Here is a 178,098-nt window from a genome sequence, read left to right as displayed (position 1 = left end):
GGCGCTCAACATCCAGCGCAAGGGCATAACAGAATTACAGGCGGCGGGACTCGTCGTCTCTGCCCACGGAGGCCAGCGTAAATCCGTCATAAAGACGGTGGCGGCCTGAGAAGTGGGAAGCCTCGCCGTTTTTACGGCGGGGAGCAGTCACTTCAGGGTTTCCATAACAACTCCCACCCCTGTGGTTTTCATCGAAAACAGAGGTTTGACAACTCACAAACTTATCATATAGGATAAGTCTTAGGACAATATTGAATATGAACTGGAACGTTGAACTCTACGATGGTGTCGAGGATGCAATCCTCAATATGCCACCCAGAATTCAAGCTCGTATGCTGAAACTACTTGAACTCATTGAAGAATATGGCGCTAATCTTGGAGAGCCACACACTAAGTCAATGGGAAAAGGTCTATTCGAGATTCGAGCCAAAGCGCAAGAAGGTATTGGACGCAGATTGTTTTGTTACCTACAAGGCCCAAATATCATCGTCCTTCATGCGTTTATTAAGAAAAACCAGAAGATATCTAAAAAGGATCTTGATCTCGCTTATAAACGAATGAAAGAGGTTACAAAATGAGTAGTTTAAAGTCGCTAAAATCCAAAGCATTATCTAACCCAGATGTAAAAGCTGAGTATGATGCGCTAAAACCAGAATTCGAGCTAATTAATACTCTATTACGCATGCGGCATGCTGCTGGTCTAACGCAAAACCAAGTTGCCCAGCGTATGGGAACAAAAGAAGCGAATATTTCCAGGCTTGAAAAAGGAAATGGAAACCCAACACTTAAGACATTATTGAACTACGCCAAAGCTTGCAATTGTGAACTACATTTTGGCTTCAAAACAACTTAATCCAAACGACATAGAAAAGCATCTTCGGGTGTTTTTCATATTTGTTTTCTCTTGTAACAGTCAGCTACATCCGCATTTTTCAACGATAGATAATGATCAGGACTACATCTCGTTGACCGATATGGTCAAGAACTTTGGGGACGAGAGTATCCTCTATAATTGGCTACGTAACCGAAATACTATTGAGTTTCTGGGGATATGGGAGCAGCTCTACAATTCAGCCAATTTTAAACCTGTCGAATTCGAGAGGTTTAAAAGCCAGGCGGGTTTGAACAGTTTTCACTATTCAGATGCGTTCCCTAATTGGTCAGTCAGGTGTCAAACAGTTGGCAGGGAGATCACAACAATTACCTGATCCCTCATCAACACAGTAAAGGGATTGAAACTCAAAAGAAAACGGGCAACCGATCGTTAAGCCCTTAGAATTAGATATTAAGGCTCACGGCGAATATAATTAGTTAATCCATTAAGTGAACCATTAACCAATAGCTGAGACAAATAGAATAACTCAGCCTATCAAGCACTCATTTTAAATCTTAGTTCTCCCTCCCTCTTTTATCACCAAAATCACCTTTCAAATAAAGATCAAAAACCCCAAAATAACTGACACTTTTATAAACAGGAAAAATCGAATATTACGGCAACCACTCTGGTAATTTTTACTCTTTTTTTTACAATTAATACTTAGTAGATTAAGTTACATATTCACGTATTAATTAGAATAGCCATAAAGATGTACATTTCCTCTGAATTCCGTCGTTCAAGCCTCATAATTTTAACCTTCATCACTTATCGATAAAAAATAATCCAAAACCAACTACCAAAAAGTCAATTTAGTATTAACCTATAGTTATTAGCCGATAACCTCTCTCTATTATCTTACTCATCAAAGAATGGCTAGTATTAAATCAGCTTAACCCGCAAAGGATAGGTTTTATGGCATAGATTCCCCTGTGGGTAATGTAGGTAAAAAGGTCAATCCGATATCACCATCATTAGGAGAACAATATGAATCAAAATAACGATCCCTCACCAAACATGGATACTAGCGGTAATCCTACAAAACAATATTGGCAACCAAACAGGAGTAGTCACGCTGATAATAATATGCCTATCGCCTCTACCAGAGGGGCAACCGCCATGTTATTGCCAAATGGCAGAGTAATCGCTTGGGGAAATGATCCCAGTAGTCAAATCCCACCCGACATTGCCCAGTTACAAGATATCGTTAGCCTAAGTGCATCAAGAAACTCATTTACCGTACTGCGGATCGATGGTCAGAGAGTTGGCTGGGGTTCGACTGATGATAATAAATTACATTATGAATACGACTACTAGTTAATCCATTGAGCAGAGGTTTTACGGTACAGACTGCCTGTAGGTAAAGGTAAATCCGATATAACCGTAAGTTAGGAGAGTAATATGCATCAAGACGATTTCTCCTCAAACATGAGTTCCAGCAATACTCTTATATAAATGCAACCTGTAATGAGGGACTGCACGGGTAACCCGATGCAGAAAATAATCATTTAAAGAAGGAGTGCCCTTAAAAGGCCAATGTAATCTGGCCGGGACAGGGTTATCACAAAGAATGAAAATTTTTAACATGGCAATCGGGGAACAATCCCCGCCAGAGTCTCCGATGAATACTGAAAAAACGTTCATCAATAGAGTGAAGCAGAATGTTGGCCGAAATCGCCGGTGGTCGGCATGGGTAATGTGCGTATCTATAGGGGCGCTTTTTTTCACCTCGGTATTGGCTGCTACTGAATACCCCAGTAAACCAACACCAGACCTAGGGGACACAGAATACATATTCAAATCTCTCGGGCAGCCAATAATCAATGGGAAAGACAACAAGGTCTCCATCACCTCCACTTACACCGCAACCGCCATGTTATTAACAAATGGCAGAATGGTCGCCTGGGGAGATGAGAGCGGTGGCGGCTCTATACCGTCAGAAATTGCCAAATTACAAGATATCGTCAGCCTGAGTTCAACAGGCTATGCATTCGCAGCCCTGCGGGCAGACCGTAGCGTGGTCGCTTGGGGAGATGAGAAGTATGGCGGCTCTATACCGCCAGAAATTGCCAAATTACAGGATATTGTCAGCCTGAGTTCAACAAATTATGCTTTCTCAGCCTTGCGGGCAGACGGTAGTGTAGTCGCTTGGGGAAATCAGAAATATGGCGGCAAATTACCAGCAGAAATTGCTGAATTAAATGACATTATAAGCATAAGTTCAATACATAACATTTCGGATGGTGTCTGTGCAGCCTGGTGGCCAGACCGTAACCCAGACGATTGCGGAGATTACAACCGTGGCAAGCACAAAATAATTGTACAATATTACTTTACAAATGATACCTTTACCGCCCTTAGAGCAAACGGTAGGGTGGTCGCTTGGGGAAACGTCCGAGTTCCGCCCGATATTGCCAAATTACAGGATATTATCAGTCTCAGTTCAATAAATAATATTTTCATCGCCCGGCGAGCAGACCTCAGCGTGGTCACCTGGCCCGGATATTCGATACCTCCTGAAATTGCAAAATGGCAAGATATTGTCAACCTAAGTATAACAACTTATGCTTTAGCCGCCCTGCGGGCAAACCGTAGCGTAGTCGCTTGGGGGCATCAAGACTATGGCGGCCAAGTCCCACCAGAAATCGCCTCATTACGGGATATTATCAGTCTAAGTGCAACAAACGGTGCTTTCGCCGCTTTGCGTACTGATCGCAGTGTCGTCGCCTGGGGGGACCCAAGCTCTGGTGGTCAGGTTCCACCCGCAATTGCCGCATTAAAGGATATCGTCAGCCTATACTCATCAAGGAACACATTTGTAGCTCTACGGGCAGACCGCAGTGTGGTCTCCTGGGGTCTTATTAGTGTCCCACCCGAGATTGCCAAATTAAAGGATATCGTCAGCCTGAGTACAACCGATCTTGATGATTCCTCGCGAGGTCATTATGCTTTCGCGGCTCTACGGGCAAACCGTAGCGTGGTCGCTTGGGGGCCCAAAGAACTTAATATCCAGATACCACCTGGAATAGCCCAACTACAAGATATCATCAGCCTAAGTGCATCCAGCAGCGCATTCACCATTTTACGGGCGAATGGCCAAAGATTAGCCTGGGACCTTTTGGATCTGGGTGACAATATAGTACATAGCGAATATGATGATTAGCCGATTGGTATTATGAATCACTAAAAAACAGTAAAACCAAGGCTGAACCACAATTCCTCGGTTCAGCCTATCGCTTATTCTACTTTAAATATCATCTCACCCACCCACTGTTATTACCCAAATTAGCTTACAAATAAAGATTGAAAAAACAATAATTTTACGAAACAGTTCTGAAAGCAAATATCAAAAACCCCAAAATAACTAATTTTTCATAAACCACACAGAACGAGAGTTACGGCAACAACTTAACAACGACTTATTTTCCGCCTTGCAATCAGTTGTTAGTAAATTAAGTTACTCGTATACGTAATAAATAATAGCCATAAAGATGCATATCCCCGACAAATTATTCCGCCTAAATCTCATTATTGTCATTTACCTGTGAAAAACAATCTTGAAAACCACTACCAACAATCAACCCTGACGTTAATCTATAGTTATTGGCTGATAATTTTTTGTTATCACATTCTTTTCGTTTTTTGCTTTTTCTATTATCTTTTTTTTAAAGAGTTGCTAAACTTATTTATGTCTTATTAGTCGCGATAGAAAATCAGCTTAACCCAAAAAGGATTAAGTTTTTGTTAACGGACTCCCCTGTGGGTAAAAAAGTCAATTCAATACAAGCTTAAATTTCGGAGGGTAATATGCATCAAGACGATTTCTCCTCAAACATAAGTACCAGCAATACCCTTATATAAACGCAACCTGTAACGTTGGCGCTGGCCTGCGCGGATAACCCGATGCAGAAAATAATCATTTAAAGAAGGAGTGCCCTTAAAAGGCCAATGCAATCTGGCCGGGACAGGGTTATCACAAAGAATGAAAATTTTTAATATACCAACCGGGGAACAATCCCCGTCAGAGTCTCCGATAAATACGGGAAAAACGTTCATCAACCGCGTCAAGCAGGATATTGGCCGAATACGCCGCTGGCCGGTATGGGTAATGGGCGTGTCTATAGGAGTACTTTTTTCCACCTCGGTATTGGCCGCGACTAAATGCTACAGTAAACAACCAACACCAAGCCCTGTGTACCCTGCTAGCCCGCCCTGGATACCAGAATACATATTCAAAGCTCTCGGGCAGCCAATCATCAATGGGAAAGACAACCAAGGTAAGCCGGTTCATTACCCGGCAAGGAGGTACACTAACTTACCGAATGTCTTTCCGCCAGTAATCGATCATGAGTTTCCAACGCCGGCAGGAGATTTGCAGTTAAAAGAGGGCCTGTTTTGGATCAACACTCAAAACAGAATCTTCAAGGTTCCACATGTGGTAACAGGTAAGTATAGCTGTAAGATGACTGCCAAGCGTAAAGACGGATCGACCGGGAAAGCCACAGCAACCCTTGAGGCGGATGCTGTCGTTACAAATCAGATCATCCACAGATTCCAGGGAGACAAAAACGTTCTGGAATCTAGCGTGACAGACCTGGTTTACACAGCAACCTGCCGAGGAAGTGGATTTTCATGGGAGCGTAAACCCGAAGAGAAGTTTGAATGGGAAAGTGAGTGGGCAAACGGGGTGCCGTCAATTAAAATGCAAGACCTTTGCAATTTGGCTTATGATGTCGCTTTCTGGACGCCACCAGACGACAATCCGAATGATCGGTTTAAAGACCCGGCTGTCATGAGGCCGACTAGTACGAATAGCGGCAATAAATAAAAATCGTCAACAAAACAGCCGGTGATCAATCCCCGGTTAGGCACTCAATAATTGTTACTAAAACCAAGGCAGAGCCATAACACTCGGCTCTGCCTATCATTATCTCATTTAAAATATCACCTTACCCGCCGACTGTTATTAGCAAAATCACCTTCTAAATAAAGTTCAAAAGACAATAACTTTACGAAAAAGTGTGAAAAACAAACATCAAAAACCCCAAAATAACTAATATTTTATAAATCATATAGAACGTAAATTACGAAAACAACTTAACAACACCTTATTTCCAGCCCGACAATAGGTTATTAGTTAATTAAGTTACTCGTTCACGTAATAATAGCCATAAAGATGTAAATCCCGATTAAATTCTTCTATTTAAATCTCATTATTATCACTCTTATCATTTATTTGTGAAAAACAATCTTAGCAACCATCATTAACAATCCACTTTAGCGATAAACTATAGTTATCGGTTGATAACTTTTCGTTATCACATTTTTCTAATCTTTTGCTTTTTCTATTATCTTTTTTTTAAAGAGTTGCTAAACTTATTTATGTCTTGTTAGTCGCAATAGAAAATCAGCGTAATCCGCAAGGGGTTTAGTTTTACGGTACAGGCTCCCCTGTGGGTAAAAAGGTTAATCCAATACAACCTTAAATTTAGGAGGGTAATATGAATCCAGACGGTTTCTCCTCAAACATAAGTTCCTGCAATACCCTTATATGAATGCAATCTGTAATGTTGGCCTGCACGGATAACCCGATGCAGAAAATAATCATTTAAAGAAGGAGTGCCCTTAAAAGGCCAATACAATCTGGCCGGGACAGGGTTATCACAGAGAATGAAAATTTTTAATATACCAACCGGGGAACAATCCCCGTCAGAGTCTCCGATGAATATGGAAAAAACGTTCATCAACAGCGTCAAGCAGAGTGTTGGCCGAAATCAACGCTGGCCGGTATGGGTGATGTGCGTGTCTATCGGGGCGCTTTTTTCCACCTCGGTATTAGCCGCGCCTGAATGCCCGAGTAAACAACCAACACCAGACCCAATATACCCTGCTACTCCCCCCTGGGACGCAGAATCCATATTTAAAGCTCTCGGGCAGCCAATCATCAATGGGAAAGACAACCAAGGTAAGCCGGTTCATTACCCGGCAAGGGGGTCCACTAACTTAGCGGGTATCTTTCCAACAGTAGTCGATCATGAGTTTCCAACGCCGACCGGAGATTTGATGTTAAAAGACGGCATGTTTTGGGTTAGAGCGCAAAACAGAATCTTCAAGGTTCCGCATGTGATCACAGGTAAGTATTACTGTAAGATGACTGCCAAGCGTAAAGATGGCGCGCCCGGCAAAGCCATCGCAAACCTTTACACGGATGCTGCCGTTGTAAATCATGAGATCCACCGGTTCCAAGGGGACCAAAATGTTATGGAATCCAGCATAACAGACCTGGTTTACACAGCAACCTGCAAAGGGGCTGGATTTTCATGGGAACGTAAACCTGAAGAGAAATTTGAGTGGGAAAGTGAGTGGGCAAACGGGGTGCCGTCAATTGAGATGCAAGACAACTGCCATTGGATTCATAATGTCGCTTTCTGGACGCCACCAGACGATAATCCAAATGATAAGTTTAAAGACCCGGCAGTCATGAGGCCGACTAGTGCGGAAAGTGCTAACCAGAAGCAGTCAGCCCCCCATGCTAACCCAGATAATCTCCCCTGGAAGAGAAAAGCGGATAGCAATAATCAATAAAGATCATTAATAAAACAGCCGGGGAGCAATCCCCGGTTGAATATCCAAGCAATACAGATAATAGACCGAGTTATAATTCATCTTATTTGCTATTAATCTGAAATATCAGAATATTTAATTCCAGTTATTATACTGATTTTCTAATTCATTCACACTTAATCATATTATCCGCTTACTTGTTCATGTTACTCTTTCAATTACTTTCATTCGCAAAATATCTCAATTTATGTGATATTTTATTTAATGATGTAGTGTAGTATTAACCGCTATATCTAACTTTCTATTTAACTGATGCAAGGCCAATTCAACAACTTCAACCTTTGATGAATGTTCAACATCAAGAAGCCGATCAATCTGTGGCCCCTTTTGCCCTAATCGTCGAGCAAGATCGACTTTGCGTGTTCCTGTCTCTATCATTGCATTATGCAATGCCGCTTTCATTGCGACGAGAATAGGGAGACTGACAACATATTCACCTGCCTCCAACAGGGATGCTTCAGGTATAGGCCGACGTTTGTCAATTTCTATAGCAATAGCCGTAACCAACCCATCAATAGATTCGAGAAGAGCTTCATCAACTGAGTCACCTACTGAGTTGAATAAAGGAAGATCACGACAACTAGCCACATAGCTTCCTGTCTCTTCGTCATATTCTAGTTTTATCGGATAATTAAACATAATACCTCTCTTTAAGATAGATAACCGGAACTTAAAGCCCCAGATCCTTCATTATTTTCTTCCTCAATGGTCCAGGGATCTCTTTGGAGCCATGATCGGGGAAAACCGACGATTTACCATTTATAGATACCTTTCGGTGGCTTCCTCCACCCCTAGCCTTCTCGATTAGAACCCCTTGAGAAATTAGCCATCGGCGGAACTCACTGTATTTCATTCATGCCTCCTTCTCGACCAAGTAATCATGACACATAAAACAATAAATACAACATTTTTGTTTCATTTAACAACAGTTGTGATAACTTATAGAGCAAAATTCTAAGCAAAGAACTCCCCCTAACGATACAAAATACCCATTAGCAATCCTTCGCCAACAAAATTTCGGCAGAAATGCATCGGCAACGCGACACATATGAGCAGGTACGTGTATACTGTAAAAGAATTTTATTCTGCTTCATTGCTATTGTTATCCAATCAACCAAGACACCATCATGATCCAAGGCACGTTATATATTGTCTCTGCGCCAAGCGGAGCGGGTAAATCAAGTCTGATTCAGGCTTTATTAAAAACTCAACCTTTGTATGATACTCAGGTTTCTGTCTCCCATACCACACGTGCAATGCGCCCCGGTGAGAATCATGGTGAACACTATTTTTTTATCACCGAAGAAGCCTTTCGCCAGATGATCGATAATAATGAATTTCTGGAACACGCCCGTGTTTTTGATAATTATTACGGTACATCCCGGAAAGTGATTGAAGAAACGCTTGCCAGTGGGGTGGATGTTTTTCTTGATATCGACTGGCAAGGAGCACAGCAGATCCGCAAACAGATGCCATCTGCCCGCGGCATTTTTATCCTGCCGCCGTCGAAGGAAGAGCTTTGTCGCCGTCTGCGTGGCCGGGGGCAGGACAGTGAAGACGTTATTGAAAAACGTATGGAGCAAGCCGTTGCAGAAATGGCTCACTATAACGAGTATGATTATTTAATCGTTAATGATGATTTCAATACTGCATTGGCCGATCTACACACCATCATCCGTTCAGAACGCCTGCATCGGGAGCGCCAGGCGCAACGGCATGATGCTTTAATCAGCAAATTATTGGCAGACTGAACCCAATTTCAGTATGATGCCCAGTCATTTCTTTACCTGTGGAGTCGCACACATATGGCACGCGTAACTGTTCAAGACGCTGTAGAAAAAATTGGTAACCGTTTTGACCTGGTGTTGGTCGCCGCTCGTCGAGCGCGTCAACTGCAAACAGGCGGTAAAGACCCGCTGGTGGCGGAAGAGAACGATAAAGTGACGGTTATCGCTCTGCGTGAAGTGGAAGAGGGGCTGATTAACGGTAAGATCCTGGATGTCCGTGAGCGCCAGGAACAACAAGAGCAGGAAGCCGCGGAAATGCAGGCGGTTTCCGCTATCGCGGAAAGTCGTCGTTAATCTACGGTAGGTCTGCCTTGTATCTGTTCGAAAGCCTGAATCTGCTTATCCAAAAATATCTGCCTGGGAGTCAAATTGAACTCCTCAAGCAGGCTTACACTGTCGCGCGGGATGCCCATGACGGGCAAACCCGCACCAGTGGCGAACCCTACATTACGCACCCTGTCGCGGTCGCCTGTATTCTGGCGGAGATGCGTCTCGACCATGAAACACTGATGGCCGCTTTGTTGCATGATGTTATTGAAGACACGCCCGCCACCTTTCAAGATATCGCCCAACCTTTCGGCCCGGTGGTCGCCGGGTTGGTTGAGGGGGTTTCCAAGCTTGATAAGCTGAATTTCCGCGATAAAAAAGAGGCGCAAGCAGAAAACTTCCGCAAAATGATCATGGCGATGGTGCAGGATATCCGCGTCATTTTGATCAAACTGGCAGACCGTACCCATAATATGCGTACTCTCGGGGCGTTACGTCCAGATAAACGCCGTCGTATCGCCCGGGAAACGTTAGAGATTTACAGCCCCCTGGCTCATCGTCTGGGTATTCACCATCTGAAAACCGAGTTGGAAGAGCTTGGGTTTGAGGCCCTTCACCCTAACCGTTACCGGGTTATCAAAGAGGTGGTAAAAGCGGCCCGTGGCAACCGTAAAGAGATGATCCAGAAAATTCTGTCTGAAATCGCTGGCAGACTGGCCGAAGCCCATATTGAGTGCAAAGTCAGCGGGCGGGAAAAACATCTCTACTCTATCTACCAGAAAATGCACCTCAAAGAGCAGCGTTTCCATTCCATTATGGATATCTATGCCTTTCGGGTCATCGTCAACAATGTTGATATCTGCTATCGCGTTTTGGGGCAGATGCACAGCCTGTATAAACCCCGTCCAGGCAGAATAAAAGATTATATCGCCATCCCTAAAGCCAACGGCTATCAATCCTTGCACACTTCTCTGATTGGCCCTCACGGCGTACCGGTTGAAATCCAGATTCGCACCGAAGATATGGATCAAATGGCTGAAATGGGCGTCGCGGCACACTGGGCCTACAAGGAACAGAAAGAGTCGAGCACCGCCGCGCAAGTTCGCGCACAACGCTGGATGCAGAGCCTGCTGGAATTACAACAAAGCGCCGGCAACTCTTTTGAATTTATTGAAAGCGTTAAATCTGATCTGTTTCCTGATGAGATTTACGTTTTTACCCCGAAAGGGCGCATTGTGGAATTACCCGCAGGCGCTACCCCGGTTGACTTCGCTTACGCCGTACACACCGATATTGGTCATGCCTGTGTCGGTTCGCGAGTTGATCGCCAGCCATATCCATTATCGCAATCGCTGACCAACGGCCAGACAGTTGAGATTATTACCGCGCCGGGCGCTCGGCCAAACGCCGCCTGGCTAAACTTTGTCGTCAGCTCAAAAGCGCGCGCCAAAATTCGTCAATTGCTAAAAAACCTTAAGCGGGAAGATTCGATTGGGCTAGGTCGCCGCCTGCTAAATCACGCGTTGGGCAATGGGAAAAAGCTGGTTGATATTCCACAGGAAAATATCAATAAAGAGTTGACGAGAATGAAACTCGCGACAATAGAGGATCTGCTGGCTGAAATCGGGCTTGGCAATACCATGAGTATCGTCGTCGCCCGCAACCTGCTAGGCGCGCAGGAGAGCAGCGCAAGCACCAGTAGCAATAACAACGGAGCACGTAAATTACCGATCAAAGGCGCTGACGGTGTGCTGATCACTTTCGCCAAATGCTGCCGGCCGATCCCTGGCGACCCGATTATCGCCCATATCAGCCCCGGCAAAGGGTTGGTTATCCACCATGAATCCTGTCGTAATATTCGCGGCTATCAGAAAGAGCCGGAGAAATTTATGCCGGTAGAGTGGGATAAAGATGTTAGCAGTGATTTTATTGCTGAAATCAAAGTGGATATGTTTAACCATCAAGGGGCGCTGGCAAATCTGACCGCCGCGATTAACGCAGCAAACTCCAATATTCAGAGCATGAACACAGAAGAGAAAGATGGCCGTGTTTACTGCGCTTTTATCCGGCTGACCACTAAGGACCGCATCCAGTTAGCAAATATTATGCGCAAAATCCGCATTATGCCGGATGTGATGCGAGTCAGCCGTAACAGAAACTAAACCGGATAGATTCCCCTCGTTACTCAGGGAATCTTCTTTTGATTATCGTTTTCTACACCGGGCAGATCCGCAAGCGAACAGCCAACAGCGCTATCCACCGCCGCCCCACAAGAGACCACTGTCGATGACTGCGCCGGATACAGAGCCGACGGCGCGTCATTCCGATGCTCAAGGAATAGGCCCATCAATACGGAATCAACCTCATCCAGTATGCGACCTAACCACCCCTCCCCCTCCACGCCAAACATTAACACCAACCCAATTGCAATAAACAATAGCGGCAAAATCCATGCCCGGCACCAATACGCTAGCAGCATACGGGGATACCAGGAGTGGCGAACTTTGTTACCCAATAACAACCCACAGGCAATAAGCAGTACGATGCTGATAACCAATACCACTCGGCTTATCAGCATCCTACCCACAGAATCGATAAAAACGCATCCTCCACCATATCCCGCCAGACAGCCACCTGTGTCATACTCTTATAAGAAATAAACGGACCGTTAAGAAATAAACGGACCGCAAGCGCGTTGCAAAAACCAACTACGCATATGATTAATCTGTGATGATGTCCGGGAATGCGCCGACTTCACCGTTTTCGTCACCAGTGTCTGGCTCCTCTGAGGCATAGGTTTAGCGACCGCCGTAACAATCAGCATCAGACGCCGACTCCCATGTTTTTCACGAAAAAAGACTTTTTCACAGGAAATCACATCACTCCGCTCATTGTAGATATAATTCATCACATCCCTTGCCCGGCGTTCCGACACCCGAAACACCTGACTGATTTCACTTTTGGTAAATCCTCGCCCCTTCAATAACCCCCAATACGCGACCGCCATGTACAACGGTGTATCATTCAAATGAGACAAGCAGACAGGCAGACGAAAAGTCCCATGATTACTCTGCTTGCCAGTAATAGTCTGATTTCCGGGCAAATCAGCCTGATTGCCGCTCATTTGAAGCGGCATTGAATCATTAACATTGATTGTCATTTTACTCTCCCCTGGTGACTAACTGGTCGATCGGTTACCACATGAGAAATGAAATAGTGTGATTTATTGAGATGAAGCACTTAGGCGGCTAAGCCACCATGCCATATTTAAATACCCTGCCATCGTAGGCGTTATCGTACGACTAACGTTGCGTTCATCGTGGTCTGAAATTCACCAAAAGTACCAGGGTCTAACGCCTTTACTTGCCAAACTGTCGCCTCAAATCGGTTTCGGGATACATAGGTGTTTGGCGTATCACCCACAGTAAAGTACAGAACGTCCGCCGGGTTCGTGGGAAAACCAAATTTTACTGGCCTACCCATCGCGTTTGACGCCGCCAGCTTAGTATTCCCACCTATCAAAGTCGGTACCACTTTAATCCTCAACGCGTCATCGAAGCCAGGCACTACGATACTTTCATTATTATCAGCTAACTGTGGGGCGGAAAACCGCATAGTGGCCACTCCACCGGCACTGTTCTTATCGCTCACCTTGCATGTAATATTCAGAGTAAACAGTCCACTAAACCCGGTGAATCCACCTGTTAGGAGCTGTACCGGATATGGCCCGGACGACCGGAGAACCTCTCCTATCTCCGCTACCCCCACAACAGCATGAGGGTCAGGCTCATGGTTGCCAGCATCTAAACCGCAAACCGGCGGCTCCAGTACTGTTACCGGGTCTTTGATAGGCGGAAGACTTGGTTTGGACCACGACATAAGCTCCTCGCCATTAATTAAGACACTCAAAATTGGTGAGTTATCGTCACTATCAAATTCGACTTTTTCATCAGGGCTTCGCTGCCATGAAAAATTTACCCCACGACAAGACACGTCAAAATAGAGGTCACTTATTCTTGTATGTACAAGATAATCATCAGCTTCACTATTAGGATTTTCCGGCTTGATCTGTACTGAGTCGGAAAGATTTTCATTAGGGTATGGCTTATCAAGATTTACCGTAAGGTGTTGAATGCCTGTTCCCTGTATATGTGGATCATTATCTTTAATCCATCTAGAATATTTAGTTTTGGCTATAATTGTACATTCGTAACTGCCTGAGACCACTTTCGGGACTTTAAAAATTTCCCCACGTGCTCTGAGCTGGAACCGGACCTGATTCAGATTTCTCTGATCATATGAAGTGGTACCATGCTCCATATCCCTCATACTATGAATTTGAAACAGATCTAAGGTCGCTTTACCCGCTGCCGGGTAATTGATGACTCCATCACTCCGTTTTACCATCCGCTCAGGCCCCAAAGCTTTCAAAGCTACATCAGCATTCCAATTTCGGGACTGATCGGCAAACACTGAGGGAGAAGAAAAGATACCCACGGATAGGCATATCATCCCCACCCATATCGGCATCGACCACCAGCGACAATGAACCACCATCCAACCAATATCCTGTTTTATCTTATTAATAAACGTCTTCTTCGTATTCATCGGCTGCCCAACCGGGAGTAACTTCCCAGTTGCCATATTAGAAATTTTCATTCGTTGATCTCCCCCCATCCCGGCCAGATTACATCCACCTTTCAGCGGTTCCTCTTCCTCTAATAACGATGGTTCTCCACATCAGGTTATCTGTGCAGACCCACAACACCACCTCATCTTAACCTTGCCCCATCCATCTTAACGGCAGGTTTCGTTCAATTGCCTCATGGGGCTCCAGCTCTTATCTTGCTTCGCTTTTACCGGCGGCGGCCCCAAGTTAAACACCACCTCGCATTGACTGTCCGGCGCACTGCCCCACTTCACTTTGAGTACCCCACTAGGGGGCATACCACTCAGGTACACTTGTCCTCCTTCCCCGACGATCGCCGCCAGATTGGTTGCTGTATCCCCTTTAAGCCCCGCCATTGCCCCAAACGGTACCGGCTTACCGTGATAGAGCAAATTCATCAGCAATTGCTGCCCGATACGTACAGGGTAATCCACCATCACAACCGCCCCTTTGGTCGGGAATACGTTCTTGCTGCCTTGTGCCATGTCAGCCCCTTCCGGCAGCGATGACGGATCTAAACTGATACTATTACGGCTGTACGTCTGAGCATAAGGCACCACCGCATATCCCCAATGATTAGTCGAAATCGAGTTGGAGTTCATCACACGAATACCGCCAACCCCCGACGTCCGCACTAATACCGCGGCATCACCAATACGCGATGCCAACGTGACACCATGCTGATGGGCGATCAATCCGCCACTAACTCCGTAGTTCACCCCTCGCCCGCCCGATGAATCGTAGTTGTATCCCAGGTTAGCCTGCCCAAGGGAACCACTGTATCCCATTGATACTGATCCGCTGTTTCCCTGCCCTTTATTCGCCTGACTTTGCGATACACTCCAGGACAGACTATTGTCATCCAGCAATGAACCGCCCAAACCTAACTGGTTACTGCCGCGCCCCGTGCTATCGTGGAACAAGCTATAGTTGGCATACGCATTGCTCAGCGCCGCATAGGAGCCAAACAGACTCAGAGGAATGTTGACGTTCAATGAAACTTGTCGGTTCTCGGGCCAGTCGCCGTTGCCGCGTATGCGATCGATGCTGTAATTAAGCCCCCAGCCCACACGGTAGAAAGAACCACTCAATCCCATCGACAGGGTGGTGTTAGTTTTAGAACTGCCCCAGTAGTTATCCCGCTGACCACTGAGCCACAGGGAATAGTTACCCGGCAATGACTGGCTCAATCTCATTTGCCAACTGCTACGACGTCGCTGAGACATCCAAGAGGGAAGCTCCCCCCAAACACTGTAACCTTGGGTATTGACATCGGAAAAACTAAGGTAATTACGGGTTGAATAGCGGTACGCGGTTAAATCCACTGTCGTGCCGGAGGTCAGCATACTTTTCGAATACTTCGCCCGGTAAGATTCTCCGCGCTGAATGTCAGCCATATTTTTCAACCGCGCCCGGGAAGTGGTGATATCCGCAGATAACGCCCCCATCATACCAAGGGAAAGCCCGGTCCCCAGCGCCGCTGACTGGTACGATTGCGCTACCAAACCACCACCATATAATGTGACGTTAGCGGGCAGACCATAAATCATTGAGACCATGCCAAACACCGGCTTACGCCCGCCGCTACTATACCCACTGGTGTGATAGCGCCCTACCGCCGCTTCGTACTTGAATTGCCCCTGCCGCAACATCATCGGCAGGCTAGAATAAGCCTGACTGAACCCATGATGGGTACCATCAGCCTCGGTGATCGTCACCTGTAAATCCCCGCCGGTACTGCTACCCACCAAATCTGTGATCCGAAATGGACCTGGCGCGACATTGGTTTGATAAATCACACTGCCGTTCTGTGTCACCGTCACCTGCGCGTTAGATTTAGCTATCCCGCTGATAATCGGCGCAAAACCACTCTGCCTACCCGGTATCATCGAATCGCTGGTGGCCAGCCCAATCCCACGATAGGGGAAACCATCAAATACCTGCCCCGCCACACTGCCGGTGGAAGTATCCCCTATCGTCAGATCACTGCGTAACGCCACCACATCCCGCTGCAAATAGGTTTGCAGGAAGTTCCACCGTTGCCGGGATTGGGTGGTTTTTTTCATGGCGTCATTGAGTGAGTCATACCGGTTATAAGTTTGGGTACTATAAGAATAGGTCGCCGTGTTACGAAGACGCCAGGCCCCGAGATTCAATCCAGAATTGAAGCTACCGAACAGGCTCTGATTAGTCTGTTTATTACCAAATTGCGAGCGCTGATTCTGACTGCCATTAACGCTGTAGTTCAATATAAAAGCCGGGATACCCTCTTGCCATAATTTCGGGTCAACCTGACCATTGGTTGAAGGCTTCATCGCTATTTGGGGTATACTCAAATTTAACCGCATCTGGGAAAAGTTCAGGCGGGCCGTAGCCTGAGGAATCAATTTACCTAACGGACTCCCTATCGGCTTATCCACCGGCAAGGTTTTCAGTGCCGGTGTGTCGCTGATATTGACACCGGCGGTATCTAACAAATCTGGGGTAAGTACCGGGACCAGCTCGCTGTCGCCATGACGCTGGAACGTAATATCCCGTGAATCAAAAAAAGTGCCATTCACGTAAATATCAACACGATAAGTCCCAGGCGCCTGACCTCCGGCGGTTTCAAACTGTGATAAATCCACCGTTTGCCCTGAATTCGAACCAAAGTCCAATAAGGCCGGGTCAAAATAGTCGCGTCCTATCGCCTGAGCACTCCATCCAGTCACAAACGCCAGCACCATCCGACAGAAAACCAGAGAAAGGCGCAATTTCACCGGGCACTTTGATAGCACCAGAGAAATAGAAATATTTTGATTTACACGATGATAAATAGGCGGTCGCTCTAAACGGCAGCTTATCACCGGAATTAACATTTTCATTGTTAAAATCGCCATCTCTTATTTAAATATATTCAACTTAATATCTACTCTGTCGGTATCTGCAATATTGTTATTAACCACGACATCGTTATTAACCACTGCCAGATACAACAATAGATCGACTCTCTTCATCGGTGCTTAACCCAAACTCACCAATAGCACGCCACGATACCGTGACATTATTACCAAGGGACATTTTGCCCACCGGCAGTGACCAGCTCTGCTGACCAAATGGCGGCACCATCCTAAATAAATCCTGATCCGGTACGGCAAACGAATTCACCTGTAAAGCCTGCAACGTTATCCAAAACGGCGACGGATTAGTCAGCGTCACAACACTCTCTTTTACTGACGCGCTTAATTGTCTCACCGCACCGGCCACTCCCTCTTTTGGCAACCCCTCAGGACGATAGAACACCTTCACCGCCAGCGCCGCCGTCATTTTCACCTTGCCGGAGAAACCCTTAAATGCCGATGACGGTTTCTCAGAAGGCAACATACGCACATTCAGAAAGAACAGAGATTCTCGATCCTTCGGAAAATCTCCGCCGGTACGCAGGATTTTCAGCACCTGCCGTTCATGCGCATCCACCTTGGCAATAGGCGGAATCACGATGAATGGCGCCTTAGCATCCAATGGTAAACCGGTGGCAGGGTCCAATTCCCGTACCGTTGACTGAATTAGATAGTTGCTGTCGCTGTTATTAATGAATGTCGAAGGGACGCCATTGTTAAATGATTCAAGGTAAATCACCCGGGCGTCATTGATATATAACACCCCGTCCAGACTCTCTTCCGCCCTCAGTGGCAAAACCGGTGATATCATTGCCAGAGCGCATAACACAGACGTCACTCTCCGCTTGATTGAAACCTTACGCTCCGCCATGTGATGCTCTTCCAATCTCAAAATACACTCAGCCAGCCTGTAACGTACCGCTCTGTAGCTTACTCACCCCGCCGATATCGGTGATCATCGACCATTCCACCTTACCGCCAACCTTACCGGCCAGGGGAAGAGTCGTCTGGCCGAAAGGCGCCAATATTGACGGGGCTTTATCGAAATCTACCGCCTTGCCGTCAAGTTTCAGTTGAGCAAAAGTCTGGTAATACGGTGTTGGGTTGGTCACTACCACACTATTACCTGATTGTGTAAACGTCAGCCGACCACGGGCCTGTTCCGGCGTCATCGGCAGCTTATCCGGCCGGTAGATAAGTTTAATATTCATACCCAGCGAGATAGATAGCGACGCGCCAATCTCATCTTGTTTGCCGTCGCTATTTTCCTTGCTGTCATCAGCTGTTTTCTTCGCCGGGATCGCATTAATCCGAAAACGAAACAGAGACTCACGATCAGCTGGGAAATCACCACCGGTACGTACAAGGCGCATCACATTCAAGCTATTGCCCTCCATACGGAACAACGGGGGCAGCACCGTAAACTCCGATGAGCGGGTATTTGAGTTATCCCACGGCGTCACCGCGGCTTGTACCAGATAGACCTCTTCACCTGAATTTTGCAGTGAGATGCTTTGCACCTTGTCACCCTGCTGATAAATAATGCGTGTCTTCCTCAACATCAGACCTGCGTGGGCTGACGACACCACCACAACCGCCCATATCCCCAGCATCCCGATAACTATCAGCTTTTTCATATATCCCACTTCATTTCAGACACTATTCCTCAAGTACACCTGACTTATAACGTTATCTACTTCAAGCGCTCATACGAAAACTCAAAATGTATGTCCACTTGCGCTAATCCTCCGCATAACACATTGGTCTCGTTACTCTCGGTTTTGCACGTTGCCGGATTATTTTTGTCGCCTAAACCCCCCACATAAGCCCTGAACGTCCTCGTTGCTCCATCTTTTGCAAATGGTAGCGGCACCTGAAACGGATCACTGCTAGGCTTCACCTCTACAAACGTCTGGTTGCCAAGGTCCTGTAACCTAATCCCCACTCCCTTGGTAGCGCCACCATCATTTACAGGCATGAACAGTTCCCGATCTTGTGTGACAAAATTACTACTCCATATGTACAACGCTGGCGATTGGCCTGGACTACAGTGACTGAGTTGAAATTCCAAGTCTAAGGCGGAACTTTCCACATATTTGCTATTTTTCAGTTGACTCGCATAGACCTGAGGCATAGTAACGTTATAACCATCAGCGCCGCCGTACTTACCATTCACACTCAACGCACAAGTCGGACGTAACAGATTGCCTTTAATTGTGATCTCAATTGCCTGAGCCGACAAAGCCACACAACCGATGATCCATCCAATCAGCACCATGATGAGCCACAAATACTTCGCTCTGCTGTGACATGTTATTAACTCACGCTTTATAAGAGTGTTATTTTTCATTTTCATCTAACTCTCTTCCCCTCAGGTCCACATTTTTATCATCTGTGATCAACCACATATCAGGGATAAGAATAGGTAAACGCGACTCGCGCAATTAACGAGCCAGGTCGAATAATCTTGCTATCCTTTCCACGTGCAACCGCTACCATTACCGGAAGCTGTGCATGACCATCATCAAAAAATAGCGAATCAAGGCGATTCTCATGATTATTTATTACCAAATTATCCCAACCTATTTTCCCTTCATCTCCTAAATGAACAATAAACCCCAACCCCTCAGAGGCGTTATCATCGGAACCAGAGACAGGATCACGAAATACTAAACCTTGTTCAGCGTCGATAGTGTTTCCTGACACAGTGATAACAGGTCCGTTCGGTGAAACATCCGGATCACCACAATTGGTTAATTCCAGAGTAAATCTTCTGGGGTTTGATATATGCCCTGCCTGACTGAACTCCGCCGCCGGCAGCGAGCCGAAATTCAGCTCTGAACCATTAATATCACCACCACTGATCCCGACGTCACAAGGTTCAGGCAGAACAGTTATTTTCAGGTGCACGTCTATCCCACTCGATTGCGTCGGTGGGAATGGCGGTTTTTTAGGATCTTCGGATTCAGCCATGACGCCGCCTGCCAGGCACAGCGAAACCAACATCCCGCAACAAAGCCGGAGTATCACCATACGTAACGTCGAGCAGCCGCCATTACTCAGCAAAGCTGGTTGGTCACTCACTCTGTTTTTTTCTCGCCTTGTCACTTTGGTTCACCTTAAAACTCTCTCGTTTACAGCTATTCTGTTTAATGAATCGCACTGCAAACTCAACGATAATCAAACGTAAAATTCACGTTGGCATAGATTTTTCCTGGCTTTTTACAGACCATTACCGTCTCCCCTACCGCCGGGGCGCATACCAGTGAAAACCTCACCGGCACAGAAGGAGTTTGAGCATTTATGGCTGTGCCTTTATCCGCCAGATAAAATGGTTCACTATCCGCTATATTTGAGGACCATTCCGTTCCATTCAGCTTCTTCAAGCGCACCGTGACGCCCACCGCCTTTGAAACTGGAGCCTCGGTATTTTGACTACGAAACAGCGTCTTATCATTTGTACCAAAATGCTCTCCGGTAATAGTAATCGCAGGAGCAACCCTGTTTGCATCGATCACATCTGAGCAATTTCTCAGAGTGAGATTGGTTTCCCCGTAGGCGCTCCCTGATACCAAGCTGGCAAATTGCACTTTGCCCAGATCGATATTGTTGTTATCCACAGCGATATCACACGTCCCGTAGGCAATATCGGCCTTAAATGTGACGATGGCGGAATTCTCCGCCCACAAGGGGCCAGAAGAGAGCCACAAAACTCCACCCACGCCGATGTAATTCAGGTAATTGCGTAGACGCTGAACCCTTGAGATACCGGCTTTACTGAATTTCACCATTGAAGTTCTCTCCACCGCCGAGATCGCTGATCACCGCCCATTCCACTTTCTTTTTATTCTGATTATTTTGAGCGGGATAAACATGGCTACTGAAAGGCGCCAGCATTTGTGGATGACTGTCAGAAAACTTCACCGGCACGCCATCAACTTTGATCTGGGTAAAGCTGATGTGATAAGGCGAATTGTTGCTAACTTGAACGCCCCCGGAAGCATGGGTAAAGCGCAGCGCTTTGTATGCCTGCTCTGGCGTACCCAGCAATCCCGTTGGCCGATAAAATAGTTTGATGGTATTGCCGATGGCATAAGTTATCCCGCCGCCAATCTTGGCGCTTTCAAAGCGCTGGCTCGGCGGATTATTACTACCGGGAATAGCGGAGGCATTAAAATAAAAGACGCTCTCCCGATCAGTCGGCAACTTACTGGTATCGCCTAAGATGCGCAGAACATTGGTTCCTTTAGGGTCCAAACGGAATAAAGGAGGAGAGACGTAAAAGGGCGCTTTACCCTTGCCATCGACGGTGCGAGTAATTTTAGTTGTCACCAAGTAAGGGATATTAGTTGTCGTATTGCGCACCGATACCGTTGTTTCAGCTTTATCCTGTAAGAAAATAATGCGTGTAGCGTTGATGCCAAACCCGCCTTCGGCCTGACTTTGTGACGTGAATAAAAACGCGCCCAATACAAGGCTTTTTACTATGATGTTAGGAAGTCGGAGTTTATGGATCATCTTTTCTTTCTCAATATTTTGGCTCTGCCCACCAGTAACTACCTAATAAAAGGCATCATCAATCATCTAGAATTCTTCACCAAAGAAGCCCGAGGAGGTTCTCCTCAGGCTGAAACAAATAAACATTAGTTATATGCATAGGAGAAGGTGATGGGGGCATCAACACGCACTTGGGCCGGTGGCAATGATTTTGCTGCTAGATACGCAGTGAATTCTACTTTACTATTATTGAAATGGTCCGCCTCAGTACCACCACTCAAAGGGACTGTATCACCATTTTTGACAAGCGTTTCCTTCCCATCTGCTGCCACGTAGCTTAATGCTGCACCTGCATTTACCCCTTGGTCCTTATTAAAAACGATTTCAGAACCATGCAACGTGTTTCCAGTCACAACCAACTGGACACTCTTTTCTTTAGTATTCTGGGCATCACAGTTAGTAACACCGACCTCAAACTTTGTCTGACTATCATGCGAATATGACTTGAGGGCAGCGAGATTGCCACTACCAATTGCGAAGGTACCTGCTGCATGGTTTCCTAGATCCACATTCCCGTTTGCACGAGGGCTGGTGACATCACACGTCGCGGCCACAATCATACCCGTAATCGTTACCTCTGCATTATTCTTCGCATTGGCAGCCGAAGCTGCCCCCATAACCAGCGCTGCCACCGCGCTTATCTTTAATATCTTTTTCATTTCATTAATCTCTTTTAACTACCTAACTAAAGTCCGATTCAAACTCGTGCATCATGTTTTGATAAACAGAGGCATCTAGCTGTACAAAAATTTGTCAATTAGGACCATTTTGACTATCGAAACATAGCTATTTTTCTGTATAAAAACAGCACCATACAGAGTTAATATGCGATTATTTCGCAAATTTTAAGGATATCATCTTTACCTATCCTAAAATTAAAAACAAAAATTTTGCTAAAGTGACAACAAAAGGGCAATGTTTTTGCATGTTGTAATAAAAAGAGTGGATTATTGGAATGTTTCTGTGGTAGGATTATTGAGTTTTACAAATATATACAAATCTCTCTCTTTTTTTATTAGAAAACTTTTAGTACAATTTCTAGGCGATCGTGTTTCGATAGTCAAAATGGTCCTAACTGTCGTACCTTAACGCCTACCTTTTACGCCCCAAACTCCTTGAAAACGTTCAACATTACTCGCGGTATAACATACCGTATGGCGAATGTTTTTATGTCCAAGATAGTCTTGTATTAGCCGGGTATCGATTCCTCGATCTGCAAGGGCAAAACCGCAGGCATGACGCAACATATGTGGATGAGGCTCTACCGCGATATTCGCCCGTTGCCCTAACTGGTTGATAATCTGATAGATGCGCTGGCGAGTCAGTGGTTTCCCACAACGCGATAGAAATAACCAATCACTATCAGCGCCCTGAAAAGTTTTGCGCACTTTAAGCCATGCCTTAATCGCCTTAACTTCACGCTGCAAAAGGGGATGATTAGTACAAAACCCGCCTTTTAATCGCCTGATATATAGGCATTTTTCTTTTAACTCCATGTCAGATAACCGCAAATGCCTAGCTTCGCTAACACGAAAGCCGTGGATATAGCTCATATACACCAGACAGTAATTTCGTTCTGGATTAGGCCCCACTTTCGCCATTTCCAACATGCTTTCTACTTCTGATTGAGTCAGATATTTTCTTTGGCCCATGATTATTTCTCCAAAATATATTGATAGCACAACCCGGCGATATCCCGCTTAGAGCAGACATAAGCTAGGATAAAATAGACACCGCTACCCAAAACGATGGCCTATTGTTCACCGAGGCTACAAGAGGTTATACAGATATGGGGCAAAATTTAAACACCTTTTTTGATTATTTTTTCACCTCGCAAGCACGTTAGTTTACATTTGACCGACAGGACAGATTATTCAAAACAGGCTACAAGAACCTGTCGTTACAAATCGTCTTTTTCGTTATAGCGGCTTACTCTTAAAGGTATTGATATGGTTTTCAACCAGTTACCGAGGAAAATATTCCATTGATTACATTAAACTCGCCTGTATTATTATGGCTGGTAAACAGGATCAGGCCGTGACCTGTAAAACCTGATGGAGTGCCATGCAATTAACGGAGATAAAAGAAACCTTATGAGAGGCCCATTGCTTGATGCCATCCCTCTGACTTCCCTGCGTGGTGTCGGGGCAAGTCAGGCCGCCAAATTAGCAAAAATAGGGCTGGTTAATTTGCAGGATCTTCTGCTGCATTTCCCGCTGCGTTATGAAGACCAGACACGCCTTTATACTATTAATGATCTTTTGCCGGGTATTTCCGCCACCGTCGCAGGTGAAATCCTGCGTACCGATGTTACTGTTAGTCGCCGTCGAACCCTGATCTGCAAAATTAGTGATGGCACCGGCGTGCTCACGCTGCGCTTTTTTAACTTTTCGGCGGCAATGAGAAACAATCTGGCGAAAGGGAAACAGGTTGTTGTCTATGGTGAAATCAGAAGAGGCAGTCAGGGCGCCGAAATTATTCATCCTGAGTATAAGATTCAAAATCGTACTGGAAATGTACAGCTTCAAGAAACATTAACCCCGATTTACCCGACAACAGAAGGTGTTCGTCAGGCGACGCTGCGTAATCTCATTGATCAAGCGCTGAAATTGCTGGACACCTGTGCAATCAATGAACTCCTGCCGGAAGAACTTAGCCGCTCCATGATTAGTCTGCCGCAAGCACTGCATACTTTGCACCGCCCGACACCGGATATTGCTCTGGCGGATCTGGAAACCGGCAGACATCCCGCTTATCGCCGTCTGGTTCTGGAAGAACTTTTAGCTCACCATTTGAGTATGCTAGCCGTCAGAGCCGGCGTACAACGCTATCACGCTCAGTCGCTGCCGACTGAGGACAAGTTAAAACCGCAATTCCTTAATCGCCTGCCATTTTCTCCAACCCATGCGCAACAACGGGTTGTCTCGGAAATTGAACTGGATCTGGCAAAAGATGTTCCCATGATGCGACTGATTCAGGGCGATGTAGGTTCAGGAAAAACGCTGGTTGCCGCATTGGCTGCGTTGCGAGCCATTGCGCATGGTAAACAGGTCGCCTTGATGGCGCCGACTGAACTACTGGCAGAACAGCATGCAAATACCTTTCGGCAATGGCTGGAGCCGTTGGGTATCCAAGTCGGCTGGCTAGCGGGTAAGCAAAAGGGGAAAGCGCGTCAGAAGCAACAAGAAGCCATTGCCAACGGCCAAGTCGCCATGATTGTCGGTACCCATGCCATGTTTCAGGAACAAGTGAAGTTTTCCGGTCTGGCGCTGGTGATTATTGATGAGCAACATCGGTTTGGCGTTCATCAACGTCTGGCTTTGTGGGAAAAAGGACGTGAGCAGGGTTTTCATCCTCACCAATTGATTATGACGGCCACCCCGATTCCCCGCACCTTAGCCATGACCGCTTATGCGGATCTCGATACTTCTATTATTGATGAATTACCACCGGGGAGAACGCCGGTGACGACCGTTGCTATCCCGGATACACGCCGCGAAGAGATTATCAAACGGATCAGAAACGCCTGCCTTGATGAAAATAGACAAGTCTATTGGGTCTGTACGCTAATTGAAGATTCCGATGTGCTGGAAGCTCAAGCCGCGCAAGCCACCAGTGAAGAACTTACTCTTGCTTTACCGGAACTGAAAGTCGGGCTGGTACATGGCCGCATGAAAGCCGCAGAAAAGCAGGCAGTGATGGAGGCTTTCAAGCGTGGAGAACTACAGCTTTTGGTTGCAACAACGGTTATTGAAGTGGGCGTGGATGTGCCGAATGCCAGTTTGATGGTTATTGATAACCCGGAACGGCTCGGCTTGGCGCAACTTCATCAATTACGTGGACGAGTTGGCCGTGGGGCTATCGCTTCTCATTGTGTTTTACTTTACAAAACGCCGCTGAGTAGTACTGCCAGAATACGTCTGCAAGTGCTTAGAGACAGTAATGATGGTTTTGTTATCGCGCAGAAAGATCTGGAAATTCGTGGTCCCGGTGAATTATTAGGAACACGCCAAACAGGGAATGCGGAATTTAAGGTGGCTGATTTGCTAAGAGATCAGGGAATGTTGCCGGAAGTTCAGCGTATTGCCCGCCATCTCCACCAGCATTATCCTGAACATGCACGTGCCTTGATTGAACGCTGGCTACCAGAACGGACACATTATGGTAATGCGTGATTGAGGATATATCGGAGCGTTTTTTTGTTTCTCAACGCTGCCAAAAATACAGATATCTGGTTTTATCCAATAATTAAGATGCTCTGCTATAGAGCTTTCTTTTAATTATTCCGTTTAATTGTTCATGTATTATTTCTAAAGGAATGCAAAATAGAACTACAATTATTCCTAAATTAGCTCCAGCGTTAAAACATATCCCAATAAAATATAAATGGTTTTTTATTATTTTCTTAAAAAAATCGAATCTAACACCTCGAATTAACTGATACGACGTGTCACTATCCGAAGTCTTTTATCAGCTAACTGGGGTGACAAGCGGTTCCGCCATTTTTTATCAAATTCAGTTATAGTGTATGCGGTATTAGCACAATGTTATGCTCAAAGGTTAAAACGAGAATAGATGTAAATCTATGATAGGAAATTTTAATTAACGTAATATTGAATTACTAAGTTTAAATAGTAAATGTTTCTATTAACCCAATGAATGTAATTTTAAATATTTTCTTTTAGAAGTATAAAACCTTGATGGAGGTCACGCAAATAATAGTAGTTTTGTTGGTTTTCTTATCTATACTTATATTTCATTATGGTACATATTAGGGTGTTTTTAAGTTAGAGCTAAATAAATCTACGTTGATATAATGGAGAGGTTAATATGATTTATGTCAAAAGTCTTTCAGAGAATGTGGTTAAAGTTGCAATTAGTAAATGGAGTAGTGATGAAGGTAATGACGAATATATTGAAATTAATAAAGGAGAAGTGGTTCAATGGGATAGATCAGATAGGCGCGGTTTTTTAATGTCAGTAGCACGCAAAGATAGTGTTACATTGTTATATTCAATAAGATTAAATGGCTACGTGATTATTTATGATAACGGGGTTTACAATAACGGCAGCCAGATAAATTCTTTATATTCGATACCATCTGTCTAAAAAAGTTTATTATCGCATTAGTTTTTTTGATTTAATTTTTTCGTATTCCATTGAATTAAATTCAAATATTCATTATTGATATAGTGGAGGATTTATGATTTATGTTAAAAATCTCTCAACTGAACCGGTTAAAGTTTCGGTTAATAAATGTGGAGAGGAAAGTAGAGAGGAATATTTAGCCCTTGATTATGAAGATGTCAAGGTGTGGGATCTATCCGATACGCATGGTTTTATATTGTCAGTCATACAGAGAGGTATTGAAAAATCATATTCTGCTTCTCATAACAGTTTTATTATTATTTTTGATGATTATGTACAAGATAGCGGCACCAATATATCTCATCAAGAGAAATAAATGAGAGCTTGTCATCCGATTTAATTGAGTGTTAGACAAAATTAAATCACCATAATCAGGAATGGAATCTCCATTCCTGAACTATTTATATTCAACGGATTGCTGCTTTTTCCCCTAACGCTTGTTTTTCTGCTTGATTGATAAAGATATCTCCAGCCTCTTTATAATTAATCAGTTGTTTTATCAACTTCCTCTGCCAGCATTTCCAGACTAGGTGCTTAGTCCCAATATTTGATGAATAAGATAATAGAAAAAATTATCGCTTGATACCTATAGGTTAATATTAAATTGTTTTTTGGTGGTTGGTTTTAGATTATTTTTATCGATAAGGAGTAAAAGTTAAAATTATGAGGTTTGAGCAACAGAATTTAATAAAGATGTACATTTTTATGGCTAATTTTATTAATACGTAAATATGTAATTTAATCTACTAAGCATTAACCGTAAAGCAAAGAATAAAAATCTCCAAAGATGACGTAATATTTTTTCTGTTTATAAAAAAGTGAGTTAGTTTGGTAATAACAAGAGCGGGAAAGCTAATATTTCAAATTAAATAAACGATAGGCTGAACCGAGGTATTATAGCTCAGCCTTGGTTTTAGGGTTTTTAGTAATTTATAATGACAGTGGATTAATCATCATATTCACTGTGTACTATATTATCGTTATTAGTATTCCAGGCCACCATCTGACCATTCCTCCGTAAAGCTGCGAATACATTTTTTGATGCACTTAGGCTAACGATATCTTGTAATCGGGCTATTCCGGGAGGAACCTGGACGTTAGAGCCAGAGATTTTGCTCCCATAATCGTCCACTTGGTATCCCCAAGTAACCACGCTACCATTCGCACGTAGGGCAACAAAAGCATTCTTTGCTGCACTCAGGCTGACAATATCCTTTAATTTAGCGATCTCAGACGGGGCATTACCAATACCACCCCAAGAGACCACGCTGCGGTCTGCTCGTAGGGCTGCGAATGAGCCGTTTATTGGATATGAGCCTATTATTGAATGTAAGCTGATGATATCCTTTAATTTGGCAATTTCGGGTGGGATGCTGATATTACCCCAAGAGACCACACTGCGGTCTGCCCTCAGAGCAGCAAATGTATTGCCTGTTGCATTTAGACTGACAAGATCCCGTAATGTGGCAATCTCTGGCGGAACTTGGCTGCCATAACGTTCATCTCCCCAAGCAACCACGCTACCGTTCGCACGCAGGGCTGCGGACGCGAAATCGCTTGCACTTATGCTGACAATATCCTGCCATTTTGCAATTTCAGGGGGCATAGGATAGCTACCCCATGTGGCTATACGGAAGTTTGCTCTCCGGGCAATGAAATTATTACCTATTGAACTCAGACTGATAATATCCTGTAATTGGGCCATTTCAGATGGGACTTGGCCGCCATAGCTCTGATCTCCCCAAGCGACCACGCTACCGTTCGCCCGAATAGCCGCGAAAGCACCATCTGTTGTTGCACTTAGGCTGACAATATCCTGTAATCGGGCAATGTCGTACGGGACTCGGCCGCCATCGCTCTGATCTCCCCAAGCGACCACGCTACGGTTTGCCCGCAGAGCTGCGAAAGCACTACTTGTTGCACTCAGGCTGACGATATCCTGTAATCGGGCAATATCATCCGGAACTTGGCCGCCATACCTCTGACTTCCCCAAGCAACCACGCTACGGTCTGCCCGCAGGCCAGAGAATGCATAATTTGTTGCACTTAGGTTGACGATATCCCGTAATTGGGCAATTTCTGGCGGTACAGAGTAACCATATCCCCAAGTAATCACTCTGCCATTTGGCAATAACATGACGGTTGAATCGTAAGAAGAGGTGATGGAGCTATTGCTGTCAGAGTGAATATATACCCCACCTCTAAATTGCTGGTATAGGTTGTTTGATGAGAACTCGTTATTTTGTTTCATATTATTATCCTAATAAGGTTATATCGGATTTACCTTACTCACAGGGAGTCTGTACCGTAAAACCTCTGCTTAATGGATTAATTAATTGTCATATTCATTATGCAATTTATTATCATTAGCCGATCCCCAACCAACTCTCTGACCATCGGCTCTCAAGACTGTAAATGAGTTTCTTGATGCGCTTAGGCTAACGATATCTCGTAACCGAGCTATCCCAAGTGGGACTTGATTGCCTTGATTACCGTGATCATTGTCTGAATAATTGCCATATCCCCAAGCGACTACACTGCCGTCCATCCGTAGAGCTGCAAATGCGGTTTCTGTCGCGCTTATACTGACAATATCCTGCAATGCGGCAATTTCTGGCGGGGTTTTGATATCATTACCTCCCCAGACGACCACACTGCGGTTTGCCCGCAGGGCTGCGAAAGCGCTCGATGTTGTACACAGACTGACGATATCCTGTAATTGGGCAATTTCCGGCGGAATACTGCCACCCGAAGATGGATTACCCCAAGCGACGACACTGTGATTTGCCCGTAGGGCGGCAAAAGCAAAATTTGTGGCGCTTAGACTGACAATATCCCGCAATTGAGCTATTTCTGGCGGGATTTGAGTACCTGAGTTCTTGAACCCCCAAGCGACAACACTGCGGTTCGACCGTAGAGCTGCGAAAGCAGAAACTATTGCACTGATACTGACAATATCCTGCAATTTAGCTATCTCTGGCGGAACTTGACCGCCCCAATTTTTAATTCCCCAAGCGACCACGCTGCGATTTGCCCGCAGGGCAGTAAATGCGCTTATTGTTGAACTCAGGCTGGTAATATCCTGCAATTGGGCAATTTCATCAGGTATTTTACCGCCATAAAATTCATCTCCCCAGGCAACTATGCTACCGTTTGCCCGAAGGGCCACGAAAGCAGAGCTTGTTGCTTTCAGGCTGACAATATCCGTCAATTGGGCAATTTCTGGCGGAATTTCACCACCATTACCTTCGTTTTCATTTCCCCAGGCAACCACGCTACGGTTTTTCCGCAGAGCCGCGAAAGCATCATCTGTTGCACTTAGGCTAACGATATCTTGTAATTGGGCAATATCGGACGGGATTTGACTACTAGGGTCATTTCCCCAAGCTATCACTCTGCCACTTGGTAATAACATGGCGGTTGCCCCTCTGGTAGAAGCGATAGAAGTATTATTCTCAGAGGCGCTACTCCTGTCCGGTTGCCAATATTGCTTGATAGGATTACCTTCGGCATCCATGTTTGGTGAGGGTTCGTTATTTTGATTCATATTATTCTCCTAATGATGGTGATATCGGATTAACCTTTTTACCCACAGGGGAATCTATGCCATAAAACCTATCCCTTGCGGGTTAAGCTGAATTTCTACTGCAATTTAGTACTAACTATTCTTTGATGAAGAAGATAATAGAAAAAATTATCGACTGACAATTATAGGTTAATACTAAATTGATTTTTTGGTAGTTGGTTTTAGATTATTTTTATCGATAAAGCGTAAAAATTAAAATTATGAGACTTGGGCAACAGAATTTAGGGGGAATGTACATCCTTATTGCTACTTTTATTAATACGCATACATGTAACTTAATCTACTAAGTATTATCTGTAAAGCAAAGAATAAAAATCACCAAAAGAGGCGTAATATATTTTCTATTTATAAAGAAATGAGTTACTTTGGTTTTTTAGGATTTACATTAAAAACTATTTCGTAGAGAGCGGGAGTGATAAAATTTCAAGTGAATACTCCATAGGTTGAATTATTATATTTTTCTCAGTCATTGGTTAATGGTCTGCAATAACAAAATAATACTTAATAGATTAACTAAATCGAGAGAGCAATACCCATTCATTATCGACATTCAGAATGATCTATTAGACGATTATGATTCACGGACAATATTACAAAGTCAGTGACAACGGTAGCAAAGAGCAAGTTAAAAGCTGCGGATATCGTCTGTGTGACGAAATGTCGCAGGTCATCTTAAAGCATTAAGCAATAGTAAATGCGGGGCTACGCCAGCCCTGCATTTGTTGGCAGTTATCGCAGCTACCCGGCCACTACCCCTTTTAATTGAGAGCATAAAAAAGTCTGGGGCGCTTTTTTACGCTCTCCATCTCCTGCTGGGAGATCCGCTGTCACCATGTCACGGCGTTTGCTGCGTCGCGTGTTTCACTCGCAAAATTTCGACGGTGCGCGCCTCGTCCAGCACGCGATAAAAAATAATGTAGTTCCGATGCGCGACCAGCTCGCGCACATAATCCGGCAGGCCGGGCCGCCCGGTGCGGCCAAGCTCCGGGTGCTGCGCAAGCGGCAAAGTCTTGTCGCGTAGCTCCTGACCGAAGCTGCGCGCCCTGGTCGGGTTGTCTTTGCCTATGTATCGAACAATGGCGCGCAAATCCTCGCGGGCCTTCGGTCGCCACTCGATGCGGTAAGGGGTCTTTGCTTTCGCCATAAATCAGCCAGCCGCGCTCAAGCGCGCTTCCTTTTGGCGGGCTTGTGTTCGGCGGCCAAGGCGGCAATATCAGCGTCCATCTCGGCCATAACCTCATCGCGTGAAAGATTCGGGCGCGGGTCGTCGATAGCATCCTGAATCTCGGCGGCCAGCCACTCCGAGTAGGCGGCGGCTTGGTGGGCCTTACGCATTGCCTCGGCCCGGCCACGATTGCCGGCGGTTTCTTCTTTCTCGTCCGGGTTCCACTCACTGGCGTCGAACTGGCCGATGGTGATGCCTACGTCGCGCAACACTTTCAGGGCGGCAATGGGGTTGCCGAAACGGCGCGGCTCCTGGCTGCGGGCCTTCGCCAGCAAAGCGGCGACACCGCTGCGGGTTGCGATCTGCACAAGGAAGGTTCCGCCCTGCCCTTTCAGGGTCACACCTTCCACGCCGCCGGAATCGCTTGCGGCGCGTAGCTGCTCAATGGTCATGCTTTTCATGATTCACTCCTTATAGGGTGATGAAAGTAACAGGGTTGATTGTGCATGTTTCCTAGGAAACGCGCAATCACCTAGACAAAAAAGGTTGGACAACATTTAATGGACATTAAGCTCCGTTCACCAAACGGAGCAGAACACCACCTCCCCAGACTTTCCCGCCAGAAATGCTCTCACTTGACGAGCGGGGTCCAAAAATCATCTTGGTTGGCGGTTGGCTATTTTGATTACTGGTAGCTCCATGCATTTTTAACCATAATAGCTATTCGAGCCATTTTAGGCGGTAGGTAATGTATGGAAATTATTCCCGCACAACTGGCTAAGAACCAGTTTGGAGATCTGCTTACGAAAGTTCAGCGTGAACCTGTGGAAATTAGTAAGCATGGTAAACGTGTGGCCGTGGTTATCTCTCCTGAAGAGTATGATCAGTTCGTACAGCTCAAGTTACAGAATTTAAAAGCCGTTCTGGCTGAATCTATTGCACAAGCTGATCGTGGCGAATTGCACAGTATTGATGATGTATTTGCACCGTTGACAGTTGATGAACTTGAAGGTGAAGGTAAGGCTTAAGGATAAGTGTCCGGTTTACGAAGAAAGCCAGAGAGCATATTCGTGCAATCAAACTCTATTCTATGCGCCGATGCGGGCGAATGTCGCGGAAGCTTATTCAACTTCGTTACGTGTGACTATGACGGAAATTCTTGATCGTCACCCATCCCCCGGTCATGATCGCAGTGAGGATCTTTATTTTGGCGTGCTGAGTTTCCCCGGCTTAAGTGAGTTATCCGAGCGCCGTTTTCCTCAGAAACCTGAATCCCGGCTGGAGGTCAGGAAAAGTTGTTTTGCAGGACGAAGGAAATTCAAAAAAATCCCTCGATTTTCATCGGGGGATTTGTATAAGAAAGACAACAGATCTCGGGGATTATTTTGTTAAATCTGACAAACAAGAGCTATATCAAGGCAATTTCGTTGATAATCATCCCAAAAACCTGGGGGATGAGCCTCAATATCGCTTTCTAACAGCATGGGTTTTTGCCATTTAAATTGTTTGAACCCTGCCTTTTGGATCGCTGCTTGATATTGTTCACGACTCCAACGATACATAGTGAAAGGGCTGGGTGGTGTGGTAAGAAATTCAGCTTTCACGAGAGTGGTGTCTTTCACCGGCTCTTCACTCAAAACTTTTATACAATAATTCTCATAATTCCCTTTCTCTAATCGATAATCAGGTTCAAAGGTATACGCAATTAGTTTACCGGAAGGCTTGAGATGAGCGGCAATGACACGGAACATAGTTTCAAGGTCTTCAAGAGATTCTGCATGGCAAAATAACCAGGCTGCATTAACTATGTCAAATTTGCCAAATGACTCCGACTCCATCTTGCAGACATTTCTTACGTGAAATTCGATATCGTCACCGTATTGTTGTGATTTGCTTTTCGCAATCGCTATCATGTTTTCTGATATATCGACTCCAATGACTTTCGACGCGCCACGATTTCTGTATTCTCGACTAAAGAGGCCATATCCACAGGCTAAATCCAACACTGATTTCCCGTGTATATCCCCTGCCAGATCGAAGATAGTTCTGATTTCTACTTTGATATGGTCAGTAGCATCTGAAAAGCTCTCGTAAAGATGTGCAATAGGGTCATATAAAGCGTTATCTTTCATGTTGTTATCCTTAGCTAAAGGCCAAAATACTCTATTTATCGAAGAAATATATTATTTAGTACGAATTAATAATTACTGAAAGTTTTTCTCTTGTTATAAATAAAATCCCAAAATATCACATCACTCATAGTTCTATATATAACGATTGGTTAGTAAGACCACGTGCAGCAGAATTATGAAACGTTATTTATATTAATACGTTAGTGATGAATTAGATATAATTTTTTAATATTGGTTAATTTTCGGATAAATATAAGGGAGGAAATAAATATTTAACACCTATGATATGTTTTGTGGAAACTATTATTATTATCATATACCGAATGAACTTCAAGATGCTTGAGCCGTCAGACATAAAAACATTTAAATTCAACAACATAATCGTTTTTCAAACATGCACTTTGAAGTATCTTGAGTATATATAGAATCTTAAGAATTAAGTCTTTTAAAACACGCTTTGGGGATACGTATTTTTCTATCCACTGCGTCATGGCAAATCTCGCCAATATTTCGACGAATTCGACAAAGGCGGCTTTACGCAAAAAAGATTGTTGCGCGACACTCGACATGCGTTATAATGCCTCTCGTAACACAATAGGGCGCAAACAATGATTAAAAGTTGGAAGCATAAAGGGTTACGGAAGTATTATGAGAAGGGAACCACGGCGGGAATTGTTGCGCACCACGCTAACAGATTAGACCTACTGTTAAATGCATTAGATTTAGCAAGCGGCCTGAATGATTTGAGTTTACCGAGTTTTCAACTGCACCCCCTTACGGGAGATCGAAAGGGCATTTGGGCGGTAAGCGTATCGTCGAACTGGCGGTTAACTTTCGAATTTAACGATGGTGATGTTTATATACTGAACTATGAGGACTATCATTAATGACTAAACATATGCCGCCCCATCCGGGGCGCTACATCTCTGACGAGATGAAACATTTAAATATTAGTCTTAGAGTGCTTGCGCGTGCGCTTGATGTCTCTCCGTCAACTATTGGGCGTGTGGTTGAAGGTAGCGCAGCGGTAACGCCAAGAATGGCGGTGCGTTTAGCCAACGTGATCGGCAGTACGCCGGAAATGTGGCTGAGACTCCAGGAAGCGCATAGCCTGGCACAAGCTAAACAGGAAATAGATTTAACTCGTCTAACGCGCCTGTTTACGCCAGTACAGCACCCGCATCATGTTTAATGATGAAAGCGCTGAGGAATACCCATAATTAGACAGAAAGGTAAGAGGTGAAACTATGACTGAAGCACTAAAAATTCCCGCGCATCAACCTACCAGTGTGGGCGCTATGCTCAAAGAAGAATTTCTGGAACCCTTGGGTATCACCCAGGGCGAACTGGCAAAAGCTATGGGCGTAGGCCGGAAGATCGTCAATGAGCTGTGCGGTGGTCGGCGTGGAGTGACTGCGGAAACAGCCTTTTTGCTGGCAAAGGTTTTGGGAACCACACCGGAGTTTTGGCTTAACCTCCAGTTCATCAATGACATGTGGCTGGCTCAACATAATGAAGTTTTGGCTGACAAATTGGAACACGCGCGGCCTTTGGTGGCCGCCTAGTTGCGAATATATTGCGTTGTATTGTCGTTTTGACGCTAAAAATAAATAATGATCAAAGAACACAAAGACAATACTGCACCAACTACATAGCTGGCGCAGTACCTTGCTAATTTATCCCTACACAGCAGGGAATACCGGCAGTAGCAGATAGAGTTTAATCACAATCGCGTTAACGATATCGATAAAGAATGCCCCAACCATCGGCACCACCAGAAACGCCACATGGGATGGCCCAAAGCGATCGGTAATCGCCTGCATGTTCGCAATAGCGGTAGGTGTCGCTCCTAAACCGAAACCACAGTGACCCGCCGCCAGAACCGCTGCATCATAGTTTTTACCCATCACCCGATAGGTGACAAAAATTGCATATAACGCCATGACAATGGATTGAATGGTGAGAATGACCAGCATCGGTAATGCCAGCGATGCCATCTGCCACAATTTCAGGCTCATTAACGCCATTGCCAGAAACAGGGAAAGGCTCACGTTACCCAGTACAGACACCGCTCGGTCAAAAACTCGGTAAAAACCTAGCACCGACAGACTGTTACTGAGAATAACCCCGATAAATAACACACAGACGAACGTCGGTAGTTCAAACCATGTACCTTGCAAAAGCTCAGCCACAAAATTACCGGCCATCAAACAGATAGCAATCAGTGCGATCGTTTCCAGCATCACTAATGCGGTGATCATCCGCCCGGTATAAGGTTTTTCAAATGCTGTCGGCACTTCGGTATCATCGGCCCTTAATCCTGGAGTTTTTGTATTTCTCACCAAGAAACGCGCGACCGGGCCACCAATCAAACCACCCAGAACTAAACCGAAAGTCGCGCAAGCCATTGCCACTTCTGTCGCATTTTCAAAACCATAACGCTCACTAAACAGCTTACCCCAAGCGGCGCCTGTACCGTGACCGCCAGACAGCGTAACAGAACCCGCCAGTAAGCCCATTAATGGGTCCAGACCTAACAGTTCAGCCAGAGCGATACCCACCGTGTTCTGAACCAGCAGCAAGCCAACAACGACGAAGACAAACGTGAACAGAACCCTACCACCCGCTTTCAAGCTGGAAAGGTTGGCATTCAAGCCGATAGTGGCGAAGAAAGTTAACATCAAAGGGTCTTTAAGAGACAAATCAAAGTTGATTTCCCAGCCTGTTGTCTGTTGAACGACTAAAAGAATCAGAGCAACTAACAGGCCACCCGCGACAGGTTCAGGAATGGTGTATTTTTCAAGAAATGGGACCGATTGTACAAGTTTGCGCCCAAGTAATAGTACTAATGCGGACGCCACGAGCGTGCCATAAACATCAAGATGATACATCTATGTACCCCAGCTATATTGTTAAAATTATGTAAGTTATTACGACGTTATACTCATCCTTTAGAGAACGCCAAAAGCAGGCAACGCTGGATTAGAAAAAAAATCTGCAACAAACACAAGTTAAAACATATAAAAATGTGACCAGAGCGAATCATGATAAGTGACAGGATTTTTAAGCAAACGATTGCTTTTACACGCTTGATCATTAAAATGCGTTCTTTGTCAGTCCGGAATTTCACACCATGCTCAGCTCATCCCCTGAACAAGCGGCAACAGTCCCCCCGAACAAACCAGTTAGTGAATTGATTTATCGCTTAGAAGATCGACCACCGTTGCCACAAACGTTGTTTGCTGCCTGTCAGCATTTACTGGCAATGTTTGTCGCGGTCATCACGCCAGCAATTTTGATCTGCCAAGCGCTAGGGTTGCCTGCTCACGATACGCAGCGGATTATCAGTATGTCTCTGTTTGCTTCAGGATTGGCATCATTAATCCAGATCCGAACTTGGGGGCCTGTCGGTTCTGGTTTGCTTTCCATCCAAGGGACCAGTTTTAACTTTGTTTCCCCACTGATTATGGGCGGGCTGGCGCTCAAAAATGGCGGGGCAGACATTCCTACCATGATGGCAGCGTTATTCGGTACTCTGATGGCGGCATCCGTTACCGAAATTCTGTTATCCCGCGTATTGCATCTGGCCCGGAGAATTATCACCCCGTTGGTTTCCGGTGTTGTGGTGATGATTATCGGTTTGTCTCTAATTCAGGTTGGGCTGACCTCTATCGGCGGTGGATTCTCTGCTATTGAAGATCACACTTTTGGTTCTCCAAAGAATCTGTTTCTGGCTGGTGTTGTGTTGGCGGTCATTGTTTTGTTGAACCGCCAGCGTAATCCTTATCTGCGTGTCGCTTCTCTGGTGATTGCAATGGCGGTCGGTTATGTTGTCGCCTGGCTAATGGGTATGCTGCCGCCAGCAACGGTACAGGAAAATAGTTCACTTATGACTATTCCCGCGCCACTCTATTATGGTCTTTCCTTTGACTGGAATCTGCTTATCCCGTTGATGCTGATTTTTATGGTGACTTCACTGGAAACCATCGGCGATATTACCGCGACGTCTGATGTTTCCGAGCAACCGGTCAGCGGCCCTCTATATATGAAGCGTATTAAAGGCGGTGTTTTAGCTAATGGGCTAAATTCTATGCTTTCCGCCGTATTTAATACCTTCCCAAATTCTTGTTTTGGGCAGAATAACGGGGTTATCCAATTAACCGGCGTCGCCAGCCGTCGTGTAGGTTATGCCGTGGCGCTGATGTTGACGCTGTTGGGTCTATTTCCTGCGGTGGCAGGATTTGTGCAACAGATCCCTGAACCGGTATTGGGCGGCGCCACTATCGTGATGTTCGGTACGATTGCCGCGTCTGGTGTCCGTATCGTTTCCAGAGAGGCACTTAACCGCCGGGCAATTATGATTATCGCGCTATCTTTAGCGGTTGGTATGGGCGTCGCCCAACAACCGCTAATTTTACAGTTCGCTCCAGACTGGCTGAAAACGTTACTCTCTTCCGGTATTGCCGCCGGTGGTTTGACAGCGATCACTCTTAATCTGGTGTTTCCTCAGGAAAAATAATCTTTTTAAAATCCGATATCGAATTACACATCATCAACTCATCACGCACGTATAAATCACCATCGCGCGTGATGATGGTTTATCTCCTAGCGGTTGGAAGGCCAAATAAAATCGTTACCAACCCAACCATCAAGATCGTATTCACTCATACACTGTTCAGCAAATCCTTTCAATTGATCCACTAAGCCCGAGGCTTGAGAAGCCCATAATACATCGAGTCTGGTGATTTCGTGGTTGCCGGCATAATTTAGCTCATATAATTCATGCCTGTTAGCGAATTCCGTACCAATAGAGTCCCAAATTAGTTTCATGAGCTTGACTCGCTCAACTGCGCTGTAACCATTGGAGCCACGCATGTATTTATCAAGATAAGGAGACAGTTCCGGGTTGGAAAAATCGCGGGCATGAGAGTTAACATAAATCAAGGCGCTGCCCAGATCTTGTTCAATAATTTCTTTTACCCTCGGGTAACCCTGCGTCATAAACCAACGATAAGCTATCCCATACTCGTACCGAGGCAATAGGGCATCTTCACCCCAAGGCTCCGGAGATTTAATCATCGCATCACTGAGCGCCCAAAATAGATTACGCCATGACAATACTTCACCAACCCGGGTTTGCACGCCACGAAAATCCTTCGTACCTGTAGCTTCAACACCCTTAAGGAGCAATCCAGAAATAAAATCAAGTTTAACCGCCAATCGGGTCACACCATGCAACATAGCCCGATGGAAAAAACCCGATTCAGCAAAAAATAACGAAACTTTATCTATATCTCCATAGATAAATACGTTTTCCCAAGGAACCTTCACTTTATCCAGAATCATTATCGTATCGTTCTCATCAAATCGGGATGAGAGCGGATAATCAAAAGGACTGCCCATTTTATCTGCCGCCATTGAGTAAGAGGGACGACAAATTAATTTCACTCCTGGCGAATTCATCGGCACAGTAAAGACCAATGCAAATTCCCGTTTCTTGATTGGTAAGCCATAATGACCAATAAAGTTGTAATGACACATCGCCGATCCCGTGGCAACAACTTTAGCGCCGCTGACAATTAATCCATCATCACACTCTTTTTCAACATGAACACAAATATCACCAATTTCATCGGGTGATAAATGACGATCTATTGGTGGATTAATAATCGAGTGATTCCAGTAATACACGTTCTCCTGTGAGCGGATATACCAGTTTTTTGCATTATCAGCAAAATCACCATAAATATCCGGTCTTACACCGAGTGAGGTAAGAAACGAAGCCTTATAATCAGGACTCCTACCCAACCAACCATAACTCATGCGGGCCCAAGCGGCGATAGCATCACGATCAGCAATTAAATCCTGCTGCGAGTGCGGTATACGGAAAAAGGGATGTGTCACACCAACACTCCCCGTATCTGTAGCCGTAGTCAGTACATCACGATGAGCAGGATCATGCAAAGCATCGTAAAGTTTCGCAATAGCGCGGGATGGATTTTGGAAAGCAGGATGGTTGGCGACATTCTGAATGCGTTCACCATAAGCCCAGACTTCCCGACCATCGTTTAGCCCATCCAGAAATTCCTTTCCTGTAAGTGGGCGGGTTGTGCGGATACTACCTTCATTCGACGATTTTTGTTTCATGTTTTCTGACATAGAAAATTCCTTACATTACTTATTTGCCGGAAGATGGGTGAAAATAAACTATGCAGTGTTATTTCAAGCATCAATCAAATTGAGAAAGGAATAGAAAGGAATGACGAAAAAACATCATTATTCCATTTATAGCCATCCATTAATACATTAATTCATTCAGATGTCATTGGCTATATTGCCATGAAAGAAAATATAGATTTAATTACTATATTAATCACACAATATAATTATTAACAAATTCATACAAACACTATAAGTTACTAATAAGAAAAACTTAGCATGAAAATTAAAATACAATTAAATAAAGATTAATCTCTTAAGTTTATTTTAATAGAATAAAACGATAACAAATAATTTACTATTCCCCTCATTTCATACCCTGAAATTATTAGAAATAACAACCAGCATAGTGACTTATTGGTATTTCTATTGTTAAATTATACAAATGTTACAAATAATAATTTCTCCTCGCTCATAACTTTTATTCACCATCTCTTGAGTGAACGCCAAAATTACGGCATAAAAGGAAGCTATAAGCCGATTAAATTGGAGTCTGATGATGAGATGGTTAAGAAAATCGCTGGTTACTCTGTTATTACTGCTAATCCTGGCGGTAATCGCTGTTTATGTCGTGATGCAGACAAACTGGGGAGCGCATCAGCTCAGTCAATGGCTGAGTCACCACAGCCGTTATCAGGTTCAAATCGGCAATATCGAACATAACTGGTCACAACCGGGCACTTTGGCATTTTCCAATATTGCCATTAGCAACCAGCAACAGACTTTCATTTTAGCGGCTCAAGTTGTCGCATTCGATTTCAACTGGCGGCAACTCACTTCCCCGCGCCATTTTCAGCGTCTGTTATTACAACAGGGCCAATTAACGATCAAAGACCAGCCACAATCCATCCCTTTTAGCGCCAATATTCTGCAACTTAATCAGATGACTATTCAGTCAGAAAATGCAGACGGGAAAATTCAAGGACAAAATATCACCGGCGGCATCACCCCCTGGAACCCACAATCAAATAAGCTGACAGGGAATGGGGAATTCCAATTCAGTGCTGACAAACTGAATTTCAATGATATTTCTCTTGAAAAAGTCATTATGCGAGGAGATAACCCACAGAATACCCTGACTATCCGTTCATTTGGTGCAACATTGGCACAAGGTTCGATATCGGGTAATGGGCAACGTCAGCCTGATGGCAGCTGGCAGTGGGACAATTTACTTATCAGCAATATTCGTTGGCAAACGCCAATGACACTTGAAGAGTTATTGCTAAAAGCGAATAAATTACCCGCAGTCAGCATCAAAGATCTCAGCCTGACGAATGCTAAGTTGGAAGGTAAAAACTGGTCTGCTAACTATCTGGATGCCTCAGTCAAAAATGTCGGTTTGGCTAACGGACGCTGGCAGGCAAAAGAGGGCATCATTGATTTCAATGTCATGGATACGACGCTAAATGATCTCCATTTCACCGATGTTATTGGTCACCTTCTTCTCGCAGGCAATGAACTCACTATTTCCAATCTCACTTCCCGTTGGGAAAAGGGATTATTCCACGTCAAAGGGCAATGGAATCACCAAACAAAGCAATTCAACATCGCCAATGCAACGGTCGCCGGTTTAACTTATACCTTGCCGCAAAACTGGCATCAGTTGCTGAAAGAATCGTTGCCTAAATGGATATCCGGATTTTCCATTAACGAGCTGACGATTAACAACAGCTTGTTGATTGATATTAACCCCGATTTTCCATTCCAGCTTACCGCTCTCAGCGGTTATATCTATGACATGGAGTTACTAAAAGAAGGGAAATGGGGGATCTGGCGTGGTTCTTCAAATCTAAATGCCACCAGCGCAACATTTAACAAAGTTGAATTACGTCGCCCTTACCTTAAATTACACACAGAGGGAAATAAACTGATCATCGACCAATTAGACGCTTCTACCGATGATGGATTGCTGAAAATAAAAGGCACAGTAGATCAACTGGTACAGAAGCCATTTACTTTGGATTTCCGGGGGATAGACGCAGATTTAGCTATTTTGCCTCAATGGCGGTGGGTGCCGTTGAAATTACAGGGTAAAGGCAATTTCACGCTGTTAATACAGGGAGATCTTGCTGCTGACGATATTAAAAGTACTATCGATGGTTCATTGACTGCCACGAATAAACAGTCAGGCAGTGAAACTCAAGTTATTAATAAGGGGCAAATATCCACATCAAACTGTGAAACCTGTCCAGTTGTTAAGCTATAGTAACGAATATTCGGGTACATATGTACCCGATCCAATCTTATAATGGTTATTTTCTGTTTCAATCCATTAATAAAATCTCCGATCAATATCAGCCGAAAAACCGTATTAATATTGATATGTTAAAAACGCAATTAAATTTTACCCATTGAAGTTGTGACAAGGTACAAAAAATGACGTATATACTGCCTGAATCTATTGAAAACACGCTGCAAAATTATGACCGTATTGTTGTCGGCGGCATCATCAGAGATCAAAATGGCAATATTCTGTTCTTACAACGAGCACCTGATGAATCACCGCCAAATCTCTGGGAAATTCCTTCCGGCGGTGTAGAAAAAGGAGAAAATCTATTACAAGCACTATCTCGTGAAATAGAAGAAGAGACCGGACTACTGCTTGATGATGTTATTAGTTTTCTCAGCGCAGTGGAATATTCTATTAAGGAGACTCGATGCCTCCAAGTAAATTTTAATGTCAAATGCACAGGTGAAGTTAAACTTTCTCCCGAACATGCGCAATATCAATGGAGTAATATAGACAATTTCCGCACTAAATTAGACGACTTTATGCTGCGTGTACTCAACGAAGCTTAATTTCATAAAAGCGACTTTTATTATTGCTACCAGTGGCATATCTCATGCCACTGTCAAATCTAAGCGATAGCCGTATAAGCATTCGGCAATACCATATAGGTGCCAGTAAATACCGCACCGATTCCCTGATCACCGCTGACAATCACATCCAACTTCACTCTCGCTTTACTGCCTTGCGCCAAACGAGCCAAATCACCGCTCATATTTTTAAGATCCGCAACAGATTTTGGCCTGCCGACAACCGGTTTTTTGTAACGGATATCGGCATCAGCCAAAATGATATCACCACCTAGTTGACGTTCCTGTAACAACAACCAGATCAATCCCCAACCGGTCAAGGTTGCCAGAGAAAACAGGCTGCCGGCAAAGATAGTTTGGTGAGGATTCTGATTCCCAGCTTCCGGCATGGTGGTAATAAAACTCTGACCAGTATATTGAGAAATTCGTACCCCCATTTTTTCACTGAGGGGAATATGTTTGTACCAAGCCTGTTGCAATTCGTTGCACCAATCTGGCCGATGAAGAATATCATCCAGTGTCGCGACCGGCTTTATCATCAGAAAATGGCGAACCGGAGTTGTTTGCGGGCTAGTAATTGGCCCACGGTTTTCAAACCCCAATTTACTGAAAAACTCCACCGCATGTTCACGAGCACTGCACACGACCCGTTTAACACCCTCCTGACGGGCAACAGATTCCAGAGCCATTGCGATTAATTTTCCTAACCCTCTGCCTTGCACGTTGGGATGCACTGCCAAAAAGCGGATTGCCCCTTCACTATCCGCATTGATATATAAACGCCCTACCGCCACTGGGTTACCTTTCTCATCCACCACCATCTGGTGATGAGCCATCGTGTCATAACCATCTTTCTCAGAACCTACAGGCTGATGCAATGGTTTACGCAACATTTCCCAACGAAATCGATAATATGCTTCCAGTTCTTGTTCTGTTTCAGGTACTCGCAGATGATACATAGAAACTGCCCCTTTCTTTTGCTCATGATGTTTAATCGGGGATGGTTGCGTTCTACTGGCTATTTTTGGTTGCTAGACCTGCAACCAGAAAGTGACTGGCCCATCGTTTGTCAGGCTGACTTTCATATCGGCAGCAAACCGCCCGATTTCTGTTTTTACACCACTTTGGCGGCATTGTTCAACAAAATAGCGATATAATTCATCGGCCTTATCTGGGGCGGCGCCGCCAGAAAAACTGGGGCGCATGCCCTTTTGAGTATCGGCAGCCAGTGTAAACTGGGAGACAACCAGCAAACTGCCTCCGATTTGTTGGATGTTCAAGTTCATTTTGTCCTGTTCATCACTGAATACCCGATACCCTATCACCTTCTCACACAACCGTTTTGCTTTCTGTTGATCATCTCCTTTCTCAACGCCTAGCAACACCAGCAGGCCGTGACCAATTTCCCCAACGACTTCGTTCTTAACAACAACATTTGCCTGTGTTACCCGCTGGATTAACGCGATCATATTTTTCCTTTATTTAGATAGTCGCATCAGCACACTACATTATCCATTCAATCCTTCATTTTGTTGTTCAGAGAAACCGCTTGCTTCGAAATAATCCGGCACGGTCTGCCTATCAACCACATGAACGCTATTGATCCCTAACGCCCTGGCTGCTTCCACATTTTCCAGCACATCGTCAAAAAACACGGCCTGATCCGGTGAAAAACCTTCTGTCTCAAGCACATATTTGAAAATATCAGGTTCCGGCTTACGCATTGCCAGATCCTGCGACAAATAGAGATAATCAGCGGACGCCGCAATCTCCGGATAATTATGCGGCCAGTAATCCAGGTGTAAACGGTTGGTGTTGGATAACACCACAACCCGGTGTCCCGCTTCACGTAATTTCTTCATTATTTGAATGATTTCAGGCCGAATATCAATAAAGATAGCGTGCCATCCCGTGGCAAACTGCTCAAAACTGAGTGAAATATTCATTTCCTGACATAAAGTATCAGCGAATTCCAGATCAGTAATTTGACCACGCTCATGTTTTTCAAACGTTTCTCCCATAGAGAAACTTTTAGTCAAAGTCGCAAGAGGCGTCCCGCTCAAATTACTCCATACAGCTAAAACCCTTTTAAAATCAATCTCAATAATCACATTACCCATATCGAAGATATATAACATAATTACCCCCTGGCTAATTAATAACTTTTTACTTTAATCGTATTTTCAATTAGAAAACAGTACGGACCAGTAAAAAGCGAATCACTTCACGGTATTTTTCTTACGAAACGATAAAGTAGCACCCAGATTAAAAAAGTCGAGTAAGGTGTTATATTTATGTTGTGGTTCCTCCTCTGTATCGGCCTTCTTCTGGCTGGATATTTCATATACGGCAAAATTGTCGAAAAGATATTCACTATTCGACCAGAAAGAAAGACCCCCGCTCTTTCTATGGCTGATGGTGTTGATTATGTGGCTATGTCCACCCCAAAAGTCTGGTTAATTCAGTTACTGAATATCGCTGGTGTTGGTCCGATTTTCGGTCCGATTCTTGGCGCCCTCTATGGCCCGCTTGCTATGCTGTGGATTGTATTCGGCTGTATCTTTGCCGGCGCAGTACACGATTACTTCTCTGGTATGCTCAGTGTGCGTGCCCGCGGCGCATCCGTGCCCGTTATCGTTGGTAACGAACTGGGCAAAACCATGAAGCATTTCATGAATATATTTGCTGTTATTCTGCTGATGCTAGTTGGCGTCGTCTTTGTTTTGAGTCCAGCCGGCTTACTGAATAACTTGCTGAAAGAGGCAATGGGTTGGGATAACATTGCTATCTGGGTCGGTGTTATCTTTGCTTACTATATTCTCGCAACGCTGGTTCCTATTGATAAAATTATCGGTCGCCTTTACCCACTGTTTGGCGCATTGCTGCTGTTTATGTCTGTCGCGCTGATGGTCGGTTTAGCGATGAGCGACAAGCCTTTCTATTCTCAAGGATTGGATTTCACCACTAACTTTAACCCGAAAGATCTGCCTATTTGGCCATTGCTGTTCGTCACCATTGCCTGTGGCGCTATTTCAGGTTTCCACGCCACTCAGTCTCCGCTGATGGCCCGCTGTATGCAAAATGAAAAAAATGGTCGCTTCGTTTTCTACGGCGCAATGATTGGCGAAGGTATTATCGCACTGATCTGGTGTACATTGGGCCTGAGTTTCTATGAAGATACTAACGCGTTGCAAGCCGTGATTGATCAGGGTACGGCCTCTCTGGTTGTTCACGAAGTGTCAACTTCTCTGTTAGGTACTGTCGGCGGTATTCTGGCAATCCTCGGCGTAGTGATTTTACCCATTACTTCTGGCGATACCGCGTTCCGTTCCGCCCGGCTGATTATTGCTGAATTCTTGAATATTCCTCAGCAACAAATGGCTAAACGCCTGTTATTAAGTGTGCCAATGTTTATTGTCGGTTATCTGATTACCAAAACTGACTTCAACATCATCTGGCGTTATTTCGGTTGGGCGAACCAGACGACAGCAATGGTCATGCTATGGGCTGCCTCCGCATGGCTGCTGCGCCGCAATAAATTCCATTGGATTACCACCCTGCCTGCCATGTTTATGACCGCAGTGTGCTTCACCTATCTGGCATTTGCGCCAGAAGGTTTTGCGCTAAACTGGAATATCTCCGTTGTTATCGGACTGGCAGCAATGGCGGTTGTCACAATTGCTTTCTTTGTGAAAATCCGCTCTCAATCGGCTTCCGATAATATAAACGCCGAAGCATTAAATGAGTAAAAAACCAAGAAGATATTAAATATCACAACCGCCCCTCACGATAAAAAGTCGAGGGGTTTTAATTGCCGCTCTCCTGTGCCGTGATAAGAAACATTTATTCCTTCCGCAAATATCAGACGAAATAGCACATGAATATTGACAGTTTAAGTGTTACGACCAGAAAAATGAGTGAAGAAAGTATCATTTCCCCATAGAGAATGTCTGGGATAGCTTCTTTATGAAAGCTTAATGCCCACTAAATAGTGACAAAAATAGTGGCAAACAATGAAAAAGAATTCATCTGGGTAGAGGGTTAATTGTAGAAAATTGGATAGTTTAAGCCCTTTAAAAGCAAATCTATGAATAGTCGTTAAATTAGGAAGTTTCCAGGCAAAGGTACGATTCGTTGTTTCTAATCGTTTCCTGCTTAACTATTAAATAAAAAACAACTCATCGAAACTCTCGCCAAATGATAATCACGCAGATCCTACTGAATAGTGGCAGACATAAATAAGATTGACTACAATTGTTATTAGCAGCACACTACGAATGTGGGTTAAATTATACACCGTTCGAATACCATGCTTTAATAAATGTAGGTTTGTACGTTTTCAAATGCGATACCAAAGAGAGTGACACCCATTAATGGACAACTTGCCTTTGGATAATTGATCGCTTGTATCGAAGTAAACGATCCTAAACTGAGCTTGATGAATTCCCTACCCTGAATACGGGGAAAGGTCTTGAATGTTTGTAGAAAACTGGAGAATCAACCATGTATATGTTTTTACCTTTTTTACTCGCATTATTTGCGGCTATTACCACCTTATATGGAAAGTATAAAACCAGTTATACCCTATGGGGTCTTCTTTTGGTGACGACTGTAGCTTGGTTTATCCATCATGCAACTGATTCGTTAAATCTATCTTTTTAACGGGAGACAATCTGATGAATCAGGTATTAGCAACAAAACAACAGATCAGCTACGGCATGATATTTAACCTCATTGGGTTATTTGCTATCAGTGCTGTTCTAACCCTTGCCTTCTATTATCAATTGGTCCTTTCAGAACTCCCTTGTCCATTGTGTCTGCTACAGCGAGCGGGCATGATCATGATAGGGTTTGGTTTCCTATTTAATCTGTGTTTTGGTATCAAAAGCGCGCATTATGCCTTGTCGCTTCTCGGCTGTATCGTGACTGGCATTATTGCGATCCGACAAGTGTTTTTACATATCACACCCGGTGATCTCGGTTATGGTTCCGCCTTTTTTGGTATACATTTCTATACTTGGGCCCTTATTTGCTCAGTTATCGCGATTATCGGCATATCCGTCATGCTGATATTGAAAAGCCTGGAAAAAACAACCGAAGCAAAGCAAAAAACGTCTGTTATCGGTCAGATTATTATCGGATTATTTGTCATATTAATTACCGCAAATTTAATCTCCACCATTTTGGAGTGTGGCGGTGGGCAGTGTGATGACAACCCAACGTTCTATCAATTGCTCGGTAAATAATTCGTTTGTTAAAAAAACTCAGGGCGCCATCGGCGCCCTAAGCATGGGTATTACAGGAAAGATTATGCTTCTTTACTGCGATACGCACGACGGCGTTCATTTTCCGTCAGATGGCGTTTACGCAGGCGAATAGACACAGGAGTCACTTCCACCAGCTCGTCATCATCAATAAACTCCAGAGCCTGCTCCAGGGTTTTCTTAATATGTGGAGACAAGGTTGTCGCTTCGTCAGTACCAGATGCACGGACGTTAGTCAGTTTCTTACCTGTCAGACAGTTAACTGTCAGGTCATTAGAACGAGAATGAATACCGATCACCTGGCCTTCATACACTTCCGCGCCATGACCCAGGAACAATTTACCGCGATCCTGTAAGCTGTAAAGTGCATAAGCAACCGCTTTACCTTGACCATTGGAAATCATCACGCCGTTCTGACGACGACCGATTTCACCCGCGCGAATATCATCATAGTGGCTGAATGTCGCATACAGCAGACCGGTACCGGAGGTCATCGTCAGGAACTCAGTACGGAAGCCAATTAGACCACGGCTTGGAATAACATAATCAAGGCGCACACGGCCTTTACCGTCTGGCAGCATATCGCGCAGATCCGCTTTACGCTCACCCAACGCCTGCATCACATCTCCCTGATGCTGCTCTTCAATGTCCAGCGTCACCTGCTCGAAAGGTTCTTGCTTGCGACCATCGATCTCACGGAAGATAACTTTCGGACGGGATACCGCCAGTTCAAAACCTTCACGGCGCATGTTCTCAATCAGAACAGATAAGTGCAATTCACCACGGCCAGAAACACGGAACGCATCCGGATCTTCTGTCTCTTCAACACGCAGGGCGACATTGTGAACCAACTCTTTCTTCAAACGCTCAAGGATTTGGCGTGAGGTGACATATTTGCCTTCACGGCCACAGAAAGGAGAGGTGTTAACACAGAAATACATGCTCACCGTCGGCTCATCAACCGCCAGCGGCGGCAGCGCTTCAACAGCATTCGTATCACACAGCGTATCGGAAATATTCAGCTCACCCAAACCGGTAATCGCAACGATGTCGCCCGCTTCCGCTTGCTCACTCTCAATACGCTCCAGCCCTAAGTGGCCCAGTACCTTACCGATTTTACCGTTCCGGGTTTTACCCTCGCCATCAATAATCGTGACGTTCTGGTTTGGCTTAACAGTACCGCGCTTGATACGACCAATGCCGATAACACCAACATAGTTATTATAGTCAAGCTGAGAAATCTGCATCTGGAATGCGCCATTCAGGTCAACTTTCGGCGGCTCTACATGATCGACAATCGCCTGATACAACGGCGTCATATCTTCCGCCATATCTTCATGATCAGTACCGGCAATTCCCATCAACGCCGATGCATAGATAATGGGGAAGTCCAGTTGTTCATCAGTGGCGCCCAAGTTAACAAACAAGTCAAACACCTGATCCACAACCCAATCAGGACGTGCGCCAGGACGGTCAACTTTGTTAATGACCACAATCGGTTTCAAACCATGAGCGAACGCTTTCTGTGTCACAAAACGGGTCTGAGGCATTGGCCCGTCCATAGCATCGACCAGCAATAATACGCTGTCGACCATAGACATAACACGTTCTACTTCACCGCCGAAATCGGCATGTCCCGGAGTGTCTACGATATTAATACGGTAGTCATTCCATTTAATGGCGGTATTTTTTGCGAGGATAGTAATTCCACGCTCTTTCTCCAAATCATTGGAATCCATCACACGCTCTGTCGCTGTCGCACGGTCACCGAAAGTACCGGATTGTTGCAGCAGCTTGTCAACCAGGGTCGTTTTACCGTGGTCAACGTGCGCGATAATGGCGATATTACGCAATTTTTCGATCACAAACTTTGCCTCAGGCATTTATAGAAATGGCGCGCTATTGTACACACATTGGTCGAAGGACTAAACAGGATCACAATAATCTATGCTTAACAACTTGATAACAATGAAATTGTGATCCCTTTCACGCCCATAAATAGACGCATTTTTGACATAAACGCACTAATATTGTGCGTCTCAGTTATATGGTTGCACCAATACAGTGCAATTTTCCCAAATATTCCGGTATCCCATCACAGGGATACCCACGGTACAGTATATTGCAAGGTGTTAAAAAGTTGGCATGCTTTTCGCAAACGTTTTTCATGTTTGCAAACGTATAAATAGCCTTGTTAAGGTAAAACAATGTGATTGTGTTTTCTTTAGTCTTAATCACGACAATTTTATCAAGACCAACACAAACCAGGAGAAACCGAGTATGTCCGCTGAACATGTTTTAACCATGATTGAAGAGCATCAGGTGAAGTTTATTGATTTGCGTTTCACTGATACCAAAGGCAAAGAACAACATATGACCATCCCTGCCCATCAGGTTAACGCAGACTTCTTTGAAGATGGCAAAATGTTTGACGGATCTTCAATTAGCGGTTGGAAAGGGATTAACGAATCCGACATGGTGCTAATGCCAGATACCAGCACCGCCATGCTTGATCCCTTCTTTGACGATGCCACGCTCATTTTACGTTGTGACATTCTGGAACCAGGCACCATGCAAGGCTACGACCGCGATCCCCGTTCCATCTCCAAACGTGCTGAAAACTTCCTGCGTTCAAGCGGCATTGCAGATACTGTCCTGTGCGGGCCAGAACCTGAATTTTTCCTGTTTGATGACGTACGCTTCAGTAGTGCCATGTCCCATTCTTACTATCACATCAATGATATCGAAGCTGCATGGAACTCCGGAACTCAATACGAAGGCGGCAATAAAGGCCATCGGCCTGCGGTAAAAGGCGGTTACGCTCCGCTGCCTCCCGTTGATTCTTCTCAGGATTTACGTTCAGCGATGTGCCTGACAATGGAAGAGATGGGGTTAGTTGTGGAAGCTCACCATCATGAAGTGGGAACAGCAGGTCAAAATGAAATCGCGACTCGCTTTAACACCATGACCAAAAAAGCTGACGAAACCCAGATTTACAAATACGTCGTACATAATGTCGCGCACAATTTCGGCAAAACAGCAACCTTTATGCCAAAACCTCTGGTCGGCGATAATGGCTCGGGTATGCACTGCCATATGTCTCTGTCCAAAAACGGCACTAACTTGTTTGCCGGTGACAAATACGGTGGTCTGTCCGAACTAGCGTTGTTCTACATTGGCGGTATTATCAAACATGCCCGTGCACTGAACGCGTTTACCAACCCGACAACCAACTCTTATAAACGTTTAGTTCCGGGCTATGAAGCCCCGGTGATGCTGGCCTACTCCGCCCGTAACCGTTCTGCGTCCATCCGTATTCCCGTTGTTGCCAGCACTAAAGCTCGCCGTATTGAAATACGTTTCCCTGATCCGGCGGCTAACCCTTATCTGGCATTCGCCGCTCAATTGATGGCTGGCCTTGACGGCATCATCAACAAAATCCATCCGGGCGATGCGATGGATAAAAACCTGTATGACCTGCCACCGGAAGAAGCCAAAGAGATCCCTACTGTCGCTTCTTCTCTAGAGGACGCATTGGCGGCATTGGATGCTGATCGTGAATTCTTGACCCGTGGCGGTGTATTCACCGATGACGCCATTGATGCTTATATTGACTTGAAAAACAGCGAAATAGAGCGTGTCCGTCTGACACCGCATCCACTGGAATTTGAACTCTATTACAGTGTGTAATTAGCAGCGCCGTTTCCGCTGATCATTTTTTGTTGCCGTGAAACCTTTAGCCCATCTTCCGATGGGCCTTTTTCCTGCTATCTAAATTTCAGGCTTTGACTGGGTTTTACGCTCGAACATGATAAAGTGCACCAAAAAGGTGCAGGAGTGTGGATGAAAACGGAAAATCTGCCCGACAGCGGGCAAATATTAAATTCACTCATTAACAGTGTATTGGTACTGGATACGGATCTCGTCATCCGTTATGCCAACCATGCAGCACTACAATTATTTGCTCAGAGTGCCCGTAAACTATTCGGTACACCTCTTCCGGTGCTGTTTAGTTATTTCTCACTGGATACAGAATTGATGCGCTCTAGTCTGGTCAGCGGCCAGAGTTTTACTGATAACGAAGTAACGTTAGTGGTTGATAACCGCTTTCACATTATGTCGCTCAGTGCCCAACCGATTTCCGAGCAGTTCATCTTGCTGGAACTGGCGCCTATGGACAGTCAACGCCGGTTAAGCCAAGAGCAGGTACAACAAGCTCAGCAGATAGCCGCACGGGAATTGGTTCGGGGGCTGGCGCACGAAATCAAAAACCCCCTTGGTGGATTGAGGGGAGCCGCGCAATTACTGTCAAAAGCACTGCCTGACCCTGCGTTGCAGGAATACACCCAAGTGATTATTGAACAAGCCGACCGATTGCGCCATCTGGTAGACAGATTGCTTGGCCCACAGCATCCGGGTGAACGAATTAAACAAAGCATTCATTATGTCGCTGAACGGGTGTCTCAGTTAGTCTCACTGGAAATGCCGGATAACGTCACACTGGTAAAAGATTACGATCCCAGTTTGCCAGAACTGGCCCACTACCCTGATCAAATTGAACAGGTGCTACTGAATATCACCCGTAATGCCTTGCAAGCGCTAGGAAAACAGGGAGGGACCATTACCCTCCGCACTCGTACTGCTTTTCAAATTACCTTGCATGGTAAGCGCTATCGTCTGGCTGCCAGAATTGACGTGGAAGATAACGGGCCAGGTATCCCGTCACAAATTCAGGACACCTTGTTTTACCCAATGGTCAGCGCCCATGAAGGTGGAACCGGCCTTGGCCTATCCATTGCTCGCAATTTAATAGACCAACATTCCGGCAAAATAGAATTTACCAGTTGGCCGGGGCACACAGAATTTTCTATCTACTTACCAATTAAGAAATAGAGGATAACGATGCAACAGGGAAAAATCTGGATCGTCGATGATGACAGTTCAATCCGCTGGGTACTGGAGCGGGCGTTAAGTAACGCGGGGATGGAATGTACCAGTTTTGCAGACGCTGATAGCGCACTGACCGCACTGGCCCAAAACACTCCTGATGTACTGATTTCGGATATCCGTATGCCGGGGATGAATGGACTAAACCTGCTGAATAATATCAAACAGAGCAATCCGTTACTGCCGGTCATTATCATGACCGCCCATTCTGATTTGGATGCTGCGGTCAGTGCTTATCAGCAAGGGGCTTTTGATTATTTACCAAAACCCTTTGATATTGATGAAGCCGTTGCCTTGCTGGAACGAGCGCTTAGCCACTCCCGCGATCAGAACCAATCAACTAAAAGTCCACAGATCATCACCTCCGTTTCAGACATGATAGGCGAAGCGCCTGCCATGCAGGATGTTTACCGCATTATCGGCCGCCTCTCCCGTTCCTCTATCAGCGTCTTGATTAATGGCGAATCCGGTACCGGTAAAGAGCTGGTGGCCCATGCGCTGCATCGTCATAGCCCACGGGCCAATGAGCCATTTATTGCCCTTAACATGGCAGCCATTCCTAAAGATTTGATTGAGTCAGAGCTGTTTGGTCATGAGAAAGGGGCTTTTACCGGCGCTAATCAGGTACGTCATGGCCGATTTGAACAAGCCAATCATGGCTCACTGTTTCTTGATGAAATTGGTGATATGCCTCTGGACATACAGACTCGTCTGTTACGGGTATTAGCAGAAGGCCAGTTCTATCGGATTGGCGGCTATGCTCCGGTGAAAGTGGACGTACGGATTATCGCGGCAACCCATCAGGATCTGGAACGTTTAGTACAGAAAGGCAAATTCCGTGAAGATCTCTATCACCGCCTCAATGTTATTCGTATGCAATTACCGCCTTTACGTGACAGAGTAGAAGATATTCCTCGCCTGACTCGCCATTTCCTGCAACAGACGGCCAAAGAACTAGGCGTAGAAACCAAGATTCTCCATCCTGACGCAGAAATGGCCTTAACGCGTTTACCCTGGCCGGGCAATGTTCGCCAGTTGGAAAACATCTGCCGTTGGCTGACAGTCATGGCAGCAAGCCAAGAGGTGCTGGTACAAGATTTGCCGCCTGAATTATTTGAACCCCACCATACCGAAACCAGCGCGACAACATCTGTAAATACCGTACCTACAAATACAGTACCCGCAAATACGACACCTACACCTACACCTACACCTACAATACCGGAAAACTGGTCGCAGCTACTTGCCCAGTGGGCAACAAGTGCCTTGGAAAACGGTCAACAGGATCTGCTATCTGAAGCATTACCGTTATTGGAGCGTACCTTACTTGATTGCGCACTTAAGCATACCAAAGGCCATAAACAAGATGCTGCACGATTGCTAGGTTGGGGACGCAATACTATTACACGGAAGTTAAAAGAACTCGGGTTGGAGTAAGGAGATAATATCTCCAACCCTATAACCATTTTGTGGAATTTAATATATTAAATTCCCCATTAGCAGGATTAAATAACCGATCTCGATCACATTTTATATTATCTATTCAGACAAGAAAATCATCCCATCCAAAACCGCTGTCACTGTTATTCCCAGCACGGGTAATGCTGCCGGAACAGAAAGATGACATTAGCAAAATCTCCAAATTGATTAACAAAGCCAGTGCAGAGATTCAAGCAGTAAAACCCTCGATATAGAACAAGGATCGTTATAACCGATTGACTGGCTGTATTATATCTGATAAAACCGGTATCAAACGTGATTAATTTACGATCAATCGAGATAATAGAATCGACAAAAGGCAAGATTGAGCAGTATCTATCACCCTCCAATTGAAAACGACAATTTTGTCCAAGTGAACAGAGCGTATCTGAAAAAATAGCGCTTCTTGATAAGGAGAAACTCAGTAACCTCAGAAATCCTGATATACCTAATTGAGAATGTAGGACACACAACCAAAGCAAGGAATATGTAGCGATTTAACTCTGACCGAATATGGAGGTGTTTTGTGTGTCTGTATCGCACAATAAAAAATACTCAAAGAAATACGCAATATTTCAAGCTACTGTTATTGCCTCATTAAGTGAGCAAAAACTTAATTTAAAAAAAACCACAACTTCGGTTGTGATTTATATTCAGACTAGTAATTATAAGGTTGGTTTAAGATGATGAAGTGGTGCCGGATTATTTTTGCGATTATTTTGTTTTACTCTCTTTTCGTTGGGATGATGCAAGTATTGTCGATCAATTTTTATGTTTTCCGTGATTACTTTGGATTGTGGGAGATTCCAGCAAAAGTGGCCGCTGTTATAGCATCTCTTTACGTTTTTTGTCTACTTGTTAAGTTTTTGCCTCTTATTATTGCTATTTTTATATGTAGCTTAGTTTTGGTGGTAAATGTATGGCATTGGTCATTATGGATTTCGGTCCTTATACTTATTTGGCCGGTTATTGTTGTTTTAGCCTATTGCGTACTCACCAAAAGCCTGAAATATAATACATCAGACTAGTACTACAGCCGTAATTCTCTTTCTCAACAGACGATACATTCATAGAAAATATGAAATCATACGATTTCTTAATATTGGGACTAAACACTTGGTTCAGTTCGTCCATAATTTATCTGTCCGCGTTGCTGTAAGGAATATATCAGGAACAGGTAATTGCACAATTTAAATTACAGTCTCACACTGGAGATGGCGACAAAGAGTAACAGAATTTCATTACACAACGTTAATTGTTTTTTATAGGATAAATTAAAATATTTGGAATTTTTATTTTATTTTACGGAAACCTAATATCTTATCCAGTACTCTTTGAGTGTATTTTTGTTATTTTATTAATATGGTTATTTTTATTTTAATATGTTATATTAGCTTTTTTAATTAATAATGAAGATAGCGTATGGATGACAGAGATAAATTAATGGTAGGGTATTAACACTGAAATTCGAAGAAAATTTTATTAATCATTGAGTTGGAACTTATGTATGGAATCTAGTATCGAAAATGACCTCTGGAAAGAGGTAGATCGGCAAAATGATTTGCTTTGGAGAATAGAAGAAGCTAAACGTGTAGCAGGCCTCAGTCTCGAAAGGGCAGTAAATGACACTATAGAATTAGGTGAAGAGGTCGTAGATACTATAGGCTTAGGTATGAGACGTAAGCTCTGGCAATTTTCATATTTTTTTGACGGTTATGAAGATGTATACGGAAGGATAAAAGAAGAAGATCACAGAATGAAGTTAAATCTGATGGATCTTAAAAATGAAAATAAAAGAAAATTCATTTCGAGAATAACAGAAATATATATTGATGAAGTATTTAAAGGTAATGAAGAAAAAGAGAAAGAAAGAACATATGGGAAAATATTAAAATTTTCCGCTAAAGTGGCAATAGGTAAATCAATTAAATTAAGTGTGTCAGCTATAATAGCAGAAGCTATATATTTAAATTTAATTAAAAAAACTATAATGAAAAATGTAGCCAAACGATTTATAAGTGGATTGTTAAATATCGCCCAATTTTCCGGATACTACGAGAAAGCATCAATACCAGAAAATAGACTTAAAATAACATGTCCACAATTCTATTGGGCTTTGTATTTTCAAAAACTGGAAATGTTATATTTTATAGTTGAACCTGAATTAGAAAAGGGAATTTATTTAATAGAAGGACTCAAGAATAAGCAGGTCAGCGAAGAAGAAGTTGCTCGCGTACTTACAAATATGATAGGTGATTGAGTTATATATGAAAAATAAAATATTTAGCAAAGGATGGTTCAAAGATCTTTTTTGTGTATTTATTAAAGAATTATTGTGGTCAAATATGCCTGTTGTAGCCATTTTTATATGGGGAATTATATCAGTGTATTTCTTCCCCGATGAATGGTGGATTATATCTTTAATAGGAAGTATTGTAATTGTTGTTCTATTCTTTGTTCTCACATATTTAAGTGAAAGAAAAAAAAGCTAAGTATGAGACTGTAATTTAAATTGTGTAATTGCCCTTTTATTTAAAAACCACCCTCTGAACAATCAAATCACCCTTGAAAACTGACGCTGGCGAACCTGTTGGCGCAAATAAATATCAAAACACATACAGATATTACGAATCAGTAACCGACCTCGTGGCGTTACCCAAATCTGTTTCCCATTCACTTCAACCAGTCCATCTTCAACCAATGGCGTTAATAGTTGCAAATCTTCCGCGAAATAGCGGGTAAAACTCAGCCCATATTGCTGCTCAATATCGGCAAAATTTAGACGGAAATGACAGATTAGCGCTTTAATCACATCACGACGAATACAATCATCTTGGGACAGAGTTAAACCACGCCATAAGGCATGCCCCTGTTTTTCTAATTCCGCATAATAGGTTTTTAACTCTTTTTGATTTTGGCAATAGCTATCGCCCAACATACTGATAGCAGAAACACCTAAACCCAGCAGGTCACACTCTTCCTGAGTGGTATAACCCTGAAAATTGCGATGTAATTTCCCTTCCCGCTGAGCTATCGCCAGTTCGTCATCCGGGCGAGCAAAATGATCCATACCGATAAACTGATAGCCATTGTTTGTCAGCGTTGAGATTGTTTCTTGCAATATATCCAGCTTTTGCCCGGCACTCGGTAAATCATGTTCCTTAATTTTACGTTGAGCGGCAAATAAGTTCGGCAAATGAGCATAATTGAAAATACTCATTCTGTCCGGTGATAACGCTAATACTCGCTCCAGAGTGAAAGCAAAACTTTCTGGCGTCTGTTTCGGCAGGCCATAGATCAAATCAATACTGGTGGAATGAAAACCCGTTTCACGGGCACGAGCTACCAAAGCAAAGATAAAGTTTTCGTCTTGTTCACGGTTAACCAGACGCTGTACTTCTTTATTGAAATCCTGCACGCCCATGCTCAGACGATTAAAACCTTCACCGCGCAGGTGATCAATCATATCCAGTTCAATTTCACGCGGATCAATTTCAATAGAAATTTCAGCATCGGGCAGAAAATCAAAATGGTGGCGCAACAATCCCGTCAATTTACTGATTTGGTTTTTATTAAGATAAGTTGGCGTACCACCGCCCCAATGCATCTGACTCACTTTACGATCAGAAAACAACTTCGCCCGATCATGAATTTCCCGTTCAAGCCATTGCAAATATTCATCCGCTTTATGCTTTTGACGGGTGACCAATTTATTGCAACCGCAGAAATAACAGAGCTTATGGCAAAACGGGATATGGAGGTAGAGAGAAAGCGGTCGTTCAGGGTGACGGGTAGCAGCCTGGATAAATGCCGCATTATCATACTGTTGATTAAATTCCAATGCCGTCGGATATGAAGTGTAACGGGGACCGGAATAATTGTATTTTTGGATCAAAGGCAAATCCCAAACGATGGCTTGCTCAGACATGTTTATTCCTTCCGATGTTTTTGCCCACCAAAACGTAACGCTTTCATATGCTTAATATGTTGCGCTGTTGTGACGCCGCGCAGCCGGGTTTTACGCCGCGATAATCGCCATAGTTTACCCAATAACCATAGCAAATAACATACTATTAGTATGGTTATTAGGGTTAATCCGCCTTTGATCATGGGAGATTAAATTATTTACCTTTCAGCAGTTGCATAATGTCATCCTGCCGCTCTTCTTCGTTCTCTTCCTCATCCAGTTGAATTCCTAACTCTTCCATCAGAGCGTCAATTCGATCTAGCGTGGTATCAACATAATCATGCTCTTCTTTAGACAGACTTTCGCCATTTTCCAGACGTTCCAGCAATGCATCCAGACGATCGTCATTTTCCAACATGGCTAATTCTTGCTGCGGCGACAAACGTGGTTTTGTCTCAACTTTATTAGCAACGACAGGTTTTGTCGGTTGTTCCCCAACAATCAGCGGAACAGGTACTTTACTGCCAAGACGTGGATCACGTTGCTGCTTACCTGACTGATGTTTATCACCACTTTGCTCCTGATAGCGATTACCGGGCGAATTGCCACGATGTTTTTTCTCACGCTTACGTGCACGCCCTTCCGCATTTAATTCTTCGCGACTTTTTCTTTTCTGTTTACCAGCAGATGCTTTGGCTGGTGCTTTTTTCTTTAACGAGTTCATAGCCTGTTACTCAATTTGGTTTATCAGGGTATTGCTGCGCCGGAATCTAACAGAAACCGCACGTATAGAAAAGCGCCGCGAATAACTCTTTATCTTTAAAAAAATATAGCCAAAATCTCTTATCATTCATGCATGGTTTAATCACCAACGAATATCCTATTAATCTTAACCTTCAATAAATGATCAATTAATATGCCTATTTTTGATACTTCTTGTTATAAATCCGTTTACTTGTGGGTAGTGAGTTATGCTTTGTTATGGATGATTGTGAGTTATTCATTTGACCCAACCGTGCCTTATGATGCTGTCGAAGCATTGAATTGGGGAAAAAACGGCGAATGGGGCTCACCGAAAAATCCGTGGTTAGTTGGTGTAATGATGCTGCCTGCTATCCATATAAGCGGTGTTTCATTGAGTTTTTACTGGTATTTCATTCACTTTATCGCTATCGCGATTGGTATGCTCGGTGTATGGCACCTGGCATTTCGGCTGACAGGGAAAAAAGAGCTGGCATGGCTCGCCATGTTGACATTAAACCTGTCCGGTATTATTAACTTCGATATCATCCCGTATAACGATAATTATCTGTTAATTATGCTCTGGCCGTGGATTATGTTGTTCTTTCTGCGAGCCGTGTATGACAATCCACGTTGGTGGCTGGCATTTGCTCTCAGTTCCGGGCTGGCGACAATGGGAAAATATTCCACATTGGCATTGGTTGGCTCGGTTTTTCTGTTGACGCTATTTGTACCTAAAGTTCGCCAATGTTACCGCCAACCCGCGCTTTATATCGCCTTGGTTATCTGGTTTATGCTGGTCCTGCCTAACTTCTGGTGGTTGTGGCACAATGATTTTGCCGCATTCAAATGGGTAGATTCACAAATAGATAGCGGATTTAATCTACATACCACCCGATCGCTATTATCAGTATTTTATCCACTGATTATCGTTGGCATTATTATTTATCAGCTTGGCGGCCGTATTAGCTGGCCGAAGGAACAACCGAACCGACTGGTAAACATTGTTATTCTGTTGCCATTACTGATTATCTACTGCTGGTTCTCATTCAATAAAGGGGGAAGAATGACAGAATGGCTGCATCCCTTTATGTCTGTTTCATCAGCGCTGTTGGTGGGTTCAATTACCCGTTTTCCACAGAAATCATTACGCAATACTCTGAGAGGGCTGATTATCGTCGCAATATTGATTGCGATGGGATATGTGTTGATTATGGCAACCAATATTCGCGGCGCGGGCCATAAATTCGAAGGCATCAAAGACTTTTCCCGGCAACTGGAACAACGCTGGCATCAACTCTATCCAACTCCGCTCCATTATGTCGGAGGCGAATACTTGCATCAGTGGCTGACTGTCTACGCACCAAGTCAGCCAGAAACGATCCAACCTTGGACGCTGGAAGAACAGGCGCCGAATATCTACAACCGCCATGTTAAGGAAAGCGATATTGCACGTGACGGCGCTATTCTGGTAGGCGCAAAGGGAAAAACCTGCGAGCAAGAAGATTTTCACAGTGTTTTGCAAGACTGGTCAAAATTAAGAATAAATAGCACGGAAGAATTCCTTTTCCAGCCCGAACCTGAAACTAAGCCAACAATAGTCTGTGTAGGTTTTGTGTCACCGGAAAAATATCAGTAGTTTTCTCTGCAAATTGAAAGCCTGATCTTAACAGGCTTTCAACTCTTCATACGCTATTAGCCAACAGGCCGACTAATTTAGCACATCCTGCGTGATGGCTTGTACATTACCGTTACGTAGCGCAGCAAAGGCCAGAGATGTGTCGTCATAAGAGATCACTTTGGCTGTCGGATAATGCTCGCGCTGATACTGCACGATTGTCAGGTCGGAAACGCAATACTATTACACGGAAGTTAAAAGAACTCGGGTTGGAGTAAGGAGATGATATCTCCATCCCTGTCGCCACTTTTCGGAATTTAATATATCAGATTCCCCATTAGCAGGATTAAATAACCGATCTAGATCACATTTTATACTATCTCTTCCAGACAAGAAAATAATACCACATTAGAATAGTTTAATTATGTTATTATTAAACTATCAAGATTATCTATGGGAAGCCGTTTTCTTTATCACCGAAGCCTAACAGGGCTTATGCTGCTAGCAATCTCTGAACTAGCCCATGCTTCAACACCGATCAACCCTGCGGCTCAAGAAGCGATCACGCAACAACAAAAAGCATTGCTGCAACAAGCCCAGCAGCAACGGGAAACGCTGCGCAACAGCATCACCTTATCTCCATTACCCGATGTGGCGCCGAGTACAGCAGAATCTATCTGCCACACCATTCACCGGATTGAATTTGACGGCGCAAAAAGCCTGCCTCGATCAGTCAAAGAGCACTTAACCCACCCTTATTTATCCCACTGCTTATCTTTGCAGGACATTAATGCATTGGTGCGAAAAACCACTCATGCCTATATTGAACGGGGTTATGTCACTTCCCGGGCCGAACTCAGAGCACAGGATTTATCCTCCGGCGTTCTTATTATTACGGTCAATGAAGGCAAAGTTGAATCAGTCAGCCTGGATGGTGAAACACCTCTCTCGTTGAAAATGGCTTTTCCGAGAATAGTGGGTAAAACGCTTAACCTGCGAGATATTGAACAAGGCATGGAGCGTTTAAACCGCCTGCCGTCTCAACAAGTGACCATTGATATTCAGCCGGGAAAACAATCGGGTTATTCCGCGATTATCTTAAAACGAACATCGATTCGCTTACCCATTAGCGTCAGTTTGGGAGCGGATAATAGTGGTCAAAAAAGTACCGGCGTCGGGCAAATCAATACCAGCGTGAATCTGGATAATCCATTACACCTTGCAGACCAGTGGTCATTATCTGCCAGCCACAACAGTGACTTCCGCAATAGCCATCAAAGCCGCAGCCTCTCCACCAATGTGACGGTTCCTTATGGTTACTGGTTATTCAGTTATCAATATGCATGGAATGATTCTTTTCAGAATATCCCGACGGGTTCACAAACCTATCGCTACACAGGCGACAGCCTGACTCACCGGCTGGCAGTAAACCGGACGCTATATCGTGATGGAAAACAGAAACTGGCGTTGGATATGGGGCTGACACGCCGTCGGACCACCAATTTACTGGCAGAAGAAACATTATCCATCAGCAGCCCGACACTGAGCATCATCAATCTTGGCGTTAATTACAGCACCGTGCTGGCGGGGAGCTATGTCACTTTTAACCCGACAGTGAGCCACGGTTTACAAGCATTTGGCGCCACCAAAGATGATCCACGTTTTCCAGATGCGCCACGTAGTCAATTTCGCAAATTCAGTCTGAGCGCCAGCTATTTCATGCCGGTCACAGACTCCGTTTATTACCTCTCATCGATTTACGGCCAGACCACGCCAGACAACCTTTACGCCAGCGAACGCCTCTCTCTGGGCGGGCAATATTCCGTTCGGGGATTTAAAGAGCAATATCTCACCGGCAACTGCGGCGGATATTGGCGCAACGAGCTGAACTGGCGGGTATCAGAGCTTCCTATTCTGGGGGAACTCGCTTTAACCGGAGCGCTGGATACCGGCTGGCTACAGAAAAAAACCGGACAAATCGAGGGCGGCAATGTCACCGGCGCGGCTCTGGGCTTATCACTGACTCACCCGGGATTCAACCAGACCATCACTATTGGGAAACCCCTCATTCACCCTGATCACCTAAAACCGGATCACTGGGTCACTTATTGGTCAATATCACTCACTTTGTAACACTTAAATTAAACAAAAGGGAAAATGCGATGAATAAACGCAACAACTCGGTGGCGAGAGTCACGAGTTATCTTTTAATTTACCTTACCGCAATTCAGCCGCTACACCCGGCGATTGCCGCGGGAATAATACCGGACAATAACCATACTCAGGTACAAAACCAAGGCAATATCCCGGTTGTCAATATCGCCACGCCGAATAATGCGGGAATATCCCACAACACCTATAAAGAGTTCAATGTCGCCACTCAAGGCGCCGTTCTCAATAACGCCACGCAAGCGGCTAAATCACAACTGGCAGGCCAATTTAACGCTAACCCTAATCTGCATGGAAAAGCGGCGGAACTGATTATCAATGAAGTAACCGGCAGCGGACGATCTCATCTGCAAGGCCAGTTGGAGATTTTTGGCAATAAAGCCAATGTGATGATTGCTAACCCTAATGGCATTACTTGTGATGGCTGTGGTTTTATTAATACTTCGAGCGCAACACTGACCACGGGTAAACCCCAATTTGATAAACAGGGCGCACTTGAAGCCCTGAAAGTAACAAAAGGCCAAATTACCATTGGCGGAAAAGGGTTAGACGGCAAGACGACGGATTATGTCGATATTATCAGCCGGGCAACGGAATTAAATGGAAAAATTCAGGCCAATAACCTGTCTCTGACACAAGGCGCTAACCGAATCAGCTTAAAAGATGGCACAGTTAAACCTGTCGCTGGAGAAGGCACTAAACCACAATTAGCCATTGACACCAAAGCGTTAGGCGGCATGTACGCCAATAAAATCCGACTGGTTGCCACTGAAGATGGCATTGGCGTTAATCTGAAAGAGTTAACCAGTAATCAGCGTGATATTACTTTAAATGCCAATGGCAAAATTGAATTGGGAAATATTAACGCTAAAACAGACCTGAATATTGTTGGCAAAGAAACACATATTGCGCCCAATATTAAAGTACAAGCGGGACGGGATATTATCCTAGAAAATACCACACTGGATAATAAAGGCAGCGTGACTGCGGCCCGGGATATGAGAATATTTGGCGATACTGTGCGCAATAGCGGCAATAAAGCGTTACTACAAGCCAACAATAATATGTGGATACAGAAAGATGCACAAGGAGATAAAAGTCATCTTATTGAAAATAGATCTGCCACTATAAAGACTAATAAAGGCGATTTAGTTGCCAGATCTCATAAGATGCTCAATATAAGAGATCTTTATCTCCTTTCTAATATTAAACCTGAAAAAAACGATTTTCTTGACTTTAGTAATATTGATGATCTCAGTGACAAGAGAAATTGGTTCTTTATAGAAAATTATGATAGCAGTTTAATTTCATCTGGAGGAAATTTATATATAAATAGTGATAATTTATTAAATATAAACAGTGAAATACATGGAAATAATGATGTATTTCTGACTGGAAGTCATTTTATAAGTACTAAATTTATAAATACTGAAAATCTATATAATGATAATGGAAATACCTACCCACACTTTATAGTAAATAATTCGCACTCTGTATTTAATAATCCATACTATAAATACAGAAATAGGAAGGAAAACGACAGAGAAATACATGTATTAGATAGAAATAACGCAGATATAAAACAGCAAGATTGGAATCTTCTTCGAAATAATCCTTCTAATGGAAAAAAAGTTGACCCATTCACAGATAAGACAATGCTATCTTCTGGAAGGAATTTAGTTATTGATTTTCTTGGCGAGGTTAAAATTACGTCAAATAAGGAACTTATTAATGAAAATGAGTTGAATACGCCGATTACACCTGGCTGGAAAGAAAAAACATTAAATTTATTAAATGCAGAAACTGATGATATCAAAGTTAAAAATAATCTTATATTAAATGCAAATGGATTTACATTAAAATCAGCACGATTAAATGCTGAAAAAGATATCAACATTATCTCATCAGATGCTAATTTTGTCGAACTTACCGATTCTAAAATCATATCTAAATCAGGTGATTTATCTATACTTTCAACCTATTATAAAGCACCGTATGAATCTTGGGGTAAATTATTATTTCCAGATGCCATTAATATTTTATCAACGGTATTAAAAGGACATAATGTTTCATTAATAAGCAAAAATTCAGGCATATTCGCTTATAAATCTACAAGATTTAGTATCGGGCCTGATATTGATGATCGAAGTAATATAATAAACTCATCAGGAGATTTAACATTTTATTCAGGAACAAACTTAAATTTAAATTTCATCAATTATTTCACAAAAAACAAAAACACGAATTTAACTGCTGCCAGAGATATTAAAATAAACAGAAGTAGAACCAGTATAGACTCATCCGAATCCATATCCATTAATGGTGGTATAAATCTAGATATTGGTGATATAAAACTCATCGCAGGAAAAGACGTTATATTAAACTCTACTCAAGATTCTAAATTATGGGGAGTTCCTATTACCGCTAATAGTATCTCCATATCGACGGGGAAAGATTTGAATGTAACCAACTCTGCATTGAATGCAACAGAAAACATATTGATGAATTCTGGTGGAGATCTAAATTTATCTGCTGCTTATGGTAATGTAGGCGCTATGATGAGAGAAGGAAGAATAAGCCATATTACCTCTGTTAATGCAGGGAATAAGTTAAATTTAATAGCTAATAATAATATAAAGTTAGAAGGTTCAAGTTTACTTTCCAAGGGTGATATGACCCTCACTTCTGGTGGATATACATACCTTAAATCCGCTGTAGATACTGAAAACACGAACTCCAGATCATCTATTACCCATAAAGAAGCCAGACTAGATAGCGGTAAAAATTTAACCATTCTTACCGGAGAAGGTCTTTTATTTCAAGCAACTAAACTTTTAGCCAAAGGTGTAATAGATATTGCCGCTAAAGGGGGTTATCTTTATGCACAAGCACAAGAAGATGTGACTGAATATACCACCTCCAGCACTAAACGTAAGTGGTATGGTAAAAAGAAGACTTCAACTACCACTCACCATTCAGTCACCAATAAAGTGACTGAATTTATTGCTGATGGCGATATTAATTTACTCAGCCGAGATGACAGTACTTATGAAGCCAGCAAGATTGAAACAAATAAAAATGCCAGACTGACCAGTACACATGGAAAAATAAACTTTAAAGCAGTTAAAGATAGTTCTTTTGAACAAACCATTAGCCAGTCTAAAGGATTTTTCATTAAGAACAGAGATAGTGGTCATCGTGCAGAAACATGGGTGCTGCCTTCGGTTCACATTGGTGGAAAATTAACGATTGAGGCCGCAAATGGAATCAGTGCTGATATCAAAACACAGAAAGGACAATCCTTACAGGCGGTATTGGCTACTCTTGGCAACACTTCTGAAACAGCTTGGTTAAAACAGTTAAGCAAGCGTCAAGATGTAAACTGGAATGAAGTTCAGGATGCTTATGAGAATTGGGATCATAAGAGCCAGCATTTAAATCCTGTCGTTTCTGCTGTTATCGCTATCTCCGTTGCTGTAGTCACAGCCGGGGCCGGGGTAACTGTAGCAGCAGCCAATGGTGCCGCGGGTGCAGCCAGTGGCGCCGCTACCACAGCCGGGGCCAGTGCTGCAACTGCGACAACAGTGAGTACCGCCACATACGGCGCAGTTTCTGCGGGTATCTCATCTCTAGCTTCTACAGCAGCGGTTAAACTTATTAATAATAAAGGAAACCTATCGAAAACCCTTAAGGATATGGGAAACAGTGAGATAGTAAAATCAACCCTCACATCGATGGCGATTGGTGGCGCACTGGCGGGTTTTGATAACGTCATGGGATGGGATAAAGCCGCCAATGGCGCTCAAATTAACCCGGCAAAAGTGACATTGCCTAAACTGAGCAATGGCGACTGGAGCAAAGTGGCTCAACGGATCGCAGGTCAATCCATTATCAGTTCCAGCCTGGGTACAGCCATTAATGGCGGTAGTTTCAAGGACAACTTCACCACCGCATTACTTGCCAATATTGGCAGCCAGATTAACGCCGAAGGTGCCGGGTTGATTGGAAAAAACGGTCAGGTGTTAGATTTACCCGGAAAAGCTATCAGCCATGCGGCGGTTTCTGCCCTTGCTGCGGAAATTGGCGGCGGTGATGCCAAAGGGGCTGCTGCCGGGGCATTAGCGGCAGAACTAGCCGCGATAACATTGGATAAAACATTCAATGATCCAATGAAAATTCAGGCGGGTGGCAAAATCATCGGCAGCGTCGCAGGCGCCATTGCGACCAACAGCGCCAAAGGCGCTAACAGTGGGGCTAATGCCGGAGAAATTGTTATTCTCTTTAACCACCTGAACTCCATGAATGCCTACAATCTGGTCAGAGAGCTACAGGAAGCCAATAAGCAAGGAATCCCTACCGAAGCAATCTGGAACAAATACAACAAACTGAGCGCTGCGCAACGAGCAGAAATGTTGTCTCACTGTGCCGGGAACGGTGGGTTATGTACATTGACCTATCAAGCCGAAATGGAAGGTGGAACAAAAACAGCGGATGCCATCAGTGGTCTGAGATGGATGTTCGGCCTGCCAGAAGAAGATACTCATCGTATCAGCCAGTTTGTGACGACAGAAAACCAGAATGATTTAGGGCTGTTGTATAACTCGCTGCCCGCTTGGGAAAAAGGTGCACTAATAGCCAAAGAGGCCGTAGAATCTGCCGGTATTGGTGGTGCTATCGGCGGTAAAGCTTCAGTTGCTTCGATTGTTGGGAAAAATAAACAGCCTTATCAGCCTAATAAGGGTACAGAGGGGAAATCTGAAGCTAGAAAAGGAACAATTGTTAGTGCAAATAACGCCCACTCTTCATTAAAACTAGGAGAAACAAAAGTTGTTAATGAAGTGAATATGACTAGAGTTGGTAGATGGATGTCACATGATGAATTAGTGCAAATGCAAAGTAGTGGGAAAATTGTTCAAGGAGGTGGTGGGCAAACTTTTATATCTACTAATGGAGCATCTGATTTTAAAGGTACAGCACCAAAAGGTTCAGTTTATGTTGAATTTGATGTACCAGCAAACAGTCTTTTAAAAGGTGGTAAAGATGGATGGTTTAAAATGATTGGTCCTGATGCAAGTAAATCACAACAATTTTTACTGAATAAACAAAGCGGTCAACAACTACCTGAAATTAAGAATATTACCATTGTTGATATAAAATGAGGATATTAAATGAACATACATGACTTTGATAAAAATATAAAACCTCTTTTAAGAAATTATTCTTTTGAATATTCATTTTTTGCTGATGGTGAATTTGGTAATCTTGAGCGAATTGAATTTGAGGGCTGTGGAAAACTAGGGACTATTGATATATGGTCTAAGGGTTGGCTAAGTATAGACATATATGATTGTATTTTAGATAAGCAGGTAATGAATGTCATATATTCACCAGAAGAAAAACAATCTTGCAAAACTGGAGTAGAGGTGTTTTTGAGGATATTACTAAATGAAAAATAAAGTGGAAATTATATTAGGTGACATAACAAAAGTTGCTGTTGACGCTATCGTTAATGCAGCTAATACATCTTTACTTGGTGGTGGTGGAGTTGATGGAGCAATACATAGAGTAGGAGGAAAAATTATTTTAGAAGAATGTCAAAAAATTAGAGCTAAACAGGGTGGCTGCAAAGTTGGTGAAGCAGTCATTACAAGTGCGGGTAATTTGCCCGCTAAATACGTGATCCATACTGTAGGTCCACGTTGGAATGGCGGTAATAATAATGAATTTTCATTATTAGAAAAATCTTACTTAAGTTGCTTTGAATTATCTAAGATCTACAATGTCAAAAGACTTTCTTTTCCCAATATTAGTACTGGAACCTATAAATTCCCTAAAGAGCTGGCGGCTAAAATTGCTTTAGATACAATTTTTTCATATTTAAATAAGGCTCCTCACATTTCTAAAGTCAATATTATATGTTATGAGAAAGATAATTATGATATATATATGGATTTGATGAACAATAAGTCTTAAAAAAGCAAATTTTAAATTTCTTGTCGTTCCCTTTCTAAAAAGGGAACGACTACTTGCCCAGAGGGAATTCATTTTAATATTAACCAGAAAAATCACTTAGCCACATTTGATGGAATATCTAAAAAAGGGATAAGTGGTACACATAATGCTGACGTATTTAATCAAATGACATCTGCTAATGGTGTAAAAATTATAGGAAAAACACCCGGTTCAATAGATGGTATTACTGAAATTTCATATCAAATCCCAGCCTATGACAGAGCTGGAAATGTTATTGGATATAAAGAAAAAGTCTTTACTAAAACAGTTTATGATCCAAAAATTTTCTCTGACCAGCAGATGTTGGCTCTTGGGCAACAAGCTGCAATAAATGGTTATAAATCTGCTATAACTTCTGGTGTTAGAGAATACACATCAACAGCGGGTGGCGTAAAATTCCAAGTTTATTTGGATCAAAAAACAGGTACTGTGCTTAATTTCTTTCCGGTGACAAAGTGATGAACGAATATATTTTTAAAAAAATAGATTATGACAATGACCCCGAGTGGGTTGTGAAGGATTTCTTTAACTCACTGAATTTGCAAGGTAAATTATTATGGACCCTCCCTTTTCTCTTAAATAAAACAGGATGTGGAGTAAATGAAACCTATTGCATCTTCCCAGACTTAACAGATCCAGATCCTGAATACCATTTTGAAGGGATAATGTTCGGTGTGTGGGAAGGCGAAGTTATCGTTCCTGAATCCATCGGCTTTGAATATATAAAACTAGCCTGTGAGAAATATCTTCAATTACATCCAGAAGATACAGAGCAAGTAAAATCCTTACTTGCTCAACTTCCTTAAACCAGAAAGATCCTAGCATTCAATGCTAGGATTTTTTTAACTTTTGAACAATCATATGACCCGCTGCCAGCTTGGGAAAAAGATGCACTAATAGCCAAAGAGGCAGTAAAGCTTCGATTGCTTCGATTGTTAGGAAGAATAAACAACCTTATCAGCCGAATAAGGGTGCTGTTGGTAATATGGTAGAGTTTTTTAAACAACAAAGATTCACTTTCTCTTTCTACTGGTTTTCCCTTTTTTAGCGATCGCAAGCTGCTTTTTCCGGTGATTAGCCAAAAAGCATACCCCTCATTAATGTCAGATTTTTAAAAGGTGAAGAGTGATTACTCCTCCTATTCACAGCGATGTTTAATGCATGTATCGGAGGTTATTACCTCAGTTAATGTCACATTTACCTAGCCTACCACCACCATTTAAAAGCACAAATACAGAAATATTAAATTTTTTATTTAAGATTTAGATTTAACTATAAGTGTGATTTTTTAAAATGACAGTTAATTGCATTTAATCGAACCCCATTAACCATTAACAAAGAATTGAAAAGAAATCACAACAAAAATAATATCATCCACACAAATTGATGTTTAAACGCTCTCTGCGTTATTTTACAAAGCCAGCCATAAAAACAACATAATAAAAAACGGGAAAAACGGTTAGTCTTGCATGATTTAAGCCCTGAAAAAAGGGAATTATCCGAAAAATAATAAAGTGGTGTCTTTATATCATCAAGCTATTTACCAGTTGATTTATAAAGATAAAAAGCGAGGCTATTTAAATGTAAAACACAATATCCCATGATGATTAAAATTAATAAAGATCAGATATTAACAGTGGTAAAAATCCGGTTAAAACCTGATGCCGATTAAAACCAAAGGTTAAAATAATGGCTTTTCATAACAGTTCAAAACCTGACTACTATAAAACCATTAGTGAAAAATGAGAAAAAACTGACTTTATTAATTCTTTTTTATCCGTAAAAAGACGGATAAAAATGTGAATCAGATAATCAAACAATATATTTAAAAAAATGAGCCGACTTTAATAATGTTTTTAACCGGCGAATAAATTAACATTAACAATCTCCCCATCATTAAAATAGGGAGATTATATCTTAGATAATTAAGTAAAGAGAAAAACTAACATTGGGGAGCCAACACTAATTTTTCTTTCCGCCAGAAACGGAAAAGAGATATTTTCCTACGTTGTAGAGTGAAGCGACGAACAAGATAGTTTGCTGTCAATTCCAGTGCCAAACACATCACGAAATAAATTAACGCGACAAATAAAAAGACTTCTGTCGGGTAAACCATGCTGCGGTTATTAACCTGAGTCGCCAGAAATGACAGTTCCGCCACGCCAACGATATAAGCCAGAGAGGTATCTTTTATCAGCGCAATCCACTGATTAATAAAGGAAGGCACCATCATACGCAATGCTTGTGGCAACACAATGTACCAAAGTACCTGCCAGCGGTTAAAACCTAATGATAGCCCAGCTTGCCACTGACCGGCGCCAATCGCGATAATCCCCGCTTTCACCCCATGAGCCAAGTAAGCCGATGTGATCAACGCCAGAGCGCAAACTACCGTGGTAATTTCTGGAATTTCCATACCGAGCATCACCGGCAACAGGAAGTAAGTCCAGAAAATCAGCATAATAACCGGAATTGCCCGGAAAAAGCCCAATACTGCCGCTAACAGGTTAACCCAAAATCCTTTCAGCATTGCCAAAGCAATACCGGCAACCGTACCCAATACAATTGAAATCGCCCCAGCCATCAGGCTAATCACCAATGTCAACGCCGCCCCTTCAAGAGGGCCATCAGTAAATGTACCTAGCAGTAGATAGCGCCAGTTTTCTACAATGACTGAAAAATCCATTTTAATGTCCTCTCGCTATAGCTTGTTGTTGACGCCATTGCCCCCAACCTTCCATGACGGCAATGGTGGCGATATATAGCACCGTCGCCACACCGAATGCTTCAAACGTTTTCAATGTTTCGGTTTCTACTTGACGGGAAGCATATGACAACTCAGCCACGCCAATTGCCATTGTCAGTGACGAGTTTTTCACAATGTTCATATATTGTCCCAGCAATGGCGGCGTCGCGATCTTCAACGCTTGCGGCAATACGACATAACGCATTGCCTGCCAGCCGGTAAGTCCCAGTGCATGAGCTGCATATTTTTGCCCGCGCCCTACTCCCTGGATACCAGCACGTAGCTCTTCCGCCACGAATGGTGCTGAATAGAGGGTTAAACCAATAAATCCAGCCAGGAATTCGAATGAAGGCCAGGCCAATGGCAGACCTAACAGATTGATTTCATGAGGCGTGTTCAGCCAAAGCATCACTTCTTGCGGCAGTATTTGCCCTGAGGCGAAATACCAGAAAAACAGTTGCACCAGTAAAGGCGTATTGCGAAATAGCGTGGTGTAAGCAGTTACCGACCAACGGAGAATTTTCAGTTGGCTATCACGGGCAGCGGCCAGTACAAACCCTAGCAAAGTGGAAGCTACAACGGTACAAGCGGATATCCACAGCGTAATCAGGAAACCTTGCCAAAGCCACCCCAAGTATTGGGGAGCAAGCAACTGTTCTGTAACAAATAACTCAAACATATCTTACGATTACCAAGTATTACCAATGACAAAGCCCCGCAACAAAAAGCGAGGCTGATTACTAAGGATTTGTCACTCATTAGGACTTAACTTGCTGCTCCAACGGCGCAAACTTAAAGTCACCTCGCGGTTGGGCGGACTTGGTTTCCGGGCCAAACCAACGGTTATAAATTTCCGCGGCTTCACCCTCTTTTTCCAGTTTCAGCAAAGTTTGGTTCACCGCTTCAACCAAGCGCTCTTGTCCTTTCGCCGCAGCCACTGCCTGATATTCACGGGTGATGCTAAAAGGAGAGATCTCAAACTCGGCTTTCTGGGCTTCCGGTACATTAGCCAATAGACCGACTAACTTAGCATCATCCTGCGTGATGGCTTGCACATTGCCGTTACGTAACGCAGCAAATGCCAGAGGCGTGTCATCATAAGAGATCACTTTGGCTGTCGGATAATGCTCGCGCAGTGTAATTTCCTGTACTGTTCCTTTATCAGCGCCGATACGTAAGTTTTTAATGTCTTCGGGCGATTTTAAAACACCTTTACGAGCAATAAATTTTTGCCCGGTGGCAAAGTAAGGGATTGAGAAATCAACCTGTTTTGCACGCTCATCAGTGACGGTAAAGTTGGCGGCAATCAAGTCAACTTTCTTTGATGCCAACAGAGGTAAACGGTTTGCCGGGTTAGTCGGACGCAGTTCCAATTTAACACCCAGATCATTGGCAATCGCGTTTGCGATATCCACATCATAACCCGCCAGTTTTTTGGTCTGCGGATCAATAAAACCAAACGGCGGGTTACTGTCGAAAACAGCGATCCGCACTGTGCCGGCTTTTTTAATATCATCCAGTTTATCCGCCTTCGCGGCGCCGGCAACCAATGCTAACCCGGCCAATAACGTCGTAATAAGAACGCGAGATTTCATTAAACACCCCTGACGGTAATTAATTCTTTATTAATCATCACAAGCTATCAATTTCACTATAGTGCATGAAATAATATAAATAACTATATTTATAACTATTAAGAATTATTAGACAAAAAAATGCTGGCAATAATACCAGCATTGTCAGAAAGTTACTCGTTATCTTTCGTCAACAGCTTTTCCAGTTCATCACCACCTACATGCCGGAAATCCTGCCCTTTAACATAGTAGAAAATGAATTCACAGATGTTCTGACAACGATCGCCAATGCGTTCGATAGAACGGGCGCAAAGCAGGACGGTTAGTACACTTGGGATGGTTCGGGGATCTTCCATCATGTAAGTCATAAGCTGGCGGACAACACCTTCATACTCTTTATCCACCTTTTTATCTTCGTGATAGATACGAATCGCTTCTTCCACATCCATGCGGGCAAAAGCATCTAAAACATCATGCAGCATCTGGATGGTATGGCAGCCAAGGGATTCCAGGCTAACCAACAAGGGTTGATGCTGATGTGAGAATTTCTCAAGTGCCGTCTGGCAAATTTTATTTGCCACATCGCCAATTCTTTCCAACTCAGCAATGGTTTTCGAAATTGACATAATCAGCCGCAGATCACTGGCCGTCGGCTGACGTTTAGCAATGATGCGAACACACGCTTCATCAATCGCCACTTCCATCATATTGACCTTATGGTCATCCTCAATCACTTCACGCGCCAATGCGGCATCCTGATTATGCATCGCGGTAATCGCTTTGGTGAGTTGCTCCTCCACCAGCCCGCCCATTGCCATCAGTTCGGTACGGATATGTGCCAGTTCAGCGTTAAACTGACCAGAAATATGTTTATTGAGATTCAGATTGTCCATGTTACGCCCCGTAATCAACCATAACGACCAGTAATATAGTCTTCCGTTTGTTTCATTTTTGGTGTGGTAAACAATGTGTCTGTATCACTGAATTCAATTAATTCACCAAGGTACATAAACGCAGTGTGGTCTGAACAACGCGCGGCCTGTTGCATATTATGAGTCACAATCACCACGGTATATTCAGATTTTAATTCGCTGATCAACTCTTCAATACGACCGGTAGAAATCGGGTCGAGGGCTGAACAAGGTTCATCCAACAGTAATACTTCTGGACGGATCGCAATGCCACGCGCTATGCACAGACGTTGCTGTTGGCCGCCAGATAGACTGTATCCGCTCTGATATAGCTTATCCCGGGTTTCATTCCATAATGCCGCTTTCGTCAAAGCCCACTGAACACGTTCATCCATTTCCGCTCTGGAGAGTTTTTCAAACAGACGGACACCAAACGCGATATTGTCGTAAATAGACATCGGAAACGGCGTTGGTTTCTGGAATACCATGCCAACTTTAGCTCGTAGCAGCGCCACATCCTGTTTATCAGTCAGGATATTATTGCCATCCAGCAAAATTTCACCTTCCGCCCACTGCTCGCCATACAGTTCATACATTTTGTTGAAAGTCCGTAACAACGTAGATTTACCGCAACCCGACGGGCCGATAAAAGCAGTTACTTTATTCTTTGCAATATTCAACGTTATGTTTTTCAGCGCATGAAATTTGCCATAGTAAAAGTTCAGATTGTGGACCTGAATTTTGCTGCTAGCGATATCATTAACTATGCTCATTTACTTCTCTCTGTTGGAAATATCAGTCAGTGCTTTTTCTTGGCAAACAGCACACGCGCCACAATATTAATCAGCAATACACACAGGGTTATTAATAATACGCCCGCCCACGCCAGTTGCTGCCATTCGGAGAATGGACTCATGGCAAATTTAAAGATAGTGACCGGTAAGTTAGCAATCGGCTGGCTCAGATCGGTACTCCAGAACTGATTGGAAAGAGAGGTAAACAGCAATGGCGCCGTCTCTCCGGCAATTCGGGCGATAGCCAACAGTACACCGGTGATAATGCCGGATACCGACGCTTTCAACGTAATGGCTGAAATCATCTTCCACTTCGGTGTGCCTAAGGCATAAGCGGCTTCGCGCAGGCTATCAGGCACCAGTTTTAACATGTTTTCCGTGGTTCTGATCACAATCGGCACCTGTAACAACGCTAAAGCAATCACCCCCGCCCAACCGGAAAAGTGCTGCATTTTCGTTACAACGACAGTGTAAACAAATAAACCGACGACAATAGAAGGGGCTGACAGCAAAATATCGTTGATAAAGCGGATCACCTCTGCCAGCCATGAGCGGCGACCATATTCCGCTAAATAGATACCCGCCATGATCCCCAAAGGCGTACCGATAACCGTCGCCCACAGGATCAGTAATCCACTGCCGACAATGGCATTTGCCAAACCGCCGCCTTCCGTATTTGGCGGCGGCGTCATTTCGGTGAACAACGCCAATGACATGCCGTCGAAACCTTTGGTGATGGTCGAAAACAGAATCCACACCAGCCAGAACAGACCAAACAGCATGGTCGCCATTGATAACAGCAGAGCGAAGCGATTTTTTTGACGACGCCATGCCTGCTTACGGCTACGGGCATCTGTATCAGTAGGCTTTTGTCTATCTATGGTTGCCATATCAGCGCCCCTCATTCTTCGCCAGACGCATAATCATCAATTTCGACAGCGCCAGCACAATGAAAGTGATTACAAATAGAATCAGACCGAGTTCCATCAATGCTGCGGTATGCAAGCCAGACTCCGCTTCCGCGAATTCATTCGCCAGCGCAGAAGTGATGCTGTTACCGGGCATAAACAGTGAGAAACTGTCGAGCTGGTAGGTATTACCGATGATAAAAGTCACCGCCATCGTTTCCCCCAACGCACGACCAAGGCCCAACATGACACCACCAATTACCCCATTTCGGGTGTAAGGCAACACGATGTGCCAGATAACTTCCCAAGTCGTACAGCCGATACCATAAGCGGATTCTTTCATCATCACCGGTGTTTGTTCGAAAACGTCGCGCATAACCGAGGCGATATAAGGAATAATCATGATAGCGAGAATGACGCCCGCGGCCAGAATGCCGATACCAAAGGCAGGGCCGGAGAATAATTCGCCCACAATCGGCATACTGCCGAGGAGATTGCCGACAGGCTGCTGGAAATAGGCGGCAAATAGCGGCGCAAAAACAAACAACCCCCACATGCCATACACAATACTTGGGATGGCGGCCAGTAACTCAATGGCAATACCGAGCGGACGTTTAAGCCAGTTAGGCGCCAGTTCCGTTAGGAACAGAGCAATCCCAAAACTGACAGGCACGGCGATAATCAACGCAATCAGCGAAGTCACCAACGTACCGTAAATCGGTATTAAGGCGCCAAATTGCTCTGCCGGGGCATCCCACGCTTTCTGCCAGAGGAAAGAGATGCCGAACTGCTGGATACTAGGCCAGGAGGCAATAATCAGCGAGATAATGATGCCTCCTAACAAAAATAAAGTTATCAGCGCAGCTAGCCTAACCAGTGCGCCGAAAATAATATCGCCATTTTTACTGGGTGCTTTCATTGCCGTTTTTTGTTCGGCCATAGAGCTTATTCTCATTCGGGGTTAACTCCCTCCTTAAATGGAGGGAGAAATTAAAACGACAAATTTAATCGATATTTAAAACGATCGATCTTCAAAGCGATCGATATTCAAAACAATCGACAATTAAAACAATCGACAGTTAAAACAATCACTATCAACACGACTTAATACAGGGCTTTACCATTGCTATCTTTTATCTGGGTTTTCCAAGCGGCGCGAACTTGCTCAATCACCTCTTTGGGCAGGGTGGCATAATCCAGATCGTTTGCCTGTTTACTGCCTTTCTCATAAGCCCAATCAAAGAATTTCAATACTTCCGCCCCTTTCACTGCATCTTTTTGCTGTTTATGAACCAGAACAAATGTGGTGGAAGTCATCGGCCACGCATTTTCACCTTGTTGGTTTGTCAAATCCTGAGCAAAGGTTTTATGCCATTCCGCTTTCTTCGCTGCGGCACTGAAACTCTCTTCTGTCGGACTAACCACGTTACCGTTAGCAGATACCAGTTTGGTATAAGCCAAATGATTCTGTTTCGCGTAAGCATATTCAACATAACCAATGGAACCCGTCAGACGCTGAACAAACGCGGCAACCCCATCATTGCCTTTACCGCCTAAACCAATAGGCCAGCTTACGGTGGAACCAGCGCCAACTTTTTCTTGCCACTCTTTATTCACTTTAGAGAGGTAGCTAGTAAACACAAAGGAGGTACCGGAGCCGTCAGCGCGACGTATCACAGCAATATCTTGCTCCGGTAGTTTGACTCCCGGATTCAATTGAGTAATCGCTGGATCATTCCACTTTCTCACTCTACCTAAATAAATATCAGCCGCCGTTTTACCATCCAGCGTCAATTCACCGGCTTTAATCCCTGGGATATTGACCGCCAGTACTACCCCACCGATGACTGTCGGGAACTGAAACAGACCATCAGCAGTTAACTTTTCATCGGATAAAGGGGCATCGGAAGCACCGAAATCAACGGTGTTTGCCAGAATTTGTTTTACGCCGCCGGAAGAACCGATGCCTTGGTAATTGACTTTATTACCTGTCTCTTTTTGATAAGAATCCGCCCACTTGGCATACACCGGTGCGGGAAATGTCGCACCTGCCCCGGTTAAGCTAGCGGCAGCAAATACAGACAAGGTTGTCAAAGAAAACGTCGCTGCCATTATGCCGGCTACGGTGGTACGCATCAGTTTCATAATCCCTCCTAATTGGGATATTGAGAATCAACAAAGAAATCTATTCGTCAAATTCAAAAAAGGTGCAGGAGGAAAAATAGGTTAATTTAATTACAGCAAAATGTCTTAATTATGACATTTTTATGACAGCGCAATGGGCGCTTAACCTGAGACTGACATAAAACTGTCATCTCCACACACCGTTAAAATCGAATATAGGAGATGATTATCAAGCCGTTAAAAATTATCTTCCACGACAGGAATACAGACACGGATAGATAATCCCCCTCTGAGGCTGACGCCCATTTCAATTTTTCCATCATGAGCATCAATAATTCGCTGAACAATCGCCAGACCTAACCCTGTTCCACTGCTGCTACGCGCTCTTTCGCCGCGAACGAATGGCTGAAATAACCGCGGCAAATCTTCCTGCTTAATGCCGGCTCCATTATCTTCTACCTGAAACCAGGCAAATTTATTTGTCTGCCCGCTACTCACTTTAATCCAGCCGTTGCCATAACGATTGGCATTTACCAACAGATTAGCCAATGCTCGTTTAATAGAAATCGGATTAGCGTTAACGGTTATTGGGTTCAGAGACAGATGGTTTTCAATATCCTGTTCATAGCCATTCTCCGCGGAAATAACCTCTTTAAGAATAGCGTTCAATTCGCAGAACTCCATTGGCATCTCTTGCCCGGTACGGAGATAATCAATGAATTGCTCAATAATCGCGTTACACTCTTCAATATCTTTATTGATAGATTCAGACAGATAAGCATCTTCCTTGCTCATCATTTCTGTTGCCAGTCGGATACGTGTCAGCGGAGTACGCAAATCATGGCTTACGCCAGCAATTAATATCGTACGGTCACTTTCCAATAACTTTATCCCGGCGGACATTTGATTAAATGAGCGAATGGCCGCGCGAACTTCCAGAGAACCCGCTTCCCGCACCGACGGCATCATAATACCTTTACCTGTTTGCCTGGCCGCATACTCCATTTCCAGTAAAGGCCGGTTTTGAAAACGGATATAGAGCCAGATACAACCGAATATCAGTAATAGAATTGCCAGTGTATAGCGGAAAATAGGCGAGAATTGATTTTGTTCGATCTCAGTCAGAGGAACCCTGACCCAAATATCGGGGGCCAAATAAGAATTTAGCCAAAGTATCGGGCTATCCGTGTTTATCTCCAGACGAAGATCGGCACTGCCGCCAAGGTACTCTCCCATCTTCTCACTCAAGAAATCATAACGTCTGGCCCAACGTAAACCTTGTATCTCCGCGTCAGATTCAGAATAGAGCGTAATACCCAATTCCTGATAAATCTCCCGGCGAACTACTGGCGATATCACCAGAAAAGAGCCATCCTCCAGCTTTAACTTTTCAGCCATTAAGGTACGAACTTCATACGCTAATACCTTATTAAATTGCTGCAAGCTTGGCATGATAACGAAATTCACAACAACCAAGTAGCTGGTTACCAGACTAATAAACAGCATAGCCATAATCAGGAATAAAATATGGGTAAACGTGCTGCGAGGGGAGAATCGCAATAATCTCATACACGAATTCCGTCAGGCACAAAGACATAACCCAGACCCCAGATAGTCTGGATATAGCGAGGATGTGTAGGATCTTCTTCAATCACACGGCGCAGACGTGAAACCAAGACATCAATAGATCGCTTCATCGTGCTATATTCCCGGCCATGAGCTAAACTCATCAGCTTATTACGGGACAGCGGCACGCCAGGATAAGAAACCAGTACTTTCAATACGGCAAATTCCCCACTGGTTAATTGAATATGTTCATCTCCCTGAAACATTTCCCGCGTACTCAAATTGAGACTAAACTTACCAAAATTAATAATCGCATCATCCTCAGCCGGCAGACCCAATAACTTATTCGCCTGACGACGTAATACCGCCCGGATACGCGCCAATAACTCACGAGGATTAAATGGCTTCGGAATATAATCATCAGCGCCAATTTCCAACCCAACAATACGATCTACCTCTTCTCCTCTCGCCGTCACCATAATAATCGGTACCGGATTACTTTGGTTTCTCAGCCTTTGGCAAACAGAAAGCCCATCCTCTCCGGGCAACATTAAATCCAATACGATTAAGCTAACAGGTTCCCGTGTCAGTAAACGGTCCATCTGTTCCGCATTAGCGGCACTACGTACCTGAAAACCTTGTTCTGTCAGATAACGCTCCAATAACGTTCGTAAACGCATGTCATCATCCACCACAAGGATTTTGTTATCTACTTGCATTATCAAACTCCAAAAAACACTACATGCTTTGATAAATTTATCATTTTGAAAGAGATTAACCCAAAGATAGAAACCAGATATCTGTATTTTGAGACTATTCCTAATAGGACCTATTTCCACTGTTATTAATTATAATGATTAATTTAGTGGTTTATTACTGACAACGAGAACACAGTAATTCACTGCCAACTATCGAACTTCTACCGTTATTTCGCCATCCGCCAACCTATCAATTAGCGCTCTGGCTACCAGCAAATCGATAGAAATCCATTTATTAGTTGGATTAAATTCATCAGGCAGACTAAACGAAAAATGCCTTTTGCTGCATATTACCTTTTTACCTCCGCCACGGTTTTCGGTTTTTCCTTACTAACGAGGATCTGGCTCGATAATGTTCAGCTCACCAACGTTCGGGCAAGAAACCACTCGGCAGTCGATTTTTTGTCACCTTTCTTTACTATAGTAAACAATTTCGCTTGTTTTTTCTCCACTTAAACCTTAATCGCCTGTCTCATCAGCAACAAGATTCACAGCATACATACTATTCAGTACACAGAACCATAAATTATATGATGAACGTTATAAATATTAGAGCCAAATATCATAATGAGTGGACAGGTAAAACAATCTTGTTACCGATAATGCTAACTCGAAATCGTCTATTAACCGCGTATCTCTCGTTTTAAACCCGTACTCATCGCAGTGGGAGCCTGTCATATCTGCTGTCATGTAGCCGATAATCCATCAACAGTGATAAATTTATTCAACCAACGACCACCTGAATGTAACTAATACGTTAATCTTGCAAAACAACCGGGATTTATTGATTAATGACTAAAAACCGAGTCTTAATTTGACATCTACCAAAATGGTCTGTTTTATACACTCCTGAGGTTAACTACGGTATCTACATCAACATAAAATGAAGACTAAACTGATAACCCGCGAAGGCTACGACAAATTAAAGGAAGAATTGGATTATCTCTGGCGTGAAGAGCGCCCAGAGGTAACTAAAAAAGTGACTTGGGCAGCAAGCCTCGGTGACCGGAGTGAAAACGCAGATTATCAATATAACAAGAAGAGACTGCGGGAGATTGATCGCAGAGTCCGATATCTAACCAAGAGCTTAGAAGAGTTGCGGTGTGTTGATTATTCCCCCCAACAAGATGGGCGAGTGTTCTTTGGCGCATGGGTCGAGATCGAAAATGATCAAGGCGAGATTAAACGCTTCCGTATTGTCGGGTACGACGAAATTTTTGGTCGCAAGGACTACATATCAATCGATTCTCCAATGGCCCGGGCTTTATTGAAAAAAGAAGTTGGAGACAGTGCAATCGTTCATACACCAACTGGAAAAGTGTTGTGGTACGTGAACGAAATCGAATACATGAAGTAGCCGGTATACTCTTTCGACATGACGTCGTTAGCGTTATATATCGAAGAATCACAACTGAATGAATCGCACGCTAACGATTCATTCACTCTGCAAAGCGGAATTTAATACAGGAGACCAGAATTAAATGAACGTGAAATATACTATTATTTTACTCTTAGCATCACGACCAAGATAATCAATTATATCGCCACATATTTTATGATTATAAAAATCAGTGTAAAAACGACTCCCAATTAGGAAGACATTTAAATAAAGTCAGAAACATATACGCAGGCCATTGAACTCACCTAGAAACTGGCAGCTTTCCGCTTTTAAGAAAATACTGGAAATCCTTATCACCCTGCTCTGCTGCGCGTTTCATATCAAAAGCAGTCGTTTTACGTGGGGATTTCTTACGCTTGACGTCGGTTTCTAGTTGTATTGCCATATGTGGCAACTGAGCTAACATCGAAACCTCCTTGAGAACAACGATAGTGAATGATTGGCTAATCACACGCCAATTCAGGCTGGTATTCCAGTACCGTGAAATACCAACAAACGTGCTGATTAGCACTTATAGCTGACAACAAAAGTATATTCCCACATTGGATCGGAATGAAAAACATTTTCTTGCCGACGTGTCACATGCCATGCTGCAATGGGCAAAATTGATCATATTTAATTAATAAAGACATAATCACTGATATAAATAGAACAGCACAGTAATAAATGTATTTTAAAGTTTACAAAATTTCAAAATATAAGGATGAAAAATAGTACCGACACCTTGAATCAGATATAGATTATGCTAGAAATATAAATCATCAAATTATCCCAATGGAGAAAATTAACATTAAAAAAATTCACTGATATGTGAATCTTTGATTTAGATTTTTTGAAAATAGAATACCTAATTTTTCAAATAAAAGTCTGTGCAGGTAGAAATTAAATTCAATGTAATTATTAAAACACCATAAAAGTAGAATATTAAAAATATTTACTCAGAGGAATGTGTAAATGAAAATAGCAGGCATATCAGGATTACTTCCGTCAAGACTGGTTACAAATCAGGAAGTTATCGATTTAATTGATCAGCACTCAAGAAAAACCTTCCAGGGAAATTTACCTAGAACCTTACAGACGATCAGAAAGTTACTCGATACAAGCGGTATAAAAACCCGGCATTGGCTGAATAAGGGTGAAAAGCCTATGCAACTGATGGAAGCGGCGTTTGATCGCGCTTTAGCGCAAGCTAATATAAGCAAGGCAGAAATTGATCTATTACTCTATCCCAATGTCACTCGTGGTTTCACCGAGCCAGCCAACAGTACTTTTATTGCAAAGGCTCTAGGATTAAATTGCAGGAATTACGACGTTTCAGACGCCTGTAATGGTTGGGTGACAGCAATGGACATTATCAATAGTAAAATGAAGGCAGGTGAAATACGCCATGCCGCTATTGTTAACATGGAATTTGGTATGTCCGATGGAGGCCCTCTCTTTCCGAAGAACTTCTCTTTGTCTTCTCCATCGGAACTGGCTTATAAATTTGCAAGTTTTACCATAGGAGAAGCCACAGCAGTCACCATACTGAGTAATGAATCACCTGATAATTTCAAGTTTTCTTATATCAACAGGCCAGATTTAAGCGACCTGTCGACCATCTCCTTACCGGGCTGGGAACTATTTTGTAATGATTCTGATGTCAAACGCATTTCACCGCTTGGTGGACAATATCTATTTAATTCATATGCAGCCTTGCTAAATGAATATGGTTGGGAAGATGCAATCGGGGTATTTAATCAGCACAATGTTTCCAGCAACGATATTCACAAAATCTTTATTCATACAGGTTCACCTAAAATGTGGCATAAGCTTGGACATTCGATCGGGGTTGATAATAAAATGCATCACGTTGGACATAAAACAGGCAACATTATTACTACATCTATTCCTTTTGGAATCATTGATGCTGTTCATCAAGGCATACTGGAGAAAGACCAATTCTGCATGGGATGGGCCGGAAGTGGTGGAATGGTTTTTGCTGCAATGTCGTTTAAATTTTAGGATATATTTTTACCAAGCCAGCTAAAGCGAGTCGCATTGTGCACAAAATTAGGAATATATTCCTGAAGCCATTATATGGCTGACTAAGCTGGAGTCGATGCTCGCCTAAATAATTCAATAAGGCTGGAAGATTAAATAGTCTTCCAGCCTTAATTAACAAAACAATAAAATTACTTTAAAATAAGATTCATTTAGTTGGTTATAAATATCTAAGCAGGTCAGAACAATTCCATTAAATAAATTCTTTAGGTAATCTCTCTATTTTTAACGAAAATCAAAAGTAGATTTATCATTCATTAGCTTACTGACTTCATGGGCGACACTATGAAGCTCAGATTTTTCCTACTTTAGCCGTTCTTTCAGTTGAATTCGTATATTCAGAAACAGCTCATAGCAAGTCCGGTAACACACTATGGCTCCAGCGATAACTTTTCACATTTGAGTTCAATCGCAGTCGCTATAGCGTAACCAGCAACAAATTCGTTGAATGATATCGTAACACGTCAAAATAAGATTAGGCGTAAACTGGAAATTATTCCTCTCAAAACGTATAAAGGAGTTTTGTGAATATTTGAAATTTGAAGCTTATCTACCAGAAGAAAACGCAACATGAATCAATCTCTGAACCAAATTATTGCAAGTGAGCTACAAGCGCAGCCACAACAGGTACTTTCTGCCATTAGCCTGCTTGATGAAGGGAATACTGTCCCTTTTATTGCACGATATCGTAAAGAAGTCACCGGCGGTCTGGATGACACCCAACTTCGCCAACTTGAGACCCGCCTTAGCTATCTACGCGAACTATCGGACCGCCGCCAAACCATTCTTAAATCCATTGACGAGCAAGGTAAGCTAACCCCAGAACTGGCGGCAGCCATTAATGGCACTCTCAGCAAAACAGAGCTGGAAGATCTTTATCTGCCATATAAACCGAAACGCCGTACCCGTGGACAAATCGCTATTGAAGCGGGTCTTGAACCTCTGGCGGATTCCTTGTGGCAAGATCCACAGCAAGAACCCGAGCAGGTCGCGGCTACTTTTATTGATCCTGATAAAGGTGTCGCTGATACCAAAGCTGCACTGGATGGCGCGCGTTATATCCTGATGGAACGTTTTGCCGAAGATGCCGCATTATTGGCAAAAGTACGTGACTATCTATGGAAAAATGCCCATCTGGTCGCTAAAGTCATTGCAGGAAAAGAAGAGGAAGGCGCTAAATTCCGCGACTATTTTGATCACCATGAACCTATCGCACAAATCCCTTCTCACCGCGCTTTAGCTATGTTTCGCGGCCGTAATGAAGGCATATTGCAACTTTCCCTAAATGCCGATCCCCAGTTTGATGAACCACCTAAAGAGAGTTACGGCGAACAGATTATTACTCAGCATCTTAATCTGCGCTTGAACAATGCGCCGGCAGATAGTTGGCGCAAAGCCGTGGTGAATTGGACCTGGCGCGTCAAGGTATTGCTGCATCTTGAAACTGAATTGATGAGTACCTTGCGTGAGAAAGCGGAAGATGAAGCTATCAAAGTATTCGCCCGCAACCTGCAAGACCTATTGATGGCCGCACCTGCGGGCATGCGTGCAACAATGGGACTCGATCCCGGTCTGCGTACCGGCGTCAAAGCGGCCGTTATCGATGCAACCGGCAAACTAATTGCCACAGACACGATCTATCCACACACCGGGCAAGCGGCTAAAGCCGCCGCCAGCGTGGCGGCATTGTGTATCAAACATCAAGTAGAACTGGTCGCCATCGGTAACGGAACAGCCTCTCGTGAAACAGAACGTTTCTTCGCGGATGTGCAAAAACAGTTCTCAGAGATAAAAGCCCAAAAAGTGATTGTCAGTGAGGCAGGAGCATCGGTTTACTCTGCTTCTGAACTGGCGGCACAGGAATTTCCCGACCTGGATGTTTCACTACGCGGGGCAGTCTCTATCGCCCGCCGCTTGCAAGATCCTCTCGCTGAATTAGTGAAAATCGATCCGAAATCCATCGGCGTCGGTCAATATCAACATGATGTCAGCCAGACTCAGCTTGCCAAAAAACTGGATGCCGTCGTTGAAGATTGTGTAAACGCCGTCGGCGTGGATCTCAATACCGCTTCTGTTCCACTGCTAACCAGAGTTGCCGGATTGACCCGTATGATTGCCCAGAATATCGTCAACTGGCGCGATGAGAATGGCCGTTTCAATAACCGTACACAATTACTGAAAGTCAGTCGCCTCGGGCCAAAGGCTTTTGAGCAATGTGCTGGATTCTTGCGGATTAATCACGGTGATAACCCGCTGGATGCATCGACCGTTCATCCGGAAGCTTATCCAATAGTTGAAAAAATTTTGGCGGCCACTGAGCAGAAACTCCAGGAATTGATGGGTAACCCGGCTTCACTACGTGGGCTGCAACCTCAGAATTTCACCACCGAGCAATTTGGTGTTCCAACCGTTACCGATATTTTGAAAGAGCTGGAAAAACCTGGCCGCGATCCACGTCCAGAGTTTAAAACCGCAACTTTCGCGGAAGGCGTGGAAACCATGAATGATCTGCGTCCGGGAATGGTGCTGGAAGGCGCCGTCACTAACGTGACCAATTTTGGCGCGTTTGTCGATATCGGCGTTCATCAAGATGGCTTAGTGCATATCTCTTCGCTGTCCGATCGCTTTGTGGAAGATCCTCACACCGTGGTCAAAGCGGGTGATATCGTTAAAGTAAAAGTGCTGGAAGTTGATCTGAACCGTAAGCGCATCGCTCTGACCATGCGTCTTGATGAACAACCGGGAGAAACCCAATCACGTCGCAGTAATAATACGCAAACTGACCGCCGCCCTGAACGTAATGACAGGAACCGTAACACTTCCCGTTCTTCTACCTCAGCTGGTATCTCAGCCGGAAACAGTGCTATGAGCGATGCACTAGCCGCCGCATTCGGAAAAAAACGTTAAAACTTCTATCGCTGTAACTTCTATCACTATAAACAGATGCACTGCTTCGGCAGTGCATATTTCACCGTTTCTGTCAGAAAGAAGATTCATGTCAACCTGAGTGACTAAGTGATCAAATTAACACCAACAATGAAAATAGGATTAACATTGAAATTAATGATGGTTATTATTTTTATTTGCAATTAGTATGAATTGGATTAAAAATTACACTTCATAATGAATGAGTGCAACTAATTCTCGGTATTACTTTACTTATCACATATCCCGGAAGGTCATATGCAACTTCTTCCAGACCATAGTTACAAGATCATTGGCTTTTCTCCGAAGATCAGCCCAGCTTACCGACAGAAATTGCTGTCATTAGGTATGTTGCCTGGTTCTTCTTTTCATGTTGTCCGTTTAGCGCCTTTAGGTGATCCGATACAAATTGAGACTCGCAGAGTCAGCCTAATTCTGAGAAAAAAAGACCTGGAATTTCTCACATTAGACAACGCTCAATGCAACGCATAATCCGTTGCAAGCAACGAAACGGTTACTCCTAATTTAATCTGGCACCAAAAACATGAAAGCACTGACTATTGGCTTAATTGGCAACCCCAATGCCGGCAAAACAACATTATTTAACCAACTTACTGGCTCCCGACAACGTGTAGGCAACTGGGCTGGCGTTACAGTAGAACGAAAAGTTGGCCGTTTTACCACCGCAGAACATAAAATTGAGTTAGTTGACCTGCCGGGAACCTACTCTCTGACCACGATTTCTGAACAAACATCACTGGATGAGCAGATAGCCTGCCACTATATCCTGAGCGGTGATGCTGACATGCTGATCAACGTCGTAGATGCTTCTAACCTTGAGCGAAATCTCTATCTGACGTTACAACTGTTGGAATTAAGCATTCCCTGCATCGTCGCGCTCAATATGTTGGATATCGCTGATAGTCAGCATATCCACATTGATATTGCCGAACTGGAACAGCGCCTTGGCTGCCCAGTCATTCCAATGGTTTCGACCCGAGCAACTGGACTAAATGAGCTAAAACAGGCGATTGATCGTCATAAGCAGAATGTCAGGCAATCACTGATTCACTACCCTGACTGCCTGTTGCAAGAAGTTGAGACGTTATCTGGTGCGATTTCAGACAATTTTCATACTCAACAACGCCGTTGGTTAGCGCTTCAGATGCTTGAAGGGGATATTTACAGCCTGGAACGTTCCGGCCTTGCTACCTCAATGCTGACTGAATCCAAGCAACGCTTGCAACAACAGCAATATGACGAGCCAGAACTGTTGATTGCCGATGCGCGCTATCAAAGCATCAACACATTGTGCATGGCCGTGATCGATACCCAAAAAGCCATGCCAAATAAACTCACCCAGGCAATCGATAAAATTATCCTCAATCGTTGGTTAGGCGTACCTATTTTCCTGGCTGTCATGTATTTAATGTTCGTGCTGGCAATTAATATCGGTGGTGCGTTACAACCTATCTTTGACAGTGGTTCTATCGCGGTTTTCATTCATGGGGTTCAATGGCTTGGTCATACCTTAAGCTTTCCTGAATGGCTGACGGTTTTCCTCGCGCAAGGTATCGGCGGCGGTATCAACACCGTTTTGCCGCTGGTACCACAAATCGGCATGATGTATCTATTCCTCTCTTTTCTTGAGGACTCCGGTTATATGGCGCGGGCGGCGTTTGTCATGGATCGTCTGATGCAAGTTTTGGGGCTGCCGGGTAAATCGTTTGTCCCGCTGATCGTTGGCTTCGGCTGTAACGTGCCATCCATTATGGGGGCGAGAACGCTGGATGCTCCGCGTGAACGTTTGATCACGATTATGATGGCGCCCTTTATGTCTTGTGGTGCGCGATTAGCCATCTTTGCCGTATTTGCCGCCGCATTCTTTGGCAAAAATGGGGCGACTTTTGTTTTTTCCCTTTATATATTGGGTATTGTCGTCGCTATTCTGACTGGCCTGATGTTGAAATACACCATTATGCGCGGCGAAGCTTCACCGTTTGTTATGGAACTCCCGGTTTACCATATTCCACATCTAAAAACCCTGCTTCTGCAAACCTGGCAACGCCTGAAAGGTTTTGTTATCCGTGCCGGTAAAGTGATCGTTATCGCCAGTATGTTCATCGGCGCTCTTAACAGTTTCTCATTCTCTGGTAAGGCGGTGGATAGCATCAACCAATCCGCTCTGGCTTCGGTCAGCAAGATTATTACGCCAATATTACAGCCAATTGGCGTTCACTCAGATAACTGGCAGGCAACTGTAGGTCTGATAACCGGCGCAATGGCAAAAGAAGTCGTTGTTGGGACGCTGAATACCCTATATACCGCAGAAAGCATTGCTAATGAGCCGTTTAATGCAGATGAGTTCAACCTGCTTGATGAGCTGAAAGATGCAATTGGTGAAACTTGGGATAGCCTGAAAGAGACATTTACTCTGAGCGTACTTGCCAACCCAATCGAAGCTAATAAAGGCGACGGTGAGATGGATAGCGGTTCTATGGGAACCATGAGCGCCAAATTCGGCTCCGCTATTTCAGCTTACAGTTATCTGATCTTTGTTCTGTTATATGTACCTTGTGTTTCGGTTATGGGCGCGATTGCTCGCGAAACAAGCCGTGGTTGGATGATATTCTCCATTCTGTGGGGACTGAATGTGGCTTATTCAATTTCAGCTTTGTTTTACCAGATGGTGACTTTCTCACAACATCCACAAAGCAGCCTGATTACCATTCTGACCGTCGTCATATTTAACGCGCTGGTGTTCTACTTCCTGCGTCGGGCGCGCAGCCGTGTGACGATGAAATTAATCAGCACCCCGGGAAATAGCTGCCACTGCTCCAGTGGAAGCTGTCACTAGGAATTGAAAATGATTAGCCTATTACAAGTAAGGGATGCAGTCGCGCTGAATGGACGGGCAGATGCTAAGTTGTTAAGCCACCAGCTTTGTGCGTCCGTACAGATGATTGCCGCTATGCTTGAACAACTTACAGTGATGGGTAAATTAGAAAAAATTGATGCAACTGCTTGCCTAAGCGGCAGTTGCAAACAATGCCCTGAAACACAGAAATGTGATACGGCGGTTTATCGGATCGCTGGGGAGTGTTGAAATTGTCTAAAACGACTAATCAATGTACAGTCACCATTTAGACTCGTAAAAATACGATAGATTATTCGAACTAACATCTGCGATAACATCAAATTATCGGCGGGATTAGTGGATTTCTATCTTTTCCAAAGTCGATAAACTCTTTCATTCTCTGAGTTTGGTCATAATACTACCCCAAAACTTCTGCTAACTTTTTACTTTTCTTTTAATTAATAGTAATAAAAAAACTCCAGGCGATACCATTTGCAAGGAATATTTTGCCCTTCGTCACTATCAGGATCGACATATTTTCCTTGTAGTTTTAAACCCTTAAGCTTTTTCTTAGTTGAAATATTTAAATCAACCAAAGATGGTTCAGGAAACCCCAAAGCTATAAATATTCTTTCAGCTAATAGTATTGTCGGTTTTGGATCTTTTTTCTCAAGATTTTTACCTTTAAAATAGAATAAAACATCGACAAGAATAAAGATAAAAACAAGAGACAAGAAAACCACCATTGTCACTTTTTCTGCATTCCCGTAAAGCATGAAAGAAAGAGTCATTAAAAATAAAAACAATGCTAATCCATGATTAACTTTCGTACCAAACTTGATATATCCATCAAGACCACATTCACAACGAGGAGTCATTGAAATAATCCTTGTATAAGGATTAGCTAAGGCATAAACAACATAATGATTATCTTTAGGCGCTACAGCTAATTCAACATAATCACCAACTTTGGCATTGGTCATCCCTAACCAACCATGAAATGGAATACCGTTAATTTTTCCACGAACAAAATCACTAGGATCACTCCTCCTTTCTCGACTCTGTGATGTCACTGCCGCTGCTGCGGCATTCCCTGCGATAGCAAGTAGTAATGCACCTACTTGAGCACGTTTTTCCTGCCGTGCAAATCCCTCCGGATCATATTCACGATCAGTAAAATAACCCCATACTTTTATTACACTAAATTCTTCCAGAGTTCCGGTCACTTTAATCAATGGTACTTTCGGGGGTAATTCTGGCGGTGGCGGCTCTTTAGCAAGTAGCGCTTCTAATTCTGGAATTTTTTTCTCTGCTTCAGCAGCTTTATTTCTTTCCTCAACACTACCATAAGAACTTAATCCCATATAAAATTTTGCATCTGATAATTCGTTTCTGATTTTTTCGAAATTAATAAACTCTTTCATCTCTCTGCGTTTAGTCATAATACTGCCCCCAAAGCTTCGCCTAACTTTTCGCTTTGTTTTTGATAAAGCTCATTACGTTTATCCTGTGTCTCAATTAATATAGTTGAAACGAGATATTTATCCGGTTCTTTACCAAAAACACTATTACGGCACCAATCCTGCAAATCATTATCAATAAAAAGAGTATATAATTCATCAAGAACAAATACTATTATCATGAACTGCCAGCTAGCGAAGAATCCAATAATACGCCAAGCCGCGATCTTACCTACTTGGTCAAATGCTAATTCTATTATCTTATTACTAAACTCACGCTTAACCAACACTTCTAATAAGCCACTCATTGATTTCACAAGTAAACCCACATCCGCCGATGATTTTAGAAGAGACAACCCAAAGAAAGACCAGCGAGTATCTTCTTTTCTCCATTCTCTGACAACATCACTACCATCAATCCCTAAATTCAATACAGACGCTACCGCTCCAGCGCTGGCTCCCACAAATTTAATCGACTTAGTTGCTGCTTGATTTTTTATCCCGAATTCAATAGCCGGTTTGATCACATCAGCAACCGTGCTCAGTGTGCTTAGAAACGCCGAAGTAACCTGAGCATACCCCTTAGCATCTCCTTTACTTTCTTTCAGTTGATCAGCAAACTCCATCCCGTTAAAAAACAGAACCAGAATTTTTATTCGTGAAGCTCTTAAGGTTTTTTCGCCTTCGGCGCTTTGTGCAAATTTATCAAATTGCTGTTTATAATTATTTAGTTTTTCAAGATCTTTCGAAGATTTATAAGTCTGAAGACCACGAGAAATTGCCTGTCTACATGAATTACCACTTTGAATATCTGCAAGACAAAGTTCCTGAATTCTATCCAACGGTACACCAGATGCGACAGAAAATATTGTCTTATTCAGTAATATATTCAAACTATTCAGCGCACTATCCAAACCAGAAAACCGAAATACACGCTGCCCAATCGTGGATAAACGTCTATCACATGCCAGCATAGCACGAGAAAAAGACGAATTTGACGATATAGGCGCTTCCAGTGCTTCATTCGCCTTATCATATGCATCAACCAGTTTGCCAAAACATTTCTGCACAACAGAAAGATAATCAGATTCAGCAGCAGGTAATATATTGTTTTTGCTGGCCTTCATTTTATATAACAACGCTTCGGTCTCAGCCATCACTTCCGGGTTATTCAATAACAGAGAGCGCCAAACAAAATTACCCTCTGGTTTTGCCGAATATTGTCCTATTAATTCATCCAAAAAGGCACTACCGCTATCCGTAACATTAAGTGAGGCCATTGCATAATCCACTACCTCCCGATAACTAAGGTTGTCAGAGACCTGAGTTGAATAAAAATCATGGCAATGAGTTATCAATCGTTCTTCTTTTAACCAGCTTACCCGAAATTCAGCCAAAGACTCTAACTGGCTGGCGATCGTATGGCAGAATTTGTCATAACAATCTGAAAACGCCTGCCGTTTAGCCAGATTCAGTTCTGCCTCATATTTATTCCAACTGGTCGCCAGTGCTATCTCCCCATCCTGTTCCGCGACTTGCTTTGCCTTCACCATCAATGCATCAAGCGTACTTTGCCGCTGTGACATCGCCACCGAGGGGATTTTCACCAAAACCTTATCCATACCGTAGTTGGCCGTACTTCTATAAGCATCCAACGTCTGCTGCTCTACCCTAGCCTTTTCAACCTGCTGAATTTGATTCTTAGCTCCATTCAGTGATTGCTGGGTCATAAATTCAATCGACAAGTCATCTAACCAAGCAGAGTGTTCTCCAGCGATGTCATCACTCCACCCAGCCAGCTCATGAACAATACCAATCGGATCATACAAAGCAATTAACACTGGAGAGACCGAACTACCATCCGCTGCCGATCCTCGTTTTTGCATGGCTTTAACGGTAGCCTCTGCATTCCCTGACCGCTTTTCACTCCACGGATAGAGTGTTCCCTGTGGACCAACAGTGTTAGGGTCAAAGGTATAATATGGCGCTTTTTCACTTGTCCGGCTGATCCGTCTCACTTTAGGGTTGTAAGGCAGAATGTATTTAGCGGCGGAGTCATCCTCCTTATGGTAATCCATCACTGTATTCAAGTTATCCACGGTAGCCTGACTGATGCCAACACCCTCAGGCACTCCGCGCCACTGCCACGGTTTCACACACTGCATGCGTTTTTGCCGTGCTTCAGGGTGGTTGTGATAGTACTGGATTGTTTCTTGACTCCAGACAGAGGGAGAAAAGGCCAGCCAGACATCTTGACGTAAAGCCATATCTCTCAACACAATAAATTCCACATTAGTACTTTGATGGGTCGGCGCATAACAATCCGCTGTTTTCTTACCAAACACACTAAAGGCATTTGGCTGCTTCCACAGCGCACCATCCTCGCTAACGCTCCAGGTTTCCCAGCAATACTGAACCAAGGGTCCAGAGTTGGTGTAATAAACATATAAAAACCCTTGTCGTAAGGCACGCAGGGCATAATGGTAGCCTTGAGCCGAGGGAGTCAGAGTTTCTGCCCACATCGGTAAAGTTTCACCAACACGATCAGGCACCACGCTATAACGCACGGGCAAAAGCGCCGGTCCGGTTACTTCACACATCTGGCACGATAGTCGATCCATTACAGAATCTCCTTGTTCTTTGAAGGAATAGTAGAAACATTGAGATGGCAACATTCATGGGCCAAAACCTGCCACTCTTCGTCTATCAGTCTGGCTGTACGCTCGATATAGCTACCAGTACTATTACCCTCTTCGGCAGACAACAGCGACTGTATCCGAGGGTGTAAATCAATCGCTGGGTGATATAACAAACCATGCAATGCACAAACTTCCAGATCCAGAACATCACTAAAGGAATAGTGCTTAGTTATCCGACGCAATAAGGTCAGTATGACATCCAATAGTTCAGTCTCTGTTCGGCGTAACCGGTTACGGTGTGCCTGACGATATTGGCGCAGTGCCCGGTTCATCGGACCTGACCAAGTTATTTCTGTCACTTCTTCCGAGGAGAGGCCCAGTGAAAAGGTGTAAAGTTCCCTCGCAGACTGTGCATTGTCCCGATGCAGTAACTGACCGTCGCCATCAACCAGATACCAGTCTGTCAATGGTCCCAGCAGACGCGAGCGCTGCCAACTATCCAGAATCGGCCATATGGCATTATTCACAGCCGGATCATAAAAACGCAGCATGATTTCCTGTACTGATGATAGTTTCTGTACCGCAGTCATGCTGATATGTTGCGCAATCACAGGGACTGGACTGGTACTGAACAGCCAGCCGCAAACCATCCGGCCACGCCCGGTGATCAACTCTGCGGGATCAGCTTCCTGTAACGCTTGAGTGACGCTTAACACCAACAATTCAGCATCCTCAGACCGATTAATATCTAGCGGTATCAGCCAGGGAGAATAACGAGATGCATAACGGGGATGATTTATTTGGGTCGGTATTGCCGCTGGCTGATGATTAAGGACTGCCTTAGGAAACCATTCTTCCTGACGGCGATCCAGAAAAACCGCCGTATCAACCATTAATAGCCCTTGCCCGTTATGCTGATTAAACACTGTATTTAGATCCGTCAGTAAACAGACTTTCTGCTGGTTTATCATATCGGGAGAAAAATCATAATTAATTTGTGTCTCTATTTCTGTCATCAGATATTCCTGTTATTACATACCTATTTTTAATCTCTTTTTTTTGCCAAATGGAACCTGTGTCATTTAATCCATTGAATCTTTTAGATAAAAAATAGGTCCACAGATAAGCACATTTCATTTACCTGAATACACAATATAGGCTGATTAGCTGATCCACCAATAATTAAATTTTCAGACAAATAAACTAAAGCGTTTGCAGTGTAAAACGAACAAAAAGTGATATGCAACTAAACCAGCGGTTAATAATTGTAAAAATAAGTAAACCTTACGAATTGAATCATATGATTGATAACGAATAATTTTATTGAAATATCCCTTCAAACCTTATGCCATAAGGAGTTGAAAAGATCGACAGATAGGAATAACACTCCCAAATCATCATAATTTAATCAATTTAGGATTGTTCCTTATTTTAAACTAATATGTGACTGCTTACCGCTCTACCAGCAAGTCTCACGTTATCGGCTGTTGCTCATGCTTGACCAGTCTGACACAAGCCTCAGTGAGCAGAAACGACTCGACTAGTCCCGCCACTCTCAGTTCATCAATATCCTTCTGTTTGATGTTTAACGCCGCATTGATATCTCGATCATGCGCCACTCCACATGCTGGGTATGACCAGAGGCGCACTTTTAACGGCATTTCTGGCATTTTATGACCGCAGCATTGGCGGTTTTTAGAACTCGCATACCACCAGTCCAGTTTGACCAAATAAATGCCTTTCTGTTCCGATTTATAGGCCAGTTTTGACACAAAACTCTGCCATGAAGCATTCGCAATTTTACTTTTTGACGAGATAAAAATTATGATTCGCTCGCCGCTAATTTCTCAAAGGAGCATTGACTTCTGCCTTTAAATTCTCAGGGATTAAATCTTTCCCAGCCAAGTCCCAATTCAGATTGCTACCCCATGCTTGCTTAGTTTTTCCTTTCAGGTACAAGTCATCGTGTTTTGTATCGATAAAATCTTTTATTTGGACTGTACATACTTATTCCTTTCCCCAGTTAATTTATGCTTTTTAAATAAAAAATACAGGAATATCACCGCAAGCAGAATGCTTGTTAATTTGAAAGTAAACTCGATAGAAATGATTTTTGCAGTATACCCACCAATAACTGGCATCAAAATTGCCACTACAGATGAAATCTTCTGTATGTCTCCAGTCGCTTTCCCTACGTGTTCAAAACCAATGATATTTCTTACACCATATCTAATTGCGAAAAATGTGACACCAGAGGCCGTACCAACAAGGAAAACCAACAAATAGTATGTGGCATAATGATGTGTTTTTGCGTCTAAAAAACCAAATCCCCAAAAGGCCACAAAATTAATCATAATGGAAAATAACAAAACATTCTTGGCTGACAATTTTTTAAGTAACCCACCAGAAACTCGTGTTCCTACTATGCCACCAACCCCGAGAAGTGAAATTATGTAACCTATGCTACTTTCATTTTGCCCAATCCTCTCAAAGAAGATACCGAGCATATCGTTGCTAAGAAAAAAGGCTAAGTTTGACAAAGTATAGGCCGAAACAAGTAAATATAAATCCGGTTTATTCTTTAATTGCTGTATGAATGAAAAACGTTCTACAGCAGCAGAACTTACGCTTGCATTTATATCAAGCCGAAAAGTATCATCAAAGTATGATGTCAACATGCCAACCAAGTTAAATGTCATTGATAATAACACGACAAACCATAATCCATAGTTCGTGTTTAAATATACAACAAATAAGGGAATGACTATTCTGCTAAAGTTGGTGATATATCCATAAATTTCATAAAATCTTTGAGATTCACTATCATCTACATTCAATTTTGTGTTTGATATTCCAAGCCCACACCGACAGGTTGTTTTGATTAATGTAATAACATAAAGAAATATAATTGGATCAGCTACAGATAAAAAAGGCATAACAATGCCATTAATACAGAACAGCAATGTCCTCCAATTTAGTACATTTCCATTGTCAAACAGCTTGCCGAATAATCCACTTGCCACCAAAAACGGAACAGCGAAGCAAGCACCCAATATCCCCATTTCGGATGGAGTCGCATGAAGGCTATATATAGCTATGATGCTTAAAATAGCGTAATCAAGATAAGTATCAAGTTCATGTACACCTATACTAATGTATTTTTTCATTGGTTAATCACCCACATGAGGCTAGCCAGATGTTGATATTTACTTATTTCCCGTGAGGGAATTTAAATATAAGCAACAATCTTTCTCCATGTAAATTAGATGTTAAAGTGAAAATTTTATTATTGTGAAACAACCCATGTTTTTTAACCGCCTAACATCTCCATTATCGCCTTTAAAAATCATTTAAATACATACACATACCACATAAAAGATTGAATAATATTTTCTCGTATTAATCTCGTTGCCTGCTTTTCTTTTATTTAGCATGTCTATTTAATAGTACCATTAAATTATTGTCTGATTTATTTGAGATCATTCAGACCAGGCTTTCTCGTTTGATTTATACAGAATTATTACTTTTATTCCCTGATTTTTTAACTGATTGATTAGAATAATCTTTATCAGCAACAGCCAATATAGCTTCCACTGTTCCAGTAGAAACTGTCACCATGAAGGGATACTTGAACAAATCACCATAATGGACAAACTGGAAAAAGTTGATACAACTGCTCGCCTAAGCGGCAGTTGCAAACAATGCCCTGAAACACAGAAATGTGATACGGCGGTTTATCGGATCGCTGGGGGATATTGAATAATTAAAAAAATAATCAATTCAATGTGAGGTAGTCATCACTTGACCTTGCTAAAAAGATACTATACATTGCGGACATCAACACCCGCGATAGCGTCAATCCACCGACGAGATCAGCGGGTTTTTTTCATGTACAGAAAAAACTTAGCAAAATCCGCCGTAAACCCTCGCCCAATGCGGGCGGTGACATAAGGCGAAAAGCCCGCAGGGCTCTCAGGTTATTAACCATCACGTTCACTGCCAGCCGGGGGGGGGACACGGCCAAAAAAAGCGGTTAAAATACATAAACTATCCCGATGAGCGCTGATGATGTTAAGAGCCACCAAAGTCCGCATTTACCCGACACCCGAACAGGCTGATTATCTCAATGCTCAGTTCGGTGCGGTTCGTTTCGCGTACAACAAGGCGCTCCATATCAAGAAGCACGCTTATCAACGCCACGGGGTGAACCTCAGCCCGCGTAAAGACCTCAAGCCCTTACTGTCAGTGGCAAAAAAATCCCGCCGGTATACCTGGCTCAAAGCGTATGACGCCATCGCCTTGCAGCAGGCGGTGATTAACCTCGATATGGCGTTTTCCAACTTTTTTAATCCGAAGCTGAAAGCGCGCTTCCCGGCGTTCAAACGCGAGTATGGCAGGCAGTCCAGCTATCATTGTGTCGGGGTGAAGGTGCTGGACGGGGCAATAAAAATACCCAAGTTATCGCCGATAGAAGCCCGTCTGCACCGTGAAATGACTGGAGAGGTGAAAAGCATGACCCTGAGTCGTTCAGCCACCGGCAAATACTACGCCTCGATACTCTGTGATGATGGCATGGCCGCGCCCGAGAAGCCCTCTTTGATAACCCAGATGACAGGTCTGGATATGGGATTATCTCACTACGCTATCAAATCCAGCGGAGATAAGATGGCCAATCCCCGTCATCTTATCAATGCCGGCCGTAATCTGAGGCGTAAACAGAAGGCCCTCTCCCGGAAACAAAAAGGCAGCGCCAACCGCGGTAAAGCACGACAGAGGCTTGCCGCCGTACACGAGCGGGTAGCGAATGCTCGCGCCGATTTTCAACACAAACTCTCCCGAACAATGGTTGACGAAAACCAAGCGATAATTGTGGAGACGCTGAAATCGGCCAACATGATGAAGAATCCCAGGCTGGCTCGCGCTATCGGCGATGCGGGCTGGCATGGCTTCATCAAGAAACTCGAATACAAAGCCGCAGAGAAAGGGGTTCATCTGGTGAAGCTGGATCAGTGGTTCGCCAGTTCGAAAACCTGTCACTGTTGCGGTTACAAAATGCCAGAACTGCCGCTGCATAAGCGGAGCTGGTCATGTCCTTGCTGTGGTGTCGAACATGATCGTGATATCAATGCAGCGCTCAACATCGAGCGCAAGGGCATACAGGAATTACAGGCGGCGGGACTCGTCGTTTCTGCCCACGGAGGCCAGCGTAAATCCGTTGCATCGACGGTGGCGGCCTGAGAAGTGGGGAGCCTTGCCGTTTACGGCGGGGAGCAGTCACTAGAGTTATTTTGTTAGTAACACTTTCTCAACACTAATCATATGAGATTCTATTAAATGTCTGTTTATAACAAACCTTTTTTAACTCCAGCAGAGCTGGTAAATATTCATCTTGAAGATAAAGGTGTTTTATTTACTCATCCCTTTAATAAAGTCTTTGCTGAGAAAGCGCTATCCCTAATTAATTGGTATAGATTCAAATCATACTTATATCCTTATTTAAATCATTCAACGAAAGAATATTTACCAGGTACTGAATTTAAAAATGGCTTTGACTTATATTTGTTTGACTGTGAATTAAGAGAACTATGTAACAAATACATATTAAGAATAGAAGTTAAAGCAAAGAGTATTCTTGACCAAGTAATAACAAAGTATCTAAACGACCCTTTTTGGTATCTCAGCGATGATGTATTCACACCAAATAAAGCACCATATCAAGAAAGAATGAAGATAAAAGCGCTCATGGAAAAATCCACTCAGGAATTCGCTGTTTACTATAAAAATAACTATACAAGCACAAAGGAATCTTATAGGCAAAATCCTCCATTTTGGATAGCTATAGAATTAATGTCTTTTGATTCAATGATGAAATTGATTGCCGCTTTAGACACGACAAAATTCACATCCTCAGGAAAAAATCATCTCAATGATTTTGCAACCGCTATGGGAGCCAATACATTTAAAGAAGTAAAATCGTGGCTTTACGCGCTAAAGGAATTAAGAAACAAATCTTCGCATAGTTCCAGGACTTGGAATAGTAATTATCGTTTGCCATCAGGGTTCGTAGATAACAATAATAATATTGTTGGAACTAGAATAACAATCAGGCCAACAATGAAGAATAAAATCTATACTACACTGATTGTTTTAAAAATAATGTCTAAGACTTTGATAAGCCCATCAGAAAAATTCGAAGTTGAATTTAAAAATCTTATAAATAAATACAGTTATATAAGTATTTTAACTCATTCAATGGGAATTCCCTCAGGATGGGACAAGGAAAATATATGGAATTAAAAAGTAGAATTTGCCTTTCTTAGTAACAAATTGAATCCCTGTGATTTATCTCATCGTTAGAAGAACTAACATTGAGCCGCCGCATTCACGCGGCGGACGCTTTACTTTTCCAAACCACACCAATAAAAATCTGTTATCTCATCGACCTTATAATGCTTCTCTGCCAACAAATTCAGTCAATAACCCAACAAACTCATCAGGATGAGAAATAAAAGGCGCATGAGCGGCATGGCGCATCATGGCTGAAACTGAACGCGGCCATTTTTCATCAAGAATGTTGAGGATTTTTCTTGGCGCCAACCCATCCAGATAACCGTAAATCCGCAGGAACGGTATGGCAAGTTCAGCCAAAGGCTCCCTTAAATCTTCTGTACGCAAAATTTCTAGTCCAACATGCAGTACTTCAACAGAAGGCATCGGCTGTGCCAGCACAACGGATTTCAGCAGCCGCGCATCCTGACGAGCGCTATCTGTGCCCAACGTCTGTAAAGCAAGAAAACGCTCAACTGTGCGCTGGAAATCTTCACTCAACTGATGTTCGAAATCGCGCAAGACTTCTGGCTTAATCCCCGGCCAGTCACTTTCTGCGCTGAAATGCGGTGAAGAAGCCACAGTAATTAATCCGGCAACCTTATCCTGATGGTCAAGCGCGATCCGGCTGGCAACTAATCCTCCCAACGACCAGCCTAGCCATAACGCATTTTCAGGCGCATATCGCCAAACTTCATCCGCCATGTCAGCAAGATTCATCGGGCCATATTTCTGGCTACGGCCATAACCCGGCAAATCCACCAGATGTAAACGAAAATGCGGAGCACATCGCATTTCAATGGAACGCCAAACCTCCGCATTCAGCCCCCATCCGTGCAGCAACACAAGATCACGCGAACCTTCATCAGAAGTCTGCCAAAACAGATCAGCCATTGTTATTCTCAACTTTATTTGCCATCAAGGAAGAACTCTATGCTAACAATGGTTGGGTACTGTTGGCTATGCCGTCAGCCTCTTTGGTTTCCACATCATGGAGTATGCAGCTTTTGCAACAAGCGGTTGAAACGGTTGACAAACATGTGCCCGTGTTGCGCTCTGCCCTCAGAACTCCCTTCACTGCCTTGTGGACGCTGCCTCAAGAAACCACCTCTATGGGAGAATATGATAGCGATTACCGACTATTGCCCACCATTGAGTGGCCTGATCCGCCGCTATAAATATCACAGCACTCCACAACTTGCGTCAGTGCTAGCGCGTCTGTTTCTGCTGCATTGGCAACAGGGCTATCGTGATGGACGATGGCATAAACCCAACATTCTGCTCAGTGTGCCACTGCATCGGCACCGGCGATGGAAACGAGGATTTGATCAAAGTGTATTAATGGCAAAGCTGTTATCAGAATGGCTACAATGCGATTACCAGCAAAGCTTTCTACAGCGGACGCATGCTACACTACCACAAAGAAATTTATCGGCAGCACGGCGTAAGGTTAATCTCAGGAAAGCATTTCAGCTTTGTGGCCCAGTCGCAGGACAACATGTCGCCATACTGGATGATGTGATTACCACTGGTGCGACCATGACTGAAATTTCCCGTTTGTTAATTCGTGCTGGCGCCCGTTCAGTACAGGTTTGGGCGATTTGTCGAACCTTGTAGTCAATACGAAAATGGGCGTATTATAACCAACTATAGCAGTCAACTATTGAGCAAATGATATGATTAATATTACTGAAGCAGCGCAAGCTCATTTTGCCAAATTACTGGCAAACCAAGAACCAGGCACACAAATTCGCGTATTTGTCATCAATCCGGGCACACCTACCGCTGAGTGCGGCGTATCTTACTGCCCGCCTGATGCCGTTGAAGCGACAGACACTGAACTGAAATTTGATCAACTGTCAGCTTACGTTGACGAGCTGAGCGCCCCTTTCCTTGAAGAAGCTGAAATTGATTTTGTCACCGATCAGTTAGGTTCTCAGCTAACATTAAAAGCCCCTAACGCCAAAATGCGTAAAGTTTCTGACGACGCCCCACTTGTCGAACGTGTGGAATACGTTTTGCAGTCACAAATTAATCCACAATTAGCCGGTCACGGCGGCCGCGTCAGCTTGATGGAAATCACTGATGATGGTTTCGCTATCCTTCAATTCGGCGGCGGTTGTAACGGCTGTTCAATGGTTGATGTCACTTTGAAAGAAGGGATTGAAAAAGAGTTGCTGAACATGTTCCCGGAACTGAAAGGGGTAAAAGACTTAACTGAACACCAACGCGGCGAACACTCTTATTACTGATAACATATTACTAATAATGTATTACTGATAACTTATTACTGATAACAAATTTTCCCGTTCGGATAATCGTCGGGAAAACATTATTACAATAATAACCAACGAGATAATCTCTATACCCTATGGATTTCAAGATGCATCGCGACGGCAAGGGAGCGAATCCCCGGGAGCATAGAGAACTATGTGACCGGGGTGAGTGAGCGCAGCCAACAAAGAGGCAACTTGAAAGATGACGGGTATAAGTTTTCAAGAGCAAGTCAAAATATATATGGAACATTTTCAAACCATCAGCCCTGAACAGGCTTATCAACACTGGCAAGATAAATTCGCCATTATGGTGGATATCCGTGATCCACAGAGTTTCCGGGCAGGCCATGTCCGCGGCGCTTTTCATTTGACTAATGACACATTGAATGAATTTATGTTGCAGGCCAATTTCGAGCAGCCGGTTATGGTTATGTGTTATCACGGTCATAGCAGCCAGAGCGCCGCTCAGTATTTATTAAACATCGGTTTTGAAACTGTCTACAGCATTAATGGCGGCTTTGAAGCCTGGCGTAGAGACTATCCTCACGCTGTTGACTCCTTACCTAATCCGGCATAACACACCTCATGATCCGCGTAATCGCTATTTCAAATCCGCGTCTAGCGCAAGCCTTTATCGATTATATGGCGACCCATCAGGTCCATCTCACTATGCGTCCCAGCCACGATGGGCAACACGTCGAACTGTGGCTAGAAGATGACACTAAACTAACCATCGTTCAGCAAGAGCTGGAGCAATTTACTCGCGATCCGCTAAATGAACGTTATCAAGCGGCCAGTTGGCAATCTGGTGATGTGAATCACCCATTGAAGTACCACAATAATCTGAATTGGCAATATTTAAGTCGTCAGGCTGGCCCATTAACCATTACCGTTTTACTCCTAAATATCGTCGTTTATCTCTGGATGCAATTTGCCGGGGATTATCAGGTGATGTCCTGGCTAGCCTGGCCTGACGATAACCAACATATGGAGTTATGGCGTTGGGTCACTCATGGCTTACTGCACTTCTCACTGCTGCATATCATCTTTAATCTCATGTGGTGGTGGTATCTTGGCGGGCAAACAGAAAAGCGCCTCGGTACAGGAAAGCTCTTTGTCATTATGATTGTTTCCGCTGTTTTCAGCGGCTGGGGGCAATCATTATTCAGTGGTTCTCATTTTGGCGGCCTTTCTGGGGTTGTTTACGCTTTAATTGGTTATGTCTGGCTAACCGGTGAGCGGGCGCCCGGACAGGGTATTGGCATTCCCCGTGGTTTGATGGCTTTCTCGATCTTCTGGCTGATTGTTGGATACTTCGATGCATTTGGACTATCTATTGCCAACGCCGCCCATTTCTCCGGTTTAATTATCGGTTTACTGATGGCGTTGTGGGATAACCGTCATACATTCAAAAATAATAACCGACACTTTTAGACACTTAGAGGACTATCGTGAAGCAAACTCAACGGCATGATGCAATAGTTGAGCTGGTACGCCTTCAGGGCTACGTCAGCACTGAAGAGTTGGTTGAACACTTTAATGTCAGCCCCCAGACTATCCGCCGTGATTTGAACGATTTGGCAGATAAAAACAAAATACAGCGGCATCACGGCGGAGCCGCATTACCATCAAGTTCGGTTAATACTGCTTATCACGACCGCAAGATCATGTGGTCAGAAGAGAAAGCACGTATTGCGCAACGTGTTGCCAGCCATATCCCGGACGGCGCGACGCTGTTTATTGATATTGGCACGACGCCAGAAGCTGTCGCTCACGCATTGTTAAATCATAAAGATCTACGGATTGTCACTAATAACCTCAACGTCGCTACCCTATTGATGACAAAAGAAGACTTCCGTTTAATCCTGGCGGGAGGGGAGATTCGTTCCCGTGATGGCGGCATTATCGGTGAAGCCACACTGGATTTTATCTCCCAGTTTCGGCTCGATTACGGCATTCTCGGCATCAGTGGCATTGACATGGATGGCTCACTACTGGAATTTGATTACCATGAAGTACGCATTAAACGCGCAATTATCGAAAACTCCCGTTGCGTAATGTTAGTCACTGACCATTCTAAATTTGGCCGTAATGCTATGGTCAATCTGGGCAATATGAACCTCATTGATCATCTATTCACCGACCAGCTTCCCCCGCCAAGCATCCAGAAAGTGATTGAGCAATATAACGTGCAATTCGAACTCTGCTAAGCATTTTCTCTATATTTGGGGATAACACTATCCCCTATCTCCCTTGGTCGCCCCATAGTTAAACTTCTTTATTAATACCATGTAAACTATATGGACATGACAATATTTGTTATCTATATCACGTGAACATGTTTTTTCTTAACAAATAGTTGGCTATTGATCGCTTTCTGATTACAATCTTGAGCGAAAACGAGCACTAAAGAACTATTTCGAACATTTTAGGGGGATGCATGGAAACTAAAGACTTGATTGTGATCGGCGGCGGGATCAACGGCGCCGGGATTGCGGCAGATGCTGCTGGCCGAGGGCTTTCTGTTCTGTTGCTGGAAGCACAAGATTTAGCCAAAGCCACGTCATCCGCCAGCTCAAAACTGATCCACGGCGGCTTACGCTATCTGGAACATTATGAATTCCGTTTGGTCGGCGAAGCGCTGGCAGAGCGTGAAGTTTTACTGAATCTTGCACCACATATCGCTTTTCCGATGCGTTTCCGCCTGCCGCACCAGCCACATCTGCGTCCAGCATGGATGATCCGTATTGGCCTGTTCCTTTATGACAATCTAGGCAAACGTGTCAGCCTACCCCGCAGTAAAGGGCTGAAATTCGGCGCCAATTCTGTTCTGAAACCAGAATTGGTCCGTGGCTTCGAATATTCTGACTGCTGGGTTGATGATGCTCGTTTAGTTGTCCTTAACGCTCAGGAAGTTAAAAAACATGGCGGAGAAGTTCGAACCCGGACAAAAGTGACCCGTGCATGGCGCGAACAAGAGGGTTGGATGGTTGAAGCCGAAGATTTGCGTACCGGCAAGACTTATACCTGGCGAGCAAAAGGTCTGGTTAATGCTACCGGCCCTTGGGTTAAAGAGTTCTTTGACGATGGTCTGAAATTAAAATCACCTTATGGTATTCGCCTGATCAAAGGCAGCCATATTGTGGTGCCAAGAGTGCATGACGAGCCGCAAGCTTATATTCTGCAAAACGAAGATCATCGTATCGTATTTGTTATTCCTTGGATGGATGAATTTTCCATTATCGGAACCACCGATGTGGAATATCAAGGTGATCCAAAAGAGGCGAAGATTGACGATCAAGAGATTAATTACCTGCTGAGAGTTTATAACGACCACTTCAAGAAACAACTTAGCCGTGACGATATCGTCTGGACCTACTCTGGCGTACGTCCACTGTGCGATGATGAATCCGACTCACCTCAGGCCATTACACGCGACTATACCCTTGACATACATGATGAACAGGGCAAAGCGCCATTACTGTCTGTGTTCGGCGGTAAATTAACTACTTACCGTAAGCTGGCAGAACACGCAACCGAAAAGCTCATGCAATACTATCCCACTGCCGGAAAAGCCTGGACCAGAAATGGTCAGTTACCGGGGGGTAATTTGGAAGGATGCGATCGTGATGGTTATGCCCGTTTATTGCGTAAACGTTACAACTGGTTGCCGGAAGGCGTTGCTGTACGTTATGCGCGTACTTACGGCAGCAACAGCGAACTCATTCTGCAAGGCGCTAATAATCTGACAGATCTCGGTGAATGCTTCGGTCACGGCCTGTATGAAGCAGAGATTCGTTATCTGGTCGATAATGAGTGGGTTGTCGAACTGGATGACGCAATCTGGCGCCGTACCAAATTGGGTATGTGGCTAAAAGAAGAGCAGAAGCAACGCATTGCAGCATGGTTAGCGGAGAATGCTAAACCACGCTCTGAGATTTGATTTTTCTTCACAGAAAATCATTGATCTTCCCGTTTAGAAAACGTGACTACCGCGAAAATATTAAAAACTTTCTCGCGGTTTTTATTTTGTTCGATTCTCTTTCTAGCTAACATGGCTCTGGGCAGCCATCTATTCTTCCGGAAGATCTATATTAGCTCTTGTCACAACAGCCACTTTTACATCCTCCTTATATATCAGATACATATATCACATCCCTTATCAATTTAACCATATGTTTTTTAACCCGAAAATTACCGCTACAATTAATCGACAGACTTCATTATGAAAACAGCCATTTATCATGCAGATATAAATATACCAAAAACTCTCATTTTTCTATTTGCAATAATAAATTAAATATCCTATAAATAGATCTACCATACACATATTAATGTTATTTTTCTCGTTCTAGTCTTGGTTAACTAACAAGAAAAATTACCTACAACGTTTAAAACAAATAGTAATATGGTATAAGAATATATGATGTCTTGATTGGCAAAAAAATTACCATCTCTAGATATCAGATATTTAAACTGAAAATAAAATTTCATATTGTTTTAGAATGACTTACTTAAAAAATACCCGATAGTAATATACCTTATGGATTTCAAGATGCATCGCGACGGCAAGGGAGCGAATCCCCAGGAGCATAGATAACGATGTGACCGGGGTGAGTGAGTGCAGCCAACAAAGAGACAGCTTGAAAGATGAGGGGGATAACTTGCGAGATATTACATGACTACTGATATAAATATTGATCAACTATTAAAAGCAGAAGCTTCATTTATGCTAGGAACCCTGACGTTAGAATCCAACATTATCGGGGTTATGAGATACGAAGATGGCACCCTTTTGATAACCCAAGATAGTCCATTCTACCCAAAGAACTATAAGTGGCCAGACCAACTACATGATAATGGAATAATTTCAATAGGCGATAAAGAACTTGCTGTGACAAAAGTTTACACCGCTGGTCTTATTGATAGTCATTTATATATAGATCAGGAAATAACGAAACAAACAACGTCTCCAGACAAAATTATGCCAGCACACTACTTACCTGATTTACACGGAATCTCTGAAAGAGATCTCATAGGGAAAACGGTAACTCTATCTGTGAACGATGAAACAAGGTATAAGGTAAGTGCCGCACACTCGATGGCCCACTTTATGTCCCTTGCTTTAAATAAAGCAACTCATCATATATGGTCCAAAGTATACGATACCGATGATTTAGGAAATTATAATTTAGATAAAGCTGCCATTTACCAATCTTCTATTACAGAACTTAAATCCGTTGATATTTATCGCTTTGGTAAATCGATCAAAAAGAAAGGATTTGATAAAAATATACTAATTGAAAATCTGGATAAAATTAATAGAGAAGTTAATAACACACTCAACAATTGGTTATCTCAGGGTGCGGAAATAACTATTGAATATAAATCAAAAGGGATTAATGACACCAGATTATGGAAATCTACAATTGACTCTAGAGTAGTCACTATTCCATGCGGAGGTACGCATATAAATAATATTAATGAAGTCAAAGACGTAAAGGTTGAAATAAAAATCGGTAAATCTGCTGATTTTGTCCAAGTAACGACTCATTGTAGAGTATAAAACCATGAACCTCGACCTACTTTATTTCTATCTTCTTCTGGTTGTTTTATCCTATATAACACCAGGCCCAGACTGGGCTATTATCAGCAAAGGGACATTTAAGTGCAGAAAAAATGGGATAGTAACGGCAATTGGCGTACAAGCAGGTCTTGTTTTTCATCTGATCCTAGGATCATTAGGCGCAACTTTAATTCTAGCAACATCAAAAACTGCATTTAATATGTTACAAACCCTCGGTGCCTTATATTTAATATATTTAGGTTATTCCGGATTAAAAGACGCTTTTAACAGTCAAAAAAAAATCATTGGAAATCAAAGCATAAATATAATACAAAAGAACAGCAATCTATTTATTACCGGGCTTTTAGCCAATATCTTTAATCCCAAAGTGGCTATTTTCTTTATAAGTATTCTTCCTCAATTCATTGATCCATCACACCCAGCTTTAAATCAAGTTATCATCCTAGGATTAATAGATATATTGATTGGTGTACTTTGGTGGGTAGTATTTATTTATGGATTATCTTACATACAGTCTGTTTTATTTAATAAAAACGCGCAATTAATTGTTGAATCTATAACTAGTGCATCATTATTATTATTTGGTGTGGCAATGTTTATCGGGATGATTATTAGTTAATTTCTTAAAATATGACTACGTTTATGTATACGCCAATATATTATTATTGGATAACACTCTATTTAAGCAAGGAGAATTCAATGAAAGGCAACATATTATCTATAGTATATGATGATTCTTATATTAACAGCTCAAATCATCGGACAATCAAAAATGCTTTTTTTAATATCATTAACTTCTTAAAATATCATGGTTTTTCTGTACATGACTCAGATTCATTCTTGTCTTATAATAAGAGAAAGAGTGACATAGATATATTCATCACAACAAATGAAAAATCTATAGAAAATGATATCGAATGGCCAAAAATTTCTATTATCTTACCATTACCCAGTAATAACATGAATGAAATAGAAATAACTGATAATAAAGACATTAAAATGTCATATCTTGAATTTCCCGATAGGAAAAAAAACTACCTAAGTAGACTAGATGGAAATATAACCGTGAATTTTAAAGGTGAATCCTATCTTCTTCATGGTTATTTAACAACAAAGTTCACATATTATAAAGATTGGCATACTTATCTAACATTCGACAACCATGTCATAGGGGTAAAAAAGGAAATTAATGGGCATCATTTTTACTTCTTAGGAATTATAAATTCTTTTTCATCCAGATATTTTTCAGAAGGTGATAATGAGGAGTTTTTAAAATCATTTTTTTCATCTATGTGTGATCTATTAAACCATAAAATTATCTTTAATCCTGAAACAGATTTTTCTCAAACATCATCGAAATCTTCAGAAAAGAATTTCGTTAGAGACTTAGAAAAATTAAAAGGAGATCACATCCTAAATATAGATCATGATAAACTTATTAAAAAAGGAATATATAATAATCCATTACCAAATCCCTATGAAAATCTAAATTTATTTTTATCAGAAAGTTACAAGAGAATAACGTATTTAAATCAAGATATAATCCAGAAATTATATGAATTTAAACACTACTCTAATCAATATGGAGTGTTACTCTTAAAAGGAATTAATATAGGAAATTACCTACCATCAACACCATTAGACTCATTACATTATCCTGATAAAGGAAACTTCTTTGGAGAAATGTGGCTAGCAATGATTGCTGAATTTCTTGGCTACGCTGTAAGTTATACCCAAGAGAAGCAAGGCAATATTTTCCAGAACCTTGTTCCTCATCCTGAAAAAGAAATATTACTTTCCTCTGCTAGCTCCAAGAAAGAATTAGATTTTCACACAGAAATTGCTTTTCATCCACATATGTGTGATTATGTATTATTGTATTGCTTACGTCAGGATCATGATAAAACAGCCAAAACTTTTACAGCAAGTGCAAGAATGATAATCCCATACTTGTCACTGAATGAATATAAATTACTTTTTAACCCCCTTTTTATTACAGGAATAGATTATTCATATGGCAGTCCCAATGGAAAGAAAGGTAATGGCCCGATTACTCCTGTTTTTCATGGCAATCCGAACGACCCATATATGATATATGATCTAGATTTAATGCAAGGTATCAATTCTGAAGCTGAAACATTATTGGATAAACTAAAGAAATTGGCTAATAAAAATAAAGTCTGGGTTACTTTAGAAAAAGGGGATTTACTCATTATTAATAATAACCGATGTGTTCATGGACGTTCAGAATTTATTCCCCGTTATGATGGCAAAGATCGATGGCTATTGCGAACCTGTGTATTAAACAACATCATTCCCGCAAGTTCTGATATATTAGAACAATCAAGGACTATTAATACAAGGTTTATTGTTTGACAGAAACATTAAAATATGCAAATCAAACGACATGCAAAATCTATTTTATCTGCCACTCGATAATAATTGAGTGGTTAATGGAAGAATTGCATACAACCAAGGATGGATATTTTATAATTATTTCTTATGATATATATCTGATTTAACATTAATAATATAATAATAAAAATCATATAAACATATTTATATAGTAAGTTGAATATACCAATCTATTTTTCTACCATAGGAAATATTTCCTTCTTAACCATATAAGAAAACACTCTTATTATATTTTTTTCATCCTTACCAAATCCCTGGTAATAAGGTATCAATCCTGCGATAGAGTCCTGACAGTATATCCTTGATTAGGATGACTTGGTGTTTGCGGAAATGCCATCATCAAGCATTGCTTATCAAGCAATGGTTTTATATGGCGTTGCCTGAGATTCTTTGCTGAACGATTTAATAGAATGCTTAACACATCAATACGGATATAGTGAGACTGGCAAAGTTTCATGATAATTAGTTGCATTTCTTCCGGCTCTAATCGTCGATTTTCATAAGCCGGTTTAGCAATTTCCTCCAATTTCTTTCTTAAATCCAGAGATATGTACTCTAAGCTATCAATAAACGGCAAGCTAAATGATAAAGGGGTAAGACGCCCTAACGTATCTCGATGGGTTTGAGTTCCTGAAACTATATGAGGCAAGCTCGGCTCCTTATGAGGTAAGTCCATGTTGTTAATATTATTCACTGCCCCAGTAGAGAAAAGCTCTTCTGGATCTGGTAACGACATACCCGGTAACGTGTAAGATTTATTACGTTTTTCACCTGATGAAACTAAAAATCCTTTATGTTCAAGGCGAGGAAAAGCCAAAGTAACTTCTCGGGAATGTAGCGTTGTTAGTTCACAAGCCCGCTGATGATTAATCCATCCTTCTACAGCCACTGTGGCTAAGATCATTCGATCAAGGTTTTCTAGTTGTTCAAATTTAGCCCCAAACTTAAGTTTCAATTGCATTAAGATATTTTCAGGTATCAAACTAACAGTAGGTAACTCTAGTAAAGTTTGCTCTGGTATCTGGCGTTCGTGTAAATTAGGCCGACGCCAGTCAGCAGAAAACCAGCCACTATATTTTGGGTAACACAGCATGCTTACGTTTCATAAGATTTCAAATGGAGACGCTAAATGTATATCTATTAATTACACAGCTGCTACAATGACTGTCTACCAATTTGCTACACAGGTGATTTATGAGAACACAACCTAAAGAAACACCGATCAACATCCGGGCGAAAGCCTTCCAGCGGGAGCTTATTGACCATGCAGCAAACCTGCTTTCAAAGACCCGAACCGATTTCATCTTGGATGCTGCCTGCCGCGCAGCCGAAGATGCCATACTCGATCAGCGCCACTTTTTCGTTAACGACGAAAAATACCATGCGTTCATGCAGATGCTGGAGCAACCGCTTTCTGATAATGAAGGTTTTAAAAAACTGATGGGATATAAAGCGCCGTGGGAATAAGCACACCTGAAATATTAACGGCTGAACATAATATAAATGATTTTTATTGCCAGCATGAAACATTAAACGAATGGCTTTCACGCCGGGCGTTGAAAAATAATAAGCTCGGCGCGAGCCGCACATTTGTTATTTGCAAGGAAGGCACAAAAGACGTTATCGGTTATTATTGTCTAAGCGCCGGTTCAATTAATCATATTGAATCTACACCATCGCTTAAACGCAATATGCCAGATCCTATCCCTGTAGTGCTTCTCGGCCGTCTGGCTGTCGATGTGGAATATCAGGGGAAGAAGCTCGGGGCACTGCTTCTCCAAGATGCTTGGAAGCGTGTCGCCAGCACGGCAGAACAGGTGGGCATTTCGGCTATAATCGTCCACGCACTTGATGAGAGCGCTCGAACGTTCTATACACGTCTTGGCTTCGCCCAGTCACCGTTGGAGCCATACACGCTGATGCTTCCATTAGGCAAACAGAAGTGAAAGAATTTTTACTAAACCCTTTCTTCCTTTTGGTATATACCCTATGGATTTCAAGATGCATCGCGGCGGCAAGGGAGCGAATCCCCGGGAGCATAGAGAACTCTGTTACCGGGGTGAGTGAGCGCAACCAACAAAGAGGCAACTTGAAAGATGACGGGTACATTGTCGGAATAATATTTTATCCCAATATAAAAACCACTATTCCTTAAGTATTCACTAAATCCACCGCTTCACGCGTCAGACGACCAATTTCCTGCCAATTCCGGTCATCCACCAGCGCCTTACTGACCATCCATGAGCCACCACACGCCACAATACGCGGTACAGCAAGATAATCGCGGATATTGTTTGGTCCGATTCCCCCAGTCGGCATAATTTGCAATTCAGTATAAGGCGCTAATATCGCTTTAATCATTGGCAAACCGCCGGAAGGTTCCGCCGGAAAGAATTTCAACAGTTTTAATCCCAACTCCATCGCGCCTTCAATCGCGCTTGGATTATTCACACCTGGAATAATAGGAATATTCAATTGCTGACAAGCTTTGACTGTATTTGGATTAAAACCGGGAGAAACCATAAAATCAGCGCCCGCCTGCTTTGCAGCAACTACCTGTTCACGATTCAGAACAGTACCCGCGCCAATCAGCATATCCGGTAGAGTCTCTTTCAGTAGACGAATCGCTTCCGCCGCGGCCGCAGAACGGAAAGTAATTTCCGCTACTGGCAAGCCATTATCAGCTAATGCCTTACCTAACGGTATAATGTCTTCCGCACGCTCAACAGTAATTACAGGTACAATTTTCAATTGGCGTAACTGCTCAATCATCTGTTTCATCGATTTTCCCCCGCTGTTAAAAGAAACTGTCAGTCACTGCTTGAGTTGCACTAATTGGAATAATCGCCCCTTTATGCTGAATAACGGTACCAGCCAGACGATGCCCCATGATTGCCGCTTGTTGTATCGGGCAATCTGTCAGAAATCCGACTAGAAACCCGGCATTAAAGGCGTCTCCCGCCGCTGTGGTATCGACCACGTTAACAACCGGCGCCGTTGGGATCAGCTCAATCGGAGTATCCTGTACCAAATGCTGATAATAACAACCGACAGCCCCCGCTTTAATCACGGCTTCTTTAACGCCTGCTTGTTTAAGGCGAATCATAGTTGCTGTAACCGATTTATCACCCCACAGCTTGCATTCATCGTCATTTGTCACCAGTGCCAGTGAAGTAAAAGAGAGTAATTTCTGATAACAGATCTGAGTTTCCTCCACACTTTCCCACAATGCCGGACGGTAATTACTGTCGAAAACGATGATTTTTCCTTGTGCCGCCAGTTCAGCCAACAAGTTCAGTAACTTTTCACGATCATCGACAGGCAAGATAGCCAAACTGATGCCGCTGAGATAAATGACATCCATCTGCTGTAAAGCTTGAATAACCGAAGAGAAATCAGGATGACGCACCACATATCGGGCAGCGGAATCATTGCGCCAGTACAAAAAGGCGCGTTCTCCTTGTTCATCAAGTTGAATCAAATACAACCCCGGTTGATGAGCCGGATCACGCAAAACCAGATGGGTATGAATACCTTCGTCTTGCCAACGTGTGATCATTCCTTCACTAAGCGAATCCATCCCTAACGCAGTCACAAAATGAACGGCAATCTTCTGTCGGCTTGCACGGGCTAAATAAACCGCACTATTCAGGACATCACCACCAAAAGCCTGATACATGGTAGCGAAAGGAGCGCCATTAAGTTCAATCATACATTCACCAAGGAGTGCAATCTGCTTCATGGATTTTCTCCCGGCAAGGCAAAATAACGGCGAGCGTTATTAAAACAAATATCCTCAACCATCTGCCCTAACATTGCTTTGTTGTTAGGAACTTCTCCCTTTTCTGCCCATTGCCCTAACAAATTACACAGAATGCGACGAAAATATTCATGCCGTGTGTATGAAAGAAAGCTACGAGAATCGGTCAACATACCAACAAATTGACTTAGCAGCCCAAGTTGGGAAAGTTGTTCAAGCTGACGTAACATGCCATCTTTCTGATCATTGAACCACCAGCCCGAACCAAACTGCACTTTACCGGCGATACCGCCACCTTGAAAGTTACCGGCCATCGTAGCAATCACTTCGTTATCTCGTGGATTGAGACAGTAAAGAATCGTTTTCGGCAACTCATCCGTCACATCCATGCTATCCAGCAGGCGAGATAACGGCCAAGCGATATTGTTATCCCCAATGGAATCAAAGCCGCTATCCGCGCCAAGTAAGCGGAACATCCGGCTATTATTGTTGCGAATAGCGCCGATATGCATTTGCATCACCCAACCACGGGCGGCATATTGTCGGCCAAGCCAAACCAGAATCGCCGTGGTGTACTGCGCAATTTCAAGCTCAGAGAGCGCTCCCCCAGCCAGCCGTTTTTGCAGGATGCCATTTAATACCGTTTCATCAGGAATGGGGGCATAGCGTAGATTTTCTATGCCGTGATCAGCCGCCCGGCAGCCATGAGCAGCAAAATGCTCAAGACGACGCTCCAATGCGTTCAGCACATCAGCAAAAGCGGTGATCGATACATCAGCCACGGCCTCAAGCTGTTTGATATAGTCAACGAAACCCACCAGCTCAATTTTAAATACCCGATCAGGACGCCAGCTTGGTAATACTTCGATATCGAAACTCTCATCTGTCGCGATTTGGCGGTGATATCGCAGAGAATCTACCGGATCATCCGTAGTTCCCACCATACGCACATTCATTTGCTGCATAATGCCACGAGCTGAAAACGCCTGTGTTGCCAGCTTTTCATTGCATTGATGCCAGATTTCATCAGCGGTTTGCGGCCCGAATAATTTCCCGGTAATACCAAATGGACGACGTAATTCTAGATGTGTCCAGTGATAAAGCGGATTTCCTAAGGTCAACGGTACTGTTTTTGCCCATGCCTGATATTTTTCATAATCATGGGCTTGTTTACCTGTGATCAGCGATTCATCAATACCCGCACAGCGCATTGCCCGCCATTTATAGTGGTCCCCTTCTAACCAAATCTGACCAAGGTTATCAAACCAGCGATTTTCAGCAATTTCACGCGGATTAAGATGACAATGATAATCATAAATCGGCATATTTGCGGCATGTTCATGATATAGCTGACAAGCAGTTCCATTGTTCAGCAGAAAATCTTCACCCATAAAATTTTTCATATCTTTGTTCCTGTCAGCCAAATCAGAGTGTCGCCACAGCGTGGCAGGCGCCGCGCTCCAATAATAGTTGGTAAGCTTCAGTAACCACCCGGACAAAATGCGCATCAGCTAACAATGGGTTGCTAAAAATCGCCAACAATGCGGGTACTACATCAGCAGATAACCCATATTGCTGGTAAATGGATTTAAATTGGTCAACCAACGGATCGCGCACATCAATCAATTTGCCTTGTTCATCTTTACCGCTGATATAACGCATCCAGCCGGCGATACCCAATGCCAAGTGACGGTAATCACTACCATTTGCCAGATGATAAGCCACAGAATCAAGCATACGTTGTGGCAGTTTCTGGCTGCCATCCATTGCTATCTGCCAGGTTTGGTGCTTAAGGTTAGGGTTACTAAAACGCTCAATTAGCCGGTGAGCATATTGAAAAAGATCGGTTCTTGTCGGCATTGTCAGAGTTGGCGCCTGCTCTTTCAGCATCAGATCCAAAGCGGCTTGCCGGTAATCGGGGTTCGCCATTGCGTCCGCAATATGCGTATATCCTGCCAAATAGCCCAGATAAGCTAGAAATGAGTGGCTACCGTTTAGCATCCGTAATTTCATGGTTTCAAAAGGCGCCACATCCTTAACGAATTGGGCTCCTGCCACATCCCAGTTTGGACGGCCACTGGCAAAGTTATCTTCAATCACCCACTGACGAAAAGGTTCACAGGTGACTGCGCAGGGATCATATACCCCCAACTGTTCAGCTATCTCTTCCAACGATTCTGGCGTAGCCGCAGGAACAATACGGTCAACCATTGTGCATGGAAAAGTCACATTCAGTTCAATCCATTGGGCTAACTTCTCATCACGTAAACGGGCAAAACCCACCACCGCTTCACGGGCGACTTTGCCATTTTCTCTGACATTATCGCAGGACATCACCGTCAATGGCGGCAAGTTACGTTCATAACGCAGGCGGAGCGCCTCGGCAATGTAACCAATAGCGGATGTTGGTTTGGTTGGGTTAACCAAATCCCGTTGAATTGACGCATTATTCACATCCAGCTTGCCGCTGGCTGCATCGATGCAATACCCTTTTTCGGTAATCGTCAGAGAAATAATCGCCACTTGTGGCTGCGCTATGGCTTCCAGAATACCTTTATGACCCACAAACTCAGGATGCAAAGCATCAATCATAGAGCCGATAATTTTTAGCTCCGTTTTCTCCGCCCCTTTTTCCGCAATAGTACACAGGCAATTCTGCTGTTTAAGTTGCTGAATCAACCGATGACCGGAGAACAAACTAACTTCACAAATTCCCCAATCACTGCCCGTTTTTTCCAACATATGGTGAGTAAAAACCGCCTGATGCGCCCGGTGAAAAGCGCCACATCCCAGATGAACAATACGAGTAACCAATTTTTGGCGATCATAAGAAGGGAGAGGAACATCAGAATCAATTTTGCAATTAGCAATATTACGGAGCATAAAATAGTTCCTTTCTATTGACGCAGATTACTTAAATGCTTAGTAATTCAGTAACATCTGAGGCAGCCACAAGCTCAGTTGCGGTATAAAGGTCACCAACATCAACGCGATAACCAAAGCGCAATACATGGGGACTAAAGGTTTCAATACCTTATTAATGCTGACATCGCCGATGGAACAACCCACAAACAGCGCACTCCCTACCGGCGGCGTACAGATACCAATAGCCAGGTTGAAGGTCATAATGATGCCGAAATGTACCGGATCAACGCCCATATTCTGCGCTACCGGCAGGAAAATCGGCGTAAAAATAAGAATCGCCGGAGTCATATCCATAAAGGTTCCGACCAGCAACAGAATGATATTAATGACCAGCAGAATAACCAGTGGGTTTTCAGAAACCGCCATTAGGGCATCAGCGATCAAATAGGGCAGATCCGCATTCGCCATTGCCCAAGACATTCCCATTGATGCGCCAATCAGCAACAAAACAATGGAGGTGGTCACCGCAGAATCGAGAATGATTTTTGGTAGTTTGGCGATACTGACTTCACGATAAATCAGCACTGCCAATACAAAACTGTACAACACAGCAATCGCGGAGGCTTCTGTGGCGGTAAAAATACCGGCAATGATCCCTCCCATAATAACCACAACCAGCATCAGAGAGGGCAATGCGCGAACCAATGTAGTGAAAAATTCGCTCCATGTCGGCTTGGGTGATACCGGATAACCTCGGCGTTTGGCAATAATTGCCGCCACAATCATCAAGGATACGCCCATCAAAATGCCGGGAATATAGCCCGCCAAAAACAGTGCGGCAATTGATGTGCCGCCAGAAACCAGCGAGTAAACAATCAAGGTGTTACTTGGCGGGATCAACAAACCCGCAGGGCAGGAAGCAATGTTTACAGCGGCGGAGTATTCCGGCTCGTAACCCTCTTTTTTCTGCATTGGCGCCATCGTTCCGCCGACCGCCGCAGCCGATGCCACCGCTGAGCCTGAAATCGCGCCGAAAAACATATTCGCCATAATATTAACGTGCACCAGAGAACCGGGCAAACGGCCGCCCATAACTTTTGCCAGATTAATCAGGCGGGCAGCGATTCCCCCCTGATTCATAATATTTCCCGCCAGAATAAAGAATGGAATAGCCAGTAAAGAGAAATTATCAACACCTACTGCCATACGTTGAGCAACCACCGTAATCGCCGCCTCCATTGGCAACGTCATCATAATTGCCAGTAATGATGACAGACCAATCGCAAAGGATACCGGTACGCCCAGTGCCAACAACACGGCAAAACTACCGAACAACGCTAAAACCACTTGCCAATCCATAAGCTCATCCTCTTCCGCTTGGTGACTTTATTGATTTTCAGAAACAACCGTGTCTTTACCTGAAAAATTCTGAATAAGCTCAACAATGTCTACCAGCACATAACAAATCATCAGAACACCACTAATTGGCAGACATAAATAGACATATCCCATCGGTAGCCCTAGCGCGGGCGTGATTTGTCCGGTTTTAAGCGTTGAGATCACCAATATCGATCCGCCATATACCAGCACGATCGAAACAAACAGCGCGATCGCGGCTTGGATCACCAAACCCACACTATTTTTGCCTATCCCCTTAAGTTTCATCGTTAACAGGTCGATAGCTAAATGGCGATGCTGACCTGTGGTATACGCCGCGCCAATCATGGCGACCCACATAAACAGATAACGAGCGAGTTCATCCGTTACCGTACTCGGCGTACCAAACACATAGCGGGAAACCACCTGCCATGTGACACAAAACACCAAAAAAACGGAAAGGCTGACGGTAAAAAATGCCAAACCTTTATTGATGCAATACACAAGGTTTTTCACGGGGCTTTATCCTTATTGGCCTCAATGTATGCCCTATTTGATTGACCAAATGGACAAACTGTCTGACCAAAATCAGTAAAGGAAGCTTTACGTTGCTTGGATTATAAGATCCAGGTCAAAAAAACATCCAGTGAGCGGGATCACAAACTGACTGGTTCACCAGTTGAGACGATTATTTTGTGATATTGGTCAACCAAATTACTTTTACTTTTTGACGAAATCCGAAGTGATGCTTATGGTTTGACCGTCAGTTCAGTTGTGCCCGTAACCTATTTACAACAATTGGAGAACGAATAATGAGCAATGCTAAGCGTATTTTACCTACTGTAATCGGAGCGATATTTGCCTTAGGCGCGTCACAAGTTATGGCGGTGACAACATTAAAACTCAGCCATAACCACAACCGCGACCATGCAGCGCACAAGGCAATGACTCAGTTTGCTGATGAAGTTCGCCAAAAAACGAATGGTGATGTTCGTATTCGGATCTATCCAGACGCACAATTGGGTAACCAACGGGAATCGATGGAACTGATGCAAAATGGCGCACTGGATTTAGTCAAATCCAATGCCGCAGAACTGGAAGCTTTCTCGCCCGCTTATTCTGCTTTTAACTTACCTTATCTGTTCCGCGATAAAGCCCATTACGAAAAAATTAAAAACGGCGAAATTGGCAAAGAGATTCTGGCATCCAGCAAAAATCGCGGCTTTATCGGCATAACCTACTATGAAGCCGGAGCACGTAGCTTCTACGCCAAAAAACCTATCCGCACGCCGGAGGATCTAAAAGGCATGAAAATTCGGGTTCAGCCTAGCCCAACCGCCATTTCAATGGTGAAAAACTTAGGCGGCAACCCAACCCCATTGGCTTACGGCGAGCTGTATACTGCTTTACAACAGGGTGTCGTAGATGCCGCAGAAAATAACATTCCCTCTTTTAGCCTGAGCCGTCACAGTGAAGTCGCCAGATACTTCTCACTGGATAAACATACTATGGTGCCAGATGTCTTGGTTATTTCTACTAAATCACTAAATAAACTGTCATCAGAACAACAAAAGATTCTTATAAATGCTGCCATTCACTCTTCTCAATATATGACGAAATTATGGGAAAAATCAGAAGAGAAAGAGCGTCAGAATGCAGAGAAAATTGGGGTCCAGTTCGTCGATGTGGATCAAAAATCGTTTGAAGAAGCGGTCAAACCGATGTACGACGACATTAAAAAAAGCGACCCAATGCTTTACCGTATGGTAGAGCGCATCCGCGCAGTCAAATAATCATTGGTGAAGGCCATTTGGCCTTCGCCTTTAAGCGGCATTTTTGGTTGACCAATTTCTGTTTTTGACTATTATCTACACAATACTATCGATAATCATGACAACAATAGTGACACCATGAAGCATTTATTTGAGCCAAAACGTCCTTACCAAGAAGTCGGCATCGCATTAAGAGAGACGATTACCAACCAGAAATATCGTATTGGGGATCGCCTACCGCCGGAGCGAGAACTTGCTGAATTATTAGGGGTTTCCAGAACGGTTGTGCGTGAAGCATTAATTATGCTCGAACTCGAAAACCTTATTGAAGTCCGCAAAGGTTCCGGGATCTATATTATTAACCGTCCTCACCTGCCAACTTCTTCTTCATGCTCAGTTAACGCAGCGGGACCTTTTGAACTATTACAAGCTCGCCAATTACTGGAAAGTAATATTGCCGAATTTGCCGCCATGCAAGTGACGCCAAATAACATTGCTAATATGCGTCGAGCATTGCAAAAAGAATCCGAAGATTTGGCCTCCGGTGAAGATGAATCCGGTGACAGAGAGTTCCATCTGGCGATTGCGGAAGCCACCCATAACAGTATGTTAGTTGAACTGCTCAAACAATCTTGGGCATGGCGGGAAAATAATCCTATGTGGCAGAAACTGCACACGCGAATTACCGATAAAGATTATCGTAAAGAGTGGCTGCACGACCATCAGATCATTTTATCCGCCATGATCAAGAAAGATCCGGCGGCAGCCAAACAAGCAATGTGGCAACATTTAGAGAATGTGAAATTACGTTTACTGGAATTGTCTGATGTTGACGATCCCTATTTCGACGGTTATCTCTTTAATTCATATCCCTGTAAATAAGTTTTTATTCTAGCGTTTGTATATAAGGTAGATAACAATGGAACAAACCTGGCGTTGGTTCGGCCCAAATGATCCTGTTTCTTTAGATGATATTCGTCAGGCTGGTGCAACCGGCATCGTTACCGCATTACACCATATGCCTAACGGATACGTTTGGAACAAAGACGAAATCTTGGCCCGTAAAGCCCTTATCGAAAATAAGGGGCTTATCTGGTCAGTTGTTGAAAGCGTACCTGTCCATGAAGAGATTAAAACTCAGACCGGTCACTATCAACAATGGATTAATAACTACAAAACTTCACTGAAAAATTTAGCAGAATGTGGCATCGATACCGTTTGCTATAACTTTATGCCCGTGCTGGACTGGACACGCACCGATCTTGAATACTCACTCCCTGATGGTTCCAAAGCCTTACGTTTTGATCAAATTGCCTTTGCCGCATTTGAAATCTATATTCTCAAACGTCCAAATGCAGAAGCTGATTACACCGTCGAAGAACAAGCTCAGGCAAAAGTCTATTACGACAATATGTCTGCTGCTGATATTAGGAAACTCACCACTAATATTATTGCCGGTCTGCCGGGGGCCGAAGAGGGATATACGTTAGCAGAATTTCAGGCGCAATTAGATCGCTACAAAGATATTACCCGCGATAAGCTGCGTGAACATTTGGCTTATTTTCTACACCAGATTGTTCCTGTTTGTGAGGAATATGATTTACGTCTGGCAATTCACCCGGATGATCCGCCCCGCCCTATTCTGGGCTTACCACGTATCATTTCCACCATTGAAGATATTGAATGGCTGACCACCATTGAACCAAGCCCAGTTAACGGCATTACCATGTGCACCGGCTCCTACGGTGTTCGTGGTGATAATGATTTGGTTGAGATGATTAAATGTTATGGCAACCGAATTTATTTTACTCACCTGCGCTCCACCCAACGGGAAGAGAACAGCAAAACTTTCCATGAAGCCTCTCATTTAGCAGGTGATGTGGATATGTATAACATAGTGATGGAAATCCTGCGTGAAGAATATCGCCGTAAACAAGCTGGAGATAACCGTTTGATACCTATGCGTCCTGATCACGGCCATCAAATAATTGATGACCTAAAAAAACAGACTAATCCCGGTTATTCCTGCATTGGCCGATTAAAAGGTTTGGCAGAAATTCGTGGTCTGGAATTAGGTTTAAGACGAGCGTTTTTTGAAAATAAATAATGAATTTAAGTTATTCACTATATTTACTAGTAACCCTAAAAAGGGTTACTTTATTTAGATTAAGCCACGTTAAGACAATTGACTACAACTTTATGTACAGGTTCACTTTAAGCTAAAATTTTAATTTATTATTTTAGTTAATTTATTAATATATAAATTGGAGGTGAAAACATAAAATTTTTATCGGGCTTTTTATTTTCCAATAAATAATAATAGGTTATGCCAACTTATTTTCAGCCTCACCTGTCGTATAATCCTTAGGTTTATTTTCACCAGATGTCTGTAGGTTACGATAGGCTCTCAATCCACCTTTCTTCCAATCTGGCCATTGTTCAACTATTTTACTCGCTTCACTTAAATAAGCCAAAAACTCCTCTCTCTTAGTCATTTTTTTAACTCCTTTATTAAGTTATCTACGTTAGCTTCTTTAGTATTCACATTAAAATGATTTTGGGATTCGTCCCTATATCATGAAACCCATTTATAAATCCAAAACAATGCATTAAAAGCCCAGTTATATCTATAACCAATAACTGACCGATTAGAAAACCAGTAAAAAAGCAAATACTCAATTTTTTCATAGTTAAAACTTTTACTGTGAATAAAGCAATAGCTTTTTGTTCAATATAGAGTAGAATTACTCATATTCTCTTCATGCATTATAATTTCAATCTTCCAATTTACGAGGTTCTCTACGCCAATGAAGTAACACCTACCTTTTAGAAAAAATAACTGGTGCAGCCTTAACAGCATCTAGTCGTGTTTTTTTGACAGGTAGTATGCATTTACTCTGGTCCTTTTACCCCTTTAGCATGCTGTCTGTCCTGTAAATCAGGAGATTTTATGCCAATTAATATTTGTACTTTCTCACAGCTATCTGTGGAATTTAACGGCTCCCTACTTTTCAACGAACTTTCAGCTAATCTACCTACTGGCGTATCCGCGCTAATTGGTCGCAATGGACAAGGGAAATCAATATTACTTAAGATCCTGTCTGGTCAACTCCCTCCTTCACAAGGAACAGTGGCATGGCATACACCATTTTATATGGTTAACCAATTGAGCCGCCTCAACGGGCCTCGTATTGCAGACGCACTGGGAATTGCCGATATTTATGACTGCTTTTGCCGTGTAGAACGCGGAGAAGGCCGACCTGAAGATTTAGAAAAATTATACGATGTCTGGCATTTACCTGCACAATGGCAACAGATACTCGATTCTGCCCATCTCAATATTTCACTGGCTCATCCTATTTCCCAACTAAGCGGGGGTGAACAAACACGTCTGGCACTATGCATGGCCTTTTTACAATCTAAAAGCTATCTGTTACTAGATGAACCAAGTAACCATTTGGATGAAAAAAGCCGCCTTTGGTTACAGAAAAAACTACATAAACATCCCAGTGGGGCTCTGATTGTCAGCCATGACAGATACCTACTGGAACACGTTGACAATATTTTTGAACTCAGCAGCAATGGATTGAAATCATTTGGCGGTAATTATTCTTTCTATAAGAATATTAAACAAATGGAAATTACCGCCACCGAACGCAAAGCAGAAGCCGTTACCAAACAAATTAAGCAAGAGAAACAACAACAACAGCTTACATTACAACGAGCAGCCCAACGCCGAAGGCAAGGCGAAGCACAACAGAGCAGTGGCTCTCAATCCAAACTGTTACTTGATATGAAAAAAAATCGCTCAGAACAGAACCTTTCCAAACTTAAACAACAGCATAATCAGCAAAATAGGAAATTAACCCAAGAACTTCATCAATATAAACAGCAATTGGAGCAATTACACTCACAACACATTACATTGAATTATAAAAACACACAAAATCGCCTGCGCATCCATCTGAATGATTTAGTTATACCTTGGGGTTCTACCATACCAATTTCTTTATCTATCTTTGCAGGTGAGAAGTGGCATATTCGCGGTTGTAATGGCAGTGGTAAATCTACTCTGCTGAAAGTCATTAGTGCTCGACTCAACCCATTGAAAGGTTCATGTCAGATATATGGTACTTATCTCTATTTGGACCAATCTTTCAACTTATTGGATAAAACGCTACCAGCTCCAGAAGCACTCCATATTTTCTATCCAAACATCAGTGTTACAGATTGGCGAACCCGTCTTGGTAATATTCGACTAAGAAGAGAAAAAGCCATGCTGCCAATTAGTCAATTAAGTGGCGGAGAACAGTTAAAAGTTACTCTCCTGGCAATTACCGGGGGTAATCAAGTACCTGATATTCTGCTATTGGATGAGCCAGAAAACCATTTGGATCTCGATTCCCGTTTGTTACTGGAAGAAATATTAAGTAATTATCAAGGTACATTAATATTAATCTCCCATGACACTGAATTTGTACGCCAGTGCGGAATTAAGCAAGAATTCATACTTACAGTATAAAATATATTTCACAGTCTATAATTCAACTAACTGAAATACAATGGTGGGATTAGCCTTTGGAACAACTAAAAGAAACCATGGAATTGATCACTTCTCCTGATGTGGGAATTTTATATTAGTGATGGAAATCAAAGTAATTTATCCGTGAAGTTTAGATTTCCAATCACTTAAGAAAGCTTACGTAGCTACTCAAGTTACGTAAGCCATGCAAGTAATATGCAAAAAACAGGCAAAATATGAATATTCAAGTTCTGCCTGGAAAACATTGTATTTAATTCCTGTTTTTTATTTACAAAAACATCCATTAATTAACCAAGGAAAACTCTATCTTCCAACAACGTGAATCATTGACATAAAGACGAGGTTTATTTGTGTCATGATTTAATTCGAAATCAATAATAAGTTGAGTACTGGTAGATAAATAACTATTCTCGTAAGCCCACTTTAAGACCTCTTTTTTCCCCGGCAAGACAACCGCATCAATATAAAGATCATGGCCGGATGCTTCAATATTGACAATTGATTCCGTTTCGTTATTATAATAGCGACCTGATAATCGATGAATATCAATATCACCTTTACCAGTCATCTTCTTCAAATAGAAAACATTGTCATTTTCATCAATCTGTTCCAGTGCGATAACACTGTTATTTTCAATGATCGGTCTGAACCGGATTTCTCCACCCTTCTCTTGGAATGTTCCATCGGCGTTAAAGATAATCGGATTACCTTTCTCGAATAAATTACCTAATAAATAGCAATCTTCCTTGGTAATAATATAGGGATAGGGATCAGCCCCCTTGAACATACCGGTAATATCAATATTACTGGTTCGGCAATGCTCTGGTTCAGTCATATCAGTGTTAAATAATACATTAAGACATTGATTAGTAAACTCAACACTATTAATACCTGTTGCAGCAGTAATCACAATACCTAATTTAGCATCAGGTAAAACACAAACATCAGCTTTAAAACCACCATAGGCGCCATCGTGCCGTATTATCTTTTGCCCTTCACGTTGGCTAATCATCAAACCGTAAGCATAATTGTTGCGATTGCCATTGGCTAAATTTGGCATACGAGATAAATGAGGCAACATATCCCGAACAATCGATGGTGAATAAAATGCTTTCATCCAGCGGCATAAATCACTCACTGTAGAACGCAGCCCCGCACTCCCTATAGTTGAATCGTTGTGATCATATCTTATCCATTGATTTGAATCTTCGTTATAGACATAACCTATCGCCCGGTCAGAGATAATCTCAGTAACTTCATCATAGAAGGAAGTATTATTCATCTTTAATGGAATAAAGATATTCTCTTTCGCATATTCTCTTAACGATTTACCCGAAACCACTTTGATGATTTCTGCCAACAAATTATAGCCCGTATTGCTATAGCTAAAATATTCCCCAGGCGTAAAATTAAGCTTTTGTTGCCGTTGAATCAGTTTTCTCAATAAATCTATACTGCGGTGGTCAAAATCTGAATTTTTACCGGCAAAGCCATAAGGGACATATTTATCCCGTAATCCACTGGTATGATGAATAAGATGCTCAATGGTAATATCAGAGAAATATGCCGGGAAATAATCCACATATTTTCCAACTTTATCCTTGACGTTGATCTTTCCTTCTTTTTCCAACAAGGCTATACAAAAAGCCGTGAATTGTTTCGAAACACTCGCCATATAGAATTTCGTATTTTGGGTTATAGCAACAGCATGTTCAATACTGGCTTGTCCGATATAACGCTTATAAATGGTTTCATCTCCGTGGGTAACAGCAACTGCGAGAGCGCCACCTTTTTTCTTATTTTCAATATTAACCAATTCGTCTATTTTCTTGAGAAGCAACTTAATTTTATTTTTAGATATAGTAGATTCCATCATTAATTCCCTTATTTAAGGTTATATAAAAATAACATATATACAGTATGATAAGGCAGAATAATAATATGGAAATTCTGCCTAATATAATTCAATCAATTCTACCAGAAAAACACTATTCTCAACTCGTGTTCACAACACTATCAATTAAACTGGGACGAATTCTATATTCCAGCAACGATCATTACTGAGATAAAGATAAGGTTCATCCGTGTCAGAATTTAATTCAAAATCAATAATAATCTCTGTGCTAGGAGAAAAATAACTATTCCCATAAACCCGATGTAAGACCTCTTTTCTTCCAGGAGAAATAATGGCATCGATATAAAGCTCATTTTCAGAAGCTGTAACAGTGAGCACAGATTCTGTTTCGTGGTTATAATAATATCCTAATAGTAGCTGAATATCGGTACCACCATCATCAATCATCTTATCTAGATAAAAAACATTGCCATTTTCATTAATCTGCTCCAATGCAATAATACTGTCATTTTCAATGATAGGTCTGAACCGAATTTTCCCATCCACCTCTTGGAATGTTCCATCAGAATTAAAGATAATCGGGTTGCCTTTCTCGAATAAATTACCTAATAAATAGCAATCTTCTTTGGTAATAATATAAGGATAAGGTTGTATTCCTTTGAATATACCCGTAATATCAATATCACCAGTCCGACAAGGCTGTTTTTCTAGTTTAGTACCATTGGGATTAAACAATACGTCAAAACATTGTCGAACAAGCTTAGAAACATTAGTATTCATTGCAGAAGTAACAGCAATACCTAATTCAGCATCAGGCAAAATACAAACTTCTGATCTGAAGCCACCATAACCACCATCATGTCGTATTATCTTTTGCCCTTCACGTTGGCTGATCGCAAAACCGTAAGCATAATTGTTACGATTGCCATTAGTTAAATCTGGCGTACGAGATAATTGAGGCAATAGATCCTGAACAATCGATGGCGAATAAAATGCTCTCATCCAGCGACACAAATCATTCACTGTAGAATATAGCCCCGAACCTCCTACCGCCGCATCATTGAGATCTTCTCTTATCCATCGGTTTGAGTCCTCGTTATAGGAGTACCCCATTGCCCGGTCAAAAATAATTTCGGTAACATCATCATAGAAAAAGGTATCTTTCATCTTTAATGGGACGAAAACATTTTCTTCTGCATATTCTCTCAGCGACTGGCCTGAAACTACTCTGACTATTTCCGCCATTAAATTATAACCCGTGTTGCTATAGAGATAATATTCTCCAGGCGTAAAATTAAGCGCTTGTTGCCGTTGCGTCAGTTTTCTCACCAAATCAATATGACGGTGGTCAAAGACTGAATTTTTACCTGCCAGGCTATAAAGTAAAAATTGATCACGTAATCCACTGGTATGGTGAATAAGATGCTCAATGGTAATATCAGAGAATTCTGCGGGGAAATAATCCAAATATTGTCCAACTTTATCCTTAACGCAAAGCTTTCCTTCTTTCTCCAACAAAGCAATGCAAAAAGCCGTGAATTGTTTTGAAACGCTCGCCAAATAGAATTTAGTATTAGGTTTCACAGCAACAGCATGTCCAATGTTAGCCTTTCCGATATGGCGCTGATAAATTGTTTTATTACCGTGAGTAACAGCAACAGCGAGTGCGCCCCCCTTTTTTTTATTTTCAATATTAACCAGTTCGTCTATTTTTTTGATAAAAGAGTTAATATTATTTGTAGATATCTTCGATTCCATCATGAACTTCCTTATTTTATGTTATAATACAGAACATATATATTCAACCTAATAGCTAATACATATGTGGGCAGTACTGTAAGACGTAAACAGGAAACATCCAAGTGATAATGACTATCATTTAATATATGAATGGCAATATAAAGTAACTACGGAAGCTGATGTTTTCAAAAAACAGACAGAACATAAATATAATAGTTCTGCCTGGAGTAAAATGCATCTAATGGAAAATATCTTTAAGCCCTCAACAGCATTAATTACATCCTGTTACAACAATACCATTCTTCATTCTGATTTATCACTTTAAAAATTAAACTACAACAAATTCTACCCTCCAGCAACCCCAGTCATTGATATAAAGGTGAGGCTTATTCATATCAGAGTCCAATTCAAAATCGATAACAAATTCAGTACCCGGGGAGAAATAACTATTACCGTAAACCCGCCGTAAAACCTCTTTGTTCTCAGGATAAGTAACCCCATCAATATGAATTTCATCTCCAGAAGCAGAAATAGTCACCGTTGCTTCTATTTCATGACTATAATAATTCCCTGACAATCTCTGAATATCGATAATATCGTCATCAGTCATCTTATTAAAATAAAAAACATTGCCACTTTCATCAATCTGTTCCAATGAGATAACACTATTATTTTCAATGATAGGTCTGAATCGGGTTTTACTTCCCTGCTGTTGGAATGAACCATCAGAGTTAAAAGTAATCGGTTCGCCTTTTCCAAATAAACTACCCAATAAATAGCAATCCTCCTTGGTGATAATATAAGGATAGGGCGTTGCCCCTCGGAAAATTCCTGTGATATCGATATCACAGGTTAAACAATATGGTTTTTCCGGTTCAATTATATTCGTGTTAAACAACACATCAAGACACTGTTCAATCCATTGAATGACATTAATATTTGTTGCAGAGGTAATAGCGATACCTAATTTAGCGTCAGGCAAAATACAAACATCAGATTTGAAACCAGCATAGGAACCATCATGCTGTATTATTTTTTGCCCTTCTCGTTGGCTGATAATCAAGCCGTAAGCATAATTATTGTGATTGCCATTAGTTAAATCTGGTGTACGAGATAATTGAGGCAACAGCTCCTGAACAATCGATGGTGAATAAAATGCTCTGATCCAACGACACAAATCATTCACCGTAGAATAAAGCCCAGTGCCACCCACCACCGAACCATTGAGATCATATCTTGCCCACCGGTTCGGTTCCTTGTTATAAGTGTAACCCATCGCCCGATCAAAAATAATCTCTGTGACATCATCATAGAAAGCAGTATCTTTCATCTTTAACGGAGCGAAAATATTTTCTTCTGTATATTCTCTCAATGATTTACCTGAAACCACACTGACTATTTCAGCCAGCAAATAATAGCCAGTATTGCTATAAGCATAATATTCGCCAGGTGTAAAATTAAGTGCTCGTTGCCGCTGCGTCAGCTTTCTTATCAAATCAATATTATGGTAATCAAAACGCGAGTTTTTACCTGCCAGACGATAAAGTAAAGATTCATCACGTAATCCACTGGTATGATGAATAAGATGTTCAATAGTAATATCAGAGAATTCTACCGGGAAATAATCCAAATATTGCCCGACTTTATCCTTGACGCTGAGCTTTCCTTCTTTCTCTAATAAGGCTATGCAAAAAGCGGTGAATTGTTTTGAAACACTCGCTAAATAGAATTTAGTATTAGGTTTTGCAGCCACAGCATGTTCAATATTAGCCTTTCCGATATGGCGCTGATAAATCGTTTTATTACCGTGGGTCACAGCAATAGCAAGAGCGCCACCCTTTTTCTTATTTTCAATATCAACCAATTCATCTATTTTCTTGAGGAGCAACTTAACTTTATCTGTAGGTATAGTAGATTCCATCATGAACTTCCTTATTTTAAGATTATAAAACAGAACATATATACGATCTGATAGCAATATCATATACAAGTAATTACTGTAAGACGTAAATAGCAAATCATCCAAGTGATAATCATCATCATTTAATATATGAATGGCAATATAAAGTAACTACAGAAGCTGATATTTTCAAAAAACAGACAGAACATAAATATAATAGTTCTGCCTGGAATAAAATGCATCTAATGGAAAATATCTTTAGACCCTCAATAGCATTAATTACACCCTGTTATAACAATGCCATTCTTCATTCTGATTTATCACTTTTAAAATTAAACTGCAACGAATTCTATCCTCCAACAACGTGAAGTACTGGTATAGAGATGAGGTTTATTGGTATCAGGATCTAATTTAAAATCAATAATCAGTTCAGTACTGGGCGAGAAATAACTATTCCCATAAATTCGCCGTAAGACTTCCTTTTTACCAATATAAACAACTCCATCAATATAAATCCCATCGCCAGAAACGGAAACAGTCATCGTTGCTTCTGTTTCACGATTATAATAACGCCCTGACAATCTCTGAATATCGACACTACCCTCATCAACCATTTTTTTAAAATAAAAAACATTGCTATTTTCATCAATTTGTTCTAATGCAATAACACTATCATTTTCAATAATTGGCCTGAACCGGATTTTACCACCTTTCTCTTGGAATGTACCGTCAGAGTTAAAGGTAATCGGGTTGCCTTTTTCGAATAAATTACCTAAAAAATAAGTCTCTTCCTTGGTAATAATATAAGGATAAGGCTCTGCCCCTCGGAAAATACCGGTAATATCGATATCACTAGTTAGGCAATACGGTTCTTCTGGCTTAATATCGATGTTAAACAAGATATCAATATGCTGCTCCACCCATGCAGAAACATCAACACCTGTTGCAGCGGTAATCGCGATACCTAATTTAGTATCCGGTAAAATACAAACATGGGATTTGAAACCAGTATAGGAACCACCGTGTTGTATTATCTTTTGCCCTTCTCGTTGGCTGATAATAAAACCGTAAGCATAATTATTACGATTACCATTAGTCAAATCTGGTGTACGGGATAATTGAGGCAACAGATCCTGAACAATCGATGGTGAATAAAATGCTCTCATCCAACGACACAAATCATTTACCGTAGAATGAAGCCCTGAACCACCGACTACCACATCGTTGAGATCATCTCTTACCCACCGGTGCGACTCCTTGTTATAAGCGTAACCCATCGCTCGATCAGGAATAATCTCAGTTATGTCATCATAGAAAAAAGTATCTTTCATCTTTAATGGGGCAAAAACATTTTCTTCCGCATATTCTCTTAACGATTTACCTGAAACCACTCTAACTATTTCTGCCAGCAAATTATAGCCCGTATTACAATAGAGATAGTATTCTCCAGGCGTATAATTAAGCGCTTGCTGCCGTTGAGTGAGTTTTCTCACCAAATCAATATGACGGTGGTCAAAATCTGAATTTTTACCTGCCAACTCATAAAGCCCAAATTCATCCCGTAACCCGCTGGTATGGTGAATAAGATGTTCAATGGTAATGTCAGAGAATTCGGCAGGGAAATAATCCAAATATTGTCCAACTTTATCCTTGACGCAAAGCTTTCCTTCTTTTTCCAACAATGCAATACAAAAAGCGGCGAATTGTTTTGAAACACTAGCTAAATAGAATTTAGTATTAGGTTTTACTGCAACAGCATGTTCAATGCTAACTTGTCCGATATGACGCTGATAAATGGTTTTATTGCCGAGGGTAACAGCAACGGCGAGGGCTCCACCCTTTTTTTTATTCTCAATATTAACCAGTTCGTCTATTTTCTTGAGAAACAACTTAATCTTATCTGTAGATATAGTAACTTCCATCATTAACTTCCTTATTTAAGGTTATAAAACAGAACATATATATTCAATCTAATAGCAATACATATGTGGGCAGTACTGTAAGACGTAAATAGGAAACATCCAAGTGATAATGATTATCATTTAATATATGGTGGGCAATATAAAGTGACTACCGGAGATGATGTTTAAAAAAACAGACAGAACATAAATATAATAGTTCTGCCTGGCGTAAAATGCATCTAATAGAAAATATCTTTAGTCCCTCAATAGCATTAATTCCATTCTGCTATAACCATGTCGTTCTTCATTCTAATTTATCACTTTATAAATTAAACTGTGATAAATTCTATCTTCCAACAACGTGAATTGCTGACATAGAGATGAGGTTTATTGGTATTAGGATCTAATTCAAAATCAATAATCAGTTCAGTGCTGGGAGAAAAATAACTATTCCCGTAAATCCGACGTAAGACTTCCTTTTTACCAGGATAGACAACTCCATCAATATAAATCCCATTGCCAGAAGCGGAAACAATCATCGTTGCTTCTGTTTCACAGTTATAATAACGCCCTGATAATTGCTGAATATCGACACCACCTTTATCAACCCTCTTTTCAAGATAAAAAACATTGCCATTTTCATTAATCTGTTCCAATGCAATAACACGGTCATTTTTAATGATAGGTCTGAATCGGATTTTACCTCCTTCCTCTTGGAATGTACCGTCAGAGTTAAAAGTAATCGGATTGCCTTTTTCGAATACATTACCCAATAAATAGCAATCCTCCTTGGTAATAATATAAGGATAAGGCTCTGCCCCTCGGAAAATACCGGTAATATCGATATCACTGGTTAGGCAATGCGGTTCTTCTGACTTAATATCGGTGTTAAACAAGATATCAATATGCTGCTCCACCCATTTAGTAACCTCGGCACCTGTTGCAGCGGTAATCGCGATACCTAATTTAACATCCGGTAAAATACAAACATGAGATTTAAAGCCAGCATAGGAACCACCGTGTTGTATTATCTTTTGCCCTTCGCGTTGACTGATAATCAAACCGTAAGCATAATTATTGCGATTCCCATTGGTTAAATCTGGTGTACGGGATAATTGAGGCAATAGATCCTGAACAATCGATGGTGAATAAAATGCTCTCATCCAACGACACAAATCATTCACGGTGGAGTGAACCCCACCACCACCCACAGCAGAATTGTTGATATCATCTCTTACCCACTGGTGTAACTTCTCGTTATAAGCGTAACCCATAGCCCGATCAGAAATAATTTCGGTTATGTCATCATAGAAAAAGGTATCTTTCATCTTTAATGGGGCGAAAATATTTTCTTCCGCATATTTCCTCAACGATTTACCTGAAATTACTCTGACTATTTCCGCCAGTAAACTATAGCCCGTGTTGCTATAGAGATAATACTCACCAGACGTGAAATTAAGTGTCTGTTGACGTTGGGCCAGTTTTCTCACCAAATCAATATGACGGTGATCAAAATCTGAATTTTTACCTGCCAGGTGATAAAGTAAAAATTCATCCCGTAATCCACTAGTATGGTGAATAAGATGTTCAATAGTAATATCAAAAAATTCTGCGGGGAAATAATCCAAATATTGCCCGACTTTATCCTTGACGCTGAGCTTTCCTTCTTTCTCTAATAAGGCTATGCAAAAAGCCGTGAATTGTTTTGAAACACTTGCTAAATAGAATTTAGTATTAGGTTTTACCACTACAGCGTGTTCAATGCTAGCTTGCCCAATATGACGCTGATAAATGGTTTTATTGTCGTAGATAACAGCCACGGCAAGAGCTCCACCCTTTTTTTTATTTTCAATATTAACCAGTCCATCTATTCTCTTGAGAAATAATTTAATATTATCTGTAGATATTATAGATTCCATCATTAATTTCCTTATTTAAGGTTACAAAACAGAACATATATATTCAGCCTAATAGTAATACATATGTGGGCAGTACTGTAAGATGTAAACAGGAAACATCCAAGTGATAACGATTATCATTTAATATATGGAGGGCAATATAAAGTAACTACGGGAGATGATGTTTAAAAAAACAGACAGAACATAAATATGATAGTTCTGCCTGGAACAAAATACATCTAATAGAAAATATCTTTAGGTCCAAACAGCATTAATTTCAATCTGTTATAACAATGCCATTCTTCATTCTAATTTATCACTTTATAAATTAAACTGCGACGAATTCTACCTTCCAACAACGTGAATTACTGATATAGAGATGAGGTTTATTGATATCAGGATCTAATTCAAAATCAATAATCAGTTCACCACTGGAGGCAAAATAGCTATTCCCGTAAACCCGACGTAATACCTCTTTCTTCCCAGGATAAACGACACCATCAATATAAACCCTGTCACCAGAGGCAGAAATAGTCATTGTTGCTTCTGTTTCATGGTTGTAATAATTTCCAGACAATCTCTGAATATCGACACCACCTTCATCGATCATCTTTTTCAAATAAAAAACATTGCCATTTTCATCAATCTGTTCCAGTGCGATAACACTGTCATTTTCAATAATGGGTCTGAATCTAATCTGACTTCCTTTCTCTTGGAATGTACCGTCAGAATTAAAATTAATCTGATTACCCTTTTTAAATAAATTACCCAAAAGATAAACATCTTCTTTGGTAATAATATAAGGATAAGGTTCTATCCCTCGGAAAATACCGGTGATATCGATATCACTGGTTAAACAATATGGCTCTTCTGGCTCAATATTGTTAAGCAAAATACCAATATTCTGATCCACCCATTCAACAGTATCAACACCTGTCGCAGCAGTCATCGCAATACCAAATTTAGCATCCGGTAAAACGCAAACATTAGATTCGAAGCCAGCATAAGAACCACCGTGTTCTATTATCCTTTGCCCCCCTCGTTGGCTGATAAGCAAACCGTAAGCATAATTATTACGATTGCCATTGGTTAAATCTGGCGTACGGGATAATTGAGGCAACAAATCACGAACAATAGATGGTGAATAAAATGCTCTAATCCAACGACACAAATCATTCACAGTGGAGTGAACCCCACCGCCACCCACCACAGAATTGTTGATATCATCTCTTACCCACTTATGTAAATCCTGGTTATAGGTGTAACCCATCGCCCGGTCAAAGATAATTTCAGTTGCGTCATCATTGAAAAAAGTATCTTTCATCTTTAATGGGACAAAAATATTTTCTTCTGCATATTCTTTTAACGATTTACCTGAAACCACGCTGACTATTTCTGCCAGCAAATTATAGCCTGTATTGCTATAGAGGTAATATTCTCCAGGTGTAAAGTTAAGCGCTTTTTGCCGTTGGACTAACTTTCTTGCTGAATCAATATGGCGGTAGTCAAAACCTGAGTTTTTACCTGCCAGACTATAAAGTAAAAATATATCCCGTAATCCACTGGTATGGTGAATAAGATGCTCAATGGTAATATCAGAGAAATGAGCGGGTAAATAATCCAAATATTGCCCAACTTTATCTTTGACACTGAGCTTCCCTGCTTTCTCCAGCAAAGCAATACAAAAAGCCGTGAATTGTTTTGAAGTACTCGCCAAATAGAATTTAGTTGTAGGCTTGACAGCAACAGCATGTTCAATGCTAGCTTGTCCAATATAACGCTGGTAAATAGTTTTATTTCCGTGGGTAACAATAACGGCGAAAGCCCCACCCTTTTTCTTATTCTCAACATTAACTAATTCGTCTATTTTCTTGAGAAATAACTTAATTTTATCTGTAGATATAGTAGATTCCATCATGAACTTCCTTATTTAAGGTTACAGAACAGAATAATATACGACCTGACAGCAATACATATGCGGGCAGTACTGTAAGACGTAAACAAGAAACATCCAAGTGATGATGATTGTCATTTAATGTGTAAGTGGCAATATAAAGTAATTATAGGTGCTGATGTTCACAAAAAACAGGCAGAACATAAATATAACCGTTCTGCCTAGAATGAAGTGTATCTAATAGAAAATATCTCCAAGTTCTCACAATAGCATCAATCCTATCTTGCTAGCTAAATACTATTCTAAATCTGTATTTACTAACGTGTCCATTAAACTGCAATGAATTCCAAATTCAAGCAACGCGAATTACTAACATAGAGTCGACATTTATTTTCATCAGGATAAAACTTAAAATCAATAATAAGATTAGTTCCTGTGGACAAATAGCTATTCCCATAAATATGCCGCAAAACCTCTTCTTTCATAGGATGGACAATCCCATCAATATAAATATCTTTACCAGACGATATAACATCAATTATCGCCTCTGTTTCGTAACTATAATAGCGCCCTGACAATAGCTTAATATCGATGCTTCCTTCATCGTTCATTTTTTTAAAATAAAAAATATTACCATTTTCATCAATCTGTTTCAGTGCGATAACATGGTCATTTTCAATGATAGGCATGAACCGAGTTTTACCTCCTTGTTCTTGGAATGTACCATCAGAGTTAAAAGTAATCGGGTTACCTTTCTCAAATACATTACCTAAGAAATAAACATCTTCTTTGGTAATAATATAAGGATAAGACTCTATCCCTCGGAAAATACCGGTGATATCAATATCACTGGTTAGGTAATGCGGCTTTTCTGGTTCAACATCGGAGTTAAGCAATATATTAATATACCGATCCACCCATTTAGCAACATCAACACCTGTTGCAGTGGTAATCACAATACCTAATTTAGAATCCGGTAAAATACAAATACTCGCTCTGAAGCCAGCATAGGTACCACCGTGTTGTATTACCGTTTGCCCCGCACGTCGATTGATAATCAAACCATAAGCATAATTATTACGATTACCATTGATTAAATCTGGTGTACGGAATAATTGAGGCAACAGATCCTGAACAATCGATGGTGAATAAAATGCTCTCATCCAACGACACAAATCATTCACGGTGGAGTGAACCCCTGCACTACCCACCACGGAATTGTTGATATCGCTTCTTATCCACCGTTGTGAATCCTTATTATAAATGTAACCCATCGCCCTGTCAGAGATAATCTCGGTTACATCATCGCAGATAAAGGTATTTTTCATCTTTAATGGGGCGAAAACATTTTCTTCTACATATTTTTTCAACGACTGGCCTGAAACCACGCTGACGATTTCCCCCAGCAAATAATAGCCGGTGTTGCTATAAAGATAATATTCCCCAGACGGGACGTTAAGTGCCTGTTGTCTTTGGATTAGCTTTCTCTCTAAGTCAGCATGGCAGTAGTCAAAATCTGAGTTTTTACCTGCCAGACCATAAAGTAAAAATATATCCCGTAACCCGCTGGTGTGGTGAATAAGATGTTCAATAGTAATATCAGAGAAACGCGCGGGTAAATAATCCAAATATTGTCTGACTTTATCCTTGACGTTAATCTTTCCTTCTTTCTCCAGCAAAGCTATACAAAAAGCCGTGAATTGTTTTGAAACACTCGCTAAATAGAATTTAGTTTTAGGTTTTACAACCACAGCATGTTCAATACTAGCTTTTCCGATATGACGCTGATAAATGATTTTATTGCCGTGGATAACCGCAACGGCGAGAGCGCCCCCCTTTTTTTTATTCTCAATATTAACTAATTCGTCTATTTTCTTGATAAAGAGTTTAATATTATCTGCGGATATTGTCAGTTTCATCATCAATCTCCTAATAAATAAACTTTCAAAATAGTAGATCGTTGGAAGGGAACTCAGTCCGATTTTTGCGATCTGATCAATTGCGAAAAATCCCAAACCCTAACACGGACTGAGTGATGTCTATCATAGTACCCACACCTTAAAATGAATGCCAGAAAATGAGAAAACTTATCCATAAAACCCGTGATAAAAATTATTCCCGTCGATTGACGGCATTATTGATGAGCAATGAGGAGATTTATGGTGATTTATGTCTAAAAAAACATAACATTCAGCATGTTATTCCATAAATCGTTGGGTTGAGTGGTTTACATTATATGGATTCGAAGGACTCAACCTCTCTCTGACATAAAATGTCCTCTATCGTTACTTTGCTCAGGTGGGGATTGTCTGGCGCAAAGCGGCGCCCACGGTAAAACAACCCGATCCTGAATATGATGAGAAAATGGCAAAGCTCGCAGAAGCCAAAGCGAATATTTCAGAAAAACATCCCGTTTTCTATGAAGATGAGGTGGATATTGATTCAAACCCGAAAATCGGCGCGGACGGGTGTTTCAAAGGATAACAAAAACGGGTTATCACCCCGGGAAAAAATGACAAACATTACCTTACGGGTTGCCTCAATGCCCAGACAGAGCAAGTCACCAATGTTAAAGGAATAAAAGAGAACTCTGATTTATTTATCAAAATGTTAGATAAACTGAATCAGCAATATCCCCATGCGGAAACCCTCACATTAATCTTAGATAACTACGGTATTCATAAAAGTCAGCAGGTAAAGGAGTGGCTGGCACGACATCTCAAATTTACCCTGTTGTTTTTACCGGTCTATTCACCGTGGCTAAATAAAATAGAACGGTTATGGCAATCGCTCCATGAGACAATAACGCGAAGTCATTGTTGTCAGTTTATGTGGCAGTCGCTTAATTATGTTGATACCTTTTTGGCATCGTTTTCATCACAGCAAAAATCAGGAAGACAAAAAATGAGTGTAGCGCTATTATGAAATCTTATTTATTTATAAAAAATAGACAGAACATAAATATAATAGTTCTGTCTGGAACAAAGCACATCTAATAGAAAGTATCTTTAGGCCCTCAATAACATTAATTCTATTCTGCTAATGAAATGCTGTTCTAAATTTATATTTACTAATCTAACAATTAAACTGCAACGAATTCTACATTCAAACAACGCGCATTACCGACATAGAGACGAGGTTTATTAGTATCAGAATCAAATTTAAAATCAACAACAAATTCAGCACTGGGTGAGAAGTAACTATTCCCATAAATATGTCGCAAAGCCTCTTTTTTTACAGGATGGATAATCCCATCAATATAAATGTCATCACCAGACGATATAATATTAATTATCGCCTCTGTTTCATGGCTATAATAGCGACCTGACAATAGTTTAATATCGACGCTACTTTCATTGTTCATCTTCTTCAAATAAAAAATGTTACCAACTTCATCAATATGTTCCAGTGCGATAACACTGCCATTTTCAACGACGGGCCTGAACTGGATTCTACTTCCTTGTTCTTGGAATGTACCGTCAGAGTTAAAAATAATCGGGTTGCCTTTTGTAAATAAATTACCTAATAAATAAACATCTTCTTTGGTAATAATGTATGGATAAGGCTCTATCCCTCGGAAAATGCCGGTGATATCAATATCACTGGTTAGGCAATGTGGTTCTTCTGGTTCAACATCGATATTAAGCAATATATCAAGATACTGATCCGTCCAGTTACCAACATTAACATCACTTGCAGCAGTCATCGCGATACCTAATTTAGCATCCGGTAAAATACAAATATTAGCTCTGAAGCCAGCATAGGTCCCACTGTGTTGTATTATCGTTTGCCCCGCACGTTGGTCGATAATCAAACCGTAACCATAATTGTTACGATTGCCATTAGTTAAATCTGGTGTACGGGATAATTGAGGCAGTAGCTCCTGAACAATCGATGGCGAATAAAACGCTTTAGCCCAACGACATAAATCATTCACGGTGGAGTGAACCGCTGCACTACCCATTACAGAATTGTTGATATCGCTTCTTATCCACTGTTGCGAATTCTCATTATAAGTGTAACCCATCGCCCGATTAGAGATAATCTCGGTTATATCATCACAGATAATGGTATCTTTCATCTCTAATGGGGCGAAAACATTTTCTTTTGCGTATTCTTTTAATGACTTACCTGAAACTACGTTAACGATTTCCCCCAGCAAATAATAGCCCGTGTTGCTATAAATATTATATTCCCCAATGGGAGCGTTAAGTGTCTGTTGTCGTTGGATCAGTTTTTTCACTAAATCAGCATTGCAGTAGTCAAAACTTGAGTTTTTACCTGCCAGACTATAAAGTAAAAATACATCCCGTAATCCGCTGGTGTGATGAATAAGATGCTCAATGGTAATATCAGAGAAATGCGCAGGTAAATAATCCAAATATTGTCTGACTTTATCCTTGACGTTGAGCTTTCCTTCTTTCTCCAGCAAAGCTATGCAAAAAGCTGTGAATTGCTTTGAAGCACTCGCTAAATAGAACTTAGTATTAGGCTGTATAGCTACAGCATGTTCAATGCTAGCTTGCCCGATATGACGCTGATAAATTATCTTATCATCGTGTATAATAGCGACTGCGAGAGCCCCACCTTTTTTTTCATTTTGAATATTAACCAGATCATCTATTTTATTGATAAACAATTGAACATGATCTGTAGATATCATCGATTCCATCATTAATTTCCTTATATAAAGTTATAAAACAAGACATATATATGCAATCTGATAGCAATATATATATGGGCAGTACTGTAAGACGGAAATAACCAACATCCAAGCAATAATGCTTATCATTTAATATCAAAGAGAAACAGAAAGTGACTGCGGTCATTCATCGGAATAGGTGAATTCATGCCAGCAGTGATTCACTACCAGAAATTATTTCAGAACTCATACTGAAATCCAGAATTAAACAGCTTGTTACTATTCATAATCATAGAAATGAGGGAGAGGAGGAAAGAGAAATACAAGCAAAACGCATGCGCACACTGTGATTAATCTTAACTGTGCGCATGCGGGTATTCATCTCTAACATTTACATCCGTCGTATATAAATGTAGAGGCATATTTAGCTATGGTCAAATATTTCCGCATTCTCCCGATAGCCATCATTATTCTTAGTCAAGATAAGACTGTAAAGTTCCGCGCCGTCTTACATCCACGGTTGCACAATGGAAAGAACCGCCGAAGGTATTAAAATTCCTGAAATTACATGGAATAGGTGTAAAGCCCCAGCGTTTCATGGCAGCAATCATTGGCTCATCCTGCTTTTCAACAATCACTCGCTGCTCATCCAACATCAGAATATTCATGTTGATCCATTTACTGGTGGTATACAGAGGGTGATCATCAGGAATAACTGGGTCAGGCGCATGTAATACGTCCCAGTTCCTAAACAGTTCAGGAATTTTTAACACCTTTTTGGGGTTAATCAACAGTTTTCCTGGCGCCATAGGAACAAAGGTAGCATCAATGTGCATAGGGCTATCATCGTTAAATTCAAAAACATGAATACGATATTCATCACCTATATGACGACGAAGCCATTCAATACCAAATTCATTTGTGACATGGCTCTTTTGAGCAATGATGTCTCGCCCACACCGAATAAAATCCGCAGCGTCAAAAGTCGGTTCAAATTCAGTTATCGCAAGGGGAACACGCTCCTCGCTATTAGGCTGATGCCATTCGAAATTATATTGTTCCTCGATCAGCTGTGGTTTTGGCCCGGCGCTCCATTTTGCACCTTTCTTAAAGTAATCTTTAAGTAAAGTCTTATATGCCGCCGTCTCAAAATAACGGGAACGCCATGCTAGCGGGCATTCAATAATATCATTTCCAATAACTAACAGCACATCGCGAGGCATTGCACAATAAAACCCTGTACTACTCCAGCCTGGCGCGCCAAATACCTGAGATTGGTCTTGCGGATCTGGACGACGTACTGTCACACCTTCACCTTCAAGAATATGGACAAATTCTTCTAACTCTCTAGATGCTGCATCAATTTGTTCTTGCGGAAATGCCCGACCTGCATACCGATAAAAATTAGTAATTTGATTCGGTGGCAATATCGGCTCTATCGCCATATGCCAGCCGGGAAATCTGGCGCCATCAACTACACCGACAATAACCTCCTCAAGTGGGTCCCATTCATTAAAAGAACAAACTGGGGAAGTATTCTTACTATTACAATCTGTTACATTTGAATCAAGCATGTCGTCTCCTGATATTTTAATATTATGTCGCTTTAAAACTATAACAATTGTATTAATCGCGACCCTATTTCCATCAATATAAACCTCTTAGAAAAAATTCAATTTCAATATATCATCATACATAATATTGTGAATTTACATATCTTCTCGCTTAAAAAATCCAACAACAAATCATAATATTGGCTATTTAAAACAGTAAAAAACTGTTAAAAAATTTATTTTTCCGTTATAAAACGTTCAACCAAGGTAATAATATAAAAAACAACTTTATAGTTTCACTGTAATTTTATAACTCTAAAATAAGAATATAAATTTGTCTGCGAGCAATAATATATGGACATTTAAATTTGTAAAGGAATTAAATTTAAGGATTGTAAAATAGAGTTAATGTGATTGTTTGCTATATAATTATTACCGTTAAAACATTACCTAAAATAAACCACATTTATTTATAAGATATAGACTCTTTAATTTCAAAATAATTTATTTAAATAGTAACAGGAAGAACGTAAATATTTACGTTCTTCCTAATTTTAGGTGCATTTGGTAGAAATACATATTTATGGTTCAAATAAAATCAACCTCATTCTACCATAAATGACATCTCTTTTAATTCCATTTTCAACAAATTTATTTTACAAAATAACTTATAGAAAAACACCTAAAATAAATTAATAAAATATTACAACCCATCAAAAATCGTCGCACTCGAAATAATATTTTGACCATTGACTATATTAATCTCAACACTCACACCCTTACTACAGAAATAAGCATTTAAAAGAAGATTATAAATATCTGCATACTTCGTATTTCCAGCCTGCAAAACACAATCTCCGTTTGAGATAGTAAAAGTAGCTTCTGTAGGTTTAAGATCAATTTTAGTTATCTTACCGATATTAGTACCTAGACTAACATTAGATTTGGAAATGTTATGATTCATATCAAACCCCAAAATATAATTAATTTATAAATAAACTTATATTATCCCAAGATACAAAACCATAAGATATTTACCTGAGAAATATAAGATAGTGAGCACTTCTACTACAAAATCAGTATGCATTAATAGGTCATCTACGCATCAGATATAGTAGTTAGCATTTTAATACTACATTAATACTTTATCTAACACATATAACTATAGATGCCATTCATACGTTGTCAAATAAAGGTGATAGCTTAATTTAAAAATACGTCTACCTTATCACAAAAAACAGAAATGTAGATCTTCCATATGAGAACCTTGATATATCATTAACTTTTTCCACATCTAACAGTCACATATATAAATGATGATGATATGGATATTTATTCCCCTCCTTAAAAAGGTAAAATTATTGGTACAATCACAGAATTAAAAAATAAATCATAGAAATTATAATCGATGTATTGATAGTATAACTATATGCCGCTCTTCAGGTAATATCACTCATAGCTCTCCACGTTTAGATTAAACTAATAGCATGTAAAATAGAGATAGTTTAGTTTCCATCTATATCATTATTACCACAGACAAATAAACTGCGTTTATTTGTCTGATATTATTATTTTAATTCCATAACAATTCATTAAAATAGAAAAAGGCAGAGCGATAATATTACCATTCTGCCTTTGACTAAGTACATCTAGTAGAAAATATCTTTTTGAATTTAATAAAACCAGCTCTATATGATTATATCTTTCAAACAAAATTCAATTATTCTACCGAATATATTATTCCATGCACTCATTTAGAAATTTAACAAATAATTCTTAAATTTCAACACCTACTATATATTTTATATTAGTAAGTTTACTTTTTGCGACCTTCACTTTTACATCTAATTTTTCATGAAGAACACGTAAAAGAGAAAGATAGAGCAGCACAATCTTCTCTTTATCTTTATCATCAACTAGTAATAGATGAAAATCATCAACTACGCCTAAAATATTCAGACTAACAATAACTGAGCTGGGTGACAGAATATCAATATTGACTTTCTCTACTTTACCCACTCTAAGCTCATCATCGACAATCAGCTCTTCATTTAACAAAATATCTTTCTTAATTATCATAACATAAACTCCAAATTTTAATCTAACCAATTGATAAATAACTTATATCACTCAAGAATATGTACAATAAGCCATTCATCTTGCCTATATGAAATTGTAACCATTTTCACTAGAAAATAAGGTGTTTATCAGGAATTTATCCAGCATTTAGATAACATATACAGCATTTTTGATGCCATATTGACGCTTTATCTAATACATATAACTATAGATGCCATTAATGTATTGTCAATAAAATAAAAAAATAAATTTAATTAATTTAAAATCAATATTTTATTACCCAGTAAAAAATAGAAAAGATATTACATCCTGTAATGAACAGGATATTTCAGTAATTTTTCCAATCTAATATAATGACAGCGATAAATGATAATGGGAAATAAACAGCTACTTCCCTTCTATACTACAAAAGGTAAAACCGAGAAAATTACCCAAGAAACGAAGAATAATTCATAACGTTTTAGTACTATATTTTTTGGAAATAACAAGCGGTATATTAATCAAGTGATGATTTATAGTAAACATTATAATTTCACCCCATCTTTCCATTATAATAACAAGAATATAAAATAAATCTCAGGAAATTATATTATTATTAAATTTATTATAAACCATTAATCACCAATTCTTTATTTACATATATTTTTATTGCCAAATGAGATATGAAATTAACAACAGTTACTATGCGAAAATAATCCTAGAAAAAACGTGGTGTCAATTTTGACTATACCACGTTTTATTTCCAAATTTAATATCACTTCCCAATATATAAAAACCAACGAATTAATACCATTTTAGATAACAGACTTTTCTCCATAATCCCTAGATAACCAATTCTTTATATCTTCAACAATAGGAGTAATCTGCAAAACACCTTCACTATTCCTGAATCCATGATTTAAACCTGGGTATTGATAAAAGGTAATATTATCTTTCTTTAATTGTTCTTTCATTTTTATCGCTGAACTAGAGCTGACTGAATTATCATTTAGCGTTTGAATAATCAAGATAGGACTCTTAGTCTGATTTAGCACTTTATATTGATCAATACCAAGAGAAACCCTCCACCAATTAGCACCGTGATTACTCATTTCTATATGATTCATATTATTCCCGGTAGCTATTTCTTGCTGAAAATCCCTAAACCCTTTAATTGCCTCATTGAGATATTCTGGTGACGCCTCACTCCTTATACTATGAATAACATCATCAGCGAAATGCCGACCTCCACCATTCAGTGACACAGTTCTATCAATATAATTGACTTGTGACGTAATTAAATTGGCAACCACTGCCCCTTCACTGCCACCCAAGACAATGATCTTCTTATATTTATTCTGATGTTTTAGATAACCAATGATCTGAATATAATCCTTAACTCGCTGTTCTGGTGTATCCGAACTCATATAAGCCTTAGGACAATCTGCACGCTCAACAGCATCAGACCAAGGGAGTGATGCATTAATGCCATATTTTTCCACAGTCAGAACATCACTATCGGGATAAATATCACTAAACGTGTCATTCACAAACTTATTATTGGCGATACTATTACAATCAGAACCCTGTATCAGCACTAATAGATTATTACCTCCTTTTTGCTTAAGATAGTAAGTTATTTCACTACCATCATGACGGAAAAATTGTTTATGCGTATTTTTATTTGAATAAGCGAAACCTATACAACATGAAAAAAGTAGAACAGATGTCATAATTTTCTGTCGTAAATTAAAACGATATGCTTTCATTAATCTCTCCTTTAACTGACATATACAAAGACCACAAATTTACGATATTGTTCCTGTCAGAAAAACTTTTAAAATTTGAAAACAAGGTTCAAAGTTTTTTATCCAGCATGCTAACTATGATCACTAAAATATCCATACCTTGGGAGAGAAGAAATGCAAACCACTTTATCCACCAAAATCGCATTACCCGATAATTATCATACCCACGATTTTTTCGCTTTTCATCAAAGAGATAAACAAAATATCGCTGAAATTGTGGAACAGAATAAAGTTCGAAAAGGGATTATGTGGGATGACAAACCTGCGGAATTAACCATAGCTATTAATGCAAAAACCGCACATATACAACTTAAAGTTGATGGTGATACAACAAGCCCTGATGAGCGCTTATCTGCCTTAGCATCGCATATGCTAGGACTTCTACAGCCGGTTCATCTATTTGAATGTTTATATAAAGGACACCCGATTATCGGTTCACTTATTGCCAGACAATCAGGTTTAAGGATTTATCAATCGGCCACACCGTTTGAAGCATTAAGTTGGGCGGTTATCGGCCAACAGATCAGTGTCAGTGCTGCTATCTCTATTCGCAGGAGATTTATTCAGGCAATAGGAGTTCAGCATTCCTCCGGGCTATGGTGCTTTCCAGCCGCCAGACAAATACTCAACCATCCAGAAGATGAATTACGCGAATGCGGATTTTCTGTCAGTAAAGCCAAAGCATTGCTCCGCTTAAGCCAATTAATTGAATCTGGTGAATTGGCATTAGCAATCTCTGATGATGAGCAAGATATTCAGCAACTAACAGATAATTTACTCGCTATAAAAGGCATTGGTATGTGGACAATTAACTATTCCCTGTTACGGGGATTCAACTACTTAAATGGTTCATTACATGGCGATGTCGCAGTAAGACGTAATATGCAAAGACTGTTTAATCAAAATGAAAAAGTTTCCGCAGAACAGGCAGAAAAATGGTTGGCAGATTTCGCCCCCTGGAAAGCCCTATTAGCCGCCCATTTATGGCGACAAGAATCAAGTGCAGGGTATTGATGTTATTGTTAATTCTCGTTTATTTTGCTGGTATGGTGTATCGCTGCTATCAAATGATTAACCATGAAAACAATTTTTTCATGAATATAAATTCCATGATAAGACTTAAAAAATTTCCAATAAATCAAATTGTTATGAATATATCCTCATTTCCTCTTCTTTAGATGATTTATTAAAATGAATGAATTTCTAATACCCTAAAATATACACGGACAGTCCTATCGATAAAAAAGGAGGTGTTCCCTCCTTAATCAGTGCACACCTTAGCAAACAAGTTTTAGCTTAGGGTAAACAATACTCTGAAACTCTGCCGGAATTTTTTCTTTAATATCTGATAATATTTTTTTGTCTGCCCCGATAGCTTCTAAAAGCTCATTAATAATAGATTCTAATTTCTCCGTTCTATCCCACTGGACTTTATAAGCTCCCGAATTTATCTTTTGTTCTATTCTCTGTAACTGTTTATTTTCTTTATATATATATTTCATTCTAATAATATTCACCTCGTTATCTACATTTTCTTTATAGGTGATAATCATATGAATATCATTAGATTTCTTAATTGTTTCAATGCTATCGTATTCACTCTCAAAAATAGCAGTTATGAGCTCATCAGGCTGAACACCTTTCACTAAGCAAAAGGCTACCATTCTTTCTATAATCTCGTTTACTTTTAATGAGTCGATCATCGTATCATCCTCTTAACTTCTTCAAGTATTCCCGCTAATGCCTCTATTGATTTTAGCAATGTTTTATTATCCCGATCCTTAACCACCCCATATATCCTGGATAATTTGCTATTAATAAAACGAACGACAATACCATCATTAACATCTGTTGTCTTTAGATTAGAAATATAGCGATTAAAAACATGATAAAGCTCAGAGCCTTTTTCATCAATACCGTTTTCAATCAAAAGATTAGCAACCTCATCCTGTATTCTCGTACTCAAGATTTGTCGCATCATTTTTCTTGCTTGCGCAGGCCGCTTCTCTATCAACTCAGGGTCTATTAATTTAGCAGCTTTACGAATTTCTTTCTCTACGAGAAAATCTTTCAAATTTTCACGCACATCTAATGGTAGATCTACTCCCGATTGAATAATTTTATTTATATTTTCGGATACTGACGCATTTATCTCCGCTCTCTTTCTTTCAAATAATTCATTAAAATCTATATCATCAAGATATGAATCTTTATTACTAATAAAAGCTCCCTCACTATTTACACTAGCTAATGAATTTTCTCTCTCAATATATTCTCTATCACTAAATGTATATTCCCGGATACTTCCTCTTTTAGCTCTATCAACTTCCTTTTGAAATACATTCCACATTGTGTTGAGTCCAATTTCTTCATGAAATATTACCAATCCATTATTATCAATTTCAAAAGCTGTTATTTCATCATCAGGTATTGCACGCAATATTCTACCAATCACTTGTGCAAATGCATTAATACTTCTATATGGCCTAAATATAGCCAGAATACTTAAGTATTTATGATCATAACCTTCCATCAGCATGTTAACTGAAATTACGACATCACATTGATGATTTTCAATGTTTCTAAAAGATCTACGTAATTCATCTAAGGACATTTCACTATGAACAATAATAGAATTTAATCCCTTTTCTTTATACCAATGATATAAATCTTCTGCGTGAGAAATACTACAACCTACAGCTAATATTTTATGGGGAACTTTACTAGATAATTTTTTTAACTCATTTAATTTTAATATGCTATACTCAATAACATCTTTTGAGCATTCCTCCGACAGAGCGATACTTTTCTCTATCCACTCTTTATCTTTAAATGCCAATACCTCTTCCTTTGATAATTTGACCTCCTCATTTTCTTTTATAGAAAAATACAATTCATGTGCATTAACTGTCTCTTTTCTTAACCACTTCACATAATTATTTTTCATAACCTCTGAAAGAGGAGTTTCATGTATTTTTTCTCCAGGAATTTCTTGATTATCACCTCGATATGGTGTTCCTGTAACATGAAGTATCTTAGCCTCGTGGAAATATCCCAAAACTTCACGCCAACTTTTGGCAGGAGCATGGTGAGCCTCATCAATAATAATAAAATCAAAAAAATCCTGTGGAACTCTACTTATTAGACTTGTCTCACGCTTACTTGATACTCGATGTATATTAGAGTAAACAATATGACTAGCAAATAAATGCTCATCACTGATATCTTGAAGATATTCATTCACCACAGGAATATCTTTACTATTAAATATAACATCACAATTCACCCAGAAATTGTCCTCTAACACCTCTTGAGTTTTTCGTATACTATCTTTAGTAACAAGCCCAGGAGTTATAATAAGAACTCTTTTATTTGATACTCCATATGGCGCAATAGAAATTAAACCACTTTTACCTGTACCTGTCGGTAGTACTACTAATGCTTCTTTATTATTTGGTTGATTAAAATATTCTCTAATTTTGATGTATGCCTCAATCTGAGGCGTTCTTAATTTCTTATTTCCCTCTATATTAACTGCTGTATCAAAAAAATAAGACATACATATTCCTCTTACTCTAACAATTATATAATCACTATTAAACCTATATTCATGCAAAATAGTCTATGTAGTATGGACAAAATCTTGACTAATAGCACGAAATTTATAATGTGGCCGCTCAATAAATTAATTTTAATTTTTTATAATTACTTCATTTACGCTATCTATTTCAATGAAAAAGCAATAAATTATTCACAGTATATAATCCTATGAATAATTTATTTATCTAATAAGATGAAGCTGTAATTATAAGGGTATTATATCTTTATATTTCCCCTCTCTAAAACCAAAAAGACCTCTGAGAGGTTGTAATGCAGTATATTACGATTAACTTGTCGATTACCCTCTTGTCGAACTTGTAAGAAAGACTTACAAGTTGAATTTTGTACAAGTTCACCCTCATCATAGATAACCTTAACATGCTGTGTGATCGCCTGAGGCGTCACCTGATAAAGATTGGCTATCTCCGCTTGTGATAACCACAGCGTATCGGATTCAAAACGGCATTCGACATGTGCCTGACCATCGTCACTTCGGAACAAAATAAATTCGCCCTGTGGTGCTTCAGGCAGATTATCACTCATCAATTGCCTCCGCTCTATTGACCGTTATCTCAAGTAGGTGAAAAACCAATGGTACTAATATACCTGGAAGAATAAATGTTAAAATACTCAAACCAATTAGTTGCCTGCTACCGACATCTTCGACAGTTCCGGATTCATGGGATCAAAAATTGCCAGCGGCAATTCAACCTTCCGCCCATTCTGATCTTTTACTGCTTTGACTAACTTAAATTCAGCAATATCAGCACACATAATTTCTTAATGATGAAATGGTCGCTCGGGTTGCCTCAATGCCCAAACAGAGCAAGTCACGACTTGGCAGAAGCTGTTGCCGCATAGGTGCCCCGCACTTTTTTATGCTCGCCAGTGAAATTATTGTTGAAAGTTAAATTCACTCAAATTATATTTAGTGAAGGTTATTAATATTGTTCCATATAGTCATATAGTCATATAGTCATATAGTCATATAGTCATATAGTCATATAGTCATATAGTCATATAGTCATATAGTCATATAGTCATATAGTCATATAGTCATATAGTCATATAGTCATATAGTAAATGGAGCATTTATGAAAAAAACATCCTTATTTTTAACAAGTTCATTATTAGCTATTTCTTTCCTTTCAATCACACCAATAGCCTCAGCAGAAACCACCGCCCTAAAAAATCAATTTAATTTAGAAAATCAAAATTCAACAAATTTAGATTTTGATTTGAAATTATATAGTTCAAATGGAGGACCTGGTGGTAACGGCGGTAATGGAGGAGGTGGAGCAGGATCTCATGGTGGTAATGGCGGCAATGGCGGCAACGGTGGAAGTGGGCCAAATGGTGGCGATGGAGGAAAAGGTGGATCAGGAGGGAAAGGAGGTCCTAATGGTGGTCAAAATGGCAAAAATGGAAGGGATGGCTAGAGTTCCTGACACTGTTTACCATTTTGTGCTGCGACACAAAGCTGTCCCTATAATTTTTTCAGCCAATAGGTCGTAATAAGAGCGAAGAAACCTGCTGCCTCACCAACAGTTCCCAGCCCGACTGTGCATTAAGAGTGATTTTAATGTACAAAACGCCGGGAAAATAGATAAGCATCAAAACGTACAACCGGCACGCCTCCAGAACCCCGGAACAACTACAGGCATTAAAAAGCTTCGGCGTTCGGCTGATTGCAAAAAGTGAAACCAAAATGTCTTAGGAGAGCATAAAATTTATGGTCACTCTCGTTTTTACCATACTAATTTTGATGACTTTTTCTGGGGCGAGTGCGGATGGCGGAAGATCACAGGAGTCGAACCTGCCAGAGACCGCTGGCGGCCCCATCTGGATTTGAAGTCCAGCCGCCCCACCGGGGACGATGATCTTCCATATAAATACAAAGAATTATGAAAAGGAGCTAATCATAACGCATATTATCTGGCTTCTGAATCCGTTTGCTGAAATCATTCTCAATTTCCTAAAAAGCATTAAATTTTGTTGTTCATAAACTCAACATTCGCGTTGAGTTTGTCGAATTTTACCTACATCTTATTAGCCGATACCCATTACGATACAAGGTTGCTCCTCTCAGCAATGTATCCAACACATAAAAAGGACGCTTTATATGACTAATCCGTTACTCGTTCCATCAGGTTTACCAAAATTTTCTTCTATTAAACCAGAACATGTTGTTCCCGCTGTAAAAGAAGTCATTGCCAATTATCGCCAAACTATCGAAAAAATATTGGCCGAGAATACCGTTTTTACCTGGGATAATCTGTGTCAGCCATTGGCCGAAGCAAGTGATAAGCAATCCCGTGCATGGTCACCAGTCAATCATCTGAATTCGGTTAAAAACAGCCCAGAATTACGCGCCGTCTATGAAGAAAGTTTGCCATTACTGTCCGAATTCAGTACCTGGTTAGGTCAACACAAGGGACTATATCAAGCCTATAAGTCATTACGTGAAAGCGCGGAGTTTGAGAAGCTCTCTGTGCCTCAACGCAAAGTTGTCGAAAATGCACTGCGTGATTTTAAACTATCAGGTATTGGTCTGCCTGAAGAGAAGCAGAAACGCTATGGCGAGATCAGTGCTCGTTTGTCAGATTTAAGTTCGCAATTCAACAATAATGTGCTTGATGCCACTATGGGCTGGACCAAATTAATTACTAACGTGAAAGATCTGGCTGGTCTGCCTGAAAGCGCGCTTGCCGCCGCTAAAGCACAAGCAGAAGCCAAAGGACAAAAAGGCTGGCTACTGACTTTAGAAGCACCAAGTTATCAGCCGGTTATCACCTATGCAGATAACCGTGAACTGCGTCGGGAAATTTACCACGCCTACAATACCCGCGCATCCGATCAGGGGCCAAATGCAGGTAAATGGGATAACAGCGAAGTGATCGCCGAAATCCTCGCGCTACGTCACGAACAAGCTCTGTTGCTTGGTTTCAAAAATTATGCAGAACAATCCCTTGCAACCAAGATGGCAAAAACCCCGAAGGAAGTATTGGATTTTCTGAATGATTTGACAAAACGCGCTCATCCACAGGGCGAAGAGGAAGTAGATGAATTAAAAGGTTTTGCTAAATGGCATCATTGCGCCCACAAGCTGGAAGCTTGGGATATGACTTATTATGGCGAAAAACAAAAACAGTACGAGTTCTCTATCAATGATGAGCAATTACGTCCTTATTTCCCTGAACAAAAGGCTGTCGAAGGGTTATTCGAAGTTGTTCGCCGTATCTATGGCATTACGGCTAAAGAGCGCCATGATGTAGAAACCTGGCATCAGGATGTCCGTTTCTTTGATCTGTACGATGACACCAATGAGCTACGTGGTAGCTTCTATATGGATCTGTACGCACGCGAGAATAAACGTGGCGGCGCCTGGATGGATGAGTGTATCAGCAGCATGCGCCGTTCCAACGGCGAACTGCAAAAGCCTGTCGCTTATCTGAACTGCAACTTCAACAAACCTGTTGGCAATAAACCAGCGCTATTCACTCACAATGAAGTCAATACGCTGTTCCACGAGTTTGGTCACTGTCTGCACCTGATGCTGACTAAGATTGAAACTGCCGGCGTCTCCGGTACCAATGGCGTACCGTGGGATGCGGTTGAAATGCCAAGCCAATTCATGGAAAACTGGTGCTGGGAGCCAGAAGCACTGGCATTCATCTCTGGTCACTATGAGACTAAAGAACCTCTGCCGCAATCCATGTTGGATAATCTGTTAGCAGCCAAAAACTATCAGGCTGCCATGAGGATCTTGCGTCAACTTGAGTTTGGTCAGTTCGATTTCCGTCTGCATGTTAACTACGATCCAAAGAAAGGCGCTCAAACCATGAAGACCTTAAAAGAAGTGAAGAAATTGGTCTCCGTAGTGCCTTCACCTGAATGGGGCCGTTTCCCACATTCATTCACCCACATCTTCTCCGGTGGTTATGCCGCTGGCTACTACAGTTATCTGTGGGCTGATGTGTTGGCAGCCGATGCTTACTCTCGTTTCGAGGAAGAAGGCATTTTTAACCGCGAAACCGGGCAATCTTTCCTTGATAACATTTTGTCCCGTGGCGGTTCAGAAGAACCAATGGAGTTGTTCAAACGCTTCCGTGGCCGTGAACCAAAACTGGATGCAATGCTGCGCAAGGCCGGTATTAAAGGGTAATTTAAGGTGGGAATCTGTTTAATCTGTGAACAAGGCGCTGATAACAGCGCCTTATCTCAACTAGCGGAACGCTGGGGGTTAGCGCATGACGAAAGCGCGATTATGGCGTTGGTCCTTACCCCTCAACGTCTTGAACTTCATAAACGGGATGAGCCAAAGCTAGGCGGCATCTATGTCGATTTTGTATCAGGTACAATGGCACATCGCCGTCGCTTTGGCGGCGGACGCGGCGAAGCAGTCGCTAAGGCCATAGGGATCAAAAAAGATTATCTACCAACAGTCGTAGATGCTACCGCCGGCCTGGGGCGCGATGCCTTTGTGCTGGCATCACTGGGTTGTCATGTAAGAATGCTGGAACGCCATCCTGTGGTCGCGGCATTGTTGGATGATGGACTGCAACGAGGTTATCAGGATGAAGAAATTGGCGGCTGGTTGCAAGAGCGCATGACGCTGCTCCATGCCTCCAGCATTACAGCGCTGGCCGATATTACGCCACAGCCCGATGTCGTTTATCTTGATCCTATGTATCCACATAAGCAGAAAAGCGCACTGGTGAAAAAAGAGATGCGAGTGTTCCAGTCTCTGGTTGGCGCTGATGAAGATGCTGATAATTTGCTAGCCCCCGCCCGCGCTTTGGCAAAACGCCGTGTCGTGGTAAAGCGACCTGATTATGCAGAACCCTTGGCTGGAGTCGCTGCATCAGCGGCTATCACCACGAAAAATCACCGTTTTGATATTTATCCTCGTTGAAAAAAATCAGCCGTTATTGCGGCTGATATCTTTTAGTTTAAAGAATGTAGTTTAAAGAATGCCTTGAGCAAGCATGGCGTCGGCAACTTTCACAAATCCGGCAATGTTCGCCCCCTGAACATAATTGATCTGTTTGCCCTCGCCACCATACTCAACACAGGCGTGGTGAATATCCAGCATGATGTGGTGTAAGCGCGCATCCACTTTTTCAGCCTTCCAGCCTAAACGGGCCGCATTTTGTGCCATTTCCAGACCAGATGTCGCCACGCCGCCAGCATTAGCCGCTTTACCGGGTGCGAATAGCACACCTGCTTCAATAAAGGCTTCTGTCGCTGAAATAGTTGCTGGCATATTCGCCCCTTCAGCAACCGCTTTAACGCCATTCTTGATAAGGACCTTAGCCGCGTCCAAGTCCAATTCATTCTGAGTGGCGCATGGCAAAGCGATATCAACCGGCACAGACCAAGGTTGTAACCCTTTCAAGAAAGTCAGCCCCCGCTCTCTGGCGTATTCTTCCACACGGCCGTAGCGTTGGTTTTTTATCTCTTCAAGATGAGCCAGCTTCTCCGGTGTGAACCCATCCTCATCAACTAAGGTACCGCCGGAATCAGAAGCAGTTACCACTTTCGCTCCCAATGCCATGCATTTTTCAATCGTATATTGCGCGACATTACCTGCACCGGAAACCGATACGCGCATACCGTCAAAACCCATGCCATGACGTTTCAACATGGCATTGACGAAATAGACCAGACCATAACCGGTTGCTTCCGGGCGAATCAAACTACCGCCAAAAGAGAGACCTTTGCCAGTAAATACACAAGCCGTGTTGTTCGAAAGCTTTTTCATCATTCCTGACATAAAAGCCACTTCACGGCCACCTACACCAATATCGCCTGCGGGAACATCAGTATCAGGCCCCAAATGGCGGTACAATTCTGTCATTAATGCCTGACAAAAACGCATGACTTCGCCCTGACTTTTTCCTTTAGGATCAAAATCTGAGCCGCCTTTACCACCACCCATTGGTAAAGTTGTCAGTGCATTTTTCAAGGTTTGTTCAAAACCCAAGAATTTCAGAATAGAGAGGTTCACCGATGGATGAAAACGCATGCCGCCTTTGTATGGACCAATGGCGGAGTTGAATTGCACTCGCCATGCCCGGTTTACCTGCACTTTACCCTGATCATCTACCCAGCAAACCCGAAACTGGATAACCCTTTCTGGCTCCACCATACGTTCCAGTAGGCTATGTTCGCGGTATTTCGGGTTTTGTTCAAGAAACGGCCAAAGAGAGGTGAATACTTCCCGAACAGCCTGGAGATATTCTGGTTGATATTCATCCCTGCGTTGAATCGATCCAAGAAATGAAGACAAAGATAGTAAACAGCTCATTTAGTTATTCCTTATTTCTACTTCGGTTGTGATGGACTCTCAGTCATTTTCTAATCATTATTTTTGTTGAAAATGTGAGATAAGTTGTGTTTGCCCTTTGAATATATCACTGTTCTATATTCACTTTTCAAGAAGTTTTTTCGCAGAAAGGTAAAAAAAATTTCTTGATTGCACCAAGCATAAGCCAAACACCCCCTCATTTCACCCAAAAAAACGCCTGCATAAGCAGGCGATTTTATCGAATAACTTTTCAATCTATTGTCATTCATCATCACGCAGAGGAACAATCAGCATATCAACATGAACCGTGTTAATTAACTGACGAGCAGAAGACATCAATTTGCTCCAGAAATCCTGATGATGACCACAAACAACCATATCTATGTCATATTTCTTGATTGCATCAACCAGTACTTGCCCCAGATCACCGCTACCACTCAGGGTCTCCTGAATGTCATAGTCTGAATCTGCGGAGAGCGCTTTCAGCGCACTGCGGGTCTCGTCAGTAATACGTTGCTGCATATCACCGAGATTAACATCAATCAAACCGGTGTAGAGATCGGAATAGTTAACATCAACATGGATCAGGGAAACTTTGGCATTGTCCGGTTTAGCCATAGAAACAGCTTTTCTCACCAAAACCTGACTTTCCGGGGATAAATCAACCGCAACAAGAATATGTTTGTAAGCCATAAGCGAACTCCTTCCATAATGCCGAGTTAGTGAGTTGGCAGGGCAAATTGCCACTATCCTGTGTTTATTACTAATTAGAATGTTCTTCAAGTCCTGTTTCGATCACAGCTCATCGGTTTAGCGACTGGACAAAGAACATCCACCAAACAACATATACCACAATTGCTCTTCCTGCCACTTGATGGATAGCAAAATCCTACTCTGAATTTACGGCCTTTCTTGATACCCAATATATTTACGTGAATAGCTAATCAATCTCTCTGAGGTTTCATGGTTGGATAGAACTGACCAGATGATTGTTTATGACGTTTTTCTACTAGTTTTATCCCAACTTACACAAAACAGGTTTTTTGTACTATCTGGCTATCTTTCCTACAATAAATATAAAGGTGTCGCCACCTGCAATTTTGATTTTTTCTTTTTTGTGACAGCTCTGGCTAACCATTCTAAGGAGGGGATTATGTTCAGTACAATCGCATTGTTTTGGGCGCTGTGTCTTGTCTGCATTATCAATATGATGCGCTACTTCTCTTCACTACGAGCATTGCTGTCCATTCTTCGTCAATCTGACCCCTTGCTTTATCAATCAGTAGACGGTAACGGCTTTTTCACTACTCATGGGCAACTTAATAAGCAAATACGACTAGTGAACTATATCAATTCACAACGTTACCTTGATCATCATGATCCAGAAGTTGTTCTTCGTTGTGAAAGGTTGAGAAGACAATTTATTTTGACCAGCGCACTGAGTGGATTAGTTGTTATTTGCCTGATTTCTATGTTGATTTGGTATTAAATAAAAAGGCGGTATAGTTAACCCATACCGCCCTCAAATTATCCATTAAAACAATTAAATCAGTTTCAAAGCGAACCAGTAAAGCGTACCGGACAGCCCGATTGAAACCGGCAGCGTCAGTATCCAAGCCAGCATGATATTCTGGATGGTTTTACCCTGAACCCCACCGCCATCGACCAACATCGTTCCAGCCACCGCAGAAGAAAGCACCTGCGTAGTAGAGACCGGCATGCCGGTATAACTCGCAACACCAATTGAAACAGCAGCAGTCATCTGAGCTGAAACACCTTGCGCGTAGGTCATACCTTTTTTACCAATCTTCTCACCAATAGTGACTGCAACACGTTTCCAGCCAACCATTGTTCCCAAAGACAGAGCCAGTGCTACCGCAATGATAATCCAGACAGGCGCATACTCAACGGTGTGTAATAAGTCTTTCCGCAATTTATTCAGGAAACGGGCGTCTTCAGCTCGAGTTTCCGGCAGTTTAGCCAGAGACTCCGCCGTATCAGCAATACACATCAACATACGGCGCATATTACTACGCTGTTCAGCATTCAGCTCACTATAGCTCTGAATGCCCTTCAATAGGTTTTCTGTCTGATCAAGAACAGCGACAGCTCGCGTAATATCACAATGGAATCGCCCTTCCGGTTCATCTTCCGCAACAGCGACCAATGGCGTCAGTTCAATCACATGGGATAACTCTGAGCCATGCTGCCGGTAATATTTTTGCAAGTGGGTAATAGCGTCGTAGGTACGGGCGATGTCATAACCATTGGCATTCATGTTTACGACAAATCCTGCTGGCGCTACACCAATTAGCACCAGCATAATCAAACCGATACCTTTCTGACCATCATTCGCCCCATGAGAGAAGCTTACTCCCACCGCAGACAAAATCAGCGCTGTACGTGTCCAGAAAGGGGGCTTACGCTTACCATCCTTCTTTTCACGTTCAGCGGGAGTCAGATGAATACGTTTACGTTTCTTGGTGCTACTCCAGTAACGACGCAGCAGAAACACGACTGCCCCTGCGATGATCAATCCGATTAAAGGAGAGAGGATCAACGACAGGAAAATCTGTATCATCTTCGGCACATTCAACGCATCAACCACAGAAGAACCGGTTACGATGGCATTGGTCAAACCGATACCAATAATGGAACCAATCAGGGTATGGGAACTGGATGCGGGTAAACCGAAATACCAGGTCCCAAGGTTCCAAACAATCGCAGCCAGCAACATGGAAAACACCATAGCAAGGCCATGAGCAGAACTGACATTGAGAAGAAGATCGGTCGGAAGCAAATGCACAATCGCGTAAGCGACACTTAATCCACCAAGAAGAACACCAAAGAAGTTAAATACCCCAGCCATAACGACGGCGAACTGTGCTCGCATAGCACGGGTATAAATAACTGTTGCTACCGCATTCGCGGTATCATGAAAGCCATTAATGGCTTCATAAAACAGCACAAACAGTAGTGCCAGTACTAACATTAGGCTGGTGTGAAAATCCAAGCCAGTAAAAAGATGTAGCATAAACGTTAAGCCAGTTAGTTGGACATGAACGCGGCGCATTATCAGTGACAAATGCTAGCGGGGGAAGTGAAATATGAACTTTTTTTGATTTCATGACAACTAGGTAACAATAAGAAATAGGAATATTCCTTATATATCATTAAATTACATATCTTCTAAAAAATTGACAGATTTAAGTTATAAGGGAATTTTTCCCCGCAAACTTATTAAAAATGCAACATATTAGGGGTAATTCCCCACTAAATTATTTAGTCATAAAGAGAAAAACAGTGGAAAGATTTGATGCGGTTATTATTGGCGCCGGTGCAGCAGGTTTGTTCTGCGCAGCTCAGGCTGGGCAGCTCGGTTTACGGATACTTGTTCTGGACAATGGCAAAAAAGCCGGGCGTAAAATTTTGATGTCCGGTGGTGGACGTTGCAACTTCACGAATCTGTACACAGAACCATCAGCTTATCTTTCTGCTAACCCCCATTTTTGCAAGTCTGCTCTGGCTCGTTACACACAATGGGATTTTATCGAACTGGTTCAACGTCATGGCATTGCTTACCATGAAAAAACACTGGGGCAACTTTTCTGTGATGACTCTGCCCAACAGATCGTTGATATGTTGCTGAAAGAGTGTGAAGCCGGTCAGGTTACTATTCGTCTGCGCAGCGAAGTTAGCCAGGTAGAAAAAAATGAGCAGGGTTTCGTTATCATCGTTAACGGAAAGGAAGTAAGTACACGCTCACTTGTTATCGCTTCCGGTGGATTATCTATGCCTGGCCTTGGAGCAACTCCTTTTGGTTATCGGATTGCAGAACAGTTCGGTTTGAAAGTCTTGCCAACCCGCGCCGCTCTTGTGCCTTTTACTCTGCATAAACCACTACTGGAGCAACTTCATATGCTCTCTGGCGTGTCTGTTCCCGCCATTGTTACCGCCGAAAACGGTACTCTGTTCAAAGAAAATATTCTGTTTACCCACCGAGGACTTTCTGGTCCAGCAATCTTACAAATTTCCAATTACTGGCAACCGGGAGAGTTTGTAAGCATTAACTTACTTCCTGATAGTGATCTGGAAACCTTTATTGAGCAAGAACGGAGCTTCCACCCAAACCAAAGCGTAAAAAATACTTTGGCAAAATTATTACCGAAGCGGCTGACAGAGTGCCTGCAAACGCTCGGTCAGATCCCAGATATTGCTCTTAAGCAACTGAACCCAAATCAACAAAAACAGTTGGCCGCTAACCTCCAATCATGGCGGGTACAACCCAACGGTACTGAGGGCTATCGCACCGCCGAAGTGACGATGGGAGGTATTGATACTCACCAGCTTTCCTCCAAAACGATGGAAGCTAATCAGGTAAAAGGACTCTACTTTATTGGTGAAGTGGTAGACGTCACCGGCTGGCTTGGTGGCTATAACTTCCAGTGGGCATGGAGTTCCGCCTGGGCATGTGCTCAGGCGTTGTGACTGTTGTGGAGAGACAATAAAGTTTACCCATAAGGAGATTCACAAGTTTCGTCCAACCAAAAATCGGGAAAAATAATACTGGAAAGCCGGATGAAGTGAGGGCGTTCGAAAAAGTGCCATAGCAAATGGTAACTCGCTGGCGCTCTACTCTACTTCACGTCCGGTTGCGTGAGAACCTGTGGGTGAGATCCTCTCAGGCAACTCGACCATATAACTACCGGAATCATGACTTGGGTGGTTTAGCTCTGTCAGTTGACGCAGCCATCATTCTGAAAATGACAGATATGGAGCATATTTTTAATTGAAGACTGTGACTGCTCCCCGCCGTAAAAAACGGCGAGGCTTCCCACTTCTCAGACTGCCACCGTCTTTATGACGGCTTGACGCTGGCCTCCGTGGGCAAAGACGACGAGTCCCGCCGCCTGTAATTCTGTTATGCCCTTGCGCTGGATGTTGATCGCCGCATTGATATCGCGGTCATGTTCGGCTCGCAGAAAGGGCATGGCCTGATCCGCTTACGCAGCGGCATTTCCGGCATTTTGTGACCGCAGCCATGACAGGTTTTCGAACTGGCGAACCACTGATCCAGTTTGACCAGATGGACGCCCGCGCTGCGGCTTTGTATTCCAGTTTCTTGATGAAGCCATGCCAGCCCGCATCCCCGATATCGCGAGCTATATGGTGATTCTTAATCGTAGGCCTGAAAGGTGTCTGCATCACTGAGAATATCCCCGTGATTTGAGGTCACATTGATATTGTACTCGTGGACCGGAATATTGAGTTCTGTATTGTTGTGTAACAATGTTTCTAAAACAGTCAGATAGGCCATGCGCGTCATGATGATGATCCTCGAATGTCAGTGATGATTCAGGGCATGAATCACTCGTTAGTCATAGTACTGTGCCATAATGGCCGATATCCATGCGGGCTCACGTATTTCTGTTTGTGGCTCAAAGGATTGCATGTAAGGTTTGATGTCGATCACCGGTGTGCCATCAATGGCATCAAGGGCTTTGACGGTTAAGGTCAGCCCATCACAGGCCAGCAGTTCACAGCAAGACACCCCCAGCCGATTGGGGCGCGCTTTGGCCCGTTGCCCGAAGATGCCGACTAGCGGCAGCTCCGTCTGACCCCGCGGGCGCCTTGCACCGGTGACGATTTTTTCAGCAGGAACTTTGTGCATCGCAAACACGATTATCAAGTGAGAAAACTCACTCAAACCTTGCGTCGCTGCCGGGGTGAACTGGTTGCTATCGAGCGTGATGGTTGAGATCACACTGCCCCAGAAATCGTCTTGGGTGGTCGTTCTCTCATTTCTCACCCAGCCAATCGGGTGTAGGGTGAATACAGTTGTATCTACTGGTTCCATAGCTGCCCTCTTACGAATAAATGGTCAGGATGCACCTGATCGACAACGATATAGATCTCATCCCGGTTGACGCCAAATACCTCAACAATGCCATTGGCAACACAGGTGATGATGTCTTGCACGGCTTGGTTGGAGTACGTGGATTTACAGCGAATTTTGACCAGCGGGGCCGGAGCGCTCGCGGTTTCCCAGTCCGGTTTGAAGAAACAAGCCGGATTGATCGGGAACCAGAACGACCACACATGATTGGGCGCGAGCTGCAAGATCACCTGAATCCGGTCACAGATAGTTTTCAAAAATGCTTCTGGCGGTGCAGGTTCCGGCGAAAAGTATTCAATGATTGGCATGATTCGCCTCAACAGATGCGGTACATGGAGATTCGGATTCGCCGGCGATCAGAGCCGCAAGATAATCGGCCGGATCGCAGGGCGGGTTGTCTGTCGTCTGCATATCCATCAAATGTCCAACACCTTGAAGAATATGAATGTGTTTCTCTTGTGATTTGCGTGTCACCACATAGTCAGCGCTGTCTTTTGAATAAGTGTCCGGGGCGCAGACTTGTTCGACGGTCTCGGTTGCCTCATCGCAATAGGCAATGCAGTCCCGACTGCCATAAATCAGATGAATGGCATCGGGATTTGCATAGACATACACGGGTTGTTCAACCACGGTACTGAGTAAAAAAACTTGTCGGCAGTGAGCATGGGCATGATTTGAATCTTCAAACAGCTTTAATAGGACTTGTCCGCCTAAGGACAACCCGATCACACAGTAGTTGCGCTTGAATGGTTCAAAAAGTGGGGCCTGAATCACCTGATTGAAGCGTTCGTATCGTTTTTGGATATCCGTCGCGCAGGCGATTTCGTCCGCTTGCATTTTATCAGGCAAATCAAAATCAAGGGTCGCGATACCAAGCGCTGCTAAATTCCGTTGCAGTGCGGAGAAGAATTCATTTTCCCGGGCGGGGGCATCAAATGCCGTCATGTGACCGGAATGCAAGAACACACAGCAAAGCGGAGATGATGGGGTATCGGGCACCGTCATATGCACTCGAAAAGGCTGGTGATCCGCATCTTTTAAATGATAGAGCTGAGAAGTAGGGTTCATCGTCCCGGACCTGTCTGCAAAACGCGTCTTCGCAAAAAGTGTGCGTATGTACAGAATTGAGAATGCACATACGCAACACCTGTGATTACTTTTTCAAGGCCGCAGAGGCTGCGCCCACCATGGCTAAGGTAATCCCTTCTTTCGTCGGTTTGAGCGTAATGGAATGGCGATTCTCTTTATTGGCTAAAGACGTTGCAGCGCCGACCATCGCCAGAGTAATGCCATCATCTGCGGATAGATCCATATGGATCCGGGTAAATTTCTTTCCGGGAGAGGCAACAATCGATGCCCCTTCATCCGGGATCATATCGAGAACTCTTTTTTTACTCATTGCTTTTGCTCCTGTTGCTGTGAGTGAAACAACAAAAAAGCCACTGTCAGAATGCGCCGCGACTTAATTGCCCGGTGCGATCAGTTTGAGCTTCAAGCCCTGACTTCTTCTTAACGTCCAATACTGATGCGATTTAATCATAAACAGCCTCAGATACTCGGTTGCGCCACAGCCCGCTTCATCCCCGGACACATTTTTCGCAAGCGGAGGACAGCGAAACTGGCACCAAACACCGCTTTGCTGAACATCGCAAGACTGGCAGACGGTATGTCTGGCAAAGGTCTTGTCCCTGAAATCTGAGAAGCCTGTCTCCCATATCTCCTGAAAGGACCGATCTTTAATATTTCCGGCACCATACATCTTGTTACTCATACAGTTACTGCAAGGAAACACTTCCCCAGAGCTATTCACATAAGCCGTTGAACGGCCACATTTTTCTTGTTGAGTCGCCCGCTCCAAGGTCTGACAAAACTTAATTGTCTCAACGCCGTGAATGTCATCGGAGGTAAACGCGCCTGTCTTTTTCCCCATCAGGGACTCATGCGGGGAATCGGCATCATCCCCCTGAAAGCGATCCATACAACGTTCGTAAATCGCAAAGACTTCATCAAGCCGTTCAGGTTGTAAAATGATATGTGGATTGAGCAATGCCCTGCCGATGGGATGTGTTTCCAGCCATTGCGGGCGGGGAAACCACACACCACTGGAAGATTTCTTCAACATCATTGATATTCTGGTTATGGACAGACACGGCTGTGCGGACGACATGGCCATACTGACTCATGAGTTCGAAGCATTCTCTTAATTTCGGGAAATTCATTTTTCCCCGCACGGTTCGTTCCGGTACGGCTGTATCAAAGCTGACAAAAAACGACTGACCTTTGGGAATGCGCTTGAGTTTTTCTTCCGTAATGAGCAGGCCATTACTAAAAATTTGGGTACTAAATGGCTTTTGCCGGGCGTGCTGAATGATCTCGATGGCATCTTTATGGGCAAACAATTCGCCCCCGGTCAGAAAGACTTGCAAGACCCCCAAGGCCTCGAACTCATCAATGAGCGCCTTAATTCTTTCGGTGGAGAGTTCGTTGTCCCGCTTTTTCCCCGACCAGGCATAACAATGCTGGCAACGCAGGTTGCAGAGGTTGGTGGTTTCAATAAAGGCGATCGCAGGTGCAGAAAGGTGAAAATTATCCAGCGAGACAAAAGGAGATTCGAGAATAAAATCTTCAAAGAAGGCCATATCTTTCGGCATGTCGCCCCGGTTAAATTGTTCGATATAAGGCTTCACCGAGGGAAGAAGAGCAACAATACCGCCGACATTGTCTTGATAGACGATTTTATTCAGAGACATATCACAACCTTGTTTTTATAAATTATGAATGAATGTCTTGCCATGAGTGTGTTGTTACTCGGATGCAATCAACTTGTATGCCGAATGTACTTAAGTAAAGCAGTGTATCCTTAATTAGTCAAACTGAATGCAATGAATTATTTCTCCAACTAGTTGATTCAATAGCAATACTCTCTTTCGATAAACGTACCAATCACTTTGTCGTGCATAGATTTTGATTTGGAAAAGCCAATCGTTTTTCTCGCTAACCTCTTTAACCGTGTCCGTAGGGTGAGATTGGTTCGCTCTATCCTCTGTGTGTAACGTTTTCCAACAATATGCTCAATAGTCTTGGTTATGTTCACTTAATTCTTACAAGTTATGCTCATTTCTGGTATGTAGTGTTCAACTAATATTGGCCACTGTGTTGTGCGCCGGCCTTTGCAAAGAAGGCTACTTAATCTGGTTTTTCTGAACGTGCTAAAATCAGGGGGAAGGTTGGTATTAGTAAAATTGGCCCGGCGTTAGGTGAATCATTGCAGAGCTTTATTTTTCGAGTTTTAAAACGGACTGGATATAGTGACTTTTCAACTGTTTTAACTAATGGAGGTTGGGGGGATAAGCCTAATATTCCCTATCAAGCAAGGAGTGAATTTGAGACTTTTAACCCTAATGATTTATTCGTCCTATATGAAAAAAACAAATATGTTAATCGCACTTACTTTTCCTCCCCTTTTTCACTAAAGTCCCTTTTTATTGATGTTTTTTACCCGGAGAAACAGAAAAGCTACTCAGGGCAGCATGTCCAAATTCGCTATTACCAAAAGTGTATTGAAAAGCAGTTATATAACTTAGGATATGCATACTTCAAAGCTGATTGGCTTAAATCTAGTGGTTGCCATATTCATAATGAGCAACTTAATGTTGTAGAGAATAGATTGTCATTAAACGAGACGAGTGAAGCTATTAAGAATAGCTTGACTGGCAAGGGATCAGTAGCTGGTAGCTTAGTTTCTTGGAAGACGGTTGAACATGATAATTCCCCTTTTTCTAGAGTTGACTTGTACTTTGCAGTCTGTGCTAAGGATACTATTTCTGATTATATCTTTTTCAATGAAGAACTCTGCCCACATGACTATATTGATCTTATACCTACAGGATTGTTAAAAAAAGAAAACTCTAATCATTCTACATGGGGCGCTAGACGGCGTTCATTGATATGTAATCTTGAATGCTATTATGAAATAGCAATAGAAAGATCTCGCAGTCAGATGATGTCATACATATCTAGTCGTATAATAATAGTGAGAATGCCAGCTCCTTTTGGCTTCCTCAAAGATAGCGGTAAATTTCTATTAAAGATCGAAGCTGGAAGCTGTAGTGACTGTAGGGAGATAGTTTGCCAAATGTGCTACGCTAATCGTAGTGATGATTTTGGCAAGCTTTATCTTACATGAATTTGTTTTTGGGCAGATTTTATTTAACCTGCATATGAGATCGAAAGTCTCATATCCGGTTTGAAGAGGGGGCGTTCGAAAAAGTGCCATAGTAAATGGTAACTCGCTGGCGCTCTACTCTACTTCACGTCCGGTTGCGTGAGAACCTGTGGGTGAGATCCTCTCAGGCAACTCGACCATATAACTACCGGAATCATGACTTGGGTGGTTTAGCTCTGTCAGTTGACGCAGCCATCATTCTGAAAATGACAGATATGGAGCATATTTTTAATTGAAGACTCTAATATCTTTCTAGGACAAGCAAAATTCAATCTCGCAAACCCATATCCTTCCGCACCAAATTGTTCACCAATATCTAACCAAACTTTTCCTTGTTGAATTAATGTATTATTCAAATTATCTAAATTGATATTTGTTTGCCGAAAGTCTATCCAAGATAAAAATAATGCATCGGATTCAGTCACTCGAATACCCTCAACACCATTCAGCATAGTATGTAATAAATTATAATTTCCCTTTAAATATAGTAAAAGCGCTTCTAACCACTCCTGCCCTGTTTTATAAGCTGCTTCACACGCAGCTAATCCTATCATGTTGGGGCGGGACATATCATATCGCAGAAATTCTTTTTTTACTCTCTCACGTAGCTTATTATTTTTAATAATAATATTAGATGTTTGCAGCCCTGCTAGATTAAAGGTTTTACTTGGTGAAGTACACGTAATACATATCTCAGAAAAATAAGGGTGCAGAGCTGCTAAAGGAGTGTATTGCGAACGGTTATTGAAAATCAAATCTTGGTGAATATCATCTGATATGATGATTATTTTATGTTTCAAACAGATATTACCAATGATATTTAGCTCGTCAATAGACCAAATTTTACCAATTGGATTATGGGGATTACAGAGGATAAGCATTTTTGTTTTTGCTGTAATGCTTTTTTCTAACTCATCAAAATCAAGTAAATATCGACCAGTAATATTATGAAGAGGAACAGTTATTGCGGAGCGTTGATTGGCGAGTATAGAGCGCGAAAATGCCCCATAAACAGGTGTCATTATAATGATAGAATCATCAGGCTCCGAAAGTGCATTAATTATAATATCAATCGCAGTAGCAACACCTGGACTCTGAACAATCCAATCGGGTTCAATTGTCCAGTCATGCCTGTTTTTTTGCCAGTCTGTAATCGCATTTAATGTTGATAAGCTACAATTAGTGTAACCCAATATGCCATAATCAATGATGTTCAAAAGCGCTTTTCTGACAGAAGGAGGACACTGAAAATCCATATCTGCCACCCATAATGGTGTTGGCTTGTTATCGGTATACAGTGGGTCTTGAGGGTATGTCCATTTAGTGGATGAAAAAACAGAACGATCGAATACAACATCAAAATTGAAATTCATACATCCGCCATTAATTACTTTTTTTGATTAAAAAAATATAATAAATCAATAGAGTTATCAAGCTAATTAGGGATAATAATGAAAACAGTAGAGTAGCATTAAATAAATCAAGCATGATCCCTCCGTAAATAGGCGCTAAAGCTGATCCGATACTTGACATATTGGAAGCACCAAAAAAAGCTCCCCTTAAATGGTGAGGTGTGAGCCTATCAACTTCGACATTAAACGTAGGTATAGCAATTATTTCCCCAAAACTCAAAATGACAGTTGCGACACAGAGATAATAAACTGTATCAATAGGTGAGAATGCAAAAATGATTTGAGCTATGGCAATTAACATGATACCGATTAATATTTTTATTCTTGGTGTAAATTTTCTTAACAAAACTAAAATTGGTATTTGCAAAGTGATAATTGTCAATGAGTTGACAATAACTAATAAAGCGATAAAGTTGGTAACATTGTTGATATTTGATCTGGATAAATATTGAACAAGCGTAGAGTCAAAGTTAGCATAAACAAACATAACAAGAACATTACATAATAGAAGTATCACGAATGTTCGGTGAGAAATAATTATGTTCAATGTTTTTGTAAAGCTAATTTCATTACTGACTTTTTTTATCTTCTCTTCCTTTTTTGAAGATAATAAAAAGACACGCAACATAATACCATAAACAAAATAAACAATGGCTGTAATCAGAAAAGTTTCTCTCTGTGCCGATAGGCCAGAGGCTAATCCAATATAAGGACCAATTGCAGCGCCAACATTGACCAAATAATATCGATAGTATTGGATTGACTCTCTCTCTTTAGGAGAATCAATATAATCGCCAATTAAGGCTTTGCTACACGCTTCTAACAGAGCACGGCCAATACTAATTCCAGATATAGCGATTAAATATAAGATAGGTGAAGATGAGAAGGACATCATGATGAATGAAATAATGCTTATCATCACCCCGATAAGCATTATCGTTCTGCGGCAAAAAATATCAGACAAATATCCGGTATAAATGCCTGTCACCGAGCCTAAGATACTTGACAGCGCCAATAATCCGCCAATCCCTGTCGCTGACATGTTAAACTGCCGATAAAGGATCATCGCTAAGAAAGGCCAAACCATAAAATAGGCGGCCCTTGTTAACAGTGTCCCCAATAACATGATAAAAATTGGGGGAGGTAAATGTTTTAATAAAGATAATCTAAATAGAGATGCCATTGATTCACCAGGATACGTAATTGAGTTATGTTGACTCTATTTCGATAATAACACTCTCTTTAAGGTGATGACTATCAGATTCAGCCTGCTCCGCTGTTACGCCACATGCAATAGCATACCCTAATCGTTGAGAGCTATTTTTAAGTGATTCAATATGTTCTCCAACGTTAACATCAAAATGGATAAAGTCATTCTTTGTGTAATTTATCTTTTTAACAATACCAGAAGGTGCGGTGATATAAGAAATAGCGGCATATTTATTGCATTTCTCACTTAAGTCAGGTGAAATATTTAACGAAACCTGTATAACTGCTTTCCACATATCAATACCGGTAGCCATTTCCACTAATTCAGGAATATGATCTCCTCCTAACCTAGCTCCTACTTCAATGACTTTGACACCATCACTTGTCACCTTAACCTCGGTATGTCCTCCTCCATTATAAATACCTAACGCGAGCAAGGCTTGTGTTACCACTTTTTCTATTTCAATTTTTTGTTGTAATGGTAGATTAGCAGGCAATGTATGCCCTAATTCAACAAAATAACCATTATCTGATACGTATTTTTTAGTAATTGTGATAATGTTCACAACACCATTAAAGGAAATAGATTCAACACTGTATTCTTGTCCTTCTAGATATTCTTCTATCAAAAACAAAGAAGATTTTTTTACTCCAAATGGAGGAGCTATTTCACAGACTTCACGGAAATTTCTTTCCAATTCGATGACATTATCATTACGTAAAACACCTCGACTTCCAGCCATATTAATAGGTTTTATAATGTTTGGATACCCAATTTTGGCTGCTTCTATTTTTGCACTGTCAACATTCGAAATTAGAGCGTATTTAGGAATAGGAACATTTTTTTGCCTAAAGGATTCTCTCATTAAGTGTTTGTTTCTTGCTTTCAATGCATTCTCATATGTTATTCCTTTAAGACCTAATGTTTCTGCTACTTTAGCCGCAAGGGGAACATAGAACTCCATAAATGTAATAACACCCTGTATTTTTTTCTTAGCATTGATATGTTCAGCCATATTTATAACAAGCTGATCATCATTGGTATCTGCTTCGAAGAATTCATCAATATAGAGTAAATCATTATCAGATACCTTATTATAGTATTTCCTTGATCCAATAAATATAATATAAGCACCCAGCTCTTTTGCTTTTTTTAACCCAATCGAACCGGATGGGTTTTTTTCTATTACCAATAATCTATTAAACATTTTTAATCTCTATCGATCTACCAGAGAGGTTATTCATTAGCTCACGAGCAAAACACCCATTCTTTAACACACCGTTTAATCTTTTAGTAACAAGATCGTTAATTTCATCAAGATAAAAATTGACTTTATATGTTATCGTCTCATTGTGAACATTAGTCACTCTAGTTAAGTTTCCTACTTTAGGTTCAAAAATATTCACACACCCTACAATGTCGCCAATCTCTTCATAAAAATAATCTTTATGTTTTTCTCTATTTTTTTTATTTTTTAACGGAATAATGGCAAAAAGCTGTTTGCCCGCTTGGCAATGACCAACAGATGGAGGTAATCCTAAAACATCTATCCCGAAAGAACCAAAGTCCTCACTCACACCTAGTTGAAAATTTAATAATTTATTTTCATGAAAATATTTTATATTTTCATAAAAATCAGCACACATTTTATGTGTTATTTCTAGGTGAGGGTGCTTTCCTCCATGATCAAAGAATTTATTAAATCGCAGAGTATCGATTCCTATTTTATTGAAATAATCTAGATAACGTTCAAGCATTTCTTTCGATACGTTGTGTGACCCTACAGTGATACCAATTCCTATTCTAAATCCATTAAAGATATCTCTATTTTTTGCGTTGTAATCCTTTATAGCTTTCAAAACACGCTCAAGGTCTGTGCCATAAAGAACCCCTTTTATTGGGTATTCATGGCTATCAGAAATTATTCCTTTTTCGTTAATTAACCCGTGGAAAGTAAGTGTGATTGTCCCGTATCCATAATCTCTTGCCGTATCTAAAAGAAATTCTGATTTTTCACCTAATAATGGCCGACCACTTGTCCAAGCTTCTCCACTCTCCATTGCAACGCTAGATGATGTATCACCTTCAAAATAAGTTCTAGCTCTCGCAACACCATAATGTCGCATCAGTTCACCATCATAAGCAAAGCTGTCCGTGTATCTTGGATAGACCTTATAACCTTCTGATTTTAAAAAACGAGTAATATTTATTCCTTCATTATCTTTAAACTTTAACTTTTTAACATGTTCATAGTTAACAAACCAACAATGCTTACAAGCTTATCCACATGTTTTGCTACCAATATAAGTATCAACATCAAGATAAATATGAATGTCTTGGGGCTTTATATTAGTAAAAGGCGTACTTAATGGTTTATCACCATGAAAATCATAGATAATCGGTTTATTTATCATTTTTATTTTCCTTGCCTGAAATGTTTGAAATTAAACCTTATCATTCACATGGTTATTTTCAAGTGTTTTTTGATAGCCAAGAAAAAACTTTTGTCACATTAACGGAAAAGTACGACAGAACAAATGATAGTATAAAAACTGAGAGGCACAGATTCAATAAAAACCAGATGCGACAATTCAGATTACAGTAATAAAATAAGAAAACCACTTCATTGATAGAAAATTTTCACTAGAAGATATAATTTTAATAAAAAACAATAAAAAATAAAATTATTTATTTTAAATGTTTTATTTAGCTTGAGGAATTTATAATGGATAGCAGAGGTGTATATTTCCAAGATAGTTAGATTGGAATTCTAATCATGTTTCGGCTCTGTCGTATTAATCCATGCTTAGATAGTATGTCTTTTTATTTTAAGTTGATCAACTAGGTTCAGCGCTTGTCGATTACAGGTCGCGCACGACAAATTACATCAAATTTAGCCATAATTTACCAATAATAAAAAAGAAAGAGTTTATCGAAATATCTTCCTATGGGAGTCAGGACATTGAGTTTAAATACTAATTAATTAGATAGATAGAACACTATTAACATTATAGATATTAAAACTATATTTATATTGAATGCGATGCTAGTGTATTAATTGTGGAAATTTATATTTAAAATTGAAATTGTGTTGATAAATGTAATTAATAGAAAAGCTAATTTTACAAATAACACTCAGACATCAACTAAATTAATATTTTAAATAAGAAGGAATTTTTATTCCATATAATGATTGGAATTGAACTACCGAAATGTACCAGGAAAATTTATATAAAACTAACAACAAATTTCTCAGAGTTCTGTGCAAAACCCAGACCTCACAAGTCAGTCGTACAGAATTAATCAAAATAGCAGCGAAAGAATTTAATTTGGATGAAACACAGATTACTGACAGACTCCTGACTGAATCGGGTATCCGTACTGGCATGCAGATACTCGAAATAGGCTGTGGTACCGGTGACCTCACACGCTTAATTGCAAACCGTGTTGGCCCAAGTGGTCACGTGATGGCTCTGGATATGAGTTCCGAAGCAATCAATTCTGCGCATGGGCAAAGGTGCCTCCGGTCAATTCCTTTAGATCGGCTGCTGATAATTAATTCCCGGTGATCACTGCCAAACAAAAACGAAAGGAATAGAATTTACCTTACATACTATGACGTATAATTTATTAAGGGTAGTTGCTCCGATATTATGGGTTAGCAACACCAATAACAGGCAATAAATCTCTGTATTCCCCCTGAGTAAGAAATGTCGGCTTTTTGCGACAGCCTCTGAATGTAGGGAACCACGTCCTTTAGGACGTGGTGGATATCAATGTCCCCAAAGCGCATTCATTGGTACCGCAAATGTGTTCGGTATGTGGCTAATTGGGAGGCAATTATTACCGGTGTACAGTAAGATGCCACCCTGCCAATCCCTATCAGCCAGTGAAGCTAATCTAGCCAATCCCATACCGTCTTTCGGCTGTATGCTGGCCGCTTTTTTAACTTCAATCCCCCAAATTCTTCGACTATCTTCAATAACCAGATCAACCTCAACCTGATCTTTATCACGATAGTGGGAGAAGTGCAGTTCATGTTCACTCCAACCTGATTGGCAGATCAATTGTTGCACCACAAAGCTTTCAAGTACCGCACCAAAATCATTACTAAGGTTATGCCAATCGTCAACTCTCAGATTATTTAAAGCACAAGCCAGACCCGAATCCACCACATGAACTTTAGGGGCTTTAATTAAACGCTTGGCTTGGTTTTTATGCCAGGCCGGTAAGCGCCTCACTAAGAACAAGCGCTCTAGAATGGTGATGTATTTATCCACGGTTTCTCGCTGAAGACCCAGACCTTTCGCCAATCCACTGATGTTCAATAAGTTACCAGTACGCAGTGCAAGAGTCTTGATAAGTCGCAGTAACTCATCTTCATCTCGAATCGCTGCAATGTCTTTTACATCACGTTGAATAATGGCGTTGAGGTACTGCTTATGCCACTGACGTGCTCGCGCCTCACTGCGCGTATTCGGCTCTGGATAACCGCCTTGTACTACAGCTTCGACCACACCTTCAATGAGGATTTGTTCCCCTTTGATTGAAGGAGAGATTTTGTTCGTGATCAGCTGTTCGAGTAGCGATGTTGGACTATGCTGCTTTTCTTGTTCAGAAAGTGGCTGTAAATAGATCACCTCGACACGACCTGCCAATGATTCCTGTACTCCAGGCAGCAACAGCAAATTAGCTGAACCGGTTAGTATGAACCGTCCCGGTTGACGATGAATGTCTATAGTTGCTTTTAAGGCAGGTAATATCTCCGGCACACGCTGTACTTCATCCAGTGTGACACGTTCTGGCAAGCTTTGTACAAATCCGGTGGGATCGGCTTTAGCTGTGTTAAGCAAAGTACTGTCATCGAAAGTTAGGTAAGCCCGCCCAGGGTCTAGAGATTTCGCCAGCGTTGTTTTGCCGACTTGGCGAGGACCAAGCAGACACACCACTGGTGTATCAGCCAATGCTGCCTTGAGCTGTGGTGCTATGTATCTTGGGTGTAGTGTGTTATTCAAGGTTGTTCTTTTATGTTCAATGTAGAGAATGAAGCTTAAATTGCTCCGTCTATTTGTTGGCTATGCTATCGTCCAAATGCTGGTTTGTACAGCGTCTATTTGCTGGTTATCACATCGTCCAAATGCTGGTTTAGATAGCGTCTATTTGTTGGTTTCCTTTCCATCTATTTGTCAATTTCTGACGTTCTTACACGTCAATCAAAACTTTTCCCTTGGGCTTAAAGGCCCGACTGTAACGAAAAACTAGGGTAATTGGAGGAATAAATCTAACAATATCAGACAGTAGAAGAATCGACGCCAGCGGACTTAAAAGGTCTACTGTAAAGCTGTATTGGTGGGGAAGCCACAATCTTGCATTCGCAAAACTGGGGCCGAATATCTTTCGCTTTATGTCTGTGAACTGAGCACCATGACAAGATGGGAGAAGAACCGTCTACTAGCTACGCTTTGGAAGCTAATTCACAAGTAATAAACTGTCAACATAATAGCAGTTTAGCCACCAAGAATTTATTCAGATCTTATCACCTAAACCGCCTTTCCCATTTTTATCGAAAATGCATTTATGATTGAGATAACGATTGCACATAAACTGGGTAGCAGTTGCATAATAAAACCCAGAATAGTTCCGTTGTTTGCGGTCGGGTGATGATGAGCTTCGCCTCCCATAGCAATTTGCATAAAAACGGAGTTTGTCAGGTAAGCATAAACCAAACCGCAAATCCCTGTAACCAGTAGAAAGCTGATGAGCGTTGCAGTCACCGCCCCCACCCTCTGAGGTAATCTTCCCCTGATTGAATTGATGGCAAGCACGGTCAGGCAACCCGGAGCAAAACCCCATCCTAATATATACCAAATAGCCATTAACCCTTTCAGCGCAGTGTTGTGCGCCATTTCCAGAATATCAGCGCGCCACAATATAAGATTCAGGCATGCAGCCAGCACAGCCAGAAATACGGAAATGGCAAAACTATTGGGAAAACTCGATTTTTTATTCACTAAAACACCTTAAGATAAGCAAGGAATCTTGCACCTTTCACAGAGTTAAGCAGGAAACTGCCCAGAATGCCGGCAATCAGTGCAGCAGTGTATCCTTTAATCAGGAACAACAACGGCATGTCTATTGAACCCCAGTAATTCAGCCCAACGTTATGGTCCAATCCCCAGCAAAGCGTCTGGCAAACACTAAACAGCAAAGTACTACTCACTGCGGTCATGATATAAGCTCCAGTGCTTCCGGGGGTCAAACGAGATGAAACTAAGTAAGTCAATCCCCCAACGGCGGCCCCCATACCGATACCACATAGACCAAGCGCCCACACGAGACGCCATACCAAGGGACCATTATCGGGAAACAAAATAAGCCCCATTAAAAGAAATCCAGCCTCTGCGATAAAGCCCAGAGCAATAAATAGCTTAATTGTGCGTATGGCACGTTTTTCACCTTCTGCTATCGCATATTGTTGATGTTGTTCATTCACGATTCGAGTAGACATTTTTCATCTCCTGAACAGGTGTGTTAAATATCCGATGATGTCATTCAATTTTATCTCTCTAGAGCAGACTACACACGCTGATGAATTGTATAAACCAAGGCAGGCGTTATAGCAGAATGCTGTCAGAGCTAAAAAATACTTTATAAAATATTTAGGGAAATGATTTCTGGTGTATTACTGATAACTCTTAACTATATAAATTATCAATCAATAACATCCAAGAAATAGATAAATAAAATTATTTAACAATGCAATCACATAAAAAAAGTGATGTAATCACTATGGTATGAGGATGAAAATCTGTCAATGCGAAATAAGAAATCAATAATACAACCCCAAACATATTTATTTTAACACATTGATATTTATATAATTTTTATCAAAAAAATATTCATGACTTAATTAATAGGTTTCAACTTATTTTTTCTGCCTGCAATATCACCAAAATACAATAAATAAGACCTAATATTGGGATTTATAATAATAGAAATATTCAATCACGACACTATTTTAGTTTTATAATTTGACAATAACTCTATACTTAGTTATTAATTTAACTAAGCAACCACAAGATAATTGTTTAATTACCTATATCTATCAGGAGATATTTAATTACCATGAATAAATCCGAGAAAAGATTTAATATCAACGAAAGTGTCATAAACGTAGATGGAAAAGAAGTAAAGTTCTTCACATCTCAACCTCTCGATCCAATTAAGAATAACGCCAATAGAAATCCTATCGTCTTGGTACATGGCACTGGCGGCAGCACAGAGATACATTTCGGTTATCTCTTTCAACTGCTTGCCACGGAAAATAGAGTTATATCCCTGGATTTTTCTCAACCAGTAAAAGCAAACGAAACGCTTACCCTTGAACATCTTGAAAAGCAGGTCGAAGCCGTTATTGAGGCAGCAGCGTTGGGAGAGACTGTCACATTGATAGGTTACTCTCTGGGAGCTGTCGTTACTGCTTCTGTTGCCGCTAAACGTCCTGACCTGGTTGGTAATTTGGTTCTGATCGCAGGATGGATGAAAACAGATTTACAGTTAGAACGATTTTTATCTGTCTGGCGTCAGTTATATGAGATCCAGTCACCTGCTATTGCAGACTTTGTGATGTTTTGCGCTTTCAGCGGCGCCAGTCATGTGAATATGTACCCAGATCAGCTTGCAATCAGCTTCGAAAATGCCATACCAGGGGAATTTGAAGCGTTACAAATGGGCCTTAATGGCCGGGTTGATATCACTCAAATTGTTCCTACGATAAAAGCCACGACGCTGATTATTGGCTGTACGCATGATCAAATGACGCCCATCCGCCACAGCAAAGCTCTGTTTGGTGCAATTCAGGATGCACGCTTTACAGAGATAGAGTGTGGACATGCGGTCATCTATGAGCGTCCTGCGCAGTTGATGCAGGTTATTGACCAATTCTGCGCGAACCCTTCGTTTTATCCTGCCGGAACCATAATCCCTTCAGACCTGCCATAATCCCTTTAATTCTCTGGAGAGCTATAGCAGGCATTGCTTTATCAAGGATTGTGGGGAACTTTTAGCGGTCAAGTTGACACTCGTAATTTTGAAATGGCAAGAGGTTTATCTCTCAAATTCAAACCTCTTGCCGATGCCAACAATTGCAATTGTTTTAGAATGGCTTAGTCGGCAAATATTTCCCATCTAGCGTAATTACAGCGCGTGAACCACCATTAGGATCATCGACCTTTTTGATATCAAGTTTAAAGTCAATCGCACTGATAATGCCATCACCAAACTGCTCGTGGACAAGCGCCTTAAGCGTTGAACCATAAACCTGCACCATTTCATAGAATCGGTAAATAGTCGGATCTGTCGGCACACCTCCGGGAATACTGCCACGTACAGGGATAGTTTGCAGCAGAAGGAAGGCATCTTCGTCAAGTTCAAGTCGGTCAACCACAATCCTCGCAGCATCGGCAGGCAATGGGTGCTGGCCGAGTAGTGCAGCAGTGACGAATGCGAGACTCAGACCGGTTCCTTGTGCAATATCCTCGAACGTCAAATTCTTGCGTGCCTTGGCGTCGATGATAGCATCGGTCAGGGCCTGACGGGGAGTTTGGGAGTATTGAGATTGTGTCATAATGATTCCTTTGGATTAATAAGCTATTTAGTGCGTGGATTCTGGCTGGTGGCAAGCCGCTTGAAAAGCTCGCAGCGTTTTGGGAATACCTCGCGCTGGAATTGTAAAAAGCCTTCAATAATATCCTACATGTCTTCACTCCATCGTGATCGATAAGAAAGCGGATGTATGAAGAATGAACGAGTTTATCTATAGCGTCAAAGATCGGATTACTATCATCTCTATAGTATTTTCCAATAGTTGATTGTCGTTCTGCGGCGACGTATTTGTTTTTTGTTGTTTACATCTTGTAAACGGAAAATGATGCAGATGCAATTATTGCAACGTATAAGCAGTTAAAAGAAAAAGATTTTGAGAACCCTGTGGAATTACGAAGTCAGTTCCCCAGTCTTGATAATTTCAAGTACAGAGACAAATGGTGGGTAATAGACATAGGTGGGCAAAACTTACGAATGATCGCCTATATAAATTTCGTTAATAAACGCCTATATATCAAGCATATAGCCACTCATGCAGAATATAACAAATTAACTAAGCAGTATCGGGAGACGAAAGAATGACTGCAGAACCTACCAAAGCACTTGAAGCCACAAAGGTACTGGTAGCTGCTGTTCCCTTCTTAGGGAGCTGCACTTCCGAGGATGCCTATAATGACGCGCTGGCAATGGTAGATTACCTCATTGAGCACGATGATGAAAATCCACTGATTGACTTTCTAGCCAGTGACTGCTCCCCGCCGTAAAAACGGCGAGGCTTCCCACTTCTCAGGCCGCCACCGTCTTTATGACGGATTTACGCTGGCCTCCGTGGGCAGAGACGACGAGTCCCGCCGCCTGTAATTCTGTTATGCCCTTGCGCTCGATGTTGAGCGCCGCATTGATATCGCGGTCATGTTCGACTCGACAGAAAGGGCATTGCCAGAGCCGCTTACGCAGCGGCATTTCCAGCATTTTGTGACCGCAGCAATGGCAGGTTTTCGAACTGGCGAACCACTGATCCAGTTTGACCAGATGGACGCCTGCCGCTGCGGCTTTGTATTCCAGTTTCTTGATGAAGCCATGCCAGCCCGCATCCCCGATAGCG

General features: G+C 41.9%; 155 protein-coding genes, 1 tRNA gene and 9 pseudogenes. 74 read left to right on the top strand and 91 right to left on the bottom strand.

Going from position 1 to position 178,098, the window contains the following annotated elements:
• The 8 genes and pseudogenes from EAE92_RS25360 to EAE92_RS05110 all read left to right on the top strand — a co-directional run.
• Positions 1-109 (top strand): annotated as a pseudogene (locus tag EAE92_RS25360) (RNA-guided endonuclease InsQ/TnpB family protein); the annotation flags it as partial.
• 148 nt (positions 110-257) lie between these two features.
• Positions 258-578, top strand: coding sequence for a type II toxin-antitoxin system RelE/ParE family toxin (locus EAE92_RS05140; RefSeq protein WP_036779862.1), 321 nt, complete (start codon positions 258-260; stop codon positions 576-578).
• Entirely contained in the window at positions 575-853 is a 279-nt protein-coding gene (locus tag EAE92_RS05135) for a helix-turn-helix domain-containing protein (RefSeq protein ID WP_036779863.1), read from the top strand. The genes EAE92_RS05140 and EAE92_RS05135 overlap by 4 nt, the downstream gene beginning before the upstream one ends.
• Complete coding sequence (locus tag EAE92_RS24955) at positions 822-1,208, top strand: KilA-N domain-containing protein (protein ID WP_339959349.1); 387 nt, start codon at positions 822-824, stop codon at positions 1,206-1,208. The genes EAE92_RS05135 and EAE92_RS24955 overlap by 32 nt, the downstream gene beginning before the upstream one ends.
• A 653-nt stretch (positions 1,209-1,861) precedes the next feature.
• On the top strand, positions 1,862-2,191 hold the full coding sequence (locus EAE92_RS05125; RefSeq protein WP_214067276.1) for a hypothetical protein: 330 nt from the start codon (positions 1,862-1,864) through the stop codon (positions 2,189-2,191).
• Positions 2,192-2,444: 253 nt separating this feature from the next.
• On the top strand, positions 2,445-4,037 hold the full coding sequence (locus tag EAE92_RS24435) for an RCC1 domain-containing protein (RefSeq protein ID WP_246545011.1): 1,593 nt from the start codon (positions 2,445-2,447) through the stop codon (positions 4,035-4,037).
• A gap of 819 nt (positions 4,038-4,856) precedes the next feature.
• On the top strand, positions 4,857-5,702 hold the full coding sequence (locus EAE92_RS05115) for a hypothetical protein (RefSeq protein ID WP_246545010.1): 846 nt from the start codon (positions 4,857-4,859) through the stop codon (positions 5,700-5,702).
• 842 nt (positions 5,703-6,544) lie between these two features.
• Positions 6,545-7,459, top strand: coding sequence for a hypothetical protein (locus EAE92_RS05110; RefSeq protein ID WP_246545009.1), 915 nt, complete (start codon positions 6,545-6,547; stop codon positions 7,457-7,459).
• A gap of 240 nt (positions 7,460-7,699) precedes the next feature.
• Here the strand turns inward: EAE92_RS05110 and EAE92_RS05105 are convergent, their stop codons facing one another.
• Together EAE92_RS05105 and EAE92_RS05100 are read right to left on the bottom strand one after the other, a co-directional pair.
• Positions 7,700-8,137: a type II toxin-antitoxin system HicB family antitoxin gene (locus tag EAE92_RS05105; RefSeq protein ID WP_040151257.1), complete on the bottom strand. Its 438-nt coding sequence runs from the start codon at positions 8,135-8,137 to the stop codon at positions 7,700-7,702.
• Positions 8,138-8,168: 31 nt separating this feature from the next.
• A complete protein-coding gene (locus EAE92_RS05100) occupies positions 8,169-8,351 on the bottom strand; it encodes a type II toxin-antitoxin system HicA family toxin (RefSeq protein WP_040151260.1) in 183 nt (60 codons plus the stop codon).
• Between the two features lie 274 nt (positions 8,352-8,625).
• Here EAE92_RS05100 and gmk point away from each other — a divergent pair, with 274 nt between their 5' ends.
• The 3 genes from gmk to spoT are packed head-to-tail and all read left to right on the top strand — an operon-like array spanning position 8,626 to position 11,714.
• Entirely contained in the window at positions 8,626-9,249 is a 624-nt protein-coding gene (gene gmk, locus EAE92_RS05095; protein ID WP_046395304.1) for a guanylate kinase, read from the top strand.
• A gap of 54 nt (positions 9,250-9,303) precedes the next feature.
• Positions 9,304-9,579 carry a DNA-directed RNA polymerase subunit omega gene (gene rpoZ, locus EAE92_RS05090; protein WP_011144672.1) on the top strand — a complete coding sequence of 92 codons (276 nt, stop codon included), beginning with the start codon at positions 9,304-9,306 and terminating at the stop codon, positions 9,577-9,579.
• A gap of 17 nt (positions 9,580-9,596) precedes the next feature.
• Positions 9,597-11,714 carry a bifunctional GTP diphosphokinase/guanosine-3',5'-bis pyrophosphate 3'-pyrophosphohydrolase gene (spoT, locus tag EAE92_RS05085; protein ID WP_046395303.1) on the top strand — a complete coding sequence of 706 codons (2,118 nt, stop codon included), beginning with the start codon at positions 9,597-9,599 and terminating at the stop codon, positions 11,712-11,714.
• Between the two features lie 23 nt (positions 11,715-11,737).
• Here the strand turns inward: spoT and EAE92_RS05080 are convergent, their stop codons facing one another.
• The 12 genes from EAE92_RS05080 to EAE92_RS05025 form a co-directional block, all read right to left on the bottom strand.
• Positions 11,738-12,130 (bottom strand): hypothetical protein, encoded by a 393-nt coding sequence (locus EAE92_RS05080; RefSeq protein ID WP_214067275.1) that lies wholly within the window; start codon positions 12,128-12,130, stop codon positions 11,738-11,740.
• Positions 12,131-12,220: 90 nt separating this feature from the next.
• Positions 12,221-12,712 carry a CaiF/GrlA family transcriptional regulator gene (locus EAE92_RS05075; protein WP_046395301.1) on the bottom strand — a complete coding sequence of 164 codons (492 nt, stop codon included), beginning with the start codon at positions 12,710-12,712 and terminating at the stop codon, positions 12,221-12,223.
• Positions 12,713-12,843: 131 nt separating this feature from the next.
• Complete coding sequence (locus tag EAE92_RS05070; protein ID WP_214067274.1) at positions 12,844-14,211, bottom strand: hypothetical protein; 1,368 nt, start codon at positions 14,209-14,211, stop codon at positions 12,844-12,846.
• A gap of 138 nt (positions 14,212-14,349) precedes the next feature.
• On the bottom strand, positions 14,350-17,085 hold the full coding sequence (locus EAE92_RS05065; RefSeq protein WP_246545008.1) for a fimbria/pilus outer membrane usher protein: 2,736 nt from the start codon (positions 17,083-17,085) through the stop codon (positions 14,350-14,352).
• Positions 17,086-17,176: 91 nt separating this feature from the next.
• Entirely contained in the window at positions 17,177-17,971 is a 795-nt protein-coding gene (locus EAE92_RS05060) for a fimbrial biogenesis chaperone (RefSeq protein ID WP_214067272.1), read from the bottom strand.
• A gap of 28 nt (positions 17,972-17,999) precedes the next feature.
• On the bottom strand, positions 18,000-18,737 hold the full coding sequence (locus tag EAE92_RS05055) for a fimbrial biogenesis chaperone (RefSeq protein WP_246545007.1): 738 nt from the start codon (positions 18,735-18,737) through the stop codon (positions 18,000-18,002).
• 56 nt (positions 18,738-18,793) lie between these two features.
• Positions 18,794-19,450, bottom strand: coding sequence for a fimbrial protein (locus EAE92_RS05050; RefSeq protein WP_214067271.1), 657 nt, complete (start codon positions 19,448-19,450; stop codon positions 18,794-18,796).
• 59 nt (positions 19,451-19,509) lie between these two features.
• Positions 19,510-20,208 (bottom strand): fimbrial protein, encoded by a 699-nt coding sequence (locus tag EAE92_RS05045; RefSeq protein WP_214067270.1) that lies wholly within the window; start codon positions 20,206-20,208, stop codon positions 19,510-19,512.
• 62 nt (positions 20,209-20,270) lie between these two features.
• Complete coding sequence (locus EAE92_RS05040) at positions 20,271-20,891, bottom strand: fimbrial protein (protein ID WP_246545006.1); 621 nt, start codon at positions 20,889-20,891, stop codon at positions 20,271-20,273.
• On the bottom strand, positions 20,875-21,618 hold the full coding sequence (locus EAE92_RS05035; RefSeq protein WP_214067269.1) for a fimbrial biogenesis chaperone: 744 nt from the start codon (positions 21,616-21,618) through the stop codon (positions 20,875-20,877). The genes EAE92_RS05040 and EAE92_RS05035 overlap by 17 nt, the downstream gene beginning before the upstream one ends.
• Positions 21,619-21,743: 125 nt before the next feature.
• Complete coding sequence (locus tag EAE92_RS05030) at positions 21,744-22,316, bottom strand: fimbrial protein (protein ID WP_214067268.1); 573 nt, start codon at positions 22,314-22,316, stop codon at positions 21,744-21,746.
• A gap of 426 nt (positions 22,317-22,742) precedes the next feature.
• Positions 22,743-23,309: a tyrosine-type DNA invertase gene (locus tag EAE92_RS05025; RefSeq protein ID WP_214067267.1), complete on the bottom strand. Its 567-nt coding sequence runs from the start codon at positions 23,307-23,309 to the stop codon at positions 22,743-22,745.
• A 441-nt stretch (positions 23,310-23,750) separates the two neighbouring features.
• On the opposite strand from EAE92_RS05025, the gene recG reads away from it, so the two are divergent.
• From recG to EAE92_RS05010, 3 genes are all read left to right on the top strand, one after another.
• Entirely contained in the window at positions 23,751-25,832 is a 2,082-nt protein-coding gene (recG, locus tag EAE92_RS05020) for an ATP-dependent DNA helicase RecG (RefSeq protein WP_214067266.1), read from the top strand.
• 655 nt (positions 25,833-26,487) lie between these two features.
• Positions 26,488-26,766, top strand: a complete 279-nt coding sequence (locus EAE92_RS05015; protein WP_214067265.1) for a hypothetical protein — start codon at positions 26,488-26,490, stop codon at positions 26,764-26,766.
• A 94-nt stretch (positions 26,767-26,860) separates the two neighbouring features.
• Entirely contained in the window at positions 26,861-27,121 is a 261-nt protein-coding gene (locus EAE92_RS05010; protein WP_214067264.1) for a hypothetical protein, read from the top strand.
• 630 nt (positions 27,122-27,751) lie between these two features.
• Here the strand turns inward: EAE92_RS05010 and EAE92_RS05005 are convergent.
• The 4 genes from EAE92_RS05005 to EAE92_RS04990 form a co-directional block, all read right to left on the bottom strand.
• Positions 27,752-29,056 (bottom strand): RCC1 domain-containing protein, encoded by a 1,305-nt coding sequence (locus EAE92_RS05005; RefSeq protein ID WP_214067263.1) that lies wholly within the window; start codon positions 29,054-29,056, stop codon positions 27,752-27,754.
• An 81-nt stretch (positions 29,057-29,137) separates the two neighbouring features.
• A complete protein-coding gene (locus EAE92_RS05000) occupies positions 29,138-30,352 on the bottom strand; it encodes an RCC1 domain-containing protein (protein WP_214067262.1) in 1,215 nt (404 codons plus the stop codon).
• Positions 30,353-31,226: 874 nt separating this feature from the next.
• On the bottom strand, positions 31,227-31,535 hold the full coding sequence (locus tag EAE92_RS04995) for a type II toxin-antitoxin system RelE/ParE family toxin (RefSeq protein ID WP_036813791.1): 309 nt from the start codon (positions 31,533-31,535) through the stop codon (positions 31,227-31,229).
• A 17-nt stretch (positions 31,536-31,552) separates the two neighbouring features.
• The gene (locus EAE92_RS04990) at positions 31,553-32,017 is read right to left on the bottom strand and encodes an antitoxin PaaA2 family protein (RefSeq protein WP_214067261.1); all 465 of its coding nucleotides are present in this window, start codon (positions 32,015-32,017) and stop codon (positions 31,553-31,555) included.
• A gap of 291 nt (positions 32,018-32,308) precedes the next feature.
• Between EAE92_RS04990 and EAE92_RS04985 the strand changes: the two genes are divergently transcribed.
• Complete coding sequence (locus tag EAE92_RS04985) at positions 32,309-32,584, top strand: type II toxin-antitoxin system Phd/YefM family antitoxin (RefSeq protein ID WP_214067260.1); 276 nt, start codon at positions 32,309-32,311, stop codon at positions 32,582-32,584.
• On the top strand, positions 32,568-32,948 hold the full coding sequence (locus EAE92_RS04980) for a hypothetical protein (RefSeq protein ID WP_214067259.1): 381 nt from the start codon (positions 32,568-32,570) through the stop codon (positions 32,946-32,948). The genes EAE92_RS04985 and EAE92_RS04980 overlap by 17 nt, the downstream gene beginning before the upstream one ends.
• Here EAE92_RS04980 and EAE92_RS04975 read toward each other — a convergent pair.
• On the bottom strand, positions 32,945-33,688 hold the full coding sequence (locus EAE92_RS04975) for a class I SAM-dependent DNA methyltransferase (protein WP_046394763.1): 744 nt from the start codon (positions 33,686-33,688) through the stop codon (positions 32,945-32,947). The genes EAE92_RS04980 and EAE92_RS04975 overlap by 4 nt on opposite strands.
• A 608-nt stretch (positions 33,689-34,296) precedes the next feature.
• On the opposite strand from EAE92_RS04975, the gene EAE92_RS04970 reads away from it, so the two are divergent.
• Genes EAE92_RS04970 through EAE92_RS04960 form a run of 3 tightly spaced genes read left to right on the top strand, consistent with a single transcriptional unit; the run spans position 34,297 to position 35,253 of the window.
• The gene (locus EAE92_RS04970; RefSeq protein ID WP_214067258.1) at positions 34,297-34,575 is read left to right on the top strand and encodes a type II toxin-antitoxin system RelE/ParE family toxin; all 279 of its coding nucleotides are present in this window, start codon (positions 34,297-34,299) and stop codon (positions 34,573-34,575) included.
• Positions 34,575-34,880, top strand: a complete 306-nt coding sequence (locus EAE92_RS04965; RefSeq protein WP_214067257.1) for a HigA family addiction module antitoxin — start codon at positions 34,575-34,577, stop codon at positions 34,878-34,880. The genes EAE92_RS04970 and EAE92_RS04965 overlap by 1 nt, the downstream gene beginning before the upstream one ends.
• 55 nt (positions 34,881-34,935) lie before the next feature.
• A complete protein-coding gene (locus EAE92_RS04960; RefSeq protein WP_214067256.1) occupies positions 34,936-35,253 on the top strand; it encodes a HigA family addiction module antitoxin in 318 nt (105 codons plus the stop codon).
• Positions 35,254-35,370: 117 nt separating this feature from the next.
• On the opposite strand, the gene gltS is transcribed toward EAE92_RS04960, so the two are convergent.
• A complete protein-coding gene (gene gltS, locus EAE92_RS04955; RefSeq protein ID WP_214067255.1) occupies positions 35,371-36,579 on the bottom strand; it encodes a sodium/glutamate symporter in 1,209 nt (402 codons plus the stop codon).
• Between the two features lie 242 nt (positions 36,580-36,821).
• Between gltS and EAE92_RS04950 the strand changes: the two genes are divergently transcribed.
• A complete protein-coding gene (locus EAE92_RS04950) occupies positions 36,822-38,207 on the top strand; it encodes a uracil-xanthine permease family protein (RefSeq protein ID WP_046394766.1) in 1,386 nt (461 codons plus the stop codon).
• A gap of 86 nt (positions 38,208-38,293) precedes the next feature.
• On the opposite strand, the gene EAE92_RS04945 is transcribed toward EAE92_RS04950, so the two are convergent.
• Positions 38,294-39,835 (bottom strand): 4-hydroxyphenylacetate 3-hydroxylase family protein, encoded by a 1,542-nt coding sequence (locus EAE92_RS04945; protein ID WP_422616047.1) that lies wholly within the window; start codon positions 39,833-39,835, stop codon positions 38,294-38,296.
• A gap of 568 nt (positions 39,836-40,403) precedes the next feature.
• Here EAE92_RS04945 and EAE92_RS04940 point away from each other — a divergent pair.
• Complete coding sequence (locus EAE92_RS04940; protein ID WP_246545005.1) at positions 40,404-42,113, top strand: AsmA family protein; 1,710 nt, start codon at positions 40,404-40,406, stop codon at positions 42,111-42,113.
• Between the two features lie 170 nt (positions 42,114-42,283).
• On the top strand, positions 42,284-42,706 hold the full coding sequence (locus EAE92_RS04935; protein WP_214067253.1) for an NUDIX domain-containing protein: 423 nt from the start codon (positions 42,284-42,286) through the stop codon (positions 42,704-42,706).
• Between the two features lie 59 nt (positions 42,707-42,765).
• Here EAE92_RS04935 and fabY read toward each other — a convergent pair whose 3' ends face one another.
• The 3 genes from fabY to yihX all read right to left on the bottom strand — a co-directional run bounded on the left by fabY (position 42,766) and on the right by yihX (position 44,862).
• A complete protein-coding gene (gene fabY / locus EAE92_RS04930; RefSeq protein WP_046394769.1) occupies positions 42,766-43,683 on the bottom strand; it encodes a fatty acid biosynthesis protein FabY in 918 nt (305 codons plus the stop codon).
• A 72-nt stretch (positions 43,684-43,755) separates the two neighbouring features.
• On the bottom strand, positions 43,756-44,193 hold the full coding sequence (gene dtd / locus EAE92_RS04925) for a D-aminoacyl-tRNA deacylase (protein WP_214067252.1): 438 nt from the start codon (positions 44,191-44,193) through the stop codon (positions 43,756-43,758).
• A gap of 39 nt (positions 44,194-44,232) precedes the next feature.
• Complete coding sequence (gene yihX / locus EAE92_RS04920) at positions 44,233-44,862, bottom strand: glucose-1-phosphatase (RefSeq protein WP_214067251.1); 630 nt, start codon at positions 44,860-44,862, stop codon at positions 44,233-44,235.
• A gap of 156 nt (positions 44,863-45,018) precedes the next feature.
• Here yihX and EAE92_RS04915 point away from each other — a divergent pair, with 156 nt between their 5' ends.
• From EAE92_RS04915 to EAE92_RS04910, 3 genes are all read left to right on the top strand, one after another.
• On the top strand, positions 45,019-46,473 hold the full coding sequence (locus EAE92_RS04915) for a carbon starvation CstA family protein (protein ID WP_036813761.1): 1,455 nt from the start codon (positions 45,019-45,021) through the stop codon (positions 46,471-46,473).
• Positions 46,474-47,227: 754 nt separating this feature from the next.
• Positions 47,228-47,386 (top strand): DUF5993 family protein, encoded by a 159-nt coding sequence (locus EAE92_RS24430; RefSeq protein ID WP_219847094.1) that lies wholly within the window; start codon positions 47,228-47,230, stop codon positions 47,384-47,386.
• 14 nt (positions 47,387-47,400) lie between these two features.
• On the top strand, positions 47,401-47,970 hold the full coding sequence (locus tag EAE92_RS04910; RefSeq protein ID WP_214067250.1) for a disulfide bond formation protein B: 570 nt from the start codon (positions 47,401-47,403) through the stop codon (positions 47,968-47,970).
• 62 nt (positions 47,971-48,032) lie between these two features.
• Here the strand turns inward: EAE92_RS04910 and typA are convergent, their stop codons facing one another.
• Positions 48,033-49,871: a ribosome-dependent GTPase TypA gene (gene typA, locus EAE92_RS04905; protein WP_036778438.1), complete on the bottom strand. Its 1,839-nt coding sequence runs from the start codon at positions 49,869-49,871 to the stop codon at positions 48,033-48,035.
• Between the two features lie 397 nt (positions 49,872-50,268).
• On the opposite strand from typA, the gene glnA reads away from it, so the two are divergent.
• The 5 genes from glnA (at position 50,269) to EAE92_RS04880 (ending at position 56,906) form a co-directional block, all read left to right on the top strand.
• Complete coding sequence (gene glnA, locus EAE92_RS04900) at positions 50,269-51,678, top strand: glutamate--ammonia ligase (RefSeq protein WP_214067249.1); 1,410 nt, start codon at positions 50,269-50,271, stop codon at positions 51,676-51,678.
• A 153-nt stretch (positions 51,679-51,831) separates the two neighbouring features.
• Entirely contained in the window at positions 51,832-52,881 is a 1,050-nt protein-coding gene (glnL, locus tag EAE92_RS04895; protein ID WP_214067248.1) for a nitrogen regulation protein NR(II), read from the top strand.
• Positions 52,882-52,890: 9 nt separating this feature from the next.
• Positions 52,891-54,372 (top strand): nitrogen regulation protein NR(I), encoded by a 1,482-nt coding sequence (gene glnG / locus EAE92_RS04890; RefSeq protein ID WP_214067247.1) that lies wholly within the window; start codon positions 52,891-52,893, stop codon positions 54,370-54,372.
• A gap of 1,549 nt (positions 54,373-55,921) precedes the next feature.
• Positions 55,922-56,674: a hypothetical protein gene (locus EAE92_RS04885; RefSeq protein ID WP_214067246.1), complete on the top strand. Its 753-nt coding sequence runs from the start codon at positions 55,922-55,924 to the stop codon at positions 56,672-56,674.
• Positions 56,675-56,681: 7 nt separating this feature from the next.
• Positions 56,682-56,906, top strand: a complete 225-nt coding sequence (locus EAE92_RS04880) for a hypothetical protein (protein ID WP_040151315.1) — start codon at positions 56,682-56,684, stop codon at positions 56,904-56,906.
• Between the two features lie 62 nt (positions 56,907-56,968).
• Here the strand turns inward: EAE92_RS04880 and hemN are convergent, their stop codons facing one another.
• Positions 56,969-58,342 carry an oxygen-independent coproporphyrinogen III oxidase gene (gene hemN, locus EAE92_RS04875; protein WP_214067245.1) on the bottom strand — a complete coding sequence of 458 codons (1,374 nt, stop codon included), beginning with the start codon at positions 58,340-58,342 and terminating at the stop codon, positions 56,969-56,971.
• 193 nt (positions 58,343-58,535) lie between these two features.
• On the bottom strand, positions 58,536-59,045 hold the full coding sequence (gene yihI / locus EAE92_RS04870) for a Der GTPase-activating protein YihI (RefSeq protein ID WP_214067244.1): 510 nt from the start codon (positions 59,043-59,045) through the stop codon (positions 58,536-58,538).
• A gap of 192 nt (positions 59,046-59,237) precedes the next feature.
• Here yihI and EAE92_RS04865 point away from each other — a divergent pair, with 192 nt between their 5' ends.
• Positions 59,238-60,701 (top strand): ArnT family glycosyltransferase, encoded by a 1,464-nt coding sequence (locus tag EAE92_RS04865; protein WP_105396265.1) that lies wholly within the window; start codon positions 59,238-59,240, stop codon positions 60,699-60,701.
• A 55-nt stretch (positions 60,702-60,756) separates the two neighbouring features.
• Here EAE92_RS04865 and EAE92_RS24950 read toward each other — a convergent pair.
• A pseudogene (locus EAE92_RS24950) lies at positions 60,757-60,884 on the bottom strand (amino acid ABC transporter substrate-binding protein); the annotation flags it as partial.
• A 291-nt stretch (positions 60,885-61,175) separates the two neighbouring features.
• On the opposite strand from EAE92_RS24950, the gene EAE92_RS04860 reads away from it, so the two are divergent.
• Genes EAE92_RS04860 through cdiI form a run of 6 tightly spaced genes read left to right on the top strand, consistent with a single transcriptional unit; the run spans position 61,176 to position 69,667 of the window.
• Complete coding sequence (locus EAE92_RS04860; protein ID WP_246545004.1) at positions 61,176-62,813, top strand: ShlB/FhaC/HecB family hemolysin secretion/activation protein; 1,638 nt, start codon at positions 61,176-61,178, stop codon at positions 62,811-62,813.
• 29 nt (positions 62,814-62,842) lie between these two features.
• A complete protein-coding gene (locus EAE92_RS04855; protein ID WP_246545003.1) occupies positions 62,843-68,008 on the top strand; it encodes a DUF637 domain-containing protein in 5,166 nt (1,721 codons plus the stop codon).
• Between the two features lie 9 nt (positions 68,009-68,017).
• Positions 68,018-68,305, top strand: a complete 288-nt coding sequence (locus EAE92_RS04850) for a hypothetical protein (RefSeq protein WP_036813710.1) — start codon at positions 68,018-68,020, stop codon at positions 68,303-68,305.
• Positions 68,295-68,822 (top strand): macro domain-containing protein, encoded by a 528-nt coding sequence (locus EAE92_RS04845; RefSeq protein WP_214067242.1) that lies wholly within the window; start codon positions 68,295-68,297, stop codon positions 68,820-68,822. Before EAE92_RS04850 ends, EAE92_RS04845 begins: the two co-directional genes overlap by 11 nt.
• Before the next feature lie 15 nt (positions 68,823-68,837).
• Positions 68,838-69,320 (top strand): CdiA family toxin C-terminal domain-containing protein, encoded by a 483-nt coding sequence (locus EAE92_RS04840; protein ID WP_214067280.1) that lies wholly within the window; start codon positions 68,838-68,840, stop codon positions 69,318-69,320.
• A complete protein-coding gene (gene cdiI, locus EAE92_RS04835; RefSeq protein WP_214067241.1) occupies positions 69,320-69,667 on the top strand; it encodes a ribonuclease toxin immunity protein CdiI in 348 nt (115 codons plus the stop codon). Before EAE92_RS04840 ends, cdiI begins: the two co-directional genes overlap by 1 nt.
• Before the next feature lie 1,136 nt (positions 69,668-70,803).
• Here the strand turns inward: cdiI and EAE92_RS04830 are convergent.
• The 10 genes from EAE92_RS04830 to ompR form a co-directional block, all read right to left on the bottom strand.
• Complete coding sequence (locus EAE92_RS04830) at positions 70,804-71,547, bottom strand: amino acid ABC transporter permease (RefSeq protein WP_214067240.1); 744 nt, start codon at positions 71,545-71,547, stop codon at positions 70,804-70,806.
• Position 71,548: 1 nt separating this feature from the next.
• Entirely contained in the window at positions 71,549-72,286 is a 738-nt protein-coding gene (locus EAE92_RS04825; protein ID WP_214067239.1) for an amino acid ABC transporter permease, read from the bottom strand.
• A 79-nt stretch (positions 72,287-72,365) separates the two neighbouring features.
• Positions 72,366-73,202, bottom strand: coding sequence for an ABC transporter substrate-binding protein (locus EAE92_RS04820; RefSeq protein WP_214067238.1), 837 nt, complete (start codon positions 73,200-73,202; stop codon positions 72,366-72,368).
• Positions 73,203-73,354: 152 nt separating this feature from the next.
• Complete coding sequence (phoU, locus tag EAE92_RS04815) at positions 73,355-74,074, bottom strand: phosphate signaling complex protein PhoU (protein ID WP_036813694.1); 720 nt, start codon at positions 74,072-74,074, stop codon at positions 73,355-73,357.
• Between the two features lie 14 nt (positions 74,075-74,088).
• Positions 74,089-74,865: a phosphate ABC transporter ATP-binding protein PstB gene (gene pstB, locus EAE92_RS04810; protein ID WP_214067237.1), complete on the bottom strand. Its 777-nt coding sequence runs from the start codon at positions 74,863-74,865 to the stop codon at positions 74,089-74,091.
• 26 nt (positions 74,866-74,891) lie between these two features.
• The gene (gene pstA, locus EAE92_RS04805) at positions 74,892-75,776 is read right to left on the bottom strand and encodes a phosphate ABC transporter permease PstA (protein WP_214067236.1); all 885 of its coding nucleotides are present in this window, start codon (positions 75,774-75,776) and stop codon (positions 74,892-74,894) included.
• Between the two features lies 1 nt (position 75,777).
• Complete coding sequence (gene pstC, locus EAE92_RS04800; protein ID WP_105397664.1) at positions 75,778-76,734, bottom strand: phosphate ABC transporter permease PstC; 957 nt, start codon at positions 76,732-76,734, stop codon at positions 75,778-75,780.
• A 164-nt stretch (positions 76,735-76,898) separates the two neighbouring features.
• Positions 76,899-77,939, bottom strand: a complete 1,041-nt coding sequence (pstS, locus tag EAE92_RS04795; protein WP_214067235.1) for a phosphate ABC transporter substrate-binding protein PstS — start codon at positions 77,937-77,939, stop codon at positions 76,899-76,901.
• A 216-nt stretch (positions 77,940-78,155) separates the two neighbouring features.
• On the bottom strand, positions 78,156-79,487 hold the full coding sequence (envZ, locus tag EAE92_RS04790; protein WP_214067234.1) for a two-component system sensor histidine kinase EnvZ: 1,332 nt from the start codon (positions 79,485-79,487) through the stop codon (positions 78,156-78,158).
• Positions 79,484-80,203: an osmolarity response regulator transcription factor OmpR gene (gene ompR, locus EAE92_RS04785; RefSeq protein ID WP_214067233.1), complete on the bottom strand. Its 720-nt coding sequence runs from the start codon at positions 80,201-80,203 to the stop codon at positions 79,484-79,486. Before ompR ends, envZ begins: the two co-directional genes overlap by 4 nt.
• Before the next feature lie 922 nt (positions 80,204-81,125).
• Between ompR and greB the strand changes: the two genes are divergently transcribed.
• Positions 81,126-81,599 (top strand): transcription elongation factor GreB, encoded by a 474-nt coding sequence (greB, locus tag EAE92_RS04780; RefSeq protein WP_214067232.1) that lies wholly within the window; start codon positions 81,126-81,128, stop codon positions 81,597-81,599.
• A 283-nt stretch (positions 81,600-81,882) separates the two neighbouring features.
• Here greB and EAE92_RS04775 read toward each other — a convergent pair whose 3' ends face one another.
• Positions 81,883-82,047 (bottom strand): hypothetical protein, encoded by a 165-nt coding sequence (locus tag EAE92_RS04775; RefSeq protein WP_214067231.1) that lies wholly within the window; start codon positions 82,045-82,047, stop codon positions 81,883-81,885.
• 548 nt (positions 82,048-82,595) lie between these two features.
• On the opposite strand from EAE92_RS04775, the gene EAE92_RS04770 reads away from it, so the two are divergent.
• The 5 genes from EAE92_RS04770 to EAE92_RS04750 all read left to right on the top strand — a co-directional run bounded on the left by EAE92_RS04770 (position 82,596) and on the right by EAE92_RS04750 (position 89,715).
• Positions 82,596-83,645 (top strand): 3-oxoacyl-[acyl-carrier-protein] synthase III C-terminal domain-containing protein, encoded by a 1,050-nt coding sequence (locus EAE92_RS04770; RefSeq protein ID WP_214067230.1) that lies wholly within the window; start codon positions 82,596-82,598, stop codon positions 83,643-83,645.
• Positions 83,646-84,254: 609 nt separating this feature from the next.
• Positions 84,255-86,591, top strand: a complete 2,337-nt coding sequence (locus tag EAE92_RS04765; protein WP_214067229.1) for a Tex family protein — start codon at positions 84,255-84,257, stop codon at positions 86,589-86,591.
• Positions 86,592-86,867: 276 nt separating this feature from the next.
• Positions 86,868-87,101 (top strand): ferrous iron transporter A, encoded by a 234-nt coding sequence (gene feoA, locus EAE92_RS04760; RefSeq protein WP_046396399.1) that lies wholly within the window; start codon positions 86,868-86,870, stop codon positions 87,099-87,101.
• Positions 87,102-87,153: 52 nt separating this feature from the next.
• Positions 87,154-89,466 carry a Fe(2+) transporter permease subunit FeoB gene (gene feoB, locus EAE92_RS04755; RefSeq protein WP_214067228.1) on the top strand — a complete coding sequence of 771 codons (2,313 nt, stop codon included), beginning with the start codon at positions 87,154-87,156 and terminating at the stop codon, positions 89,464-89,466.
• A gap of 9 nt (positions 89,467-89,475) precedes the next feature.
• Positions 89,476-89,715, top strand: coding sequence for a FeoC-like transcriptional regulator (locus EAE92_RS04750; protein ID WP_112895587.1), 240 nt, complete (start codon positions 89,476-89,478; stop codon positions 89,713-89,715).
• A 209-nt stretch (positions 89,716-89,924) separates the two neighbouring features.
• On the opposite strand, the gene EAE92_RS04745 is transcribed toward EAE92_RS04750, so the two are convergent.
• The 5 genes and pseudogenes from EAE92_RS04745 to EAE92_RS04725 form a co-directional block, all read right to left on the bottom strand.
• The gene (locus EAE92_RS04745; protein WP_214039760.1) at positions 89,925-90,908 is read right to left on the bottom strand and encodes a putative type VI secretion system effector; all 984 of its coding nucleotides are present in this window, start codon (positions 90,906-90,908) and stop codon (positions 89,925-89,927) included.
• Complete coding sequence (locus tag EAE92_RS04740) at positions 90,905-93,547, bottom strand: T6SS effector BTH_I2691 family protein (RefSeq protein WP_214067227.1); 2,643 nt, start codon at positions 93,545-93,547, stop codon at positions 90,905-90,907. Before EAE92_RS04740 ends, EAE92_RS04745 begins: the two co-directional genes overlap by 4 nt.
• Positions 93,547-94,581 (bottom strand): DUF4123 domain-containing protein, encoded by a 1,035-nt coding sequence (locus EAE92_RS04735; protein ID WP_214067226.1) that lies wholly within the window; start codon positions 94,579-94,581, stop codon positions 93,547-93,549. The genes EAE92_RS04740 and EAE92_RS04735 overlap by 1 nt, the downstream gene beginning before the upstream one ends.
• Before the next feature lie 456 nt (positions 94,582-95,037).
• Positions 95,038-95,364: pseudogene (locus tag EAE92_RS04730) on the bottom strand (zinc ribbon domain-containing protein); the annotation flags it as partial.
• 189 nt (positions 95,365-95,553) lie between these two features.
• A complete protein-coding gene (locus EAE92_RS04725) occupies positions 95,554-96,732 on the bottom strand; it encodes an MFS transporter (RefSeq protein WP_110086688.1) in 1,179 nt (392 codons plus the stop codon).
• A 382-nt stretch (positions 96,733-97,114) separates the two neighbouring features.
• On the opposite strand from EAE92_RS04725, the gene EAE92_RS24945 reads away from it, so the two are divergent.
• From EAE92_RS24945 to EAE92_RS04710, 3 genes are all read left to right on the top strand, one after another.
• The gene (locus EAE92_RS24945; RefSeq protein ID WP_113027188.1) at positions 97,115-97,324 is read left to right on the top strand and encodes a FeoC-like transcriptional regulator; all 210 of its coding nucleotides are present in this window, start codon (positions 97,115-97,117) and stop codon (positions 97,322-97,324) included.
• A 309-nt stretch (positions 97,325-97,633) separates the two neighbouring features.
• The gene (locus EAE92_RS04715) at positions 97,634-98,803 is read left to right on the top strand and encodes an RNA-guided endonuclease InsQ/TnpB family protein (RefSeq protein WP_214067279.1); all 1,170 of its coding nucleotides are present in this window, start codon (positions 97,634-97,636) and stop codon (positions 98,801-98,803) included.
• Positions 98,804-98,899: 96 nt separating this feature from the next.
• Entirely contained in the window at positions 98,900-99,862 is a 963-nt protein-coding gene (locus EAE92_RS04710) for an Abi family protein (RefSeq protein ID WP_040154174.1), read from the top strand.
• 147 nt (positions 99,863-100,009) lie between these two features.
• Here EAE92_RS04710 and bioH read toward each other — a convergent pair whose 3' ends face one another.
• Entirely contained in the window at positions 100,010-100,786 is a 777-nt protein-coding gene (gene bioH / locus EAE92_RS04705) for a pimeloyl-ACP methyl ester esterase BioH (protein ID WP_036815092.1), read from the bottom strand.
• Positions 100,787-100,825: 39 nt separating this feature from the next.
• Here bioH and gntX point away from each other — a divergent pair, with 39 nt between their 5' ends.
• The 9 genes from gntX (at position 100,826) to EAE92_RS04660 (ending at position 110,131) form a co-directional block, all read left to right on the top strand.
• A complete protein-coding gene (gntX, locus tag EAE92_RS04700) occupies positions 100,826-101,509 on the top strand; it encodes a DNA utilization protein GntX (protein ID WP_105396363.1) in 684 nt (227 codons plus the stop codon).
• 59 nt (positions 101,510-101,568) lie between these two features.
• The gene (nfuA, locus tag EAE92_RS04695) at positions 101,569-102,144 is read left to right on the top strand and encodes a Fe-S biogenesis protein NfuA (RefSeq protein ID WP_036815096.1); all 576 of its coding nucleotides are present in this window, start codon (positions 101,569-101,571) and stop codon (positions 102,142-102,144) included.
• 265 nt (positions 102,145-102,409) lie between these two features.
• A complete protein-coding gene (glpE, locus tag EAE92_RS04690) occupies positions 102,410-102,745 on the top strand; it encodes a thiosulfate sulfurtransferase GlpE (protein WP_046396409.1) in 336 nt (111 codons plus the stop codon).
• A gap of 8 nt (positions 102,746-102,753) precedes the next feature.
• The gene (gene glpG / locus EAE92_RS04685; RefSeq protein WP_214067225.1) at positions 102,754-103,602 is read left to right on the top strand and encodes a rhomboid family intramembrane serine protease GlpG; all 849 of its coding nucleotides are present in this window, start codon (positions 102,754-102,756) and stop codon (positions 103,600-103,602) included.
• Positions 103,603-103,619: 17 nt separating this feature from the next.
• Positions 103,620-104,378, top strand: coding sequence for a DeoR/GlpR family transcriptional regulator (locus EAE92_RS04680; RefSeq protein ID WP_214067224.1), 759 nt, complete (start codon positions 103,620-103,622; stop codon positions 104,376-104,378).
• 230 nt (positions 104,379-104,608) lie between these two features.
• Positions 104,609-106,111, top strand: a complete 1,503-nt coding sequence (gene glpD / locus EAE92_RS04675; protein WP_214067223.1) for a glycerol-3-phosphate dehydrogenase — start codon at positions 104,609-104,611, stop codon at positions 106,109-106,111.
• 735 nt (positions 106,112-106,846) lie between these two features.
• Positions 106,847-107,734 (top strand): alanyl-tRNA editing protein, encoded by an 888-nt coding sequence (locus EAE92_RS04670; protein WP_214067222.1) that lies wholly within the window; start codon positions 106,847-106,849, stop codon positions 107,732-107,734.
• A 4-nt stretch (positions 107,735-107,738) separates the two neighbouring features.
• Positions 107,739-108,374, top strand: coding sequence for a LysE family translocator (locus tag EAE92_RS04665; protein WP_214067221.1), 636 nt, complete (start codon positions 107,739-107,741; stop codon positions 108,372-108,374).
• An 80-nt stretch (positions 108,375-108,454) separates the two neighbouring features.
• Positions 108,455-110,131 carry a TauD/TfdA family dioxygenase gene (locus EAE92_RS04660; protein WP_214067220.1) on the top strand — a complete coding sequence of 559 codons (1,677 nt, stop codon included), beginning with the start codon at positions 108,455-108,457 and terminating at the stop codon, positions 110,129-110,131.
• 307 nt (positions 110,132-110,438) lie between these two features.
• Here the strand turns inward: EAE92_RS04660 and EAE92_RS04655 are convergent, their stop codons facing one another.
• On the bottom strand, positions 110,439-111,263 hold the full coding sequence (locus EAE92_RS04655) for a hypothetical protein (protein ID WP_246545002.1): 825 nt from the start codon (positions 111,261-111,263) through the stop codon (positions 110,439-110,441).
• A 101-nt stretch (positions 111,264-111,364) separates the two neighbouring features.
• Between EAE92_RS04655 and EAE92_RS04650 the strand changes: the two genes are divergently transcribed.
• Positions 111,365-111,637 (top strand): type II toxin-antitoxin system TacA family antitoxin, encoded by a 273-nt coding sequence (locus tag EAE92_RS04650; protein WP_036815115.1) that lies wholly within the window; start codon positions 111,365-111,367, stop codon positions 111,635-111,637.
• Positions 111,628-112,116, top strand: a complete 489-nt coding sequence (locus EAE92_RS04645) for a GNAT family N-acetyltransferase (protein WP_036815118.1) — start codon at positions 111,628-111,630, stop codon at positions 112,114-112,116. The genes EAE92_RS04650 and EAE92_RS04645 overlap by 10 nt, the downstream gene beginning before the upstream one ends.
• Positions 112,117-112,321: 205 nt before the next feature.
• Here the strand turns inward: EAE92_RS04645 and EAE92_RS04640 are convergent, their stop codons facing one another.
• The 6 genes from EAE92_RS04640 to EAE92_RS04615 are packed head-to-tail and all read right to left on the bottom strand — an operon-like array spanning position 112,322 to position 118,688.
• The gene (locus EAE92_RS04640; RefSeq protein WP_105399259.1) at positions 112,322-112,951 is read right to left on the bottom strand and encodes a bifunctional 4-hydroxy-2-oxoglutarate aldolase/2-dehydro-3-deoxy-phosphogluconate aldolase; all 630 of its coding nucleotides are present in this window, start codon (positions 112,949-112,951) and stop codon (positions 112,322-112,324) included.
• Positions 112,952-112,967: 16 nt separating this feature from the next.
• Positions 112,968-113,912: a sugar kinase gene (locus EAE92_RS04635; protein WP_214067219.1), complete on the bottom strand. Its 945-nt coding sequence runs from the start codon at positions 113,910-113,912 to the stop codon at positions 112,968-112,970.
• Entirely contained in the window at positions 113,909-115,333 is a 1,425-nt protein-coding gene (uxaC, locus tag EAE92_RS04630) for a glucuronate isomerase (protein ID WP_214067218.1), read from the bottom strand. Before uxaC ends, EAE92_RS04635 begins: the two co-directional genes overlap by 4 nt.
• Before the next feature lie 22 nt (positions 115,334-115,355).
• Positions 115,356-116,813, bottom strand: a complete 1,458-nt coding sequence (locus tag EAE92_RS04625) for a fructuronate reductase (RefSeq protein ID WP_214067217.1) — start codon at positions 116,811-116,813, stop codon at positions 115,356-115,358.
• Positions 116,814-116,852: 39 nt separating this feature from the next.
• Entirely contained in the window at positions 116,853-118,154 is a 1,302-nt protein-coding gene (locus tag EAE92_RS04620) for a TRAP transporter large permease (protein WP_214067216.1), read from the bottom strand.
• A 27-nt stretch (positions 118,155-118,181) separates the two neighbouring features.
• Positions 118,182-118,688, bottom strand: a complete 507-nt coding sequence (locus EAE92_RS04615; RefSeq protein WP_214067215.1) for a TRAP transporter small permease — start codon at positions 118,686-118,688, stop codon at positions 118,182-118,184.
• A 296-nt stretch (positions 118,689-118,984) separates the two neighbouring features.
• Here EAE92_RS04615 and EAE92_RS04610 point away from each other — a divergent pair, with 296 nt between their 5' ends.
• The 3 genes from EAE92_RS04610 to uxuA all read left to right on the top strand — a co-directional run bounded on the left by EAE92_RS04610 (position 118,985) and on the right by uxuA (position 122,051).
• The gene (locus EAE92_RS04610; RefSeq protein ID WP_214067214.1) at positions 118,985-119,965 is read left to right on the top strand and encodes a TRAP transporter substrate-binding protein; all 981 of its coding nucleotides are present in this window, start codon (positions 118,985-118,987) and stop codon (positions 119,963-119,965) included.
• 117 nt (positions 119,966-120,082) lie between these two features.
• Positions 120,083-120,826 (top strand): FCD domain-containing protein, encoded by a 744-nt coding sequence (locus EAE92_RS04605; protein WP_214067213.1) that lies wholly within the window; start codon positions 120,083-120,085, stop codon positions 120,824-120,826.
• Between the two features lie 37 nt (positions 120,827-120,863).
• Positions 120,864-122,051: a mannonate dehydratase gene (gene uxuA, locus EAE92_RS04600; protein WP_214067212.1), complete on the top strand. Its 1,188-nt coding sequence runs from the start codon at positions 120,864-120,866 to the stop codon at positions 122,049-122,051.
• A 217-nt stretch (positions 122,052-122,268) separates the two neighbouring features.
• Here the strand turns inward: uxuA and EAE92_RS04595 are convergent, their stop codons facing one another.
• Positions 122,269-122,439, bottom strand: coding sequence for a hypothetical protein (locus EAE92_RS04595; RefSeq protein WP_160297021.1), 171 nt, complete (start codon positions 122,437-122,439; stop codon positions 122,269-122,271).
• Positions 122,440-122,894: 455 nt separating this feature from the next.
• On the opposite strand from EAE92_RS04595, the gene EAE92_RS04590 reads away from it, so the two are divergent.
• Positions 122,895-124,466, top strand: coding sequence for an ATP-binding cassette domain-containing protein (locus EAE92_RS04590; RefSeq protein WP_214067211.1), 1,572 nt, complete (start codon positions 122,895-122,897; stop codon positions 124,464-124,466).
• 304 nt (positions 124,467-124,770) lie between these two features.
• Here EAE92_RS04590 and EAE92_RS04585 read toward each other — a convergent pair whose 3' ends face one another.
• From EAE92_RS04585 to EAE92_RS04555, 7 genes are all read right to left on the bottom strand, one after another.
• On the bottom strand, positions 124,771-126,363 hold the full coding sequence (locus EAE92_RS04585) for a serine hydrolase domain-containing protein (RefSeq protein ID WP_214067210.1): 1,593 nt from the start codon (positions 126,361-126,363) through the stop codon (positions 124,771-124,773).
• Between the two features lie 144 nt (positions 126,364-126,507).
• Positions 126,508-128,103, bottom strand: a complete 1,596-nt coding sequence (locus EAE92_RS04580) for a serine hydrolase domain-containing protein (RefSeq protein ID WP_214067209.1) — start codon at positions 128,101-128,103, stop codon at positions 126,508-126,510.
• Positions 128,104-128,410: 307 nt separating this feature from the next.
• Positions 128,411-130,006, bottom strand: coding sequence for a serine hydrolase domain-containing protein (locus tag EAE92_RS04575; RefSeq protein ID WP_214067208.1), 1,596 nt, complete (start codon positions 130,004-130,006; stop codon positions 128,411-128,413).
• A 308-nt stretch (positions 130,007-130,314) separates the two neighbouring features.
• Entirely contained in the window at positions 130,315-131,907 is a 1,593-nt protein-coding gene (locus EAE92_RS04570; protein ID WP_214067207.1) for a serine hydrolase domain-containing protein, read from the bottom strand.
• Between the two features lie 305 nt (positions 131,908-132,212).
• Positions 132,213-133,805, bottom strand: coding sequence for a serine hydrolase domain-containing protein (locus EAE92_RS04565; protein WP_214067206.1), 1,593 nt, complete (start codon positions 133,803-133,805; stop codon positions 132,213-132,215).
• A 304-nt stretch (positions 133,806-134,109) separates the two neighbouring features.
• On the bottom strand, positions 134,110-135,699 hold the full coding sequence (locus EAE92_RS04560; RefSeq protein WP_214067205.1) for a serine hydrolase domain-containing protein: 1,590 nt from the start codon (positions 135,697-135,699) through the stop codon (positions 134,110-134,112).
• A gap of 305 nt (positions 135,700-136,004) precedes the next feature.
• Positions 136,005-137,597: a serine hydrolase domain-containing protein gene (locus tag EAE92_RS04555; RefSeq protein ID WP_214067204.1), complete on the bottom strand. Its 1,593-nt coding sequence runs from the start codon at positions 137,595-137,597 to the stop codon at positions 136,005-136,007.
• A gap of 155 nt (positions 137,598-137,752) precedes the next feature.
• Here EAE92_RS04555 and EAE92_RS04550 point away from each other — a divergent pair.
• A pseudogene (locus tag EAE92_RS04550) lies at positions 137,753-138,600 on the top strand (IS630 family transposase).
• Between the two features lie 157 nt (positions 138,601-138,757).
• On the opposite strand, the gene EAE92_RS04545 reads toward EAE92_RS04550, so the two are convergent.
• The 5 genes from EAE92_RS04545 to EAE92_RS04525 all read right to left on the bottom strand — a co-directional run bounded on the left by EAE92_RS04545 (position 138,758) and on the right by EAE92_RS04525 (position 145,697).
• The gene (locus EAE92_RS04545; protein WP_214067203.1) at positions 138,758-140,350 is read right to left on the bottom strand and encodes a serine hydrolase domain-containing protein; all 1,593 of its coding nucleotides are present in this window, start codon (positions 140,348-140,350) and stop codon (positions 138,758-138,760) included.
• Between the two features lie 440 nt (positions 140,351-140,790).
• Positions 140,791-141,891 carry an amidinotransferase gene (locus EAE92_RS04540; protein ID WP_036778981.1) on the bottom strand — a complete coding sequence of 367 codons (1,101 nt, stop codon included), beginning with the start codon at positions 141,889-141,891 and terminating at the stop codon, positions 140,791-140,793.
• A gap of 682 nt (positions 141,892-142,573) precedes the next feature.
• Entirely contained in the window at positions 142,574-142,834 is a 261-nt protein-coding gene (locus EAE92_RS04535) for a hypothetical protein (protein ID WP_214067202.1), read from the bottom strand.
• A gap of 812 nt (positions 142,835-143,646) precedes the next feature.
• The gene (locus EAE92_RS04530) at positions 143,647-143,949 is read right to left on the bottom strand and encodes a hypothetical protein (protein WP_036812683.1); all 303 of its coding nucleotides are present in this window, start codon (positions 143,947-143,949) and stop codon (positions 143,647-143,649) included.
• A gap of 794 nt (positions 143,950-144,743) precedes the next feature.
• Positions 144,744-145,697 carry an alpha/beta hydrolase family protein gene (locus EAE92_RS04525; protein ID WP_214067201.1) on the bottom strand — a complete coding sequence of 318 codons (954 nt, stop codon included), beginning with the start codon at positions 145,695-145,697 and terminating at the stop codon, positions 144,744-144,746.
• A gap of 153 nt (positions 145,698-145,850) precedes the next feature.
• Between EAE92_RS04525 and EAE92_RS04520 the strand changes: the two genes are divergently transcribed.
• Positions 145,851-146,750 (top strand): DNA-3-methyladenine glycosylase family protein, encoded by a 900-nt coding sequence (locus EAE92_RS04520; RefSeq protein ID WP_214067200.1) that lies wholly within the window; start codon positions 145,851-145,853, stop codon positions 146,748-146,750.
• 263 nt (positions 146,751-147,013) lie between these two features.
• On the opposite strand, the gene EAE92_RS04515 is transcribed toward EAE92_RS04520, so the two are convergent.
• The 3 genes and pseudogenes from EAE92_RS04515 to EAE92_RS04505 form a co-directional block, all read right to left on the bottom strand.
• Positions 147,014-147,439 carry a hypothetical protein gene (locus tag EAE92_RS04515; protein WP_040149968.1) on the bottom strand — a complete coding sequence of 142 codons (426 nt, stop codon included), beginning with the start codon at positions 147,437-147,439 and terminating at the stop codon, positions 147,014-147,016.
• Positions 147,436-149,295 (bottom strand): DEAD/DEAH box helicase, encoded by a 1,860-nt coding sequence (locus tag EAE92_RS04510; protein WP_040149967.1) that lies wholly within the window; start codon positions 149,293-149,295, stop codon positions 147,436-147,438. Before EAE92_RS04510 ends, EAE92_RS04515 begins: the two co-directional genes overlap by 4 nt.
• A gap of 284 nt (positions 149,296-149,579) precedes the next feature.
• Positions 149,580-149,879 (bottom strand): annotated as a pseudogene (locus EAE92_RS04505) (virulence RhuM family protein); the annotation flags it as partial.
• 551 nt (positions 149,880-150,430) lie between these two features.
• Between EAE92_RS04505 and EAE92_RS04500 the strand changes: the two are divergent.
• Positions 150,431-150,775, top strand: coding sequence for a hypothetical protein (locus tag EAE92_RS04500; RefSeq protein ID WP_214067199.1), 345 nt, complete (start codon positions 150,431-150,433; stop codon positions 150,773-150,775).
• Between the two features lie 352 nt (positions 150,776-151,127).
• Here EAE92_RS04500 and EAE92_RS04495 read toward each other — a convergent pair.
• A tRNA-Sec gene (locus EAE92_RS04495) sits at positions 151,128-151,222 on the bottom strand.
• Between the two features lie 236 nt (positions 151,223-151,458).
• Here EAE92_RS04495 and prlC point away from each other — a divergent pair.
• The gene (gene prlC / locus EAE92_RS04490) at positions 151,459-153,501 is read left to right on the top strand and encodes an oligopeptidase A (protein WP_214067198.1); all 2,043 of its coding nucleotides are present in this window, start codon (positions 151,459-151,461) and stop codon (positions 153,499-153,501) included.
• Between the two features lie 6 nt (positions 153,502-153,507).
• Positions 153,508-154,251: a 16S rRNA (guanine(1516)-N(2))-methyltransferase RsmJ gene (gene rsmJ / locus EAE92_RS04485; RefSeq protein ID WP_214067197.1), complete on the top strand. Its 744-nt coding sequence runs from the start codon at positions 153,508-153,510 to the stop codon at positions 154,249-154,251.
• A gap of 51 nt (positions 154,252-154,302) precedes the next feature.
• On the opposite strand, the gene gdhA is transcribed toward rsmJ, so the two are convergent.
• Both gdhA and uspA read right to left on the bottom strand, forming a co-directional pair.
• Positions 154,303-155,646 (bottom strand): NADP-specific glutamate dehydrogenase, encoded by a 1,344-nt coding sequence (gene gdhA / locus EAE92_RS04480; protein WP_214067196.1) that lies wholly within the window; start codon positions 155,644-155,646, stop codon positions 154,303-154,305.
• A gap of 261 nt (positions 155,647-155,907) precedes the next feature.
• Positions 155,908-156,339 (bottom strand): universal stress protein UspA, encoded by a 432-nt coding sequence (gene uspA, locus EAE92_RS04475; RefSeq protein ID WP_036779007.1) that lies wholly within the window; start codon positions 156,337-156,339, stop codon positions 155,908-155,910.
• A gap of 460 nt (positions 156,340-156,799) precedes the next feature.
• On the opposite strand from uspA, the gene uspB reads away from it, so the two are divergent.
• A complete protein-coding gene (uspB, locus tag EAE92_RS04470; protein ID WP_036812627.1) occupies positions 156,800-157,135 on the top strand; it encodes a universal stress protein UspB in 336 nt (111 codons plus the stop codon).
• A gap of 54 nt (positions 157,136-157,189) precedes the next feature.
• Here uspB and pitA read toward each other — a convergent pair whose 3' ends face one another.
• A complete protein-coding gene (pitA, locus tag EAE92_RS04465) occupies positions 157,190-158,680 on the bottom strand; it encodes an inorganic phosphate transporter PitA (protein WP_214067195.1) in 1,491 nt (496 codons plus the stop codon).
• Between the two features lie 269 nt (positions 158,681-158,949).
• Between pitA and EAE92_RS04460 the strand changes: the two genes are divergently transcribed.
• Both EAE92_RS04460 and EAE92_RS04455 read left to right on the top strand, forming a co-directional pair.
• The gene (locus EAE92_RS04460; RefSeq protein WP_214067194.1) at positions 158,950-160,134 is read left to right on the top strand and encodes a BaiN/RdsA family NAD(P)/FAD-dependent oxidoreductase; all 1,185 of its coding nucleotides are present in this window, start codon (positions 158,950-158,952) and stop codon (positions 160,132-160,134) included.
• 125 nt (positions 160,135-160,259) lie between these two features.
• Positions 160,260-160,439, top strand: a complete 180-nt coding sequence (locus EAE92_RS04455; RefSeq protein ID WP_214067193.1) for a hypothetical protein — start codon at positions 160,260-160,262, stop codon at positions 160,437-160,439.
• A gap of 48 nt (positions 160,440-160,487) precedes the next feature.
• On the opposite strand, the pseudogene EAE92_RS04450 reads toward EAE92_RS04455, so the two are convergent.
• The 9 genes and pseudogenes from EAE92_RS04450 to EAE92_RS04410 form a co-directional block, all read right to left on the bottom strand.
• A pseudogene (locus EAE92_RS04450) lies at positions 160,488-160,827 on the bottom strand (RNA-guided endonuclease InsQ/TnpB family protein); the annotation flags it as partial.
• Positions 160,823-160,972 (bottom strand): hypothetical protein, encoded by a 150-nt coding sequence (locus tag EAE92_RS04445; RefSeq protein WP_214067286.1) that lies wholly within the window; start codon positions 160,970-160,972, stop codon positions 160,823-160,825. The gene EAE92_RS04445 and the pseudogene EAE92_RS04450, both read right to left, overlap by 5 nt.
• A gap of 48 nt (positions 160,973-161,020) precedes the next feature.
• Positions 161,021-161,503 (bottom strand): SAM-dependent methyltransferase, encoded by a 483-nt coding sequence (locus tag EAE92_RS04440; RefSeq protein WP_214067192.1) that lies wholly within the window; start codon positions 161,501-161,503, stop codon positions 161,021-161,023.
• Entirely contained in the window at positions 161,491-161,850 is a 360-nt protein-coding gene (locus tag EAE92_RS04435; protein WP_214067191.1) for a tautomerase family protein, read from the bottom strand. The genes EAE92_RS04440 and EAE92_RS04435 overlap by 13 nt, the downstream gene beginning before the upstream one ends.
• On the bottom strand, positions 161,837-162,610 hold the full coding sequence (locus EAE92_RS04430; RefSeq protein ID WP_214067190.1) for a hypothetical protein: 774 nt from the start codon (positions 162,608-162,610) through the stop codon (positions 161,837-161,839). Before EAE92_RS04430 ends, EAE92_RS04435 begins: the two co-directional genes overlap by 14 nt.
• A gap of 85 nt (positions 162,611-162,695) precedes the next feature.
• A complete protein-coding gene (locus EAE92_RS04425) occupies positions 162,696-162,941 on the bottom strand; it encodes a hypothetical protein (RefSeq protein ID WP_036812610.1) in 246 nt (81 codons plus the stop codon).
• A gap of 63 nt (positions 162,942-163,004) precedes the next feature.
• Positions 163,005-163,640, bottom strand: a complete 636-nt coding sequence (locus tag EAE92_RS24420) for an SPASM domain-containing protein (RefSeq protein WP_214067189.1) — start codon at positions 163,638-163,640, stop codon at positions 163,005-163,007.
• A complete protein-coding gene (locus EAE92_RS04415; RefSeq protein ID WP_214067188.1) occupies positions 163,558-164,292 on the bottom strand; it encodes a radical SAM protein in 735 nt (244 codons plus the stop codon). Before EAE92_RS04415 ends, EAE92_RS24420 begins: the two co-directional genes overlap by 83 nt.
• Before the next feature lie 158 nt (positions 164,293-164,450).
• Positions 164,451-164,612 (bottom strand): annotated as a pseudogene (locus tag EAE92_RS04410) (IS1 family transposase); the annotation flags it as partial.
• A gap of 195 nt (positions 164,613-164,807) precedes the next feature.
• Here EAE92_RS04410 and EAE92_RS04405 point away from each other — a divergent pair.
• On the top strand, positions 164,808-165,728 hold the full coding sequence (locus EAE92_RS04405; protein WP_214067187.1) for a hypothetical protein: 921 nt from the start codon (positions 164,808-164,810) through the stop codon (positions 165,726-165,728).
• 218 nt (positions 165,729-165,946) lie between these two features.
• Here EAE92_RS04405 and EAE92_RS04400 read toward each other — a convergent pair whose 3' ends face one another.
• The 5 genes from EAE92_RS04400 to EAE92_RS24940 form a co-directional block, all read right to left on the bottom strand.
• Positions 165,947-167,140, bottom strand: a complete 1,194-nt coding sequence (locus EAE92_RS04400) for a MalY/PatB family protein (RefSeq protein ID WP_214067186.1) — start codon at positions 167,138-167,140, stop codon at positions 165,947-165,949.
• Between the two features lie 10 nt (positions 167,141-167,150).
• Positions 167,151-168,362, bottom strand: coding sequence for an MFS transporter (locus EAE92_RS04395; protein ID WP_036812620.1), 1,212 nt, complete (start codon positions 168,360-168,362; stop codon positions 167,151-167,153).
• A 25-nt stretch (positions 168,363-168,387) separates the two neighbouring features.
• Positions 168,388-169,596, bottom strand: coding sequence for an ATP-grasp domain-containing protein (locus EAE92_RS04390; protein ID WP_214067185.1), 1,209 nt, complete (start codon positions 169,594-169,596; stop codon positions 168,388-168,390).
• The gene (locus EAE92_RS04385; protein ID WP_214067184.1) at positions 169,589-170,515 is read right to left on the bottom strand and encodes a hypothetical protein; all 927 of its coding nucleotides are present in this window, start codon (positions 170,513-170,515) and stop codon (positions 169,589-169,591) included. The genes EAE92_RS04390 and EAE92_RS04385 overlap by 8 nt, the downstream gene beginning before the upstream one ends.
• A gap of 153 nt (positions 170,516-170,668) precedes the next feature.
• Positions 170,669-170,803, bottom strand: coding sequence for a hypothetical protein (locus EAE92_RS24940; protein ID WP_281422750.1), 135 nt, complete (start codon positions 170,801-170,803; stop codon positions 170,669-170,671).
• Positions 170,804-171,601: 798 nt separating this feature from the next.
• Here EAE92_RS24940 and EAE92_RS04380 point away from each other — a divergent pair.
• Positions 171,602-171,958, top strand: coding sequence for a methyltransferase domain-containing protein (locus EAE92_RS04380; RefSeq protein ID WP_214067183.1), 357 nt, complete (start codon positions 171,602-171,604; stop codon positions 171,956-171,958).
• A 204-nt stretch (positions 171,959-172,162) separates the two neighbouring features.
• Here EAE92_RS04380 and EAE92_RS04375 read toward each other — a convergent pair whose 3' ends face one another.
• The 3 genes from EAE92_RS04375 to EAE92_RS04365 form a co-directional block, all read right to left on the bottom strand.
• A complete protein-coding gene (locus tag EAE92_RS04375) occupies positions 172,163-173,404 on the bottom strand; it encodes an ATP-binding protein (protein WP_214067182.1) in 1,242 nt (413 codons plus the stop codon).
• Between the two features lie 525 nt (positions 173,405-173,929).
• Positions 173,930-174,400 (bottom strand): hypothetical protein, encoded by a 471-nt coding sequence (locus EAE92_RS04370; protein ID WP_214067181.1) that lies wholly within the window; start codon positions 174,398-174,400, stop codon positions 173,930-173,932.
• Positions 174,400-174,897, bottom strand: coding sequence for a hypothetical protein (locus EAE92_RS04365; protein WP_036812604.1), 498 nt, complete (start codon positions 174,895-174,897; stop codon positions 174,400-174,402). Before EAE92_RS04365 ends, EAE92_RS04370 begins: the two co-directional genes overlap by 1 nt.
• Positions 174,898-175,514: 617 nt before the next feature.
• On the opposite strand from EAE92_RS04365, the gene EAE92_RS04360 reads away from it, so the two are divergent.
• A complete protein-coding gene (locus EAE92_RS04360; protein WP_214067180.1) occupies positions 175,515-176,390 on the top strand; it encodes an alpha/beta fold hydrolase in 876 nt (291 codons plus the stop codon).
• Between the two features lie 154 nt (positions 176,391-176,544).
• Here EAE92_RS04360 and cynS read toward each other — a convergent pair whose 3' ends face one another.
• Positions 176,545-177,015: a cyanase gene (cynS, locus tag EAE92_RS04355; protein ID WP_214067179.1), complete on the bottom strand. Its 471-nt coding sequence runs from the start codon at positions 177,013-177,015 to the stop codon at positions 176,545-176,547.
• A 299-nt stretch (positions 177,016-177,314) separates the two neighbouring features.
• Here cynS and EAE92_RS04345 point away from each other — a divergent pair.
• Positions 177,315-177,575, top strand: a pseudogene (locus tag EAE92_RS04345) (type II toxin-antitoxin system HigB family toxin); the annotation flags it as partial.
• A pseudogene (locus EAE92_RS04340) lies at positions 177,572-177,739 on the top strand (transcriptional regulator); the annotation flags it as partial. The pseudogenes EAE92_RS04345 and EAE92_RS04340, both read left to right, overlap by 4 nt.
• 40 nt (positions 177,740-177,779) lie before the next feature.
• On the opposite strand, the gene EAE92_RS04335 reads toward EAE92_RS04340, so the two are convergent.
• Positions 177,780-178,098 (bottom strand): RNA-guided endonuclease InsQ/TnpB family protein (locus EAE92_RS04335; RefSeq protein WP_214067178.1); only part of this gene is annotated, 319 nt, incomplete at its 5' end.

The organism is Photorhabdus hainanensis, assembly GCF_018448965.1.
Lineage (GTDB): Bacteria > Pseudomonadota > Gammaproteobacteria > Enterobacterales > Enterobacteriaceae > Photorhabdus > Photorhabdus akhurstii.
This window is presented reverse-complemented; position numbering and strand designations above follow the sequence as displayed.

Excerpts from the sequence above, each read along its gene's own strand:
- EAE92_RS04670 (WP_214067222.1), top strand. The coding sequence starts at position 106,847 with ATGACTACTGATATAAATATTGATCAACTATTAAAAGCAGAAGCTTCA.
- typA (WP_036778438.1), bottom strand. The coding sequence starts at position 49,871 with ATGCCTGAGGCAAAGTTTGTGATCGAAAAATTGCGTAATATCGCCATT.
- EAE92_RS04860 (WP_246545004.1), top strand. The coding sequence starts at position 61,176 with ATGCTGCTAGCAATCTCTGAACTAGCCCATGCTTCAACACCGATCAAC.
- EAE92_RS04985 (WP_214067260.1), top strand. The coding sequence starts at position 32,309 with ATGGAAATTATTCCCGCACAACTGGCTAAGAACCAGTTTGGAGATCTG.
- EAE92_RS05030 (WP_214067268.1), bottom strand. The coding sequence starts at position 22,316 with ATGAAAAAGATATTAAAGATAAGCGCGGTGGCAGCGCTGGTTATGGGG.
- phoU (WP_036813694.1), bottom strand. The coding sequence starts at position 74,074 with ATGGACAATCTGAATCTCAATAAACATATTTCTGGTCAGTTTAACGCT.
- EAE92_RS04415 (WP_214067188.1), bottom strand. The coding sequence starts at position 164,292 with ATGTCTCTGAATAAAATCGTCTATCAAGACAATGTCGGCGGTATTGTT.
- EAE92_RS04545 (WP_214067203.1), bottom strand. The coding sequence starts at position 140,350 with ATGATGGAATCGATGATATCTACAGATCATGTTCAATTGTTTATCAAT.
- EAE92_RS05050 (WP_214067271.1), bottom strand. The coding sequence starts at position 19,450 with ATGAAAAATAACACTCTTATAAAGCGTGAGTTAATAACATGTCACAGC.
- ompR (WP_214067233.1), bottom strand. The coding sequence starts at position 80,203 with ATGCAAGTAGATAACAAAATCCTTGTGGTGGATGATGACATGCGTTTA.
- EAE92_RS04960 (WP_214067256.1), top strand. The coding sequence starts at position 34,936 with ATGACTGAAGCACTAAAAATTCCCGCGCATCAACCTACCAGTGTGGGC.
- EAE92_RS05065 (WP_246545008.1), bottom strand. The coding sequence starts at position 17,085 with ATGAAAATGTTAATTCCGGTGATAAGCTGCCGTTTAGAGCGACCGCCT.
- EAE92_RS04520 (WP_214067200.1), top strand. The coding sequence starts at position 145,851 with ATGCAAACCACTTTATCCACCAAAATCGCATTACCCGATAATTATCAT.
- EAE92_RS04710 (WP_040154174.1), top strand. The coding sequence starts at position 98,900 with ATGTCTGTTTATAACAAACCTTTTTTAACTCCAGCAGAGCTGGTAAAT.
- EAE92_RS04360 (WP_214067180.1), top strand. The coding sequence starts at position 175,515 with ATGAATAAATCCGAGAAAAGATTTAATATCAACGAAAGTGTCATAAAC.
- EAE92_RS04515 (WP_040149968.1), bottom strand. The coding sequence starts at position 147,439 with ATGATCGACTCATTAAAAGTAAACGAGATTATAGAAAGAATGGTAGCC.
- EAE92_RS04765 (WP_214067229.1), top strand. The coding sequence starts at position 84,255 with ATGAATCAATCTCTGAACCAAATTATTGCAAGTGAGCTACAAGCGCAG.
- glnA (WP_214067249.1), top strand. The coding sequence starts at position 50,269 with ATGTCCGCTGAACATGTTTTAACCATGATTGAAGAGCATCAGGTGAAG.
- EAE92_RS04430 (WP_214067190.1), bottom strand. The coding sequence starts at position 162,610 with ATGAACCCTACTTCTCAGCTCTATCATTTAAAAGATGCGGATCACCAG.
- EAE92_RS04950 (WP_046394766.1), top strand. The coding sequence starts at position 36,822 with ATGCTCAGCTCATCCCCTGAACAAGCGGCAACAGTCCCCCCGAACAAA.
- EAE92_RS04455 (WP_214067193.1), top strand. The coding sequence starts at position 160,260 with ATGGTAACTCGCTGGCGCTCTACTCTACTTCACGTCCGGTTGCGTGAG.
- EAE92_RS04750 (WP_112895587.1), top strand. The coding sequence starts at position 89,476 with ATGATTAGCCTATTACAAGTAAGGGATGCAGTCGCGCTGAATGGACGG.
- bioH (WP_036815092.1), bottom strand. The coding sequence starts at position 100,786 with ATGGCTGATCTGTTTTGGCAGACTTCTGATGAAGGTTCGCGTGATCTT.
- EAE92_RS05060 (WP_214067272.1), bottom strand. The coding sequence starts at position 17,971 with ATGGCGGAGCGTAAGGTTTCAATCAAGCGGAGAGTGACGTCTGTGTTA.
- EAE92_RS04560 (WP_214067205.1), bottom strand. The coding sequence starts at position 135,699 with ATGATGGAATCTACTATATCTACAGATAAAATTAAGTTATTTCTCAAG.
- EAE92_RS05110 (WP_246545009.1), top strand. The coding sequence starts at position 6,545 with ATGAAAATTTTTAATATACCAACCGGGGAACAATCCCCGTCAGAGTCT.
- EAE92_RS04970 (WP_214067258.1), top strand. The coding sequence starts at position 34,297 with ATGATTAAAAGTTGGAAGCATAAAGGGTTACGGAAGTATTATGAGAAG.
- EAE92_RS04440 (WP_214067192.1), bottom strand. The coding sequence starts at position 161,503 with ATGGAACCAGTAGATACAACTGTATTCACCCTACACCCGATTGGCTGG.
- pstC (WP_105397664.1), bottom strand. The coding sequence starts at position 76,734 with ATGGCCGAACAAAAAACGGCAATGAAAGCACCCAGTAAAAATGGCGAT.
- EAE92_RS04500 (WP_214067199.1), top strand. The coding sequence starts at position 150,431 with ATGAAAAAAACATCCTTATTTTTAACAAGTTCATTATTAGCTATTTCT.
- EAE92_RS05025 (WP_214067267.1), bottom strand. The coding sequence starts at position 23,309 with ATGGGCCAAAGAAAATATCTGACTCAATCAGAAGTAGAAAGCATGTTG.
- EAE92_RS05140 (WP_036779862.1), top strand. The coding sequence starts at position 258 with ATGAACTGGAACGTTGAACTCTACGATGGTGTCGAGGATGCAATCCTC.
- EAE92_RS04590 (WP_214067211.1), top strand. The coding sequence starts at position 122,895 with ATGCCAATTAATATTTGTACTTTCTCACAGCTATCTGTGGAATTTAAC.
- EAE92_RS04850 (WP_036813710.1), top strand. The coding sequence starts at position 68,018 with ATGAACATACATGACTTTGATAAAAATATAAAACCTCTTTTAAGAAAT.
- EAE92_RS04995 (WP_036813791.1), bottom strand. The coding sequence starts at position 31,535 with ATGGCGAAAGCAAAGACCCCTTACCGCATCGAGTGGCGACCGAAGGCC.
- EAE92_RS04820 (WP_214067238.1), bottom strand. The coding sequence starts at position 73,202 with ATGAAATCTCGCGTTCTTATTACGACGTTATTGGCCGGGTTAGCATTG.
- EAE92_RS04640 (WP_105399259.1), bottom strand. The coding sequence starts at position 112,951 with ATGAAACAGATGATTGAGCAGTTACGCCAATTGAAAATTGTACCTGTA.
- fabY (WP_046394769.1), bottom strand. The coding sequence starts at position 43,683 with ATGTATCATCTGCGAGTACCTGAAACAGAACAAGAACTGGAAGCATAT.
- EAE92_RS24435 (WP_246545011.1), top strand. The coding sequence starts at position 2,445 with ATGAAAATTTTTAACATGGCAATCGGGGAACAATCCCCGCCAGAGTCT.
- EAE92_RS04525 (WP_214067201.1), bottom strand. The coding sequence starts at position 145,697 with ATGAAAGCATATCGTTTTAATTTACGACAGAAAATTATGACATCTGTT.
- EAE92_RS04735 (WP_214067226.1), bottom strand. The coding sequence starts at position 94,581 with ATGACAGAAATAGAGACACAAATTAATTATGATTTTTCTCCCGATATG.
- EAE92_RS04775 (WP_214067231.1), bottom strand. The coding sequence starts at position 82,047 with ATGTTAGCTCAGTTGCCACATATGGCAATACAACTAGAAACCGACGTC.
- EAE92_RS24940 (WP_281422750.1), bottom strand. The coding sequence starts at position 170,803 with ATGATAAATAAACCGATTATCTATGATTTTCATGGTGATAAACCATTA.
- EAE92_RS04715 (WP_214067279.1), top strand. The coding sequence starts at position 97,634 with ATGTTAAGAGCCACCAAAGTCCGCATTTACCCGACACCCGAACAGGCT.
- EAE92_RS04565 (WP_214067206.1), bottom strand. The coding sequence starts at position 133,805 with ATGATGGAATCTATAATATCTACAGATAATATTAAATTATTTCTCAAG.
- EAE92_RS04770 (WP_214067230.1), top strand. The coding sequence starts at position 82,596 with ATGAAAATAGCAGGCATATCAGGATTACTTCCGTCAAGACTGGTTACA.
- EAE92_RS04725 (WP_110086688.1), bottom strand. The coding sequence starts at position 96,732 with ATGAAAAAATACATTAGTATAGGTGTACATGAACTTGATACTTATCTT.
- pstA (WP_214067236.1), bottom strand. The coding sequence starts at position 75,776 with ATGGCAACCATAGATAGACAAAAGCCTACTGATACAGATGCCCGTAGC.
- EAE92_RS04665 (WP_214067221.1), top strand. The coding sequence starts at position 107,739 with ATGAACCTCGACCTACTTTATTTCTATCTTCTTCTGGTTGTTTTATCC.
- feoA (WP_046396399.1), top strand. The coding sequence starts at position 86,868 with ATGCAACTTCTTCCAGACCATAGTTACAAGATCATTGGCTTTTCTCCG.
- EAE92_RS04865 (WP_105396265.1), top strand. The coding sequence starts at position 59,238 with ATGCCTATTTTTGATACTTCTTGTTATAAATCCGTTTACTTGTGGGTA.
- EAE92_RS04530 (WP_036812683.1), bottom strand. The coding sequence starts at position 143,949 with ATGATAATTAAGAAAGATATTTTGTTAAATGAAGAGCTGATTGTCGAT.
- EAE92_RS04445 (WP_214067286.1), bottom strand. The coding sequence starts at position 160,972 with ATGACGCGCATGGCCTATCTGACTGTTTTAGAAACATTGTTACACAAC.
- yihI (WP_214067244.1), bottom strand. The coding sequence starts at position 59,045 with ATGAACTCGTTAAAGAAAAAAGCACCAGCCAAAGCATCTGCTGGTAAA.
- rpoZ (WP_011144672.1), top strand. The coding sequence starts at position 9,304 with ATGGCACGCGTAACTGTTCAAGACGCTGTAGAAAAAATTGGTAACCGT.
- EAE92_RS04940 (WP_246545005.1), top strand. The coding sequence starts at position 40,404 with ATGATGAGATGGTTAAGAAAATCGCTGGTTACTCTGTTATTACTGCTA.
- EAE92_RS04510 (WP_040149967.1), bottom strand. The coding sequence starts at position 149,295 with ATGTCTTATTTTTTTGATACAGCAGTTAATATAGAGGGAAATAAGAAA.
- feoB (WP_214067228.1), top strand. The coding sequence starts at position 87,154 with ATGAAAGCACTGACTATTGGCTTAATTGGCAACCCCAATGCCGGCAAA.
- gmk (WP_046395304.1), top strand. The coding sequence starts at position 8,626 with ATGATCCAAGGCACGTTATATATTGTCTCTGCGCCAAGCGGAGCGGGT.
- EAE92_RS05000 (WP_214067262.1), bottom strand. The coding sequence starts at position 30,352 with ATGAATCAAAATAACGAACCCTCACCAAACATGGATGCCGAAGGTAAT.
- EAE92_RS04885 (WP_214067246.1), top strand. The coding sequence starts at position 55,922 with ATGGAATCTAGTATCGAAAATGACCTCTGGAAAGAGGTAGATCGGCAA.
- EAE92_RS04660 (WP_214067220.1), top strand. The coding sequence starts at position 108,455 with ATGAAAGGCAACATATTATCTATAGTATATGATGATTCTTATATTAAC.
- EAE92_RS05080 (WP_214067275.1), bottom strand. The coding sequence starts at position 12,130 with ATGCTGATAAGCCGAGTGGTATTGGTTATCAGCATCGTACTGCTTATT.
- pstS (WP_214067235.1), bottom strand. The coding sequence starts at position 77,939 with ATGAAACTGATGCGTACCACCGTAGCCGGCATAATGGCAGCGACGTTT.
- EAE92_RS04655 (WP_246545002.1), bottom strand. The coding sequence starts at position 111,263 with ATGCTGTGTTACCCAAAATATAGTGGCTGGTTTTCTGCTGACTGGCGT.
- EAE92_RS04555 (WP_214067204.1), bottom strand. The coding sequence starts at position 137,597 with ATGATGAAACTGACAATATCCGCAGATAATATTAAACTCTTTATCAAG.
- EAE92_RS05010 (WP_214067264.1), top strand. The coding sequence starts at position 26,861 with ATGATTTATGTTAAAAATCTCTCAACTGAACCGGTTAAAGTTTCGGTT.
- EAE92_RS04580 (WP_214067209.1), bottom strand. The coding sequence starts at position 128,103 with ATGATGGAATCGAAGATATCTACAAATAATATTAACTCTTTTATCAAA.
- EAE92_RS04975 (WP_046394763.1), bottom strand. The coding sequence starts at position 33,688 with ATGAAAGATAACGCTTTATATGACCCTATTGCACATCTTTACGAGAGC.
- EAE92_RS04540 (WP_036778981.1), bottom strand. The coding sequence starts at position 141,891 with ATGCTTGATTCAAATGTAACAGATTGTAATAGTAAGAATACTTCCCCA.
- EAE92_RS04635 (WP_214067219.1), bottom strand. The coding sequence starts at position 113,912 with ATGAAGCAGATTGCACTCCTTGGTGAATGTATGATTGAACTTAATGGC.
- uspA (WP_036779007.1), bottom strand. The coding sequence starts at position 156,339 with ATGGCTTACAAACATATTCTTGTTGCGGTTGATTTATCCCCGGAAAGT.
- glpE (WP_046396409.1), top strand. The coding sequence starts at position 102,410 with ATGGAACATTTTCAAACCATCAGCCCTGAACAGGCTTATCAACACTGG.
- EAE92_RS04435 (WP_214067191.1), bottom strand. The coding sequence starts at position 161,850 with ATGCCAATCATTGAATACTTTTCGCCGGAACCTGCACCGCCAGAAGCA.
- EAE92_RS04935 (WP_214067253.1), top strand. The coding sequence starts at position 42,284 with ATGACGTATATACTGCCTGAATCTATTGAAAACACGCTGCAAAATTAT.
- EAE92_RS04390 (WP_214067185.1), bottom strand. The coding sequence starts at position 169,596 with ATGTTTAATAGATTATTGGTAATAGAAAAAAACCCATCCGGTTCGATT.
- EAE92_RS04585 (WP_214067210.1), bottom strand. The coding sequence starts at position 126,363 with ATGATGGAATCTACTATATCTAAAAATAAAATTAAGTTGCTTCTCAAG.
- gntX (WP_105396363.1), top strand. The coding sequence starts at position 100,826 with ATGCTAACAATGGTTGGGTACTGTTGGCTATGCCGTCAGCCTCTTTGG.
- envZ (WP_214067234.1), bottom strand. The coding sequence starts at position 79,487 with ATGAGATTATTGCGATTCTCCCCTCGCAGCACGTTTACCCATATTTTA.
- EAE92_RS04385 (WP_214067184.1), bottom strand. The coding sequence starts at position 170,515 with ATGCGACATTATGGTGTTGCGAGAGCTAGAACTTATTTTGAAGGTGAT.
- dtd (WP_214067252.1), bottom strand. The coding sequence starts at position 44,193 with ATGATCGCGTTAATCCAGCGGGTAACACAGGCAAATGTTGTTGTTAAG.
- EAE92_RS04400 (WP_214067186.1), bottom strand. The coding sequence starts at position 167,140 with ATGAATTTCAATTTTGATGTTGTATTCGATCGTTCTGTTTTTTCATCC.
- EAE92_RS04595 (WP_160297021.1), bottom strand. The coding sequence starts at position 122,439 with ATGACTAAGAGAGAGGAGTTTTTGGCTTATTTAAGTGAAGCGAGTAAA.
- EAE92_RS04855 (WP_246545003.1), top strand. The coding sequence starts at position 62,843 with ATGAATAAACGCAACAACTCGGTGGCGAGAGTCACGAGTTATCTTTTA.
- prlC (WP_214067198.1), top strand. The coding sequence starts at position 151,459 with ATGACTAATCCGTTACTCGTTCCATCAGGTTTACCAAAATTTTCTTCT.
- nfuA (WP_036815096.1), top strand. The coding sequence starts at position 101,569 with ATGATTAATATTACTGAAGCAGCGCAAGCTCATTTTGCCAAATTACTG.
- EAE92_RS05005 (WP_214067263.1), bottom strand. The coding sequence starts at position 29,056 with ATGAAACAAAATAACGAGTTCTCATCAAACAACCTATACCAGCAATTT.
- EAE92_RS04620 (WP_214067216.1), bottom strand. The coding sequence starts at position 118,154 with ATGGATTGGCAAGTGGTTTTAGCGTTGTTCGGTAGTTTTGCCGTGTTG.
- EAE92_RS04395 (WP_036812620.1), bottom strand. The coding sequence starts at position 168,362 with ATGGCATCTCTATTTAGATTATCTTTATTAAAACATTTACCTCCCCCA.
- EAE92_RS05055 (WP_246545007.1), bottom strand. The coding sequence starts at position 18,737 with ATGAAAAAGCTGATAGTTATCGGGATGCTGGGGATATGGGCGGTTGTG.
- gdhA (WP_214067196.1), bottom strand. The coding sequence starts at position 155,646 with ATGAGCTGTTTACTATCTTTGTCTTCATTTCTTGGATCGATTCAACGC.
- pitA (WP_214067195.1), bottom strand. The coding sequence starts at position 158,680 with ATGCTACATCTTTTTACTGGCTTGGATTTTCACACCAGCCTAATGTTA.
- EAE92_RS04745 (WP_214039760.1), bottom strand. The coding sequence starts at position 90,908 with ATGACTAAACGCAGAGAGATGAAAGAGTTTATTAATTTCGAAAAAATC.
- cdiI (WP_214067241.1), top strand. The coding sequence starts at position 69,320 with ATGAACGAATATATTTTTAAAAAAATAGATTATGACAATGACCCCGAG.
- EAE92_RS05070 (WP_214067274.1), bottom strand. The coding sequence starts at position 14,211 with ATGAAAATTTCTAATATGGCAACTGGGAAGTTACTCCCGGTTGGGCAG.
- EAE92_RS05035 (WP_214067269.1), bottom strand. The coding sequence starts at position 21,618 with ATGATCCATAAACTCCGACTTCCTAACATCATAGTAAAAAGCCTTGTA.
- EAE92_RS24430 (WP_219847094.1), top strand. The coding sequence starts at position 47,228 with ATGTATATGTTTTTACCTTTTTTACTCGCATTATTTGCGGCTATTACC.
- EAE92_RS04740 (WP_214067227.1), bottom strand. The coding sequence starts at position 93,547 with ATGGATCGACTATCGTGCCAGATGTGTGAAGTAACCGGACCGGCGCTT.
- uxuA (WP_214067212.1), top strand. The coding sequence starts at position 120,864 with ATGGAACAAACCTGGCGTTGGTTCGGCCCAAATGATCCTGTTTCTTTA.
- EAE92_RS04965 (WP_214067257.1), top strand. The coding sequence starts at position 34,575 with ATGACTAAACATATGCCGCCCCATCCGGGGCGCTACATCTCTGACGAG.
- yihX (WP_214067251.1), bottom strand. The coding sequence starts at position 44,862 with ATGTTATATATCTTCGATATGGGTAATGTGATTATTGAGATTGATTTT.
- EAE92_RS05135 (WP_036779863.1), top strand. The coding sequence starts at position 575 with ATGAGTAGTTTAAAGTCGCTAAAATCCAAAGCATTATCTAACCCAGAT.
- EAE92_RS04605 (WP_214067213.1), top strand. The coding sequence starts at position 120,083 with ATGAAGCATTTATTTGAGCCAAAACGTCCTTACCAAGAAGTCGGCATC.
- EAE92_RS05075 (WP_046395301.1), bottom strand. The coding sequence starts at position 12,712 with ATGACAATCAATGTTAATGATTCAATGCCGCTTCAAATGAGCGGCAAT.
- EAE92_RS04845 (WP_214067242.1), top strand. The coding sequence starts at position 68,295 with ATGAAAAATAAAGTGGAAATTATATTAGGTGACATAACAAAAGTTGCT.
- EAE92_RS04880 (WP_040151315.1), top strand. The coding sequence starts at position 56,682 with ATGAAAAATAAAATATTTAGCAAAGGATGGTTCAAAGATCTTTTTTGT.
- EAE92_RS04610 (WP_214067214.1), top strand. The coding sequence starts at position 118,985 with ATGAGCAATGCTAAGCGTATTTTACCTACTGTAATCGGAGCGATATTT.
- EAE92_RS04830 (WP_214067240.1), bottom strand. The coding sequence starts at position 71,547 with ATGGATTTTTCAGTCATTGTAGAAAACTGGCGCTATCTACTGCTAGGT.
- EAE92_RS04570 (WP_214067207.1), bottom strand. The coding sequence starts at position 131,907 with ATGATGGAAGTTACTATATCTACAGATAAGATTAAGTTGTTTCTCAAG.
- glpG (WP_214067225.1), top strand. The coding sequence starts at position 102,754 with ATGATCCGCGTAATCGCTATTTCAAATCCGCGTCTAGCGCAAGCCTTT.
- EAE92_RS04650 (WP_036815115.1), top strand. The coding sequence starts at position 111,365 with ATGAGAACACAACCTAAAGAAACACCGATCAACATCCGGGCGAAAGCC.
- EAE92_RS05115 (WP_246545010.1), top strand. The coding sequence starts at position 4,857 with ATGAAAATTTTTAATATACCAACCGGGGAACAATCCCCGTCAGAGTCT.
- EAE92_RS05015 (WP_214067265.1), top strand. The coding sequence starts at position 26,488 with ATGATTTATGTCAAAAGTCTTTCAGAGAATGTGGTTAAAGTTGCAATT.
- EAE92_RS04825 (WP_214067239.1), bottom strand. The coding sequence starts at position 72,286 with ATGTTTGAGTTATTTGTTACAGAACAGTTGCTTGCTCCCCAATACTTG.
- EAE92_RS05040 (WP_246545006.1), bottom strand. The coding sequence starts at position 20,891 with ATGGTGAAATTCAGTAAAGCCGGTATCTCAAGGGTTCAGCGTCTACGC.
- greB (WP_214067232.1), top strand. The coding sequence starts at position 81,126 with ATGAAGACTAAACTGATAACCCGCGAAGGCTACGACAAATTAAAGGAA.
- gltS (WP_214067255.1), bottom strand. The coding sequence starts at position 36,579 with ATGTATCATCTTGATGTTTATGGCACGCTCGTGGCGTCCGCATTAGTA.
- EAE92_RS04365 (WP_036812604.1), bottom strand. The coding sequence starts at position 174,897 with ATGTCTACTCGAATCGTGAATGAACAACATCAACAATATGCGATAGCA.
- EAE92_RS04425 (WP_036812610.1), bottom strand. The coding sequence starts at position 162,941 with ATGAGTAAAAAAAGAGTTCTCGATATGATCCCGGATGAAGGGGCATCG.
- glnL (WP_214067248.1), top strand. The coding sequence starts at position 51,832 with ATGAAAACGGAAAATCTGCCCGACAGCGGGCAAATATTAAATTCACTC.
- EAE92_RS04915 (WP_036813761.1), top strand. The coding sequence starts at position 45,019 with ATGTTGTGGTTCCTCCTCTGTATCGGCCTTCTTCTGGCTGGATATTTC.
- EAE92_RS04625 (WP_214067217.1), bottom strand. The coding sequence starts at position 116,813 with ATGCTCCGTAATATTGCTAATTGCAAAATTGATTCTGATGTTCCTCTC.
- glpD (WP_214067223.1), top strand. The coding sequence starts at position 104,609 with ATGGAAACTAAAGACTTGATTGTGATCGGCGGCGGGATCAACGGCGCC.
- cynS (WP_214067179.1), bottom strand. The coding sequence starts at position 177,015 with ATGACACAATCTCAATACTCCCAAACTCCCCGTCAGGCCCTGACCGAT.
- EAE92_RS04380 (WP_214067183.1), top strand. The coding sequence starts at position 171,602 with ATGTACCAGGAAAATTTATATAAAACTAACAACAAATTTCTCAGAGTT.
- glnG (WP_214067247.1), top strand. The coding sequence starts at position 52,891 with ATGCAACAGGGAAAAATCTGGATCGTCGATGATGACAGTTCAATCCGC.
- EAE92_RS04910 (WP_214067250.1), top strand. The coding sequence starts at position 47,401 with ATGAATCAGGTATTAGCAACAAAACAACAGATCAGCTACGGCATGATA.
- uspB (WP_036812627.1), top strand. The coding sequence starts at position 156,800 with ATGTTCAGTACAATCGCATTGTTTTGGGCGCTGTGTCTTGTCTGCATT.
- uxaC (WP_214067218.1), bottom strand. The coding sequence starts at position 115,333 with ATGAAAAATTTTATGGGTGAAGATTTTCTGCTGAACAATGGAACTGCT.
- EAE92_RS04945 (WP_422616047.1), bottom strand. The coding sequence starts at position 39,835 with ATGAAACAAAAATCGTCGAATGAAGGTAGTATCCGCACAACCCGCCCA.
- EAE92_RS05125 (WP_214067276.1), top strand. The coding sequence starts at position 1,862 with ATGAATCAAAATAACGATCCCTCACCAAACATGGATACTAGCGGTAAT.
- EAE92_RS05105 (WP_040151257.1), bottom strand. The coding sequence starts at position 8,137 with ATGTTTAATTATCCGATAAAACTAGAATATGACGAAGAGACAGGAAGC.
- EAE92_RS04990 (WP_214067261.1), bottom strand. The coding sequence starts at position 32,017 with ATGAAAAGCATGACCATTGAGCAGCTACGCGCCGCAAGCGATTCCGGC.
- hemN (WP_214067245.1), bottom strand. The coding sequence starts at position 58,342 with ATGTCTGAGCAAGCCATCGTTTGGGATTTGCCTTTGATCCAAAAATAC.
- pstB (WP_214067237.1), bottom strand. The coding sequence starts at position 74,865 with ATGAGCATAGTTAATGATATCGCTAGCAGCAAAATTCAGGTCCACAAT.
- EAE92_RS04535 (WP_214067202.1), bottom strand. The coding sequence starts at position 142,834 with ATGAATCATAACATTTCCAAATCTAATGTTAGTCTAGGTACTAATATC.
- EAE92_RS05100 (WP_040151260.1), bottom strand. The coding sequence starts at position 8,351 with ATGAAATACAGTGAGTTCCGCCGATGGCTAATTTCTCAAGGGGTTCTA.
- recG (WP_214067266.1), top strand. The coding sequence starts at position 23,751 with ATGAGAGGCCCATTGCTTGATGCCATCCCTCTGACTTCCCTGCGTGGT.
- EAE92_RS04575 (WP_214067208.1), bottom strand. The coding sequence starts at position 130,006 with ATGATGGAATCTACTATACCTACAGATAAAGTTAAGTTGCTCCTCAAG.